Below are 230,686 nucleotides of genomic sequence, written 5' to 3' on the forward strand. Positions count from 1 at the left end.
CCCGGTGCAATACCGGACTCACTTTTATCAAGCTGCCTAATGAAATAACCGTGTCTAACTTTTAGGGGTCACTTCACACAGTAGGCTTTTCAAACTACAAAAGTTTCGTTAATAACTGAGTTAAATCTTTTTTCGTTTTCGTCGTTAATGATTTCATTTTATTAATATCTATCTTTTCTTTCTCCGCTCCTACAATTAACGGATACATACTTTGTCCGATTGTTTTATATTCAGCTGGGTGAGATGCTTCTAACTCTTTCTCGATTACATCCCACTTTTCATTAATTTGTTTTCCAAGTTTATTTACTGTTTCTAATTTCGGATTTGCAGCTAATTGCTTGTCTAAACTATCAACTAATGCAGCAACTTCTTTTACATTTGTTTTCACAGCTACGCTTTTCTTCGGATCTTTCGTTGTTTTTCCTTTTGAGTTTGTACTTGTACTTTGATCTGTTGTTTTTCCGCTAGTCGTTTCGTCATTCGTTTTTCCTGTCGTCTCTTTTTCTTTTGTTTTCACATTCTCATTTTGAGATGACGTTTTACCGTTACTCTCTGTTCCTGATGATTCTTTCGTATTTTTTGCATCCTTATCTGTTTTTTCATTTGAAGAAGTATTTGTATCTTTTTCAGTATCTTTCGTTATTTTTGACGTCTCATCTGCACTTGTCGTTTTTGATTCTCCTTCATTTTGCGCTGTTACTTGCTCTTTCTTTTCTGTCTCTTTATCTGCTGAAGGGCTACAAGCTGCCATAGTAAGCATTGTACCAATTGTTATCGATGCGATAGCGACCTTTTTCATTTTCATATAAATCCCCCTATGTTTACTTTATTTATCCTCCCCTTTACGATTCGATTTCCCCTTAAAAAATCCCTTTTCACATGAATCACCATCTTTCCGACAGTAATCTTCATAATAATACGTACAAAAACTGATAAACCCATTTGAATATTCGAGTTTCTTCTACTTCATTTTTCTTCTCTGTAGTAAAAGAAAAAGAGTATATTGTCAAATGAAGAATTACTATCTTCATATGACGATATACTCTCCTATCAAATTTTTATCTTTCTTGACATTTTATTCAAACAAAAAAATAAAATTTTCTTTTATTTTTTTGTTTCTCAACAATTGTTAACATAATATATTTATGAGTAACCACCGTTCGAATGAATGACTTGCCCCGTAATCCATTTTGCTTCTTCACTTACTAAAAAAGAAATTAAGCGTGCTGCATCTGACGGTTCTCCTACTTTACCTTGTGGGAACTTCCATACTAAATGATGCTTCAGCTCCTCTGTAATCCATCCTGTATTCGTCGGTCCTGGATCAACAGCATTCACTGTAATCCCCTTCTCCATCGCAACTGGTGCTACTGATTTTGTAAATGCTTCAATTGCTCCTTTCGTTGCTGCGTATGCTAGTTCATCAGGCATTGGCCCTAGTGACTGTCCTGAAGTAAGGTTAATAATACTTCCATTCGTTTTCAGTGCATAATGTTTTATAAATAATGAACTTAATTGCATAGTAGCGCGGACATTTACTGTATAATGTTTATCTAGCTGTTCTACATTTAATTCTTCAATTCTTGTATGTGTAGAATACGCTGCATTATTAATTAAAATAGATGGATCACCTAAACGTTCTGAGACCATATAAAACAAACGATTTGGCGAATACGACTGCGATAAATTGATTTCTGCCATTTCACATCGAACACCTAAACTTTCAATCTCCTCTTTCAACAAAAAGGGCTCTTTGTCATGCATTCCCCACGGCATCGCTTTATCATACTGAGACCAGTACGTGAAAAAAATGTCTATCCCTTTTTGAGCAAGCACCTTGCATACAGCTGCACCAATTCCATTCAGACGAGTTGCCCCTGTTACAATTGCTATTTTCTTCACCTTTTCTCCTCCATCTATGGATAAATCCCCTGCACGAATACAGAGGATCTATCTTTTTATTCAATATTTGATAATATGCGTTCTGCACCTAATTTTAAAATTTTAATGAAGATATAATTTACAATCGTAAACATTACAAATAAAACGATAAACATAACCCACAGTCCTACTTGAAGGAAGAAGTATAATAGACTTACTCCCGCTACAATAACTAAAGCTATAAAAATATTAGCTAAAAAATTCCACAATGTTGTATAGCGGCTCTTAAATAATTTCTGCTCTGTATCCCAATGTATATCTGCAGTTTGTGCATCCCAGCGTGTACCAATTAAATTAATTAACAATAAACCGTTCGCACTTAGTAAAAACCACAGTAACATGAATACAGGAGAAATCCCAGCTACAACTGCCATCGTAATACCGAATACTGCTAAAATAATCACATTAATTAACCAAGCAGTAATCGCTTTCGCAAAAAAGATATCCGAAGCTTTTACAGGTAAATAACGATTCACAAACCAAGAGCTTCCATCACGTGAAAATGATGTTGTTGCGATAACGTTACTTCCCATTAAAAATAACGATGCACAAAGTCCTACACCAATCGCCAATCCTGCTGATTTTGGGTTATCAATATACCCTGTAATCCACTTTAAATTCCCATCTTGCACGAATAAAACAAAGAATAACATAATCGGCATAACGAAAGTTTGTACGATACAATTTAAGAAAAATTGCGGTGTACGGAATAACGTTTTAAATTCTTTTTTCACATACGCTTTTAAATGTGAACTTTGTACCGTTGATTTTTGTAAACCTTCTGCTGAAATGACCTCTTTTTTTGCTGTACTAGTTGAAAGTCCAATAACCCCTTTTAAATATGTACGCTCTGCAATGTAATAAAACAACACAAAAAATACAAATGAAATAAGTGCAAAGATTATTACGTATAAAGGTCCCTTCCAATTTGCATTTTCTACTAATGCCACTGCTCCAAAATATGTAGTTGGAAAATAATTTGTCATTTGTACTAAAAGAGAAGATTGGTTGTTCGCAAGATAATTCGTAAGCGCATCTTCAGAAAACGAGCTTTTATTTTTCCACTGTAAAAATACATTAATTCCTACAATAAATAGTATACTTACGATTCCAATAAATATATTGCCTCGATCTTTGTTTTTCGCTATATTTGTATACCTCATAATAACTGTCATCAGTAATGAAGCTAATACTAACGGCACAATCGGGAAGAGTAAGTAAATAAAAATCATGTATATATAATATGTAATAAATGCGCTACTTTTTAACCCGTACGTAATAAAGATTGGTAATAAAATAAATGAACTCATTACGTATTGTGTAATTAATACCGTTAAAAATTTTGCCGAAATAATTTGTGCTGGTTTTAATGGTAATGGCAATAACATTTCAATGTCATTACTGTAGTAAAATACAGTTAAAATGTTCGTTATACTCATTAAAAATACCCATATACTCGCAATCGCAAGTCCCATTGCGATAATCATTCCTGGGTCTTGCCCTAAATGTTTCATACCCTCATACATTCCGTGCGTCATCGAACCAAATATTAAAAAGCCAACAAATAAAATGGCTGCAAATGAAAATACATACGCCCATCGCTTCTTCTTATCTGTTATGAAATCTGCATAATTTAATTTCAATAATACTTTCGTTAACGTCCAAATTTTACTCATTGCCCGTCATCTCTAAGAACATTTTTTCAAGTGATTCATTGGATTTAAAATGATCTCTCATTTCATCTAAATTCCCTTTAAACTGAAGATTTCCCTTATTAATAATCGCAACGCGGTCACATATTTTTTCCGCTACTTCTAATACGTGTGTAGAGAAAAATACAATCTTTCCTTTATCCGCATGTTCTCTCATCATTTCTTTTAAAATATATGCAGATTTCGGATCAAGCCCCGTTAATGGTTCATCTAAAATCCATACATCTGGCTCATGCACGAGCACACCAATAATAACGATTTTTTGTCTCATACCGTGCGAGTAACTTTGAATTTGATCCGATAACGCATTGTAAAGATCAAATTTCTTCGCTAAAGACTCGATTCGTTCTTGGCGTACTTCTTTCGGCACTTCATACATATCTGCCATAAAGTTTAAATATTCAATTCCCTTTAAACGTAAAAACATATCTGGACTATCTGGAACATAACCAAACGTCTTTTTCGCTTCCATCGGATTTTTCATAATATCTATACCGTTAATCGTAATCGTCCCTTTGTCCACCCCATGAATACCAGTAATCATCTTAATTGTCGTTGATTTACCCGCACCATTCGGCCCTAAAAATCCAAAGATTTCTCCGCTAGGCACAGATAAACTTAAATCTTTTACTGCATAGGTAGACCCATTATAACTTTTTGACACATTCGTAATTTCAATCATTCCATCCAATCCTTTCCTTAATTACCAAATAACTATATTAATATTATAGCATACTTCTATTTTTAGATTTTTATATTTTTTCAGTTTTTTAACCTTTAAAATAAATATACACGCCTAATCCAACGATTAAAACGACAGCTAATATAATATAAATCATCGTCAGCCGTTTAATATTCCCTTTTGTCGCTTTACTATAATTCGCATCACCATTTCGCCCAATTAACACCGTCGCCACTACAGTAATGACTACAAGTAATACAACGATCATGATCCAAGTTAACATTCCTTCCTCCCCCTCCTTACAACCATTTTACAATATTATCCTCTTTATTTCGCAGTATATTTCCTCTTTTTACTATTATTATGAAAAGAATTGGAAAACTATTATTACTATACATTTCTATATGTGATATATTTATAACATAACGTGATTTATTTCTAACACTGAAAGGAGAATCTATCGTGAAAACAACTTGGATAAAATATTTAGGGTTTCTCGGTTTCTTCGGTTTCCTCGGCTTTTTTTATGAAAAAGGATTGTTTACTATGTTTTGTTTCTTCTCCTTTTTCACAACGTATAGAACGGTTCAACACGATGAACTATTTGAACAAATCGTCAATAAATCGTGCCGCAATGCCTTTATCGTTACATTACTAACGACCGCTATCATTATGTTTATTGAAATGTTATTTCCAAACCCGGCGCTACAAGAGATTGATATCGCTCTTATTTTCAGCACACTCATTCTTACGTTCGGCTTCTCTATGTTCTTTTATGATAAACCTGTTGATGAAATGGAAAATGCGCCATGGCGTTCGTAACGAGAATAAAAGAATACCGCGCCAAATCGAACATGACACAAGAAGATTTAGCGAAAACTGTTGGTGTACGTCGTGAAACGATAAGCCATCTCGAAAAAGGAAAATACAACCCTTCCTTACAACTCGCTCACGATATAGCGAAGGCACTTCATAGTACGATTGATGAGATTTTTATTTTTGAGGATTAATTAAGGACACAAAATCACATAAAAATACCGGCATCCTTCCCATGAAGAATGCCGGTACTTCTCATTTATCAACCATACAAAACAGCATGAAATACGCCTAACAGTAAGTATTGATCTTCTATATAATTTTCATCATATACATCCATCTCGATATAATACATATCTTCCTCAAGACGAATATTCCAATCTGCGATTACATAGCCGTTTCGTAATAACTTTCCAAGCCCAATTGAAGTTTTGTGAACAACATATTCTTCTCCCTTATATGTAAAAGTAAATAAGAAATTTGCATCTAATAACTTTCCGTCACATACAAGTATTTCATGCTCTGCATCATTATTATCGATGTACGTTACTAAAATCCTTCTTTGACGCTGCCTACTTACATCCTTTGCAATGACACGAATATTGTCTTTACTATCCTTTATTTCATAAATGATATTACTACCGACTTTCGGAATGAAGTCTAGCACTTTCATCAACGCATTTTTATAATAGCCCCGTACTACGCCTACTCCTTCGCTTCCATTGTAAACCTCTATTGAAGTCGTATCCGCTTTACTATCACACAGTCGTTTATAAGAAAGCTGCATCATTCGCTCTCCTCTTAAGTACTGATCAAACGTCACAGGATATTCTATCGCGCGCAGCTCCTTATTGAGCTCATTCAAATAACGCCCAACGCTTTCTACTAATACTGTAGTCGATATACGCTCTTGAAGTTCAAATTGCTGCCAACTGGAAGCAACTCTCCACTGATCTTCCTCTTCATATACGAATCCGAGAATTACTTCCTTACGGTCACTCGTTTCATAATTCAACTGTTCGTTCTTCCCATGTTGCACTTGTTCCATCCACTGTCCTAAATAAATGCCGAGCTCTGCGACCTTCATACATGACTTTTGAAAAAGTACTCTGTCACCCACATGAATCGTTAAATCCCCTTCAATAAAGCCATTTGCATAAGCAGCATACCGTGGCTCATCTTTCTGCGGAATACTTTTGTCTAACTCAAATAAAAACGTTAACATCTTTCACTCACCTCTAGTTATTACACCGATCGTACCTATAAATTGAACGCAACTCAACTTATATCGACACGATTAAAATGAAACTACCTTTTCTTCCGCCACTTCCACAATTTCTAAAGTTTGTAGCAGGCTCTCCACTTCATAAGTCGGCTTAACATCTGTCTTATTTTCTTTCAAACTTGGATTATACCAACACGTATCAATGCCGTAATCTTCTCCGCCTTTCATATCAGAAGTTAGCGAATCTCCGACCATTAGTACACTTGATTTATCAGTAATCCCAAACTTCTCAAATGCATAATCAAAAATCTCACGCGCTGGTTTTTGATGACCAACCTCTTCTGAAATAATAATATGATCAAAGAAGTTACATAAAGGCGAATTTCCAATCCTCGATTGTTGCACCTTCGTATATCCATTCGTAATAATACCTAACTTGCAATCTTGTAGTTTCTCACATAATTGTACTGCACCTTCTATAAGATGTACTTCTTTCCCTAAGTTTTCAAGGTATACATCACTAAATTGCTGCGCATCTACTTCTATATTATGCAGTGCAAATAATTGTCTAAATCGATCTACCGCTAATTCACTTAGTGTAATCATTTTATTTTCTAAATCTCTCCATAATCCATTACTAATCTCTTTATAACTTGCAAGATAATCATCATACCCTGTAGGCATGCCAAACTGTACAAACGCGTTATGTAATGCGTTTCTTTCCGTCTCAGGAAAATCTAATAATGTATCATCTACGTCGAATAATATAACTTTGTATTTCATTATGCTCTCCTCAACTAGTACGTTATTTACAACTTGTATTTTCTCATTAATCGTCTCTTAAGTCGAACTTTTTCCCTTTACGAATAATAGCTGTACAGCAATCTTAAAGTTGTTTCAGACACACGAATCATGTTATTCAAAAATAATTAATTGTGAAAATACTATAAATTTGAGATAATTTGGATAATGAATCCAATTTTAAAAAAGGGAATACAGGAATAGAAAGGGGCGGAAAGACATAGTAAATTCATGGGGAAGACCTAAAATACAAATCCCAAAAACAAAAAGTGAATGGGTTGGAGATATCATTGGATATTCATTATTCTTTGGATCAATCATTTTTTTGATTATCATTTGGGGAAGATTACCCGAGGAAGTGCCCGCACATTATAACGCATATGGGGCTGTAGATCGCTGGGGATCAAAGTGGCAACTTTTGCTTCTACCAGGAATTGGGGCATTCATACTCCTTTTAATGCAAACTTTAGAAAAGTTTCCAGAAGTTCATAACTACCCACAAAGACTGAATGAATCGAATGCTCCGCTGTTTTATTTAAATAGCAGAAAAATGCTTAATCAATTAAAAAATGTCTGTTTACTTATTTTTGCTTTCATCCAATTTGAAACAATTTCAATCGCTTTAGATTGGAGCGGCGGTTTCGGAAAATTATTTTTACCGATATTGTTAATTGGGACAGTTATTCCAATTGTCATAGGAATAATAAGACAACGAAAAATTTCATAATAGAAACAGGAGGCTAATCCAATTAGCCTCCCTCCTCATTATTTATCCTCTAGCAATAACACTTTCATGTCTTCTAACGACTCTTTCGTAAAGCCAAGTGCTTTTTCAGCATACACTTCAACTGAACCGTATTGCTTTTTCACTTCATCAATCGCAGCTTGTAAATATTCAGCGCGCGCTTCAAACATTGCGCCTAATATTGCTCTACTTTCATCGTTTTGTAGTTTTGCACCTAAAAAAGCCATCATTTTTTCATTTAATTTTTCACGGAAGCCGTTACTTAGTAAATAGTCTTCCATTACTGTTTTTTCCGGTACACCTAGTAAAAGTAATAATAGTGCTGATCCGAATCCAGTACGGTCTTTTCCAGCTGTACAGTGGTTTACTAACGGTAAGTTTTCTGGGTTTTGTGCTAAGTTTAAGAAGCTCACGAATGCTTCATTACCACTTACGAAATCTTGATTCATTTTCACAAGATACTCGCCTGGTTTCCCTAACATAGAAAGGTCACCAACTTGGAAAAATTCATTTATGTTCAAGTCTTTTGCCAAGTCTTGCATAACTGGTAAGCACACTTGACGAGCACCCGTAATCTCTGGATTCGGCTTATGCTTCACTTCAAAATCTGTACGGTAGTCACAAATTAATTTTAAGCCAGACTTTTGTAAATAGTCGATATCCCACTCTGTTAGTCCTGCTAATTCTTCAGAACGGTACAACTTGCCCCATTTTACTTTACGGCCTTCAGTCGTTTCATATCCTCCCATATCACGGAAGTTAAACGCGCCTTGTAATGGCAATCTACGCTCAGCTACTGTCACTGCTTGTCCATTACTTCCAACTAGTCTAAAATATGGACGCTCATTTTCACTCGGGTTTTGAACTGTACATGATGATTCTCCATTTACCGTTGCAAGTAATTCTCCCGTTTCTTCAATATGCTCTGGTGAAGTACTCCAGTAAATGCGAACTTCTTCTATATTATTTTCCCACTTTATATATAACGTATTGTCTTCATTTCTTTCTACAGTTGCTTGTAACCAATTTCTTTGCTGCTCCATTCTTTCACCAACACTTTCTCGTATAATCGAATCTTTCTCTATTGTATTATAGGAATATCTATTTTGTCGTTCTCATTTTTCTTTTTATCTTACAAACAGGCTAGAAGTTCTTTTACTTGTTCAAAATTTGTACACGGATTCCCGTTAAACAAGTTCAAGAACCTTTTCCCCCTCCTAAAACCTTCTCACATATCGCTCAGTACAACTTAACAACTGACATCCATTCTTTTCAAAAACATCCTTCATCCACTCATTTTGTACATTTGTCTCGCCAATATAATAAGATGCGCCTATTTCTTTTAAGACAAACATTGTCCCTGTAAAGAACGCTGCTTCATACCCTTTATTTCGCATATTTGGAGCAACTGCGAAATACATTAGTTTTCCTTCTTCTAACGTACCACTCTCAATATGCGGGATTACAATTCCTACCGGCTCTTCATCGACACTCGCTGTTAAACAATGCTCTTTCCATTGCTCACCAATTTCTTGTAGCATCATATTTACAAAGTGATCATAATCGATTTGTTCTCCCGTCACTTCATTCCACAATGAATAAAAAGCGTCTTCGCCTATCTCTTCAATAAGCTTAAAATCAATCTCACTTTCGACACCTTCTACTTCATATATATCCTTAAATACAATCATGTTTTCAGTAGCATATTCAAATGAATACGTTTCGAAAGATTTCTTATATACATCATAATTTGGGCTTTTTGAAGAAATTTCAAAATGTAAGTTTTCTATTCCCTCTTTTTCAGCCTCAGCAACGCAATACTGCACTATTTCTTCTAATTGCTCTTCTGTAAAAAGCTCTGCATTATTTTCTTTTATCATAATAGAAGAAGCATTTCTTCTTATTTTAAAATGTTTTTCTAACTGTTCTATAGTCATCATATACTTCCCTCATCTATGTCATACTCGAATTTCTACTTGTTCTCCTTGCATGAGCAGGATTGTCCTTGAATATATAGAATACTAGAAAACATCGCATCTTTAAAGTGCGGAGGAGGTTCTCCATTGGATATTACAACGTTACAACAACAGTTAGAGCTTATACAACAAAATGACTATACGCAACTGCAACATATAGATATAAATGAGTTAACACTCAACATGCTTCAGTATATCGGAACGACTGATAGTTACGTTCGTTACCAACTTATATATAAATGTTTTGCACATTTCATTCATCATGAATTCCTTATGGATGATCAGCTGAAATTACTTTTACAAACTTGTTTAAGTGATGAGTATTTATATTGTGACATTTACTCCCCGCATACAGATGGGGTTTTCACACGTTCTTACACTGTTTCGTTACTTGCGTTAATACTCCAATTCGCTAACTCGCACTACTTTTTTACAGAAGAGGATATCGAAGAAATAAAAAACAAACTCATTACATACACAAACTTAGAAACAGATTTCCGAGGCTATATTGAAAATAAAGGATGGGCTCATTGTCTTGCCCACGTATCTGATGCCTTTACTGAAATTGTTCACAATTCCTATACGACTTTTGAGTGGTATGAAGAATTAATTCATTGTTTATTGAATAAAATCTTCATTCCATCTGACCTTTTTCATAATAATGAAGATGAACGGATTGTTACACCGTTACTATCGATGCTATATCATGATTTTCCGCAAGATGAGTTAATTTCAATTATTTATAAAAAAATAAAAAGGCTTCCTCAAATTAGAAAACGCCTTTCGCTTAATGAGTATTGTATATTATGTGCCAACATTAAAACCTTTTTACGCACATTATTTTTCAGAACGAAAGATGATCATAACTTAGCCTATACAGCACGTAAAACAGAAAGAATGTTAAAAGAACTTCCTAACTATTATTAAAAACAAGGAGAAATAACATGGGTTATATTGAAGACATGAGAAATTTAGTAGGAAACCATCCACTTATTTTAATAGGTTCACACGCCATTATATTAAATGAGAAAGATGAAATATTACTGCAGCTACGTACAGATTTTAACCGCTGGGGCATTATTGGCGGCGCCTTAGAATATAACGAAACGTTAGAAGACGCTTTAAAGCGAGAAGTATACGAGGAAACTGGACTTATTATTAAAAATCCAGAACTATTCCGTACATACTCAGGACCAGATTTCTTTCAAATCTATCCAAACGGTGATCAAGTACACGGTGTACTCGTTGTTTATATTTGCCGCGAATTCAATGGCGAACTTGTATACGACCAAACGGAATCGAAAGAACTACGCTTCTTTTCACTTGATGAGTTACCTAGTAATCTTCCTTCTGTTATTGAGAGGATTGTTACTGACTTTCAGAATTCGAATTGAACCATTAATATAGTCAAGATGAGATTCACCTTGACTATATTTTTATTTATTATCCTTATTTAACTCTTGTACAATATCCCTTTTTCCTATTCTATTAGCAAAAGGTAGAAAAATAATAAGGACTATTCCAAACATCCCCGCTATTACCGTTACGATAAGTTTGAAATCAAAAAATAAAGGTGTACGATCTATTATACTTACCATATAGGTTAATAATGTTCCTATCACAACGCCTAGCACTATTCCAATAAGTACATATAATTTAACTTGCGTCAAAATAACTTGTAAAATCCCCTTTTTCTTAACTATTATTGCTCGTAAAATGGCAAACTCTTTTCTTTTAGATTGAATATTATTTATAAGTGTATTACATACCCCTAATGTTACACTTAACAAAATTACTATAATAACAACAATGAAGATGGACCATCTTTGCTGAAACATTAAATTAGATTGTTTTAACGATTGGGTATAACTACTTATTTTTAATTGTGGATATTGACCTTTTAATTCCTTTAATTGCTCCAACGTCTCTCTCTCATTATTTGAACTAATAAATGCACGCTCAAAAACTGTATAATCTTGTTTATATGTTACATTACTCCAATCCATAAGTACCGCAGGAGAATTCGGTAGCTCATTAACAATTAACCCAATTTCCACCTTACTAGTCGGTCTAACTTTTTGTTCCTGTTCTGAAAATAGACCCAATTGAACGATATCACCTACATGAAGTTTATACCGCTCTGCTAACTCTTCAGTAATAATTATACTATTCTCCAAATTCGCAGGTACTTCTGGCAGTAATCCTTGCTTTTCCATTTCTTTCAAATCACCTAAATTATAGTCAAAAGTAATATATTTTTCACCTTGCTTTAATTCTGCAAGTGAGTTCGTACTAATTGTACTAGCTCCTTTTACACTACTTATTTCTTTAAATATATTTTGTATATGAGGTGAGGAAATTGTTGAATCATTATTCAAACGATTTTCTACAACAATATGTGTTGGAAATTCTCGTTTTAAATATCTTTCATTATTTTTTTGCATCGTTTTAAATATAGTGGATCCGAAGACAACTATCACCATCATTGTACTTATCATTAAGATAACAAATGTATTTTTCCTTACTTGCGGAATTACATTTTTAATAGCAACAAATGTATTCCTTCCAAATATTTTTTTCATTATAGGTAGACATGCTATTAATATCGAAGAAAGATAAATAGGAAATAATATATACACCCCTAAAACAAGAAATATAGACCCTATTAATATCACTATCGCCTGCGTATCTCCCGTATTTGCTACAAATCCACCTAAAACAGTTAAAAATATGCTACTAATTAAAAGGAATTTCCCCATCATACTGCGTGTTTTTTTATTAGAAAAGTCGGATTCCTCATTTTCGCGCATAAGCTTTACTGGCAATATTTTCGAACTTCTGTATGAAGGATATAACATAAACAATTCAATAAAAAAGATACTACAAATCATTGTTACAATTGCTATTTCATAGTCGAAACTCATTGTATTAATTTGAAAAGCAAATACATGCTCTAGCCAACTTTGTAAAAAACGGTTACTTATTACAGCTAGTAACAAACCAAATATTCCACCAAAGAAATTAATTACACTACATTGAATAAATATAACTTTAAACATTTGTTTCGTTGTTGCTCCCATTGATCGCATAATAGCAAATTGACTTTTATATTTATATAAAAACACTTCAAAATTAGACATTAATAATAACGATGTAATAATAAGTATTAATACAGATACAATAACTATAAAAATATGTAATGACACTAAGTTACTTTTTAAAAACTCGTCTTCCTCCGCAATATCGATTCTTAATTCTTTGTCTATTTTATGAATTTGACTAGACAATGCTAGTACATCTGCATTCTCTTTTGCTTTTATCAACACATAAGTAGCCTCATTGTGTTTACCCGTTTTTTCATATACGTGCTGTTTCACCGCACCTTCCGATAAAACGAGTATGTCTGGAGCTGAACCTCCAGCTTCTATATCAGGTAAAACTTCTTTTACTACATAGAATTTATTTTCTATTTCAACCTTTTCCCCAACTTTTACTTGTAAAGTTTCCGCTAATCCATCATTTAATGTTACTTCTTCATTTGATAGATTTTTAGAGAAGTGATATCGACTTTTAGATAACGAATCATTTTGAACACCTACTGTATAAATAGTTGTATTCAATTTATTCACTTGAAAATGATTTACCAATACTTTTGACATGTATTCAATATTTCCTTGTTCCTTAATATCTTGTAGTAAAGATTTATCCATCAATTTATTTTGATCAGGGTTATATCCAACAGATAAATCCATATCTCCATATAAATTTTTAACTTCATTTATAACAGACTGTTTCGCATGACTCGAAAATACAATCATCGTAACAATTAGAGAAACAGCCAACATAACGCTAACTATAGAGGAAATAGCAGTAAATTTATTCATCTTAAAAAAGCGTAAACCTAATCCTCGTACTGATTTTATCATTTTGATTTCTCCATTAATTTTTTAAATTTATCTAAAATAATATTCATATCATTTACTCCATGAGAACACGTATAATCATCAACAACTTCTCCATTATGAAAGAAGAGAACCCGATCTGCATACGTAGCAATGTGAGGATCATGAGTAACAAGAATCATACTTTGATTAAATTTTTGTTTCATATCGACTAGTACTCGTAAAATATCATTAGACGTATTGAAATCTAAATTTCCAGTAGGTTCATCTGCAAGAACAATTGGAGGAGATGTTATTAATGCCCTACCAATTGCAACACGCTGTTGTTGTCCCCCAGAAAGCTGAACTGGTCGATGATTTCTCCAATTTACTAAACCAAGAACATCTAATATTTTATTTGTTTTTTCTCGTATCTCCTCTTCTGAATCAGTTGATAATATGAGGGGTAACGCAATATTTTCTTCTACAGATAAATCCTTTAATAAATGAAATGACTGAAATATAAATCCTATGTTATCCCGCCTGTACTCCGTTGCATATGGTTCAACAAACATATTTTTAGGGACTTCACCATTTACATATACGACTCCCTCATCAGGTTTGTCTAAAGCACCAAGTATGTTAAGCAATGTACTCTTCCCAGACCCACTCGTTCCCATTACAGCAAGGAGTTCTCCTTTATTTAACTCCAAAGATACATTTTGTAAAGCTCTAACATTTGTATCTACACTCTCATAAGTCTTACTTAAACCTTGAACTGCTAACACAATTTCACTCATCTTTATTCACCTCAACATGATTAAATGTTACTTCCTCCATCAGATTAACTTGAATTAAAATTTTTTCTTTTAAATTACTAGGTGGTACAATTTCTGTTCCTATTTGAACTAGCAACATTTTTAATTCGAGAATTGTAACCATTTCTATCCCTCCCTCACTCTATATTGGTAACAAATTTAAATTTCGTTCGATTTTTTTATAAAAAAACAAGGGAACGCTCAGCGTTCCCTCTCAAACCCAATCCGTTTTTTAATTTCTGCTAAATTTACCTTCGCAATAGTACGCGCCCGCTCAGCACCTTTTTCTAACGCTTCATATAATAAACTTGGCTCATTCATATACAGAGCGTACTTCTCACGAGGTCCAGCTAATTCACGGTCTACAACGCGAAACAACTCTTTTTTCACATCGCCCCATCCGATTCCAGTTCCATATTTTTCACGCATGAACTGCATTTCATCTTCTGTCGCAAATTCTTTATATATCATAAATAACGTTTCTAGTTCTTTCGGTTCATTCGGAAGTGAGGAGTCTGTTTTAATTTTAAATATTAATTTTCGTAGTTTTTCTTGCTCTGTAAATAACGGGATCACATTTCCATAACTTTTACTCATCTTCCTTCCATCAAGATCAGGTAAAATGGCACCTTCTTCTTGTATGACATACTCCGGAAGCGTAAATGTCATACCAAATGTATGATTAAAATACGTCGCAATATCACGCGCGATTTCAATATGCTGAATTTGGTCTTTCCCTACCGGCACATGAGTAGCTTGAAATAGTAATATGTCAGCTGCCATTAAAATCGGATACGTATATAATCCCATATTCACGCCTGCATCTACCTCTAAACCCGCTTCTTTATTTTGCTCCACCTTCGCTTTATACGCATGGGCACGGTTCATAATCCCTTTCGGAGTTAGGCAAGCTAATATCCAAGCTAATTCTAGAATCTCCGGCACTTCTGTTTGCCTGTAGAAAATAACATCTTCTCCAAGTCCAAGTGATAACCAAGTAGCTGCTACCTCTTTCGTATAACTACTAAACTGACTTGGATCATGAACAGCATTTAACGCATGATAATCCGCTATAAAATACAATGCTTTTCCTTCATTCTTCTTTGACATTTGTAATGCAGGTTTAATCGCACCAATATAATTTCCTAAATGAGGATAACCTGTCGGCTTAATTCCTGTTAACATTATTTTTTCGCTCACCCTAACTCCTCCTTCCTTAAAATAAAAAGAGCCCCTCATCCTATAAAAAGGACGAGAGACTCCCGCGGTACCACCTTCATTAGCTATCATTAATAGCTCGCTTCAATTTCGTAACGTGAAGTAACCGTCTTTGCCTACTCATTTCAGCTAGAAGCTCCGGAGCCCATTCCATATTCATCCCTTACTGATTTCCACCACATATCAGCTCTCTGCAAAGTTTTGAATATGTACTCTTCTCTTTCTTTGCTTTTCGTTATTTTTTTACAGTTTATCACATTTCTCGTTCTCTCAAAACTGAATTTTCTATTTTTATTAAGTTTTAACAATAGTTATTACCAATTTATTCCGAACGATATATAATCAATATATATAGAATTGATTTGTAATACAAAAACGAGGTGATGTCATGGGTTGGTTTACTAAAAAGAATGATACGTTTAAGATTGATGTATTTAAGAACGATGATAATAGTCACGATGATACTTTAGGGGTAATTATACATTTCACACCTATCGCAATATATTTATACACCTGCGATGAGTACATAGAAACATTTGACGGTGCGCTCACTTTTGAAAATGAGAACGGAAATCAAGTAGAAATCGGGGGTACCTTCATTTCTCTTGAAGTAGATGCTAATTTTCGCATGGACGATTTAATATTTGATTACAAACTAAAGGAAAGCAATCTACCTATCATTGAATTAAAAGCCTACGCATAAGGTTTATTTGTTTACTTCAACAAGAGTATAAATAAAAAAAGGGCTAAAACAGTTTTATCTGTTTTAGCTCTTTTTTACGTATTCAACTTAACAAATCTATAACTATGCGTTACTAACACTTTTAATATCGCATATCCTGGAATTGCTAAAATAATCCCCATAATTCCAAATAAATTTCCGGCAGTTAAAATAATAAAAATGATAGTAATTGGGTGAATGTCTAGCTTTTTTCCCATAACTTGCGGAGAAATAAATTTACCTTCTGCTAATTGTACGACCATCATAACGATAATTACTTTTAACACCATTGCTGGCGAGTCAATAAATGCGATAATTAATGCTGGTGTAATTGCAATGATTGGTCCTACGTACGGAACGATATTTACAATCATTGCTAAAATAGCGAGTAATACCGCATATTTAATACCAATAATAAGGTAACCGATTAATAGCATAATACCGATAAACAAGCTAACGATAATTTGTCCTCTAATATACGAGCTAATCGCATAATGCATATCATCTAGTATTCTCATCGCTGCTGGTTGTCTTTGCTCTGAAATAAACTTTAAAAAGTGGTTCGGTAATTGTTCACCATCTTTTAAAAGATAGAACAATATAAATGGAACCATTACAAACGTTAAAACGACCTCTGTAACAGTACTTAAAAATCCAGTTACATTTCCAGTTACTGATGATAGCGACTTCGTAAAATCAACTGTGTAGTCTTTTACCATACTCGCTACATCAATATTTAAATTCTCTTGAATTTTGCCTAGTAAATTACTTTCCCCGAATCTACGTGCTGCTCGTTCAATTTCATGACCGAAATACGGTAAGTTATCTATTAATGCATCAATTTGATCTTTAATAATCGGGATTACTGTTACAACTAAAAATACAAATAATCCTAGTACTATTATATATATAGAAGCGATTGATACGATTCTGGAAACACCTTTCTTTTCTAAAAGCGAAACGAATGGATGTAATATATAAAATAGCACCCCCGCTAATAATACGGGGAAGAAAATTGTTTTTAAAAAGACGATAAACGGAGTAAAAACAAAAGAAATTTTCGTTAGCAGTAATATGTTAATAAACAATAACGCAAAGCCAAGTAACACCGCTAAATAATTTTGTTCTCTAAAAAACTTTTTCAACTTATCTCTTTTTCTAATATTTAATTTCTCCAATGAAACCACCTCTTCGAATGATGAAAAGCCCTTATTCAGGGCTTTTCATCATGATCTATATCTTTATTTTCTTGCAGCTTTCACTACAAATGATACAATAAGAATTAATACGATTGCACCTAATAATGCTGGCACGACATGAATCCCACCAAATGATGGCCCAAAAGATCCAAATAGTCTACCACCTAATGAAGCACCTAACAAACCTGCGATAATATTTCCAAACATACCACCCGGAAAATTTTTACCCGTTATAGAACCTGCAATTGCACCTATAATAGCACCAACTATTAATGTGATAATCCATCCCATCTTTAGCCCTCCATTTCTATTATGGTGTATTTCTTTTTCATACTAAATTGTTATGTAACTATTATAATTATTATATCCAATAAAGAAAAATCTTGTCAAATCTATGAAAATAAAGTCTATAAGGAGGTTTTACCCTATGATTCAAAAATTAGTAACAACTTCTCACAACACCGCTACTTCTATTTTAAACATTCAAATACCCGCTTATGAAATTGAAGCAAAATATATAAATAGTACGGCTATTCCTCGTCTTTATGATACTGTAGCCGATATTCAATTATGTGATGGAATTTTTTACGGCTATTTTTATGAAGATACACTTGCTGGGTTTATTTCTTTTAAAATGGATGAAGAGGAAGTTGATATTCATCGTTTAGTAGTATCCCCCGATCATTTTCATAAAGGAATCGCCACAAAACTACTACTTTATGTATTTGACATGTTCTCCCCTTCACAAACATATATTGTACAAACAGGGAAAGAAAATACACCTGCTCTGTCTTTATATAAAAAACATGGATTTATTAAAATAAATGATATTATATTACCCGATGGAGTGGTTTTAACCTCACTCAAAAAATCAGAAAATATAAAATAGTTTGACTCATCAATTTATTTATGTTATCCTTTACTTTATAAATCCTTTTGCTGAGTCCAAATTTTGGAGCGGGGGAACCATTTTTGTAGCCATGCTACTTGGGGCGAATCTTATTTAAGTAGGGAAACTCTCACTTCCCGAGTCCGACAGCTAACCTCGTAAGCGTAATGGGAGAGGAAGGTGCTTTTTGCCTATGTTACACAGTGTACCTCCTTAATTATAAATATGGGATCGATACCAATAGACACCTATATTTATAGAAAAGGAGACATGTATAATGTTACGTTTATCTGATCACGCAATAAAAATGATGGAGCAAAGACTTCGACTCGAACAACATCGCACATATCAAGCAAATAAAGTGGTAGATAACTTACATCACAAATACTTCTTTCAGCATATTTTTCAACCGAAAAGATAAAGAGAAAAACACAAGGTGTGTCTATACAGACATTCCTTGTGTTTTTTATATTTCTTATAATATTCTCACTACATTTAAACTTGCCGTAATCGCACCTGCTATAGTGGTCACATGCCCTACACCTAACGGACCATTTTGTAATATTAACGTGGAATTGGCACTCGTTACATTCACAAGAAGTGTATTTGAAATGGCTGGTTCGATTACTACCGTTGATGTCGTCACATTTTGTATGAAACTCCCTGTTACTTGTGTTCCATTTAATAGCAACCTAACAGATACTGTCTCATTCCCACCAGTCGCGTCCCCTTGGAAATAGTAGCTTACTAAATATATTCCTGGTGTGGATACTGTGACAGTTGTAGCACTAGTTAAAGATACACCAGTTCCATATACAGTGGATCCAGAATTAATTGGGATGTTGGCATTTGCTGCAATTGTACTTGTTGAGGTAGAGAAGAAATAGCCGCCACCTGTTGATATAGCAGACGATCCAGTTGCTCCGGTTAAGCCGGTTGGGCCCGTAGCACCTGTTGGGCCTGTTATTCCCGTTCCCCCTGTTGCTCCTGTTATTCCTTGGATTCCTTGGATTCCTGTCGGTCCTGTTGCACCAGTCGATCCAGTCGCTCCGGTTGCTCCGGTTGCTCCCGTCACACCTTGTGGGCCTTGAATTCCTTGGATTCCTTGTGGGCCTGTTATTCCAGTCACTCCGGTTGCTCCCGTCGGACCCGTTATCCCCTGTGGGCCTTGGATTCCTTGGATTCCTTGTGGACCCGTTACTCCCGTCGCTCCAGTCGCTCCCGTTGGTCCGGTTACTCCTTGTGGGCCTTGGATTCCTTGAATTCCCCGTGGACCTTGTTCCCCCATCGGACCTTGACTACCTTGAGCACCTTGTGGTCCTGTTAAGCCAGTTGGACCAGTTGGGCCAATTTCTCCCTGCACCCCTTGCACTCCTTGAATTCCTGTCGGACCTGTTGGACCAATTGGTCCTTGTACGCCTTGTATTCCTTGCGGGCCAGTCGGTCCACCTAAAGAACCTGTCGGACCCGTTGGACCTGTTGGCCCCGTAATACCTGACGCCGGAAAAGGAATAGGTGCTTGAAACTTACTACACTTATCTTGATCCCTCACAAGCATCTCCCCCGTTATAACTAACGTGTCAAACTATTTTTAATACATTTAAACTAGCTGTTATCACTCCAGATAATGTCGTTACATGCCCAATAGCTAATGGACCATTTTGCAAAGATAAAGTAGCATTTGAAGAAGTAACATTAATGACCATCGTATTCGAAACCGCTGGTTCTAATACAAAAGTACCTCCTGTAACATAAAAAATAAAACTCCCTGCGACTTGCGTTCCATTTAAAGTAAGACTCACAGAAATCGTTTCATTCCCCCCATTTGGATCACCTTGAAAATAATAGCTTACTAAATATATTCCCGGCGTACTTAACGTTACAGTTGTTGCATTTGTTAAACTGACACCGGAACCAAAAGTTGTAGATCCAGAATTGATTGGTATTAACGCATTCGCTGCAATTGCACTCGTTGAAGTAGAAAAGAAATAACCGCCACCGCTAGGTAAGCCAGTCGCTCCTGTTGCACCTACAATTCCTAAAAAACCTATAGGCCCTTGACTACCAGTTGCTCCAGTAGGTCCCACAACTCCAATCGGCCCTTGACTACCTTGCGCTCCGGCTGGCCCTTGACTACCACTAACGCCTGTCATTCCACTTACTCCAGTTGGGCCTTGCAAACCTTGAATACCTTGAGTACCTTGTATTCCAGTTACTCCGGTTGCTCCGGTAGGTCCTGTACTTCCTGTACTTCCTTGTATCCCTATAATCCCTTGAACGCCTTGTATCCCTTGTACTCCGGTCGCTCCTGTTTCTCCAGTTACACCCGTAATCCCAACATTTCCTTGTGGTCCTTCGGGTCCCTCGATACCTTGCGCCCCTTGCACTCCTTGTGGGCCTGTTATCCCGCTTTCTCCTATATTCCCTTGAAGGCCTCTAATTCCTTGTGCACCTGTCGGGCCTGTTATTCCTTGTATCCCTTGCATACCTTGAGAACCTTGCGCTCCTGTTGGGCCTACTATACCTTGTGTTCCTTGAGGACCTTGGAGACCGATGGCACCAGTTGGACCGATTATTCCTTGGACTCCTTGAAGACCTTGAGCACCTTGACCACCAGTTAATCCAATTTCCCCTTGTATTCCTTGAGGTCCTTGTATTCCTTGAACGCCAGCTGCTCCTGTTTCCCCTCGTATTCCTTGGGGACCTTCTGCGCCAGTTGCTCCTGTTATTCCTTGAACTCCTTGTATTCCTTGTGCACCTTGTACGCCAGCTACACCAATTATCCCTTGAGAACCTTGTGCTCCCCTTGCACCCTGAGCACCAGTGGGACCCGTTATACCTTGTAAACCTTGCGCTCCTATTGCACCAGTTCCCCCTGTTACACCACGTTCACCAGTTTCACCCGTTGGACCTGTTGGTCCCCCAGGTGGACCGGGCGGGCCAGATGGACCAGTCACTCCACTAGAGGGACCAATTGGACCGGTTATTCCTGTTGGTCCTCCAGGTGGACCTTCTGCACCTTGTGTACCAGTAGACCCAGTTGCTCCTGTTATTCCTCGTATTCCTTTTGGTCCTTGAAAACCTGTGGATCCCCTTACTCCTTGTATCCCTTGTATTCCTTGTGGACCTTCTTCTCCTTGTATACCTGTAGTTCCGTCCTCCCCTTGAATTCCTTGCACTCCTTGGGGACCTTGTGGACCTGTTACACCTGTAATACCAGCTTCACCTACCACACCTTGCATTCCTTGTGCTCCCGTTTGTCCTCGTTCGCCTATTTCTCCTTGTATTCCTTGGATGCCTTGTATACCTTGACTACCAGCAGGGCCTGTAATTCCTTGTATTCCTTCTAGTCCTTGTAATCCAATATCGCCAACAGGACCTTGCTCTCCAATTAATCCTTGAGGACCTTGTAAGCCGACTGGACCTGTAATTCCTTGCTCTCCAGTATCACCAATGGCACCTTGTATTCCTTGAGCTCCTGTTGTTCCTCGCGAACCTTGTATACCTTGAATACCTTGAGAGCCTTGTGGACCCGTTGCTCCTAAAGGCCCAGTGATTCCCGGAGGCCCGACAGGACCTTCATGCCCTCCAGTTGGACCAGTTGGACCACTATTACCAGTAGGACCCGTTGCTCCTATAAGCGGAAGAGGCAGTGCCACTCCAAATTTTTTGCACTTTCTATGATGACGCACAACAATCCCCCTTCCCCAAAATAATTACACCTTTTATATGAAATGCATTTTTATAAGAAAAGTACACCTCTGAACTCATTTTTCAAAAAATAAAGAAGCCTATCATTTCATTTATTTAAAATGATAGGCTTCTTTTTATAAAGCACTTTACTTTCTCGCCTTAATAATAAAGGTAGTCGGCACCATCCTAGCTTTACATAAAGAATAATATTTCGTAGACGGCGCAGCTAACTCTCCATCAAACGAGCTTGATGGTTCAGGCTCTTCTATTCTCTCCATTGTAAATCCCGCTCTATTTAACTCATTTATGTATGTACTTATTTTTCTCTTATATAATGTCGCTTGTACATTTTCCCCTTTAAATGTTTCAAACGTAATAGGTGTTTCCTCATGGTAAGAAGACTTTAAAGCAATTTCTTCTGTACCATACTGTAAATTTGAATATATTGGATGCTCCCAACTAAAGATAAAACTTCCTCCTGGCTTTACATATGAATAAATCAGTTCCAACGTTTTTCGTAAATTCGAAGTCCAACCTAATGCATAAATGGAATATACAATATCAAAATATCCTTTTGGAATATCCGATTCTTCTTCCATTGCTCCGCATATTAACTTTGGATTCCAACACTTTAAAGTTTCATTCGCTGTTTTAATTTGTTCACTTGAAAGATCAAGCCCCCATAACTCTTCCGCACCATGCTCTCCCATATATTGCAGCGAATGCCCACTTCCACATCCAATATCAAGAACCTTTTTATTTCTAATTGAATCGAACATATGAATCTCATCTTCAGACGCCGTATACGGACCATATTTCGGTAAACAATCCACTTGAAAGAAATATGGTGCAACTGTATCCCAACACTTTTTATTTAAAGCTAACATTTGTGTCCCTTTCATATTCTACATTCCCCCATCCAATTTTCTTCCCCTAATATAAATTACACATTATAACCCGATCTCCCTTTTCTCTTCGCCCGATAATTTTTCACTTTCGCAATCGTACCGCACGCTCTTCCTCCTGCTTCTCCAGCATACATACCGCACCATCTTTTACTTCCATTTCGCGAATGATCATAAAATACCCAGCGGCAATCTGGGCATGCTTTTAACCTTCCCCACAAATTTTCTTGAATCGCCATTAAAACCACGCTTAATACTTTTGTATATACATTCTCTTCGTGCACAGGCTCATATGTAATACCTTTCATATCTTCCTTTACATGTACATGAAATGGGTATTTCTCTAACCATTTTTGCAATGATTTTCCGCCTTCAATTGCCACCCGAATATCTTCTCGAAAACTTTTTAATTCCTCTATCGTATGGAATGGAACCTCTTCATGAAAATATTCTTTCATAAAGAGCTTTATATCCTCTTCTGTTTGCAGTATGTCAATTGGCTCTCTCGTATCGTTTGGTATTTTCCATGTATTTAAAAATTCCCGAATATATTCTAATTCATTTGGTGCATTTTGATTCAATTCCATCCACCTTCTTCTTAAAATTTACTTTTTTCTGACTTTATGTATAATTATAATATAAATTAGTTAACCATTAAATAATTTTACTGGTTACAACATTAGGAGGAGTTCTATGAAAAGTTTCTCAATACCGATACGTTTCATGCTTATTTCTTCATTCTTTATGTCTTTTGGCTATTTTGCAGTATACGCATTTTTAGCTATTTATCTATTAAGCTTTCTTCATTTTTCTGCTGTCCAAGTAGGAACAGTGTTGACAGTTATGACAATCACATCAAGAGTTATCCCTTTATTCTCAGGATTAATTGCTGACAAAATAGGCTATATCATTATGATGATAGCCGGATTATTTTTAAGAGGAATCGGATTTATCACTTTAGGAATATGCTCTGATTTCTATACAATTTCTATTTCTTCTGCACTTATTGGCTTCGGAACTGCATTTTACGAACCTGCTGCGCGCGCCATATTCGGCTCACAACCAGCTCATATGAGAAAAAATTTATTTACATATTTAAACCTTAGTTTTAATTGCGGTGCAATAATCGGACCAATTGCAGGAGGGTTCTTACTCTTACTCAATCCCATCTACGCTTTCTCTCTAACAGGATCACTTATGCTGTTATTCGCTTTTATCTTTTACTTACTTAAAAATCACTTTCAAGTCACTACTGAAAACACGTCTATTACATTTGGAATACAGGCTATCTTACAAAACAAGCCTTTTCTTCTGTTTTCATTTATCATGATTTTCTTCTATATTATGTTTACTCAGCTTACTGTCGCACTTCCACTTCATATGAAAAACATTAGTAATAGCAATCAGCTTACTACACTCGTTATTACGATAAATGCAATGACAGGCGTCATATTTATGGTATTATTTCGTAAACTATTTCATAAATACAATACACTTTCGATTATTAAATACGGTGTTTTATTAATGAGTTTTTCTTTTTTACTCATTCCTTTATTTCCACACCCATATTGGCTATTTATTTGTGTAATTTTATTTACAATTGGCGAAACACTCGTATTACCTAACGCTGATATTGCTATTGCAAATTACAGTAACGAATCATATACAGCTACTTACTTCGGATTTTATCAACTATCACTCGCATTTGGTTTTATCATCGGTAATTATACCGGTACATCTTTTACATCCAACTTAAGCGGAATGTATACACCATGGCTTATTTTCGGTGGAATAGGACTTATTGGTTTTATTTCACTCCATATTTTAAATATAAAAAAAGAGAGCTCTAAAGAAGATATATACCTATGTAATGAGACGAAACATCTTTAACACATTACAATTGAGATGGTACCTTTAGACAAGCAGCCTATAATAAAAAATTCGACCATCATATGTGACAGTCGAATTTTTTTATTCTTCATATTCAAGATGATTATGTCTTTTACAACCAAACAAATAGCAAGCCCCTATATGATAAGTTTCAAATTCTAACCCTGGAACATATCCAGATTTGATACGTTCTATCATTTTTTTATAACAATGATTCTCTTCTGTATATTCCTCAATTAACTCTTTCTTATCTTTTTCTGTCCAGTTTTCTTCTACTTCTTCATTTTGAACATCTTCTATTTCTGCTGTTTTCGCTTCGATAGATTCCCGTATAACTTCATTTATACGGGTGAAATTATTAGCTTTATATAGAGCATAAACAAATCTACCAATCCAATTGGGGCTTTTCCAAACTTCTTTATATCCCTTTTCGAACCATTGAATGGCTTCTTTATATCAATTCAACTCAACATATAAATCTGCTACATGAATTTCTCCTACAAAATCATCAGATTTCCTGTTAAAAGCATCTAACTTCTCTTTCGCTTCTATCGCTCGCCCTAAATCAATTAAACATTTTACATAGCTATACATGATATAGTCCGAATCCCCCGCAACTCGCAAGAAAAATTCCGAAGCTTTTTCTAACTCTCCAAGGTTATAATGCGCTACAGCTACATTGTGAAATGCTTCATTGGATGGTTGCATCGAAATAGACTTTTGTAATACTTCTTTCGCTTCTTCCCACTTTTCTTGTTTCGTGTAAATTTCCCCTAAGATGTTATAAGGAAAGTATGAGGAAGGATTCAACTTAACAACTTCTTTTATTAATTCAAGAGCTTTAGCATCATTCTCTTCCTCATAAAAGTACATCCAAGCAAGATTATTGAGAGATTGTACACCTCTAGATTCATCTACTGCTAGGTGAAACAGTTTCATTGCTTCCACATATTCATTTTTTTCAAACATTTCAATTGCCTTCTCGTTAATGTTCAAGTAACTACCTCCGAAGTGAATGAATTCATCTATTCCACATCGTTATTTTAATATGAAAAAATTGTAATTTCCATAAAAATAAGTCCTTTCGCCTGTCTACATGTCATCATATAGTTGGATAGCCAATTCATAATGATTTTGACAACACTGCTTTCTACAGAAAATATATACCTACTGGAAAGATACTGATTTAAAACAATAAGTAAACTTTTCAAACCCCTTAAATTGGATATACAGCCTGTTTAAATTTACATATTATGGTACAATTAAAAAGAGTGCTAGCTAAACAGTTACGTTCCACACTAGCAGTCTAGCAATGCCAAAATCAAAAATCACTTGAAATTGGGGGATGTTATGAGAAAGAAATTAAGTGCTCTTCTATTCATCGGAATCATATTATCCGGATGTTCAACTATAGCAGAAAATTCTTTAGAAACTGGAAAAGGCAGTATTGAATTATTAACACCGACGATTACAACAAAAGATAACGAATTAGAATTTAAGACTGAAGGCATTGATGAAAATAAAGTGACGTTTATTTATATCGCCAATAAAAAAGTATTGGAACAAAAAATTAATAATGGCGAATCCTACAAAGTTAACATTAAAGATATCGAGCACGCTCATAGGACAGATTACAAACCAAAAGTTCAACTTTTGCAAACGCAAGATGATCATAAAGATGGAGAGATGGTAACGTTTAAACAAGTTAGATATACAGTTAAAAAAAATTAATTTTATAGGTATTTCATTATAAATGTAACGAACGAAAATTCACTTTTAACAGAGGGTAAATGTAAGGGGTGCTAGCATGAAAAGAAGATGGATTTATTGGTGGATTGGTAACATATTTTGGATTATAACTTTCGGGATATTGGCAGCTATCATTTGGCTAAGAGAGGTTGATGGGACTGGTGTTACTCAAACACCTGAGCTGAAATTAATAGCCTTTATCGTTTTATTAATTGCATTTATATTACCACTAATTATTCAAGTTGTATGGTTACTTGTTAATCTGAGAAAAAGCAGAAAAAAATAACGCAGAAAAAAGAGAGGAATCTTTTTCAATATAGATTCCTCTCTTTTCTCTATGGGGCTTATACTGCACTTTTAAAGCTGCACAACTCCCTTCTCTTTACGATGCATGTTCATCTTTCTTCTTCATTAACGCTCTTTTCTTCATCGCCTTCGTTAAATATCCGCCTTTAAATGAACGGATTTCATAAGAAGACATAAACGCTTTTGGTGCAATTTGATTAATAATTTCTAACAGTTCTTTTTCTCTAGAACGCTTTGCAACGATATCTAAGCGATAACGTATAGAATTAATACCTTCGCCTTCAAATACTGTAACGCCAAATCCTGAGTGACGTAATTCATCTACTAATTCATTACAACGGTCTAGCAAACTAACTTGATACGTAATATAACCAATTGCTAATTTATTCTCTATATAACCGCCTAATAATAGTCCCGTACTAAAGCCAATGACATAGGCAATAATGTTCATCCAATTTGATAAATCTTGAAACACAATACCTAAACTGACAATGTAAATAGCTCCTTCTAACAATCCAACACCAGCAGCGGATCTTGTTTGATTCTTTACAAGCAAAATCGTACGGATTGTCAAAATTGGAACGTAAATAATTTGAAGCACAAAAATAAGTAACGCTTGTAACATTGGTATCCACCTCTTTCAAAAAGTCTTTTGTCATGATAACATACATAACCTTTAGAAATCGATGGGTTTTTTAATTTTTTTTTATTATTTTTCATACTATTGAAAAACGTAAAAAAGAAGCGTATTATATTTGTCGTAAATTTGATTCCTTTCATTAGCTCGCTTTAAACACAAAAAGGAACCCCATTAGGCCCCTTTCATCATAGCTCTATGTTTTTCGAAGCCTGTTCTCTTTGCTTCTCTTCTTCTTTCACTAACTGCACGTTTGCATAAGCTAAATTCGCAATCATTAAAAAGTGACCACCTAAAATGCCTGTACCGAATGCCCACATTTCCATTTCATGCTCAATTTCATACATAATAATAGCTCCTAAAATGGCTGCTGCAAATCGGTTTAAAACTCCTAATCCAGGAGCCTTTTCTTTCATTACGATACTTTTCCCAAGTTTCTCCACTCTGCGAGCCAATAACCAAAGGCAATATGCACTTACAGCTAATCCGATACCAAACCCTGTTACTTGTTTTCCAAACGGAGTAATCGTCCACATAAGTAGTAAACCACTAAAGATCGCATACAATTGTAATCGATATACACGTAAGGCTGCTTGAATCAAAATATCCGCTCCTAATTTCACATTTTTTATACTTTAGAAGAAAAGCAGCAACTTACACAGTTGCTGCTTTCTCTTCTTCTTGCTCTTGTTCCATCTTACGAATTTCAACACGTTTAATTTGGTAAGCATCTTTTTCTAACACTTTAAATTCATAACCTTCCGCCTCAACGTGTTGTCCTTCTTCAATTTCATGATTTTGCATCATAATCCAGCCACCAATTGTATCCACATCATCTTCTTCAATGTGTAATCCAAATAAATCTTTCACTTCGGAGATAAGCACTTTTCCATCAACGATTTTATGGTGCTCATTCACATGCTGAATTGGTGGTGCTTCATCTTCATCATATTCGTCACGAATTTCGCCGACGATTTCCTCCAAGATATCTTCAAGCGTTACAATTCCGGCTGTTCCTCCGTACTCATCATATAAAACAGCCATCGGAATTCGCTTCTTCTGCATTTGAAGTAATAAATCGTGAATTGGAGTTGTTTCCATCACTTCAATAATCGGACGCATATACGTGCGAATCGATGATAAATCTTCTTTATCGTTGTTCATATATCGAATAAAGAAATCTTTTACATTGACCATACCGATAATATCATCTTTATCTTCTCCAAAAATCGGATAACGTGTGTATCGTTCATTTTGGATTACTTTCATGTGTTCTTCTACTGAATCTTCCAGGTAGAAACCAATGATTTCTGTTCGCGGTACCATAATCTCTTTTGCAATACGATTATCAAATTCAAAAATGTTATTTACATACTTGTATTCAGCCTGATTAATTTCGCCACTTTCATAGCTATCTGAAAGGATAAGACGTAATTCTTCCTCTGTATGAGCTACTTCATGTTCTGAAGCTGGTTTTAAACCGAATAAGCCAGTTACAACACGAGCTGAACCGTTTAATACCCAAATAAATGGATACATGACTTTATAGAACATCATTAACGGACCTGCCAATAACAATGTTACTTGTTCAGCCTTTTGAATTGCCATCGTTTTCGGAGCTAATTCCCCTACTACAACGTGTAGATACGTCATTAGCATAAAAGCAAGACCAAATGTTAATACTGATGAGATAGAAGGATTTATGTTCCATTTCTCAAATAACGGGTGTAATAACTTTTCAATTGTCGGTTCACCTAACCAACCTAATCCCATAGCTGTAACTGTAATACCTAATTGACAAGCAGATAAATATTCATCTAAATTTGTTGTTACCTTTTTCGCTGCTAAAGCACCGCGTTTCCCTTCCGCAACAAGCTGATCAATACGACTTGAACGTACCTTTACAATCGCAAACTCTGCTGCTACGAAAAATCCAGTAAATGCGATTAAAATCGCAACCATGACTAAATTAAATATTTCCAATGAATCCCCTTAGTTTAAAAAACTAAGGTGTCCACCTCCTGTATACTATAATGTTTTCTTATTTGTTCATTAGAAAACATAGCCCGATACAAAAATTAAAGAGGTCGGATTTCACTTTTTTCTATAATAATAGAACAAGTGTCTGTATTAAAGCTGTCGTTTGACCAGATAAAGATTTCGATATTTTTTCACGTTGTGAATCAGTCAATCCATCTAAAAGCGGCTTTAACTCCGTTAACTCTGCTTCTAATCGATGAATATGGTCTGTCACTTCATTCACTTGTTTCGAAACGTGTTCATTGATACCGAGCAGCTTCTTCTTCTCCTCGATTTTCTCTTTAATCTCACAAAGCGGCATATGCATTTCTTTGCACTTCTCAATAAATTGTAATGTCTCAAATGCTGTTTCATCGTAATAGCGATAATTAGATTGAGATCGCTCCGCTTTTAAGATTCCTAGATTCGTATAATAATCAATCGTGCGTTTCGACACGTGAGCCATGAGAGCCAACTGTCCGATTCGATACACCTTCCCAACGATCTTCCCCCCTTGTTTATATTACTAACATCATACAATACATAAACTGTACAGTCAAACGTGACGGTTTATTATTCATAATTTATACAAAATTTCACATGCCATCTAAGTATGTAGTATATTCACACTCTATAACTCTATCCATATAGTTAGATTACTATTTTTTCGATATGCCGATACCAAAATATAAAAATGGAATCACACATTCCTTTCAACCTTCCTTAATTCAAAACATATGATAATAATATTGAAATAAAATCATTATTTATGCAACTGGAGGAGATTAAAATCACTAGGACAATTATCTCTCACTTTTATAACGAGGAGTATTTATTACCATGGTGGCTTATGCATCATACAAAAATATTTGATCACGGCATATTAATTAATAGAGGTTCTACAGATCGTTCTGTTGAAATTTGTAAATTATTTGCTCCCAACTGGGAAGTACGAAATTCAAGATTCCTTGATTTCGATCCCACTAATACTGATATTGAGGTGATGGAAATTGAAAGAGAGGTTTCAGGTTGGAAAATGGTATTAAATACTACGGAATTTCTTTGTTGTAACAATGTAGAAGAGTTTTTCTCATCACTTCATACGTTAGGCCAAAATATGTATGCAATTAGAATGATTGTCATGATTGATAAGCATAATTACAATTATTCAAAACTAAGATATTCTATTCCGTTAGTAGAGCAACGATATCACGGGCTCTTTCCTTATAAACCAGAAATCGGCTGTGCCTGGAGATTTATACACAACCATCTTAACGGCGCATATTTACCAGGCAGACATTTTACGCAGCACCAACCTATCGTTTATAACTCCCCTTCATTCATTTTAAAATTTTATTTTAGCCCTTGGAACGAACATACAAAGGCAAGAAAATTACAAATTACACCTACTCTTTCAAAAACGGGTGTTCAAATGGGCCTTCAAACTCATTATGGTCAGTCCTCTGAGGAACTCGAAACTCGATTTTTAGAGCTTAGTAACATAACACAAGATCTACGTAATCACCCTGAGTATCAACAATTATTCCCTAAATTCAAACCTTAACATTTCTCACCCTATCATGTTCCACACATTTTTACGCACTTAGCTAAAAACCATACCATTTGTATTTCATATGAATACTGTATATATTATAAATTTTTATTTTAGGAGGAAAAAATGAAAGCTGTTATTCTTGCAGGTGGATATGGAACAAGGATTGGGGAAGAAACTCATTTAAAACCAAAACCTATGATTGAAATTGGAACAAAGCCTATTTTATGGCACATTATGAGTTTGTATAGTCATTACGGGATTACTGAGTTTATTATTTGCTTAGGCTATAAAGGATATGCAATTAAAGAATTCTTTCTAAATTACAACTTACACATGTCCGATTTTACGATACATTTAAGTGACAATACAATTACGAACCACTCTCATCGCATTGAACCATGGAAAGTTACATTAATTGATACTGGTCTAAATACCGAAACAGGTGGACGAGTTAAAAAAATACAAAATTACGTCGGGGATGAACCTTTCTGCCTCACTTATGGCGATGGATTAAGTAATGTAAATATAAAAGAACTCATTGCATTTCATAAAAAACACGGTAAAATGGCGACTGTTACAGCCGTACAACCTCCTGGTAGATTCGGTTCTCTCGTATTAGATAAACAGTCTGTCACATCCTTTCAAGAGAAGCCACTCGGGGATGGCGGATGGGTTAACGGTGGATTTTTCGTTTTAAACCCTGATGTTTTCAATTACATTAGCGGAGATAAATCTGTTTTTGAAACAGACACTTTAGTTCAGTTAGTAAACAAAAATGAACTAGCCGCATATCAACATTCTGGTTTTTGGCATCCGATGGATACATTGCGCGATAAAAATAAATTAGTCGAGCTATGGGAAAGTAATAACGCTCCGTGGAAGGTTTGGTAATATGGCTTCTTCATCTTTTTGGAATAAGAAAAAAGTATTTATTACAGGACATACTGGCTTTAAAGGCTCATGGCTCACCCTTTTTTTAACTTCTTTAGGCGCAGAAGTAATTGGCTATTCTTCTCATCCACCATCCATTCCAAACCTTTTTGAACAATGTAACGTAGCAAAAGAGTGCATAACAATTAAAGGCGACATTACAGATTACGATTCTTTATTACATGCCCTAAAACATCATAACCCTGACATACTATTTCATTTAGCTGCCCAGCCAATCGTCACCACTTCATACAAAAATCCTATCGAAACATTTAAGACGAATGTTTTAGGTACTGTTCACGTATTAGAAGCGGCAAAACATATAGAAAGTATACGCGGCATCATTAATGTTACAAGTGATAAATGCTATGAAAATGATGGGAGCGGTAACCGTGCATTCGTGGAAAGTGACCGATTAGGAGGTTTCGATCCTTATAGTGCTAGTAAAGCTTGTGCTGAACTAGTGGCGACTTCCTATCAAACCTCATTCTTCCGCACTAACACTCAGAATCTTGCCTCAGTAAGAGCAGGTAACGTTATCGGCGGCGGTGATTGGGCAAAAGACCGATTATTCCCAGATGTCATTCGTGCATATTTACAAGATGCTACGTTAAATATTAGAAACAAACACGCTATCCGCCCGTGGCAACACGTATTAGATCCTTTACATGGCTATATCCTTTTAGCTGAAAAACTTTGGAAAGACGCCGAATTTGCAGCGGCGTGGAATTTCGGCCCGATAAATGAACCTAACAGAACCGTTCATAATGTCATTCAATCTATAATGAAATTATGGAATAAACCACTAACAATCCTTTCTCCTCATACAAACACTCCTTATGAATCACCTATTTTAACACTCGATAGTACAAAAGCAGTAAATAAACTCGGTTGGACTCCTAAGTTATCAACAGATCACTCTATCGCTTGGACTGTTGATTGGTACAAGAAATATGCATCTGGTGAAAATATGGAATCTTTCACGCGCCAACAAATCGATGCATTCAAAAATTTATAAGGGGGCTATAAAATGGAACTGAAAAAATGCCGTTTTTGCCACTCATTACTAACAAATACTTTTCTAGATTTAGGTGTTTCCCCTCTCGCTAACTCATTTGTAGATCCAGAACACTCATATAAAATGGAACCATTCTATCCACTGCACACGTTTGTCTGTACCTCTTGTTTACTCGTACAATTAGATGAATTTGAATCTCCTCACAATATTTTTCATGACTATTTATACTTCAGTTCTTACTCATCAAGCTGGCTACTACACGCTAAGCAATATGTAGAAATGGCGATTAAGCGTTTCAACTTAACCAATCATTCGAAAGTGATTGAAATCGCGAGTAACGACGGGTACTTATTACAATACTTTCAAAAAGAAAATATCGAAACGTTAGGAATTGAACCAGCAAAAAATGTAGCAGAAATCGCTATCCAAAAAGGAATTCCTACTGAAGTGAATTTTTTCAGCAATGACTTTGCAAAAAAATTACCAAAAGCTGATTTAATCATCGCAAATAACGTATTGGCACACGTCCCGAACTTACATGATTTTGTCGCTGGTTTAAAAACGTTATTAAAACAAGACGGAACAATAACAATTGAATTCCCGCACTTATTAAATCTCATATCCTTTAAACAGTTTGATACGATCTACCATGAGCACTTCTCCTATTTCTCACTTATAAGTCTTCAAAAAGTTTTAGCTCATCATCATTTACAAATTGTCGATGTAGAAGAGCTTGCAACGCACGGTGGTTCCTTACGTATTTTTGTAAAACATCATAGCGACAAATCCACTATCCATTCCAGTGTTACAAAATTAAACGAAAAAGAAGTAGATCACGGGCTAAATACATTAGATTGTTATCTCCTTTTTTCTAAACGCATCGAGCAATTGAAAATAAATATTTTAAAGTTTTTTATCGAAGCAAAAGCTTTAAACAAACAAATTATTGGTTACGGTGCACCAGCTAAAGGAAACACCCTTTTAAATTATTGCGGAATAGGAAAAGAATTTTTAGCTTATACAGTAGATAAAAACCCTCACAAACAAAATCTCCTACTACCAGGAACACGCATTCCAATAAAATCTCCAGAAGAAATTAAGCGTACAAAACCTGATTACATTCTCATACTCCCTTGGAATTTGAAAGATGAAATTATGAAAGAATGCTCTTTCATTCGTGAATGGGGCGGCAAATTTTTAGTAACCATTCCAGAAGTTGAGGTAATTGAGCCATGAAAAAAATTCTTGTAACAGGCGGTAGTGGATGGATTGGTAAATATGTTGTAAATTCTCTTATACAAAGGGGCTATGAGGTGCACGCCACTTATCATACAAAGAAGCCTTCTCACATCCCTTGCCACTGGCATAAAGTAAACTTACTTTGTGATGAAGAAGTAAAAAAACTCATTTACGACATGAAGCCTAGTCATCTCATTCATTTAGCTTGGGAAGCAGTGCCGCCAGCTTGTTATGTATCTATTAATAATTACTATTGGCTTACATCCAGCATCTCATTGATTCAGCACTTCACAACATGCGGCGGAAAGCGAGTCGTTGTTGCCGGCACCGGCGCAGAGTACGAATGGTTTAACGGCGTACTATTTGAAGATTCACCGCTTCTTTCCTATAAAACACCGTATGCATTATGTAAAAACGCACTACACTCTTGGCTACAAACGTACGCTGAGCAAACCGGCCTCAGCATGTGTTGGGGCCGCATCTTTCATATGTATGGCCCTCACGAACAAGGGAATCGGCTCGTTTCTAACATTATCACTTCCTTATTAAAAAATGAGGAAGCACTATGTACACATGGAAAACAATCAAGAGATTTCCTCCATGTGAGCGACGTCGCTGATGCTCTCGTAACAGTATTAGAACATGGCGTTACAGGCACAATCAATATCGCTTCTGGTCAATCTGTACAAATTAAAGAATTAGCTTCTATCATTGCTAAAAAGTTAGGAAAAGAACATTTAATTAAACTAGGTACGATTCCTTTCTCTAAAGATGAACCTTTATTCGTCGGCGTTAATGTAGAGCGTTTAAAAACTGAAGTAAATTGGAAACCAACATACGATCTAAATACTGGGATCGAAGAAACAATTTTATGGTGGGAATCATTTATAAAAAAACATAACGATACGCACCACTAAAACGCAAATCCTTCGTCCCTCTCGCTAAATCCTTATACCATTCTTCTAATTTTTCAGGTGTAATAATATGATGTGTTCCCATTCCCCCATGCTTACTAGCTTCAGAAAGAGTCGGGCCAATTTGTAATTTCCTCTTTCTCATCGCATCGTTCCAAGGGCTGAAACCAAACCATGCAATACACGCAAGTGGCGGATAAATCATAGATTCATGTGCAGATAAATGTCTCCCAACCGTATAACTTCCGTGTTCATGATTATGAATAAATCTACCTCTTCTCCATAACGCCCAATCTTCTGGTAAATAACCATGAAATCGCTGTTTCATTAAAGGTATTCCAAAGTTAAGGTCCGGATAATTATAGTTAAGATCATCGACCATAATAAGCCCTTCCAGCCAATACATCCTCCCTCCCAATTCATTCAGGGATTTCCAAAACTGATTTTTATCTTGCACACAAAGAAACTCGGTCGTATTTAAAATTATTTTCCATCCTTTTACTTCTTGTTCTATCCTCATCACTTCATGATCTGTCGCTAATGCATCAAATTCTGGATTTGCAGAATCTCGTACTTCCCAGTGTGGTGCGAATTTTTTACAAATTTCAACCGAACGATCTGTTGAACCTTTATTAATTAAAATGCCATGATCAAACAGTTTCGTATGATGAGCAAGCCACCACGGTAATAAATACTCTTCATTGTAAAAATGAGAAATAACGGTTGTAGTTATAACAATCTCCTCCTCGTTCTCTATTAATCTACTTTTTCATCCTACTCTTACTATACTTATCAGTTATGTAATTGGTTTCTTTTATTTTTAAAATATGTTTTTCTACCATATACTATGCTTTCTTAGACAACCACCATTTTCTAAAGAAACATCCCAATAAACTGAAAATTAAGTTATAATATCTTTATTAAATTATGAAGGAGGAATGCACTCATGTACTACAACACTTCATTCGAAAACGATCAACCTGTAAGCCGTCTATAAACTAAGGCGGGCATTCATATAACACTTAACACTATGCCTCGTCTTAGGGAACTCATAAAACCCTAAAAATAGACGGAGGTACTTTACATGAAACAAACAATTTTAGGAGCTATATGTTTATCACTAGCAGCTAGTATATGGGGCGGTATGTATGTTGTTAGCAAATATGTACTCGACTTTATCCCACCACTGACACTCGTTTGGCTACGCTTTATTATCGCTTTCGTTGTTTTATATTTCATTTTGAAAATAGCTGAGAAAAAGCAAAAGAAAAAAGTAACCATTCACAAAAAAGATTGGCTACTCTTCGCCTGGATTGGATTTATCGGCTATTTCATTTCGATTACTTGTCAATTTATCGGAACAAAATTATCTGACGCTCATACAGGCTCTTTAGTAACATCAGCTATACCTGCATTTATGGTTATATTTGCAGCGATCATTTTAAAAGAAAAACTAACCGCTCGTAGACTGCTATCTACTATCATAGCGACAATCGGTGTAATTATCGTCATTGGATGGGATATTGAAATTGGCTCCTATTTTATCGGTACAATCATTTTAGTTGGGGCCGCTATTACGTGGGCTTTACTATCCATTTATGTGAAGATTGCTTCAACTCGATTTTCATCCTTAGTTATCACAACGTACGCCATATTCTTTTCACTCTTTTTCATTACACCTTTTATGATATGGGAACTACAATCAACCTCTATCGAAACAGTAAACACGTACGTAATATTAGGCGTAGTATATTTAGGAGTCGTCTCAACGGCAGGTGCCTTTTTCCTTTGGAATAAAGGGTTAGAATTAATGGACGCAAGCATCGGTTCCTTATTTTTCTTCTTCCAACCTATCGTCGGATCATTGCTTGGTTGGTTACTCTTAAATGAGACATTAAATATTAACTTTTTTATTGGTGGTATTCTTATTATATGTAGTGTTTTCATTACTACTTTTGAAAAGAAATGAAAAAACAGGCAGAGATTCTTAATCTCTGCCTGTTCCACATTCTTTACGCACTCCAATGCGATGGACGGGACAACACTTTCGGTAATTTCGTATGTTTATCCCCTTTCGCTGCATTAATTTGAACTTGCGTCAGAAAAATACTATTTGTGAAATCCGCCCCGCGAATATCTGCATCTCGCAAATCTGCTCCGATAAGATCTGCTCCTCTTAAATCTGCTCCATTTAAGTTAGCCGCAATTAAATAAGCTCCTCTTAAATTCGCTCCTTGTAAATCTTTATTCTTCAAATTTGCTCCCATAAGGTCTGCTCCGCGGTGACTAATTCGTTTCTTACGCGCGGCATTCATTTCCTTCCAAACTAGCTCACTCGTTTCTAAAAGTAACACATTTACTTCCGCACGGTGTAATGGAATATTTACTTTCATTAACTCGTCCGCATTTAAATTCGAAAGGCGCTCCGTCTCTTCAATTGCTTTACTTAGTTCTTTATGAATCGATTGTGTCGCCTGTAAAAGAATCGCCTCATTCAAATACCACAGTATTTCATGAAGCTGATGCATAACTGGAAAAGCATCGTACATTTTTCTCGCATGCTTAGCATCTTTCCGCCAATCAATCCCGTTAAACGTAACTTGCGAAATCTTCTGCCCAGCACCAAAACACTCAAACACTGTACAACCTTTATAACCTTTTCCTCTAAGATTTTTATGTATGCTACATTTAAAATCTGTTTGTAAGTTAGAACATGGCTTCCCGCCATCTTTATTCACCGCAAAATCTACCGATGCTGCGAACGGTAACGCCACGCAACATAAACCGAAGCATTTTTCGCAGTCTGCTTTTAAATGATCGTTATGATTAGTCAAAATATATACCCCCTGTTGTCTTTTGACTATTTCATAATATTCCAACCTTATTAAATAATCAATTTAAAAATAAATGAGCTTCTTTCATTTCAAATCATAACTTTATCATTCGATTTCCTTTCAATTGAAAAAGACAGCTTCTATCTAATGAATTATAATTAAATTATAAATATTCAAACTAAAAGGAGACTTACTATAGCACTCGAAATGAAAACAAACTGTCAAATTTGCGATCAATCTCTCGAATCAAATTCCGAAGCCTACATTTGCGTGTATGAATGTACATTTTGTGCACCGTGTACAGAAGAAAGACACAACGTTTGCCCAAACTGCGGCGGCGAATTAGTACGTAGACCGAAAAAGAAACAATAAAAAGCAAAGCGATATCGCTTTGCTTTTTTACTGTTTTTGGGATATATAGAAATTCTACCAATCACAAATTAAACGTTCAAAAACTTCACACAAACAGGCTCTGGTACAATAACATCAGATTGTAACAATGTTAACTCACCTGTCGTTTCATTTCTTGAAAATAGCACAAGGTTATGTGACTTTTCATTTGTAGCAAGAAGAAACTTTTCAGTCGGATCTAATACAAAGTCCCTCGGCCAATTTCCTTCTGTAAATGTATGTGCAACAAATGTAAGCTGGCCTGAATTTTGATCCACACTGAAAACAGCAATACTATTATGACCGCGATTCGCCGCATACACAAAACGGCCGTCAGAAGAAATATGAATCGCACTTCCTTGACTATTGTCATCAAATTCTTTCGGAACGGTAGAAATATACTGCAACTCTGTAAAGGACCCTTCTTCCGGATTATATGATAATGCAATAACTTCCGAACTAAGTTCAGTCATTACATACGCATACTTTCCGTTCGGGTGAAAAGTAATATGTCTAGGACCACTTCCTGGGTTCACAGACAAGCTATTCACTTCCTTTAACTTACTATCTTTTATTTCATACGTAATGATTTTATCAATTCCTAAATCAACGCCTACCACATATTTTTCATCAGGAGTATATCCCGCGTAATGCGCATGTGGTTTTTCTTGTCTTTCTTTATTTGGACCAGAACCTTCATTTGCCATAATCGATGTAACAGGATTTACAGTTCCATCTTCTTCATTAACTACGAAAGACTCAATTGTTCCTTTATGGTAATTTGCTGTAACTACCGTACCGTTTTCACTATCCACACTAATATGACAAGGAGAAGCCCCTTCTACTACTTGTCTGTTTTGTTCCGTTAGCTCTCCTGTATAACTGTTAATCGAATAAGCAGCTACACCACCAGCTTCGCCTTCCTTAACAACAGAATAGAGATATTGATTATTTTTGCTAATCGTTACATATGTAGGGTTATCCAACTTAGCCGCAAGCGTTACATTACTAACTTTTTGTGCTTCTGTATTTAAAGTAAAAGTATATATCCCTTCACTATTTTCTTTCGTGTACGTTCCAACATATCCAATAAACTCTTTGTTATCCGTCATTTTCATAACCCTCTCCCTATAGTTTTTGTTCACCATACTTCTTACCAAGTTCATAAAACTATTTTTGATTGAAAGAATATCCTAAAAAATCGGAGTACCTCTTTATAAGTTACCATATTTTTCTGCCAAATAACCTCTAAACCCATTTTTTCTGAAAAGCTGCTATACTTTCATATTCTTCTTCCAAGTGACGGGCCAAACGAATATAGATCGGTATTAATTCTTTATATTTCTCCACACTTTCCATGTTTGGCTCATGATAAAAATTGGCACCTACCATATTAGAAACTACATGTAATGTATTTATTTCACCTAAACTATATAAACCAAGGATAGCTGCTCCTAGACAAGAGCTTTCGAAACTTTCAGGAACATATACGTCTTGATGAAAAATATCTGCCATCATCTGTCTCCAAAGTTCCGATCTTGCAAAGCCACCTGTCGCTTGAATTTTTTTCGGTTCGCCAATTAGTTCTTTTAAAGCAAGGAGAACTGTATACAAGTTATAAATGATTCCCTCTAAAACAGCACGGATAAGATGCTCTTTCTTATGATGTAGTCCAAGCCCAAAGAAAGACCCCCGCGCATTCGCATTCCATAAAGGAGCTCTTTCTCCTGCTAAATACGGATGAAATAATAAACCATCAGATCCAGGATTAACTTTTGCTGCTATTTCAGTAAGCAATTCATAAGGATCTTTTCCTAAGCGCTTCCCATGCTCAACTTCTAACGCACATAATTGGTCACGAACCCACCTAAAAATCATACCACCATTATTCACCGGTCCACCAATTACCCAAAGGTCCTCAGTTAACGCATAACAAAAAGTCCTACCCTTCGGATCCGTTACAGGATGATTTGTGACAACTCGCACTGCACCGCTCGTACCAATTGTAATAGCAACTACTCCAGGTTCTATTGCATTCACACCTAAATTCGATAGTACTCCATCACTCGCTCCTATTATAAAAGGAGTAGTAACAAGTACATTCATCTCTCTTGCAAATTCTTCATCTAATCCTATTAAGGTGTGCGTAGTTGGAACGAGTTTAGAAAGCTTTTCCTCCGAAATTCCTGCAACACGAAGAGCTTCTTCATCCCATTTTAAAGATTTCAAATTGAACATTCCTGTTGCTGATGCTATAGAATAATCAATTACATATTCCTTAAATAACTTATAGAAAACATATTCTTTAATAGAAATGAATTTATAGCTTTTTGCAAATAAATCAGCATGTTCATTTTTAAGCCAAACTAATTTCGAAAGTGGTGACATAGGATGGGTTGGTGTTCCAGTACGAAGGTAAATTTCATGACCATTCATATCATTCTTTATTTTTTCTGCCCAACTTGCGCTTCTATTATCTGCCCAAGTAATACTTCCCTGCTTCGTCTACAGCAATGACGCTATGCATTGCCGAACTAAAAGAAACACAAAGAATATCAACTGGCTGTACATTACTTGATTGTATAGTTTCTTTAATCGTATGTATGACCGCTTGAAAAATCTCTTCTGGATCTTGTTCTGCTATTTCTGGTGCGGGCGAATATAAAGGATATTCAATCCCATAGCTTGCAATTACAGATCCATCGATCGAAAACAAAACTGCTTTTGTACTAGTTGTCCCAATATCTACACCAATCATATATTTCGAGCTCACTATGTAACCCCTTTCAAATCATTCCTATAACAAAAGAGCACCATGGTGTCTACAAAAAGATGCTCCCTTATGAGAGCTACGTTTTCATAAACTTCACTCTCATAAGGGGATCCTTTTTATAACCATTGTGCTGTTTTGAAAATGCATGGTGTCTTTTCATATCGCTGCTTTTACGTAATAAGGTACCAAACTCGGGATTTATTTTAAAGGATGAAGTTACATAGAGATTGGTCCTCTCGTGAAAAAGCAATTTGTGTAAACTTTACTTCCTTATAACTTAGGCGCCTTCGCCCAATCCGCAGCAAACTTCTCAATACCTTGGTCTGTTAATGGGTGCATAGCAAGTTGTTCAATTACTTTATAAGGAATTGTTGCAATGTGAGCACCTGCCATTGCTACACGAGTCACATGGTCTGGATGTCTAACAGAAGCCGCAATAATTTGTGTATCTAATTGATGAATATCGAACAATTCAGCTATTTTAGCAACTAATAGTACGCCATCTTCAGAAATATCATCTAGGCGACCTAAAAATGGTGAAACATACGTTGCACCTGCTCTAGCAGCTAAAAGGGCTTGGTTCACAGTGAAAATAAGGGTAACGTTCGTTTTCACACCTTTTTCAGTAAGGTAACGACAAGCTTCTAATCCTGCTAGCGTCATCGGAAGTTTTATCGTGATGTTTTTATCACCACCGTTAATTTTAATCAGTTCTTCTGCTTGAGAGATCATTTCTTCAGCTTCTACAACATCTGGAGTTACTTCTGCCGAAACAGATTCAACTTTAGGCACTGCCTGACAAATTTCTGCAATACGGTCTTCAAACTTAATGCCCTCTTTCGCTACTAAAGAAGGATTCGTTGTAACGCCGGCTAAAACTCCAAGTTTATATGCTTTTTTTATGTCCTCAAGATTTGCAGTATCAATAAAAAACTTCATAATTCATTCCCTCCATTTTTTAAACGTTAACGAGTTATAATTTTAAGATATTTATTTCTTTTCTACTGCATGTCCACCAAACTCATTACGCAGTGCTGCTACAACTTTTCCTGTAAATGTATCATTGTCTAATGAGCGGTAGCGCATTAATAGAGACATTGCGATAACAGGAGTTGCTGTTTGAAGGTCTAATGCTGTTTCTACTGTCCATTTTCCTTCACCAGAAGAATGCATAACGCCCTTAATTTCATCCAATTTTGCATCTTTAGAAAATGCGTTTTCAGTCAATTCCATTAACCATGAACGAATGACTGAACCGTTGTTCCATACTCTTGATACTTTTTCATAATCGTAATCAAATTCACTCTTCTCTAAAACCTCAAACCCTTCACCAATAGCAGCCATCATTCCGTATTCAATTCCGTTATGAATCATTTTTAAGAAGTGACCGCTACCAGCTTTTCCTGCATATAAGAATCCATTTTCTACAGCTGTATCACGGAAGATAGGTTCAACGATGTCCCAAGCTTCTTGATCTCCTCCGATCATGTAACAAGCTCCATTACGCGCACCTTCCATTCCGCCAGAAGTTCCTGCATCCATAAAGTGAATGCCATCTTTCTTTAGTTGCTCATATCGGCGAATAGACTCTTTATAATGTGAATTACCAGCTTCAATTAAAATATCTCCTTTTGATAAAAGCGGAGTGATCTCATTAATAACAGAATCAACAACAGCGTGCGGAACCATTACCCAAAGAATTCTTGGTGATTCCAATGATTGCACAAGTTCGTTTAAACTAGACGTACCTGTAGCACCATACTCTTTCATTTCTTCCACCGCACTCGTATTTAAATCGAATGCAGCTACTTCATGTTTATGATCCATTAAATTCTTCCCTAAATTTAATCCCATTTTACCTAAACCAATTAATCCTACTCTCATAATATAATTCCTCCTTGAATTACCTTTCATCATAAATACATGTTAATAAAATGATGAATATCTTTTTGTCATATTGTTTTACATATAAAGAAACGTATGAAATACCTTCATGTAAGAATGTACTTATTTTTTCAATTCCTCATCTAACCACCATTTAAACTCACTTTCTTGTAATAGAGCATTCGCAGCATCTGGGCCATACGAACCCGACTTATATTCATGAAGTGGTAACAAGTTTTCTTCGAATGCTTCAAGTATTGGCTGCACCCATTCCCATGACAATTCAACTTCTCTCCAGTGTGCAAAGAATGTAGAATCTCCACATACAGCATCATAGATAAGCCTTTCGTAAGCTTCAGGTATTCCCACACCTGTTTGCTCACAAGTAAAATGAATACGGATCGGTTCAAGCTCTCCATTGTTCAATGGATTTTTACTATTTAATTGGAGTGAAACATTTTCATTTGGGCTAATTTCAATGATTAACAAATTAGGCGCTGCATTTGGATTACTATCTTGATACTGCTGTTTTAATGTATTTTTAAACTCAATTACAATACGAGTAGACTTTTCTTTCATTCTTTTTCCTGTTCGTATGTAAAAAGGAACATCAGTCCAAAATGGGTTATCAATCCATAAGCGAGCCGCAACAAATGTATCTGTTTGAGAAGAAGGATTTACTCCTGGCTCCTCTCTATACGCCACAACTTGTTGTCCTTTTATCTCCCCTAAAGCATATTGTCCGCGAATGATATGGTTCTGAACGTCTTCTTTTTTCACTTTACGAAGAGTCTCCATCACTTTTCGTTTTTCCTCACGAATTTCACATGCATTAATCTTTTCCGGCAGATTCATAGCAGTCATCATTAATATTTGCAGCATATGATTTTGAACCATATCGCGAATGGCTCCTGCATGATCATAATATGCTGCCCTTTCTTCTACCCCAACCGTTTCACTAGCTGTTATTTGTACATTCGCTATATGTTCTTTATTCCAAATCGATTGAAGAACAGGATTTGCAAATTCAAGTGCTTCAATATTTTGAACCATCGGTTTACCTAAATAATGATCAATACGGTATATTTCGTCTTCTTCAAACGTTCGACTAAGCTTATCATTCAGCTCTCGGGCAGATGTAAGATCATGACCAAACGGTTTCTCAATCATTAGACGCTTCCATCCATCTGTTTTATCAAGTCCACTTTCTTTAATATTTAAAGCAATGGTCTCAAAGAAGTCAGGAGTAACTGAAAGGTAGAACATTCTATTCCCTTGTATATTTTGTTCTTCTTCCCTTTCATGAACTACTTGTAATAACCTTTTATAATCTTCTGGCTTATTCACATCTAACGGACAATAACGAAAATACTCTAAAAAATCTTCTATTTTCGGAGTACCTTCTTCTCTGCGACGAGAAAAAGTTTCTATGGATTCTTTTACTCTTTTTTGAAAATCTAAATGAGATACTTCACGTCTTCCAAGCCCGATAACAGATATTGGCTTTGGAAGCTTTTGATCTCTATATAAGTTATATAGCGCGGGGTAAATTTTCCTTTTCGCTAAATCCCCTGTCGCTCCAAATAAAACAAAGGTCATCGATTCCAATGTCAGTCCTCCTCGTGATGTATAGTCATTGCCAATATAGTAAGAATGCATTGTACAGAAGCTACTATTATTGTTGATCCAATCTTACTTCTTAACTTCTAATTTTTTATATTTGTCGCTTTCTAATTGTCCCCAATATTAATAGTGGCAATTCAAAGCATTTTCCCCACATCCTACTTACTCAGTTATACTTATATAAAATAACTAGATTACAAAAAGTAATTAAGTTATTTTATGTCTATCATATTAACTACATAGATTATTATCGTCAAGGAAAGTGTCTTGAATTAAAGATTTTTCATTTCGTAACATCTTATTAAAAATATGTTCATGAACTGAATAATAAAAAGGAAAAACCGAACATATTCTTGTTCGGTTTTTCCTTTTTATTATTGCTTTAAATGATTTTTAACTGCCCTTATAACTAATTCATGATCTTCTTCTGGTGGTAACCCTGAAACTGTTATCATTCCAATAACTCCTACATCTTTTATTTGCACAGGAACGCAACCACCAAACGCAGCATAATCCGACCTATCTAAAAGATACTTTTCATTATATGGAACACCCGTTATTTCACTTTGTATTTGCATATAATACGAGCTATGATTGTGCAAAGAAACAACTCGTTTTTTACGCTCAATCCATTTCGTATTTTCCTCAGTTGTCCCCGTCATCTTGAAATGAAATAATTGCACACCATTTTTCGCTATATCAACAGCAATCAATTTCCCTTCCTTTTTCGCTGTTTCAACGATAAATAAACCTATCTGCAGTGCATCTTCATTTGTAAAAGAGGAAAATTGAAGTGTTTCCTCCTCTATTAAAATTTGTTTACTTATTTCATTCAAATTTGAAGTACTCATATGTTTATCCCCCTTACTCACTTTATGCCACATTGCTATTTTTAAAATTATGCGACCCTACCGTACGGACTTTCCATATAACTAATAACGTAAAGCGTATTCTTTTCTTCTTGTTGCTATTATGAATTATATTTAACGCACTAAAAATGTATGTCCTCTAGCGCAAAACATTTCGTATAGAAGTTTTCTTCCAGCTACTACTTACAAGCATAAAAAAACCAGTTGCTTAAGCAACTGGTTCACTAAAAGTTTTATCTAGGATATTCATTCAACCAAAGGAATGCTTGTTCATAATCATCGAAAAATTTTACAGATTTTTTTGTATTAGATTGTTGTAAATAATTCAGTATCTCTCCTTCTTCAAGAAGAAAAGCCATTGCCTTACTGTGTTTCAAAATCGTTTCATTGAAAAACTTCTCTTTCCATGCTTTTTGAACAGAAAAGTGATCTGGTATGTATCCTTTTCTATCGATCAACAATTTGTATTTCCGCCCTTCGGAAATGAATTGCTGACAAACTTGCTCGAAGCCATTAAACCATTCATAAACATCATCTGTTTTAATCTTGCCTATAAGACGAGTAACAATTATATCTCCGGAAACCGTTGTACTAATATTCAGTTTACTCAATCTGAAATCATCTCCCTTAGTTACAATTATGCGTGAATCCCTCATAAAATCAATAAGATCAAACTGTAACGCATTAAAAAGGGACAGACTCTCCAAACGGAGAAACCTGTCCCAAAATCGTTCTATTTTGCATTAGAACTAACAATCGTGAATTAGAATAATGATTTAATACTTGCTAAAACAGTAAGTACACCTACAATAATAACAAATACGTTACTCATTTTCCCTTTGTATTTAGCTAGTACTGGTACTTTTTGAATCGCATACATCGGTAATAGACATAAGATAGCAGCAACTAATGGACCGCTTAGAGAATCAATAAGTCCAAGAATACTTGGATTTGTATAAGCAACAAACCAGCATGATAATACAACAAAAGTAAGGACGATTGTTTTAATTGTTTTTTCTTCAATAACTTTTCCACGTGATTTACCGAACTTAATAATCATGTCACGCATTACTTCAAATGCTCCGATATAATGGCCAAGGAAAGATTTTGTAATAGCCACAAAAGCAATGATTGGAGCTGCAATCGTAATTACAGGTGAATTAAGCTCATTAGCAAGATATGAAAGGATTGATAAGTTTTGCTCTTTTGCCATTTTTAAATCCTCTGGAGTCAAGCTTAATGTACTACTCCAAACGAAGAACATAACTACAGCGAATGTCATGATATAACAAACTTTTTGTATTTGCGCACATTTAGCATCAGTAGCTTCTATTCCATACGTAGCTCTCTGTTTCACAACAAATGATGAAATCATAGGTGAATGGTTAAATGAGAATACGATGATTGGTAGAATCAACAGTATCGTTCCAAAATATCCTGTTCCTGTTGAAGCAGTAGAAACAGCTGAAAAGCTAAGCATTGACGTATTCCACTGTGGAATTAAAGATATTGCGATAAACAGTAGAGAAGCTATGAAAGGATACACTAGCATACTCATGATCTTTACAGTAATATCTTGACCAAAATTCAGTATAGCGATAAGACCAAGAACTAATACAAGTGATAAAATAGCCCTTGGAGGCTCTGGCATGTGCAATTGATGCACGATAAAACTACTTGCAGTATTTGTAAGCGCAACCGAATACATTAGCACGATTGTATAAATTGAACCGAAATATACGATGTTAAAAATGATACTTGCTTTATTTCCGAAATACTCTCTAATTGTACCTGTGATCCCCTCATCAGCAGAATTAGAAGCGTATATCATTTTAGCAAGTGCCCTATGTGAGTAATACATAACTGGATATGCAAGCAATGTAATTAGTAGTAATGATAATAAACCACCTGAACCTGCATTAATCGGTAAAAAGAGCACCCCTGCTCCAATTGCAGTTCCAAATAGGCTCAATGCCCATGTAGTATCCTGCTTATGCCACTTTTTCGGATCTGCATATTGCTCATTTTCTAGTGCGATATTTTCAGCTTGAACTTCTATTTTCTTTGCAGTATTCCCGTTCATATAATAACTCCCCCTTGTATCCTATTCTTGCGTATCTCTTTATAGCTAACGAACATTCCCTTTTTTCGGAAAATAAATTCCTTACAAGTTGCCCCACATTGTATGTCCTTCATCATAATGAATCCAAATTGAAACATTCGCTAGTTAGCGTCCTAACATAAATGTTAGCGTTCACAAAAAAGTTTACTCGTACTATCCGCTCTTTATATAAAGACCGCTTAAGAGAACAATATTGAATAGACTTCATAAATACGTTGCAACATTTCTAATAACAGTGTGTTACTTTAATGGTTTCTCTTACTTACTTGTAACAGTAATTTTAGATAAACCGGCCTCTCTTCATTTATGAGGCATTTCTTTCTCAATTCTATACATCACTTTCATAACTTCGGCAGCATTTATGGTATTGATTACACAAGCCACTGAAGCACTTTACATACATTTCGCCTCTAATCACACGCCTTTCTTTCTATTAATCGCATTTTTTATATTTTCTCCAGAGATCATAAAATTTCTCTCGACGCCCTCATTATAACGTGTATATTTATAAAATTAATATTTTTATATTTTCAGAAATATTCAATGGATATAATTTTACATGGATAATAATTTACAGTTAGCATGCAACCCTTGTTCCTATCGCTTATAACGGAATTAATCAGCAAAAAACACAGTAAAATATTGTTTATTCAAGATACTCATTTTAAAAATTTTTATATTCTTCTTTATCTAAAAATTTTATTTTGATTTAAAAAAGATATTCTAATAAATAATTAACGTGGTTAAAAAGAAATTTCTTTTTAAATGCATAAACCAATTTTTAGGTTATATATTATCAATATTGCATTCATATACATTTTTAGGAAAATACATATTTTAACTTGATGACAATAAGAGAACCGCTAACATTTCGCAAAAATCTTCGCTAAACGAAAAAATAAAATAAGCTACCCATATATGGACAGCTTATTTACATCATTATCATTGTTAGGTGTAGGCAAACGAATCACTTCAATGTCATCTTAATTTTAGTTTTTTCAAATCTTCTTCAGGGATATTTCTATGTTTGTATTGAATGGGTTTTATTTCATTTCCTTTTATACGAAAAGTAATTGTGTCCTCTCCATAAGGCGGATTGTGTGCCCCTTCAAAAGTTTGAATTTGCACAGTTACATAGAAAATATAATTTGCTTCGTCTTTTGTTATTTCAACAATTTTTTCAGAACCCCGGTACCAAAGCTTCGGTTCCTTATAATATTTTTCAACTTCTTTACTTATTGGTTCTAATAAAAGATTAATTACTACTTCTTTTAAATTTTTTTTTGGTACAGGTATTCTGTTAATCCTTTTTCTATTTACATTTATAATTTTCCAAAAACCACTTTTCTGTTCAACGGTATAAAGAACATTCGTACCATCCTCTTTCCAAAGATGAAAATAACCTTTAGTCCCCTTAATATATAATCGTGGTTCATCAATCCATTCACCTTCTGTTTGAACTATACCTAAAAACAGTTGAGTAAGCGGCGTTATCTTATAACCTATTTGATTAAAGTCACCAAACGAATAAAGTTCATAACCAGTTAAATCTATGTCAAAATATTCGTTGATTTCATTTTCACTTTTTCCAATTGCTTGAGCAGAAATACAGGGTAGTAAAAAACTCAGAAGATATATGATGCTAATTATTTTTATTTTCATACCATCAATCACCTCTTTTATTAAAATGCAACAAAAGAGATGATATTATTGATTATTACACGATTCATCCTATTAAAAGCAAGTAATGTAATCTTTAAAACCCCTCATTAACTAGCTCTTTTATCAAGTTTAATTTTGCAGAAAGCTCAATAAACCATTCTTCATCCCCTGTTAATAATGCAAGGTCTATAAGATAAAGGATTTGCTCCTTATTTATTACCTTTGATTCAGGGAGTTTGTTAACATGTTTACTAAAGAGTAAAATCGCTTCGTTCATTGTGTACTTGTCGTCACGTTTCACAATGCTAACTGTAACTACATCTTCCACTTCATCAAGTGATACAATGTAACCAACTATGAATTCACCCTCATTTGATATTCCACGAACCCAATCTCCCACTTTTAAAACATGATTATTATTTGACATCATACTTTTTCACCCTCTTATAAATATTTTTTGTAACGATAAAAAAGATATAAAAACTAACTTAAACTGTAATGTTTTTTATTACATTTAATTTTTAAGAACTCACGGCTACATAATAATTAAGCCGCTTAACGTTCTTGATTAATAAGATCAACAACTTCTTTCATTGTATAATTCTTTAAATATTCACCTAGATGTTCTTCCGCACCTAAGAAAATAGCAAAAAGAACTTTCCGCATGTTCGAACCTACAATACACTGATCATTTGATTCTGGACACTTCGGCTGTAATGCCCCTTCAGAGGTTATTTGATACATATTCCAAAGATTAATTTCACTTAAATCACGGGCAAAAATAAAACCTCCACCCGTTCCCTCTTTTGATTGTATAAACTTATGTTTTTTTAACAAACTTAGCACTTTGCGAATGCGTACTGGATGAACACCTGCACTTTCGGAAATAGCATTACTTGTTGACATCCGATCTGGCTGTAAAGCTAAATAAGTTAAACTGTGAATGGCCAAGGTAAAGTCGCTGTTCATCGTTGTCCTCCTACGATAAAAAATATGATTTCTCGTTTAGTAACATACTGTAGCCATAAATATTACAGATAGGTTAGTCAAACGTTAAAATATATAAGAAGCATGCTTAGCATGAAAAAATAAATTCCTTTATATTCTATCAGAACTCCCCTATATCTCCTAACTTCATTTAGCTTTTTAAGTTGCAAATAAATTTAAACGGTCCACTGTTTCTTAACTTGTTCTTCTGCCAATTGTTTAATTTTTGTCCAAATCGTATCTTTACTCACAATAACATTTGTGTGATAGTTTCTATCTTTATAATTAACCGTAACACATACTTCAATCACTTCTGTTTCCTCCTTTCAAAATATTACTTATTAATTAGCCATTTTTTGCAATTCAATATTCAAAAATGTTCGAACGCTACGCGGTAAAAATTTACGAATTTCTTCCTCGTTAAAACCAACCTGTAATCTTTTTTCATCCAGCATAATTGGACGACGTAACATTTGAGGATACTCAATTATTAATTTATAAAAATCATTAAGCGAAAGCGCCTCAATATTTATATTTAATTCCTGAAAAGTTTTAGATCTAGTTGAAATAATTTCAGTAGCACCATCTTCAGTTAAACGGAGAATGGATTTAAGCTCATCGACTGTAAGAGAATTTGATACGATATTTTTTTCGGTATAATCAATTTGATGTTCTTCAAGCCATGCTTTTGCTTTTCGGCATGAACTACAGCTTGCTGTCGTATATAAAATCACCATATTTTACACACTCCTTTACTTTTTAAATTATTATATAGATTATTGAAATGTATTAAAAAAAATTACAGTTTAGAATGAAATACACGTTATATTATTTATTCAAAATATATTTAATTTATCTGTTTTTTACAAACGATGGCAACTCACTTCTAAAAACTATACTGTAATTTTAAACTTTACAGTTCAATTAATCAACTGTTAAGTCTTGGATGCATTCCATTAGCGAAACAAATTATATTCCACTTTATTTATTCATTTCTTTCCTACATGTTTAGCATAATAAAAGCTACTGCATTGAACACAACAACATTGTAGGAGGAAATACGCGAACAAAAAAGCAAAGCGCGCACACTTTGCTTCTTACAAAATCCCTTTTAACTTTTTACCAATTAACTCCGCTACATATTCATAACCTTGTCGGCCAAAATGTAAACCGTCTTTTTCATCATCTTCTACAAAAAATCTTTTATAACTCTGTTCTTGAATCATCTCAGCATATAAATTCAGAAAATAACTTCCTATTTCCTTCGCCACTTCCTCTACTACGTCTGCATACTGACCAAGTATTTTATTTGTTCTATTATGCTGGCGTTCTTCATCAACTGGTGCAGGACTAATAAGTAATACTTTTTCTGGTGAAATCTTACTTACAATCTTCTCTAAATTGTCTTTGTATACTTGTAATGGTACTGGATCAAATAATACCGAATCATTCGTACCAAGAAAAACTGTTACGAAGTCTGGTTTATGTGATAGTACATCATCTTCAACCCTATGTAACGCGTCGAACGTATTATCACCCGGAACCCCCGCATTTACCACCTTCCAATTTAGAAACATCTCTTGCAGACGCGGTGTTAACCTTGGCGTTCCATCAAAAAACGTTTCATCAGCTGTAATACTATCACCGAAGCATACTAACGTTTTCATAGAGCTAACTCTCCCTTTACGTATGAAACAGCTTTCCTTCTACCGCCTTAATATATCTTTCCGCAGAACGTTCCACTGCTTCATTCGCATTCTCTTTCACTACTCGGTGAAAAGCATTATATAAACGATTGAATTGTAACGGCTTCACTCGATTTGCCATTTCTTCCACTTTTCTTGCCGGTAATGGAATTAAATTTGGATAGCTGTACATGAAACTCACCCACTGCTGATCCGCTACGACTTGAATAATATCACCTGTTAATAAAATACCTTTTCCATCATTTCCTTCTTCCCAATGTAATACAGAACCGCCGCTAAAATGTCCTCCGAGACGATGAATAGTAATTCCGTCCGCTAATTGTAAAGACTCGCCAGACCAATAAATAATACGGCTACTCGGGCGTACTACCCACTCTTTATCGTCTTCATGTATATAGATTGGTACATCAAACGTTTCTGCCCATTCTACTTGCGTTGAATAATAATGAGGATGAGATAGTGCTATCGCATCTAACCCGCCCCACTCCTTTATCTTCTCAATTGTCGTTTCATCTAAATAAGTAATACAATCCCATAGTAATCGATACGCTTCCGTTTTTACTACATATCCCGTTTGACCAATTGCAAATGTCGGTTTTGTCGTAATACTATAAAGCCCATTTTCTTCTTCTATCATTTCATTTTTATATGTACCACTCGATTGCAAGTTTTCTAAAGTCGTCCAAGACTGTCCTTTCGGATTCACATATTGTCTCTCCTCATCACAAATAACACAACTTACCGGTTCTTCCACACTCGCTGCATACTGTACGCCGCACGTTGTACAAACGAAATTTTTCATCATAATTCCCCCTATCCCTATATTTTTATGAAGCTGATTTTTGTTGATAATGATCTACTTTTTTATTTTCAATTACTAAACCTATTAGAGTCAGTAAATAGACAACTGTAACTGCCAATGGAATGACAGTAAATCCATTGTCTGCAAAAAGAATCCCGCAAACTGACGTTACGAGCACAGTCCCTACTGACAATACACCATAACTTTTACTTTCATAAATCCATACGTACGGTACAAAATGAACCCCTATTAACATCGCTACTACAAAAGGTAGCCACTCTGGAAATTGAAAATAGGCAAGTAATACAAACGGAATATTTAATACATTTATCCCGCCAATTAATCCAGCTAAAGTTCCTAGCGGATTTCCTTTCACAAACATATCAATTTTCAATATAGCAGCTATCATTAAGCCAAAAGGAAATACACAACCCATACCAATTAAATACACCCACACAACTTGCTTTTCTGAAAGAAGAACACCCGTTACACTTGCTACAATCCAAAATAAAATACCAGCTATTATAACTGGAAATCCTCTTTTCGTTCTTTGTGCTAAATCTCGTTTTGCTTCTGCTATGTTCATTTCACTATCTCCCCAAACTATTTGTACTATAAAGCCGGCTTAATTTTGCCTATCCAATAACGCCAAGCTAGTAAATAATCTTCTAAATCTTTCGGGTGGTGTCTTAAACATGTGTCTATACGCAAATATAATCCTATGACTATTTCCTCGTATAAATCTCGATCTTTTTTAAGGAATACACATTGCTTCATCGCATAATCAATCGTTTCTTTCGTTAAATCTTCCGGAGTTGAACAGAATGCGTAAATTAAGTCATATAAAGGATCTCCAAGGACTGGTAACGGATCAATTACTCCATGTAACTTATTCTGCCGGAATATAAAATTATGAAATCCGAAATCACCATGTAATAAAAAGGGTTGATTTACTCCGGCTTCCCTATTTGCTAGTTTAAGAACCGTTCTATATTCTTCTTCACTTATGTAACATCTTACATTTTCATAAGCTTCCATCACATTTGCAGTTAAAAATTCATTCCAAGATTGAACCGGACCTTCTTTCCATCCCCAGCCTTCTGCCTCTGGAACCATTTTATACTTATTGATAACTTCTTTTACAAGTGTACGAAGCGTACTTCGTTTATATCTTTGTTTACACGAAGTATTACCTTCCAGGAAAGAATACACGAAATATGTATGTAAAGGTTCCTTATACAAAAGCTTTGAAAATAAAGTATTCCCCTCATAAAAAGAAAGAAAATTAGCTTCTTCACGTATTACTTCCGCTTCATTCAGCTTTACTACATATTTTTCGTCCAACAAATATACAGTACTTGTCGTTCCTCCGTTCAACGCTTTTACGCTATTTGGAGCATGTGAAATAACTTTCTCTTTAACTAGTTGTGCAGCAATTATTGAAATGTCCATTCTCTCACCCTTTAATTTCGAAGATCCCCCCAATTCAAAAGACAACTTTACTATTATTTGACAAACGAATAGGAAACCCCTTCCAAAATCTTAATATAACAAAAATTCATTTACTTTTATATTTCAAAAATAAGGAAATACTAACAACAACGTTACATACATATTAGGAGGACAATATGAAACCTGAATTTTTAAAAGCAGTACATGATGCCATTGGAAGTGTCGAACACATTCATATAGAAGAAAGCGGTGCTGACAGCTTACTTATCCATCATGATGATGCACAGCAATTACAACAAGTCGCTAAAACGTTAGAAAACAACAATTTCCGCTCTGCTTTAAGAACAACTGGAGATGCTTCGTATATTGAAGTGTTGAACAGATAATGAAAGTCTGGATGTATTCCGGGCTTTCTTTTTTTATCCCACATTAACGGGCAGTAAGACCCCCACTGATTAAAGTTTCACTTTATATTGAAACTTTAAACTCTTTCACATACACCGCTGTTCCAGCAATATCTATTTGTAATTTCTCATTTTCTACATCTTTCGTTACATATACCGTTACACGGCCATCTTTATTCATTTCCTGTCCTTGTTCAACGATTAATTCCATTTTATGGTCAAAACCTTTCTCCAAATACATCGCATAGTACGCTCCCATTACACCTGAAGCTGTTCCTGTCACTGGATCTTCAATCGTTCCAGCATAAGCCGATGAGAAATGACGCCCATGCATTTGTGCCTGTTCATCATAAGTTTCTAAGCAAACTGGATGAATAGAAGCGTTAGGTATTTCTTTTAATACCGATGGAAACATCTCATTGTTAGGCTTCATTCTCTCACATACATCTAGATTTTTAACCGGTACAATTACAGTCCAGTTTCCTGTACTTCCATATACAATCGGTAAACTTACATCTAAATCATTTACGTCCAAACCAATGCTATGAGCTAATTCTTCTTTTGAACATGCAAATTCTTTAAACTGAGGTGTAGCCTGCCTCATTTTAATAAAGGTTTCTCCCTTTTCATTTACATCTATTTGTATTGCTAAAACCCCTGCCTTCGTTTCAATCGTAAAACTTGTTTTCTCTTCTAATAAACCTCTTTCACACAAGGCAAATATTGTTCCAACTGTTCCATGACCACATAAATCCATTTCAAAACGAGGGGTAAAATAGCGAACCTTTAAATCTGCTACTTTTGAAGAAAGAACGAAAGACGTTTCGTTAAATCCAACTTTTTCAGCAATACGCTGCATTTCCCCTGCTGTTAAACCATCCGCCTCTAATACAACACCTGCTGGATTCCCCATATTTGGTTTATTCGTAAATGCCTCGTAATGAAATACCTTTATAGTCTTCATTTTCTTTTCTCCTAACCTTCTTTAAAAATTTTATAATAAAGCTCTATCTCCGTTTTCACCGAACAACGATTTCTCCAAAATACCCTCTGCATCTTTTCATTTGAAGTATGTGTGCTTCCGATGTAATAAGTAGCACCCATTTCCTTTAACATATGTAACGATTGAAGATGCATTTGGGAAGAGATTCCTTTCCCGCGATAATGAGGCATTACCCCAAAGTAAAATAATCGTCCTTCATTTTCCGTTCCAGACTCTATATGCAGTATGGACAAACCAATCGGATCATTTTTATCATAAAAAACAATGCATGACTTCTCCCAGCCTTTACCTAACTCTGTTTGCACTGAATAAAAATGCTCATCAATATTTAAAATTGAAGTTTGGTTTCCTGAGTTCAACATACATTGCTCCCAAATGGATTTAAAATCTTTTGCCGATAAAGTTTCTTCTATTGAACGGTATGTAAATTGTTTTTCAAGTGCCTCTACATCGTCTAACTCTCTACACACTTCTATCTTTGCTGCATGTAAAGAAAAATCCGCATCAAGTAACACCCTCACACTTGAGTTATAACTACTAAACCTTTTATTTAATACAATACTCGCTCTTTTTAACTCCCAGTCAAAACAAATCTCTTCAAATCTACCTATCTTTTCTTTATATGTTTGTACGTTATAAAAGAAATCTTCTTCTACCTCTTCAATCGTTACTGTATTTGGCAAGCCATTTAATACTTTTTTAGAAGGGCCAAATAAATTCTGAATGATTGTAAGATTGCATATCACCACTTCAATTCCCCCACACCCGGCTCAATAAACTTCCCTGAAACGTCCTCATTTGAATCAATTACCCAATCATATATATTTTGCGCTCCTTCAGCCGGAGTCATATTCGCATCAAAGGCACCGATATCAGTCTTTAATTTTCCTGGGTGAATTGCCGTTACATGAATTCCTTTATTCTCAAACTCTTGTTGTAAACAAAGTGTTAACATATTTTGCGCAGCTTTAGCAATTCGATAGGAATATGAGAACTGTCCTTGCGGAAACTCTTTGTTCGCCATTTTATGTAGTGATCCTAACCGAGAGGACACATTTATTATTCTCGGCTGATCCGATTTAGCTAAAGCCACATATGTACCTTTTACAGCTCGAATTACGCCTAAGCAGTGAATATTAAATAAGTCCGTTAACTCTTCTGAATTTGTATGTAAAATCTCAGTCTCCTTTCCAGTAATTCCAGCGTTATTTATAACTAGATCCATATACTCTGTATATCCCTCGAGCTGATTCTTAATCTGCTCCGTACTCTCATCAAGTGATAAGTCTGCCAATATAGGAAAACATCTACAACTAAACATTTGCTTCAATTGCGTTACCGCAACCTCAGTTCTAACTAACGGATAAACGATATGCCCATTTTCATGAAATACTTTTACTAACTGTAACCCTAACCCGCGATTTCCCCCTGTAATTAGAACTCTCATATATCCATCTCCTTATTTTTAAAATAAATAAGAAAGTCCATCCATTTACCATTCTCTAAAGAAAACGCCTCTCTCTTGCATTCAAGTGAAAAACCTGTTCTTTCCGCAAGACGAACGGATGGCTCATTATCAACATGTATATGTAATTCAATTCTATGTAAATGAAGACTATTAAAAAATAACGATAACGCAGCTTTCACACTTTCAATACCATATCCATTTTTCCAGTATTGATTATGTATGGAATACCCCATCACCGCCCATTGATAGTCCATACGTAAAATTTTTATAAGCTCTAGCTTCCCAATATTAGCCCCATCTTCTTTACGAAAAATACCTAATACATACATCTCATCTCGATGCGCTGCTTCATCAAAACCTCTTATCCATTCCGTGAACCATTCTTTTGTTGATGATGCCATAACTTGATGGCCATCGTCATATTTATACTGCGATGGTAGCCTCTTATGAAATCCATCTAACCAACTTTCATAATCATCATTTTGGAACGGACGGATTATGAGCCTCCCTGTCTCTACTTGTAATAACGGTAGATTCATTTATATCTCTTCCTTTTATTAATGATTGAATATTCTTTATTATCTTACACAAAATACAAAATCTAGTAAATTATTATGTTCTTTACAAACAAAAATCCAGTTATGCTTTGTACATAACTGGATTCCTCATCATCTAATCGTTTTTTATTTTACAAGTACACCTTCTCTTAATTCCCTCTTCAACACTTTCCCTAAAGCATTTTTCGGTAATTTGTCCATAAATACAACGTCTGGTATTTTATAACTTGCTAGTTTCTCTTTACAATGCCGTATAATTTCTTCTTCCGTTAAAGACGTTTGCATATCTTTTACAATATACGCTGTCGGAATCTCTCCCCAAAAGTCATCTGGAACTCCAACTACTGCAACTTCTAAAACACCATGTATTTCATGAATAACATCTTCTACTTGATCTGGATATACGTTGTCACCACCGCGTATAATAACGTCTTTATATCTTCCCATAATATGCAGGAATCCGTCATCATCTATCATGCCAGCATCGCCCATGTTAAACCAATTATCTTTTACTACCTTGTTTGTCGCCTTTTCATTATTCCAATACCCTTTAAACATGTATGGACTTCTCACATGAATCTCGCCAACTTCATTTGTTGTTAGTTCATCACCTGTTTCTGGATGAACAATTTTTAACTCTACATGTTTCAAAGTTTTCCCTACAGAAGACATCTTTTCTTTTCCCATCATTGGATGCCATGAAGTTACAACCCAACCTTCTGTACTCCCATATCCTTGCACCATATATATTCCTTTTTCCATATATTTTTGAATAAGTGTTTCTGGCACTTTTGTACCACCACTTTGTGCTACTTTAAAAGTTGAAATGTTACGTTCTTTTTTATTTAGCTCCTCAAGCATGTAGCTATAAACAGCTGGGAACGCAAGCATCGTAGTAATTTTCTCTTCTTCAATCTTATCCCAAATAAGAGCAGGATTCGAATCAGCTAAAAAGATCATCGTAACACCATGATAAATACAATTTAAAATAGAAAGCACTCCACTCATATGAAATAATGGATGCACGGATAAAAAGCGTTCACCTGCTGGAAATTCTCTTTGGCTCGCAATCTCAGAAAAATAATGATGTAAGTTTTTATGTCCAATTACACATGCTTTTGCCTGTCCAGTCGTTCCTGAAGTAAATAAGTAAATCGCATCATCATCTTCATGAACTTCTACGTTCGGTTCTGTCATTGACTGTTCTTGTAATGTTAATTCAAATGAACCAAATCCTTCTTCAGTCGTTTTAATTACATAAGGAATTTCTTTAACAGCATCAATTTTTAAAGCTTCATGGAACTCTTCATCAATAACTAACACTTTTAATTTTGCTTCTTTTACAATCGTTTCTAACTCATAAGCAGTAAGCTGATGATTTAACGGAATACATACAGCTCCAATTTTTAAACTTGCCATCATAACGCTTGGAAACGGATGATTATTTTTGCATAGTATTCCAATACGATCTCCTCTTTGTACACCGTTATGTAGCAAATAGTGTGCAAGCTGATTTACTCGTTCATTATACTGCTGAAACGAATACCTTTTCTCTCCCCCTACAAGCGCTTCCAAATTTGGTGATTGCATTGCTCTTTTTTGTAATAATTTTTGCATCGTTCTCAAGTAAAACTCCCCTTTATATATATTAGGTTTTTTATTTTACCAGATTAACTATTAATTTACTAAAGATTACACTTAGTGAATATAAAATCAATAAAAATAGCCATCTACTTAACAAGTAAATGGCTATTTCCTCTTATATATTAGAATACTCCTTATTCATCACATAGCGCACATACTCCGGTGCACTTTTATTAATCTCTTCATCACTTAATTTATATTCGGCACCATATAAATAAAATGAAGGTATAAATTTCATGTCTGTATATAAGCACGTAGCTTGAAATGGTTTCGTTAACTCATCCATTGTAATTCCGCTATTTTTATAGTCTTTTTCTAATCCACCTATAGAAATAGCTAGACCAAATTCTTTCCCTTTCACTTTATCTCCTTTTGATCCGTACGCAAATCCATATGTTAATACATCGTCAAACCATTTTTTTAATAATGGTGGTGAACTGTACCAATAAAGCGGAAATTGAAATATATATCTGTCATGTTCTACTAATAGCTTTTGCTCTTCTTCGATATTAAACTCCCAATTCGGTGCCGCTTTATATAATTCATGCACCGTTATTTCATCCGAATGTTTCTCAAGTTCTTCGATCCATCTTTTATTAATTTTTGATTTTTCAATATTAGGGTGTGCTACAATTACAAGTGTTCTCATCATCTTCCATCCCCTTTTTAAATTATTCAATCCTTTACGTATTAGTATGAGTGAGTCACATATAATTGAAAAGTACGTACTTTAAAGTGCTATAGGAACCTTAAAGTACCTGTGGAGGTGTTATATGAATCAAAATGAAGACTGCCCAATTGCAACGACACTCGATGTAATCGGCGGAAAATGGAAAGTTCATATTTTATGTGTGTTGATGGATGGAAAAATGCGAACAAACGAAATCCGACGAGAAATCCCAAACATTACGCAAAAAGTTCTAACTCAACAACTTCGCCAACTTGAAGCTGATGGGATTATCCATCGTACTGTATATCAAGAGGTACCACCAAAGGTTGAGTACACAATAAGCGAATACGGGAAATCTTTAATGCAAATTATGGATGAACTATGTGAATGGGGAAAAGATCATCAAATGAAAAGATTACATGACTAAAAGAACATTACCGTCTTTATTAAATCTTCTACATTCATATTAGTAGTTCAATATTTCTACTGAAATTTTATATTAGAGGGACTCCAACAACTCGTAATTTAGAAGCCCAAATCTTTCAAAAGTAAAAAACAATAACATTCATCTACAAATACTCTTTATAACAAAAGTATCCTATACTTTTTACCTTATATTTTATTCGGACACTTTTTATTCATTGAACCGCATCCTAGTTGTTAGACATATAGTCAACAATTTGAGATGTGGTTTTATTATTCGGATAACAGCTCTCATCAACTTTAATAATCATGACTGCAGACAAAATACTTTGCAAAGAGTTCCTGTACAAGGTGATTTTTCACATAGACTTACCAAATAGAATTTTTATAAAAAACTTCTCACATTTAAATTGGACAAGCATATTTTATTGTATAGGGACTCCCTACTCATAGAAAACTACCTTTCTATTCTAAGAGCACGCATATTTGTGTGCTCTTAAACTATTTACAATAAAATAAAGAGTTTATTAATTTGCTTAATTCACTATCGGAAAAGTACCCATAATAATATCTTTATATTTATCTATTGTTTTTTGATTTTTATAAAACTATACTATTTTGGAGTTGGTTAATACGTTACAAAAAACTGACCGTGTAATCATTATGGTCCCTCCATTTTCTCAAGTGTTTGTTACATTTTACTCATCATCAGGAGAACTTCTTTCATCACAAGTCTTATCTAATACCTCTCCACATCCTGTATCAATGTATGCACTTAATGAAATTGAAAGCGAATTATTTGAAGTCGAGTTACAACCACTACTACTTCATTAAAACTGCGAATAGTCCAGAAAAATGATTATCAATTGTATTAGTGATACAATTGATAAATTCACTTTTATAAAAACATATCTACAACGGAAGAAACACTACATTTACAGTTAACTATAAAATCCCGTTCCAAAGGACTACCCAAAACTCCCCACCTACATACTCCCATGATCAAAAATATTTGTCTCTATTTCATATAAAGTATGATAAGCATCCATAAAGATAAAGCACCAAGGATAGCAAGCACTATACGAGTAGATAGTACCCTTACTTCGAAATCGGTCTTCTTGGATGGTTCAGGATATGCAATTACATAAATCCCTTTTAATAGTGCGAGCCATGCAATAAGTGTAATGAGTCCCTGCCAATTAAGTTCCCAAACATTATGTAGAATAACAGTACCTAATCCTAGGAAAATTGATAGAAAGCCATACATAATTCCAAATCCTCTGTCTTCTACCACTAATTTTTTCAGTTCACGTAGTATAGATGGTCGCACAAAAAGTATTCCTGAGATGATAACCGTTATCCACCCCCAAAAAAATCCTAAAAAAAGGCTTACCTCCATTGTTACTCCACTCCTTTCAATTACATTTATATTTCAGTTATTTTCCCTTTAGTATTAGATCTATAGATAAAAAACTAAAAATGTAACTTTGGAGTAAAGTCGTACTCTTTATAAAATATTTCATGTGTACATAAATAATCCTTCACCTTGTTAATTTTAACAAGGTGAAGATCATACAATATTATTAAATAAATAAAATAATCTAACTAAGATGTATAACAAATTAATAACCAGTCTACATACAACTTATGTTAGTAAGAAAATCACATACACTTATACATATTACTTTTGTATAAAATCTTAAAAATTGTAGTCACACAATTACTTTAGCATCCTCTTCTTAATGTCTAGACAATCAGTATTTAAACTAAACATGCTAATATTGATTTTGTGCGATTGTCAGTTACCTCATAATAAATTTCTAACCCTTTCCGAGTACCTGTAACGACTTTCGTAGCTTTTAGTTTAGATAAATGTTGACTAATTGTACTTTGAGGCATTTGTAACGTTTCATACATTGTCGTTACGTTAATTGGGCCTTTTGCAAGCATTATTTTTACTAATGATAAACGGACAGGATGTGCCAATACTTTCAATACTTCAGTGATTTCTTCATACATTTCTTTCATATTTTTTCTCCCCTTTTATATAAATATTATTGATATCCATATATATAATTCGAAAGGATATAAGATTTTGTGTCCGTCATTTTAAAAAAATGTTAAAAATATCTTCAGATGGAAGGAATCTCCCCTCCGTTCAATATTCTATAGATTTTTCTTCCACTAAATATTATGTGGTAGGAGCTTTCCTTACTGAGACCCTCTGCCATTGTTCTCTTGCTGATGTCCATTATTCCCTTGGGAACCTCTACCATTGTTCTCTTGCTGGTTCCCATTATTCCCTTGTGAGCCTCTTCCGTTGTTTCCTTGACCATTCCCATTATTTCCTTGCGATTCTCTTCCGTTGTTTCCTTGACCATTCCCATTATTTCCTTGCGATTCTCTTCCGTTGTTCCCTTGCTGATTCCCATTATTTCCTTGCGACCCTCTTCCGTTGTTCCCTTGCTGATTTCCATTATTTCCTTGGGACCCTCTGCCATTTTTCCCTTCCTGATTTCCATTATTCCCTTGCGACCCTCTTCCGTTGTTCTCTTGCTGGTGCCCATTATTTCCTTGGGATCCTCTTCCGTTGTTCCCTTCCTGATTTCCACTATTCCCTTGCGATCCTCTACCATTGTTCTCTTGCTGGTTCCCATGATTTTCTTTTATTTGCTTAGATTGCTTTTGTTCTATATACTCTTTTTTCTCATATCTTTCTTCATTTACATGAGTTGCATCCGGTGATATGTCAGATGGCGACTTTGGTTGCTCTTGATGAGATGGAGTAAGCGATTTTTTCTTCTCATTCTCTTGTTTTATATAAACGCCCGTTCCAACTCCTGCTTTCTTGGCATCCTCCCGTATTTGCATCGTACTGCTTTGATATTCAACTGTAATATGTTTTATCTCATACTCTTTCTTTAATTCCTGCAAAGCCTTTTCCAACTGTGGTTCTAGCGATTTGTCCTTTGCAACAGCCGTTAGCATAACTTTCTTATCATTTGTTAAGTACTTATCCTCTTGACTCTGCTTTATAATCGTACGTATTACGTCTTGCAGATGCTTATTTTCCCACCCTTTCATTTCTTTTAAAATACGCCTTCCATCATCATTACAAGCCCGCAAATCTATAACACGAAGATCCTCCGTTACGCTCGCCTCTAAACTTGGATTTATATCAACTGAGACATAAGCAAACACTTTTTCTTCTGGTTGATTGTAAAAAAACAGCAATACGCATAGAAAACCAGCAACAATTACTGTTGTAGGCTTTAAGAAAGGTGGTATGGAAAAACGCGGCGCTCTTTGTTCCTGTTTGTTAAACGAGATTTCCTCTCCTATCATGTATGGGTGCGCTTTTCTTTTAAATGTAATAAACTCTCCATTTGGAGTTAAAACAACTACGTTATGCTTTTTTATATCCATCACAATTCCTTTATTCATCATGCTTTTCCCCTCTTATGTAATCAAGAATATATGTATAGTTGTTTGCAAAAATAATGCACATTGCAATAATGTATTTTCTATGTCGTTCCAACGTTTTACGACTTACCCTAACACGTGGTTCAATATGTTTTAGTGGTAATTTTTTCTTTCGGAACAACTCTTCCATCATTTCCTCTTCTTTTATAATAATCTTCACAATTTCTATTAGATGTTCACGCGTATCACGATGCTTAGGAGATTCTTTAGCAAGCTCTGAAAATGTGATTTTAAACTCAGCTAACACACTTTGAAAATGAAGAATTTCCTCCTTACGGTTACTATTTTCGATCTCTTTCATATACTCCGTAAGCGATACTTGCATTTCTAACATTTTCTCTTGCTCATCTTCTTTTAAAAAGACAAAGTTATGCTTAGACTCCTTGCGTATATAGTCAATTACATCTCTTTTTATAAGAAGATCAGCAAACGCTAGAAAAGATTTCCCTTTTTTATATGAATACTGTTCAATTGCTTCATTAAACGCAAACAGTCCAATACTATATTCATCATCCTGTTCTGTAATATACCGGCGACAGACAGACGATATGGATTTTCTAATAAAAGGCTGATACTGTACGATAAATGCGTCCCTATCTCCTCCGTTGTTTTGTATGTTATATACGATATCTTCTATTTTCGGTTTTCTTAGGATCTTCATTACTAAACTCAACACTAGTAATCTTCCAGCCTCCTTCAAATAGCAAAAAGGCCACTAAAGAAGTGACCATTTAACCATATTTTGTAAGTGTTTTCCCTTTGGTTTGTCCTCTTGCTGTTACTTATATTTTTTGAGACTAACTTTTTCCCACTGTTTTCTTAACGAATTTCCTTTTGTCTCGTCACTAAAGTTAAGTTTGTATTTTAATGTACTTTCTTGTTTTCTTCCGCTTGTTTTGCTTGCTCTTTTTCTATTTTATCTGCAATCCTTGAATAACTCTTCTCTTTACCATTGGTAATTTCATCCTTTGATTTCGGATTCCACACTTAATCTAGTAATTTTATTAACACTTCAATATTCTTTCATCATCATTTTTCTTCTATTAATTTTCTTCACTAATATATATTCGGAGGAATACAAAGTTTTATGGGGGTCAAAAAATATTTTTTATAAAAAATATATATTTATTTCAAAAATAAAAACCATTGATTTGAAAAAGGCTAATCAATGGTTTTCTTTTTATATGCCTCTGATACCTTTGTAATTAAATCCAAACATTTTCTACTGTACTTTTCTTCATTATGCGCAGGGATTATAACAGAAAACTACATATCTTTTATACATTACATATATCAAATTTTATTAAGTTATATTATAAAAAAAGTACCTAAAACAATATGAACATATTAATTTAAATGTATTAGGGCTCTTGCCACATCTCTATCAAGCTAACAAAATAAAAATTGAAGTTGTATGAGTTTAGATTGATAACGATGTGTTGAGTCTCTCTATAAAAAAACCACAGTTTACACCCAAACTGTGGTTTTTCGACGTACAAGGAATTACATAAATCATTAGTTGGCTGTCTAATGATTTATCAATATCTGTCTCTAGTTTTTTAACTCTGTAATAGATGCAAGGCTAATTGCTTACAGTATGAAACCAAGGCAATTGTTTAACATATGTATCGCCATGACATATGCAAGGGATCTTTTAGAAATCAGATAAGCAATAGTAAGTATCACCGCGCCTGGTAAATAAATAGCATAATCCGAAAGCTGGTTCGTATGAAGGAATGTAAAGATTAGAATCGAAATGATAGATGCAATAGCAGTACCAATATAATGTGAAAAGTGATTTATTAAAATATAACGAAACACAATTTCTTCAAGTATTGGACCCAGAATACCAAATACAAGCAATGTAAATATAAGAGGTACCTCCGCACCCCTTTCAAGGAGCTGTTCTTGGTTCTCTGGCTGACCAGTTGCTAGAAAATACATAATAGAATTCTCAATAATTACCATAAGTAAAACCACCATAGGAATACTTACTATTTTCAAAATTGTTTTCTCTTTAAAATAAGTAAAACTTTGAATGATTTCTTTCCTAAAGAAAATTATTCCTACAATAGCAGGTACAGTAAAACCGATGGCACTAAGAAGAAATTCTGATTCAACTAAATTGACATTAGCTAAAAGTGATATGCCAAATAATATGAACAAGCCAATTTGAAATGGTACAAACAGTGTAAAGATTAGTAGCATAGTAAGTTCTTTTTTATTCATTTTTATAAAGTTCATTTTGTTATCCTCCTAATTAAATTACCTACAATCTTTGATTTTTCTTTCTGCATAAAGTTCTCCTTCTAAATATATTCATATAAGTTAACGAACCGAACCGTTCGGTTCGGTTCCAGTGTTCAATAATACTATATGTTTCTAGTTTTTTAAACCCTTTTTACAAAGTATTAGCAAAAAAACATGTTAAAAACCAAATATATTTACTTCTCAGTTGCTTATTTACAATCAAATTCCAGTAATTATTAATGATTAATCGTTTATAGAATGGAGTGAAAGTGGGAGTAGCCCGCCCCCTTTAGCTTTAGCTAATCCTATTAATAAAAATTAGATATAATAGTCATATGTTTATACATTAAAATTAACGATATTTTTACTTCTTCTATGATTTTAGGTAAAATTAGTTGTATAATATGACTGAATTAACCAATTGGTCATGTTATAATTGACAGAAAATTCATTCGAATAATATAGATAATATAATTTAATTAACCTCAAACTGTATTGTTTTAGGTTCCTATAATATAGGGATTGATAAAATATTTTTACTTTAAACTTATTTTTACTTACAATAAAAATTCAAGAAAAATCATAGTAAAAATCACCTTAAATATTAAGTTCGTTTTATTAGGAGGGCCACAAAGCATGACTAAAGTTGATAAGGTAAAAGAAAAGATTATTGAAACATCTTTATATTTATTTAATACTAATGGGATAACTTACACATCCATCCAGGATATAATGACAGCTACTGAACTATCTAAAGGAGCTATTTATCGTAGATTCAAAAATAAAGAAGAAATTGTCCTTGCTGCCTACGACAAAAGTGGTGAGATTATGTGGGGGCATTTTCATAAAGCAATGGAAAATAAAAAGACAGCAATCGATAAAATTCTTGCAATTTTCCTTGTATATCAAGATGCAGCTAATAATCCCCCTATTGCTGGAGGCTGTCCATTGCTTAATAGCGCAATTGAAAGTACTGGAGTATTCCCAGAATTACAAACAGCAGCAGCAAAAGGTTATGATGATACAGTAATGTTAATAGCTTCTCTCATAAAAGAAGGAATAGAGAAACATGAACTTAAAGAAGATATAGACATTAGATCGCTCGCTTCTTTTCTTGCATCTTCAATGGAGGGCGCTATTATGGCAAGTCGAGTATCGAACGATAATATACACCATCAGTATTTTATTGAACAAATAAAACATCATCTTTTCACTTATTCTAGATAAGTGAGAACTTGCATTGCTTCCATTCAATTTTTATAGACTTAAACTGAATAAACCCCTTTCATAAAAATGATCTTCTATTTATGAGAGGGGTGAATAATTTTTAGCAAAGGGAGCTTTTTAGACGTTGTATATGAGGCATACAACCAATCTATTTTTCACATACCTCTCCTTTTTATCCTACCCTTAAAATAAAAAATGACATTCCTTCCGTAACATTAAAAAAGGTCTTCAAATTTTTAGATACTCCTACTGTCGGCGTTCAAAAGCAAGACGTACAGCAAGTCCCGTTAAGACACTTGCCATAAGCCAACGCTGCACTCGCAGCCACGTTGGACGTGTGCCAAACCATGTAGCAATTTTACTTGCTGTAAACACAATTAGAAGGTTGACTATAAAACTAACAGTGATTTGCGTAAGGCCTAAAACTGCACCTTGTATAAGCAACGATCCCTTCTCAGGATCTTCAAATTGAGGTTACAGTGACACATACAAAATAGCAATCTTTGGATTTAAAAGATTAGTCATAAGCCCCATCAAAAATAATTTCCGTGGTGGCTCATTAGAAATAGTACGAGGTTCCATAATAGAAGTAGCACCCGGTTTTATCGAATTCCAGGCGAGCCAAAGCAAGTAAGCAGCACCTGCCCACTTGACTGCTTCGTAGACAGCGGGTACTGCAAGGAATAGAACTATAAGTCCGAACATTGTTGCGATTATATAAATTACAAATCCGAGTATAATGCCCAAGAGAGAAATAAATCCCGCCATACGTCCTTGCGTAATGGAACGAGAGATAAGATAAATCATATTAGGCCCAGGTGAACAAACCATGCTAAGTGAAACAATTGCAAATGCTAACAAAGTACTAAAGCTGACCATACCCCTTCCCCCTTCATGTTACATAAAACTTCCTATTGTAAATCTTATCATGACTGAGGAAAGAAAAGATCAATTAAGTTAAGGTTTAAAAGTACCCTATCCATAGTGATACTACAGCAACTACTAACAAAGCAAAACAAATTGTGATATTTCGAACCCACTTTTGTATATCCTCAAAATACCGCTCTATAAATAAAGCGTAAATATAAACCATAAGAAGTAGAACAATAAAAGTAAAGGAACCAAATTTATCGTTAAATTTTTCATTGGTATATGTGCTTACATGAAGGAATAGAAAAACAAACGCTACTATGAAAAGCTCAAATATCCCTTTTTTATTCATCTTGCCACCCCCTTACAATAATTTCCTTTTATTCCATTTTACCAGAACATAATGTGTAGTAGCATATGAATATTATATTCATGTCAAAAAGGCTAACAATTCAAGATCGTTAGCCTCTACTTTCCATATTCGTACCTTTTATCACTTTACTTCCTTACAACTGGAATCCACATTTCACCAAATACTAAGCCGTCTCTCTGTCCCATCTCAACCGTTGTATTCGGCCCACCAACATAAGCAAAATCTTTTGCATCTGGTAAAGCTTGACCGAAGGCGATGCCAGTCAGTTTATTACTTAGCTCTTCAGCCGTTTTGTCTTCCCCTTTCACTACTAAGTATTCTCCCTTCGGAAACTGGATCACTCTAGATTCTTCTTCTATTTGTGCTTCTGTCATGACACCAGCATAATACATCATCTTGTTATTCACCGCTTCGCTCACAGAAAAAATATATTCGTTTGTAGCTAAAGCTTTTAAAGTATCCAACCTTCCATCTTCTTTAACAGCCGACCAAAAGTCTTCCTTTTCTTTATTGATTCCAGCAAAGTCTGTATAGTCACTCTTAATTTCAGTTCCAATACCTAACACAATAAAGCTATCTTTTTCTTCTATCGTATAATTTTTCATTTTCAATACCTTCCTTTTTTTAAAATGAATCAAACGATTTATCTTTTCATCTGATGAGTTTATAATAACTTTAAATCATGTCAAAAAATGATACTGTTTAGGAGACTCAAATGAAAAAAGTTGAACGGATTAATACAATTATGCGGTATATCAACAATCGCTCGCACTTTACAATTACTGAAATCATACGAGAATTTAACATATCACGATCGACAGCTATTAGAGACATTAGAGAAATTGAAGCTATGGGCATGCCACTTGTCGCTGAAGTTGGGAGAACTGGTGGATATTTTGTCATGCATAATTCTATCCTGCCCGTTGTTCGCTTTACTGATAACGAAGTCAAAGCTCTTTTTATTGCCTTTATGGCTACAAGAAACCAACAACTTCCCTATCTAAAAAGTCGCCAATCTTTAGCCGAAAAACTACTAGGTCTCATTTCAGAAACCCAGCAAGATGACCTTGTTCTTTTAAATCAACTTTTTCTTTTTGAAGGGACTAACCCTCATAATCCCGACCTACTTGAGCTTTCTGACCTCCCCCACCCTATGTTAGAAAAACTCATCCAAATCCTTCTTTTGGATAGACATTTATTGATTACCATCAAAGAAGAAGAGAAAATCAAGTCTTATCCAATTTATCTATTACAACTTTATCAAGAAAAAAGCCATTGGATTATTGAAGGGTTTGACTTAAAAGAAGAAAAGAAGCTGATTTTTCCTGTCGATGACCTCATCAATATTGAACCGTACACGACGAAAAAAAGGTTAAGTAAGAAAAAGATTTTAGAAAAACTAAGTAGGAAGGAAGAAATAATCAATCTCGTACTTGAATTAGGACCGAAAGCAATTGCCCAGTTCAAAAAATACCACCCTTTCAAAGTTTCAATATCTTACACAAACCCTTACCAATCTACAGCCATTTTAAAAACATTTATCGATGTTAATAATTCCGATGAAGTGACAGAGATAACAAATTGGCTGCTTTTCCTAGGGAAGGATATTACAATTGTAGAAATGCCTGAAGAAGTATTAGAAGTTTTACAAGAACGAATCTCCTTATATTGCCCATGAGCGATAATCCGTATTTTCTACCATGAGTGCACAGCAAATAATAAAAGCACGGAAAATCTTCCGTGCTTTTTCAAATATATATATTATTTCGGATGACTAAATTCACTTATCCTAACTGACGTTTAAATGCTTTACTAGCGAAAAAGTAAGAAATGATCATGATGCCTACACACCACATGAGTGCAATCCATATATCGTTGCCAACAGTCCCTTCATATAAAAGGGCACGAATCGCATTCACGATTGAAGTTACAGGCTGATTTTCTGCAAACGCACGAATAATTTTTGGCATCGTTTCGGTAGGTACGAAGGCCGAACTAATAAATGGAAGAAAAACGAGTGGGTACGAGTATGCTGTCGCCCCTTCCATAGACTTCGCTGTCAGCCCTGGAATGATAGCTAGCCATGTTAGTGCTAACGTAAACATCCCCAGTATTCCAGCTACTGCAAGCCAATCTAGCATATTAGCACTAGAACGAAAGCCCATTAAGAGCGCAACAAGCATGACAACCACGATAGTAAGTACATTAGCAACAAGTGAGGTTAAAACGTGAGCCCACAATATCGATGAGCGCTTAATAGGCATCGTAATGAAACGTGCCATCAGCCCACTCTTTATATCCGTAAATAATCGCACAGAAGTGTAAGCCACACCGGATGCGATAGCCATTAGCAAAATTCCCGGCAATAAATAATTGACGTAGTTATCCGTTCCTGTTTTTATAGCCCCGCCAAATACGTAAACAAACAATAGCATCATCATAATCGGTGTAATCGCTACAGTAATAATTGTATCTGGACTACGCATAATATTGCGCATTAAGCGCCCTAGTAATACCCCTGTTTTGCTTTTCATTTACATCTCCCCCTTTTTACCGATAATCGCAAGGAAAATTTCTTCCAATGTCGGCTGCTTCTCAATATACTCCACCTTAGCTGGCGGGAACATCTCTTTCAGTTCAGTAAGAGTACCTGTCGTAATAATTTTTCCGCTATGCAAAATTGCGATACGATCAGCTAGTTGTTCTGCTTCTTCCAAGTACTGAGTCGTGAGCAAAATTGTTGTGCCGCTGCCAGCAAGTTCCTTAACTGTATCCCACACTTCAATCCGCGCTTCCGGATCAAGTCCAGTCGTTGGTTCGTCTAGAAAAATAACTGCTGGCGCCCCAATCAAACTCATCGCGATATCAAGCCGGCGCTTCATCCCGCCTGAATACTGATCTGCTCTCTGGTTGGCCGCATCTGTCAGGCTAAATCTTGTAAGTAGATTGTCAGCGACTTGGGCGGGACTAGAAACACCACGTAACTTGGCAATCATTATCAAGTTTTCCCTCCCAGTAAGCATGCCGTCTAAAGCTGCGAACTGCCCTGTCAAACTGATGCTTTCCCGAACATGATCCGGTTGACGCTGAATATCAAATCCGCAAATACTCGCTTCACCATCATCTTGTTTCATTAGTGTCGAAAGGATATTGACCGTTGTCGTCTTTCCCGCTCCATTTGAGCCTAGCAGCGCGAAAATTTCGCCACGCTGCACATCAAAATCCACTCCCCTTAAGACTTCTTTGTCTTTAAAAGATTTTTTTATCCCTTTTACAGAAATCGCTGCATTACTCATACTTTTTCCCCCTTATAAAATTAATTACCTATATCCTCTATTTAGTATCACTGATAATCTGTATTACTTAGTAGCGGTTTAAAAATATAACTGAATAGCGATGGCGGCAGTTCACGTTTGTAACCAGCTAATCAGTCGGTATTACTAATTGCATTTATTTTTTTTTCAATTTCTTCATGATGCTTTCATTCAAATCTTCACGATACTTGGAGACATACGTTTTAGCGTTTGCCACTAGTTCGTCAGCAAAGGATGCCACGTCCTCCCCAGTAATGTCAAGCACTTGTCTCCCTTCCGCTGCACCTGCTTCAAACAAATCGATTAATTCATACTGTATGTGCAGCATATCCATTCCATTACCCGCTGAGAAATTCCACATGTAGTTTTGAATTTTCTTAAACACAAACTGATAATCTTCCGGTAGTGCTCCAACACGTGCCATCATCATTTTGTACTCTTTTTTATCACCAATTAATTTTTTAAACATTTCCAACATCTTATTTTCCTCCTTTTTTATAAAGCAGAACAAGAAACTCTCCAAATATGAGCCGGAACATTTTATATTATGAGGCTAGTTTGACTTCAAGACGTTAATTTTTGAAGATACAAAATCCCATTTTTTCCAAAACAATTCAAGCTCCTGACGACCATCCTCATTTAATGAATAAAACTTACGAGGCGGCCCCATATCTGATGGCTTCTTTTCAATATTCACAAGCTTTTTCTTTTCTAATCGTACGAGGATAGTATAAACCGTCCCTTCTACAACTTCGGTAAACCCAAGATCATTCAGGTGGCGGGTAATCTCATAGCCATATGTTTCACGGCGGCTAATGATTTCCAGTACACACCCTTCCAGTGAGCCTTTCAGCATTTCAGTTAAATTTTCCATGTCCTGATCCTCCTTTACCCCCTATTCTGTCTGACTTATATTCAGTATCACAGAGTACTAAGGCGAATTTTTACTGAATAACTTTTGAGTAAAACTACACTATTCAGTATTACTTATTACAACTACATTGTATGACTGAGTAGAGGGAATGTCAACTCAATTTTCAAAAAAAATTAAAATCTGCTTTACCCTACCGGATACAACCTACTTTTTAGCTTACTAGCTATCCATATAGCTAGTAAGCTAAAAAAGCTCTTACAACAAAATATGTACATTTTTGTTGTAAGAGCCATCAACCTAGCAAAACAGAAATGCCCCAAACCAAAAAGATGAGAGTATCTCGGTTTTATATATTTGACCTTATTTCCTTATTTATATACAGCTAGCTTTTGTAATAGTTGTTCTTTTATAATCAGCCATTCGCTTGCAATATCAGCTCTTTTTTTATTGTTTCTATACCGATATATCTTTTTTACGATACAAATTGTTTCTCACTACGATTTCCCATACATATAAGACATAAAGGCAAGTGCGATCAGAGAAAATTCCCAAAGATTAGCCGTACGTGATACAAACCCCTAAAATACAATTCTGCTAGAAATTTTTTCTCTTTTATTTTATTTGTGATAGTTGATTCACAACACTATCTAAAAATTCTTCTACCTTTTCTTTTGATGTATCCGGCGCGTGATAACCAATCGTAAATGTAAGTCTTCCATTATAAGAGCTTGCTCCCATTGAAAAGAATGGTGCATACATAATAGGTGATGTCATATACCCGTCCTCAGCTTGATTTTCACCAAACTGAATCGGTTCATCAGCGATCACTCCCAAATTTGTCAGTAATGGCAACGCCATCCCCATCTGTACAGCCCGTTCGAATTGCTGATTATACATTTCCTTCACTGTAGATAGCTTCATTTCTGCCAATAGCTCCATTCCTGCTGCTGAAGAAAGACCTGGATTTTGAGACTTTATTTTATCCATTGATTGTTTAACTCGAACAAGAGTCTGATTAAATGTTTCATCGTCTTCCATTTTAATCACTGGCATTTCCATACCAGATAAGTTGCAAATAGCACCAGTTGTATAATTAGGCAGATATCTACGTAAATCAATTGTCAAACCAATCATTTTTTCTGCGGTGCGAGGTTCTGCATACACAGTGAAATGTGATAAAGCCCGGAAGTATGCAGTCATGATTACATCATTCAAGGTAGCCTGTTGTACTTTTGTCCATTGGGTTAGACGTAAAGTTTGCTCATGGCTCAACCGCCTTACGGACATCTGGGGGAATTTATTTTTGTTAGGTTGAGATGGAAAAGACCATAACGATGCCTGTTGTTCTTTGTAAGGACGATACGCACTTTTTATGTCCGATACTCCAGCATATTTGAATACATGTGATTGATCTCGACACCCCTCATTTCCCTCACCAAATTCCTTTATAATTTGATTCTTAGATCGCCCCAATGAAAGGTGAGTATATATTGTTCCAAGTAATTTAATATATTCCTTGACTCCTGCACCATCTGAACATAGATGAGATAATTTCACAACTAACATATCTGTTGTAGTGCCCCGTAATAATTTCGTTTGAACCATAGGTCCCTGAATACGATCACCAGGTTCCTTAATAAAATCTATCGCCATTATTTCAAGTTCTTGATTATTTCCTTCTGCAAAAAGGCAAATGGATGAGTTAGTGCCAGATGAATGTTCCTCCCAGTAAGGAATATCATTTTCTACAAACCGGCTGTTCAAAACTGGCTGCAATTGTAACGTTATCCTTACTGATTCTTCAAGTATTTCCTTTGATATACCTACAGGAAAATAAAGAACTACATTAATTTGTTGGTCTGCAGAATAAAGACCTAATAAATAATTCATTCGATCTTGAGGTGTTACCAAATACTTTCTTTGTTCCATAATTCCGTCCCCCTTTAGGACTTTTTTATATCAACCTGTTCTCCATATGCTTGTAACTTTTTTAGTCATTTTTCTTCAAGAGCTAACAATGCTTACTTTTTTAATTTTTTAACAAACGCATCCTTCCCGTATTAGTTCCACTCTTTTTGCAGGTGATATACCCATTATTTTATTGTCATCGACATTCCCTGCACACCAAATAAAACCAAACAAAAACAAAATAAGTTTATATATACATAAACATTTTATAACAACGTTTATAAATTATCAATAAGACAAATAAATCATTTTTATGTCTGTCAAGAAAAAAACAATAATATAATACGTTCAGAGGTTACTTTATAATAAATGGTTGATGGGTATGCTTCTGTACCCCAACTTATTGTTACAGTAAAAAAAAGCCCTCCATTTTGAAAAGTGTAATCAAAATGAGTGGGGCTTTTTTCAATATTTTCAAACCAAATGAAAAAGAGGTGAAATTATAGATATTCATGTAGAAATTTCATTTTGGGGTTACTTACAAATCTTAAGTTTATAGGCATATGGTGGTACCCTTTAAAAGCCTTATAAAATCATAAATTTTATAGATATAGCAGCTTCTCTTTATTAATAAAATAAATCATTTGTATGTACGTTTACTCACGCACATACAAATGATTTATAAAGCCATAATTAAATGAAAACATCTTTTCTGTTACGATAACATCATTTCCATATCTTCCGCTGCAGTTGTAATTAGTTTTAAACCGAATGTTTCTTGTAATACATCAAGCACGCCAGGTGAAATAAATTCAGGTGCCTTTGGACCGATGCGAATATCTTGAATACCAAGACTAAATAGTCCAAGTAAAATCGCAATCGCTTTTTGTTCAAACCATGATAGGACAATACTAACTGGCAGTTCGTTCACTTCGCATTGAAAAGCATCTGCTAAAGCGGCTGCTATTTTCACTGTTGAAATTGAATTATTGCATTGCCCTAAGTCAATGTAACGCGGAATCTTTGTACCAGGTACAACACCGTAATCCACATCATTAAAGCGGAATTTCCCGCAAGAAGTCGTTAAAATAACTGTTTCTGGTGGAAGTGACGTTGCTAATTCACGATAATATTCTCCGCCTTTTCCTGGTGCATCACAACCTGCGATGACAAAGAAACGCTTAATCTTTCCTTCTTTTACTGCCTCAATAATTTCAGGAGCTAATGATAATACTGTATTATGATGGAACCCTGTTACTAACTGTTCATCCGACTCCATATGTACTTCTGGAAGTTCTAGCGCTTTTTGAATCAATGGTGCAAAATCATCATTTTCAATTTTTTGTACACCTTCTAAACCTGCAATATCATATGAAAAGAATCGATCAGAGTACGACCCTTTAATTGGCATAACACAGTTCGTTGTCGCTAATATAGCACCTGTAAATTTTTCAAAAAGACGTCGTTGATCATACCATGCCTTACCGATGTTTCCTTTTAAATGTTTATATTTTTTCAGCTGCGGATAACCGTGTGCTGGTAACATTTCAGAATGCGTATAAATATTAATTTCTTTTCCTTCTGTTTGTTTTAATAATTCTTCTAACGCAAATAAATTATGTCCAGTAACTACAATTGCCTTACCTTCTACATGGTTTTGCGTAATTTGAACAGGCTCTGGAACACCAAAGTGATTCGTATGCGCCTCATCTAACAACTCCATTACTCGTAAAGCCGATTTCCCTACTTTCATAGCCATATCAATATGTTCTTGTTCATTAAAGTTGGAATTTGTTAATGTCATATACAGTGCTTCTTGCGTCGTAGCATCTACAAATGCATCAGTATACCCTAGCTGAGCAGCATGCGTACGATAAGCTGCAATTCCTTTTAGCCCAAACACAATCGTATCTTGTAAACTTGCAATTGTTTCATTTTTACCGCAAACACCCATCACTTTACATCCACCTGTTGGCGTTTGTTCACATTGATAACAAAACATGATCATCCCACCCTCTCCCAATCATTTCTTACAACCTAAGCATAATACCCATTGAGAAAAGGGGATGTGATATCAATCACAATAATATATAAAAATTTGTGACAGTTCATATTGTTGACATAATATTGTTACTGTCTTCTGGTATTCATACTTGCACTTGATTTATTTACATCATATATCGGTGCACTTTTAAGTAATACAAATATCATATCCACCTAACATTTCACAAAATTTTCCTTACTGATGGTACAATTAAAGTTATGGAGGGATAATATGGTATATATGATGTTTTATTACGGAACACTGTTTCTTATACTCGGTATTGCAGTATTTCTGTTTATTATGGCTGGATCACGAAAAATTAGAAATAAAAATCTTTCATTCATATTGATCGGTTTAGGGATAAATATACTTGCAAGTCCAATGGCACTTTTTATAGGGGTGATGGCAACAGATTCTCCGTATAGTACTAGACTAGATTTTTGGAAAGGATTTCTCTTTATTCAAGGAATACCTCTTTTCTTACTACTTATAACTTTCATTTGGTGGCTTATTCGCCCGCCAAAAGTAACGGTTCAAACGAGTATTGAAAAAGAACTTGAACAAAATAGTAAAAGCACTAAGAAAAAAGCGACACGGGGACGTCTCATTACTGCCTTACGTATTGTAATTCCAATTATTTTAGTAGTAGGCTGTTTGTCTTACATTTTGTATTTACAGGACATTACACTTAAAAAAAGTCATTCTCCAAATAATAAAAATACGATTAAAGTAGTGAAAATAGATTCAGACTCTTCTCATGGTTCCTCTCCCGTCAGAATTAAATACGGCTTATGGGAACATTTTGACATAAGTATTGCAAATGAGGGGGAACGTCTCGATTCCTCAAACGTTTTCGTAGATTGGAAAAACGATTATGAAGCAACGATAACGCTACGAGGAAAAGAATCCGTACCTGAAGTTGTGGAATTTAGCATATCAAATAAATCCAATGGTCCTGTTTTTAAGAAGGTACAAAAAGTGGTCAGTTCCTTTACCTTTCAAAAAAGTGAATCTCCAAATCTAATAAATATTATCGAGCTTAGAGAAACAATAAAATCAAAAGGACCAAACCCCAGCTCAACTGTAAGAATCTATTATGGGAAAAGAGGTAGCATTTTAGAAAAATATAAAGAGGTCACTCTTAAAGAAATGTATACGACAGACAACTTCAATATCAGTTGGAGAAACGATGAACAAGTACAGGTAGAAGTATTAGAGGAAAATGTAGTAACAGCTAGCATCGTGATTGATTTATCAAAATGAATCTATTTTTCACATATTATAACTGCGTTCTATCCGGCACACGAGAGATACATAGCATTTACAAATAAATAGATTTATAGACTGATGAGTCACCTCTTTCTTTACAATACATTTACACTATCTTAACATTATTTACATTATTTATATGATATATTTATATAGAATCTACTTAATAAATTTCATATACATTGTTATCTCTATAATCTATTATCTGATTGATAAAAGATTATGTTTATATTTTTATACCAGGGGTGAATGAGGATGACTGAAACTTTAAAAACACTTATAATGCTTGATGCTACTTACGTTGTTATAGCAATTATGACGGTACTGGTATTTGTATACTTGGAATTAAAATCTCAGTAACGTATGCAGGCATAATTGATGGCTTCGCATTTAAATATAGCTAGAAGAAAGCGAGGAGAAAATTGTTTCTCCTCGCTTTTATATTCCCACAGTTTCTTATTTCAACAAATCCAATGTATGTAAAAGCAATCCTTTGTCCCCTATTTCCCCATGACCAGGCACTACTGAATTGATGTTTCCATATCGCTTCAGCACATTCTCAATCGATGCGGACCATTCATTTACATAGGCATCAGCAACGTTCCCTAAATCTTTAGCCTCCGCAGATTTCACTAAACAGCCTCCAGCTAAAATGTTGTATTGCGGTAACCATACGACGATATTATCTTCTGTATGTCCTTTCCCTGGGTAAAATGTTTCTACTTTCATATTTCCAAACCTCAAATTTGTAATGGATTGTAAGTCTCCAAGCGGTTCTTCATATCCACTTTTCTTTGCTAGTTCTGCAGTTAGTGCTGTACTATGCGCCTTAATGCCTCTTTCTTTCAACGTTTTTATTCCGCCAATTCGATCAGCGTGCGCATGTGTAATGATGACATCCGTTACACGCTTCTTAAATTTCTTTTCTACCATCTCTATTAATTCCTTCGTTAGTTTATCATCCCAAGAAGAATCGACAAGTACTAATCCTTTTGAAGTAGTAAGAACTAGCCCGTTCGAAGGAACTGCTTCTCCGTTAAAATAACCTAACTCCGTATGAACCCATACATTTTTGTTTAACTGAGAAATTGAAATAGTTCCTGCCTCATTTTTTATTACTTTTTGCTCTAGCTTTTGTTCCGCTTTCACAGAAGAAACTGTACTAACAAATTGAGTTGTTCCTAGTAAACTAACACATACCCCTAATTTTAATAATGTATTTTTCATTTTCTCCACCCTTTCTTTCAAACGAAATAGTTATTACCTATATTAGACAATTCAGCTCAAAAGTTTGTTCCATCTTTATTTGCATATTTTTATGTAAGTAACAAAAAAGCGCACAAATTTTGTGCGCTTGAAAACTTAACCTTTTATTCCATAATTCTCAAACTCTTCCTCGTTCCCAGAAAATACATTCAAATCAATATACTTCTCTTTTCCATTATAACCATTTAATCTCCCACGGTTCGTGTATTGCCAAAACGTCCATTTTCTCTCGTCAGATAAACTCGGTTTTGTAAAGACACTACGAATCCATATATCACATTGGGGATACGCATTCTTTATATACAAATCATATGCCTCTTGAGTTGCATACAATATTACTTTCTTACCGTAATGTTTTTCTAGCATTTTTATCATGACCGACAACTCTTTCACAACATCTTCACGCTTAGGGGGATTATCTTTTTTGTTAGCATAAAACTCAACATCAATTACGGGTGGCAATGCTTGTTTATACTTTGGAACAGTTCGTATATATTGCTCTGCTTGTGTTTCACCCTTACTATCAAAACTAAAAAAATGATACGCTCCGACGCGCATACCTGTCTTATTCGCATTCGTCCAATTTTCCGAAAAGTACTTATCTACAAACGAGCTTCCTTCAGTAGCCTTTATAAACGCAAACTTCATATTGTGCTTTTCCAACTCTCTCCAATCTATATCTCCTTGGTATGACGCAACATCTACACCTTTTATTTCATACTTATCCGCACTTATTTGATTCGGAATAAATATGCCTTAAAAAAATAAGTAAGCGACAACACTCATTACACTAATTAAGGTAAAGACTCCTCCTATAATAAGCTTCTTTTTCACCCATATCCCCCATCTTTACACATTAATATTCCACTTACCATTCACGTTTTTTATTAATCCTCATTTTTTCTTCAAATGCCTTCTCTAAATCAATTTCTAACTTGTTTGCTAAATCACATACATTCCAAATGACATCAAACATTTCTAAACCAATCTCTCTTTTCGAATCTTGTATTTTATCACGTTTTAATATAGCTTCCGCTAATTCACCCAATTCCGCCATCGCATACATCGTTCGCTCTTCAATCGTTGTCTCTTGAAATCCTTTTTCTTTACTGAAATTTAATACATATCTCTGGAATTCCACAATATTCATACTTAATCTCCCTTCATGATAAATACTCCGTTTTTCTATTACACTTAAAATCTATTTTGTTAAATTATAACATTCATACTATAATTTATTTATAGCCCTTTCATGGAGGTGTTTTCAATGACTCTCTTCGCTTCCCCATCATTATTCATACTAGCAATCATTTCATTTGCACTAGCTTATTTCATCGGAGTAAAACAATACACTTGGCTCTTATCAGGATTCAACGAACGCCGTGTATCAGATAAAGTTAAGTTATCAAAAATAGTGGGTCTTTATAATTTAACTGCTGGTGCTATTGCCACAATTGGCAGTGTCTTCACTACTCCTAATGCAAAAATCTTATTTCCTATCATTATAATTGGTCACGTTATAATCGCTGCCTATGTAAATACACGCATGGTACAGTGAAAAAAGATCACCCAAATGGATGATCTTTTTTATAATTTATCAACATATTGCTTCGCTTCTAATAAGGAAAAACCAAAAGCCTCTCTTACTCTCTTAGCTGCTGTAACTGTTTTTCCTTCTTCCATAAGCTGACGCAACTCTTTATTAATTTCAGGTTCTCTATCTACAATTTCCATTTCTTTCGAAATTAGCTGTAATCTATCTTCCATCCTCTTTAAACGTGCATCCGTTTTCTTTTCGATTCTATTTAATTTTTCAGCAATATAAATAAACCCAAAGACCGCTATCGGTATGATCATCCAAAATTCCATGACTATTCCTCCTCATTAGCTTTCATTTGTTTTATTTCACTAACTTATGTAAATTTTACCATGAAACACATTTAATGTATAATAGTAATATACAACACTGTTGATAAAACCTTTTATTTTAGGGGGATACTTTATGAAAAGATTTTTTAAGACGTTACTACAATTTGTAGTTCTTTCAATTGCACTACATTTATTATTTGATATCGTTGGCTGGCTTGTTTTCAATGCGCCAATTCAAAACAAACAAATCATTATTTCTTTACTAACAACCTCATGGCTTATGTACATGTACCGAGACAAATTTTTTAAAACATTCACTTCAAATTAACTAAAAAACTTCATCGATAAAAGATGAAGTTTTTTCTTTTTCTCTCATTCTCTCTATTTATTACTGTACAATAGAACTAACATTCTGTCTTTTTAAAGAAAGGAGTCACTATGAACTTAAAAAGTAACAATATATACGAGAAAATGAACCAATATTCCGTTGCAGGTTTAAGCCTTGCCGTTATACGTGATGGTACACTAGACAAAGTCGCTGCTTTTGGAACACTTGAATCTGGAACAACTAAAACTGTCACTACGAATTCTATATTCAACTCTTGTTCAATTAGTAAATTCATCACTACAATGCTCGTACTAACGTTATCAGATCAAGAAATCATACATTTAGATGAAGACGTAAATGATAGACTTACATCTTGGAACATACCTACCAATCTATTTACCTCACAGAAAAAAGTAACATTACGAAATTTATTAAGTCACCAATCTGGAATTATTGATCCTCCTAATAGTTTTGAGCATTATACACTTGCACAAGGGCGACCAAACATGTCCGAAATCCTTGCTGGTAAAACATCATATTGTTCAGTACCGATAGAAATAACTTATACACCAGAAAGTGAATTTCACTACTCTGATGCAAACTTTTGTATTATCGAATTACTACTTGAAGATATAACTGGAAAACCATTTAACCTTTTACTTGAAGAATATATCTTTCAGCCACTACAACTGAAAAATAGTATGCTATTCCCTCCTGAAGATATAAATAAAATGGAGGCCTTTGCTTGTGGGCATAATAAAGATGGCACCGTTACGAATGAGAAGTATCCATTTTATCCATTCGCAGCCGCTTCAGGTATTTGGACAACACCAACAGACTTATCAGCTTTAGTTATCGAAATCATTCATTCCTTACAAGGAAAGGGCAAACTAAAACTTTCTCAAAAATTAGTACAAGATATGCTTTCTCCTCAAGGTTGCTCAAAATGGACTGGATTAGGTATCTTTCTAGATGATTCTAACGAAGACTTACAAATGCATTCACTTGGATGGGGCGTGGGATTTCAATGTATGATGATATGCTATCCATACCGAGGTAATGGTGCTGTTATAATGACTAACGCTGACTTAGGTGTTCATCAAATGGAAGGGATTATTGGTGAATTGTTAAAAACGTTATCCTTATAATGAAAAGAAAGAAGCTGTTCCTTCCAGCTTCTTTACTTATATTATATTTTTCGCAACAATTTTTATATGTTCTGGTGCGATAATCTCCGTTATACTTTCTTGAAAATCTTCCTGCAACATTTCTTCAATATGTTCTAGCTGCACTTCAACATGTGTGCATTCTAAATTATGTATATTTAAAAGTGCATAATGATCTTTTTTCTTAATTACTAAATATTGATTTTCCTCTGTTACAAGTATAGAACCTAATCGTACTCCTAGTAGGCGTTGATCATCAAACTTCACAACCATCCCCCCTTACTTTATATGTAATAAAATAACATTTTATGTAATCTGTTCTTTATAAACTATATCACAATTTATTAAAATATAAATATCATATTTCTTTTTACTAAAAACCCCTATTCTTTTATATATTTCGATACAAAAAACTTTCTCAACATAAAATTAGAATTTTCAGTTTTTATTCTTGTGAAAATCAATTATAATAAAGTTAATAAATGTTTGACCTCTCCTAATTCATGTACATATGGATGATCAGTAGTCGCTGCTACTGATCTATTTTTTTGCTCCATATCTCCACGAGTAGTTCATTATTTTATTCGCCAAGCCATTAACTCACCAGGTCAATCTAATAAAGGCTTAGTAGTGCTAATCCTAAACCCTCTCCTCATAAAATATAATTCTATTTAAAAACGGATCAATCACAGTTAATTCCATTGTATCCCACGGTGTGCTCTCTATATCAGGTTTTGCATAGGCATAATCTTTACTTGATAAACTAGTATAATAACTTTTTAACCCCTCTATTTTCACCCGAATCGCACCGCCTGGCGAAGCATCCCCATGATGTTCTGATAAATGTATTACAGCATCATGTAACGAAATTTGCATATATAATGGCATATGTTCCCCATACCCATGTTCCCAATCCATTTTAAACCCTAAAAAATCTATGTAAAATAGCTTTGCTTTTTCAACATCAAAAATTCTAAATATAGGTGTAATCATTCTAATCTCCTCCTATTTATAAACATCTGCTGCCAATTCCCTCAGAACATCCACATTTACTACTTCGAAGCAACCATTGTTCTTTTTTATTATCTCTTTATCACAAAAAATATTTAATGTACGTAATAGATGACGATAACTCGTTCCTAACAATTCCGCTGTTTCCGTTAAATTCCCACTAAATACAATTCTATTTCCATGCCGCACCGCTCGTTCCCCTGCTGCTAACATGTAACTCGCAAGTCTATTTTCAAGTGGATATAGTAAATTAATTGTACTATTTTTTGAAAGCCGATTTAACTTATGTGCTAACGATCCGCAAATACATCGTAAAAATTTCGCATCATGAAATAGTTGATTTCTCACTTTCCCTAAAGGCAAACCAACACAATATGAATCTGCCATCACTTGTACGTTTGAAGCTGTCTTTTGAGAATGAATTAACTCCACATCTCCTAACAGCTGCAAGCTATCATAAAAGCATAACAATACAGATTTCCCGTTACTTAATGTATTAAACGCTTTCGCTTTTCCTTCAACGAAGAAAAATAAATAATCTATCTCTTCATTCTCTCTACAAATAAACTCATTCTTTTTAAAAAATATTAGTTCCATATATGGTTTCATATCATTACTAAAAAAGGAGTCAATATTATTTTCTTTCATACAATTTGTTAATTTAATAGAATTACATATTTTCTTCATAGTTCCCCCGCCTTTACAACTACTCCCCATTGTAATCAAAATTTTCCCCTTCCACTATGACATATGTCATAGTAATTCACAATTTCAGCATGATACAGTCATTACAAATATGAAAATTAAAGGGGATATTACATTGTACAACTTTCTTTCTGTCTTTATTGGTGTGCTCATCGCCGTTATGCTTCCATTGAATGGGATTTTATCTGAATTAATTGGCAAGTATACAGCAAGCGTTGTCATTCACCTTGTCGGTTTAATTGCAGTTATTTTCGTTTTAATCATAAACAAAAATAAAATTTATTTTGATAAAAGCATTCCACTTTTTTTATATAGCGCTGGAGCGATTGGAGTATTCACTGTCCTTTTTAATAATATAAGTTTCTCCGTCCTTGGTGCCTCTATTACGATCGCATTAAGTTTACTTGGTCAATCCATTGCTTCCATCGTTATTGATCATTTCGGCTTATTAGGAATGAAAGTTGCAAAGTTTGAAAAGAAAAAACTAATTGGATTATGTTTCATCTCTTCCGGAATTATAATCATGACAATTTATTAATGGGGGCAAGAAAATGTTATATATTACCATCGCTATTTTAGCTGGTGTTTCTATCGTTGTTGCTAGAATTATTAACGCAAATTTAGCAGCGAAAATCGGTAATTGGGAAGGTACGTTTTTTAATTATATTACTGGATTATTTTTCTCTATGTTATTTTTAATTTTCAGTTCAGATTCAATGTACATTCCTAGTCATACGTTGCAATCTATTCCTATCGCTGTTTACTTAGGCGGATTAGTAGGCGTTATCGTCATCTCGTTATCGAACTATATTACACCTAAAATATCAGCATTTTATTTAACGTTACTCATCTTTATCGGACAATTATTTGCGGGGACTATCATTGATTTCATCTTGTCACACGAACTCTCTATAGGAAAGGTTGTCGGTGGCATTTTCGTACTAATCGGACTCACTTACAATTTACTCGTAGATCGCCCTGTTAAAACTGTGCAGAATAACCAAGTTCAATTATAATACTTTACGCTTCCCTATCATATATTAATAGAAAAGCTCTTCATACGAAGTGATAGAGAGGAGAATATTCTATTAAAAAAATCATTTTACTGCTCGGTAGCGCATTGATTATTTTGGGTATCGTATGGTTTTTTAACTCTGGAGAATCTATTCAAGATTTCTATACAGCAAATAAACCAAAGAAGAAAGCTACTATCATTTCAACTCAAAGAGATCCAAATAAGCCCCCTGTCTTTTTAGGAAAACAGGAAATAAAAGATATACATGTCGAGTCAATTAAAACAAAAAAAGATATCTTTCTCACGAAAACAGATGAATTAAAAACATTCATTAACAGTATGGATACCGCCAAAAAAGGAAAATTAACATTAGATGAAGAAGGATCAGATTTAATAGACTGTGATATGTGGATTACTTTCGAGGATGGAACTTATAAAAAATATTTTATTTGGGTAGTTGACCATCACAGTAACGAAGTGATGATTGCTCAGCAAGATACTCCTGATGATGTAAACCTTACGTACTATCAATTAAATGAAGATAGTTCTAAAAAAGTTTATAACTTATTCAAAAAAATTATTTAAACGAAAAAGTCATGAGCACATGTGAAGTGAGCTCATGACTTTTTGCACTATATATATTCAGGGAACACTTTACATCCCTTTTCCTGTTCTATATCATGTCCAAAGAAAACAATCGGCTTCTTGTTCATCACAACTTCTTTTAAACGTTTAATTGAAGATAAGGCTAATTCCGAATCAACCCCCGCAAACGGCACTTCATCTTCAAAGTTTTCTTTCGTATAAGATGCATCAATCGTTAATAATACAGGACCGGATTTTTCTGTCTCAATTAATAGCGATTGATGCCCTGGAGTATGGCCTGGTGTATGCAATAATTGAACTCCTGGTACGACTTCATAATCACCTTCAATGATTTTGTAGTTTAAATTCGGCAATATACATTCTTTCAAATATTCTTCGCTATGCTGCGCCGCCTCATATTCAGCACGCTGTACAATGATTGATGTATTTATAAAAGCGCCATTTCCTCCTGCATGATCAAAATGCAAGTGAGAACTAATAATATAAAGAAGGTCTTCCGGCTCATAACCAACCCGTTTTAAAATATTCACGATTCTATCTTCTTCAGTCATTTTCGGTAAAACCTGCCCTTCGACAAATGTACCGTTAAAAAGACCTTCATTATTAACTGCACTTGCTGGCATACCTGTATCTACTAAAATAGGTCCTTCTTCAGTCTCCAAAAGATAACACCAAACTGGTAAGTCTAATAATTCTCCTGGTGTTAATGTACTATTAACAGACGAATGATCCAACATACAACGACCTGCTGGGACGAAATAAAGCTTCTTTACTGTCATTATGTATCCACCTTTAAATTTAGTTTTGAATAAAACAATACAGTAAAGAATTCCTCTTGCTAGAAATAAACTCCTTCTCACTTTTCATTGTTTCAGCTATTATTTTTGAGTCATTCACAAATTCTCCTTACACTATTAATTATTATTCGTTATTTTTCTAAGAATCCAGGATAATAAATCAACTGTTTGTATTTTGAAATACGAAAAGGATACACACTTAAACGAAGGTTACATAAAAAAGAACCGACTACCTATATGTTGAAAAAAGGAGTCGGTTCTTTTTTATTTATTATTGCTCTTTATGTGCGACGAGCTGAGATTATAAAAGGTAATATGCTATTGGTTTTTCACTGTAATATTTCCGTTATGTGTGTTTAATTTAATTATATTTTCTCCCTTTCCAATAACCGTATTCCCGTTATATTTATTCAGGATATTCGCGCTGCCGTTGTCGACAGAAACATTAAATTGAACATTAGTTGGTTCTTTTTCGGTTTCAATATTAATTTTCCCATTATGAGTCATAAAATTGAGATTTCGATCCAGTTCATTCGTTTTAAGAGTAAGACTTCCATTTTTAGTTTGCCCCTCTATTTCACCTTCAACATGGTCTAGCATTATTCGTCCGTTGTTCGATTTCACATGAATATTTTGTGCCAATACATCTTTGAAATCCATAATTCCATTGTTTGCTTCTGCGATAATTTTTGGCGAATTGATTTCTCTTAATTCAACATGTCCATTGCTTGTATTTATATTAAAATGTGTTGCGTTTAGTTTTTTAGCAGAAACGTAGCCATTATTATTGGAAACTTTTAATGAATCATATTGTTTTTCGGGTAGATACACATTTAATGTTAATGGAGCCAATACTTCAGAAATATTAAAGTTGAACCAGCTCTGTTGTTTTTCTTTATAAGAAATGAGAAGCGTTGAATCTTCCTCATCCGTAGCTAATGTTCTTTTTACGTTTGGATTAACCTCGCCATCTAATTTTACTTTCACGTTACTATCTTTTGTAGGATTGATATTAACACGAACGTTATTTGTATCAATAATGACGCTTGACACATTATTATTATTATTAACGACCTTTTCTTCTGAAATTGGTACTGCAGCAATTGAACGATAAGTAAATAAACTTCCGATAATACCAATAATGAAAATAATACCTGCAATGATTGAAAGACTCTTTTTATTTATCATGCTTTAAACCACCTTTTACTAATGCTATATTGAACTTTAAATAACGAACAAATCCATTCTTTGCTAGCTTCGTTAAAAATAACATAGCAATAACAATGAAATATCCAAGTCCACAAAGTGCTAAAGAAACAAAAAGATTAAATAGCAAGAATGTATTTGGATGTATAATCGTATCAACTAAAACAAGTAATGGTGCGCCTAAAAATGAGATACCTAGAACCCATCCTGAAAAAATTAATGCCGCTAATGTAATTGCAGGTCCAAGCACGATTAACAAATTAAAAAAACCTAATCCAATTACTGCCCAAATTGCCCGAAAAACATTTCCTGTTGTTGCACTTGCTGTTACTTTCTCAATATGATAATCTGCTAATAACTCTTTGGCGATTTGAGCTGGAGAGCCTAATGAAGTTGCAATTTCTTCTTCACTTTTCCCTTCCTCTAATCCGAAAGTAAAATGTTCTTCATAATCTTTTAAAATATCTGCACGCTCTTTATCAGATAACCTTTTTAGAGATACATTTAATTGTTGTAAAAATTTATCTTTCGTCATTACCTACACCTTCTTTAATTAATTGATTGACACCTTGTGAAAACTCATTCCATTCCTCCAAAAGTTGATATAAATACGTTCTACCTTTATCCGTCAGTGTATAATACTTTCTTGAAGGGCCTTCTGAAGACTCCTGTAAATACGTTGTAAAATATTCTTCCTTAGTTAGCCTTCGAAGAAGAGGATAAACAGACCCTTCTGATATTTCAATTCGATTGGAAATATTTCGAACTAATTCATATCCATAACGGTCTTGCTTATCCAGTAAGACAAGAACACAAAGTTCTAAAACTCCTTTTTTAAATTGTACATTCAATATTCATTCACCCTATTCTAATTGATATCCACTACTGTTTATTATTTAGTACTGTTTTATAACGAATAACTACAAGTATAATATAACACTTGGTATTATTCATTGCAAGGTACACTGGAAAAATAAGTATACCTCTCATCCGACGCTTATAAAATCAGAGTGATGGGTGTTGCTCGCCAGTTACAAAGTTCTAAATGAAGTTGAAACAGCTCTTTTACAAAATGGAAAGAACTCAACTTTTTTACATAATGACGCTTTACCTACTATAATAAAAGAGTAAATGACTCTTACTTTAATGGAGGGAATACAAATGAAAGCAATTGGTTTACATGAATACTTACCTATTGAAGAAGAAAACAGTTTAATTGATATTGAAGTTGAAAGACCTGTTGCTACAGGAAGAGATATACTTGTTAAAATTAACGCTATTTCCATTAATCCAGTTGATACAAAAGTTCGCTCTCCGAAAGATAAAAAAGAAGATGTAGCGAAAATACTTGGCTGGGATGCTAGTGGTGTCGTCGTACAAACGGGCGAAGGTTGTACGTTATTTAAAGAAGGCGACGAAGTATTTTACGCTGGAAGTATTACGAGACAAGGTACATATAGTGAATACCACCTAGTTGATGAAAGAATCGTTGGCAAGAAACCTAAAACGTTAAATGATGCTGAAGCTGCAGCACTTCCTTTAACAGCTATTACAGCATGGGAAGGTTTATTTGAACGTTTAGGTATTGATTATAATAAGAAAGATGAGAATACATTCAAAAACATTTTAATTATTGGCGGTGCTGGTGGTGTTGGCTCGATTGCAATTCAACTGGCCAAATGGGCTGGACTGAATGTAATCACAACTGCATCCCGTAATGAAACGATACACTGGGTTGAAAAATTTGGTGCCGATTATATTATTAACCATCACCAACCTTTACAAGATCAAATATTAGAGTTTGGGCTAAAAGATGTAGATTATATTTTCTGCTTAAACAATACAGATCAACATTGGCAAGCAATTTGTGACCTCATTAAACCACAAGGAAAAATTTGCTCTATCGTAGAAAATGAACACCCTCTTGAGATGGGTATTTTAAAAAGTAAAAGTGCTACATTCGTTTGGGAGTTTATGTTCACAAAAGCAATGTATGAAACTGGCGATATGATTACGCAGCACGAACTATTAAATAAAGTAAGCGAACTATTAGATGAAGGTATTTTAAAGACTACATTAAATGAAACACTTTCACCAATTAACGCTGAAAACGTAAAGAAAGCACATGCTCTGCTTGAAAGCGGAAGTACAATTGGAAAAATCGTTTTAGAAAAGTTTTAATAACAAAAAGTCCGATTTCCAAATGAGAAATCGGACTTTTTACTATCTTTATTTACTTGAAATCTCTTGATCATTTGGAACATCTAACGGAGGTCGTTTCCCTATTCCGAAAGCGTAGAAACTAATTGTTACGATAGCTAAGAAAACAATACCTACAACTAGTGAAATACGCGTATCATCGTTAAACCACATTCCGATTAATACCATTATTAAAAAGGCAATCGTCAAATAGTTTGTAACAGGAGCAAATGGCATTTTGAACGGATGATCTTTCATCTCTGCCCCTTTTGCTTTTCTAAAATTAATTTGACTAATTAAAATGACGAACCATGGCACCATACCAGGAAGTACACTCGCACTATATACATATACAAATAAGTTTTTCGGCGCAATATAACTTAATACAACACCAACCGCTAAACCGATAATTACACCAACTGTACCGAATAAAGGTACACCATTTCCAGAAAGTTTCGTGAAATATTTCGGTGCTTGTCCATTTACACCTAACGTATACAGCATACGCCCCGCACTATAAATACCACTATTACAACCAGACATCGCCGCTGTAATAACAACGAAGTTAATAAGTCCAGCTGCTGCCGTAATACCAACCTTCGCAAAAGTTGCTACGAACGGACTACCAATTGTACTTAATTGATCCCATGGATACACAGTTACAATAACGAAAATAGCACCAATATAGAAAATTAAAATACGCCAAATTGTACTTTGAATCGCTCTTGTAAGTGTCTTCTTCGGATTTTTCGCTTCACCAGCAGTAATACCAATTAATTCCACACCTTGGTATGCACCAACTACAAGTGATAATGCAAAGAAGAATCCTGAAAAACCACCTGTAAAGAAACCGCCATTTGACCAAAGATTAGATATGCCAATCGCTTCTCCGCCGTTACCAATTCCAAAGAAAATAAGTCCAAATCCCGCAATAATCATTAATAGAATCGTAACGATTTTAATCATCGCAAACCAAAATTCAAATTCACCAAATGACTTAACAGAAATTAAGTTAGCTGCGCCAAGAATAACCATTGCGATTACGCCTGGTATCCAAGCTGGTAATTCCGGGAACCAATATTTCATATATGCTCCAACCGCAATAATTTCTGACATCCCAACGATAACCCACTGGAACCAGTTACTCCACGCTGTCATATAGCCAGCTAGCGGATGAATATACTTATGACCGAACGTCGCAAATGAACCTGTACTCGGCTCCATATACAACATTTCACCCATCGCACGCATAATGAAGAAGATAAAAATACCTGCAATTGCATAAGCAAGCATTACTGACGGACCTGTCCATTTAATCGTGCTGGCCGACCCCATAAACAAACCAACACCAATCGTTCCGCCTAAAGCGATCATTTGAATATGACGTGCTTCTAAGCCCCTTTTCAATTCCTTGTTTGCCACTTCACTTCCCCCTCTTAGATGATTCATAGCCGCATTTTAAAACAAGATGCTTTCCCCTAATTCCTTTCGGCCCTGAAAATGATGAAGCAAACGTCATTTTAGACTAACTTTAAAGCTATCCTAAAATCGTTTTTTGCCTCTTACAAAATTCTCAAAACCTTTCATCTTCCAATATTCTATAAATCTTAAAATTACTTACCTTATATTAATTCATTTATCTGAAAAGTTCAATTATTTTTTCGATAAATCATTATACATAAGTCTAATTAATTTTTAACTAAATTAACAATAAAATACATCTATTCAATATGATTCCGGCATGAATATTATTACAGTATAAATAACCGGGGAGAGTATTTCTTCCTAGGTTTCACATCTCATGTACTTCAATCTTTATAGTTGATAACGTAATTTCCCACACGTCCGATTCATATACTAACCAGAAATTTAATATATTAATAAACTACTGATTTCTTTAGTCCAGCCCAATTTTGAGGTAGGAATCTTACTGCCTCAAAACAGCAGGATAAAATATAAAAGAGTCTCATTAGAAAATGAGACTCTTTTACCATTTCATATTTAAATCATTTTTGAGGTTTGTTTACCTAAAATAAACACTTTAGTAAACACCATCATGATAACTACAATAGCCAGAAAATAAAGTGGCATCACCAGTAACGAGCCCGTATGAAGTTGACTCATTCCCCAAACTGTCATCGTCACAATTACATAGTACCCTAAGCTAAACAATGCTCCGGCTGTACCAATGACATCTTGAAAATCTACTAATGCTAAACTTAAGCAGTTAGGTAACGCTATCCCAATTCCTAATAGCAATATAAACATCGCTACTAAAAATACAATCATATATATTACATTCGGATTTGATCCAACAAACGTAATAACAGATAAAAGGATAGCTCCTTCTGTCATTACAAGACAACCGATATATATAATCTTCTCTGGTTTATACGTGGCAAGCAATCGTTTTGAAACTTTCGCTCCAATAATAGAAGCGGAAGCAACAACAATTCCTAGAAGTCCATACATACTAGGCGATAACTGAAAGTATTCAATAAAGATAAACGGCGCTTCTGCATAATAGCTAAATAAAACACCATTCGCTCCTCCAATTAATAACCCATATGTTACTACTTTCGGATTTGTAATTAACCTCTTCAAGACTAAGAATACATTTATTTTATTCGTTACTGAGTCCGTTTTTGTTTCGGGAAGAGAAACAAACGTATACAGAAAAATCCCGATACTCATAACTACTAAACTTAAAAATACGGTTTTAAATCCAAACATTTGATCAAGAAAACCACCAATTAACGGCCCTATCGCTGGTGTAAAAGCAATGACTGCCGAGATTTGAGCAAACATAACATGCCTCTTATGCCCTTCTACACTTTCACGAAGAATCGTTTGTGTAACAACAGAGCCAGCACTTGCTCCAAACGCTTGAATAAAACGACTTAGCAATAAAACTTCAATGGAATTTGCAATAAAGCATAAGAAACTCCCAACGCCATATACGACAATTCCAAATAACATTGCCGGGCGACGGCCAATTATATCTGATAACCATCCAATAAAAAATACACCTAAAGCAAATCCAGCAAAATACACACTAAGTGTTAACTGTACCTCATTATTACTTACATGTAACGCCTTTGAAATATCAGGTAAAGACGGTGTGTAAATCGTTTCACTAATTTGCGGAAATGCGACAAGAATAATCATTAACAAAATTGATGGTACTGAGACTTTTTTCATTTTCCATACCCTCCTATAACTTTGAAAATCTCAGAAATAAAAAGACTTTCCTAAGCTACGGAACAGGAGGGGCCATTATAGAAATTCGATCATAAAACAACAAAGAAAACACCTCAATTACGTATGTTAATACTTATAGGAGGGTAATATTAACATTGATTTTAATATATACTTTTTCAATTATATTACATATTGCGTTTCTTTTTCTAGTGTTTGGCCTTAGAGTATTTGTTAAAAAGATAACTTGATGCTACCACCCTTTTATGGAATAATTAGGAATAGTTTGAATTGATAGTTCTAATTATTAAACGACACACTAGCATATTTTAATGTCGTAAAGCTTACAAACAGGAGGCCTTTCGTAATGATTGAAATTTTAAGGACAGTAATAAATTTCCTGATCGCTCTACTCTCAGGAGAATTACCAATTGTATATTATGTGTGGATTATTATCCTATTCCTAATTCAAATAAGCCAATCTACTCTGAATTATAAACTCTTTAACAAGAAAGATAATTTCAGCACTTATACATCGGAAGGATTACTTGCTTTTATTATTTTATTATTTGGAGGTATGTTAGTATCTAAGTTACTTGCTTATATAATAGACGATCCTACTATTAGTGTGACAAATTTAACACATTATTTTATTTCTCTTATTATATTAACTATATTTGTCGTCATAAGCTGTCTTAAAGATTTTATAGAAACATCTATCAAAAATAAAAATGTGTCTCTTTTTAGCTTTTTAGTAGTTTCCTTAATAACAAGTATACTTTCATTCAAGTTTTTATCACCTTTAATCGAAGGTTCTTTTGCTCTTTCTAAATCTTTTATAACCACTTTAATCATTCTTGTAACTATATCAATTCCTCTATTAATTGCCTTAGAGGAAAAGTATGCAGATGAAAAGTAATTCTTGCATTTATAGTTTGAAATTGAGTGACTATTCTTTTTTAACGGTATTACTAAAAAAATAACAGTCATTGAATCGAAAATTAAACAGAAATGAGGACATACAATTGAGCATTGAACAACAATTATATGATGCAGTGAAAAATTTAATTGACCAAAGATATCCACATAATTGGGGCGGAGCTGCAGCAATCCGTGTAGAAGATGGATCCATTTATACAAGTGTGGCCCCTGACGTAATAAACGCTTCAACAGAACTTTGTATGGAAACAGGTGCAATTTTAGAAGCACATAAATTTCATAAGAAAGTTACACATTCTATTTGTCTTGCAAGGGAAAATGAGCATTCTGAATTAAAAGTATTATCACCTTGTGGTGTATGCCAAGAACGTTTATTTTATTGGGGACCAGAAGTACTATGCGCCATTACAAATTCTAAACAAGATATCATTTTCAAACCGTTAAAAGAGTTGCAGCCATACCATTGGAGCGAAGCATACCATGATGAATTTACAAAAGAATGGAGTACAAGATAAAGTGAAACTTTAATCAGTGTGGGTTTTGTTCATCCCCACTGATTATTAGTTGAACCAATCGGGCTTTTACGGGCAGTCCGCCTCCACCTACCTTCTTTGCTTTTTCTGAATTTCCAGGTGGTAGGCTTACTGCCCGTTAATGCGGGATAAAGTGAAATCTGCTCGCAAATAGCGGAAATTAAAAGTTATTCACTAAAAAAGCACCGTCCAAATGACGGTGCTTTTTCTATGTAAGAGCTACTAGAAGGTCCCCTTCTAGCCTACTCCCATTTATAAGTCCAAAATTGTTCCAGTTGCAGCCATTTTAATGTTGCTGCATCTTTGTTTTTGATTTTTACGTGTGTTTCTTCTAACATCGCTTCTGTTTGTGAACGATGCGCACCTAGTGCAGCTAATTTATGCTCGAATACTTCACTAATATTATTTACAACATCCGGCTCACCTAATACAGCTTCGCGATTTCTCGTAATCGCAACGGCATGAATGACTGGACGCTCTTCTTTTTGCATACGTGATACAGCGCGAACAACTGCGCGGCCAAATGCATCATGATCTGGATGTACGCCGTGCTCTGGATAAAATGTAATAATTCGAGATGGATTTACTTCTTGAATGATTGCTTCAATTTTATCTGCAACGAAATTAACATCTTCAAATTCTAACGTTTTATCATGGAAACCAAGCATTCTTAAATCTTGAATTCCCATCGCTTCACATGCATCTTTTAATTCTTTTTCACGGATATTCGGAATCGTTTCACGGTTAGCGAATACGTTTTTCCCCATATTACGTCCCATTTGTCCTAAAGTACCACATGCATACGTTACAGGTACTCCTTGATCTGTTAATAAGCGAATTGTTCCTCCCGCCGCAAATGCTTCGTCATCTGGATGCGGAAATACAACAAGTACATGTCTCTCCATAAGTTTCCCTCCTTCTTACTTAAATGGCGTTAAGCTTAACTCAAGTGCAACTGCTAAGCGACCTTGATTATCGTGCCCTGCAAGTAATAAACGCTCTTTATCGTCTACTTCCCAGTGCGTAATACCTTCTGCATATACCCAGCCATGATCCATTTTTAAACCAACTCGGTATGGATTCGTTCCAGTAATCTTCCCGCGTTCAAAGCGAATAATTGCATTTCGAATGAATGCACCAACCGTCATCATCTTTTCGTTAAAGTGTGACGCATACGCTCCGTTCGTTGTTTCTAAATGAATATATACATCTTTATTTACAAAACGTTCAATTTCATTTTGAATAAGAGAACTATCTTTTACTATTTCCATCGGAATTCACCTCTTTAAACCATTTTACGCAAAAATAATGTAAATTGCTATCTCTATATTAGAGGACAACGCTCACTTTTCCTAATAATTTGCACTGTGTTTTTTATATTTTTTATATTTTTTATATTTTTTATATTTTTTATATGATATGTAAAAATCATATTTTTCCCTTCACTTTGTTAAATAGTTTTCTTTCTTTTTTGAATTTGCTACAATATATTTTATCCCGTATTAATATAGCGAGATACATTTCGACAATTGAATACATACTTTAAAGAAGGTGACATGATTGGAACAATCAGCACATGAAGTAGCAAATTGGCAATATTATTTTGCAATTGCCGTGTTTTTAATCACGTACGGATTTATTATTTCTGAGAAATTGAATCGTGCTGTAATCGCACTATTCGGCGCTGCTATTATGATTATTTTTGGAGTTGTAGATTTACATACTGCTTTCACATCACATATTCAATGGGAAACGATTACCCTTTTAATTGGGATGATGATTCTCGTACATATTACGAGTCAATCAGGCGTATTTGAATTTGTGGCCATTAAAGCAGCGAAGGCAGCTGGTGGAAAACCAATCCGCATTTTATTATTACTATCCCTATTAACTGCTGTCGGTTCTGCCTTTTTGGACAACGTAACGACCGTTCTACTAATCGTTCCTGTTACACTGTCCATTACACGTATTTTAAAAGTAAACCCTGTTCCTTATTTGATTTCGGAAGTACTATTTTCAAATATAGGTGGAACAGCAACATTAATCGGTGATCCACCTAACATTATGATTGGATCAGCAAACAAGCATTTAGACTTTAATGCCTTTTTACTAAACTTAGCTCCAATCGTAATCATTATCTCTATCGTTACACTTGGTATTATTTACTTTATGTATCGCAACAAACTAAAAACAACAACTGAGCAAATTAAAATATTAATGGCATTGAACGAAAAAGATTATATTAAAGATCAAAGCCTCCTTTTAAAATCCATTTCAATTTTAGGACTAACTATTTTAGGCTTTGTACTTCATTCGATTATTCATGTAGACGCTGCGGTTATCGCGATGACAGGCGCTACACTTCTTATGCTAATCGGAGTAAAAGAACATGATATTGAAGATGTATTTGCCCACGTTGAATGGGTAACCATTTTCTTCTTCGCTGGATTATTCGTTCTCGTTGGCGGGTTAATTGATATCGGGCTTATTTCTTCACTCGCAAAAGAAGTGCTCGGCGTAACAAACGGTGATATCGGTTTCGCTGCGATACTTATTTTATGGGTATCAGGCATCGCATCTGCAACAATTGACAATATCCCCTTTGTCGCAACGATGATCCCGCTTATTCAAGATTTAGCTACAGGACTCGGACTATCTGTCGAATCTCCGCAAATCGAAGTACTATGGTGGGCGTTATCACTTGGGGCTTGCTTAGGAGGAAACGGAACATTAATCGGAGCATCCGCAAACGTAGTCGTTGCTGGTATTGCAAAACGTGAAGGACATGCTTTCTCGTATATGGACTTCTTAAAAATTGGTTTACCGTTAACAATCATTGCGCTATTGTTATCACATGCTTACATATATTTACGTTATTTAATGTAAAAGTTGTATTGCATGAAATTATATCGTCAAATAAAAAAGGTTTGCAGCACTATGCTGCAAACCTTTTTTCATCACCAAAATATACCAATAATTGCTAATCCACCTAAAATCATACCGCCAATTTGTCCAACGATTGCTGGCGATAATTGAACACCTTTTCTCACTTCAACAACCGGTCTTTCGTGCCTTAGTTGCTGCACTTCACTTTGAAGTTGATGTACACTTCCGTGTAATTCTTTAATTAGTTCCTTCAATTCAGCGACCTCTTCATTTACTGGTTTACTTTTTTCTAAATTCATTTTTCATAGCTCCTTATAAAGTGAAACTTTAATCAGAGGGGGGGCATCCCCCTCTGATTATTAGTTGAACCAATCGGGCGTTTACGGACAGTTGATCTCACGCCTAACTCCTTCGCTCCAACTGAATTTTGAGGCGGGAGTTTTACTGCCCGTTAACGCGGGATAAATTCAATCAACACACTGTAAATTTTCGCCAATTATCATTATATCTCCTGCATACTACATATATAATTTCGAATGTACTTTCTAACCGTGCAGCTCCATCCATTCATCCCTTAATATCCCCATAATGATACGATCAAAACACTTCCCATCTCTTTGAACCGCTTCTCTCATACAACCTTCCATCTGAAACCCCATCTTTTTATACAACTCAATAGCAGCTTTGTTATAAGAAATAACATCAAGACCGACGCGGTGCAAATTCAATTCATAGAAAGCATATTTTAAGATAAGATGGATCGCTTCTCTTCCATATCCCTTCCCTCTATCATTTGCATCTCCTATACCAATGGCTAATAAACCCATTCTGTTATTCCACTCTATGCCATGAATTGCAACAAAACCAATTAAGCGATCATCTTGAACTGTCCTTACCATAAAAGAAACACCATTCGATCTTCGTCCCTTTAATATCCCATCACTCGCTATTTCATGTAACGATTGCGGAAATGCTATATCTGTATCGACGTTTCTTAAGTACTCACTATCTTCTTGCCATTTAGCCATTACTTCAGCGTCGTTTTCTCTCATAACTGATAATTTAATCGTTTTATTTTGAAAAAGATTCATTGTCATTTCAAACTCCCCCTTTATTAAATAACGGGGATACTTATTTCAGCCTATTTATCCCCTTGTTCCATAAACTGTTTTTCAAATGGGATACTTACAATAAGCGCTAACATTGGCACATCTCCTCTGCATTAAATTACATTCATTGTATAATTTTTCATTTATTCTAACAATAATAAAAGACCCTCAAAATTTAGAGGATCTTCCTAACGACGAATCGATATTATTTCGTAAACATTTTCTCTGCTTCATCCATTGCCATTTTGTTACCTAAAGCAGAATAGTCAAGCCATGGTTGGTCATTAATAATGTATACGTGCTTTCCTTTAACAGCTTTTAAGTCTTTCCAAATTGGTGTTTCTTGAAGTTGTTTAAATGCAGCTTTTGCCTTATCGTCTCTATTTACAACAACGAAAATAGCATCTGCATCAAAGTCAGGTAATACTTCTTGTGAAATCACTTCGAAAGGACGATTTCCATCAATTTTCTCTACACCATTTGCAGGTTGTAATCCTAAGTCTTGGAATAAAATTGGTCCCATCGGTCTTTTCGTACTAAATACACGTAATTCTTTTGCAGTAACACGAATTGCCATTACTTTTTCGTTATTACCTAATTCTTTATCTATTAAACTTTTTACTCGTTTTGATTGCTCTTCGTAATCTTGAATATATGTATCCGCTTCTTTCTCACGGTTTACAAGTTTACCAACTTGTTTTAACTGATCTCTCCACGTACCTTCATCTAAATTGAAAGAATGTGTTTTTGCAATTTTTTCGTATTTCGCTAAATCTTTGCCCGCGTATTTTTCATCCACATAAATGTCAGTTGGCTTCAATTGAAGTAATGCTTCCATATTCGGATCCGTTACAACACCAAGTTTCTTCGTATCTTTCAACTGCTCTTTTGCATGCGGTAAGAAATCTTTTAAATCTCCACCAATAACGGAGCCTACAGGTGTAATTCCTAATGCCAGTAAATTATTCGTTAAATGAATGGACATAGAAGCGATTTTCGGCTCATTACTTTTTTCAGTTTTTTTCGTTGCCTCTTCATTAGATTTCGTTTGACCACATGCTGCTAATACTAAAATACACATCATGCTAAATAAAATAGTAAGTTTCTTTTTCATATGTTCTCCTCTTTGAAGTATTTATTTTGTTTTTGTAAGTAAATAAAGAAAATACGGTGCTCCTAAAGCTGCCACTACTACACCAGCTGGAATAGAATTTGGCTCGAATATAGAACGACCTATCGTATCTGCTAGTACTAAAACAATCATTCCGATAATGCCAGCTAGTGGAAGGAAATGTTGATACGTAGTACCTACTAACTTTCTTGCAATATGCGGAGCAACTAAACCGATAAAACCAATCCCTCCTGCCATCGATACACTCGCGCAAGATAATCCAACCGCTGTAGCTAAAAGGAGTAACCGTTCTTTTTGAACAGAAACACCAAGTCCTGCTGCCACACTATCACCTAGTGACAATGCATTTAACGTTTTAGATTTTAGCCATGCATACGGGGTTAGTATGAAAATCCAAGGTAATAATGCAAGGACATGAATCCAATCCCTTCCCCACACGTTACCAACTAACCATCTAGAAGCGAATGTATACGTCTCATCATTTAACTTGAGAGAGAAAAATAACGAAATCGCACTAAATCCAGCCGAAATAGCAATACCAACGAGAATAAGTCTAATAGGAAGTAAACCTTTTGACCGATCATTCGCAAGTATAATAATTAAAAACGCAGCTAGTACTCCCCCGCCAAATGTAAATAACGGTATTAAAATCGATGCATTCTCATTAATAGAATGAAAGAAAGTAACGAATATAATTAGCCCGAAAGATGCACCTGCATGTAATCCTAAAATACCAGGGTCTGCAAGTGCATTACGTGATAACCCTTGCAAAATCGCACCGGAAATCCCAAGGCCAATACCAGCTAACATGGTGATTATAATTCTTGGCATACGATAATCGTATAGCACTGTTGCGCTCTCAAAATCACCATAACCGAAAAGTGTTTGAATTACTTTAAGTGGCGCTAGGCTCAGTGTCCCTGTATTTAAACTAATTAAAATGACAGCGATACTAATACAACCAAAAATTGTAGTTACAGTAATAGCTCTCTTTTTATCTGTGTTCAAAAGATCCTTCACTTATAGCTCCCTCCCAACTTTACGTGCTATATAGAGGAAGAACGGAACTCCAACAAGAGCTACCATAATTCCTATCGCGAGTTCTTTAGGAGGATTTACTGTTCTTGCTCCTAAATCAGCTAAAACTAATAACATAGCTCCTAATAATGCTGACATAGGAATAATAAGCCGATAATTAACACCTACTAATTTTCTAGCGATGTGCGGAATAACAAGTCCTACAAATCCGATAGAGCCAACAGCTGAAACAGATACGCCGGCAAGAATGACTACTATAATCATCCCTAGTATTCTCGTTCGGTTCGTTTTTACTCCTAGATTTGTAGCGACGTCATCCCCCATTGATATGAGTGAAATAGATCGCCCTATCACTATCGCAAAAAGAATTGTTATGAGAATAATAGGAACTAAAAACTTCAAATGTTCCCACTTAACGCCTGCAACACCACCAGCGTACCAAAAAGCTAAATCTTGACTTAAGTCATAATAAATCGCGACACCTGAACTTAACGAATGCAAAAGTGCGGCCATAACTGCCCCTGCAATCGTTAACCTCATTGGTGTTAATCCGCCTGATGTTGCTGATCCGATAATAAAAATGAGTACTGTACTTAAAACAGCTCCAATAAAGGAAACAATCATTAAATAGGAATACGGCATATGCGGGAAAAAGGCAAAACTAAGTGCTACTACAAACATCGCACCTGCATTTATCCCAAGCACACCTGCATCAGCTAAAAGATTTCGTGTTACCCCTTGCATTACAGCACCAGCGACTGCAAAAGCTGCTCCTACAACTGCTGCGCCAATTACCCTTGGGAGCCTTAATTCATAAATAATTTGGTGCTGCGTTAATTTCGGATTATAATCAAAAACCGCTGCCCATACAGTTTGCAAATGGATATCCTTTGCACCGAATGCAATAGCTAAAAATATAGATCCGATTAAACATAAAATTGTTAAGCTCATGAAACATATGAACTTAATATGTATCCAGCGATTATTGCCAGCATGTACAGCAGACTTATGTAACATGTTTCATTTCATCCTTTATATTCAGTTGTTTTTTATAATTATTTTTAATTTATAATCATTACTGATAATAATTATCATTTTCATTTAGATATTATATCCCCACTTTTTTTAAATAGCAAACTATTTTTTTTACTTTGTTAAATATTAAAATACTTATTATGATTTCTATCCAAAACTTACAAATATATAAAAAATAGACTACTAGATTATTTTTAAAATTGTAGTATACTTAATCATTATTTTGAGTTTTCTAACAAAAATATCGAAGGTGACACAATGTTCTATATAAAACAACTACTATACTTCACTTACGAGCAAGCATTATCTTGCTTATTCCCAGTCGTTATTTTTTTAACACTAGCCCTATCAAAAATCATTTCTATCCTAGGATTATACCGCTACGATTTCATACTCATCGTATGTCTTCTTATGCAGTGGATTATGTACAAAACTGGACTTGAAACGAAAGACGAATTAAAAGTAATTACTGTTTTTCACCTTATCGGGCTTTTACTAGAAATATATAAAGTACATTTCGGTTCATGGAGTTATCCGGAAGAAGCATATTCAAAAGTTTTTGGAGTTCCGCTTTACAGTGGTTTTATGTATGCAAGTGTTGCCAGTTACATATGCCAAGCGTGGAGAAGATTGCATTTACAAATGCACCATTGGCCGAGGGCTATTTTTGCCGTACCGCTAGGCGCTTTGATTTACTTTAATTTTTTCACACATCATTTTCTATATGACTTTAGATGGGTATTAACTGTACTATTATTCATCGTTTTCTTTCGGACATTTGTGGAATTTTCATTACGAGGCGTTACATATAAAATGCCACTCGTTCTTTCATTTTTCCTTATCGGGTTCTTCATTTGGATTGCGGAAAACATCGCAACATTTTTCGGAGCATGGCAATATCCAAATCAACGGGAAGCGTGGAATCTCGTTCACTTAAGCAAAATTAGCTCATGGTTTTTACTCGTTGTTATTAGCATTATGATTGTTACACAACTTAAACATTTGAAGGCGTTGAAAAGATAATGCTGATTATGTAAAAACAGGTAGCCCATCACTCATTAGAGAGTGATGGGCTTTTTTACCGTCCTTATCAAAGGAGTTATAACTTACAAGAGCATAAGCAGTTACACATTATGAACTACTACTAGCAGAAGAGGTTGCTACAGATGAAGCGGCAATCGTTGCCATCATAGCTGCCTGTTGTGCTTGTATGAGGACTTCTATCATAGTTTGTAAACCTGTGTTGGTAGCCTTACTTTCCTCACCTTTCTGACTTACGAACAGTTGAATAGCAATAAGAATATTCGCATCTGTATGCCAACGGAATAATTTCTCCCCCTGCAATTTTTCAATCAATGCTTTAATAGCATAAATCTCTTTTTCTCCATCCTCAAGTAATGCTAGTAGCCCGATTGCTGGATAATGCATCTGTTTCACTTTTACCTTTTCTTGTTTTAACAACTTCCATATGTTTGTACATGTTGCAACTAACATTTCTTCACGGACATCCTTCTTTAGCGAAAGAATGTGACTTAAAAACTGAAGATCATTCCCTTTACGCAAACCAGCTTTCGCTAGTTTCTGATACAGACGTTCCACTCGGTCCATAAGTGTTTCTACATTCTCTAATTGTCCTGCTAGTAAAACTGCGAGCGGATAATCATTTGTACCTGTAAGAAAAAGATGATCCTCTTTCATACGTTTATATACTTGCATCGAACGCTGAATGTGCGTGCCATGCTGTTCATTTTCTTCTGTTAAAAGCACAGATGCTGCGAGATAAGTAAATATACTCCGGCTAAAACCACCAGCGACTAATTGTTCATATAAATCTAAAAACTTCCGAAAAGCTTTCTTATAATCTGTAAAGTGAATATCTAAAGTTGCGGCTACCACAAAGCGGTGATAAGACTTTAAGTATGAAAACATCCCTACCTGATTCTTAATATAACTACTAATTTCTAAAAAACGTCCGAGATCAAACAATTTATCACTACTTGCATACATAGCAGCAATCATCATTCCTGTTCGAGAATCACTCGTTTTCCATTTTAGTTCTCCCTTTAACTGTCCATATGTATGTGTGTATTGCTCCAACTTTTGTTCTAATGTAATCATAGTATTCACCCCTATTTCTAGTTCTTCTCTATTATTATACTTATATTTCATACAGGTTTTGCAACCTTATTTCTGTATTTCCTTCAATATTTTTCTATTATGTAAAACAAATATAATAACTATACCTACTTTATCAGTATCAAGATTACAAGCGCTTACACCCCTTTAAGCTCAACGACAAAAAGGATAGATAATAAATTATCTATCCTTTTTGTCGTTATATTATTTCACAATACAGGTGTAATTTCGTTTTTTACATGCAATTACAACTAAAGAGCCTTAATAATACGTTCCATCGCCTTCATTTGTCCAATATGATCAGCTTCATGATAAAGCATCATACCGTAAAGCTCCCCTACTGTTTCCAATCCTAGGAATGGCTCTGGCAGTTTATTTTCAAATGCTTCTGCTGGAATTTCGTTAATACGTTTCGCTTGTTCTTTTAATTGAGCCACTAACACTTCCAATGACGGCCCCTCTGTTTTCCATTTAGATGGTCTTGATCCATACCCAAACATACCTGGATATTCAGTTGGTAATTGTTTGAATTCTTTTCCAAACATGAAAACTTCTGCTGCCGTTAACACATGACCGATATGCCAACGAATTGTATTGTTAAAACCCTCTGGCTGTGTATCCACAGTTTTATCGTCTAGCGTCTCCATAAATTTAAGCAATTCCCCACGTGTTATTTCAAATTGTTTTAAGCCAACTAGTCTATTCATTTGATCGTTCCCCTTCTTCATGTACCATTTATTATGAACTAAGAATGTTCAACACATTAAAGTTTTACCTTGTTTAATCTATCAGAAACGATTAAGAAAAACATCTAATATGCTTAGTCAAAATATTTAAAAGGTTCACCCCTAATAAATATAGAATTACTTACTACAAAGTTAGTTTAGTAAATAATAGAGGAGTGTCAATTACATGTTACATGTTTTAAAACAACAATATAATCTTATTAGCTCTACAAGAGAAACTCTATTTTCGTTTTTGGAAGAAATCCCACTAGAAAAATTACATAGTACTGTTCCGAATTTCGGTAGCGGTAGCATTATAAAGACGCATATTCATGTAGCCGATTGCTATCGATACTGGCTTGGATCATTCGCATTCAAGCAAAAGCGAGCAGATTTTTCATTTGCTAGTGATTATGAAATTGAGCATGCAGATATCGCAAAAGTCCGTGCTAGATTTAAGTTAGTAGACGAGACTGTACAACGTTTTTTAGATGAATACAATGACCGCTGGCTCGAAAATATAGCAAATGAAGTAAAATGGCAAAAAGAACCTTGGAGTACAACTCCGCTATGGCTTTTAACTCATACAGAGACACATGAGTTTCATCATAAAGGACAAATTGTATCAATGGCTCGTCACCTTGGATACAATCCTCCTGATACAGACCTTAGTTAATTCGATTATAAAAAAACTTGTTGATATATTTTGTTGTGTATAAAACTTTTATCATTTGTTTTAGGTATACCATATCATTATAAAATTCATGTAACATAAAAGTAAGACTCATACTTTTCAAACAATACAAAAAACAAAACTCTTCTTCCATGTAGATCGAAAATATTTATATACTCTATCATCAACCTTAAGGAGAAATTTATAATGAGATTAGAGAGTGAAAGAATTTATTTAAGGCCTCTTTGTCAGCTAGATGCGCCTATTATATTAGAAAGTACAATGGATGATGAAATAAGATATATGACTGGAACCAAGTCTACTTTTTCATTGGAGCAAATTAAGACACACATAGATCATATAAATAATGATTCAAGTCGCTATGATTTCGCTATTTGTTTAAAAAGCACTGACGAAATGATTGGAGAGTTGTCAATTTTAGATATCGATGAGGAGAACAAAAGAGCAGGGTTCCGAATATCATTGCTTTCAATAGCGTTAACAGGACAAGGATATGGAACTGAAGCTATTAAAATCGTTTTAAGATTTGTTTTTGAACAACTCATATTAAATCGTTTACAGTTAGAAGTATTTAGTCATAATTTACGCGGGATTAGAGCTTATGCAAAGGTTGGTTTTGTAAAAGAAGGAACCCTACGTCAATCTTTATTTTATAACGATACATACTCGGATGAAATTATTATGGCAATACTTGAAAGTGATTATAAAGATATGTCATTGTAAATAACTGTTCTTAAACTATTAACAACTTGAAAGAACCTTACCACAATAAAATGCAGTAAGGCTCTTTCATTTTTATATCAAATAACAACTCTTAACTCATGTTTTATATTAATACCAAATTGTCTCCGCATAATTATATGCATCACTATTCGGAATAGCATGTTTCCCCTGCGCTTGTGCCTTCCTTGGATCTAAATCATATACCATTGGCGTATAGCATGATGTTTGCCCTTTATTTACAACACCATTTCCTCCAGTACTCCCACAAGTATATGCCTTTCCATCTGTTTTTCTTACGATTCTTGCATCAGCTTCGTTATTATATACTGCTGCACGAGTTACTGTAACTTTTGCCCATGCTGTCTTACACGTCGTGCTAAATTTTAATTCCACATAAGAATTGGAATCAATCCACTTCTTTTCTTTCGTTACTGCGGTTTGGTCACAACTATTATAGTAAGGACTTTTCCCATCATATGAATGGTCTTCTGCATATGCTTTATCATTACCAGTCGTACTAAACATACTTGTTAAAACGAGCAAAGATAGAAAAAAACATGCGCTCAGCTTTTTTAAAAGTTTCATAGCACTCCGCTCCCTTATTAATAACGTCCAGTTTTCCCGTAACCATTATTAATCGTCACCGCTTCGGCATCAGCTGTATAACCAAAATCAGCAGTTAAATCAAATACCATGCCTGTATAAGTGCTCGTTTGACCTGTTTTTATTGCTCCATTACCACTATTAGAATCTACTGATTTTTGGAATACACCGTTTTTATATTTATTAATAACAGCGTAAGCATATATTCCCCCAGAAACAGAAGGTGCTGGTTGATCTAAAACAAGCTTAGACCATGCTGCATGACATTTATTACTATAACGTAAATACACTGTCCCTACTTTTTTACTCCCTTCATATACAGCTGTAGACTTTGCATTAAATCCATCTGCATCACATGTTGTACTACCTCCGTATACTTTCGTTGTTGCTGGATTTTTTCCGTCATAATAACTACTTAAATCAGTAGCTGCAAATGTACTTCCTTGAAAACTAAATAATACACCTACACTCACTACACTTAACACACATACTTTCATTAACTTTTTAAACATTGTAAATCTCCTCCTTCAAAATAAGTACGTATCATAAAGACAATCTATCCCCTATGTAAGCCCTCCTTTCATGCTTCCTAGAGGCATCTTACAGAAACGAATAAACGTTGTAAATTCCCTTATAGTTATTGGAATATACGAAGAAATTTACTTATCCGTCTAAGAAAAAAAGTTGAGAAATACACATTTTATTGCATCCCTATTTAAAACATAAAAGAACCGATACTTATTTCACTCAAGCATCGGTTCTTTATACAAAATTGTCATTTTTTCTTTTATATAAATCAAATATTTCTCCACTTAATCCGTCGTAAAAAACTCCCTCGTCACATCAATAAATTGCTGCAGCGGCGCTGTCATCCATTTATCTTTATGCCAAGCAATTTGTGTATAAATCGGTGAGATTACATTTTCTACATGTAACTCTTTTATCGTCCCTTCTCTTATATCTTTTTCTACTACTATCGCTGGTAAAACAGCTATTCCTAAATCTGCAATAACACATTGTTTAATTGCCTCTACACTAACGAACTCAATCTTATTTGCTGGATACACATCTTCTGTACGAAATAGCTCTTCAAATAAAATCCGATACGAACAACCAAGCTCCGTTAGTAAAAGTGTCTCACTTTCTAAATCTTTTGTAGTAATGAAACGTTGTTCAAGTAAACGATGCCCTGAAGCAGCTACTATTTTTAATTCTTCTTTCATAAGCGGCTCCACATGTAAAGCATCTTCTGTTTTACATTCGTCCAAAATAAATGCAAGATCGACTTTCCCTTCCATCAATTGTTCCTTCGCATCTTTATTGGAATGCGCAGGTTTAAATATAAGCTTTATTTGAGGAAATTGTGCTTTAAACCTCTTTAATATAGATGGGAGCCTATATGTACATTGACTCTCTTGCGCTCCGATTATTAACGTACCTGCTATTTCCTCATCATCTTTCACAGCCATTTTCGCTTCGTTGCTGAGTGCAATCATCTTGTCCGCATATAGTTGAAACTTCCTACCTGCTTCAGTTAAAAAAAGACGTTTTCCTAATCTTTCAAATAACGGCGTACCTAGCTCAGCTTCTAACGTTTTAATTTGCGCCGTTACGCTCGATTGAGCAAAGTTTAATTTCTTCGCAGTTTGTGTAAAGTTCAAACTATCTGCCGCTACTTTAAATGTAATTAATTGTTTTATCTCCATTTATCTTCCCTCTTTTCAATCGATATTTCCGATTGATTTCATCGAAATAATCCTCTTTGTCTATTGATATTTGTATTGTATGATAAAGAGCATCGACAAACAATAAAAATGGAGGTATTCCATATGAAAGTACTTTGTTTCGAACAATTTGGAAGTCCGGATGTACTACAATATAAAGAAATACATGATCCAATCATAAATCCAAATGAAATTCTTGTCCGTACGAAAGCAATCGGATTAAATTTCGCCGATATTTATAGACGCCGCGGTGATTATCATCTCGCTGGCAATCCGCCTTATATATTAGGTTATGAAGGCGCTGGTATTGTTGAAAAAGTAGGAGCTGACGTTACTAATATTAATCCTGGAGATCGTATTTCATTTGCTGACGTTCCATTTGCAAATGCAGAACTAGTTGCCGTTCCATCGGAGAAAGCAATTAACCTTCCAGATTCTATCTCTTTTGAAACAGCCGCTTCTGTCTTATTGCAAGGTCTAACGGCACATTATTTAACGAAAGATAGCTATGAAATACTACAAGGTGATATAGCTTTAGTACATGCCGCAGCTGGTGGTGTTGGGCAACTACTTATTCAAATCATTAAACTACTGGGCGGAAAAGTGATCGGCCTAACGTCATCAAAAGGAAAAGCACAGATAGCTACATTAGCTGGTGCTGATCACGTATTTTTATATACTCAAGCATGGCCTGCGAAAGTACTTGAAACAACAAACGGTGATGGAGTAAATGTTGTATATGAATCAGTAGGTTCTACATTAGAGGAAAGTTTTAGCGCAACTAAAACTGGTGGTACTGTCGTATTTTACGGAATGGCCGGTGGTAATCCTGCGCCCGTTGATCCGCGTATGCTTATGGATACTTCGAAAACTTTAACTGGCGGAGACCTTTGGAACGTGCTTACATCTTATGAAGAGAGAAAAGAACGCTCCTCTCAATTATTCAAATGGATTGCGACCGAAAAATTAAAGATCACAAGTTCTACTACATTCTCTTTACAAGATGGTGCCCGTGCTCATGAATTATTAGAGAGCAGAAAAAGTACTGGGAAGATTTTATTAATCCCATAATCGTTCCAATAAAAAAAGGAAGCTAGAATGTATTTCTTTACTTCCTTTTTAACGTTATTTATGTTCAATTTCGCTTCTTTTCAATAACCCTGTTATTTATATTTTTTCTGTCTACGCTTCTCTTTCTAGGCCCCTCATTTTTAAGTTTATGTAATAAACGAATCTAAATATTAAAGGAAAGAACAAACCTCCTGATATCAACGATCCAATAAATACAGTATCAATAAAAGAAAGAATCCCAAATAATAGCATTCCAAAAAAATAAAATACAACTGCACTCCAATAAATAAAACGTGGAAACTTAGTTTGGAAAGAATCACCTTTTTCACACGGTTTTCCAAATAACAAATGAACGAATTTAATCAACATAATCACTTCTCCATATAATTGTTAATATTCTTTTCTTCTTATAACTGAACATACATCACATACTATGTACCTTCTTTAAATTTTCCGACACCGAAGTTATTAACTATGTCGAATACGGTAGCCTTTTACTCATATATTTCATAAATGCAATTATATATTTTTATTTCAATACAAATCGTCTATCCCCTTTATCATGTTGCAATTCAAACAATACTGGATTACTAACAAATCTTTTTAGCAAAACATACGCCTCATGATCAGATATTTCATTAGGAATATTAATTCCACTAAATGATGTTGAGGTAATTAGTGTATGAAAATCATATTTAAATTCATAATCACCAATATACGCTAGTGCCAATTTCCCTTTCCATTCAATTTGATATGTCTGCCCTTCTAATCTAGTAAACTTAATATTATGAAAGGCTGACGCATCATGACCAAGTAAATAAACGTCAAATGCAGTTAACTCTAAATCTAAGTCCTGCTGCTCATCTTCCGATAAACAATCAATTGCAAATCTTTTCCCATTTAGCGTATCCAAATTAAAAGGCGCCTCATCACTTCCTACACGAAACCCTTTAAAATCCCATTCTTCTGATGATAAAGTGCATCTATGGAAGTTATTCCATACAATCTTAGCGTGCCAATCATCTTCTTCCTCATCCTCTTCATCTTCTTCATCCAAATCTTCCTCATCATAATCCGCGGTCTCTAAATGCAAATCAAAATACAAACCAGCCATACCATTTAACTCTTCTTCCTCTGCATATTTAAAATGTGCACTCCACTTAAAATTAACAATTCGATGACCATTAGGCCACGGGTTGTCCGCAAAATATATTCGATCCATATTCACACATTCCTTACTTTGTTTTATTTCTCGTATACTTACTTTAGATTCCGAGATGAAATGTAAGGCTGGACTAATGTCCCTCCAATACACTGCAAACTAATTTGTTGTTCCTACTCTCTAATTATACCATTACAATAATTTTCATAGTTCATTTTTAACAGAATATTCCGTTTAAAATTAATGAATGATATACTGAAAAATAAAAAGGAAGCTAGATTTCTCTATCTTCCTTTTCTTACCTTTATATCTCTACACTTTCTTTCCCTTTTGCAACATAACTCATATCTCCAACAGACTCGACTGTGTATGTTCCGTCTTGATATACAATCTTCGTCACACTAGCATTTTCCACTCCAAGTTTTGTTTTGCTACTGTCTAGCATTTCAATTAATGCAGTAATCAAAAGCCCATGAACGACAACTAAAACGTTACCGCCACCATTTGCAGCAGATTCTTCACTAATTTTATCAATCTCTTCTTTTATACGAGTAGAAAATAATTCCCAATCTTCCGCCTGTTTCGTAGGGTCTGCTGCTCTAATAAGATTAATCACTTCTTGAATAGAAAACTTCATAAGTTCTTCTGGTGATGCAACACCTGCAGCTTTTCCAACTACATCCCACATATTTTCAAGTTTTTCACCTTCAAAAATACCAAAATTTAATTCTCGTAATTTTTTTCTTTTCTCAAGTTTTAACTTTGATTGCTCACTATATTTTAATACTAAATTAGCAGTTTCAATCGCTCGGCCGCTATCACTACTATACGCATTCGCAAAAGAAACATCTTTTAATCCTGTTCCTAAATTAGAGGCAACTTCCACACCTTTTTCTACTAACGGGGAGTCTGCCCAACCTTGCGCGCGATGATTCGTATTTAATATTGTTTTACCGTGTCTCGTAACATATAACGTAACTACATTCTCATCGCTATCTGTTTCTCGATTCTTCATTCTTTTCTCTCCCTTTACATTTCTATATCAATTTTACCATCTTAATTATTCATTTAGCAAAATATACGTAAGTGAATTTGCTCAATAAAAAAAGCTATCTTTCTGTATATCTCTACAAAAAGATAGCATCTTTTATAATTACATTTCTTAACTGATATTCCTACTCAGCAAAAGCACTCGAATACTGTACAATTCCTTCTACACCTTGCAGAGCGTTCTCACTTAACTCCATCACCATAAATACTTCATCTGGCACTTCAAATGGTGCTTTTATATTCCACTCACTTGCTTTCTTAAAGCCAAATTTCGGATAGTATTCTGGGTGTCCTAATACTACAACTGACCCGTATCCAAGTTCTTTCGCTTTTTCTAACGCAGCTCCAATAAGTTTTCCACCAATTCCTTTTTTCTGATAGCCCCTAGCAACTGAAACCGGTGCAAGTGCTAATGATTCTACAGAAGTTGCACCTTGTTCTATCTTTATTTTTGATAACAGAATGTGCCCAACAATTTCTTCATTTACCGCAACGATTGATAATTCAGGAATAAACGCGTCACATTTTCTAATACGACTCACAAGTTCATGTTCTGTTTTATCACTGAATTCTTCTTTAAAAATGCTTGTTGTACAACTTCTTCTGTTTTTTTATAATCACTTTGTTGTTCTTGTCTAATCGTTACCATTTTAACTTATTCTCTATTCTTTCTTATTTCTTTTTGGATTTTACGAAGCGCTTTTTTCGATCCACGCTCAATATCATGTTGCATTTTTCTTTCTTTATAATCGACAAATAGTGTATTTAAATCGTATCCCTCTGGGTATAATTCTTTTGCTGCTACCTCTAACGTAATACGTTTTACATTCACTTCAACGAATTCACCGTTATAATATACAACGACGTTATAGAAATTATCTATTTCCTTATAGATGATACCAAAATCATCATAATCTAATACATTTACACGATCGCCGATTTTGTACTCGTAATGATTTTCTCTTTTTTCTTGCACAAATTTCGGTTTTCTAATTTTGCTTTCATTCAGTTTTTCAAAACGATATTCTTTATTTTCCATGTACTCTTTCGCTCTTTTCAGTACATGTTCTCTTACGTTCATTTTATTTGCAATCCAAAGTGCATTACTTTCACCTGATTTTCCGATTACTAATTTATAAAGTGGTTCTAGTGTCTCACTATTAAATTGCATCGCTGCATTCATAAAATCATCATGCATTTCTGAGAATCGTTTAATTTCACCATAATGAGTACTCGCAACTGTAATACATCCCGCAAGATAAAACTCCTCTAAAATAGAAATTGCAAGTGCTGCCCCTTCATTCGGTTCAGTCCCGCTTCCTATCTCATCAAATAATAGTAGCGTATTATTATTTGACATCCTCATAATTTCAGATAGATTTTTCATATGAGATGAAAATGTACTTAGTGCATTTTCAATACTTTGATTATCACCAATATCTACAAATACATTTTCGAAAATAGCAATTTCTGTTTCTTTATCTCCAGCGATGTGCAGGCCTGACATTGTCGCTAATGTTAGTAGTCCAATTGTTTTTAATACAATTGTCTTCCCGCCCGCATTCGGTCCTGTAATAATTAAACTACGGTAACTTTGACCGATTTCAAAGTGTAACGGTACTACTTTTCCACTTAAAAGCGGATGCTTACAATTCACTAAATGAATGTAGCCATGATCATTTAACTTCGGCTCTATTCCATCGATCGATTTACTAAACTTCGCTTTCGCAAATACCATATCATATTGACTAATCAATTCCATGTTAATTTTTATATGATAAATATTTTCTACTACCATGCCTGATAAAGTCGCTAAAATTTGATACTCTTCCATCGCTTCTTCTGCTTTCAAACTTGCGAGTTCCACGTTTAACTTTGTAACCGTATGCGGTTCTACAAATACAGTAGAACCTTTAGCGGACGCTTCAACTATACTTCCCGCAACTTGATTTTTATAAGAAGATTTAATTGGAATCGTATACCTATCATCCTTCTTACTAATAAAGAACTCTTGAATATACTTCTTATTTGCACTACTATTTAAAAACTTCGTTAAGCGCTCTTTTATTTTTCCGTCTACCGAATCAATGTTATTGCGAATTCGTTTTAATTCCTTACTCGCAGCTGCATCAATACTATTACCTTTAATGGAAAAGTTGATTTCCTCTTCAATACTTTTACATTCAGTCATTGAATTCGCATAAGAAGCTAATACTGGCGCAAAAAATTCTTTATCTAACATAAATTTTTTAATCTTTCTACAGCCGCGTAAAAAGTCTGAAACACTTACTAACTCTTCAGGATCTAAAATCATCCCTTTTTCTAATTTTTGAATTGTACTAGCAATATTTGAAATACCGAAAAAAGGAACATGCCCTTCTGCATCTACTATAGCTCGTGCTTCCGTCGTTTCATTCAAGCGATTCCTCACTACTTTTATACTCGTACTCGGTTCTAATTTATTTAATAATTCCTTACCTAATCCACTTACACAATAAGATTTCACTATATCCTTTAATTCGTTATATTGTAACTTTTCAAAAGTCATCGTATTCATTTTGTTTCTCCTCACTATGATTGATTTTTATCATAAATGAAGATACCTACCCATTAGATTCCAATGAGCCCTACATAATTAAATTACCATTTTTATACATTAAAAATATATACAAAAAAGCTGCGGGGATACCGCAGCTTTTACATTTACAAGGCATAAGTAATAACATATGAGGAAATAAGCCATAAAAAACAGATGGCAATCCCCTTATTACACGCTTTATAAAGTATTGTAGGTATCTTCATAGGTATCGAAATAAATCCATGACAAAATTAGGGGTATGGTATACATAAAAATCCCCTGGTCTTATCCGATTTATTTCATTAAATTTTTCCTATTTAGTACCTACCGCACTCACAAAAAAGCACCTCTCATTAATTTATATTATAGTCATTGAAATCTAATTTACTGAAATCATCATACTATATGTTTTGTGAGAAGTAAAGGTGTCAGACTATTCCCTTGCAGATTGTAAAGCTTTCATATAATCAACCTTTTTCTCAAGGGTCTTTTTCGCATCTTCAGCCGTTACTATATAATCTATCGCAATATGTAGTAATACATCCTTATTATCATTTGGCAACTGAATTGTTATATCCTCCACACTACTCTTACTATCTTCAATCGTTTTATTAAATTCCTGAATACTTCTCGCAACCTCCGCTAATGTCTCCATATGCGCACGGTTGTTTACATCTAAAAAGATATTACTTTTGAAAACCGCAGTAACATAATGCTTCGGATGTTGCTTCGCTACTTTTTTCTCTTCATTCTTACCGAAAACAGCGTCCCCTGTTTGCATTTTCTCGAAAGTAAGTATAGTATTAGTCCCTTTTTCTTCATAATATGTATTGAATCTTTCTCGTAAATCATTCGCTTCTTTTTTTATTTTATAGTTATCATTATTTACCTTTGGAGAGGTTCGTCCATCGAACCCTATTTGAAATTGTAAATATGGTTCATCTACTTGCTGTACATAAGCTGTCCGTTTGTTTGGGCCTAAAAAATCATTACCCTGTTCGGGTATTTCAATTCGATCTAGTTTCATAGGAATAAACTAAACATTATGCTATATTTCATTATTGTTCTTTTCATATTGCCTCTCCTTTTGCTACTACTACCTATATAGAAATGTCCTTATCGATTTTAAATTACGATTTATATAAAGAACTTCTTTCAATAGTCACAAGTGTAAAAAACACCCATTTATTATCACTTTACACTTATTGTGTAATTTTACACTATGTTCATTTTACCGTAAAGCAAATATAATATCTATTAAAATCACGTTAAAAACATACTAATATTTAGTTCTATAGCAATCACAGTAAGGAGATATTCTTCGAGTACGAATAAGAGAAGCCACAGGTGACATTATATATTCCAATGCCTCTCTTGTTGTTATAAAGGTCGACTAGCTCTTTTATTACAATAAAGATTCAGGAAAAATAAATTTGCACAATATAAAAAGAAGAGGAAGACTTATATTTCAGTCTTCCTCTTCTTTTTTATCACCAGTTCACTGCTGAACATATATGGAAACTGACCCTCCACTTACATGGAACTGCCCCCATCCGTCCTTATTAATTGTTACAATGTTTGTTTGATTACCCGTCATATCGTACCATACTTCCCCTGCGTTATTCTTTCCAACTTCCATCCACTTTGATCCTCCTGGCCCATCTGAGATTAATGTCGCTAGACCAGAATCCGCATGTACATCATCACCTTCTCTTGTCCATCCAATTACATCTGGATGGTCTAAATAATCACGCTGCGTACCATATGCAAAGTTTTTTCGTGCCGTCAAAATCGGATCAATTTTATCTTTTAATGCTGGAATTTCATAACTACTATTTCCGTTTGTCCCATAGTAATCACCATAGAAAACTGAAGGATAGCCCTCTGCACGAGTTAAAATAAATGCATATGCCAACGGTTTAAACCACGGACTTACTACAGATTCTAATGACCGTCCAGGCTGAGAATCATGATTCTCAACGAGAGTAACTGCAAGTGCAGGGTGATTTTGCATTACTGTTCCATTTAAAATATTTCTCATATCATAATTCCCATTTCCTTTTGAAGCATAATGAAAATTGTAATGCAATGGTGCATCAAATACAGATTGATTATAATTGACCTTCGCTAAATAATTATTTAAAGTTCGAATATCATTTTGCCAATATTCAGCTACTGTAAACATTTCTTTCCCCGTTTGCTGTCTGACATGATTTACCCAATCGCGTAAATATTCATGATCAATATGTTTAACAGCATCTAAACGAAAGCCATCTAAATTTAATTCATTCGCATACCACTTTCCCCAATTTTTCATCTCATTCGCAACATCTGGATGATCAAAATCAAGATCTGCATACATCAAATAATCATAATTTCCATTCTCGCTAGACACTTCCCAGTCCCATGCTTTACCTATCCCCCTAAATTTATAAATTCGATTTAATTTCCTTCCTTCATCCCAATCCGTTCCGTCAAAATGATACCATTTCCATTTGAAATTAGAATAAGCATCGCCACGCCCTGGAAAGTTAAACCCTGTCCATGCATTAATTTCATAATCACCTGATGCTTCAATATTTCGATTGTTACGGTCTACCTCAACAGCTGTTACAGTTTCAGTATAATCCGCTCCACCTTTGTGATTCATAACTACATCACCATATACATCAATGTTTTGCTTATGTAAAGCTTCAATTGCAGATTTCAGCTGTGCTTTTGTCCCATATTTCGTCCGCACCGTTCCTTTTTGATTGAATTCTCCCAAATCATATAAATCATACGCTCCATATCCTACGTCATTTTGCGTATTTCCTTTATATGCAGGCGGTATCCAGACAGATGTAATTCCTTTCTGAGCTAAATTTCCAGCATCCGAACGCAAACGCTTCCAATGATTCCCATCATTCGGAGCATACCACTCAAAATACTGCATTAACGTTCCATTGTTAACCGTATCTGCATAAACTTTACTCCCCCCATATATACTAAGTAAATACAAAACAACCGACAAGCCAACTACTGTTATTCTTTTCAACATATTTACATCATCCCCTTCCAAGAAAACGTTTGCATAGTTTATCGGAATTATTATAATATTCGTTCTACAATTAGTAAAGTAGCAATCTCTCACTCTCCCACATTATTTTTTAGTCTAACTTCACATATTCAACAAATACTTCAAAGTAGTTTTCATTTCACATCTTATTCAAGATTGTTTACAATTTATCTATAAAAGCATGACGGAGGGATTTCTATGACCGACTTTCAAAAACAATTTTTTTCAAGATTACATATAGAAGAAAAACAAAAAGTTTCATTTGAAGATTTACCTAACATTATGTACGCGATGGCACAAACTGTCCCTTTTGAAAACTTAAATATACTCGAAAACAACTTTACAGAAATATCAAAAGAAAATCTAAAAGAAAAAATTTTAGTAAACAACCGTGGCGGTCTTTGTTATGAACTCAATCCTACTATGTACTACTTCCTTAAAGACGCTGGATTTGATGTTCATCTCGTTTCAGGAACAGTGTACAATGCTGCAAATTCTATATGGGCTGTTGATTCTGGACACATCGCAACTGTTTTAGCACATCATAATGAACTTTATTTAATTGAAGTAGGATTCGGATCATACTTACCTCTTACACCTATTCCTTTCTCAGGTGAAGTCATTCACTCCATTACAGGAGATTATCGTATTCGTAAAGAAATGACTGAAAAGGGAAATTACATGTTAGAGATGCGTAAAAACAATGAGTTTTTGGATCAATCTTCTGCTGATGATTGGACGTTAGGCTATGCATTTTATATAGAAGAAGTGGATGAAGAAAAAGCAAATGCAGCACAAGAAATTATCGTTGAACATGAGGGCTCACCATTTAACAAAGTACCTCTTATTGTAAAATTAACTGAAGATGGGCATGCATCTTTAACAAAGGATAGTCTCACAATAGCGAAAAACGGTAAAAAAACGAAAGAAAACGTTACAGATGTGCAATATAAAAATCTTTTACATTCAAAATTCGGAATTACATTATAATTTTTTAAGCCTTGTCATTTTAGCAAGGCTTTTCAATTTTCAGCAGGGATTTTTTGCAATTTGTTGTATTTCATAGTTATATAGGAATATAACTACATATTTAGAAAGGAAATGATTATGACAGAACTTAAAGATCGACTACAAGTAGATGATAAAGAGAAATGGGATTTAACGGATATTTATCATACAATTGAAGATTGGGAAAGCGATTTTCATAAAATTGAAGTATTAACGAAAGAATTACATGAGTTTAATGGACATATTCACGATGGCAATAGTTTATTAGCCTATTTAACAAAGAGCGAAGAAATTTCTAGCATAATATCTTTAATGTTCGCTTATGCACGATTACAATCTGATCTTGATACGCGCGATACTGACGCTCAATCTCTTGTCGATAAAGTATCACAATTACACGTGAAAGTAAGTGCGGCTAAATCTTTCTTTTCCCCATTCTTACTTAGCGTAGATGAAAACACATTACATTCTTACATAGAAGAAGCAGAAGGTTTACAATATTATAAAGAAGACTTATTTGAATTATACCGTTATAAAAAACACGTATTGAATAAAGACCAAGAAGAGATTTTATCACAAATGGGTGAAGCACTTTCCTCCCCACAGCATACATACGGCATGTTAAATAATGCAGATATACTATTTGGTGAAGTGACTACTGATGAGGGAGAAAAAGTTACTTTAACGCGTGGAATGTATGCAAAGTTAATAGAAGATGAAAATCGCGAGAAACGTAAAGAAGCCTATAAAGCTTATTACAAACCATACGTTCAATTAAAAAATTCTATCGCTTCTACTTTATCTGCTGCTATTAAAAATAATGTTACTGTTTCAAAGCTAAGAAAATATCCATCAGCTTTAGAAAAGTCATTATTTGGCGACATGGTTCCGAAAGAAGTATATGAAAATTTAATTGAGACGACGAAAAAAAATATTCAATCACTACATACTTATAATGAACTTCGAAAAGAAAAATTACATGTAGATGAACTACGCCAGTACGACTTGAGCGTTGATTTAGTAGCGGGTGTAAAACAAGACATTCCATATGACAAAGCGTTTGACATGATGATCGAATCACTAGCTCCATTAGGTGAAGAATATATTAAAACATTAAAAAGCTTTAAAGATAAGCGTTATATTGACGTGAGAGAAACGCCAGGAAAACGTTCCGGCGCTTATAATTTTGGTGTATACGGTGTTCATCCTTTCATTCTTTTAAATCATCACGATGATTTAAATAGCCTTTTCACTCTCACTCATGAATGTGGACACGGTATGCATACGCACTACTCACACGGATACCAACCGAGAATTTCTGCACACTATACTATTTTTGTTGCAGAAGTCGCTTCTACAGTAAATGAAGTCCTATTAATTCATCATTTATTAAAAGAAGCAAAAGATGCTAATGTACGTAACCATTTAGTAAATCATTTCATCGACAAATTTAAAGGCACTTTCTTTACACAAATTATGTTCGCTGAGTTTGAAAAAATCACACATGAAATGGCGCAGCAAGGTAAACCATTAAATGCCCAAGTCTTTAGCGAAGTTTATGAAAACTTGTTTAGAGAGTATAATGGCGACTCCCTCGTATTTGACGAAGAAGTAAAATACGGCTGGGCTAGAATACCGCATTTCTATCGTCCATTTTACGTGTACAAATACGCAACTGGTTTCGCTTCTGCAATCCAAATTGCTGATAAGTTATTGAGCGGCGATCCAAATACTCAAAAACATTATATTGAATTCCTTAAAGGCGGAAGTTCTGACTATGCATTAAACTTACTGAAAAAAGCTGGAGTTGATTTAACTACGCCAGAACCGATTGAAAGTGCACTAAATCGTTTTAGCTCACTTGTTGAAGAGTTTTCAGCATTATAAAAAGCATGCAGAGTATATACTCTGCATGCTTTTTTCATTTCGGATACTCTATGCCAAATGTTGCTGCGTCACACAATGAATCATGCCACCATACGCAAACAGTTCATTTACATAAATACCGACAATTCTTCTTCCTGGAAACTGCCCTTCCATGATTTAAAGCCCTAACTTGTCATGTTCATCACCATATATAGGAACTAATACAACTTCATTTCCAATGTAGAAATTCAAATATGAGCCCTTACAGTCTGCTTCTTTTACCACTTTTCTTGTCACCGGTACTGGTATGAGCTGAAATGGTTTTCCATCTATATTTCTTGCTTGTCGCAATTCTTGATAATGCTTTTCGTACGCCTCCAAAAGGTATGATTCACTTTCTCCGAAAGGATCATATTCATAAAGAATTGTATTTTCATTTACAAAACGTGCTGCTCCATCAATATGGTAATCCGTATCTTCATCATAATTATCCTCACCGCGAATGCCCGTTATCCATATAAAATTCGTTACCCCTAAATGCTTCGTTAACTCTATTTCAATCTCTTCCTGACTTAGTGTAGCATTTCGATTTTCATTTATAATAGAAGTTTTTGCCGCCATTAAGGTTCCATTTCCGTTTATCTCTATTCCCCCGCCCTCTAGACAGACACTAGAATTAACTTTTGGAATGCTATACATTTCACTTATTTCCGCCGGAATACCCGCATCATTTTCATACGGATATTTCTCACCCCACCCATTAAAAGTCCAGTGTGTTAAGCAGAGATTGCCTTCCTTATCTTTTACAAAAATCGGTCCATTATCTCTTACCCACACATCATCCGTCTCTTGAACTAAGAAATCAATTTTATCCATATCCACTTTCGCTTCCATTAACTTCGATTGGACATGTACTTTTTCTTCTTCATCATATACAACAATATGCACAATTTCTCCGTAATGAAGCTCCTTTGCCATCGTTACCCAAATATCATCTAGCTTAGCTCTGTAACCTCCACCTCTATGAGCTTTATCATGAGGCCATTGGAGCCATGTCCCCTCATGCTTTTCCCACTCAGCTGGCATATAAAACAAACTATTTTCCATATTTCTCATACATGTTCACCCCTTATTCGAATGTAAGTTCAGTCTAAACTTTGACATCGTGTTAAGGTCAACAGAAATATATTAACTACTTCATAAACTGATTCTTTATTTTCCCTTGTGATACACTACTTCTCCTTGTAAAACCGTCACTAAAACTTTCGCATTCGGAATCTTATCGGCACTCATTTTAGTAATATCTTCATTTAGTAATACCATATCGGCTGATTTACCTACTTCAATTGAACCAGTAATATTATCAAGACCTAATGCTTTAGCGGGCTTAATTGTATATGCATCAATAGCTGCGTATACATCTGACAAGCCCTTTTCATCAATACTTAGTGCATTCGAAATCGTCACAAGTGGATTTAGTTCATTTACATCCCAATCACTACTAAGCGATACATTTGCTCCTGTTTTCCAAATGCGTCCTAACGGCATAATTCGTTTCATCTGTTGATTTGTAAAATACGTACTTGCCCAGCTTTGTTTAGGATCTTCTGCAAAATCATGACCTACTTGGAAATCAGCGCTAATACCTAACTTAGCAAAACGATTTATATCACTATCTTCTACCATCTCAACATGCGTAAGCGTATAAGGCTGATTCGCCCCTTCTTTTTTCGCTGCCTCAATTGCATTTAAACTCTCTCTTACCCCGCCATCTCCAATCGTATGAATGAGCGCACCGTAACCAAGTTTATTAAGTTCCTTCAACCACCATTTCAGTTTCTCTTCTGGAATATAGTTCAAACCGTACGGCGTTCCCTGAAACCACTCAAATTTATATTTTTCTAGTATTTTAGCTGTACTGTTAATGCTAATTCCATCACTATACATCTTCACTTGATTAATAAGCATTCGAGATGATACATCACCACGCTTAATCTTTTTGAAATACTCTATTTGTTCTGCTTCATTTAAGTTCGGATATACCCACGGACGAAGTACTACTCGCGACGTTAACTTTTTCTCATCGTTAACTTTATTCCAAACATCTAACCAGCCTCGTTTCCAATAAAGGCGTCCATCGCCGACTGTAGTAATCCCATTCTTCGCAACCTTATCTAAACCGTCCAGCAAACCTTCATAATTTTTTTCAAAGAGATTAGGCTGGGAACTCCATGCTTTTTCCATCACGATATCCCCTGCTGTATCATACAGAAGCCCGAAAGGTTCTCCTGTTTCTGGATCCCGGATGATTCTTCCGCCTTGCGGATCTTTCGTCTCTTTATTTATTCCCGCTACTTCCAATGCTTTTGAGTTAACCCAGACAGAATGAGAAGTTCTTTCCATAATTAATACAGGGTTATTAGGAAATAACTCATCAAGAACTTGTAATGGCGTTTGTTGTTCTGATTTTTCGTCCATATCTTTTAACAGCTCTTCCAAACTAAATCCTGTTCCACTTATCCATTCGCCATCTTTCACATCTTTTTTACAAGCCTTTAAATACGAGCGTTGTTCTTGCAACGAAGCATCCGGTGAAACACTACAATTCCCTGCTGCTGGTGATTTCGCCTCAAATATATGATTATGATTGTCCACAAAACCAGGAAGAATAAAACGTCCTTGTAAATCCACCACTTTCGTATCTTCATTTATAAATTCTTCTACATCTTTGTTTGAACCAACAAATGTAATTTTCCCTTCTTTAACGGCTACAGCCTCTACAATGTCTTGCTTGCCATTTGAAGTATAGATGGTACCATTTTTAAACACTACATTTTTGGGCAATTCCTTAGGTAAAACAAAACTACCATTCTCACCTTCTCCTACTCCAGGAGTACAAGCCGATACCCATGTCATACTTAGAATCAGACAAATAATCATGATTGTTTTTTTCATATTTTTTCTCCTTTTCATTATGATGAATTACTTACATAAATAGAATAAGGATTGACATAATGTTAATGTCAATCCTTATTCTCAGCTTATTTTCATAACTAAAAAACAAATTTGTGTCACATACTCCTCTACTAAACAATCACATTCAGGTCCGATACGATAAACTTAACTAAATCTATACAATTCAATCAAATTTACACAAGTTAGTGCTTCATCGTGTTCTCGCAACCCCAAAGGGACGAGGGGTATAACACTCCACACGAGGCAGTATCGTTACCTCCTATTATCAAGCATTTATTTTACCCATCTTGATAAATTTATCGACGCATTTACATCCCTATCGTGATGGCTATTGCATGAAGCACAACACCACTCACGTATTTTTAAACTCCACTGTCCTTCTGGTTGAACTGAATGGTCGTATTTTACTCCGCAACATGAACAAATCTTGCTTGAGGCGAACCATTTATCAGCTTTTACATACGCAATGCCGTACTTCTCGCACTTGTATGATAAACATTGAAAGAAGAAGTGTAATTTTTGAAAGGAAATTGCTTTCGATAGTTTTTTGTTTTTTAACAGGTTTGAGATAGATAAGTCTTCCACAACAATTCTCCTTGGTTTGGTTTTCACCAATTTAGCTGTTGCTTGATGGATATGGTTATTTCGGATATTCGTAATTTTCCTAGATAACCGCAGGTGCTCAGTTTTAGCTTTTTCATATCCGGCAGATTGAATTTTTACACCTTTTTTAAATCTCCTAGACATATCTCTTTGTGCTGACTTTTTCCTTTTCAAAAGTTTTTTAACCTTGGCATCTTTGTTTATATTTCGTTCTTTCATACCATTAGAAGCTACAAACAGCTCTTTTAAACCCACATCCACACCAATCGACTCATTGGTTAGTTCTTGTAATTCAAAGTCTTCTTGGAATCCTACACTCATCCACCAGTGACGACCGTCAAATGTAACTCTTGGATTTGATGGTTTTTTGTTTCTTGGTAGTTGTTGGCTTGTTTTCACTTCTCCAATAGACTGAATATGAACTACTTTCTTTCCTATAATCAGTCTTTCATAATTAGCATAAAATCCTTGGATTAAATCTTTTTTGGATTTATAAGAAGTGTGATAACCATTTTTGTACTTTTTGAACGAATGTTTCCTCGCCGTATCAAAATCTTTTGAAGCCTGTTTAGGAACTTGTGCGTTGATGTCTTTTAACCACTCATATTTCTTTCGCTTCTTGATCTTTGTAAATCGTTTCTGTAAAGCTAACTGTGAAACAGATTTTCCAAATAGCTTATAGTATCTATCACTCATTCTTTTACAATAGTTATAAGCGAATCTTGCAGCACCAGCATGGTTTCTAAGCACTTTTTCTTGTTCAGGCGTTGGAATCAGTCTGACTTTCTTCGCCAATATCATCAGAATTTAACTCCTTTAATGAAAGATTTGTTCTTCTGAATCGTAGCGTGTTCCACCAGCATTCTCCTGAGACCACTCGGATGCAAACCTGTTAATTCTGATACTTGACTAACTCGTAAAAATTTCATTATTATTCTTACCTCATTAAATCTATCTTAGCACATACGTTCGGTAGGTTCAATGAGGTTTGATAGATTTAATTAAATGTATCTCGTTCAACTAAGGGCGCAATTCCTTAGCCAGTTCTCTTATGAACTTCTCATGTTTTCACATGAGCGCAGACTATATGTTTATCTACTTAAAGATAGAGGATTTTTCCACCACCATAGGCTTGTGATGTACTCTCGTCAGTTATACGAGATAGTCGTTGAACGTTCATCTTATCCATTTTGACTTAGATGATTCGAGGCGGAAGACCCATTGTTCTAGTGTTTAGAATTTAACCTTGCACCATCTGATTGATTTTTTCTGCTTTCGCGACATTCACGCTCGCTATTTCTAGCCACGTTGTAGTTCAATCAGCTTTAGGGATTGCCCGCAGTTAACCCTCACTACTAGCCAATCACTTGACTAGCAGGGCTTACTGATATATTTAATTAACTTTAGTTATAATTGGTTAAATAAATCGTAACAGTTAGTTACCCTTTACGTAGACCTCATATGGTGACCCCTCTATTACATAACTATTTCTTTCAATCCATTTTTCTAACGCAATATAAGCGTAGCCTATATAGTCATAACTTCCATAATGCATAGTAGTAACGACTTGATGTGGATTTAATTTTTTTATTTCATATTCTTGTACTACATCTTTATTGTTCTCATGAATGACCGGAATCCTTAATTCAACATCACTTTCATTTGGAATATACTCTTCATCATAAAAGACCGTAGAGGGCGAACCAACTATTGATAAGTTATGCTTTTGTAATTTTTCATATAAGTCATAAAAATAATCATCCATATCATCTATATTTATTTGCAGTCTTTGAGCAATTACTGTTATTTCATTTCTCATTCCAATTAATATATCGTAACTTCTATGGCGAGCAATATGCAGGCCATTATTCACATTTACCATTTCATTCATTTCTGAAATAACCTGTAAATTTTGCTTCACTTCGTGAGACAACTCTATAATTTGTGCTTGCATATGTTTCACAAACGAGTCTTGATCTGATGACTGCAAAATGATTTTAATTTTTGGTAGAGGGAACTTATACTCTCTTAACTTTTTTATTTTCAACGCTATTTCTAACTGTCCTTGCTCATAATATCTATACCCATTTTCCGGGTTCACATATGCTGGTTTTAATATATCCTCTTTGTCATAATGCCTTAGCATCCGTGTACTCATTTTACAAATCCGTGAAAACTCAGTAATTGTATACATATACTTACCCCTTGAATACATTTTCTTATAAGCTTATTTTAAAACCAATCAAAAATCTTCTTAACTGAAAAATCTTCATTCTGATTTTTCAATCTCCTCATTTTTGAAGGTAATAAATGACGAGGGCAATACCACGTTAAACAATTTATTGCGCCTCCCATTGTCGATATTTCTCCTACATGAATTTGAATAGCTTGTTTCTCCGTATGCTGTTGAATATATTGTAAAACTTCCCTATCTTTAGCTAATCCAAACTTAGGAACATAAATCGTATCACATGTTTCTAACATATTTATATACAACCCTTTTGCCGATGCTATTTCTTCATCATATTGTCCCTTTTCTGTATATGACGATGGAACAACTATAAATTTAGCTTCTGGCATTTGCTCTTGAATAATTTCTTGAACATTATATCTAAATTCATGATCCCCTAAAAAATCACTAATAAACATCGTATGTTCATCAATAAATTTAACCATTCCGTCTGCATGTGCAAGTACGTCCCCTTCTTCAGCAGGAATAATAATAACTCGGCTCACATCCAAATCCCATTCCAGTTGCTCTATAATTTCTTCTTCCGTCCAATCATCATTATCATCAAATATGCGTTCCGTTACTATAACAGTATCTTTTTTATTCCAAATAAGATTTCCACCGTCTAATATCAATGGAGACTTCCCATATTCAAAATCGTTCTTTTTTAACCATTTATTAAATTGTTGATCTAAATATCTCCATTGATCTTTCGGTAAGTAATTTGGTTGATATTTAAATTTAACTAAATGATTTGTAACAACTGGTGCAACATCTCTTAGCCAAATATCATCATACTCAAAAAAGCTTGTATGAAAGTCTTGCTCTTCAATGGATAAAGAAACAAGTTGATCAGTAAATGATTTATTTTCATTTAAGTATTCATTAAAATAAATCAGGTCTTCATAAAATGGACGATAATATGCATTTGATTTATCTGGTATTGCAGTAAAAATAATTCCATTATGTTTTTGTTCCATATTATTTACCTCGCTTTTTAATAATGGTTGAATAACTAATTTCACTATGCCAACTATTTCTCTTTTCATAACAATGTTCGAAACGTGCACATTTCATGAATGGATTATAGCACGAAGAAATATTATATATTTATATAAAAAATATATAGCCGTGGTTGAGCGAAAAATTGACTCTTGACAGGGTTTTAAAATACAATAATAAAAATTTATATGAAAGTATGAAATTTAATAATAGAATCATAAGCCCTATCATTATGAAACTAGTTAATATTATTCCTTTCAATGCCCTTGCTCCTTTTTGCGAAAAATAAAACATGACAAAATAGATAAAGGTAACAATGTACCTATTTTGTCGGTAGGTTGCTGAATTTCAATCGATTATTTCAATTGAATCGGTTGTTGCTGTGTAACACAATGAATCATGCCGCCATTTTTATAAAGCTCTCTCACATCAATACCAACTACTTTACGATCTGGATATAACTTCTGAATCGTATCGTTTGCGATTTTATCATTCGGATCATTATAATTAGGAACCAATACCACAGCATTCCCAATATAATAATTGATATACGAGCCTTTATAATCGAGAGCTTTTCCATTTTCTAAAGTAACTTTATCTTTACTAAGGGGTAAGTATTCATACTTATACTTCTGTCCTGAAGCATTTTTTGCATCTAACAATGTATCCATATCCTTGTTTGACAAACCCCATTCGGCTAGGTCATCTTCTTTCATCGTTACAATGGTAGATTTACCATGGAATTTAGCAAATCCATCGATATGAAAATCAGTAATATCTAAATTAGGTACTCCATCTAACCAAATAAAGTTTGATACTCCTAGGTCACTTATATACTTTTCAATTTCCTTTTCTGATAAATTTGGATTTCTATTTTTATTTGTTACTGCACTTCGAGTTAATAAAGCAGTCCCATTACTGTCTAATTCAATTGCGCCGCCTTCAAGGACAAAGTTCCCCCAATCAATCCTTTCAATCCCTAATTGTTTACTAACATTTTCACGTATACGAGCATCATTTTTATAAGGTGTTTTCTTTCCCCAACCATTAAATGCCGGATCTAATATTTTGAGATTTTTATTATTGTCATAAACAAAAATCGGTCCACTATCTCTTGCCCATACATCATCAGTAGGAGCGATAAAGAAATCAATTTTATCCATATTCAGTCCTTTATCTATTAAAAGATTATTGATGCGCTCTTTCTCTTCCTCATCGTATGCAACAATATGAACTTTTTCACCCTCAGTTAAAGCGCTTGCCATCTTAACCCAAATCGGTTCAACTTCCTGCTTATATTCTTGACCATATGTGTATTCATGAGGCCATTGCAACCATGTACCTTCATGTTTATCTTTTTCATCTGGCATCGTATATTTTCCAACCTTTTTCTGTACCTCTACTTTTTCACTCTCTTTCCCTTTTGCATTTTCATTACCACCTTCAAAAGAACAACCACTAATAATCGTTGCGGATAATACACTTATTAAACAAAACTTTACTACTTTTTTCATTTTTTCAACCTCCTGTTCCTATCTCCAATAATATAAAGCTTCACATAGTGTGAAGCTCAAGCTTTTTCTTCAATGTAAAAATTACCAATTTCTCTTTGCATTCATATCATTTAACTAACTATATGTATTTATTCAACTACCTTCCTTACCTACTTATTTAGCACGCTGAACTTTACGAAATAAAAAAAATCGGTATTGATCATTACATATCAATACCGACTTTTAAAATTATTATTTTCCTTCTATTAAATCATTCGCCATTTTCCTAAACTCCTGATTAAATGAATCATTCATACCATTTTGTACGTTAGAGAATAATATGACAAACGTTCGTTTATCCCGGTTAAAATTATTAAATGTATTCCAACCAGCTAATACACCATGATTATGATAATAATCTGGATTAGTATAGAAGCTAAATCCATATTTTCTTACAGGTGATGCAGTAAACATATCTAATACACTTTGTTTAGACAGCAGTTTTCCATCCATAATAGCCTCATCTAATCTTTTCATATCTTCAACAGTCGTATACATTTCACCACACCCATACAGCCAATTCATTTTTAACCGAGGCGCAGCTATTAACTCGTTATCTTTTTTCGTATAACCTTCTGCTAAAAAAATATCTTCAGGGAGAGTTGCACCCATTCCAGATTCATGCATTTCAACAGACGTAAAAATATTTTCTTTCACATATTCAGCGAGCGGTTTATTCGATATCTTTTCTACAATATACGCAAGCACCATATAATTATAATCTGTATATTTCCACCCAGTCCCTGCAGGAAATTGCAATTTTTGTGCACCAATCCACGTTACTAACTTTAATCGTGACGCCGCATCAACCCTACCTTGTCCCTGATCTGGCAACCCAGACGTATGTGTTAACAAATTTCGTAACGTAATGTTTTTATCTGCCGGAAATGATGGAATATACTTATTTACATTGTCTTCAATATTTAATTTCCCTTTTTCTTTTAGCTGCATAATAGATATTGCAACGACTGTTTTCGTAATAGAACCAATGCGATATTTCGTTCTTGGCGTTGTTACTACTTTATCTTTCACATTCGCATATCCATAACCTTTTCGTAAAATTACATGATCTTTACTAGCTACAAGAACACTCCCATTAAATCCTTTATCTTTTAAATATTGATCTAGTTTTCCAGCTACAACTTCATAGCGCTTTTTTTCATTTGCATCAACTTCTTGCATACCGTCCTTTTGCTTACTATTTACATTAGAAAATGCCTTTATATCATATTTCTTTCCTTTATTTACATGTATTAGTGCAACGACACTCCCACAAAAAATAGCAAAAATAAAGAAAACAATTAACCATTTCTTTAGCATAATAGGAACCCTCTTTTATCTAGTTTCACTTAACGCGCATCCATTCTATTCTATATCTGTTAATTTTCAAATACTTTATATTATTATCTATCTATTATTCACCTAAGTGAACTAGATTCCTTTTTCTCATATTCAGTTTTTGACTACTCTCTATTGTATTTCTTTCTTGCAAAATTTCCACCTTACAATCGGATACACCCTACTATAATTTCAATATCTTATGTAACATTTGTTACACATTATCAAAAAGGAGCTATAAACATGAAAAATACTGATAAACGCAATCGTTTAGATGATATGATGTTTCATTATAGGGTAACAAAAAATAATATATTTTTAATTGAATATTACGGAAAACAAATTACGATATTAAAAGGAAATGATGCTGAAAAATTTTCAAACAAAATAAATCATGCACATAACGATACAGAAAAACAACTCATTATGGCTAAAGTTACAGGCAATTTCAAAAGAGGCAATGAACACCAATGAAAACGAATCTCATTTGCATTTTGATTATACAACATATAAAAAAAGAAATGTCGCTCATTCGGCATTTCTTTAGACTTTCTTCATAAAAATTTTACATTGCTAACTTTCTTTTATTTTTTGTTTTTACGATATAAACTCACTGCCGAGATACTTAATAATATCACTATACACAACCACGCATACGTATACCCTTTCTCATCGACAATATAACCAAATAAAACAGGTGCAACAATAATCGCAACTTGATTGAATGTAAGTGCCAAACTAACTGTTATTCCAACAGATTCTTCACTTGCCAATTCAGCAACTTCAACAATAAAAAGACTAAACCAACCAATTGAAAAGAATCCTAACAATGCGCTTACACCATACAACACTCCACTCGTTACTGTATGTATGCTCATGACTAACAATAGAATCAAGCCGATAGAAGCACAAACAGCTATAAATAAAGGCGTATGCCGATTCCCCTTATAAAACAAATCACTACTAGCTGCTAATACAACACGGCCAATCATTCCAGAAAAGAACATCACTGAAAATACTGTTCCGGCTACAATAGATGTAATGGATTCTTCCCTTACTAAAAATTTCATGAAGTGCCCAACTAACACCATTTGCAATGAAATCATGCAAATACCCGTTATATATATTGGATACAACTCTTTTTTACATATCACTACTTTTAGCTGCGTCCAAAAAGAAATTTTAATATGTCCTTTCCTTGCATCCTCTTGAACATATGGCTCTTTATAAAACATAAAAAATAATAATCCTCCAATGATACAAATGCATGCCATACTATTTATCGCGTAAGTCACATTATATTGTATTGTAAGAAACGGGATTAGCACTCCCGCTAATGCGCCACTAATCGGGATACCAGCTTGCCTTATTCCCATCGCTAATCCACGATTTTCTTTTGGGAACCATTTTAAAATCACTTTACTTCCTCCTGGCTGGGACACACTATAAAACATTCCTACTAATAAAAGTACAAATAACAGACCATTAAATCCATTTACTATATTAGTTAGTAAAAAAGAACCTCCTAGCAAAAATGAACTTATAGAAATTAACAACTTTTCATCATATTGATCAAGTAGCCGCCCAACAAAAAGCATACAAAATAATGGTCCAACATTTACAACACTTACTAACAATCCACTCTCCATATTCGTAAGCGCATATTCTTCTTTCCAAAATAACGCCAAAACTCCAACACCATACGTTATAAGCGTCGCTGTTGTTTGAGCAATCGTCGCAACAATTAACATCATCCACTTATAAGTACTTTTCATCCTTTCTTCGATTAACACAATCATCCCTCCACCCCCTTCCATTGTATGAAAGTTCTGATATCATATAAAATAAATATTCATCATATAATCCATCAAAAAAATTGATACCTTTTCGGAGGGATGATACGTGGACATAAAAGATTTAACTGTATTTTACGAAGTTGCGAAGGAAAATAATATTTCTCACGCAGCTAAAAATTTGAACTATGTACAATCAGGCGTAACAATGCGTATGAAACAACTAGAAAATGAATTAGGTGTGCCTTTATTTTACCGTAACGGAAAAGGTGTAACTTTAACTTCTAACGGTGAGATTTTATTAACATACGCTAAACAAATTATCCACTTAATGGATCAATCTATAAAAGCGGTTCAAAGTAATGGAACTGAGCCAAAGGGCACGTTGAAAATCGGATGTACAGAATCTACAACTGCGGTAAGGCTTCCCTCTATATTAACGGCCTACTATGAGAAACACCCAAAAGTCGAATTGATTTTAGAAACAAATACGACCGAACAACTAATTAGGCTAGTGTTAGAAAGAAAACTAGACGGAGCGTTTATAGCTGGCTCTACTCAGCACGCTGAACTTCATACAAGTGTATTTCGTGAAGAAGAATTAGTTCTCATTAGTAAAAAACCTTTACCCTCTCTTACAGACATAGAAGATATGAATTTACTCGCTTTTAGTCAAGGTTGCTATTATAGAAGTTTATTAGAAGACTGGCTTCAAGAAGAAGGCATCTCGCCTAAACGAATATTAGAGTTCGGAACAATTGAAGCAATACTCGCCTGTGTAAAATCAAATATGGGCGTAGCAATTATGATGAAATCTATTTTAAATGGTCATGCACATAACTTATCATTCAACCCTTTACCAAATAGATTCAAAAAGGTTCCTACTACTTTTATTACTAGAAAAGATATATATCACTCAGCTGCATTACAAAAATTTATGGAGATGATTTAACAATGCGTGAAAAGAAAATACGTGGGATGAAGCGTAAAACAAACACGATGATAAAGCGAATTGAAGAACATACAAAAACGTTCCCTTCTGCTTTCTATAACGATGAATATTGGTATATGCCTTTACCAGTTTCCCAAGCTTTTATCAATTCGTGTAAAACACCTAAAAAAGTAAAACGATTATGTATACAAACTCTATTAAATCAAGCAAACCATTTAATAAAAATAAAACCGAGCGATACACATACATATCGAGTTGTTGTTTTGATTTCTATAGAAAGTTTGTGGGATTCACAAATAATTATATTTAAAAATGAAGACTACTTTCATAATTTCTTTAATAGAAATAGTAAATTTCAAAAATGGATTCCTCTTTCAAATAAATCTGATTTTTGGAAGACATGGGGAATTTCAATTTATCCTCCCTTTCAAACCTTGCACTTCCAAGAGATCATTTATGATGAAGGTGAATGCTATAAAAAAGAAATTTGGTTTGTTGGAGAATTAACTTAAAAGGGGTACCTTCAAATGAAAAGCTTCCCTTTTTTCACCTAACAAAATCGCTATATAATGAATTTATTATTTTACTTTATTGGAGGTTTTCAAATGGTAATCCCTAAATATCCTGATGTCCCTACTCTTACGAAAAAACAAATCGATCAAATTACAGAAATCACTTTTCTAAAAGAAATAACACCACAAAAATGTGATGTTATTTTCGTTTTCGGCGGTTCTCACCCTGGCAATTGGCAAGCTCCTCTAGAAGCCTATCGACAGGGTTTAGGAAATAAAATTATCGTTACAGGTGGTACTAGTTTGCATGGCATGAAACATCCAAGCTGGAATTACGGGGATTTGTCAGAAGCAGAAGTAATTGTACATAAATTAATGGAACACGGCATATCAAAAGACGCTATCCTATTCGAGACAAACTCCCTCCATTCAATCGCTAATGTAATTGAAGCAAAAAAGATTTTTGATTTCACAAAAATTAATCGGCTACTATTTGTATGCAAAAGTTTAGGAGCTGGTCGGCAATTTAGAGTATTAAAAAAATATCTACCTAAAACTATTACTTGTATCCCATATACATTTGATACAAGTTTCGATGGTGAGTTTATAATGAATAGATATAACTGGATGGAAAATGAAAAGAGTCGCTCTATGATTTTTGGAGAATACTTGAGAAATATTTGCTATGGTAGAAAAGGCGGCATTGAGCCTCCTGAAAAAGAAGTTCAAGGCTTAGAGGAATATGTATCCTACTACTATCATCTAGCATAATAGAAAAAGGTATACCAAAACGTCGGTATACCTTTTCTCCTATTTATTTTTCGTTTAACACACTATGTAATCGATCAGGGTAATTTGTAAACATTCCTGTAGCACCCCATTTAATTAACAATCTCATATCTGGTTTCTCATTAATTGTATACGGGTGAATTAACAGTCCATTTTTCCTTGCCATTTTCATATATGACTCATCAATAATTAGTTCTCCGTTATCATTGCGTAAGTTTGGCCCAATACCAACTGCATACTTTTTAATTTCTTGAAAATCATCATTCGTTACACTTTTCGGTTCATGTGTAATACCAGACCATTCAACAATCTCATTATTTTCATTTGGATAATACCAAAGCAGTTGAACTAACGGAATATTTTTATTCATACTATGAATCTTTGTTAAACTATCTTTACTAAATGATTGAATCATAACACGGCTAGAAGACATGTTTTGACCTACTAAATTATATTTATTTAACAACGCTAACAATTTCTCTTCCATTCCTGGATACACATCTGGTGATTTTGTTTCAATGTAATACTTCATGCTTCTTCCGTACTTTTGGAAGATTTCTTCAAGAGTCGGAATCTTTTGTCCAACATACTCTTGCTTAGCTTTTTCTGGATAAGCTTTATTGAACCAAGATCCTGCATCTAAGCTCTTTATTTCACTTAATGTTTTATCTCGTACTTCCCCTGTACCATTTGTAGTGCGGTCAACTGCTGTATCATGCATTGCGATTAACTGGCCGTCCTTAGTTAACTGAATATCTAACTCCAAATAATCCGCTTTCATTTTTTTCACAAGATCATAAGAAGCAAAAGTATGCTCAGGTGCATGTCCACTTGCTCCGCGATGTGCAATATTTAAAAACTTATTCTTATTCCACTCATGCTTTCCTTCTGCTTTCGCATGAACAGCTCCCCCAACAAAGATACTTCCCGTCATAAAGAAAATAACTAAAACGCTAATAATCTTTCTCATCCTTCTAACCCTTCCTACGTTGCAAATTTCAACAAGTTAATGAGATTTACACGAAATAGAAGATACACTTTCATTATTTTTATAAGCCTATATTAAAATTCCAATCTTACAAATATAATTCTCCTATTTTATTACTATACTATTTATTTTCCATATCCCTCCTATTCACATGTAACTTCCTATTGATTACATTTCATCAATAAAAAAAGCCATAAATTATTTAGAGGACACTTCTGTATCCCTAAATAAATTTATGGCTTATCTCAAATATCTCCAGCCTCAATTAACTTGTCGAAATTAATCATACCAAACCTATTAAAATTTGTGAATATTATTTTTTCAGTACGGTAAAGCTTTAATCAGTATAAGTTATATATCTATCTTATACTAATTAGTATTTGAACACATCGAATTTTTCTGTACAGCCTAATTCCTATCTAACTTCTTTAATTTCCATTCATACAAGATAAAATTCTATTGTCATTTGACGTGATATTTACGTAAATCTGGGTTTTACTTAATTACAAATTCTTAATTTCCTATATCCTTTCTTGCAAGTTTAGGTTTCTTTTGAGAATGTGGTATATTTACATATCCCGAAGCAGCCACGGATTGTCTCCTTTCCTTCCTTGACAGCCTAGGCTTCTTTTGAGAATGTAATTTTTTAAAATGTCCTGAAGCAATACATTGTTTTTTGAAATCAAAGTAAAAATACAAATGTGTACTTAGAGCTATGAACACAATGGAAAAAAATGAAGCGAGAATGATTAATACAATAGCCATAGCCTTTTGACTCAAAACACCAATAATAACTTGACCAATCATATAACCTAAACTTGAACAAAATAAAATTTTAGGGATTTTCACATTTTGATCAGTTGTACCCCTTAAGCGGGCTGTAAAATATTTAATCCAGAATAATTCAGATTTATAAACAATTAAACTATATGCAATAAGCGATAGAATAAAAAATAAAGGTGACTCTATTTCTACGAATTCGTAAGCTAACTTTTGCACAGCTATGAAGCTACAAAATGAAATACTTAACGCAACAAATCCAGAATATAGTAAATGTTGCAATTGAGGCTGCCGAGGCTTATGAATAGAAACCCAAATTCCCCATAGATTACATATCATATAAAATGGAAAAGCTACGTAAGAGTATATATTGTACGGTGGAAATATGAATAAAATGATAAGTAGCATAAAATTCATAAAGAACCATACAAAGCCTACAATATTCCTTATATCAAATGGTATTAATATTCGTATACAATCCACTATGTTGTTGCCATTATATTTGTCCATTATGCATCCCATCCATTTCCTTCCTCTTCAAATCAACATATACCCATATATATACTCCAGATATACTAAGCACAACAGCAAATAAAGAAAAGACTAAAATTAAGACCGTCGCTAAACCGTTTTGTGATAATGTACCTATACATATTTGTCCAATAATATATCCCAATCCTGATAAATAAACAATTGGAGAAATTTTTATATCGTCATTTTCTTCATTGTTTAATCGCCTTAAAAAACTTTTCATTCCAATAGAAATCAATTTATAGATTGTAAGAATGTAAAGCAGAAAAGTAACAATAAAAAACAAAGGTGTTTCAATTTTAATAAAGGTATATGCAATCTTTTGAATCACTATAAAGCTTCCAAAAGAAAAAGTTATTCCCATAAATCCATTATATAAAATGTGTACCAACCTTGGCTCATTTGGTTTGCAAAAAAACACCCATACCCCCCATATATTAGCAGTCAAAAGAAAAGGTAAAATTATATATAAGTATATAGTAAAGGTTGGAGGAAATAAAAATGGGGTTAAAATCATAAAATTAATAACTACCCACACCATAACGACACTCGATCTTACACTGTCAGGCATCAATTTCTGAATAATTTGTTCTGTACTTTTTCCGTGGTATTTTTCCATATTAATCTCCCAAAAACTAAAAAAATTTATCTAAAGCTGCTCCGATTCCAGATTTAACTCTATCTTTTATCGAATCCTGTTTACCATCATGATTCCAATCACCTTTGTTAAACTTAATTCCATCTGTTACTATACTAGCTCCTATAGAAACACCAAAGCCAATACAAGCTCCAGCAACAGTTCCGATTGGACCTCCCAAAAAAGTTCCAACCAATGCACCTGCTTTGGCTCCCGCAAAGGTACTTACAGCAGTTGTACCAACCCCAATTGCTGTAAGTACCAATAATATCACCAGCTAGCTTAGTTTTTGACGCTTTATTTTCAATATTTTCCTTTGTATCATTAATTACATCCCATCCTACAGCTGCATAGCCTAAAGCATTTGTTTTTAATTTCAATGAATCTTTAAGAAATTCTTTTGGTGATAAAACATGTCTTTTTACATCGTCTATTTGCTTTACTTCGGCTAAAGGTAATTTTGTACGCCTTATCACATTAAGTCCATTTTTATCCTTTAGTACGGTCCGATTTTGAAACCTTACCATTTCTTTTCCTTTTTTATTTGTGTAGGGTGTTACACGCAAACCTTTATTATGTAAAGCTGCCAACTTGTAGGCAGCTGCACCTTCAGTTACAGTACCAAGTAAAGTAAATAATGATCCCGTAGGGTTATCTTTCCAATCACCAATATCGCCACCCAACGGTGCAAACCAATTAACATCAATTGCTTCTTCCCCAAATGAAACTTCTTGTTGATCAGCCTTCTCAAAACGGTCAGCAGCTTTTCTTAATGCATCACTATGTTCTTTTAAAACTGTCGTTATAGTAGCTAACACTGAGCCTGCGTATTGGGATTGATTTAACACAGCATCTCTTCCAGATACTTGGAAAGGAAGATCAAATAACTGCTGATTGATACGTTGATGTGTTTCAGATAGCTCATGAGCTGTTTGTTCTATATTAGAAGCTAGTTTCCTTAAATGGTCAGGAGTAACCTTAATTTCACCGCTCACCTTGTTTTACCCCCTAATGATTTAAGATAAAGTACCATTTTCTTTATCTCTTCAGTAATTGTAAAGGTATCAAGGCAAATAAAATTCGTTTGTGTTTGCTCATTATCTAAAACTTTTTGGATTAGCCAATATTGGTTTTGACTATATAAAAACTGAATACAATCTGTAGACCATGAGTCCTTTATATAATAATGAACTTGAACAGTATTTAATTCTTCACGATTATGTATAATGTTTGCTAACTCTAAGGAAGCTTCATCATCTAAGTAAAGTTTCAAGTAATCTACTAATTGCTTGTTTGATTGATTTAAAATAGTTTCCTTATATGCAGAAGAAGGGATTTTAAATGTATAATTTGGACAAGAGAAAGTATTTTTAGGCTGTAATGCTTGATATATAAATTGCCAAGCTACCTCTGGTGTCCCGCATTCTTTAAATGTACATTGTTTTTCACCGTTATCATCTGTTATTACATTTTGTATAACCTTTTTCTCACTAAAATAGAAAATGTTTTTTTCTAAAGTAATGTCTTTACTTATCTGTACTTCAATAACAAATCCTGTAGTTAAACAAATACGAAAATATTCTAAAAGTTGTTTGTCACATAATGTTTCATCTTCTTTTATTATGAGTAGCTCTTCGTTTGTCCAATTCTCGTACATTACATCTAATTCTTTGTCTATTTCCTCATCTGACCAATTTTCAAAGGGGTTCTCAATTCCAATCATTGTTTCATGGTCAAATATACCCGTTAATACATATACTTCTTTATTTGATAAAATAAGAGGTTCAATAGTCAAATAGTCCCACTCTCTAGCGTAATATATAATCTCTAGGAAATATAATACAATAAAAAAATGATTCAATCTAGTAATTGCCAACACTTATAACTAAAAACTAAAAAAATTCTAATAACCACAAAGAGAAAGGGAATTAATTTACATATGTTTTTATAATAATAATGTCTCTTCACTAAACAATTTTATTTTGTAAGCCAAAAAAATAGAAGTATCGTCCTATATAAGACAATACTTCCGTAGTTACTTAAAAACCACATAATAAATTACTCATTACCTCCTCCAGCATTACATCTGGATTTACCACTGCTTTTTCCGAACGCCATCCAATAAATCCATCTGGTCTAATTAGTACAACTCCTTCATTCTCTATCCCATATAATTCACGAAAAACATTTTCTTGAGCAATAAAGTCTCCGGTTAAACCTACTCGATACACTTTTATATTTATTCCTAATTCAGATGAAACATCTTGTGCACACTCGGCCCAAGCGTGATTTTCTGCTCCAATAAGTAACACAAAATCATTTCCTAATAAATCAAGTATAGAAATTTCTTTTCCATCATACGTTCCACAAAAGTGTGGTGCTCGCGTTCCAGGTCTTCCGTTCAACTCTACGATATCCATTCTATGTGGAGTAGCTGAGTCATCTACTATCGCCTCTGAACAATAGTGATACCCAACAGTTACAGCTAATCCATCCATATTATTCAAACTGCCTTCCTCTCTACTTGCAGCACGGAACAATAAACTACTCGCATACTCTGTCGTTAATTTTGCAACAGGATATCTCTCTTTATGATATGTTTCTAACAATTTTGGATTTGCTTTCCCTTTTATAACAGCTGCTAATTTCCAAGCTAAGTTATGCGCATCTTGTATTCCTGTATTTGAACCGAATCCTCCAGTTGGGGGCATAATATGTGCTGAATCACCAACTAAAAAAATGCGATTATCTTGAAATTTTGTAGCAGTACTTTCTGTCGCTTCCCACGGTAAAACACTTACTATTTCTGGCTCAACATTTGTGCTTCCAATTGCGGTTTGAATAATTTGTTTACAGCGTTCTATAGTGAAATCCTCTGGTCCCTCTCCTTTTAATGGATCGTAGGATACATGATAAATCCATCTTCTTTCGTTATCAACTGGAATAAGCGCACCAAGAACTTCCGGATGAAGTACCATAGTAAAACCAAATGCATCTCCTTGTATAAACTCACTTAAATCCACTTCAAAATAAATATTCATATAATAGCCACCGATTGTACCTCGTCCCTCAGTACTTATCCCTAGCTGCTCACGTATTTTACTTTTCGCTCCATCTGCTGCAATTACATAGTCACAATGAATAATACTTTCTTCTTCCGTTTCACGATTCCGAATCGTTGCGATTACTCCGTGCTCATTTTGTTCATAAGAAACCAATTCATGATAAAAAGATAATTCTCCATCTAATGACCTCGCTTCTTGTAACATCATCTCTTCTAAAATAATTTGATAACAAGCCGTTTGTTTTGATGGACTAATCTCTTCTATTTTTTGAAGTAACTTCTCATCATTTCCATACTGAGTCGCCCGCATTTTTGCCAATTCTTCCTTATTCGCCTCAGCTATCGTATGAACTGCTATTCTTCCTCGGCAATTTTCTAATGCTTTACCCGCCAATCTAATTCTTTGTTCTAAACCTAATTCTCGAAATAACTCCATCGTACGAAAAGTGATTCCACCTGCTTTTGGATGAATTGCAGTAGACGGGTGCCTTTCAACCAATAAATAATCAACGTTATGTTTTGCAAGGAATAGCGCAGATGCTAACCCTGATAATCCTCCTCCAATAATTAAAACTGGTACGTAATTCGATTTCATATATTTATCCTCCCATCATTGTTCTGAGCTCAGTGATATAAATATAATCAAAAAAACAACAAAGATATAGACTTATATTTCATTTTGAATTATCATATAGATAGATTACGCCCCAAATTACTTTTATTTTTTCATACATCTATAATCTGCTTGCATTATGCATGTATGAAAGAGTAAAACGAAACAACTCACTTTAGTAGACACCAACATGATAAGCGGTCGTACCCTATAAGTTATACAGGGTTACGACTGCTTATTTTTTATAAAACCCTCATCCTTTATCTTCTGTAAACAATATATTATGAAATTCTTTTCTATTCCCTCTCATTTTCAACACATATAATTTCATTCGTCTCGATTTTCTTTCCCAATATTGCAGCTCATACAACAATCATGTAGCATTACCGTATCGATGTAATGGTTCATCATCTTAAACCTTTCGACTAATTACCAGGAGGTAAAGTGATTGAAATGAATAAACAAGAACAATTAAATGTTATAAAAAAAGATTTTATTGATTCTCAAAAAGTATTATTGGCAATTGGCGATGAAACACGTCAAGCTATTTTGTTAGTTCTCATGGAAACGGAATGTCAAACCGGATTACGTGTAGGAGAAATTACGAAACAAACACACCTTTCTCGACCAGCGGTATCACATCACCTTAGAATTTTACGAGAAGCCGGTATTATTTTAATGCGAAAAGAAGGTACAAAAAACTTTTATTATATTGATATACGTACAAAATTAGGTGTATTAAAAAATCTTGTATTAGATATTGAAAAGCTATTGCACAACTTTTATCCCGCTTTAATGGGCAGTAAGACCCCCGCCTCAAAATTCAGCGAAAGCAAAGAAGTTAGGTAGGGGATCAACTGCCCATTAAAGTCCGATTGGTTCAACTAATAATCAGTGGGGGATGAAGAAAACCCCCACTGATTAAAGTTTCACTTTATTGAAATGTGGAGGTATAAGAAATGAAAGCAATGATAATTGATAAATACGGGAAAGTTCCAATGCGTATGGCAGAAGTACCTACTCCTGAAATAAATGAACATGAAGTGCTCGCAGAAATTCATGCAGCTAGTATTAACCCAATTGACTTTAAAATACGTGATGGAAAAGTAAAGATGTTACTTAAATATGAAATGCCCCTAATCCTTGGTAATGACTTTTCTGGTGTCATCGTAAAAGTTGGATCAAAAGTAACTCTTTTTAAAGTCGGCGATGAAATATATGCACGCCCAAGAAAAAATAAGATCGGTACTTTCGCGGAATATATAGCCATTCATGAGGATGATATAGCTTTAAAACCAAAAAATTTAAGTTTTGAGGAAGCCGCGTCGATTCCACTCGTTGGCTTAACATCCTATCAAGCACTACATGACATTATGCACTTACAAAAAGGACAAAAGATTTTAATTCACGCTGGGTCTGGTGGTGTTGGTACTTTCGCAATTCAGTTAGCAAAAATAATGGGCGCTACCGTTACAACAACTGCTAGTGAAGCTGGTTCTGATTTAGTAAAGTCTCTTGGCGCAGATGAGATTATCAATTACAAAACAGAAAAATTTGAAGAAATACTAAAAGATTATGATGCAGTATTTGATACAATCGGCGGTACAACACTTGAAAAATCATTCAATATTATAAAAAGCGGCGGCAACATTGTTTCTGTTTCAGGAATGCCAAATGCTCGTTTCGGTAAAGAATTTGGTTCCGGATTTTTTAAAACACTCTTATTTTCATTAGCAAGCAAAAAACTTACTGCACTTGAAAAAAAGCATAATGCGCAATATTCATTTTTATTTATGAAGCCAAGTGGGGATCAATTACGTACTATCGCAAACTATATTGAAGCTGGAAAAATCAAACCGGTAATCGACCGAGTTTTCCCTTTTGAAGATACTCAAAAAGTAATGGAATATTCAGAGGCTGGAAGAGCAAAAGGAAAAATAATCGTAAAAATTAAGTAGTAATAAAAACTCCATTTTTTAAATGGAGTTTTTATATTTGCTGTTAAATAGACATAGCACACTGAAGTCCTTACAATAGATTTTAAGGGGAAATATCATATTATACTTTTAGCTAATTTTACAAAGAATACATACGTACAAATACATTATAAAAAAATAAACAAGGAGGAGATAAAATGACTAAAAATAATGAAGCTGGTTGGAATTTAGATAATAGTTATACAACTTTACCACAATCATTTTATACAGAAATCCCCCCTACTCCAGTAAGTTCACCGGAGCTAGTTAAACTAAATCATTCGCTAGCAATATCTCTTGGCTTTAATCCTGAAGAATTGAAAAAAGAAGTTGAAATTGCTATTTTCGCTGGTAATGCACTCCCAGAAGGAGCTCATCCATTAGCACAAGCGTATGCAGGTCATCAATTTGGACATTTTAATATGTTAGGCGACGGTCGCGCGCTTTTAATAGGTGAACAAATTACTCCTTCAGGTAAACGTTTTGATATTCAACTGAAAGGTTCTGGCCCTACTCCGTATTCACGCCGTGGTGATGGTCGTGCTGCACTCGGTCCGATGCTACGTGAGTATATTATTAGTGAAGCAATGTATGCACTTGATATTCCAACTACTCGCAGTTTAGCAGTTGTCACAACAGGCGAGCCAACATATCGGGAAACAAAGTTACCTGGAGCAATTTTAACTAGAGTCGCTAGCAGTCATATACGTGTCGGCACATTTCAATATGCTGCTGCTCGAGGTTCCATCGATGACCTTAAATCGCTAGCTGACTATACGATAAAAAGGCATTATCCAGAAATTGAAGCACATGAAAATCGATATACTGCATTACTACAAGAAGTCATAAAGAAACAAGCAAGTCTCATCGCTAAATGGCAACTTGTTGGATTTATCCATGGCGTAATGAACACTGACAATATAACGATTAGTGGAGAAACGATTGATTACGGCCCTTGTGCATTTATGGACAATTTCGACCAAGGAACTGTATTTAGCTCTATTGATACACAAGGTCGCTACGCATATGGAAATCAACCATATATGGCCGCATGGGACCTGGCGCGACTAGCAGAATCTTTAATACCAATTCTGCATGAAGATGAAGAAGAAGCATTAAAAATTGCTCAAGACGAAATTTCAAAATTTAGCGTACAATATGAAAACCTGTGGTTCATTGGAATGAAAAAGAAATTAGGACTATTTAGCAGTGAGGAACAAGATCAATCACTTATTGAGCAACTTTTAAAAATGATGGAGAAATTTAAAGCAGATTACACAAATACATTCCGTTCATTAACTCTTGATACTATAGAAAATACAGCTCTATTTGAAAGTCCTGAATTTAAAGAATGGTACAAACTGTGGCAATCTCGATTAGAAAGACAAGAAGAATCGAAAGAAAACGCCTACGAAATGATGAAAAATAATAACCCATCCATCATCCCAAGAAACCATCGCGTAGAAGAAGCGCTAGAAGCAGCTGTGGCAAATGGCGACTATAGCGTAATGGAAAAACTTCTTGAAGCTCTATCAAATCCTTATGCGTATGCTACAGATCAAGAAGAATACTGTGTTCCACCTGCACCGACGAATCGTCCTTATCGTACTTTTTGTGGGACTTGATTGTTTAATATGTAAAAAGGTGTGTTCATACAAATTGTGTGAGCACACCTTTTTTATACTCTCGCCTCTCAACTAGAACTTTAAAATGCACTTCCCCCGATTCCTTTTCTTTACTCCAAAACAAAAACCTAACTATTCCAATAGACTTACTCATGAGCTTGTTAAACAAATATTGAGAAATAAAAATTACATTTCTAAATATTGTTATTTTTGATAATATATTTTATAAGAATATTCAAAAAGCGAGGGGATTTCATGAACGTTCAACTACAAGGTAATGAACAAATTACGAAATTATTTAATGATTGGTATTTAGCTATGCTTAAACAAGATGTGTCCCAGGCGACAAACTTAAAGCATGAAATTGAGGAAAAGGAACTAAACTTTGAGGAAGATGAAAACTTAGCGTTATACTATTCTCTACTAAATTTTCGTTTCAAAGTTTTAACTGATGGTTTAAGCATCACAAAAGACAGTTTCAATAAAATAGATTCTTACGCGATTTCACCTAATCACCAACTTTCTTACTACTATCATTTATTTAAAGCGATTCATGCTACTTTAACAACAAATTATAATTTAGCAAGTGAACATTATGAAAAAGCTGAAAAGCTATTAGTTAATGTTTCAGATAAACTAGAGGAAGCAGAATATAATTACCGATTCGCTATCTTTAATCAACATTTTTATAAACCTATTGAAGCAATTCAATATGCTAATAAAGCTCGAGAAATATTTTTCATGTATAGAGATTATGAAAAAAATGTCGCTTCATGTGAAAGCGTTATAGGTGCATCATGTGTACAATTAAGACAATACGAGCAAGCTGAAGAACACTACAACTCCGCAATCAATATTTTACAAAAACAAAATGAAGAATCTTTACTTTTAAGAGTTCGTAATAATTTAGGCTGGCTATATGCCAATCAAAACCTATCAACACTGGCTATTCGCCATCTATCTGAAGTAACGACAAAAATGCCTACCCATTTCAAAGCAATTTTCTTACAAGCTAGGGAACATTCTAAACTTGGTGAAATAAATATCGCTTCAGAACTTATAAAAAAAGGATTAAAAATTTGTACAGAACTTAACAATGAAGAATATATGCTTCACTTTAAAATTTTAGAGTCCCTTAACAATAACGAGTCAACTGAAGACTTAGAAAAAATTATTCTTGAAGGAATTGCGTATTTCGACAAAGAATCTTTATATAACTACACTCAGGAATATTCAGAAAAGTTAGCCGTTAAACTTTACGATGAAAATAATCATATAAAAGCAAGCGAGTATTTTCATAAAGCGTTACAAGCAAAAGAAAAAACGTTTGAGAAAGGGGCATTAAAATGATAAGAAAAATTGGTTCCATCTTATTAGGATTATCTGTTATCGGAATTGTGTCTATTGGGGTAAATAGTTCGTTTACATATCAAGCAAGTCATGCAGATTTCCCTTCACCACAAAGGCCTGACTTTGTCCAATCTGTTGACGTAAGTAAAGACTACAACTCAACAACAGCTGTAAAAGCGCTTTAAAAAACGAAAGACCTTCAATTAAGGAGGTCTTTTTAAATACGCTTATTTAGAATATTTTCCTTTCATGTAGACTTTATTTTCTCATCAACTCCGCAATCCCCCTACTCCCCTCACTACCAACTTTCTCAAGTTCCTCCACAACTAAATTCCGTCTCTCTACAGAATGATTTTGACTTAACTTCGCTTTTCCTTCTATTTTACTAATCTTAATTTTAAAACCAACTATCCCTTTACTTAATCCTGCCATATAATTCGAATCTACCTCATTTAGAGAGTAGGTACTCTGTGGCTCTTCATATGTATGTACTAAATCTTGAAGAGAATTTAATAATTCCTGTTCACCTTCAACAATTTCTAATTCACCGTATACATGTACTGCAACGTAATTCCATGTTGGCACTGCATTGTTTGTTTCATACCATGACGGCGATATGTAACTGTGTGGCCCTTGGAATATAGCGAGTACTTGTTGATTCCCACTATCTTTCCACTGTTCATTCGGACGTGCGAAATGGCCATGTAAAGTTAGGGTCTCCCTATTTAATAACAACGGCAAATGCGTGCATATGGTTCCCCGTTATGTTGAGAAAATAATGTCGCAAAGCTATTTTGTTCCATTATTTCGTACTTCATCTCTTCATCTTGTATTGCGAAATATTTTGGTATGTACATAAGCTCCCTCTTTTCCAATATTTTCTTTTTTATTTCCTATTATATTTAGTAATCGCAGCAATCAACAGGGACAGTTTGTCATTATTTTATAGTGGCAGCTTTCAATTAAAAAAGAATAGGCAGCATGTATTCCATGCCGCCTTAGTTTATTTTTTCTAATATATTTGTAATAAATGCCGTCTTACCTTCACTATAGCTCACTCGATTTTTCGACTCTCTTACTAACTTTCCCTTTAGACGACCATATTCAATAGCAACATCGGTATGTTCACGAAGGTAATCCCGAAACGCTATATGTCTTCTTAACTCTTCGCTATTTTTGTCACACACATATAAATGATGTTCCATCCAAACTGTACTTTCCCCGTTCCATGGAACGAAAGCGTCCTTTCTGCCAAACGCCTCTCTTCCTTTGAAGCTCCAGTCTGCTTGATGGTAATACCCTATCGTTTCAAGCCTTTTTACTACTTCAGGAAAAATTTCGTACTCTTCTATTACTATATCAATATCTAATATTGGCTTCGATGCAAGTCCTTTAACAGATGTGCTCCCAACATGCTCAATGGACAAAACAAGTTCTTTTATTACATTGTTAATGAGCGATTGTAGCTTATTAAATTTACTTTCCCATTTGATGTTATATTCTTCGATAGTAATTCTCTGTTTCAATGTATCCCTCTTTTCAAAACAATTTATAACCTTTGAATATGAGTATCTTTAAAATCCGTCTCATATTTCAATCCATATCCAAACATTCGATCCATCCCAATATGTGCTGTCCATATTAACCCAATCATTATAACGGTATCTATCTTAAAATAGACACCTATGATAGCTATTAATATAGATATAATATATGTGTGACATATATTATAAACTTTAGCACCAACACGATTATTTATACCATACGCTAACATGGATACATCCGGGGCTAAAAGGAATACCAAAAATATAATCCAACTAAATTCATATATTGAATACGCATAAATTGTGGCTACGAAAACAACTAGCCCTTCAAAATGTACAATACGTTTTTGCATTCTTTATCGTTCCTATTTTTCTATATTTACCGATAAATTTTCATCACTGAAAGTATTCTTTTCATTTTTTGACCAGATGGTTGCTAATATCGGCCCTGCAATATTATGCCATACTGCTGCTAATACACTTGGAAGTGCAGCTGCTGGTCCAAAATGTGCTGTTGCCAGCGCAACACCTAAGCCTGAATTTTGCATTCCTACTTCTATTGAAATAGCCCTTCTTGTTCCTTCGTCTAGTCCAAGTACGAACGCTGTTATATATCCGAGTAAAAAACCAAATGCATTATGAAGCATTACTGCAATAAAGATAAGCAGGCCTGAAGAAGTAATGCTACTTACATTCGCTGAAACAACTGCAGAAACAATAATAATAATTGCTACAACTGATATTAAAGGAATAACAGTCATTCCTTTCGTAACAGTTGTAGGGAAAAACTTCTTCACTACTAATCCTAAAATAATAGGTAGGATAATGACTTGTACGATAGAAAGAAACATAGACATAGCATTTACTGGCATCCATTGTCCCGCAAGTAATAATAAAATAAGAGGTGTAGCAATTGGTGCTAGTAACGTTGATAATGAAGTCATTGCAATAGACAACGCTAAGTTCCCTTTTGCTAAATAAACCATAACATTTGATGCAGTGCCACCCGGTACTGAACCGAGCAACACTAATCCAGCTGCTAATTCGGCTGGTAACTTCATAACGTAGGCTAGTACGTATGCGACAAGTGGCATAATAATAAACTGAGCACATACACCGATAATAACTGGCAATGGTTTTGTAGCAATGATTTTAAAATCAACAGCCTTTAATGTTAATCCCATTCCAAACATTACAATCCCGAGTAAAATTGTTATATAACTAGTTAACCCGAGAAATGGTCCAGGAATGAAATATGCAATAGCTGCCATACAAATAACCCAAAATGCAAAATACTTTCCAGCTATATTACTTATCGCTTCTAGTACTTTCACCCAATCATCCCCTATCCTTCAACTGAAAAACTTTATTCGGATTCAAAATGTTTTGTGGGTCAAGAGCTTTCTTTATTTTTTCCATTACGAGTAATGCCGCCCCATGTTCTTCTTCTTGATACTTTCGTTTTCCGATTCCAACGCCATGTTCTCCCGTACACGTTCCACCTCGTTTAAGAGCATATAAAACGATACTTTCATTTATTTCGTCCGCCTTTTCCACTTCTTCTTTATCGTTTGGATCAACCATTAAGAGCACGTGGAAATTCCCGTCTCCCACATGCCCAAGAATACCACCGATAAGACCTACTTTATCTAATGTCTCTTTCGCATGTTGGATTGCACCAGCTAATTCTGAAATTGGTACACATACGTCTGTACTCATAAGCTTTTTACCAGGATAGCTATGAACGTAAGAATATGCTAGATTATGCCGCGCATCCCATAATTTATTTCTCGCCGCAGTTTCCGTTTCAAAAGCAACTTCTTTACATTTATGATCAAAAACAATTTCCTTCGTGAATTCAATATCTTGCTTTAGCCCTGCTTCATTACCGTGAAACTCTAAAAACAGTGTAGGTTCTTCTCTGTAACTTGTTTCATTATAATGATTTACTTGTTTCATAGACAATTCATCTACAAGTTCAATTCTTGCAATTGGAATACCCGCTTGTAGTATATTAATAACAGCTTCTACTGCATTATTTATAGTTGGAAACGATGCTCTCGCAGCCATAACATGTTCTGGTATGCCGTATACTTTTAATGTTAACTCTGTAAAGCATCCAAGCGTACCTTCTGATCCTACGAAAACACCATTTAAATGGTAACCTGATGATGACTTCGCTGCTAAATTTCCAGTATGTATTACTTCCCCATCAGCAAGAACGACTTCTAAATCACGAACTTGATCACGCATTACACCATACTTAACTGCTGTCGTTCCGCTCGCATTTGTGGCTGCCATTCCACCTAACGTTGCATCTGCACCTGGATCTACACTAAAAAACAAACCGTATTTCTTCAATTCTTTATTAAGCTGAGAACGAGTCACTCCTGGCTGTACTCTCACAAAAAAATCTTTCTCTCTTACTTCGAGTATTTTATTCATAAGCGAAAAGTCCACTGTAATTCCTTTTTCATATGGGATAACATGTCCTTCTAAACTAGAACCTACCCCAAAAGGAACGACAGGTTTTTTATGCTCACTCGCTACTTTCATTATTCTACTAACCTCTTCAGTCGTTTTCGGAAAAACAACTACATCAGGTAAACTACTAGTATGATAAGATTCATCTTTACTATGTAACTCTCTTACTGTCGTATTTACAACTACTCGATCTTCGGGAAGTACACCCTTTAATTCATTTACTAAACGCTCTACCGTTATTTCCATCGTACACTCTCCTACTTTCTATAAATTTGAATTACAAAATATGTTAACTATTTTATACATAATAATCCGAAAAATTAAATAATTCAAGTTTTATACATATGAAATTCGTTTCCTACCGTCGAATAAACAAAAAGAACTTGCAATAAATATTGCAAGTTCTTTTCTATAAAACTATATTTTAAATGACTTCTTTATTAACAACATGAACCAAACTAAAGTAACTGCCATTAACGAATGGGAAAATCCTACAATATAAGTTAACCCTTTAAAGTCCGCTCCATTTAGCTGAAGAAGCCCTCTCGCTGCTAATGAACCTAACATTAAAGTTAATGCAATGTTATGTAAAATAAACCACTTATTAAAACTTTTCGCTTCATGAAACGCGAATACTTTTGCTAATCCTAAAGCAATTAAAAAGAAGAAAAAGCCAAGTACAAGTGTATGTGTATGCAATAAATTTAACAAAGTAGAACCTAAAATCCCCTTATACTTTCCATACTCCCTGGCGAAAATTCCTGATAATAAACCGATAATCAAATACGTAAACGATGCATTATATAATTTCTTCATTATGTACCTCCTTGAGTAGAATGTGTAGTGTGCCATATTTAGTAATAATGATAGTTATATAGTAAAAACTCCTAGTCACCTAGGAGTCATTGTATAAGCATCTCACTCTTTACAATCAATTTTAATTATAGGATATCCCTTTATACAAAACAAACGAACTTTATGTGAACAAGCAGGACTATTTTAAAATATGTTGCGATTTCGTATTACACACTCCATACTAATTATTATAAATGTTAAAGGTGGTGCAATAGCTTGATAGTTCTTGAAACTGAACGACTCGTTCTTCGCTGGTTTCATATAAAAGACGCTCCATTTATTCTTGAATTAGTAAACGATCCTGCCTGGATTCAGTTTATTGGTGATAAAAGGATTAAAAACTTAGAAGATGCAAAAAAATACATCTTAAACGGACCAGTTGATATGTATAATAAAATGGGATTTGGTCTTTACTTAGTTGAACGAAAAGAAGATTTCACTCCACTTGGTATGTGCGGACTTATTAAAAGAGATTCATTAGAAGATGTCGATATCGGTTTTGCCTTTTTAGAGAAATTCCGTTCGAAGGGGTATGGCTTTGAATCAGCTTCTGCTGTAATCGACTACGGTGTACAAAAGCTCGCGCTGAAACGAATTGTAGCAATTACTACTATTGATAACATCAATTCAGGAAATCTTTTAGAAAAAGTAGGATTTCAGTTCGAAGAGATAATTTCAGAATCTGGAGAAAACTTAAAGTTATTTGGGTATAACATATAATAAATTGTCAGAGTTCACTTTTAATCAAATCAAAAAATATTTCTTACATATACATTCCTAAAAGTTATTATGATTAAAATACTCATCTGTTTTTTCACATTATAACCACACTAATTTAAATCACAATTCTAATTTAAATTAGTGTATTTATTCTTACAAACACTCTATTTTGTTCTTAAAGTTGTCAAAACTCTTATGTAGCTACATGAAAAGTTTATGCTAATATATTAATAAGAAACTATGCGTTCCCTTAACCCTGTATCCGGCCCTGTATTTTTTACAGGGCCTTTTGTTTATTTAATTTACTTATCACGTGCTTATATACACATTAAAAGTCATTTCAAATGTAATAAACGATAAATAATAAAATGACTTTAGACAGTATGACCTGCACCTTTAATACGATCCCTTCAAATTTCTTGACGAGAAGACAAGTCATGAAAAAGAAATCACTTAAGAACAAGATAACAGCTTGAGTAATGATACATCTTAATGCAAAATATTTTGGAAACCTAACTGCTAGTTAACTAAAAAAGAAGTTCTACTTAATATAGGTAGAACTTCTTTTCCCTTTACTTCACAAGTACATAGTTCTCACTTATTCCCTGCTTAAAAACTTGAGAAACTCATCTTCATTTACAGGTTTACTGTAATAATAGCCTTGAATTAAATAGCATGCATTTTGTTGTAACACTGTTAATTGTTTCTTCGTTTCTACTCCTTCCGCAATCACTTTCATATTTAAAGTATGAGCTAGCGAAATAATAGTTTGTATAATTTCATCTCCATCATTCGAAGTTCCAATCCTATTCACAAATTCTCTTGGAATTTTCAAAGTATCAATTGGATATAAAGGTAGATATGCTAATGAAGAATATCCTGTACCAAAATCATCAATTGATAAATGTACACCATATGATTTTAATGCTTTTAACTTCAATAAAGTTTCTTTTTCATCTACCATGGCAATTCGCTCTGTTAATTCCAAATCAATCAAATTAGCTGGTACTCTTATTTCTTCTATGGTAGATATAATCGTTTGAACAAAATCTTTCTGTTCAAACTCTATAGCTGATAAATTTATCCCCATTTTTAGATTTGTATAACCTGCAGAATGCCATTCTTTCAGTTGTGAACACGCTTGCTGTAGCGTCCATTTCCCAATTGTAATAATCTGTGATGTTTCTTCCGCGATAGGTATAAACTCAAAAGGTGAAATTAGCCCCAGCTCTGGATGTTGCCAACGTATTAATGCCTCTGCACCAATAACCTTTCCTGCCTTACTATCAACTTGTGGTTGGTACAATAAAAACAACTCATTATTTTCAATTGCATTCGGTAAATCTTGCTCTAATTGTAATCGTCTTGTTATTTTTAGAGATAATGTCTCGTCGTATATACAAACAGCATTGCTACCTTCTTCCTTTGCGCTATACATAGCAATATCAGCATGTTGTAAAAGTGTTGTGGCATTTGTTCCTCCAAATGGATACAACGCTATTCCTATACTAAGGGATAAATAAAAGCTGTGTTGATTTATTACAAATGGTTCTTCAGTTATACGAAATAATATTTCGCACAAATCTAATAGCTGTTGCTCTGTTTTGTTATGGACAATGATTGCAAACTCATCTCCCCCTATTCTTGCTAAAGGAATAGCTGGTGACAGACATGTCCTAAAACGTTTGGCAACTTCTTTTAAAACACTGTCACCAATTGCATGCCCCAGTGTATCATTAATGGTCTTAAAGCGGTTTAAATCTATATACAGAAGTCCAAACTTATCCTGTGTTTTTTGTACACGCTCAATAGATCTGTCTAATTCTTGTTGGAAGAATATTCGATTTCCAATCCCCGTCACTGTATCATGAAATGCTAGATAGTTTATCTCATCCTGTTGTTGCTTCATCCTCGTTATGTCTTTTACCATTATATAACTCCCAAAAGTTTGTCCTTCTATCATGATAGGAACAATAGTAACGTACCAAAAATGTATATCCTTCTCATTATTATTTTTCACACGTAACTGTAACGCAGACGAACTACATCGTTTCCCCATCTTTAGAGCTGCTTCCAATTCAGGTTTATCTTCATCTAAAAAAATAGAAAAGCACTCTTTTCCTATTAATGCTGCACTGTCTTTTCCTAATAACATACTTCCAGACTGGTTTATATTTAATACGGTACCATTTGAATCAATTGTTAATATAGGATCTGGATGGTACTCATATAAAGACTTAAACCTCTCTTGATTTTTCACCAAATCATTAGATTTTTTTATTAAATCTGCTGTTCTTTTAGATACTGTTTGCTCTAATTGATTATTAAACACTTTTAATGTTTCGGTTAAATCTTTGTTTTGCATTCGTACAATTGTATGACGAATCAGTACAAATACAAAGGCAATACAATTTCCCGTAATCAGTGTAGAGGAAGAAGTTTGCTCTTTGAAAGTAAAACCAATTAAAATTGCAACTGAAAGATAAGGAAATATGACAAGAAGTTTCTTTCCAAATGTCGGATTAATAATAAAGTAATCTCTTCTAGAAGATGTACTCCTTGGAATAGTAGCAGCAATGGCAATAAATAATAGAAAAACTCTATACAAACACCTTAATAATATAAGTGAACGATGTGATAAATCATCTTGTAAATAGAAATATAAATAGTCCGTAATAGACAAGCCAGTTAATACTAAGATAAAAATAAATAATTTACTTTTCGCATTAAAAATTGCTGGTCGAAAAATAAGGCTAACTCCTAGTAATAGAAGCAATAGATCTATAATTGGGAAAATAAATGAAAGAAAAACATCTCCAATTGATAAGAATAAGATATTTGCAGAAGGTTTATTAAATAGGTACCATTCTAAGGTAAAAATAGCAGTAACAACAATACATAAATCACAAATTAAATACGCTTTTTCCCACTTGTTACATTCCATAATGATTTTATAAAAGAACGCAAGGAGAAAGAAGAATAAGAAAAACAACAAAAATACATCAGAGATATTAAAATTTTCTATTGGTAATTCTACATTAAGTACTTGAAAAGCAGATATAAAATTCCCTATCAAGAAACACCCTATTGCAATAGTAATACAAACCCAAAAGACTCCTAGTTTAATTTTTCTTGATACCATAGAGTAAAGTAATGAGATAAATACAGTAGTTTCAACAACTAAGGATGATAGTCGTATATTAAAATCTGATACAAAATAATGATTCGGAAAAACAAATAAAAATATAAAACAAAAGCTTAAATAAGCTAGTAGAGCTAATATCAATACATAAAATTGCACATGTGAATGTTTACGCAACGGACTCACCTTCTTAATTTTTTCTAGATTTTTATTAAAAATGACCTGATGTTGCACTGCTCGTATTCATCAAAATGAACTTACTTATTATTCCATATTATGAACTTTTTATAGGATTTCTTTCTACATACCACAGCCTGATTTACTTTCTGCAGATATTTCTTCTTTTTTAACTAAGCATTCCAAAAAGAATACGATGGAAAATGTTATTTTTCGGTATTTACTCATCGTAAATTTAAATAATACAACTTAGCTGTTCTTTGAATATGAGATAGAATCTAAACTTCCATAGCAACATAGTTATTCGCTTATTGTCACACTTAGAAAGAAGGGTAATATACTATCATTAATTTAGAAATTCGAATTAAATGACCGAACTTACCGTAACTATTATAGTTACAGTAAAGGGTGCTGTCAATTTCAAATACCTCCCCTTTTAATGGACAAAAGACGTGACATTTTGAACAAAAATAAGATGTTTATAAGAAAGATGTAATGTTATATCGACCTAACCAAAGAAATATAAATGATCTAGCATTAAGTGAAGATGATATTGCATCTCCCAAAAAAGAATGTTACTCTAAAAATAGAATGATGAAAGGAATGATGGATGAATAATGATTAACTAATTTATATTTTGTAGTTTGAATTTTATAACTTCAAACTACAAAATATAGGGTTAGTCTATCCATTTTTATAATTCATTTCATACTTTATTTGTCATGATTCAAATGATTAATAAGTACTTACTTAAGCGACAGACTAATCCTTCCGATTAAAAATCGGGGGATTTTTTTATTCCCTTTTATGTAAGTTAAAATTTATTAATCGCTAAATTTACCTAACAAATAAAGGAGCGAAAAAAATGGCTAATTCAGATACTATTGTTACACATGTAATGCTCTATATAAGTCGTTAATATCCATCAAACTTATATAGAGAAATTAAAAAATGGATGGATGTTCCGACTTTATATGAAACGTTTCGATATATAAAGGAGGAATTATTATGTCAATGATAAAAGTTCAAGACTTAACTTTTTCATACCCAGGTAGCTTTGATAATATTTTTGAAGATGTAAACTTTCAAATAGATACGGATTGGAAACTAGGATTTATCGGTAGAAACGGACGAGGTAAAACGACATTCTTTAATTTATTATTAGGAAATTACGAGTATAGTGGAAAAATCCTTGCTTCGGTAGAATTCAATTACTTCCCCTACACTGTTGCAGATAAGAACAAATTCACTCATGAAATCCTTGAAGAAATTTGTCCCCAAGCAGAAGATTGGGAATTTCTACGTGAAATATCCTATTTAAATGTTGATGCCGAGGTCATGTACAGACCGTTTAAAACTTTATCAAATGGAGAACAAACAAAGGTGTTGCTTGCTGCACTGTTTTTAAATGAGGGCCAATTCCTATTAATTGACGAACCAACAAACCACCTAGACACGGATGCACGAAAAATAGTCTCTGATTATCTAAGGAAGAAAAAAGGGTTTATTTTAATTTCACATGACAGAGTCTTTTTAGATGGATGCGTTGACCATATCTTATCTATAAATAGAGCAAATATTGAAGTTCAAAGCGGGAACTATTCTTCTTGGAAATTAAATTTCGATAGACAGCAAGAGCACGAAGAGGCTACAAATGATCGTCTACAAAAAGACATAGGAAGATTAAAACAGTCTTCCAAGCGTTCAGCAAGTTGGTCTCATGATGTAGAAGCTTCAAAAAATGGAACAAGGAATTCAGGTTCTAAGTTGGATAAGGGATTTGTAGGACATAAAGCAGCCAAGATGATGAAAAGGGCAAAAAACCTAGAATCAAGGCAACAAAAAGCTATTGAAGAAAAGTCAAAATTACTAAAAAATGTGGAGAAAACTGAGTCATTAAAATTAGAAGCATTAAAGTTCAAGTCAAATGAATTAGTTACTTTGGCTGACGTGTCTGTTACGTACGATGAACAAGTCGTGAATGAGCCAATTAACTTCGTAGTTGAACAAGGTGACCGAATTGTGCTTGATGGCAAAAATGGGAGCGGGAAAAGCAGTATCCTAAAACTAATTCTAGGGTATCCGATACAGCATACAGGTTCAGTTACTTTAGGTACAGGACTCACCATCTCCTATGTCCAACAAGATACTTCTCATTTGAAAGGATCGCTATCAAATTTTATTGAAGAGCACAAGATTGATGAGACATTATTTAAATCCATCCTACGAAAGATGGATTTTGACCGAATTCAATTTGAGAAAGATATATTTCATTATTCTGGTGGACAAAAGAAAAAACTGCTTATCGCTAAAAGTTTATGTGAAAAAGCCCATATGTATATATGGGATGAACCATTAAACTTTATAGATATTTATTCACGTATGCAAATTGAAGAGCTGATTCAACAATTTAATCCCACAATGATTATTGTTGAGCATGATAAGGCATTTCAACAAACCGTTGCAACGAAAACTATATCTATGTAACTCCACTCGAATCATTAATAAATCAAGCCATTAGTCTATAAAGTATTTGAATGAAGTGTCCAAAAAAGCCTAATTTCTCTACAATCCATTGAGAAATTAGGCTTTTTAACAGGAAAATTAGGATTCATAAACAATGAGTAATTTACATATTAGGCTTATCTGTTAAAGCAGAAATAATTCTGCTCACCAAATCTTCTGGCATCCATTCATAATTTGTATCATTCGATTCATTTGGTCCTAAAGAATCAATGAACTTTTTAAACTTTGGAAATAAAACAATAGAAGTGATCCAATGTATCGTATGATTTATAGAGAAGAAATGAAATACTCCTTGTTTCTCCCCCTCCTGCAATATTTCTTTTAACTGTTCAAAACTACCTACAAAATACGGTTTAATCTTTTCTAATCTTGCACTTTCCTTAATAATCTCCTCATATGCCAATGTGCCAATTTCAGGATTTTCTTTTATATGTGTAATAAAGACTGTTAAATATTCTCTTAGAGCATTAATAGGATTAAATTGATTCTTCTCAAGAAAATTAGGTAACTCATTAGCAAGACCATATTTCTTAAACACCTCATAATATAGGTTTTCTTTCCCATTAAAATAGTAAGAAGCCATAGCAACATTCACTTTCGCTTCTTTTGCAATTTCTTGTATGCTCGTACCTTCATAACCACGCTCTCCAAATTTTTTCTTAGCAGCCTTCAAAATATTTTCCATCGTCTGCTCTCGAGATTTCCCCATTTCACACACCTCAAATAATATATATTTCACTTCAAAAATCCACTAAGGACTTTGAATAGAGTATCTTTTTAATGAAGTTTAATTATATATTTAAAGTAATAACTTAACAACCGATGAAGACTTGCTTACTTTAAACTATTCGCCACACAACATACTCCTCAAAAAGAAACATCTCCTGAACATCGCCTACCCTATGTCATCATACAAAGAATTCATTTAAAAATGAAATAAAAATAAACACCCTACTTAAAACAATATCTCCCTGCGTGGCATGAATAGCTTTCAAATACCTCACGTTCTTTTCTAATTGCGTATAAGAATGAAAAAAATAATAAGGGCCAGAGTTTATCTATCTTTACAGATAAACTCTGGCCCTTTCATTTGCAATTCATTTACTGATTAGATTTGTTTAATCTCAATATAAGGTCCTTTGATGTTTAATTTGTTAATGTCATTCGAAATATTACCTACAGTTGTTTTTTCATTAAACGTATAGATCTTTTCACCATTCACAAAGATACCCCAATTTTTATCCTCGTAACTAATACCATAACCAGCATTGCTAGATGTCGCTTTAAGCTGATTTCCATTCATTGAAAAAGATAATTTCCCTTTGCCTTTGTTAAGTTGGTTATTCACATTGTTGATACTACTCATTTGTTCTTCAAGGGCTTTTTGGTTATCAAGAGTAACTTGATGGTTTTTCCAGTCTAACTTATAGTTGCTTGTAAAGAACTCATTATATGTATCTTTATTATTTGTTCCCCACCATTTCGAACTTACCCATTCGATATTGTACTGATCTGATATTCTACGATTTGTTATTTTTAAATCAGATGTAGATTCTGTTTTATCTGCAGTAATAACTGCTACTACATTAGGAGAAAAACCATATCCTGTTAAAGCTGGTACTGTATCTTTTGAAACAAAATTATTCATTCCTTCATTATAACTACGTGATTTCATAAATAGTTGATTACCGTAGAAAGTATTAAATGAATCACGATTATAAATTCCCCACTCCGGGTAATTAAATGATTGGAATCCTACTTTCCAATTTAATTTTTTATCTGTGTGAGTCTCTAATACCGTTTTATAGTCTACTTGATCATAAGATACACTTTCTTTCCAAGCAAAGCTACCTGTAATACTTGCATCAGCATTTGGGCCTTTATCATTTACCCCAACTTTAACACTTCCGCCAAGTGTATACCCTACTTCAGAAGTAACCTTTGCTGAAGTCATTGTATTAACTGGGGCAGCTTTATGGAATTGAGCGCTATCACCACTTGTTATTTCTGCTTCAGTATGATAAGCCGATGGCCATTTTAAACCTGTGTTATAGAATCCGCCATTAATTGTATATTTAGCATCTATATTACTACCATCTGTTGTAACAATTGCGATTTTTTTATCTGCATAAGGATCCTCAATAAAAGAAACCTTTATTGAATTTTTGATATTCTGCTTCATGTCATAAGTAGTTTTAAAACTATTATAGACTTTTCCACCATTTTGAAGATTTTCTACAGTTCCTTTAGAATCTGCAAATGCAGATGTTGCTTGTGCACCAAGTGATCCAGACATAATAACGGACGCTACCGCAACACTTTTAGCTATTCCATTTGTTTTTTTCATACAGACAGCCTCTCCTTCTTAAACATTTAAAAGGTATAAACATATTACTTTTAGCTCTCAATACTAGAGATAGGTTCATAACTTTACAATGTAGAAATTTATTAATCTTTATGACAATAACTATCAACACTTGTTTTTCTAATTTCCATCTCTTTTTTTACTGATAACTATTATCAATATTATTAAAACACATAATAACGATTTAAACAACAATTTTAAATACATATTTAAAATTGTTGTTTAAAAAAATGCAAAAAAATTATAGAATTCTTTATTTCGAGAATTACTATATTTTCATTTACTTATTGCAACCTATATTCAGATACATTATTCCCTTTCCATTCATAATAATCTAAAATCCCCTCATAAATGGCTTCTGCTGCAACCTGCCTTCCGTTTTCTGTAGATAACTTACTGTAATCAATACCATTATCTATAAAAGCAAGTTCCGTTAACACAGCTGGCATTTCATTTTCTCTTATAACATGAAGATCGCCATGTTTAACGCCTCTATCACGTGTTTGAAGAGCGTCTACTAATCGGGTTTGAATTTTTTCAGCTAAAACACGACTTTCTTCCACATGAGGATTTGTTTTTTCAGATTTAGAAGATTTATAGTAGTATGTTTCTGTCCCTTTTGCATTACCATTATAAGCATTTGCATGAACACTTATAAAGATATCCCCCTGATTTTGTTTAGCAAATTTAACACGTTCCTGTAAAGAGCTTTTTTGATCATGTCCAGGTCTAGTATCAGATTCACGAGTTAGTAAAACTGTAAATGGTGTATGTTTTTCAAGCAATTGTTGTAGACGTAAAGAAGTGTCAAGTACAATCTTACTTTCAGGTAATCCCTTTGTGTCTTTTCCAGGATCTGCGCCACCATGTCCGGGATCAATAATTATTGTCTTATTTTCTAAAGGATTACTTTGACTATATTGAAGCATATCTGTTTTTGCGGTTAGTTGTGCAGCTTCAGCGCGTGTTATGAACCTATTTGGTTGCCAACCATTATCTGTACCAACTGAAATTTTTAAATCAATTAAAGTATTTGCGAACTTTTCACCCCAATGTCCCTTTAAATCTTCAAATTTACTTTGTCCATTGCTAGTGTTTTTATTTTGTAGTTTATATGCATTCACTAGCATAGTAGCCATAGCAGCACGAGTAACTTTTCCAGAAGGATTAAATATTCCATTTCCTTCACCTTTAATTATTCCTGCCTTTTCAGCTGCGGCGATATAAGGGGTTCCCCAGTGGTTTTGTGAATCTTTAAAAGATGGTTTTGCATTTAAATCAATGTGTATACCAAGAGCCCTTGTCATAATGGTTGCTGCAGAAGCTCTATCTAGTGTATCACTTGAACCAAAAGTTCCATCTGGATAACCACTCAATACTTGTTTATCAACTAAATAATTAACGGATTTGTCAGCCCATGCAGGAACATCTGGAAATTTGTGAGTATCTGCAAAAATACTAGTAGAATAAGATAGTAAACTTCCAGCAAGAATTCCTGTAGCAATTAATTTGTTCTTCAAAATTTAGCACCTCTAAAAAATTATTACAAGTCGGTAAATTATGTAAAATATAGTTAATCTTTAAATAATATGAATTCGAATAAAGTATAGATTAAGTTGGCGTCATCACTATTATAAGATAAAGAATCTAGTATAGAATTATCATTCCGAAAAGAACCCTTCGGCATACACTTATAGATTGAGACTATTACATATATTCACCAACATTGTGTAACTAGTATAGTTACTTATATATACGAGTGTCAATTGAAATAATCTTACAGTTTTGTAAGGTAACAAACTTAATAATATATTAAGTAATTATTAAACGATATAAACAATTATCTCGTATTTTAAGCAAAGATTGATTCAAAGCACACTCCCTCTAAACTAGCATTGGTGCCTCCTTCAAGTCCTAATGCACATCTTAAAAAGAGCACTTTTGAAAAGTACTCTTTTTAGCTACAAACCTAGAACTCCTACAATCTGACGAGCCTTAACATTATCGATATAATAATGCATCTCTAACCCTCGTCTTTCTGCACGGAGCACGGTTCCCTTTAATTTTGATAGATGCTGTGAAACAGTAGATTGCGGGAGTCCTAATATTTCTGTCAACTGTGTAACATTACACAGTTTATGGTGCATTAATTCATTTACAATTTTCAATCGAACGGGATGTGCCATTACTTTTAATATATCTACATCTTCCTCTTGGATGTTAGCTAGATCTCTATTAGATATTAATATTGTCATTTCGCATTCCCCTTTATTATTAATTTCTATTTTCCAATTATCCTCATAAGTAGTACTTATAGATATTTACCATTTGTCCTGTTGAGAAAATGTATTCTCGTTCTTAAACAAAAAAAGACACCAATCCAATAAACAGCTTTTACTGTTCCAATGAATTGATGCCCTCTAATTTTTAGCCAAATTATATTTTGTTTTTAAAAAATTATTTTATAGTAGACATTCTCTCGTTGACACAAACTAGTAGATTAGCGATGGAAATATGAAAATGTATTAATAAGCGGTTGGAAGTAATTGTTTTTTGTTTAATAGCAAAAAACGAACATCCTCTCAAATTAGATAAGGTGCTCGTTTTCATTTTGATCGGTAATTCTCAATTCAATTTAGTTTCTTTCCAATAAGGAAAGATTAAATCAACTTAAAACAAAGCGTTTTAAATTTAATTCATAGATCTTACTGCAACTTGGAATTGTCCCTTAGAACCATCATCATTTGAAACGTAAATTTTATATGTTCCAATTGGTAATGGAGATAAAGCATTCCGTACATTTGTAACATTATTTTTTTGTTCTCCAGGTTTTATATAACCACCAACAATTAGCTCCATATTTGGACCTTTCACACTATATCCCATTGTATTTTGGCCATTATTTTTCATAAAGAAGCTTAAATTTTCACTCCCATTATATACAAAAGAAGTTACAGCCTCTCCACTATAATCCATTGTTTGAGTTAATAATAAGTCTACAGGAACATGTTCGACTATATGAATTGTATCATTCGTTTTGTGTATTTCTTCAGCATAAGTATTATTTCCTAACACACCAAGTGTTAATGCTGAAATTACTCCACAACTAAGCACTAGTTTATTTAACTTCATTTTAAGTTCCCCCTTGATGTTTGTAATCTATTACCATCATACATTCTTTTTCAGGTGCGTTTTTATGTAATAATTCATATCTTTAAACCTATATATTTTAACTTTACACCTTAATAGTTACTGAAAAACTCACATTGATAAAGCTACAGTATTATGATTCATAAAAAACATGTAAATTTCAAAATCTTTTTAACGAGAATTCATACAATTAAGTACCAAGCACGCAAATAAATAGCGTTTCCATTTTAGATAAAATATACTAATGAAAAATTTTGAAATTTACACTTTATAATTTGGTATATTCCATGTTAATATAACGAAGGCTACAAATAGAATCCACAAAATATATTTTTTCATAGAATATTCATACTTAAAATCCTATTATTTTATTAGTAACTCAATCCTAGTTTTCCTTATACAAAAGTCAATTTCTAGTTTCATATGTATAAATATCTAAGTAGATTTTTTTTATCTATTATTTTTCCTAACTTCCTTATCAATTCTAATAAAGTGAAACTTTAATCAGTGGGGTTTTGTTCATCCCCCACTGATTATCAGCCCTCACCAATCGGGCTTTTACGGGCAGTTGATCCCCTACCTAACTTCTTTGCTTCCGCTGAATTTTGAGGTGGGGGTCTTACTGCCCGTTAATGCGGGATAAAAGTAATATTATAGTACTTTTTCAAGCGCTCTTCCTTTTTTAGATAGAAAGTCTACTGATAACTAAACATCTAAGTTTAACTCATACATAATCCAATATACAAACTATCGGAGATGCAAACCTATGGGAATATCTACTCTTTTATTAAATACCTTTATAATAATAATTTGTATCCTTAGCTACCACGTATTTTGGCTAGAATTTAAAGAAAAAAAAACATGTAATAATATATTGATTTCTATCCTTTCCTCCATTGCTATTATTTTTTGCATGACTTTTCCTTTTCATTTACATGCTGGATTTATTTATGATTTACGTTTTATTCCTATCATATTAGTTTTTCTATATGGAAATACAAAAAACATTGTTTTTATAGGAATTTTATATCTTTCTTATCGATTTTTCTTAGGCGGAAATGGAGTTCTTCCATCATTTATTATCTTTACTATTATTTCTGTTATAACAATGCTCTTTCGTTACTTATTACCAATGTATGTTAAAGAAAAAAAGATATTATTAAGCTTGCTTCTTATTTTAGTATGTACAACTTCACTTTCTATCTGCGGTATTGTAACTCAAATAAATACAGGTGGTAAAATTGACTCTACTCTCATAGAATTTTTATTAAATTATATAATCATTAATATATTTACAGTATTATTATCAGTGTATTTAATAGAGGGAATGATTGAGAAATATAAAATGAAAGAAAAGCTGCAACGGGCTGAAAAATTTTATATAGCTAGCGAACTAGCCGCGTCCATTGCACACGAAATCCACAATCCACTAACCACAGTACATGGATTCACTCAATTGTTAAATGAAAAACATGCCTCTAAGCTACCTCAGAATCAGTACTTAGAAATCATGTTAATTGAAATGCAACATATACAATCTACTATTAATAACTATTTATCTTTAACAAAACCACAGAACACCCTAAAAGAGAAAATAGATATTAATCATATTTTAAATCAAGTGAAAGACACTATTTCACCACTCGCTCTATCATACAAAGTTGAAATAATACAAAATAGTACAAATTCCTTTTATATAAATGGAGACCCCGAAAAATTCAGGATCTGTCTAAACAACATCATACAAAACGGAATTGAGGCCATGATAAATGGTGGAGTATTACAAATAAATATACAGAAAATTAAAGGTAATATTATAATCGATATTATTGATTCAGGGGTTGGAATGTCCTCTCAACAAATAAAGCGGATTGCTTTACCATTCTATTCAACAACAGAAAAAGGAACTGGGCTTGGTACTATGATTGCTTATAGTATTATTAAAGAATTAAACGGTGATATAGAAATAGAGAGTAAATTAGGCCAAGGTACACGATTTTCCATTAGTATCCCTTGCTAATATGACGGAATTATTTAAATAATTAAATTTTTCTATTCAACTTATAAAATAAATTTCAAAAATGCCGCTACTTAACTCATTAATCATCTTGATTTCGTGAATAAATTAAACGTAATAAGGACCAGAGCATATCTGTTTTTACGGATATACTCTAGTCCTTTAATTAAATCAAATATACTTAAATTTTATTACTTTGCTCACATCTCTATGAAATCATAATTCATCGATTGTATCTCATTTACTGATTAGGTCTACTTAACTTCAAGATAAGATCTCTTGATACTTGATTTCTTAATATCATTAGATACATTACCTATAGTTATTTTTTTATTTTAAATATTAAATTTTTAACATTCATAAAGATACCAATTTTTATCTTCATAACTGATATTGTAACCTGTATTACTTGATATAGACTTAAATTCATTTCCATTCATTGAAAGACAATTTCTCTTTTGCTATTTCACTTCTACCGTATAATTCCCTGTTCCTCCGCCATACTGATACACATGTAAATAATATTTCCCTGGATATGTGTAGTAACTTCCTACTAACTTATTCCCTTCTTGCTGGGCATACGTAACATAATTATTTAAATCCGCTTCTGAATAAAGAACCCAGTTTACTCCGATATTATTTTCCTTCGTTACATTAATTTGTAGGTTTTTCGCAGTTTCCACATTTATTTCAAAGTAATCACTCGTATCACCATTTCCTAAACTAGCACGTAAAACTTGATTTAATTGCAGTTTATTTGCTGTTTGGAATGAATTATTTGGCTCTTTTTCTACACTGTTATCTTCTTTCTTTTGAACCGTTACATTCGTTGTAACAGTATTCGTTAATCCTTTGTCGTCTGTTACTGTCAATTTTGCCGTGTACGTTCCTTCTTTTGTATACACATGAGTTGGATTTTGTTCATTGCTTACAGTACCATCACCAAACTCCCATTTATAAGCAACAATTTTTCCATCTTCATCTTTTGATCCATCGCTTTTAAACGAAATTGTTTCATTTAAATTTCCGTTATATGGACCATTTATAACCGCAACTGGTGCTTTATTCACAGCACCTTCTTCTGTATTCATACCATGGAATACAACATCATATTCAAATTGTCCTGATGCATTCACACGATAATTTACAAAGTAAGCTGTTACTGTTTTATAGCCTGTCCATTCTTTTGCACTTAAACGTTTTAACGTATCATTTACGTTTTGTGTAATTGTTTTCCAGTCTTCATATTCCCCTTTTGCAGTAGTACCTGTATACGTTCCTTGCAGTGTAAATGTATTAAAGAACTGTGATTTATTTTTCTTAACTGATACATTACTTAATTTTGCTTCTGCTGTAATTTCTGCCGCAATATTTGAAACTGGTTTTGGTGCGTGAGTTGTTAAATAATCATCTGATACTAATGGAACATTATATTTCTCTCGGTTATCGACTAACATTTGCATATAGTCTTGATACTCTTTATTTAAATTCGCATCTTTACTTAATGCAGAGCGGTATGCATCATATGCTGTTACATCATTTTTTCTAATAAGATCATGAACTTTGTCAAACATATCATATCTCTTATTGTACATATACGATTGTAAAGCGAATGAATAATTATAGAAATCCCACGTTCCATACTTTGCATTTAACGTTCGCTCTGCCGTATAACGTTCTGCTGGATTTGAAGATATTCCTCCTATAATGCTCTTTCTCGGTACAACATTATCCGTTCTCGTTGCCCCCGCAAAAAACTCCGCATTCCCTTCTTCAAACCAAGATAATCTCTCATTCTCATACATCTTACCTTGTCCCCAAAGCCCTGGTACTTCATATCTACCTTGTAAGTAATGAGTAAACTCATGTCGGAACAATTCTTCTAAACTATAAATACTTTCTTCTGGCGTACGTTCATAAGTAAAGAACGTACCTGTTCCTTCTATATATAGGCCACCGTTATTCGTTTCATATCCGTACAATTGACGATTAAATTGATATTCAGCTGGACTATTATAAATAACCATCGTTAATACATCATCAGGATTTCCTTTTTCTAAAGGTTGATCACTTTCAACTGTACGATGGAATTGTGCCTTTACTTCTTTTGCCGCCCAATATAGACGTTTTACTTTTTCTTCTGTCACTTTATCTCCAGCCTTTAAAACAATTGCCCCATCATCAAACGTATACGTTTTCGGCAAATATTTTTTCTTCCCGTCTTCTCGTATTTGATCTAAATTCACAACATTTCCATTTGCATCTTTCCCGCCATAGTTCGTCGCAATTTGCTCAGCCGCTACGAAATATTGCTCTCCTAAATACGGATACATTTTCATTGCGTCCGTTACAACTTGCAATCCTTTCGTTCCTGTACTATGGAACGTACCAAGTCTACCTGTATAATAAATACCATTATTAATTAACCAACCATTCTTCTCTGTCACCGTTCCAATTAAAGCAAAACGACTTAATTCATTAATATAGCTATCAATTTTTTGGTACCATACTGTATCTTTCGGTGCTTTTCTCGTATCGTACAAATACGATTGAATGTCGTAATCAACACCTTGCATAATATCGTAAATCGCATTTCCAGCTGAAAGATTGTCTACCAATGTAGAAAAATTATCGTTATATTGTTTAAAAATCTTTGCAGCTGATGTTATCGTTTCCACATCACTCGAAGCATTTCCTATTAATTTTCCGTATGATGATACTACTCTATTTTGTTCTAACGTACCGAGTTTGAAATTCGGGTTATTCGCAATCGTTTGTAATGCAGGTAAGCATTTATCATGATAGCTCCGCTCATTTAGTTTACTTAATTCCGCATGATAAAATCCTAAATAAAATCCTGAGCGTAATACCTCTACTAAAGTCTCAATCCCTTTGGAATCATCTTTCGTATAAGCTTGTCCTTGCTGCTTCAATTTATCAATAATTGCCTGCATTCTACTATCATTTTGATAGAATGCAAGGCTATCCTTATTAAATTGAAATAGACCCGTAATTTGCTCCCAATCAATTGTTACGAGTAGATCTACTAATTGCTGATTGTTTAATTGATTTAATTCAGCAATTGTATAAGTTTTCGCTGCAGCTAATTGCTTACTTTCTTTTTTTACTTCAGGTGGCCTTTGCGACAAATCAGCAAATTGTAGCCTTTTCTCAAAAGGCTTATTTTCAAGCACTTTTGATGGATGAGCTAATTCTTGCATTGGCAGTTGTACACCAACTGGCTCCATTTTGAGCACATTCCGATAAGAAACTTGCTCTCCCTTTTTACTTTCTGCCAATGTGCTCCCTTGAAAACTCCCTAACATTAAACTAGCAAAACTTACCCCTACTAACACTTTTTTTGAATAGCCTCTCATGCTCTCCCCTGCCTTACATTTTTTAGTGTCCCGCACCATTATTTTACTATTCTTACTTTTTATTCTGTATTGAGAAAAAATAAGGGAACGTTCACATATGTATCCATACCGCGCAAAATTAACACTTGACTTTATGTGAATTTTATATCAAAAAAGATAGATAATAGCGAAATTCCTGCTATATCTATCCTCGTTTTCAACGCTATGATTTTAACTTTATAAACGTAACTTCCGGTAATGCTTGCATATGCTGAATAAATTCATTCTTTTCTTCTGACGATATATTTTTCAGCTGCATCCCTACCTTATAAACTATTTCTGTACCTCGCTGCAAAGCTTCCACTTCATATGACAGTATTGGAATACCTTTCACTTGTAGCGTTTCTACTATTTGTTGTACCGCCTCATGTTTATTTATACACATTTGCACTGTTATATTTTGCGGAAATAAAAATTGCACCTTAAAAATACGACTCACAATCTCTAAACCAATTAAAACTAGAATCGTCGCTCCAATGCCTACTACATACATGCCAGCCCCAATTGCTAATCCAATTCCTGCTGTAGCCCATAAACCAGCCGCTGTCGTTAATCCTTTCACTGCCTGTTTTTGAATAATAATTGTACCTGCACCTAAAAACCCTACTCCACTTACAACTTGTGCTGCAATACGGCTCGGATCAAGAGCCATATGTTCCTCATTCATAATATCTGAAAAAGCATATTTCGAAACGACCATTATTAATGCACTTCCTACCGCTACTAGGAAATGTGTTTTTAATCCCGCTTCTTTTGATCGAATTTCCCTTTCAATACCGATTATTGCTCCTAACAAACCCGCAACACCGATTCGTATAATCAAATCAAAATTTACACTCACGAGCCCTTCCCCCTTTCATTCATTATAGATAGATAAAACAAAAATTATCACACACATCCTTTTATCGATATGAAGGAATTTTGCTAAAATACACTTAATACTCTGACCGTTTTATGTTAATATTTTAAATATTAACATAAAATAAATAACTTCTAATTTTAAAACTCCACTAATTTTCTTAAAAAACAAAGGTGGATTACATGAAACGAGGTTGAGAAAGTTAAGAAAACGCTTACATTTTATACCGTATTTTTTTATACATACTAAATAAATAAAGGAGCTTACTAACAATGAACGTCTCTTTACTTACACCTACTATCGATTTACAAGAAGAATACTTAGATTTTTATAACGAATGGAAAGATAGCGGTGAAACGATGATTCCGTGGGTTATTTCAAAGGACCCTTCTAACTTTCCGGCTATGATTCAAGAATTGCTCGATGCGCATAACGGAATAAACCTCCCTGAATCTTGGGTACCAGACTCTACGTATTGGCTCGTTACAGATGAAAATAAAATTGTAGGAGCTGTTAATATACGTCATAGTTTAACCGAGCATTTATTTAACGCTGGAGGTCATATCGGTTATGGCATTCGCCCTTCTGAAAGAAGAAAAGGTTATGCTACGAAGTTATTAGAATTATCGCTAGAAAAAACGAAGGAATTAAACATTACGAAAGCACTTGTCGTTTGCGACGAAGTGAATACAGCTTCAGAAAAAACAATTTTACATAACGGCGGGCTTCGTGATGATGATTTCATTGAGGAAGATGGAAATGTAGTAAGAAGATTTTGGATTGAGCTATGAAGAAGTCATCCGATGAAAATAATCTTGTTATAGAGAAATATAGTAGAAGTAATGAGCTAAAAGTAAAACAACTTATTGATTTATACAATGAATACTCTTATCTATTTAACTTATTACGAGATAATAAAACAAAATGTGTGTATATTGCCTACTATAAAAAAGATGTAGTAGGCGTCTTTTTCACGTGGAACAGTAACTTCCATCCATACTGCACATACTTTCGAATGTATACAAATCCGTTCTATTCAGAGGTACACATTGAACAATTTTTATTAAACGAGATTCAAAAACGAGAAAACTTCAAACTACCATTACAAACCTCTATATGGGGAACATCGGCTCATTTAAAAGCCTATTATGAAGAACATAATTTTATGGAAATCCGAAGAACATATATGCCGATATTAGAAGTACGCAAAATCATAGCTATCGATACAAAGCTTCATTCAAATTATGATGTACAAAGCTTATCAATCATCCTATCCAATAATAGCTCCTTTGAAAAGCTAGCTCACTTAGTAAAAACGAATTATGAGGATACTCACTTAGCAAATCCCGTTGCCTCATACCCGCTCGAAACTTGGAAAGAACAGATCTTAACTGATGATGTGTTACTAGATGGGAGCTTTGTAATGATAGATGAAGAGAATAAAATTATTGCGTACTCTTTCCTCCATACATCAGAAAAGGATAATACGGTAGAACTAGGATGGTGTGGGACTCACACTACAGAAAATTTATCCTTACTGAAACTTCTCGTTTTCAAACAAGCTATGTATACAAGTAAACACGGTTATTCTTTCATTCAAGGTGAATTCGATTCAACGAGTATATACGCAATGGAGATATTAAAATCTTTTCCTTTCAATCCTTGTGCTACTTGGATTACGTATCAAAAAGAAGTCGGAAAGTGATTATACACCTTCCGACTTCTTTTATGCTTTCTCTATTTCAAACTGCACTGTAATACCACTAGGATCTACTACTGTAAATCCGTTTGTACTTTCGTTTACTTTATGTTGTTTTTCTATTAATCTTTCTTTCACTTCATCTAACGCTTCTTTATGTGGTAATACAATTGTATACACTTTAAGTCCAGTTGCATGTGCGGATGGGTGTGGATTATTTACTCCGTTCCACGTATTTGCACCGATATGGTGATGATATCCTCCTGCAGAAATGAATAAGCAGTCATCTTCACGCTGTTGTACTTCAAATCCTACTGTCTCTACATAAAACTCGTGTGACTTCTCTACATCTGCTATTCGTAAATGTACGTGCCCAACGACAGTATTAGCAGGCAACCCATCAACCTCATAATCAACGAGTGTTGCCAGTTCTTTTAAATCAAGCGGCGTACTGCCTCCTGGTCCTTCTCCCCATTGTTCGCGCGGACGGTCTGCATAAATTTCTATACCATTCCCCTCTAAATCTTGTAAATAAAACGCTTCGCTATACGTATGATCACTTGCACTATTAAACCTTGAGATCGGTAAAATTTCATTTGAATATGTATAACGTCCTTCTTGCTCAGCCGGACTATCAATTACATTCTTATTACGAATCACACCAAATAATGCCGAAGCAAAAGCCTCACGGGTCGGAACTAAAAAGGCTACATGATATATACCAGTCGTACGCGGTTCTTGCAGTACCCCGTCCTCTAATTTTTCAAGAACAAGTAACGTGTTCTTTCCACCTTTTCCTGATAAATATGCTTTATTCTCCTCTTGCTTAATTACTTCTAAGCCTACTACATTCTCATAAAATGCAATTTGGCGCTCTAAATCTTGCACTTTAAATTCAACATGACCAATACGTGTTTTCGGATGAATTTGTACCATGAATTACTCCATCTCCTTATCCCGATATTTTCCTATTTCATATAACCGTTACTATGAAGGATACAACTAAAATCATCCTATGTAAATAAGAAAAGTCAGAATTTACACGCATTTTTATTTTCATAATAAAAAAGTCACCTCTTCTAACTTTCAGAAAAGGTGACTTTACAAAAACAGTATGCTGTAACTCTTATTTCATTTTATGTACTTCGGCAACTAACTTTCCACCCTGAATGCCCATATAAAGTTTCACAGGTGCATCATTCGTGTTTTCAAACACTAAGTCTAAGTATGGATATGCAATTGTAGCATCTCTTCCTTGTGGAACATAACCTACCGTTTTAGAATGTGTCGTTCTCTCTACCATTTTCAAACCAGCTTGATCTGCTGCATTGTATAATGTTGATGATGTTTGACAAACACCACCGCCGTATCCATCTACTAATTTACCATCTACAATTTCTTTTCCTAGTTGATATCCTTTATCTGGCGTTGTATCACCAATTAATGCATTGAAAGAGAAACTGTCTCCCTTTGCTAATACAACTCCATTTATGCTCGCTGCTGACAAGCGAATATTCTCAATACGGCCACCTGCTGAGCCACCTAAATTCGTTTCATATCTACCAATTACCGTACCACTTCCTTGCGCATCACTTAATGTTGCGATAGGCTTTTTCTCAACAATAGGTAATTGATATGAAGAATCCCACATGCCAACGTTTAATAATTTATCTACTAATTCTTTTTCCATTAATTCATAAGAAGGTTTTCCTTCTTGCCAACTTCCATCAGGTGCTACACGTGAAGGGACCATCTTTTTGTCAACGCTTTTTCCAACCTCGCTAGCAACCTTCGTTACCGATTTTTTAAATTTTGCTTCGTCTTCAAAATAACCTAGACTCGATAAATCTAGCTTTTTCACTTCCGTACCAGTACGACCATCTACTAAACTAATAGAATCCTGTACCTCTGCTTTAGCCTCTACCGTGTGGCCACCAATGTCACTTACTAATGCAACATCACTTACTTTTGCACCACAACCACTCACTATAGCTACACATAACACCCCAACTAATATACCCTTTACTTTACGGAACAATATACTCTCCCCTTTTTCCCAATATTACTTTTATGTATTATTTCATTTTTATGTATGTTTTGTTACAATCATTTTACAATATATTTATAAAATGTTACAAGTTATTTTTTACTCTATATAAATTACTCTTTTCTTTTCTAAATGTCTATACATATTTATATAAAAGTTGGAGTCCGATAGAATTGTAACCTTTATGTAACCTCACCTTTTTATCCAGTATATACCATAAAACAAAAGAAATACAAATGTAAAACTCCATATTCTTATTTATAAAGGAACACCTTGTGAACATAAATAGGTATTTGCCGTGCCACACTCCGCTTTTACACATACATTATGGTGAATTAACCTATTTTAAAGAAATGGAGGATGTTTTTATGTACCCCTACAATCCATACGATCCATATAACCAAAATGGTTATCAACCTCAATATGATTTACAAGCACAATACCAACAATATATAGATCCAGCAGAACAAGTTAATCCATATGATCAAAATCGACAATTCCAACTTCCCATCTCTTTTCCTGGTACTGGAAACCGTCAACTAGAAAGACGAGTAAATGAGCTTGAACAAAGAGTACGTCAATTAGAAAACACGGTTGAGCGTCATACACGTAGATTAAACCGATTAAACCAGCGTTTACGTACAATAGAAAACAGACTAAACATTCCATTTTCAGCATTAGAAGACGGATTTTAATTTCGAAAGTAAAAAATATATAAAGGAAGGGGCTCCCCCTTCCTTTATATAAATTGACGAAAGTTTTTTCCATCTCTATACTGATAAGAGTTAATGAAATGAAACAAGGTGATAAATATGGATTTTGAAATAAATTATCTTTCCTTTTATGTTGTACAAGTAGAAGGAAAAGGTGAAGCTGTTGATAAACGCTACAAACATTTTCAAACGTTAGACGCTGAAGAGTATGAAGATAGCTCCTTAAAAGAATTTTTAAATGGTGAATTATTAAAAATTTCAAAGCGAAAAGTAGAACGTCATGCGAAAACAGAACAAGCTCCGACAAAGATCGGTCGCTTCATTGTAGAAGAAGGGCACGAACTTGATTCAAACCCCCATTACAACCTCTTTAATCGCATTCGCTTTGCGGAAACAAAAGAAAACTTCAAAGATATGAGTGAACCTCTCGTTTATACATATCTGGACACAAGCGCTGTACGCGGTGGTGTATTTTTAATTGCGCAAGCAAAACTACGCAAATACTTTGATGATCCATTCGTTTTCGTTATGAAATGTGACTTTGAACCGAAAGTCGCTTCTATTTCAGATGAATCCACACTGATTCGTAACGTTGAAATGGCCATCACAACAAAAAACATGAAATCTATCCAATATCCGTACATGCCTGAAGAAGGTATGGTCGAAGTAGGCGAACTAAAAATTCACCAAGCATCTCACGCCCGTTATTTTGAGGACTTCTTAAAATTCGTCGAGTACGAACGCTCTATGCCTGAAATTATGAAAACACAAGTAATGGACATGGTATACGACCAAATTGAAGATGTATTTGAAGAAGGTACGGAAGAACGCGAACAATTCGACCAAGCAATGGAAGTATGGGCTGCCAGTCCGAAACGCGAAATTATGGAACAATTTTCAACCGAAGAAGTAATGGAAGCTACCGCTCAAATCGTCGAGCACGCTCCTGAAGTGGAATTAAAGCTAAAAGCAGACCACATCTCCGTAAAGGCCCTGCTTGCTGATTTCGGGGATCAAATACATATCGCAAAGGTAAATGACCGATACGTATTAATGATTGAAGCTGATACACTTACGTTTGAGAAAGGCTTCTCTCCGATTGAATTTCTGAAGCCAGATGAATTGCAAGATGTGATTGAGCGGATTGAGAATAAGCAACAGTATTCTTACGATCCGAACGGGATTGAATAAAGTAAAACTTTAATCAGTGGGGGTTTTGTTCATCCCCACTGATTATCAGCCCTCACCAATCGGGCTTTTACGGGCAGTTGATCCCCCACCTAACTTCGTTGCTTCAGCTGAATTTTAAGGTGGGGGGTCTTACTGCCCGTTAATGCGGGATAAATCCTTCCATATAACTATTTTTACTGAGCGCTGTTAACAAACGCTCTTTTATTTGGGACATAGTTGACAGTTATATAAAAAAACCGATTCTTCTAAGAATCGGTTTTTCTGCTTTAAAACAAAATATGCTTATTTTTAATCCAAGATAACAATTGTTGCAGAATCCAGTAGATTCCTTCCTTGTTGTACAAGTGTATTTCCATTAGAGTAGTCACTATGTATATTGGTAAAATGAAAATTTCACTTCACTACCTCAAATTTATTGTACTCGTAAAAAGATAATTGAAAACGATATTCTGGATGCTCTCTCACCCAATCGTAAGCTTCTTCTAAAATATCCATTTTGTTTTGTAAGTCATTAAGTTCACTACATTCGTCCCTTTTCTGTTTGCACAGAGGGCAGAATCCATTCACTATTTCGGCACTCTTCGCCCTAATAGTTTTACTTTCTAAGTCAACTACTAGACGAAGAAGAAGAAAATGCTCTTCTTTTGTAGTCACGGTCATTTCAGCAATCCCATCCTCATTCCAAAAGACTCCGTTTAATTCCATCTTTACGGCGACGTCTTTAATATCCAAGTCTATCACCATCACACCTCCCTTGTATAAAACTCATATTTTACTCTTCGATTTTAACCTTTAATACACCATGATTTAAAGATATATTAAGCGTTTTCCAATTTTTCTTCTTTGCTATGAAAGGAAGTGTAATTACTGCTAATAGCGTGGTAAATATTATCCCAAAAACTAAAACTGTTACAATGTTAAAGATTGCTTCCATTTAACTCTACCCTCTTTCATTTCTATGGGCTCTAATTTTATGAATGTATTTAAAAATTCTTACCACACCTTAATTTTCAAAGCAATTATAATGGCCCAATCACAACAATTCAATTCCTATTTAATATGAATACTTTATTCATCCATCAGTACAATGACGTTAAATTTATGTAGCTAGAAATAGAGGAGAATGTCATTTAACCTCTACATTCTCCTCCATCTCAGCCAAATACCTAATCTGTCTTTCCGCTTTTCTAACCGCCGTACGAAAATGCTTTTTCAAAAGTTCTACTGTAGCTTCACTTATATAATATCTTTCTGTTATACTTTCCCACGCGTCACTATTTTCAAATGCACTCCAAACGAAAGGACGCTCTGTATTTTTTCTCATTTCTTTAAATACCCATTTTCGCATCTTTTTTTTCGCTTTTTCTGTTAGTTTTCCGTTCTCTACAAGTTCAAGCTCACCATGTCTTTTGTACCGTTTACGAATGTCTCTCTCGCTATATACTTTAAGAAGTATATTCGCTGTATTCTCAGCATCCGCTAAAGCTCGGTGCTGCTTCCCTTCCCACGTTAAACCGAGCTGTTCTACTGCAAATTGTAAACTTGGTGTATGCTCAAATAACTCTTCATACGCTTGGAAAACAAACTTCTGCAAATCAAATTTGCTCTCTTTTTCCATACATGGGCATTCTACACCGTGTAACGTACAATCATGAGATAAAAAACGATAATCTTCTCTTCCCCATGAAACAAATACAGAGTCTTCTCCGATAAATTGAATAAATTTCTCTATAATTTGCGGAAATTTCTCCACACCAATTAAATCTTCCTTTGTAATTCCCGTTAATTTTGTCGTATGACGAGTGAGTCGTGCACTCGGCTTTACTAACTCCGAAAATTCTCCAATTACCTTCATTGTACTTGCTTCTATTTTTACAGCTCCGATATCAACTATCTCTGACGGATCTTCTGATTTATACGGCCTGAAATTTCTCTCTATATCGAACACAATAAAATGTGTAGCGTTTTCCAATTTATTTACCTCTTTCTAAATTCCTTTTCACACACATACTCTATTTTCAGTATTTATTTATTCATTCATACACTTTATGCATGAAATACTTCGTCTAATAAACGAAAATTTAATCTCATTATTATATGTACATAGGAGGTTATTCAATAAAAATGCAAAAAAAAGAAGGGCAAGCCCTTCTTTTTTCCGTAATTACTTCTTGTTAACGTTTGTAGCTTGAGGTCCACGGTTACCTTGTTCTACTTCGAAAGTAACTTCTTGACCTTCTTCTAAAGATTTGAAGCCGTCGCCTTGGATAGCTGAGAAATGAACGAATACGTCTTCTCCGCCTTCAACTTCGATGAAACCGAAACCTTTTTCTGCGTTAAACCATTTTACTTTACCGTTTTGCATTTAAAAAATCCTCCTACAATGTACCTATATGTACATATTCATTTTCAACCACTTTACAATAATACTTCAAACATTAAAAAACTGCAACCCCAGAGGAGATTTAACATTGCTATCCTCCTCGGAAGTTACAGCTCATTTAAATCTCTATATTATTAAAAGTAAAATGGTTTAAAGTAACTATATCATATCAATATAATAAAAGTAAAGTTTTTTTTGCTATATAATTTTTTTCTTCCACTGCATCGCTTTTGATTCACCTGATCCAGCTACAACATAACCCTCTTTTTGGTTAACGATGCGCCAACCATGCCCTTTAACTGAGTCACATACTGTAACAAGTCCTTCTTCTAAAAGTACACGACAAACCGTACTAATCCCCGCTTTATTTTGCGTTGACGTTGTATATAGCACATGTTGATCTAAACTCAAGGCTAAATAGCTACTTGCTTTCTGCTCACTTTGACATGTGTGCCAATATGTTTTTTCACTCTCAATACTTTCATCTATTTTACAAAAAGAAATATTCCCGCTAATCCCCTTGCACGATCCACTCGCTGCTACTATATAAGAATTGTGTACAGTCAACGCTGAGATCATCTGATTCATCACGATTTTAATCCTCTTTAATTTACGTGTCTCCAAATTAAAGAGCCAAACCCCACCATATTTAGCATGTATTTTCGTACCGATAAATAAGTAATGTTTATATAAAAATAACGATCGAATAGATGGTGCCCCGCCACCATACTCAAGAAATGGATGAATGGTTTCCCATGTCGAACCAAAATCATTAGAACGATACAACGTTTTATCTCCATGAGCAATGACTGTTCCTTGTACATTACTACACACATTCCAACTCGTTGCTTTTGTTGGAAAACGCTGAACCGTCCAGTTCTCTCCACCATTCATACTACGAATAAAAATCCCTTCGTCACCTACACCATACACTACATTATCTTCGCTATGTAAATCCCTAATTCGTTTTTGAAAACCTTTTAATATTTGTTTCCATTCTCCGTCTCGTTCAATAAATAAGCCATTATATGTAGTAGCTAACATAAGTTTTCCATCTCTTAACTTTGTAATAGCGGTCGCACTTAACATTGTCTCCACGTTGACACTCCCATTCTTAGAACTTCTCAGCAAATGCAATTGCAAAATTACTGCATTTTTCAACATCCTCTTCATCTTCTGGAGCTAGTTCGATTTTCAATCCTTCTTGTACAAGCTCTGCACCACGTTCTACAAGTCTTTCTTCAAATATCGTTACCGCTTCACAAAATAGTTCATACGCCGTATCACCTGATCCGAATACCGCTACTTTCTTTCCTGATAAATCTATATTTTCTAAGTCCTCATGGAAATCTTCCGCCTCAAACGGTAATTCACCATCGCCCCACGTATAAGATCCTAAAATGATTCCATCATAGGCTAATAATTCTTCAGCATCCATGCCTTCCATTTCTTGCAATACTACTTCATGATCAAAAGCATCTAAACTAACTTTTATTAAATCAGCAATACTCTCTGTATTTCCTGACATACTTGCATAAGCTATTAAAATTTTTGCCACTTCGGCATCCCCCTCTTACAATAAATGATTCTCGTTCTCATTATATTAATAATGAGAATCAATTTCAATTATATTTTTCATTTTTATTTATTCCATATAAAAAAGCACAGATGACTATACAATCACCTGTGCTTTTTTATTACTTTTTAAAAATACCAAACGGCTTTCCAACTGGTAATACAACTTTACCGAAGTGTGTATTTAACACTGCTGCTGCTGAACCATAGAAAGATAATAATGAAATACATAGTTCAGAATACGCTGCTAAATTATGCATTGCATGTGGCATAACACCTAAAGTACTTAATGAAAGACCAATAAATAAGAAATCAATAAGGACGAAAATCATAAATAATACTTTATGTGTTTCCATTGCACCAATTGTCATAAAGATTGTGAAAATCAAATATCCAATAAAGGCTACACCCAGCTGTTTTGAATCTGCAGCTTGTGCTAATTTTTCGCCAAATACTCCAAGTTGAATTAACCAAGTCATTCCAACACCTAACCAAAATAGGCCGTATGCACCGAATGCTGTTGTACCGAACGTATTGTTATGCTTTGCATCGTGAATGCACGCAAAGATTTGTGCAAATCCTCCTAAAAAGATTGCCCACGGTAATACAAGTGAAACGCCATCTGTTAAGCCTAACTTTTGAGATGATGCTACAAGTGTTACCATCGCTAATCCAAATAGACCAATTCCAGATGGATCTGCTGTTGTCATTTTCACATGATGTGTAGTTGTTTGATTGCTCATATAAACCTCCTGATTATAAACATACTCGAATACAATACTTAAATCAGAAGGCTATGTCAATGGTTTTTTTTGTATGTTGTCAGACCTTACTTTTTATAATGATTACATATACTTCCGACCACTTCATACGGTTTTATATTCACTTTCTCCAACTCGTGTATCGGCAACCATAATGGAATATAACTCCCTCTATCTTTCATTTCGAATTCTTCAGCTTTACCACTTCCGAAAACTCCACCTACAATATGGGCATTAAAATAATACTCCGTTCCCTTATACTCCACCTTTGCAATGAGATGCTCCACTTTTATATGTACCCCTAACTCTTCATAAGCCTCTCGCTTCGTTGCCTCTTCAGGTGTTTCTCCTTCTTCAATTCCTCCTCCCGGAAAAACATAATATATTTCTCCTTCTCGGATACGTTTTATAAGTACGATTTTCCCTTCCTGCACAATGATAGCCGCGCCGCGATTTCTTATCATTTTATTACCTCAATACGAATCGCAACTGTTCCCCACTTTTCTTCTTGTTCTTTCGTATATATTTTGTATGTACTTTCTAGCATTTCCTCTAAACTATCATTTTCACAATCCAATAATTTGTGATCAATTTGTTCGTACATCGCTTTAAAGCTTTCGTATCGTTTTATTTCCGTTACTTTGGCAGTCATCGTTTCCTCTGTCGTAAGGTGCGTAAATACAATATGATCGCCTTGTTTTATAAGTTGACGTTTTGCATCGTATAAACGTACTTCATATACTTTTTTTCCTAATTGAATTGATTGAAAATGTTTATTATATAATCCCATTTCGTATATCATTCATTCCACTCCTTTTTTATGCATTACGCCTACTACTATTTTTGTGCATTACCAATTCATACAACACAGTTCGACTTATTCCAAGTTGCATATAATGTTCCATATCCATTACTTGCTCTAGAGAGGATGCTAAATTTGTTATGTTATTTTTAAATCAAAAACCTGAATATAATAAATATGATATTGGTGATTATACTTATAGTAAAGTAGGTCCAACCATTTTTTCTTGGAATGATGAAACAAAATTAAAAATAGGTAAGTTTTGTTCATTAGGAGAAGAAGTCGTTTTTATACTTGGCGGTGAACATCGCGCAGACTGGATAACGACATACCCATTTAATGCATTTTTTAATGAAGGAGCACATATTACTGGTCATCCTTCTTCAAAAGGTGACATCGTAGTCGGCAACGATGTATGGATTGGTTATCAATCCTGCATTTTATCTGGTGTTACAATTGGTAACGGAGCCATTATTGGGGCAAAGAGTGTTGTTACAAAAGACGTACCTCCATATGCAATTGTAGCTGGTAATCCTGCAAAATTTGTTCGATATCGTTTCCCGCAAGAAACGATTGACAAGCTAGAAAAACTCGCATGGTGGGATTGGGATATTTCTGTTATAAAAGGAGCCATTCCATTTCTACTTTCCAACAAAATCAACGAGTTTTTTACCTCACCGGAAAATGAATCTATGTGATTAATACAAAAAGAGCATCCTATTCTTTCAGGATGCTCTTTTTGTTTTTATTTCTTATGTTCGTGCAAATGATTACACGGAGAACATTGAAATGGAATTTTATCTAAGCAATTAAAGTTTGTTTCACAAATTTGTTCGATCGTTGGGACGAACGGTATGACCACAATATTACTTTCTATTATTTGTGTAACAGGCGGTAACACTGTACCTACTTGATGTTCGAAGCGAATACTCGCTTGATTTATATAATTTCCTGAACCACTTGGCGCGCTCTGAACTACTACTTGGAACGAGACTGTGCGTGCTTCACCTGGATTTAAACTTCCTATAAGAAATCCTGATATTGGGTTTACATTTGGCACTGGCGTATTATCAACCGTTACACTTCCAAGGACAAATTGAACACTACTATCTAACATATCTTGAAAACGAATATTTTGTATCGCTGTATCTCCCGTATTTGTAATAACTGTCGTAAACGTAATAACATCTCCTATTGTTGCTGTTTGATGGTCTGCCACTTTTACAACAGTCGTTGAGACATTTTGAGGAATAAACGGGATAACAACTGTATTGCTATCGCCTTCAACTACTACAGGCGGTTCATTTGGATTCACAATTGCAAGCCCACTCGCCGTAGCTGTATTTGTAACTAAGTTATTTATTTGCCCTCCTGTTATTACAACTTGGAAATTAATAATTGCTGCATCATTTGGCTGAAAATCACCTAACGGAATACCTGTATTCGGGTTGGCAAATGGAAAAGGTACATCATTTACCGTTACCGAGCCATTTATAAATAACGTATTCGGATCAATGATATCTGTTAAAACAATATTCGTCACAGGAACTGTACTATCATTTATAACAGCAATTCCGTAAGTGACAACATCTCCTACCATCGCTACTTCAAAATCCGCTCCTTTTGCAACAAATAAGATTGCCGTATTTACCGTCACTATAACTGTATTGCTCGTATCCATCACTGTAACTGGCGGTTCTCCTGGTACTAAAATATATTCTGCTAACGCCCCAGCAAGGTTCACTACTGTACCACCATCTGGAAAACTTGTAATCGTAGCTTCATATGTTACAAGTGCCGTCTCACCCACTGGGATGTCTGGTATCGTAAATCCAGCCTGTGGATTTAACCCTGGTTGCGGAACTCCATTTATCGTTACACTATTTGGAACAAACTCAGCTTCCTGAGATAACACGTCTATAAATTGAACATTCATCGCATCAGCCGTACCAGTATTTAATATACGAACAGTATACGTTACCGTTTCTCCCACTCCAACAATCGGATGATCTACTTCTTTCAGCATATCTAAACTACCTCGATTTACTGGTGTGACTGTCGTATTACTTGAGTTCGTAATTGTAAACGGTGGTTCTCCTGGAATCAATTCGAAATCACCAGTTACTCTCGCTGTATTCATAATGCTACTAGAAGGCGGAATTGCGATTACATTTACTTCAAATGTAATTAATATACTGTCCCCTACTGCAAGATCTGGTAATGAAAAGCCTACAAATGGATCTAAACCTACTTGCGAAATTCCATTTATTTGTACACTTCCAGGAATGAATTCTAAACTAGGTGACGGAACATCGATAAACTGAACATTCGTCGCTAATACCGTTCCCGTATTTGTAACTTGCACACTATAAGTTAACGTATCCCCTAATTGTGTTGCTTGCTTATTTACGGTTTTTATAACATTAAATCTCCCTCTATTTACCCTTGTTATTGTCGTATTACTCGGTTCAGTTACTACAACCGGCGGCTCTCCTGGTACTAAAGTAAAGCTTCCTGTTATATTTGCAACGTTCGTAATGGTTCCTGATGACGGGATGTTTGTAACTGTCGCTTGAAACGTCACGATAACTGTTTCTCCAACTGGTATATCTCCAACTCCAAAGCCAGTAATCGGATTTAAGTTTGGTTGCGGGGCTCCATTTATCGTTACACTACTTGGTACAAATGACGCTCCTGCTGAAATCGTATCAATAAACTGAACATCATTAGCTGTTACTGTTCCTGTATTCGTTATTTGAACTGTATACGTTAATACATCTCCAACGAGAGTAGCAGCCCTATTTACTTGTTTAATAACATTAAATCGTCCTCTATTTACAGTTGTAAGTGTTGTATTGCTCGGTTGGTTTACTACAACTGGTGGTTCTCCTGGTACTAATATAAAGCTTCCCGTAATATTTGCAGTATTAGCAATTGTTCCGTTTGATGGAACACTGACAACTGTTACTTGGAACGTAACTTCTACACTTTCACCTGGGCTTATATCTGGAAGCGGGAATCCATTATTAGGATTGAATCCAGGTTGTAGCACACCATCTATCGTTACACTATCTGGTATAAATGTGATCGAGGACGGTAATACATCACTATATTGAACATTTGTCGCTACCACTGTACCTGTATTTTGAACTATTGTTGTATATGTGATTGTATCACCTACTGCAACAACCGGCTGACTTACTGATTTTAAAACATTTAAACCGGGTTCATTAATTTCTGTTAATGTCGTATTACTTGTTGTTGTTTCTGTAATAGGCGGCTCTGTTTCACTTACAGCAAATGTAGCTGTAACGTCTACAAAGTTAACAATCGTTCCCCCCTCAGGTATGCTCGTAACCACTTCCTGATATGTGACAAGTACAAAATCATCTACAGGGATATCTGGAACTGTAAAGCCAATGAAAGGATCTAATCCTGGTGCCGGCACCCCATTTATGCTCACACTTCCCGGTACAAATGCTACACCGGCGGAAGTTGTATCTATAAATTTAACATTCGTTGCTGCCACTGTACCGAAATTAAAGATTAATACATCATACGTTAATATTTCTCCAACCGTCGCTACCTCTTTATCGACTAGTTTTAATGGAAATATAGACGCTATATTAATTGTCGTAACGACTAAATTCGTTAATATCGTTTCCGTAATTGGTGGTTCCTGCGGATTTGGTTGTGAAGTAAATGTAACATCTGCATCATTTAATATGACTTCATTATCTGGAATCTCCGTAATCGTCACTTGGAACGTCACAGCAATATTTGCACCTGCATTTAATAACGGACTAACTGGAAATCCTGTTTCTGGATTTAAGCCAAGTTGCTGCGCCCCACCTATCGTTACACTATTTGCTACAAATATCGTTCCTTCTGGTATGACATCTTGAAAGAACACATCTGTAACTGGTATAATTCCTACGTTTGAAATTAGCACAGTATACGTTAATACATCCCCAACCGCTCCAGCAGCAACATCAACTGTTTTTGTTGCTGTTACTTCACCAGGAGGAGGTAACGGTATCGTAACTACTGTCGTATTACTTGAATTGGTTGTTGTTACAGGGGGCTGTAAAGGATTTAATAAAAAAGTAGCTGTTGCAGATGCCGTGTTTAATACGGCTCCGCGCGTGGATGGCGCAACTACTGTTACTTGGAACGTTACAGTCAATGATGTTCCAGCAGCAATATTAGGAAGCGTAAAACCTATATTTGGATCAAATCCAGGTTGAGGCGTTCCATTTATCGTTACGCTATTTGCTACAAATGTTGTTTCTGGAGCAATTGAATCAATGAAGGAAACATTCGTTGCTGTTACTGTGCCGTTATTTCGAATGACTACAGAATACGTGTAAGTCTCTCCAAGTGCAGCTTGTTGTACAGATGAAGATTTTTGTATATTTAATCGAGCAGTGTTTACTTGCGTCACAACGAAATTACTATTCGTAACAGTCGTTATTGGAGGGTTTGCTGGATTTATAAGAAAACTTGCAGTAACGTTCGATTGGTTTCTTATATTTCCACCGCTCGGAACACTCGTCACTGTAACTTGAAACGTAATCGTAGATGTTTGCCCGACCGGAATATTTGGTACTGGGAAACCTACCATAGGATTCGCGCCTTGCTGAACAACTCCATTTATCGTCACACTATTTGCTACAAACGCAGTACCAGACGGAATTGGATCTTGAAAAATAATATTCGTTGCAGGAACAGTTCCTGTATTTTGAATAAGAATCGTATACGTTAACGTATCTCCTACTCCTGCTTGTGGTGTATTTACACTCTTCATTACATTAAGTGATCCTACATTCACTCGTGTCACAACAATGTTACTAATCGTTACAATTGTAACTGGTGGCTGGAGAGGACTTACTTGGAAATCAGCAGTTACATTCGCATTATTCGGAAGAACTCTATTTGGTGGTACACTCGTAATCGTCACTTGAAAAGTAACTGTTACCATCCCTCCTACCGGAATGTTAGCAAGTGGAAATCCAATTATTGGGCTTAAACCTGGTTGAGGCGTTCCATTTATCGTTACACTATTTGCTACAAACGTTGTTCCAGATGGAATTGGATCAACGAATGATACATTTGTCGCTGCTACTGTTCCACTATTTTGTATACGAATTGTATACGTTAGCGTATCTCCTACACCTGCTTCAGTAGCACTTACACTTTTTATTACATTTAGCCCTGAAGAATTCACCACTGTATTAACAGTATTACTTGGCACCGTTACAGTAATTGGTGGCTCTGTTGGATTTACAAGAAAATCTCCAGTTACATTCGCATTATTTACAACATTATTTCCTTGAGGAATTTCATCAATTAATACTTCAAACGTAACAATTACACTCGCGCCAGTAGGCAAATTATTTAATAAGAATCCAAGTTCTGGATCTGCCCCTTCTTGTAAAACACCATTAACAACTACACTGTTTTCAATAAATAATGTCCCTTGTGGAATTGAATCTTGAAAAAATACATTTGTAGCTGGTACACTACCTGCATTTATGATTTCAATTGTATATACTAAAACATCCCCTACCGTTGCAACATTCGTATTCACTGATTTCACAACTTCAAAGTTCCCTGATTGTACTGTTGTATTCACAATGTTACTCGGAACATTGATTGTTACTGGTGGTTCACTCGGGTTCACTTGAAAACTCGCTGTTACATTTGCTTGATTTAAAATATCTTCATTTTCTGGATCCTGTACAATTAATACGTCAAATGTGACTACAACTGTTTGAGCCGCAGGAATATTCGGAAGAGAGAATCCTGTATTCGGATTCAAACCACTTTGCGATACTCCATTAACGGTTACAGAATTTGCAACGAAAGAAACCGCTGAAGAGATAATGTCTTGGAAAAATACATTTGTTAACGGAACGTTTCCTGTATTTTGAACGGCAATTGTGTATGTTAAAGTATCCCCTACTGCCGCTTGCGTTGTATTCACTTCTTTTATTACATTTAAACCGCCTGTATTAACTTGTGTCACAACTGTATTCGTTTGTCTATTAATCGTCACTGGTGGTTGATTCGGAATAACGACGAAATTAGCAGATACATTTCCACGATTCGCAATCGTACCTCCTGATGGCATAGATGTCACTCGGACTTGAAAACGCACTGTCCTACTTCCACCTGGAGAAATATTTGCTACCGCAAACCCAGTCGAAGGATTTGCTCCTGGTTGTGAAACCCCATCTACAGTCACACTATTTGCGATAAAAGTTGTTCCAATTGGAATTGGATCTTGAAAAATAACATTTGTCGCAAGTACATTTCCGGCATTCTCAATTGTAATAGTGTACGTAAGAACGTCATTCACTGTCGCAAAAGCTCTATCCACTGCTTTTCTCGTTCTTATATCAGCTACATTAATTGTAGTAAATACAGTGTTACTTGTCGCCTGTCCTGAAATTGGTTGTTGACCAGGTACTGGAGTAAAGTTAAATGTTACACTCGCACGATTTGGAATTGGATTTACAAGCGGATTAGATGTTACTCGAACTTGAAAACGCACTACCGTCGTTTGCGAAGCATTAATACTTCCTAGATTAATACTACTTGCTGGATTTGCTCCTGGACGTGCTACCCCATTTACCGTGACACTATTTGGAACAAATGTTGTGCCACCAGGGATACTATCAACAAAAACAACATTATTTGCAGTGACATTTCCATTATTCGTCACATTAACTGTGTATGTTAATACATCATTAAGGGTTGCTGTCTGTAAATCTACAGATTTTTGCATACTTATAGTTGCTTGATTCACTGTCGTTTGTACTGAATTTGAAGAAGACATACTTGTAATTGGTGGACTACCGACGAAAGGACGGAATTGATATGACACCATTGCGCGATTCGGAATAGGATTTGGGTTCGGAAACGATGTTATTCGCACTTGAAATGTAACAACTCTTTGCGCGTTAGTTGGGATTGTGCCTAAATTAATTCCATTAGCAGGGTTCGCATTCGGCTGTGTTACTCCACCTACCGTTACACTACCTGTAACAAACGTCGTTCCGTTCGGAATACTATCTTGTAATATAACATTTTCTGCACTTCCCGTACCTGTATTAGGAACTGTAATTGTGTAGGTAAGAATATCTCCAACTCCTGCAACTGTTCTATTGACCGATTTAACAGGATTAATAATTGGCCCCGTTGCATCAATTTGAACCCCAAAACCAGCTGCAGCATATCCATCTCCATTAGTAACGAATCGAACCGTTGCTGACGTTTGATTATTTACTAATGATGCAGAGGCATTTACATTTGTAATATCCCACCCTTGTCTTCGGACGGCTAAAGCTATCCCTAAAGGCTGATTCAAATCTCCAAACGTTCCAGTTGTATCTAACTCTCCAATATCGTTACAAATTTGTGACTGAAAAAAATTATTTGCGGGGTTTCTCGGGCCGGATAATGCAACTGTAGTATTTGCATTCGGTCCAAAACGAAGTTGATCTCCAACAATGTTAGAATCACCTTCTTGAGCAGTTACGAGCACCCGTCCTGTTACAGCTCCTGTGGCTGGAGTAGCAAATCCTGAAATAGTAGCATCCACTGGTGGTGATGAAGCATCGATAATTTCTTGACCTGCATAAACTGATAAATTCCGAAGTGGCAAACTAGCATTTTGATACACAACCTCAAGCGTCCATCCAGCCGAACGACTAATAGTTGGATCAGATGAAGTTCTTGCAGCTGGCACAGCCCCGGTTGTATATGTGCCTGCCCCACCCGCACTAACAAGATTCGTTACATTGGCAGAGCGCGCATAATAAAACTGATTCCCTACTGAACCTTGCTGCGCAGTAGCAGGATCTGGCGTAACAGAAAAAGTCCCAGCCGGTGTTGTAAATGTAATATTATCATTTAAAAACGGTAAAACATCTTCCGTATCAGTCCGGAAAGTACCAGCCCAAACTAATTCTGCATATAACACACTACTTCCCGCTGGAAGATTTAAAATTGCACTTGAAGAATTCAATTGCCATTCATCTGTTGTCCCTACCGGGAATCCTGGTACTTGTAGCGCTGTATTTACTGTCGTAAACACAGCAAGTGTACCAAAAATATTACCTGGTGCAGGTGATGTAGGGCTAAGCCCTAACGTATTCCCAGTGAACGTGACGGCACCAGGTACTGTTGTTGTAAAACGATTTATAAAAGGCACACAATCATCTCATTTCAATTATAGTAAAAAGTGCTCTATACTATAAAATGTAGACAAACTATGCAATGTACTTTGTCCAACAAAATTCCGCACATACGAGAGGAGCTTACTACACTATGCGCTATGTTATCGTAACAGGAACTTCACAAGGTTTAGGTGAGGCAATTGCCGCACAATTGTTAGAAGAAAACACGAGTATCATCTCTATTTCTAGAAGAGAAAATAAAGAGCTTACGAAACTTGCACAGCAATATAACAGCAATTGTGTTTTCCACTCCTTAGATCTTCAAGATGTACATAATTTAGAAACGAACTTTAACGAAATCATTTCATCCATTCAAGAAGACACTGTATCATCTATTCATTTAATTAATAACGCTGGTACACTCGCACCAATGAGACCAATAGAAAAAGCTGAAAGCGAACTACTCATTACGAATGTTCAAATTAATTTACTTGCACCGATGATCCTTACCTCCACTTTCATGAAACATACGAAAGACTGGAAAGTAGATAAACGTGTTATAAACATTTCATCTGGTGCAGGGAAAAATCCTTATTTCGGATGGGGCGCTTATTGCACGACGAAAGCTGGTGTAAATATGTTTACACAGTGCGTAGCAACCGAAGAAGCAGAAAAAGAATATCCAGTAAAAATGGTCTCTTTTGCACCTGGTGTTGTTGACACAAGTATGCAAGCACAAATTCGTGAAACAAATAAAGAAGATTTCATAAATTTAGACCGCTTCATCGCACTAAAAGAAGAGGGAAAACTATTGTCACCTGAATACGTTGCGAAAGCAATTCGTAACTTACTAGAAACTGAGAATTTCCCGCAAGGTGAAGTCATTCGAATTGATGAATAACAAAAAGGCATGCTCTAATAGCGTGCCTTTTCATTTTATTTCTCTAAAAATATAAGTATAGACTCCGCAATTTGTTCATAACCAATTTCTTGATAAATTTTATTAGACGTAGGATTCGCTAGATCAGTATATAACGTAGTCGTCTTATACCCTTCATCTAACATACGTTGACTAAGTGCACCGACACAACTAGATGCATATCCTTTTTTCCGTTCTTCTTTCGGCGTATATACGAAATTAACTGTTATATTGTTTGTAGTCGGTCTCGTTTTTGCAGCCACAGATACAAGCTTCCCATCTACTTCTAAACCAAATAGACGACGGTTCGTAATTAATGTATGAGCGGTTTGGGTCGCTTCTTCTTTCGTAGTAGGCAAATTCACATCTTCGCAAAATTGATATATCCACTGTTCTATTAATGGTAGCTCATCACTACTTACTTCTCGAAATACTCCATCTCCGTTCCACTTTTTCTTCACTTGTTTTAATTCATATATACCTTGCTCCATTGCAACAGTAGTTTTCTTATTTTCTAACACTGCAATCTCTTCCGCTAATCTCTGTACCATTTTCTTATTACCAATCAATCCAGGAACATTTGGATATACTTCTGCTAATCTTTTTGCAAGTTCCACAATTTCCTCTTCCATCATTTCAGACGTAGCAACAATGATTTGTTTCTTCTCTTCTGTTTGAAGAAATACAACTTTAATTTCTTCTCTTTGTTTTGCTACTCCCATAAATATCGGTTGTTGAACCATTTGTAATACACCTAATATGAGATTATTTTCCTGCTCATTCTTTTCTAAAAATGGTGTAACCTCTTTTTTAAAAGTAAGAATCTCTTCATATACATGTAATTGAATCATCGACAATCTCTTCTCTCTATTTATAGTTTCATTAAGTATTGGCGATTAATTCATTAAATTCCTCTTTTACGATTCAATAATATTCGAAACTAACGTATTTAAATCATTTTCCGCTTGTAAAATTCTCTGTTTTTCCTTTTCAAATACCTCTTCTTCTTTTTGAAATGACTCTTTTCGATTGTTAATCATGCGCTCCATTTCTTTTTTACTCGGTCCACCGTATACATTTCTTTTTTGTATAAAAGCTTCTGGTGATACAATTTCTTCCCACTCTTTTTCTAATAATTTTATTTTAAATTTTTCTTGTAAGTATATATTTACATCTTTTACATGTAATTCATGCAGCTCTTTTTTTTGCTCCAATGACATATTCGCAATAACACTCGCTGCATGATGCGCATGCCGAAATGGAATGCTATAGTTTTTTGTTAAAACATCTGCGAAATCAGTTATCGTAATTGCATGTTTATAAGAACGACTCTTCAACGTTTCTTCTTCTACTTTCATCGTTCGAATAACTGCATTCATAATACAAAAAACACGAATGGTCTTTTCAATCCCTTTATATAAATACGGCTGCAGGTCATCTTCCGTATCGACAATATCACCAAATGGAGTATTATGAATCATTTGAAATACTGTAAATGCTTCTCCTAAAGCACTACTCGTAATCGCACGGGCGTGTTCAATGGAAACTGGATTTCGCTTTTGCGGCATAATGCTACTTATTTGTACATATGGCTTTGCGACAGTAATACCATCATATTCTTTCGTCGCTAATAGTAAGAAATCATGGATCCATCTACTCGTATTCGTCATAATTACCATAAGTAACGAGCTAACTTCTAATAAATAATCCGCTCCAGCAACAGCATCATATGAGTTCTCAATTACATTTGTAAACCCAAGTAAATTGGCAACTCGCTCTCGTTTAATTGGGAAACTTGTTGTAGAAAGAGCGGCAGCTCCCATTGGAGATTGGTTTAAAAGTTTGTACGTTCGTTTCATTCGTTCTAAATCTCTTTGCATCGTATCATAAATCGCTAACGTATAATGACCAAATGTTGTGGGCTGTGCTGGTTGTGTATGTGTATAAGCTGGCATAATCGTTTCCTTATGATCATCGGCAAGTTGCAATATACTTTCTTGCAATAATAAATGATGTTCCATTAATCGTAATACATATCTTCTTAAACTCATGCGATACATCGTTACACCCATATCATTTCTACTTCTACCAATATGCATATTACTTACAAAATCGCTTTTCGCTTCTTGAGAAATTAAATGTTCCACTAAAAAAAAGAGATCTTCATGCCGCTCTGTATAGAGCAATTGCTCTTCTGGAATTCCCTCTACCTTTTTTAATGCGTGTAGTATAACTTTAGCTTCTTCCTTTTTCATTAAATTTTCTTCAGTCAGCATCGTGATATGCGCTTTATGCACTTGAAACATATCTTTCAATAAGTAATTTCGCTGAAAATGAAATACATGTTGTAATACGCAATCTACATATGTTTTTCCAGGGAAATCAGCGCCTTCACTCTTTATAAACTCTTCTTTACTTTGTTTCATCACCTTTTCCCCTCTCACCTAAGTATTACTACCCATCATACCCAGAGATAGGAAAAAAGTGCTTGTACATAAAGTGAAACTTTAATCAGTGGGGGTTTTCTTCATCCCCCACTGATTATTAGTTGAACCAATCGGACTTTTAGGGGCAGTTGATCCCCCACCTAACTTCTTTGCTTTCGCTGAATTTTGAGGTGGGGGTCTTACTGCCCATTAAAGCGGGATAAAAATAAACTCGGTGCTCTCTGCACCGAGTTTACTTAATAAAAGTCGCATCATACTTATCACTTTGCAGCACTTGGAAATGTAAGTTCGCTAAATGTTTCCGTATTTCTGCACTGTCGTCCTCATTTAAATTATTTGCTAAAAACACTATTTCTGTACAATTCCCGCGTTTATCCATCGCATAAACTGCTTTTGTAACTGTCCATGGCGTATAGCCATTTTTTTGCCCTGCATGTCTAAATGTTTTACGATATTTTTTAGCACTCATATCTGTTTCAACGATATTCGCCCACACTTTTTCTTCGGCTTCTGTTAGGCCACCTTTATGATTTGCCTTTTGAAGCAGTACCATATAATCGTTTGCAGAAGCTGCTGGTAATCGATCTGACCAAATTTTATCGTAACGTTCCTCTAAATAAAGAGGAATTTCCTTCTGTAATAATGGCCCCTTCTTCTTTAAGCGTTCATGTATAATCATCGCATATTCACGATATTGCTCTTGAGACATCTCTTTTAACTTTTTCTCTATTTTATATTTCGGAACATGTAATTCTTTATGCAAATATCCAGGGATGTATAAAGATGAAACAATCGGAAATAGCGGCTGATGTGCTGGAAGCGATAAACTTTGTAAATTACGATTAATATTATCTAATCCTAACACTTCCATCAAATATTCAGCATTCGCATTCGAACTAAACTTAACCATTCCTTTTGCCACTTCTTCTAAAGAAACTGCCCCTTCTGTTATCTTTTCTGTCTTTTGCAAATACCTTTGCCATCTATCTTGTGCACCGCCATCTGTATTCGGCACATAATAACGATTTATATCATTAATGGAAACGAAACTAGACGGATCAATTTTCCCTTCCGTAACTTGTTTCGTATATTCAAGCGCCACAATTAACTTCATCGTACTAGCAACTGGCAATACAACATTTGGATTTACAGAATAAACAACTTTATCATTTCTCTTCACGAGAAGGGCACTATTTTTTTCATCTTTATGTTCTTCAATAAAGGATGCGATATACTGTGCATCATCATTATTTGAACTCCACACTTTTTTCACTAAAAAATTACCCGATATTAGCAAAACGAAAATACCCACAATCACTGCGCATACTATAGTTTTTTTCAAGTAAAATTCCTCTCCTATTGTATAACTCTTCTCTATCTATCTCTTTCAAACAAAATAATGGAGATGATTATTTTAGTAATCATCTCCATTATTTTAACTTGTATTCTCCTATTATGTCTACGTCATAATTTTCACGAAGTCTTCGAGAAATTTTTTATAATGTAATGACCAACCAATTCGCACCCAATTCTTTAAGGATTTTGCATCAGGTTGAGGACGAAAATCAGCAATACTTTCTCCTTTTGCAATCCCTACTGTATCTACATCGACACGGCGGTATACATAGTCCAAAATAGACGGATTTGCCGCAACCATCATTGTGACAACGTCATGCACTGGACTTCCTTTTATTTTCGGATTTAGCTTTCTATAAGCTTTATAATAATACGTAAAAATCGGTTCAATTAATTTATTAAAATTCGTTTTAGAATGTTTCGTAATGTAATTCACCATCTCTGGCGTAATAATTGCTTCAGATGTAACGTTAAGTGGCACTAATGTCACATTCTTGGCGTTTTGCATAACTAATTGTGACGCAATCGGATCACCATGAAAATTCGCCTCTGCAACTGGTGTAACATTTCCAGGCATTAAGAAAGAACCACCCATTATATAATATTCTTTCACATACTTCATCATCGGCTTTTCTAAAATAAATGCTGTCGCTAGTGTCGTTGACCTGCCTGCATCGACAATGATTAATTCTCCTTTATATTTTTCAAGAATATCAAAAAAAGCACAAAAAGGTTTTATATTTGGTGAAAAAGCTTTTGGAGGTTTAATTGGCCCTAAACCGTCTGCCCCATGAATTTCTGGATAATACGTTGTAACATCTCCGGATAAAGGAATTTTCGCACCATTAATAACAGGTATATCTTCCCGCCCTGCCATTTGTAGCAAATATGCTGCATTACTTGTCGCCTTTTCTTGTGTTACATTTCCATATCCGGTTACAACACCAACAATATCAATATCAGGATGCATAATTCCGTACATGATGGCTAAAGAGTCATCAATTCCTGGGTCTCCCAAAAATAATACTTTTTTCATCGACCTCAACTCCATCCCCTCAATTGTTATTAATTTATGAATAACCTTACATATACAGAATAAAAAAGAATAAATTCACACAAAAAAACGTAGTCCTCTATAAGGACTACGTTCTTCCTCTAACCTATACTGTTTTTCTTCACAGCACTCATACTTCCAATGATATAAGCTATAAACGCAAAACAAATTGGGAAGACAACTGTATGTATACCGAACGGATTTGGATAGAAAAGATGAATACACATATATGAGCCTACCCCAACTAAAATAGAGGCAAGCGCTCCTGTTGCATTTCCTTTTCTCCAATATAACCCTAATACGATTGGCCAAATGAATGCTGCTTCTAACCCACCGAAAGAAAATAAATTTAACCATATTAAAAAATCTGGTGGTTTAATTGCTGCTGCATAAACGAGCAGCCCTACGATACCAGTAATCCACAAACTTCCTTTTCTAATCGTACTGTCTGCTGCATCTTTATTTATGTAATTTACGTATATGTCTTTAATAATTGATGAACTTACAAGTAACAATAACGAGTTTACTGTAGACATAATTGCTGCCATTGGCGCAGCTAAGAAAACTCCAGCTAGCCAAGGTGGCAACACTTCCATCGCGAGTAGCGGCATGACTTTATCCGGTACCGTTATACCCGGAAGTACGACTCGCGCAAATACACCTGTTAAATGCATACCAATCATAATTGTACCTACAACAACCGTTCCAATTATTAACGCTTGGTGCATAGCTTTTGAATTTTTATAAGACATGGCACGCACGCTAATTTGCGGTAACCCAACAACACCAATTCCAATTAAAATCCAAAATGATGTCACATATGATTTCGTTAAACTACCATCCGCTCCGAATGGTGTAATTAAATTTGGATTGATTTGAATAAGCTCCTGCATAATCTTTTCAATTCCACCACCAGCAATGACAGTAGCAATTAAAATGATTGTCGTTCCAACTAACATAATGATTCCTAATAACGTATCTGATAAAGCAACTGCACGAAATCCACCAATTAATACGTACACAAGTACAGAAAAAGTAAATAAAAATAGTGCTGTTGTATAAGATAGACCCGTTAGTGATTCAATTAATCGGCCACCACCGACCCATTGAGCTACTGTTGCTGAAAATAAGAAGATAATAATACATAACGCAGAAAGTATAACAACTGCTTTATTATTGTATCTTCCCTTTAAATAATCGATAAGAGTAATGGCTTCCATCTTCCTAGCGATAATTGCAAACTTTTTACCGATAACCGTTAAAACGATATACCCTGTTACAACTTGAATCGCAGATAATAATACCCATCCGAGGCCCATATTGTACGCAATACCTGGACCACCAATAAAGCTACTAGCACTACCGTACGTAGCAATCATTGTCATCGCTAATAATAAACCGCCAAGTTCACGCCCACCAAGAAAATATTCTTGTAAAAATTTATTATTAGCAGTCGCTTGTACGCGTCTTGAAGCATATACACCAATTAAAAATACAACGATAAACGAAATTATCATTGGAATGATTACATACCAATTCATCTATTATTCCTCACTTTTTTCTTCCTCATCGAGTGAAATATCTTGAAATACAAAACGAACAACTAAACTAAGTAAAATAACCATAACGATAAATCCAACGATACAGCTATAAAAAAACCATGCTGGAAAACCGAATACATATGTATATTCACTTGGATTTTTACTACCAAGCCCATAAGCAAATCCGTACCATATTATAAAATTGATAATAGCAAGTCCAAGACCAATTAACGCTTCTCTATGGGCAATTCGAAAGCGTGGATCATCATGATAATTCTTCATTTTCTCCCTCCTCTCACGATGTATTATTGTACCATTGTTCTTCTAGTTTTTCCTACTAGAAAGCAAAAACAAGCAGGATTTTTTATAATCATATAGAAGCTTCTCTTACATTACATATTTTTTACAATTGTAACACAAATGAAATTTGAATTTTCAGTATTTGTTAATTATGATTAAAATTAGAGGCTTTCCATCTAGTTCCCACATCCTTGATTTCGGAATAAACGCCGTCTCGTACTGCGTTTACATTATATTTTCAAGGGGGTTATACAATGAGTCAACTAGCTGTAAATCTTCATGAAAAGGTAGAAAAGTTTCTTCAAGGTACAAAAAAGTTATATGTGAATGGATCTTTCATTGAAAGCGCTTCCGGAAAAACATTTAAAACACCTAACCCAGCAACCGGCGAAACACTTGCCGTCGTTTCTGAGGCTGGTCGAGAAGATATTCATAAAGCTGTCGTTGCAGCTCGCATGGCTTTCGACGAAGGTCCTTGGTCTCGCATGAGCACTGCTGAGCGAAGCCGTCTTATGTACAAGTTAGCTGATTTAATGGAAGAACATAAAGAAGAGCTTGCACAGCTCGAAACATTAGATAACGGAAAGCCAATCCGTGAAACAATGGCAGCAGACATACCACTTGCAATTGAACATATGCGCTATTATGCTGGCTGGGCTACGAAAATCGTTGGTCAAACAATTCCTGTTTCTGGTAATTACTTTAACTATACACGCCATGAGGCTGTTGGTGTCGTCGGTCAAATTATTCCTTGGAACTTCCCACTTCTTATGGCAATGTGGAAAATGGGAGCAGCGCTTGCTACAGGATGTACAATCGTTTTAAAACCTGCAGAGCAAACTCCACTATCCGCTCTATACTTAGCTGAATTAATTGAAGAAGCTGGATTCCCGAAAGGTGTTATTAATATCGTTCCTGGATTCGGTGAATCAGCTGGACAAGCTCTCGTTAATCATCCACTCGTTGATAAAATTGCATTTACTGGTTCTACTCCAGTCGGTAAACAAATTATGCGACAAGCATCTGAATCATTAAAACGCGTTACACTTGAGTTAGGCGGTAAATCACCAAATATCATCTTGCCAGATGCTGATTTATCTCGCGCGATTCCTGGTGCACTTTCTGGTGTTATGTTTAACCAAGGACAAGTATGCTCTGCTGGATCACGCTTATTTGTTCCGAAGAAAATGTATGATAATGTCATGGCTGATCTCGTCCTCTATTCTAAAAAACTAAATCAAGGTGTCGGTCTTAACCCTGAAACAACAATCGGTCCTCTCGTTTCCGAAGAACAACAAAAACGTGTAATGGGCTACATTGAAAAAGGGATTGAAGAAGGCGCTGAAGTACTTTGCGGAGGAGGCAATCCATTCGATCAAGGCTACTTCGTTTCTCCTACAGTATTCGCTGACGTAAATGACGAAATGACCATCGCAAAAGAAGAAATTTTCGGTCCAGTTATTTCTGCAATACCTTTTAACGATATTGATGAAGTAATTGAACGTGCAAATAAATCACAATTCGGCTTAGCGGCTGGTGTGTGGACAGAAAATGTTAAAACAGCACATTATGTTGCAAGTAAAGTACGTGCTGGTACAGTATGGGTAAACTGTTATAACGTCTTTGATGCAGCATCTCCATTCGGAGGATTTAAACAATCTGGTCTTGGTCGTGAAATGGGATCTTACGCATTAAATAACTATACAGAAGTGAAGAGTGTTTGGCTCAACTTAAATTAACGAAAAAAGAACCTGGCCTATCCGGTCAGGTTCTTTTCATTATGTATTCATTTAAACTTGCAATCCCCCGCTCACATTTAATACTTCTCCTGTAATATAGGATGCGTACTCTGATGCTAAAAAGGCCGCTGCGTTCGCAATATCTTCTGGCGTTCCAATTCTACCAACCGGAATCGCGCCAACCATCTTTTCTTTCACTTTATCTGGTATCGTTTTTGTCATATCTGTATCCATAAATCCTGGGCAAATCGCGTTACACGTAATGCCGAAACTTCCAACTTCTTTCGCTGCCGTTTTCGTTAAACCTACAACGCCTGCCTTCGTAGCCGCATAATTCGCTTGACCTATGTTTCCTTCTCTACTAATTGAAGATATATTAATAATGCGTCCATACCCTTGTTGTCTCATGTAAAGAAGTGCTGGCTGCATACAATAAAAAACACCTGTTAAATTTACTTGCAGTACTTGTTCCCATTCCGGTTTCTCCATTTTATGTAACATAGCATCTCGCGTAATTCCTGCATTATTTACTAAAATGTGCAGTGTACCAAATGTTTGGACAGCGTATTCAATTAAGGACTTCGCATCATTTTGATTACTCACATCACAACGATACTGCTTCACTTCATATCCTTCATCTGATAACTCACGTGTCGTTTTTTGTAGCTTCTCTTCATTTACATCGCTAATTAATACTTTAGCCCCTAGTTTTGCATAAACCCTTGCAATCTCTTTTCCAATTCCCTGTGCAGCTCCTGTTACTACAGCTGTTTTCCCATTTAAAAACTCCATCCCTATCCCCCATTTCTATTACTTATACTGTATATTTCGGCTCTTTGCTTCCCAATTCCTCTTTGTATAAAAAAAGTCTATTTGTGTCAAACTAACTTTGCAACGTCGCATAAAACACAAGGAGATTGTGTCGAATGAACAAAAAAAATTTCAAGCAAAACAAAGCTGCTGATGGCATTGATGTTGAGTTCTCTCGTGAACTCGCTGACCACAATGACTTAGAAGCAAACGCACGTGCAAATGCCGCTGATGCACGTCAAAAACGCCAGTCAATAGAGAAATAAGGAACGCACAACCTTATTCTTTTCAACAGGGACCTACTACCCAATAAAATAAACCGAGAGATATCCTCTCGGTTTATTTTCTATATTTTTTTATATAATGTGCCAAAGTAAGTAGCGGATATATATATGCATAGCTATGATAACGAATATAAAACCCACCTGGTAAACCTGTTCCGGTAGGATAGTGTTCATTATCATCAGGATTCGCAAGCAAATATGAAATACCTTTTCGAATAGCTGGTGTTTCTTCATCATGGTAAGAAATGAGAGCATCTAACGCCCATGCTGTTTGGGATGGTGTACTAAATGGTAAAGTAACGAACCTTTTTTCCACGCTACTGTGGCACGATTCCCCCCACCCACCATCTTCATGCTGTATATGGTCCAGCCATAAAGCTGCTCTTTTCATTGATGGATTGCTAGATGGAATTCCGAGTGACCGTAAACCAGTCATAACAGCCCACGTACCATATATATAACAAATCCCCCATTTCCCATACCATGATCCATTTTCCTCTTGCACATTCATTAACCAATTTATCGCACTTTGTTTTTGTTTCTCAGGCAATTCATTTTGCGCGTATGTCCCGAAAAGCTCTAACACTCTTCCTGTAATATCTGGTGTGGAAGGATCTGTAATCATATCGCTTGCATTTTCGATTGGTAAATTTGCTAATAAATTGCTCGTCACACCTTTTTCAAACGCTCCCCAGCCACCATCATTATTTTGTAACCCTTTAACCCAATTGACCCCTTTCTTCCAAGCATTATCTACATTTTCGTTCCCTCTACTTCTTGCCAACGCTCTTAGCACAGCTGTTGTATCATCGACATCTGGAATTGTCGTATTCACATCCGAAAAACCCCAACCGCCTGGAGTCAGCGCCGGAGCATGTACGCTCCAATCAGCTTTTTTTGTATGCTGTTTTTTTAATACATACGCTGCTGCATGTTGAATCATCTTATTATCTTTCGAAGCGTGGGCCTCTTGTAACGTATAGCTGAGTAAAGCCGTATCCCATACAGTTGAAGGAGAATTTTGCAAATGATTCCCTCTTTCCATCTTCCATATATAAGATGTTATCCCTGCTATAGCTTTTTGAATCATTGATGATTGAAGAGAATGTCCTAACGCGAGTAAAGCATAAATCATATAAAATGAGGCAGTTGCGTAACTATATAACGTTCCATTTTCATCGATACGCTCTTTCATAAAACGTTCGACTTCCTCATATCCTTTATGGTGTAAAGAAAGTGGATACGATATGATTTGTTTTACATCACTTAATAACGTTTGAAACAACGGAGACCGCTCCTCCCGAAACCATTTCCCGCCCCCGCCTGCGATATGATTTAAATTTGGCAGTAACTTTTTTCCTACTCGAAATCTTTTATTTAAACACACCATCATCGGAATTAAATGGATACGTGCTGAGCTACTCAATTCAAATATACTTAGGGGTGAATCATTTTGCAGAAACATAATCGGTGTTGGCAAATGAAAGAGCGAAGGGTATTCATATTCTCCATGAATTGCTAATAAAAACTTCGTCATAAAATGAGCACGCGCCACGCCTCCACGTTCCTTAATAAACATTTCGGCTCGCCTCATATTCGCATCTTCTTTTGTATATTTTTTTGAAGCTAGTAAGGCAGCATAAGATTGAATTGTAGCAGATAAATTGCCACCCACTTCATCTTCATACAATTTCCATGTTCCTTCATTTGTTTGAAGTGATGCTAATCTTTTTACAAACGGTTCTATCTCTTTATCTCTACCTAATAATTTTAATAAAAAAATCATATGGCAATCTGTTAATGGTGCTCCTTCAAAGCAAAACTGCCACGTACCATCTTGCCGTTGCATCGTTTGAAGTGCAGTTGTTCTTCTCGCTATTTCTTCATGCACTTTTTCATATAATAACAAGTTACTCACCCACCCTTTCGAAATCCGTATAACGATATTCAAAAAGGTAGCTAAATATGTATGAAAACAAAGAAAAACAGAACATATAAAATGTTCTGCTCATAAGCAATATCCCACTCCGACAATAATCCCTACTAAAGCACCGACTACTACTTCATACGGTGTATGCCCGACAAGTTCATTTAACTTCTTATATTCTGTTTGTCTACCGTGAAAGAACTCATTCAATATTTTCGCTTGTTTACTAACTGCAAGTCTTACTCCTGAAGCATCATACATAACAATTATTGCAAAGATAGCAGCAATAGCAAATAAGGTACTTTCCACACCTTCTACAACGCCAACACCTGTCGCAAGTGCTGTAACAGTTGAAGCATGAGAACTCGGCATCCCACCTGAAGCGAAAAACTTTGCAAAATCAAATTCACCCGTTTTGAATAATTTAAAGACTACTTTCGTTAATTGTGCTAGAAACCATGAAATTACAGCGGCCATAAGCGGATCATTATGTAAAATTGTTTCCACGTTCTCAGCTCCCTACTGACTATAATGGAAATCTATATAGTATCAGTATAAAGAAAAATGCGTAGAAAATACTACGCATTATGATACTTTTGCTGATTTATTTTTTATAAATTTCGGTTGTTTCTGCACTAAAAACTTTGTTTTCGCTATTGAAAACACAAATAATGCAACCCATATACAGAAAAATGCCATCATATGAGTAGATGTGAAATGTTCACCAAATACGAATACACCTAAAATTAAACTAATCGTTGGTGCAATATATTGTAAAAATCCTACCATATAAAGCGGAATAAGTTGTGCTCCTTTTGCAAAATAAAAAAGTGGTAAAGCTGTAACAATGCCCGCTCCTATTAATAGTAACGTCGATGACATGGAAATAGATCCAAATGAACCGAATCCATGCGCTCCTGTCATAACGAGATAGATAATCGCAAACGGCGTCACTAACATCGTTTCCATCGTAAGACCAATTGTCGCATCATAGTTTAACAATTTTTTTGTTAATCCGTATAATCCAAATGAAAAGGCAAGTGATAAAGAAACCCACGGAATAGATCCGAAACGGACTGTTAAAATGATAACCCCTATTCCAGCTAAACCAACTGCAACATATTGCCAAAAGTTTAACTTTTCCTTTAAAACGACTGTACCAAGTAAAATACTAATAAGCGGATTAATATAATATCCAAGACTTGCTTCAATGACATGATTATGATTAACGGCCCATATGTAGACAAACCAGTTTCCGCTAATCAAGACTGAAGCTATTGTTAATGACATTAATAATTTAGGTCGTTTAAAAAGATTCACGAACTCCCCAATAAACTGACGAAACCTCTTCGTAACACCTAACACAAGTAACATAAAAACGAACGCCCAAACGATGCGGTGTGCTAATATTTCATCTGCTGGAACTTCCTCAATCCATTTCCAATAGATTGGTAGGATTCCCCACATCGTATAAGCACCAGCCGCATATATAATTCCTTTTTTTTGCTGTGCTGATTGACTCCCCATCTTCCCTTTTCTCCTCTTCTCATTTTTCTCCATTATACGGTCCCGCATGCTCACTTTACCAATAATCAATCTGCAATTCTTTCGACATTTCTCATACAGCAAAAAGTAAACATACTGTTATAACGACAAGTAACGGTATACCGAAAACAAATTTCTTTTTATGTGTTTTATGGTGAAACATATACATACCAATCCAAGCACCAACTGCGCCTCCAGCTACCGCTGATAAAAACAACGTACTTTCTGGCGTTCTCCACTGTTTCTTCTTCGCTTTTCGTTTATCAAGCCCCATAAGGCTAAAAGCTATAACGTTAATAATAATAAAATAAATCCATTTCATCGCTTTCTCTCCCTATGAAAAATTCGCTTAATGGTAACATGAAAAAACGATGGAAACAACTGAAGAACACTTTTTATTAATTAGTTACCTTTATATTTAAATAACCAACTAAAATCGCAGTTACAGCAATTAAATAGAAAGATATTATGAGCAGAACCTTATATTGCATTCCCTTCATCCACTACCATATCATCGAAAAAACTTCTCTCAATCTCTTTTTCATCAAAATGAAGAACTACAATTAGTCCTACATATAAAGAAACGAAATTTAGAAACCATTCCCCATTATCAGCTTTCTTAGCTAAACATTTAAATATCTCTTGAAATTGCATACGTTCATCTGCAGCAACAACCGGGCGCACACCAAAATATTTCAATACGAAATGTAGGTTCAGCTGCACGGATAATGATAAAATATATTTTAATATCTCCGTATACTCCGCACTATCTTTTTGACTATACAACTTCACAAGCTTTTGATGTAAAGTAGAAATCGATAATTCTTCGTTAGTCACTTTAGTTGCTTCTATCGTTTCAATCATCTTTTTCATATTCATTACATTCACCCCTTCTGCAAAAAAACAAAAGCCAAAGCGTATTTATTTTATAATCAGCAATAATTGAGTATTTCTCATCTCTCGTTCTTCTTCACTAACCAAACCATACTTTTTTAAAAGATGAAAGATATCATTTAATATTTCCTGTGAATGATTCCCTCGCAAAAATACCTTTAACTCTTTAAAAATCACTTCCGGTAAAAAACTCTTTTGACTTTCAAGTTTACTCATTACATCTTCCATAGAATGATCGATATTACACGCCATACTAAACTTCCCCCTCTATCCTCTATAAATAATATCCTCCGCTAACGATGTAAACACTTCTCCTACAAGAGACTCTTCATCATATACAGATGAACCGTTATTTTCTTCTCGTCTTGCAAAAGGTATTTGTGCAATCACTTCTGTTTGCAATTGTTCTGCAAGCATTTCGCCGCCTCCTTTTCCGAAGAGATAATTTTTCGATCCATCTTTTTCTTCATAATAAGCCATATTTTCTACAATCCCTAAAATCTCGTGTTTCGTATGTTTTGCCATAACACCTACTCTAGATGCTACGAATGAAGCTACGTTGTGTGGTGTTGTAACGATAATTTCTTGCGCTTGCGGGATCATTGCTGCAACATCAATAGCTACATCTCCTGTGCCAGGCGGTAAATCAAGAAGTAAATAATCTAATTCTCCCCAGTGCGTATTCGCAAGGAAATTTTGAATCCATTTATTTAACATCGGTCCGCGCCACATAACCGGGTTATTTCCTTCTGCAAAAAATCCCATCGACATAATTTTAACACCGTGACTTACAACCGGAATTGCCGTTTGATCAATCATCGTCGGTTTTTGATTCGTTTCCATCATAGCTGGAATGCTAAAACCATATATATCTGCATCTAATATCCCCACTTTTTTTCCCATACGAGCTAAAGCAGTTGCAAGGTTAATTGTCACTGTTGATTTTCCAACTCCACCTTTACCGCTCGTTACAGTAATAAATCGTACCCCTGAATCAAGGCGAAGCATGCTCGGCATTCCAGTTTCTGTTCTACTATTTTTCTTTAACTTCTCTGTTAGCGCAGCTCGTTCTTCTTGTGTCATAGAACCAAATGTCAAATCTACTTTAGATGCACCAATTGCCTGAAGAGACTCTTCCACATCTTGTTGAATTTTTGCCTTTAATGGACAACCTTGAATCGTTAGCACTACTTCAAGTTTAACCTCTGTTCCATTCATTTGTATATTTCTAACCATATTTAATTCTACAATACTTTTGTGTAACTCCGGATCCTCTACATGTTTTAATGCGTTCATTATTTGTTCTTGAGTAATCATAGAACTCATCCCTTCTCGTATTCGAATTTATATACAACATCTTCTTGACGAAAAAGCTTATTATCCCCCACTAACGGGCGGGATTAATGCGACTATATCTCCAGCTTTTATCATCTCTTCATCCGTTACAAATTCTTCATTAACAGCCACCATCACTCTATCAAGCGATTGTAAGCAATAGCTTGCTTTGAGCCATTCTTTTAATTGCTGCACTGTCATTTCTTGTTTTTCTGAAATTATTAATTGATCCGATCCGATTTCCTCACGCAAATTTGCGAACAATAAAATTGTAATCATCTTCTCATTCTTCCTTCTTCGGTTTTCCTTCTGGATATGCCGTATTTTCAAGTTGATCTCCAATCCACATCGTCCCATCTTCCCAAAATTCTTTTTTCCAAATTGGGACGATTTGTTTTATACGTTCAATCGCGTATTCATTCGCTTCATACGCTACTTTACGATGCGGTGATGAGACTGCAATAACGACCGCAATATCCATGATTTCTAGCCGCCCTACACGGTGCTTAATTGCTACTTTTGCGTCCGGCCATTTCCCGTTAATTTCTTCACCAATTTTCGTAAGTTGTTTTACTGCCATCGGTTTATATGCTTCATACTCTAAATGTAGTGTTCGTTTTCCTTTTGTTAATTCTCTCACTGTACCAATAAATGTTGTAATTGCACCTGCTTCTCTTCTTGCGACTTTATTCGTTACTTCTTCAACTACAATCGGTATATCTACAATCTCAAATAGCGCTTGTCCCATTAGAAACACCTCTCACTTTATAAAATGCCCAAGGCCATTCACTACCTTCGTTATCTTCCAGCAAGAGAACATCTACGAACATATCTTTTTTATAACCTCTCGTACCACCTGGAAGTACAATAAATATATTTGTCTCTGCTAGAGAAGAAACCGAGCTAGATTTATCAAACCCTGACGGATAAGCGATTAATTGCCCTTCGTTATATGTCAGTTTTGCTCGCACAAATCTGGTAAATGGATTTGGTTTTAGAAAATCTTCTCCTAATAACGCTTTTTCTCTTCTTACATGTGCTTTCTCACTAAACATATACGTCCGAATACAAGGCCTTACAAATAATTCAAATCCTACGTAACAAGCAGATGGATTTCCTGATAAACCAAATAATAACTTGCCATTTAATTGTGCTACAGTCGTAACACTACCTGGCCGCATTGCAACTTTATTGAAAAGAACCGATGCACCTAACTTTTCGTAAATAGCTGGTAAATAATCGTAATCCCCTACTGATACACCACCTGTTGTAATGAGCATATCCACTTGGCTTAACGCTTCTTTTACAGCTGTGAAGCATGTATGAAACTCATCGCTAAACTTCCCAAAATATTTTACTCTTCCGCCCGCTCTTCGAATTTGAGACAATATCATATACGTATTACTATTTCGGATTTTCCCTGGCTGTAATGAATCATTTACATCCAGTAATTCACTACCAGTCGCTAACAATCCAATTACAGGCTTTCTTGCCACTGGTACCTCACTATATCCGAACGTAGCAAGAAGAGCTGAAATACCTGGATGAATGTATGATCCTTTTTTTGCAAGAACCGTTCCTTTACGAGCATCTTCACCTTGAAAAGAAATATTGTCACCCGTTTTGAATGATCGCTTCACTTCCATATAATTGTTGCCAGCTTCCTCATATTGACGAGTCAGCACTAACATAACAACCGCATCACACCCATTCGGAATTTGCGCTCCCGTCATAATTCGAACCGCTTGAAACGGCCCTACTTTCTCGTGAAATATTGATCCCGCACCAATTTCACCAATTACTTCAAACACAATTGGTGTTTCATAACTTGCTACATTCGTATCTTCTGCTCTAATAGCAAATCCATCATACGGTGAACGATTGAATGAAGGTACGTCATGGTCAGCTATTAAATCCTCCGCTAATATACGTCCGTAAGCTAATTCAATAGGTAGTAACTCCTTTAATCCCTCATTAGCAAATCCCATTACTTTACGAACAGCTTCTTCAACCGTAATTGGCACTCTTCTTTCCATTATTGACAACCCTTTCTATTAACCGAATACGCGATAATATAATTGTTTCGCTTTCGAAATATCATTTGTACCATGAATGAAAACACGACCATCTCGAAAAATAACGACGCGGTAATCATCTAGTTGGCAAGATAGTAAATACGGATTCCGATCTACTTCCCCCAATTTTTTTAATACTTTTTCTATATCGTCAAAATCGTACTTCCTATTTTCTACCGGCCTAATTTGCACTGTATTTCTTCCGCATAAAACAGCCACCTTCGTTTGGTTTTCGTATGATAAATAAGGATAAGTTCGATTCAAACCGCACGAGGGGCAATCTTCTGTTTTGATTTTCCCTAGTCTTATAAAATGGTTTTGATTACTCCATATATCAAACATGAAAAATGTTTTTCTAATTGCTGAGAAATCTCCGACTAAAATTTTGAGTGCTTCCGCCACTTGATATGCTGCGACGATTTGAACAGTCGGGCTAATAATTCCAGCGGTATCACATGTCACACCTGTAACAGGAACGTTCTTCAGCACACAATGTAAACACGGTGTCTCTTGCGGAATAACCGTATAACTCATACCGTACGATCCAACGCAAGAACCATATACCCACGGGATATTATGTTTTTGTGATAAGTCATTTATTATAAATCGAATATCAAAATTATCTGTTGCATCAATTATTACATCTACATTTTTTAATAGGTCCTCCATATTTTCTGCAACTGCATCCATTACGAAAGCATGTATTTGTACTTCCGAATTAATTTGTTCTAGCCGATTTTTAGCAGCGATTGCTTTCGGCATTTTCTCTCTCACATCTTGTTCAGAGTACAGTTGTTGCCTTTGTAAATTACTCCATTCAACGTAATTACGATCAATAATCGTCAATTTGCCAATACCTGCACGTACGAAACTTTCGGCACTTGCACTTCCTAATGCGCCTGCTCCTACAATTAACACATGTTTATTCCGAATTTTTTCTTGCCCTCTACTCCCAATTGGTTTGAACAACTGTTGTCGTGAATACCGCTCATCCATTACATATCCTTCCTCTCACGAACTCTATTTCATATTAGAATGTTGTTTTTGATAACAAGCAAAATAAGCAAATCCAACAAATCCAGCTCCCCCAATTACATTTCCGATAAAAACAGGAACAAAATTTCTAGCAAGATCCATCCACGTCAGATGACCTGCAAAAATAACTGCTGAAATAACAAACATATTTGCTACCACTTGCTGAAATCCAATCACTACAAATGCCATAATCGGAATCCAAATTCCGATTATTTTCCCGACAAAATCACTCGTCCCATAAGCGAGCCAAAGCGCAAGACAAACGAGCCAATTACAACCAATTGCTAAAATTAAAGTTCTCCCAAATGATTCATGTAATTTCCCTTCCGCTATCGCTACCGTTTTATTTAAATAATCTCCCTCTGTTAATCCGCCAAGATGACCGAAACAATACGCAACAAAAATAGCTCCCACGAAATTCATGAAAGTAATCCAAACCCAATTATTTAGTACACTTACCAATGTAATTTTCTTTGCATAAAGCGCCATAGAAAGTGACATCATATTTCCGGTAATTAATTCTCCTCCTGCTAATACGACGAGCATTAATCCAACAGGGAAAACCGCTCCTCCTAAAACATTGACTAAACTACCCCAGCGCTCAGGTAAATTACCTAAAACACGAATATTAAGCAAAAAACCTAACGAAATAAACGCTCCTCCTAAAAAACCGAGAATAAGCATTGCTGGCAACGTCTGACTTACTTTTTGAACACCGGCCTCAATTACAAGCTCAGCAATTTGTTCCGGTTTATGAAATGCCATTACTAATTCCTCCATTTTCTCCAAATAAAAAAGCAGCTTCAAAAAACCTCCTCAAAATAAAGGTTTTTGAATGCTGCTTAATTTCTCTGCACATCTTTTACAGAGATATCAATCATCACTTTTACTATAAAATAGAAAATCTACAAACGTTGCATACTTTCCATTTTGTATATACTTCCTCAAAGCGTCACTCTTATATATCAACCACCAATATGTGACATTTCAATTTTAGGCGATCTTTTTTTACTTGTATGACTTAAGCGTTCATCTGAATAACGATCTTCTCGGTTGTTCCATATATCACGTACGATATCTGTTATTTCCTCGTCACTGTATCCAGATCGAAGTAGTTCCCTCAAGTCATTTCCTTTAGAAGCGAACAAACAAGTATATAATTTTCCTTCTGCAGAAATACGTGCTCTCGTACATGATGAACAGAAGGAATCTGTTACTGATGAAATAATACCTATCTCTTCTTCATTTCCAATATAACGATAGCGAGTCGCAACTTCACCTGCATAATTTGCTTCTATCCGTTCTAATGGCATAACTTGATGAATGGCATCTACTATCTCTTGTTTCGAGACGACCTCTCTTAATTCCCAACCGTTATAATTTCCAACGTCCATATACTCAATAAAACGAAGAATATGCTTATTTTCCTTAAAGTATTGCGCCATCTGCAAAATATCTTGTTCATTTTTCCCTTTTTGAACGACCATGTTAATTTTAATTTTCATACCAACTTCAGCTGCAGCCTGTATGCCTTCCAGGACCCTTTGCACTTTGCTTCTATTACCATTCAAATAGAAAAACCGATCTTCTTCTAAGGAATCTAAACTAACTGTCACACGTGATAAACCCGCCTTATATAAATCAGGAGCAAACTTTTTCAGTAGTGATCCATTGGTTGTTAAACCGATATCCTCCACACCATCTATTTTATTAAGGCGCTCAATAAGCTGCGGAAGACCTCTTCGAAGTAACGGTTCTCCGCCCGTAATTCGTAACTTTCTTACACCTAAAGAAACAAAAATACGTGTTATCCTTTCAATCTCATCAAAAGATAAAATTTTATCATTAGACAAAAACGAATAATCAGGACCAAATATTTCTTCTGGCATACAATAACGACAGCGGAAATTACAGCGATCAGTAACAGAAATACGTAAATCCTTTAAAGGACGTTGTAGTTTGTCTAATGTGACAGATTTCATATTTATTGCCTCACTTTTACTTATTTTATATTTATAACACGCTCTGGATGCGTATATACATTTAAGGATTGATTCCGAATAAACCCTATCGTAGTAATACCTAATTCTTCTGCTAGCTGCAAAGCCAATTCGGTTGGAGCTGATTTTGACAATATAATTTCACAACCGATTTTTGCAACTTTCAATAATATTTCCGAAGAAATACGACCACTAAATACAATGACTTTATCTTTTATAGAAATATTATTTTTTAAGCAATAACCGTAAATTTTATCTAATGCATTATGTCTACCGATATCCATTCGGCTTAAAATAATGCCATTCACATCACACAAAGATGCATTATGAACGCCACCTGTATGTTGAAACGTCTCCGCAGATTGCTGCATTTCTTTCATTAATCGAAAGCAGTCTTCTGCAGCAACCTGTACATGGACACCATTCATTTTTTTAGCGCTTAGTGCATCATTTGCAAAAACAAACCCTTGTCTACTCATACCACAGCATGAAGTAATATAACGTTTATTTTGCATTTGTTCGTAATACGGATTCACTTTTTTCGTTGTGACATGCACAAATCCTTCTTTCTCTTGTACCCATATGTCATCAATATCTTCATACTTCCGAATGATTCCTTCAGATGCTAAAAAGCCTATTACCATATCTTCTATATATTCTGGAGTACTAACCATTGTAACAAACTCCTGTCCGTTCATTTTAATCGTGACAGGAAACTCTGTTACAATACTGTCCTCTATATGTTTAAACGCCCCTTGTTCATAACGAAAGATTTCTCTTTCTACCTGTATCGGTTTCACGATCAGTATCCTTCTCTCACGTTATATTTTTATCAAAAACAAATACCGAAACTGCAATATCTTCTTCTACTTTCATATCTGAAAATAAATTCACTAATTTCGCTCCAACAAGTTCCTCCAAATGTTCACGGGAATTCGCAGCATACACTTCTTGAATCATTTTCGTTCTAGCCATATGAACCATTTCCGCACCGTCCATCGTACTTGAAATGAATTTTTCAGTAGGTGTTAAGTTTCCGTAAAGGGTCGCAATCGCCATATTTTCAGCAAAAACAGTATGAATTCGTTCTGGTCCTTTTCCGAAAAGTTCCTTTCGAAGTTTTCGTATCATATCATTAAATTCATGTACTTTTTTTGACATACAATTATACCTCCCAAAAATCCTCATTTTACTTTATTATATATTTTACCAAAATGACCCTTCCGCCCAAAATATTTCGTACAAACATTTGGGCGAAAAGATTCACTTCATGAAGATTATTCGTCTTTTAACCCTTTACCCATACCTTTTAAGAAATGAAGCCCAAACCCTATAGCACGGTTAATATCTGGGTCTTTCAATACTTTCATAAGGTCAAATACCCCTACTTTTTTATTACTCTCTAGATGTTCATTACCTTCTTCTAACCCTACTAATAAGCTACCTATTAGCTTTTTCGTAAGTTCTGGATCAAGTTCTGTTAAAGCACCCGCAGCACCCATCATATTATTAATTAAATTCGTAACAGGCTCACGAGTCACTTGGCCAAGTACAATCTTTGCGATCGGTTCTTTCGCCTTTAACATAGAATTTGCAGCTTCTAGCATTCCGATGTCATTTAATTCCCCAACAATATTAAACATTTGATTTAAAGCCTCTTCATTATTAGCTAGAAGCTCTTTTAAATCATCTAATTTTTGCTGTTTTATTTCTTCCTCAGTTAATTCTTGTTTTTGAATCACTTTTATAGGTGCAGCCATATTTTTCTCCTCCTACTTATCCGTTAAATGCACATACCCTGGACGTGCCCACTTACGATTTACCTCAATACCAGCTTGAGGATGACGTTTTTTGTTACGCGGGTTCGCTTTTGGCATCGGATTTGCGCCATCAACTTCTAGCACTTCCATACGCACTTTCGTCTGTTTATAAGCAGGTGTGTTCGTACGTACGTCCACAGCAGGACCTGTTAAGAAATTAATTGCTGTTTCATTATCTGTAGAGTTCATCGGTAAATATAACTCATTTTCTTTTACACGGTCTGTTACAAGTGCACGTAATTTTAATGCTCCAAAAGGAGAAACAAGACGAACTAATGAACCTGTTTTCACTCCACGTTCTTTTGCAAGTGCTGGAGAAACTTCTACAAACACACCAGGTACTTTCGTTTGAATACCTGTTGATTTATTTGTCATATTCCCTTCATGGAAATGCTCAAGCATACGACCGTTATTAATGTGAAGATCGAACTCCGCTGGGAATTCAGCTGGACGTACCCAGTCAGCAATCGCAAAACGAGCTCTTTTATCTGGGAAGTTAAATCCATCTTGGAACAGAAGTGGTGTATTCGTTCCATCAAAACTTCCCCAATGGAAACTATTCCACCCTTCAAGTACTTCATAGTTTGCTTGTGAGAATAGTGGTGATAAACTTGCCATTTCAGCAAAAATTTCACTTGGATGGCTATAATTCCAGTTTGCACCTAATTTATTCGCAATCTCCTGCACAATCCACCAATCTGGCTTCGCATCTCCAAGCGTAGGAAGAACTTGATACAATCTTTGTACACGACGCTCTGTATTTGTGAAAGTACCTTCTTTCTCAAGAGACGGTGCTGCCGGTAATACAACATCTGCATATTGAGCAGTTTTAGATAAGAAAACGTCTTGTACAACGAAGAAATCAAGGCTTGATAACACTTCATGTACGTGGTTCGCATTAGAGTCTACAAGAGCCATATCCTCTCCGACAAGATACATAGCTTTCATTTTCCCTTCATCAATTGCGTGAAGCATTTCAATATTATTAAGACCTGGTTCACTATTAATTTTCACTCCGTAAGCCATTTCAAATTTCGCACGTTCCATATCGTTAGTAACGTGCTGATATCCAGGAAGCCATCCTGGTAAAGTACCCATATCACAAGCACCTTGTACGTTATTATGACCTCGAAGTGGATATGCACCAGCACCTGGACGACGATAATTACCTGTTGCAAGCAGTAAGTTTGAAATCGCAGCGGAAGTATCCGATCCACCTGTATTTTGCGTTACTCCCATACCCCAAAGGATACATGTACCATCTGCATCACGAATCATTTCAGCCATTTGAATAAGTATTTCTTTTGAAATACCAGTCATTTCTTCTGCATAATCAAGTGTATATTCTGTAAGACTCTCTTTAAAATCTTCAAAGAAGTTTACATTCTCATCAATAAATCGTTGATCGTGCCAGCCTTGGTCAATCATATATTTCGTAACAGCCATTAACCATACTTGATCTGTTCCTTGTTTTGGACTAATAAAAACGTCTGAACGCTCTGCCATTTCTGTTTTACGAAGATCAGCCACAATTAATTTTTGTCCGTGTAATTTATGCGCACGTTTAATACGTGTAGCTAAAACAGGATGACCTTCTGTCGGATTACAACCTACAATAATAACAAGACCGGATTTTGCGATATCTTTAATCGTTCCAGCATCTCCGCCCATACCAATTGTACGGAATAATCCGTCTGTCGCTGGCGATTGACAATAACGTGAGCAGTTATCAATATTATTCGTTTCAAATACTTGTCGAGCTAATTTCTGAATTACATAATTGTCTTCATTCGTAATTTTAGATGAAGAAATAAAGCCGACAGCATCTTTACCGTATTCTTCTTTAATAGATCCTAATTTACTTGCAACTACATTTAGTGCTTCTTCCCATGTAGATTCAACAAACGTTCCATTTTTACGAATTAAAGGTTTCGTAATTCTTTCTTTAGAATTTACGAAATCCCAACCGAATTTTCCTTTTACACAAGTAGAAATTGCGTTAACTGGCGCATCAGAAGAAGGTTGTACTTTAAGGATTTTACGCCCTTTCGTCCACACTTCAAATGAACAACCTACACCACAAAATGTACATACTGTTTTCGTTTTCTTCGTACGAGTATCACGCATAGCCGCTTCCACTTCTGATACCGCAAAAATGCCGCTATATCCAGGCTCAACTTCTTTAATTAAATCTACCATCGGTTCAAGAATATCTGGTTTTAATCCCGTCATAAATCCAGCTTCACCGAGCATCGTTTTCTCCATTAAAGCATTACAAGGACAAATGGTTACACATTGACCACAGCTCACGCATGAAGAATCATTAATATTTACTCCTTCATCCCAAATAACTCGTGGACGTTCCGCTTCCCAGTCTATTGATAACGTTTCATTTACTTGTAAGTTTTGACAAACCTCAACACATTGACCGCATGCAATACATTGATTAGGATCGTAGCGATAAAACGGATGCGTCATATCAACTTCACTTGCATCTACTTTTGGTTCATAAGGATATTTTTGATGTTCAATCTCCATTAATTCTGCTGTATTATGCAGTTTACAGTTCCCATTGTTGTTGTCACATACTGTACAGTATAATAAATGATTTTCTAGTAACCTATCCATTGCCTCTGTTTGTGCTTCTTTGGCATGAGCAGAATTACGTTCAATGTTCATACCTTCTGTCACTACTGCCGAACAAGAGCGCACTAACTTTCCGTCAACCTCTACAATACAAGTGTCACATGTTTGAATAGGATCTACTTCTGGCACGTAACAAATTTGCGGATGTTCAATCCCGTTCTCATTAATAACACCCAATATCGTTGAACCAGGCTCCGCTGTATACTTTTTTCCGTCAATTGTAATATGAACCATGTTGTTATTCATGGTCTTTCCCCCTTTTTGAGAATAAAAAAACTCCACCACGAAAATATACGCACCACATTTCGGCACGTTATTATCATGGTGGAGTAGTTTATTAGCACATCTTGCTAAAATACCAATCCATTTATTCATAAATAAAACGATAGATTCATAACAGGTCATATCACGATTCCATCTTTAACACTATAATTATAGCGTTAAAGATGGAAATATACAATATAAAATTTAAACTATGCATATGTCAGCACGGAACTATCCATAATAACCCATATAAAACATAACAAGGAGTAAGCGAACAAATGGGGTCTTTTAATAAATGGATACGTGGTGAAAAATCTTTCTCTGCACAAGAACAAGCTGATCACCTTTTAAATAAATCTATCTCTTCCTCTCTTTCCCTTAATCTAAAGCACTTGTCCAAACTTTTTAGCGGTATTCCAGAATTAATTACACGTACTTTTCCGTTAAAAAACGGAAAAGAAGCTGCAATTATATATATGGAAGGACTTGTAGACAAAACCGTTATTAACATTGATATGCTTCGACCTCTCCTATTTAAAGAGTGGAATGAAGTTGATTGTTGGGAATCCTCAGTTACAGTCGGGAATATAAAGAAAGTTCAGCAGTGGTCCGACATTGAACATTCCCTTTTACATGGTAAAAGCATTTTATTTATAAATGGACAACTTACAGCATTAGAACTAGATACGCAATCGGCGCCAAAAAGAAGTATTGAAGAACCTACAACAGAAACTGCTATAAAAAGCTCCCACGAAGGATTTAATGAAGTAGCGAGCGACAGTCTTGCACTTATTCGTCGATATATTCCAAATCGCGAATTGAAAGTGAAGGAATTCACTGTTGGTGAACGAGCTACTTCAAAGGTTTTTTTACTGTACTTAGCAGATGTTGCAAACGAAGACGTTGTACAAGAAATGGCATGCCGTATCGAATCAATCAAAGTGGATGCCATTATTACTACCGGAGAATTAGAAGGCTTTGTTGAAGATAATTCCTATACTCTCTTTCCGCAATTATCAATAACCGAACGCCCTGATACAACGGCCCATCACATTTTGGATGGACGAATTGCTGTTGTTGTAGACCGCTCACCCGGCGTATTAATTGGACCTATGACCTTTTCATCTTTTTTTCAGACGATAGATGATTACAGCTTCCGGCCAATGATTCCATCTTTCATACGACTACTTCGTTTTACCGGACTATTTATTGCAATATTTGCTCCAGCTCTTTATATTGCTATGATTTCCTTTCATTATGAAGTGATTCCACTTAAATTATTGTTAACAATTGGAGAATCTCGAGCTAAAATTCCTTTCCCCCCCATATTAGAAGCACTTTTGATGGAACTAGTACTTGAAATGCTCCGCGAAGCTGCGGTTCGGCTTCCTGGTCCCGTTGGACAAACGATTGGAGTCGTAGGAGGGATTGTCATTGGGCAAGCTGCTGTCCAAGCAGGAATAGTAAGTAATGTTATGGTTATCGTCGTATCTATTACTGCAGTCGCTTCTTTTATCATCCCTAACATGGAAATGTCAGCAGGAATTCGGCTTCTTCGCTTTCCAATGATGATAACCGCTTCTTTGTTTGGGGTCATTGGAATTATGGTCGGGATGGCAGTTATCATCATCCATATTCTTTCTATGGAATCACTTGGTGTTCCTTATGGTAGTCCTTTTTCTCCGTCATTTGCTTCAGATTTAAAAGACATTCTTGTACGTTTACCATGGAAACTAATGAAGAAACGACCACTATCCCTTAACTTAAAACAAGAGAATCGACAACGCGATATAGAAGAAACGGAGGAAGATAAGTGACAAAGCGTGCAAAGAGGGAGATTAGTTTATTTCAATACATTTTAACGATTAGTGGTGTTCAAGTAGGGTTCGGTGTACTTACACTGCCACGTGAAGTTGCGCAAGGGGCGAATACAGATGGCTGGATGTCTATTATAATAGGGTGCGCTATCACTACTTTAGTCAGTCTATGTATTGTAAAAATTATGGAAAAACATCCCGGGTATACTTTACTTGATGTGCTAACTCGTTATCTTGGGAAGTGGCTAGGAAGAGTAGGAATGATTTTTTGGATTTTATATGCTGTTCTTGCAGCTGTATCCTTAATTTTTTCCCTCTTATACGTTATTCACATTTGGATTTTACCTAGATCTCCAATGTTTTTAATCATGATGTTATTATCTATCCCAATGGTTATGCTCGCATGTAAAGGTGTTCTTATTATTAGCCGCTATGCTGTTTTTACTGTCTTATTTACACTCTGGATGCCATTGCTATTATTTATCCCACTTAAAGACGGGCATTGGGCTTATCTTCTTCCTCTCCTTAAAGAGGGATGGCTACCAGTTTTCAACACAGTAAAATCAACTATTATTGCCTTTCTCGGATTTGAGTTTGCATTTGTCCTTTATCCTTATCTCAGTAATAAATCATCTGCAAAAAAAGGAATCGTTATTGCAAATATGATTACTTTATTCGTTTACCTGCAAGTTACGTTCGTTTCTTTCGTTTATTTTAGCCCAGATGGTATAACTAAGTTTTTATGGCCCACTCTTTCTCTTGTTACACCATTTCACTTTTCATTTCTGGAACGGTTTGAAATTATCTTTTTGTCATTTTATCTCTTCATTATTTTTGATTCTTGCATTCCTTATATTTTTACTGCCTCAGATGGAATCAATCAGTTACTTAACAAAAAAGGGAGTTCATTACCTATTTGGTTTTTATTATTCGGGTGTGTTTTCGTTTTATTTTTTTATATCCCATCCTCGTATCAAATAAGTGCATTGCGGGAATTTTGGGGAACTGCAAGTTATTTTATCGTTTTTCTATTCCCAGTCGTATTTCTCTTATACATGACACTTTATCAGCATTGGAAAAGGAGAAAAATTTAAATGAGACGCTTTATTTTCACTATATTTTGCTTTCTCATAACCTTTTTAACAGGATGTGGAGGAGATCGGCTTGACTTAGAAAAACAATCCATTTCATTAATTTACGGGTTTGATGCAAAAGCAAAAGGAAAATTAATTGTATACCACGTAAACCCTATTTTTAATGAAGATGTGGAGAAAAAATACGAAACTCATGAAGCGACAGTACATACCCCTCGAGAAGCAAAAGCAACATTTAATAGTTCAAGTAGCGGTTTAGTATCTACAGAAAAGTTACAACTCATTTTATTTAGTACGAAATTTTTAAAACAAGAAGGAGCTATGCCTTACCTTGATGTTTGGTATCGCGACCCTAAAAATACTGGAAATATGCGCATGGTTGCAGTAGACGGTTCAATCTCTTCAGTTATATATAATAATTTTAAAGATAAGCCTGCACTTCCTGAATATTTAACAGATTTAATTAATACGAACAAACTATACAATCGAACCGCGTTTACGACATTCCATGAATTCCATAGGCAAACTTTTAATAAAGGTATAACACCTGCTATCTCAGAAATAAAAAAAGGTAAAAAAGATATTCTCGTTACCGGCTCTGCATTATTAACTTCTCGCGGAATCTATAAAATGTCTTTAAATCGATATGAAAGTGCCCTTCTTCTTCTATTACAAAATAAAGCGAATATACCCGTTTCACTTACACTGAAAATCCCTTCTAATTCAGTTGAAAGTAATAGTCATCTAAAAGATACAGACGGCGACGACTTCGCAACAATAAATGTTCTTAGCATGAATCGTGACATTCACACAGGCTATAACGATAACCACTTCAAATTTAATATTGCAATGAATTTTAAAGTTTCCGTATCTGAACTTACATTCAACATGGATATAGGCAAAGGTAGAAAGAAATTAACTTCACTTATTACAAAACAACTAAACAAAGATTTAAACGATTTAATCCACAAAATTCAAAAACAGCAACTTGATCCATTCGGGTTTGGTGATTATGCGAGAGCATTTCAATATAAAGAATGGAAAACGGTTGAAGACGATTGGCCGAGTGCCTTTTCAAAGTCTAATGTGAAAGTAGCACCTACTATTAAAATTTTAGAGAACGGGATTATTAAATAAAAAAAACACGCTACTTGCTCTTATACGTGCAAAGAGTAAGTAGCGTGTTATCATTTTTATTTTGAAGCTTCCTATACAGTTACGCTTCTGTTTCTGGTTCTTCGTTTTCCGCCTGTTCCAATCTTTGCTGCTCCGCAAGTTCGGCTGAAATCATTCCATAATAAATTTCTGGATACAATCCAAATATTTGATATACACTTCCTAAAAACGGCATCGGAATCCCTCTTTTCTAAAGTTGTATTGCCACTTTTAAGGATTCCCTTTTCATTCATTATACATTCGTTTTTGGCGTTTCTTCTTCATCATGAACGCTTAATAAATTTTGCCACTTTTTATAAGGAGCACTATTTGGATCTACATAACCTTTCGCGTACGAACGATCCCACAATTGTTTAATAAACATTTCTTTCTCTTTCTTTGCAACCATATCGGCACCTGTACCGTAATAGTTTTGGAAATATAACTCAATTTCGTCAAGGAATAATCTTAATAATTCATCAGAAGTTTCTTCTAACGTTGGATCATATTTTGCTTCACGGTCATACATTAAAATCATATCTAAAATATTATGGACATGCTCTTTACGAAGCCATCTAATATCTTGAGCACCTAATACGAACGGATGTGTATATAAATGTCCGCCCTGTATCATAGCTTTTTCTTGTTCTTCTTCAAATCTGGACAAGATGTTTTCATAAATAAACGGATTATGAAGCAATGCTCTGTGTAATTTGTAACTTTCACTTGAAATATTTTTTCCCATCGACTGAATTAAGAAGCTACGTCCAACACCGTTATATTGATACACGAACTGGCCATCAACAGCAACTAAACTAATCCAACGATACATATACGCGTATAGAAGAGCGCGATTACATTTATCGTAATCCAACTTCGTTTGCGTTGCATTTAAGTCTGGCATGAAAGCTGGCAAGTGCCAATATTTATCTAAATGCGGCGTTAAACTAGATTTTTTACTATTCAACTTGTTCACACGGCGATAGTAAGACTGAAAATAATCACCTTTATCATTCATAAATCCATTTGCAATATGTCCAGACGACAGCTTAGGAAAGTCTTGTAGTGATAAACCGTAATGCGCACGATAACAAATGACTTCAAATGGCGAAAAAGCTTCATGTACTGTATCTTTTTCTTTAAACATTTCTTGAATTAATTCCTCTTGCAATTCTTTCTTTAAAGATGGATGTATACCCCAATATTGTAATTCCCTATGATGGGAAACTTTCGGAACGAATGGACTTGCTAAATGGAACAAGTCTTCAATTTTTTCACGGACGTATTCATCACGATCACGCTTCTTATAATCTGCCTCTTTTCGTAACGCCTCAACGATATTCAGCTCTAATTTATCACGATAGCGTATTTGTAATTCATCGTAGCAATAACTTAGTATGTGCTCACGATAAAAATCTTCTACTTTTTTCGATTGAATCTCTTCTGTTTTTGCATCCCGGCAATATTCCCCGTATAAACTCATATAAATTTCCGCAGATATATCTTTCGGTAATACTCCCAAATTTAAATGTTGCTGCATATCTTGCCATATCTTTTCTTGCAACTTCTCTTCAGCTAATACGTATACATTCGTTGGGTTTGTTTTCCCTTCAAATTCCTTGCTTCGTTTTTGAATTTCAAACAATAAATTTTCACGCGTTTCGTGTAAATTATCAAAAAACCTTTCCCAATATTGAATCATTTTATTAACTGCTTGATAAAGCGATTGATAAACGAGTTCTAATAGCATTTCTTTGCGATACTCGTTTAATTTGTGTACATACTGCGTTACAATATCTTCAAATTCTTTTTTAAACAAACGCTGCTGATTATTAATCATTTTTCCAAACCAGCCTTGTTGCTGCGCGATTTCTACTCGGCGAACAGCTGTTACCGTTCCATCAATATTACTCACATTAAATTTCTTATCGTAGTTTTGAATTAAATTACGCTTTTGTTCATTATTTTCATGTAGTCGATTCATTTTCTCGACTAACTGCTTTCGAATTTCATACAACATAAAACGAGCTGATACTGGATGAACAGGATCCGTTTTCTTTAAAAACCATGTATTTAATTGATAGGACTGCCCTTCAGAACCACTTGGTGCAAAACGGTCTGATTCAATCATGTCATACAATAGTGTCGTTACATGCTCATGTACGCGGCTCGGAATCGCATACGCATATAAACGAACCGCATGATCTACCCTTGCTACTTCACCTTTCATTTGCTCCATCATTTTCAGTTTAGCAGCCGAAATTTTACACTCGTGCTGCAGTCGGTTTAATTCCTCATCTTTTTGCACCGTACGCTGTACATAACTTTCTACAGCCTCTAAAAACAGTTTAGATTTCGCAACACCGACCTTACCGCCCTCTGCTCCTTCACGCGTTTCATTGTACATTTGTCTATAAAAAATATGAGCCTGTTCTGGACGGGTAGCAAGATGTTCTAAGTCTTCTAAATAACTTTTCCCACGCTCTGGCTTTTCACGTTGCATCCCGCGTTTGACGTCTTGGTCATATCTTTGCTTCTTCTCTTGAAACAGTTGATCTAAATGCAGCCAAGACTCATCTAAACCTTGCACAGCCCATTTTAAAGCACAATATTTTAACACGTGCTCATACGGATAAATAATCTTTGCCGTTCCTGCCCCGCAATATCGTCCTTTCCCACTTGATTCTGCTAATTGCTGAATTTGATTATCTTCCTGTGCAAAATGATTTGCAGACATCGGACTAAATAACTGTAAATAAATCGTATTTGCCATTTGCTCCATATAATCTGATAAATTGTGCAGATGGTGTCCATGTAGATTTTCGTAATCGTATAGGAAACAATAATTGTATGGTAAATGATGTTGTTTAATCGTATGATTCGTTCTTCCGTCTTCATCTACTTGATCAGGTCGATATTCTAATTCAATCGTCACACCGCCACGTTTTGATAATTCTCCAGTGGAACCGAGTGTAATGGCATGTAATTCTTTTAACGAGGCATAGCCGTTTGCTTGCACCGTTTCAAACTCTTTCGCACTAACCGTTCTCGTCTTAACTAAAACATCCGGCATTAAAAACGCACCACGTATTAAAATGTTGTGATGCTGCAGTTTTTTCCGAAGCATTTCACGTAAATATAATGCAATTTGTAGAAACATCCCTGAACCTGTTCCGCCCGCTAGTGATGTTACGATAATGACACGCACTCCATACTCCGTTTGATCGCTTGTAACCGGAAAAATCTTCTCGATTTCTTGCCAAAAGGATGTCAATTTATCTTCTTTCATCGCAGCAAGTAACGCTAAACGGGAAATGACGCGTAACTGTCCTGCCCCTTCTGTCAGTGGTTTATCAAGTATAGTCGGGTCCATCGGAAACCACTCTGGAATCGTTGGATCTCCTGCAATATACTCTCTTGGCGTTTTACTAGAACTCGTTTGCGTCTTAAACTTTCGAATATGATCAAATTTACTCAATGTATTCACATCTGTATCAAATACGTGCATTGCTACCTTTTTTCGGCGCTCCTCAGGTAGCCTTTCATATATTTGATGTGTCACAGTACTACCGATTCCACCTAAACCAATTAATATCGTTGGAACTTGTAACGTCATGTGAACCACCTTCCTATTCTTGCTTGTTTGAAAAGAGGGGAGAAAGATAAGACTCCCTCCTTTTCCCTATCTACTATTCACACTCATATTTGTAAATTTCTTTACCATACCCTCTATCAATTACTAAAAGTTCATTTGGATATAGCGTCTTATGTTCCATTCCAACCTCATCTTCTGTTATAAACATCCCATCAATAATCATTCCTACTACTTGTGACTCTTTCGCTACAAATATTGATTTCGATCCTTTCTTTGCTATAAACGTAACGGATTGCACAGTCTTTCTTTCTGCTCGGAATGGAATGCCAAAATAGTGTTTCCACCATTTATTTTTAAGTAATTCTGGCTCAGATTGATATAACCAATCTTTCGCTACCTCTTGATCCCATTCGTAATACAATAGTGCTTTTCGGTGAAATCTTGGACGAACAATCCATCCTAAAACGATTATTCCTACTACTAACAATAATAAAGTGATAGGAATAACAAACTTAAAAATAAGCGCATATTTTTCATAGAACGGTGCATTTTGAATATGAAGTGATATATTTTTCTTTACTTCTTGTAATTTTGAATCTTGCACTACGATGGTAGCTTCTACGGTGCCGGTATCTGTAAAATTGAATGTGTCGGAGTAATGAGGGCGAGGATAAATATAAATTTGATTATCCTGTTGTTTTATTTCATAGTTGATTGATTGTTTAGATGTGACACCAGTAGATTTTAATAGTTTCTTTACAGCTTCTTCTGTCATCGGCTTACCATCTAACTGTGGTTGTATAATAAACGGTTTACTATTCTCTAAATTCGTTACTTTTTCCTCATAATCTTTCGTAATAGTTTGCAATGATAATTTTGGTTTTTCAGTTACTTCAATTTTAAATTCCTTCGTCTGTCTGTAAAACCCCTTTATGTTCATATGAACTTTCCCGCGCACTAACCCTTTATCGATCTTCGTTTCGTAGTAAAATACATGTTTTTTATCGTCCCACTTCATCGGGTACTGTTTTCCGTCTATTTCTACTTCTGACTGAAAATATGAAGACTGAATTGGTAATTCCGTAGGCTTCGCTTCAATAACAGCAGTAACACCTTCGTACATTTTCTCCACATTTTTTTGACTACTATCGTCTTTGTCATAAGTAGAAACAGTATAGTTAAGCGCCGGTTCAACTAGTACTTGTAATCCTTCTTTCTCAATATCTCGATCCACTTCTATCGTATACGTTCCTGGTTTAATAACTTCGTGATTTTCCGTACTTATATGAACTATATTTCCGAATAATTTCGCTTCTCCTGGTGCATGTATGGAATAAGAAGATTGTAATTGTAATGGTTTAGAAATTTGTGTGACCTGATAATTAGACAAAGAAGGCGATTGCCGTACAAGCGTCATACGCTTTAACGGGAATGGTGTTGTAATCTCTACTTTCTTTCCTACTACTTTCGTTTTTACAATCGATTCAACCGAGGAGAACGGATCACGATTTGCAACTAATGCTGCCACTTGATTGACGCTTTTTACAATACCATCCTCTCCACTAGATGGCATCGTAACGCCATTTATCTCTTTCTTCCATATTTCTTTAAACGTATTTAGTTGTGCCTTTTCTTGCTGCCCTAAATCCTCTTCCATCGTAATTAAAATTGGATGTAACGATATCTTTTTTGCATCCATTTCTTTCTTAAACTGTGCTAGCTTCTGTGTAATTTGTTCTTTTCCGCCAACCTTATCTTTCTCTAAATCATTAAATGCCCCGTCAGTTAAGACAATAAGCCAAAATTCACGTTTTCCATCTATATCTGCTTCCTTTTTTATAGATTGCATCGCCGTCTCTACTGCGCTAAACGGAGTATTTAAATACGTTTTCCATGCTCCAATTCCCTCAATTTCTGTTTGTCTCTTATCCTTCGTTAACGAAATGTTTAATGGATCATTCGGCTTGCTCATTGGAACATAAGAGAATTTATCTTTTTCATCTAATAGCGCAACTAAACTTTGCAAAGCATAATTGGCATATTTCCAGCGATCGTTATTTCTCATGCTGCCCGAATCATCATATACAAGTGAAACGACCCTTTCCTTTGCCTCCTCTCCTTTTGCAAAAGTCCAAAAAGGATGTAACCATATAAATAGAAACAACATGAATGTGGCACAAATTCGAATTTTCATGATGAGGCTTCGCCACCTTTGTAGACAAATTCCTATGTTTAAATTTATGAGAGGATACAAGATATATGACTTGTATTTTAGGACAACTAGCGCAGCATAACTTTATTATGTAAACAGATATATATATTGAATATGATTCCTTCTAGCGTTTTCTATCCGATACTATAAGTAAAAAAGCCTGTTTAAGCTCTACACTTAAAACAGACTTTTCCTACTTTTCATATTGAAAACAAGCATCAAAAAGTTTGATTTTAAATTAACACATCACTTCAATTGTAAATCCGCCAGGTGCTTCAACGTCAACTACCCCCACTGAGATGAAGCGTTTCAGTGGGGGCTTGAGTTCGAACGCTAGGTCTTTTCGTCTATCGCTAGACAGTTTGACGCTCTAGCATTCATGCCACCTTCCGGTAACACCCCAAGTATATTTTTGGTTGGTACTGGCAACGAACGATTGTTTTCCCACTTGCACCACCCTTTCGAAAAAGAGCAGTTCTCCCTTGTGGAAGAAGCCACCACTCAGATGAACCCGGCGTTTGCTACAAGCCCCGACAAGTCGAGTACACATGGATGGTTGACGCACCCACTAAGCTATGCGCGAAGCAACAGCCTTACGTTTTTGCACTTCTAATAGAATCGGCGTTTTCACTTTGAGATTGTCATCCAATTCTACAACTCTTGATTTTTCCAATGTATTCAATGCACCATTAATATCAGCATGGATACATGTTCCTGCCTTACTTTGGTACAGACCACGAGTGATTCGTTTGCCACTAAAGTGATAATGCGTCCTCTCATCCTTAGACCAAACTGGAACCGGATCTTTATCTAGAAAACTAGCTTTTGAAGTATAACTTTCTTCTTGTTTGAAAAATCGTATACCTTCTTTTATACATTTATTCTCAATTGCTGCAATCAGTTTATGAAATGGGATTTGAACAAATTTTTGATTATTCTTTTTTCCCATATCAGATTTTTGTTTCCAACCAACGTTATAGCCTACGACAACCGTATCTATGCCTAATGCTTTCACTTTTTTGAACAACAGGCCTATAGTTTGTGAAATGTAACCATTTATTTGTCGTTCTCGTTTATGCCAAAGTGCAGCCATTTGATTCGTTACAATACGTTTTGAAATTCCATTGTCAATATTTTTCTGTTGGAGGTTACATATCATTTTGTTAAAATATTGGTTTATAGATTTTAATTTTTTTCCATCAATTAAGAATGTATCACCTGTATTCGTTGCGCAACTTACTAATCTGTCTACGCCTAAATCGCAACTCAAAGCGTTACTAGTGGTCGTGGATTGTTTCTTCATTTGAGAAACGTGCATTTCATATGTATAATGCACCTCAAAGAACCGACCTTTTTGCTTCGGTACAATCTCAATATAGGAGATTTTTTTATTTCTTAAGTTCTTAGGCATACGTATTTTAATGGAACCGAATTTTTTTCTGAATGCCACACTCATCGGAATGATCCAATACCCGTTCTCATCCACTTTTGGAACTTGATAGATTTCAATAATTCGTTTATCAGTAGAACGAGAATAATTTGGAAACTTAGGACGACCTGTGAATGCTTCAGGTTTTTTCTTCCACTGTTCCAATGCCTTAAAAAAGCTCTTCACTTCTGTAAATAAGGCTCTACGAATCGCTTGAACAGAGTTTGATTGCATGCCCCAGTAATTCAAATCGGCTTGCATAGCAGTGTCCACTTCTTTTACAGTAGCAATCTTATTATTATTCAGGTAACTTTGTTTAATGGTATACAATCCAACATTTCGCAATGCTTTTGAACTATGCGACATGCGCTGAAGTAAACGAAATTCTTTAGCTGTGAGGCACGCTCGTCCGATATTTTGTTTTTGAGTGAATCGTTGCATGGTTTCTCTTTTCTTTTGTTTACGTAATACTTTCACTGCTTTCTTTCTAGCCATTGTTTTCACCACCTTTCTTAGAAAGTTCATTACTTTTGATAAATCAATATTTGGAAAGAAATGTGAACATGGTCTTCATCGTAATTCCTTTTGGTTCAAGTAGCCGAATGATGATCATTATCCAATTTCGTTGTCTTACAATCTATTCCCTCCTTATCTAAGGACAGATTGTATCGTAAGACAAAAAAACAAACATTCGCCCTAAAAAATTGTTATGAACGAAACAAAAGAGTTCAGCCTTATTGACTGACGGCAATTCATCTCCACCTGAATTGTTGGGTTTCACCCGTAACACAAATCAGATGGAGTCTTCTTGCCGAAAAGGATAAACTCATCATTATCACGCATAACTGCAAAGCCATTTCCCCTTGTTCCACTACAAGTTAAACCAAAATATTTTTCTAAAAACTCTCTAGCAGCTACTACATCTGAAACTGTTAAATTAAGATGTTTAATTTTCAAACCATCACCTTCTTTCTTAATTTTCTAACATTTTATCATATAAAGTGAAACTTTAATCAGTGGGGGTTTTGTTCATCCCCCACTGATTATCAGCCCTCACCAATCGGGCTTTTACGGGCAGTTGATCCCCTACCTAACTTCTTTGCTTCCGCTGAATTTTGAGGTGGGGGTCTTACTGCCCGTTAATGCGGGACAAATAAAAAACACGCCTTTCACAGCGTGTTTTATTGCTTCACATACACTTCAACAATTGGATTATCTTTATGATCCGCATGTAAGCGTATATTCTCTTCACTTGTACTATAAATGTTAGCTAATAACATAATCGTTAACACATTAGGAGTTTTTGCATCGCTCCCATATTTCCTTTCCAGCGCTTCCTTATATTCAAAATCCAAATCCCCCTGCACATATGTATACACTTCAAAACCATCTTTTAAATTGCAAACTACTGTATCAATAATATCTGCCCCAACTTGCTTCTTCATTTCCTCTCGCAAAGCTTCAATAAACTCTTCCCACGGTACTTCGTATATCTGAAACTGATCTGTAGATTTCATTGCCTTTTCCTCCTTATATATCCTTCTCCTATATTTCCCCTTTCCTATAACAATTATGATAGATAGGACATTCGTACAAGCCGCACTTGTCCCCATTACATATCGTATTACTGTAATGGGGAAGGAGGAAAGAACATGCATAGACAAAAATGTTACGATACGTGCCAACGTTATTTCGGTAAAGTCGTTCGAATTGAAGATCGTGATGGTCGCATTCATTTAGGCAAAATAATTGATGTGACAAACAGCTCTGTATGGATTGAACCAGTGCAACAGCGCTCATCTTTTGATACAGGATTTGGATACTATGACGCATATGCAAACGGTGGCTGTGACCTTTGTGGGGGCCTTAGCAGATGTGATAGTTGCGGATTTGGTTGTGGTGGTGGATTCAGCGGCTGTGGATGTGGCGGTCGTGGTTGCGGTAGTTGTGGTGGCTGGGGCGGCGGCGGCTGGGGCGTTGAACTCGGATTTGGTTTCATCTTCGGAATTACATTAGCTGCATTATTTTTCATTTAACATAGTAAAGAGTTGACTAGCTTTAGTCAACTCTCTTTCTTTACTTTTCACATATAAAAATACGATGTCCTAAAATATGTTGGTACATAAGTCGTACATTTTCATGCTGTACCCATGCCTCATACAATTCATTTGGAATATGCGAGGATACATTCCATTCTGGCTCTTCTATATAGCTCGAGATCGTTTCTGCAATTGTACCACCACCAGCAATTGTAATTCTTTTAAAGTTTGCTTTCTGAAATAATTGTACCCACTCACTCTCAGTTAACAGTTCTTTCATCCCGTATAGTTGGGCAATTTTTTCTTCCTCATCCTTATCAATGTGCATATCAATAATCATTTCAATAACAACAAGCTTACCGTCTTTCTGTAGTACACGATAGCATTCCGAAATAACCTTTTCTTTCTCTGTAAAAGCGAGTATCGACTCTCCGAGTACGAACTCAAATGAGTCATGCAAACATGGTAATTGCTCTACACTTCCTTCAATTAATTGAATATCTATTCCTTCAAACGACCATCTATCTTTCGCCTTTTGAATCATAATCTCATTCTTTTCAACCGCCGTTACTTTATAACCACATTCTTTTGTCATATACGCCGCTGTTTTCCCCGTACCGCAGCCTATCTCAAGGACATTCGCTCTATATTTAAAAGGTAATTGTGCTAACAATTGTTTTGTTAACGTAAAACCACCAGGATGAGCACTCCCTATTCCATAATAAGCCAGGAAATCGATGTAAGTATTTCGTTTCATAAAATTCTCCTTTAAATTTTCTATAATACATATATTCACCCATCAATAAATCGTGCACATAAAAAAAGCATTTCCAAGTGCTATACCGCAACTTGAAAATGCTCTTCTCTTTTTTATTTCTCTTCTACATACGCCCATTTGAAACTATATTCCGGACTAATATTATGTTTCACAATTCCCTTTACATTCGATTTCATAACATATGATTTAGCACTTTGATATAAAGGTACAAGTGCTACATCTTCCTCAAGTAACAATTTCTCTGCCTTCCCTAGCTCTGTCCAACGTTTTTTTGCATCAGCCATCCATTCTGTCTTACCTTTAGTAATAATATCATCATATTTTGAATTTGAGTAGCTCATCTGGTTTTGAGAATTTTTCGTTTCAAACATATCAAGGTACGTCATTGGATCCGCATAATCTGGATTCCAGCCACCATATGAAAAATCATAATCTTGGTCTGATTCTAATTTTAGTTTTTGCTTAAATGGTTGCAATTTAATATTTACTGTCACGCCTTTTAAATTCTTTTCAACTTGATCTTTTACATACTCCCCAACTTTTTTCGCATTACCAGTATCATAATTTAACAATTCAATTGTTACTTGATCTTTTCCAAGCTCTTTTTTCGCTTCTTCCCATACTGCTGCTGCCTTTTTAGAATCTTGTTTTAAACCATTCTTGAACGTTTCTGCGAAATCTTTACCGTCTGGTCCACTCGCTAAACCTTTTGGTACTAAATAATCCACTGGTTTTGAACCATCATTTAAAATAACATTCGTTAAAGCTTTCTTATCAATGGATAATGCGATTGCTTCACGTAGCTTTTTGCTCTTTAACGGTGTATCTTGCCCACCACGCTTTTGATTTAGACGCAAATAAAACGTACTTGTTTCTGAATATGCTCCAAATTCCTCTTTATTATTTCTATACTTATCAACAAATTCTCCTGATAAAATTGCGAAATCAATTGCACCTGTATCATATAAATTCACTCTAGTAGCTGGTTCTTTTACTACACTATAGTTAATTTCATCTAGTTTTACAGTCTTTTTATCCCAATACTGCTCATTCTTCTTCAATTTCCAACCTTGCTCATGCTTCCAATCAGTAAGAACAAAAGGTCCGTTATATACTGTTGTATCAGACTCTAAACCGAATTTATTTCCTTTTTCTTTTACGAATTTTTCATTTAATGGATAGTATGACGCAAATGCCATTAAATTCAAGAAATATGGTACTGGTCTTTCTAGTTCAACTTCAAGCGTATGATCATCTACCGCTTTTACACCTAATGTAGCTACTTCTGCTTTTCCTTGATTAATTGTTTCTGCATTTTTAAGATAGTAAGCAATAAATGCATACTCAGCAGCTGTTTTTGGATCTACTAGACGTTGCCATGCAAATACGAAATCTTTCGCTGTTACAGGATCACCGTTCGACCATTTTGCATCTTTCCGTAATTTAAATGTATATTTTTTACCATCCTCGCTTTTTGTGCTAGATTCTGCCACAGCAGGGATTGGCTTATTATCTTTATCAAGGCGATATAAACCTTCCATTGTATTCCCTAAAATTTGTGCCCCAAGTGTATCCGTACTTTTTGAAGTGTCCATCGTCGGAATTTCATTCGTTTCTGTACGATTTAACACTTGCTTTGCCGCATATTTAATATCAGATTTCTTCTCTTCTCCACCATTATTAGATGTCGTTGTCGTTTTCTTCTCCCCACCAGAAGATCCAGAACACGCTGTTAACGCCATACTCATCGCTAAAACTGGCACTACAACCGCCGTAAACTTTTTCATCTTTTTCTTCATTCTTGTACCCTCCCCAATTTATATGTACGAAACTAACTTTGAGAGATTTCAAATTT

At 34.9% G+C, this 230,686-nt stretch carries 219 protein-coding genes, 14 pseudogenes, 1 riboswitch and 1 other annotated feature; of the genes and pseudogenes, 64 read left to right on the forward strand and 169 right to left on the reverse strand.

The genetic code is table 11. From position 1 onward, the window contains the following. Positions 1-94: 94 nt before the first annotated feature. From JDS99_RS01810 to JDS99_RS01830, 5 genes are all read right to left on the reverse strand, one after another. Entirely contained in the window at positions 95-805 is a 711-nt protein-coding gene (locus JDS99_RS01810; RefSeq protein ID WP_199694373.1) for a hypothetical protein, read from the reverse strand. 338 nt (positions 806-1,143) lie between these two features. Next, positions 1,144-1,902 carry an SDR family oxidoreductase gene (locus tag JDS99_RS01815; RefSeq protein ID WP_048544550.1) on the reverse strand — a complete coding sequence of 253 codons (759 nt, stop codon included), beginning with the start codon at positions 1,900-1,902 and terminating at the stop codon, positions 1,144-1,146. Positions 1,903-1,958: 56 nt separating this feature from the next. Continuing rightward, complete coding sequence (locus JDS99_RS01820; protein WP_088064044.1) at positions 1,959-3,617, reverse strand: putative ABC transporter permease subunit; 1,659 nt, start codon at positions 3,615-3,617, stop codon at positions 1,959-1,961. Continuing rightward, positions 3,610-4,335 (reverse strand): ABC transporter ATP-binding protein, encoded by a 726-nt coding sequence (locus JDS99_RS01825; protein WP_088122691.1) that lies wholly within the window; start codon positions 4,333-4,335, stop codon positions 3,610-3,612. Before JDS99_RS01825 ends, JDS99_RS01820 begins: the two co-directional genes overlap by 8 nt. An 88-nt stretch (positions 4,336-4,423) precedes the next feature. Beyond that, positions 4,424-4,618, reverse strand: a complete 195-nt coding sequence (locus JDS99_RS01830; protein ID WP_000958865.1) for a hypothetical protein — start codon at positions 4,616-4,618, stop codon at positions 4,424-4,426. 179 nt (positions 4,619-4,797) lie between these two features. Between JDS99_RS01830 and JDS99_RS01835 the strand changes: the two genes are divergently transcribed. Next, positions 4,798-5,157, forward strand: coding sequence for a DUF2178 domain-containing protein (locus tag JDS99_RS01835; RefSeq protein WP_199694375.1), 360 nt, complete (start codon positions 4,798-4,800; stop codon positions 5,155-5,157). Continuing rightward, the gene (locus JDS99_RS01840) at positions 5,145-5,345 is read left to right on the forward strand and encodes a helix-turn-helix transcriptional regulator (protein ID WP_087984149.1); all 201 of its coding nucleotides are present in this window, start codon (positions 5,145-5,147) and stop codon (positions 5,343-5,345) included. The genes JDS99_RS01835 and JDS99_RS01840 overlap by 13 nt, the downstream gene beginning before the upstream one ends. Before the next feature lie 68 nt (positions 5,346-5,413). Here JDS99_RS01840 and JDS99_RS01845 read toward each other — a convergent pair whose 3' ends face one another. Both JDS99_RS01845 and JDS99_RS01850 read right to left on the reverse strand, forming a co-directional pair. Continuing rightward, positions 5,414-6,376: a tubby C-terminal domain-like protein gene (locus JDS99_RS01845; protein WP_199694377.1), complete on the reverse strand. Its 963-nt coding sequence runs from the start codon at positions 6,374-6,376 to the stop codon at positions 5,414-5,416. 72 nt (positions 6,377-6,448) lie between these two features. Further along, a complete protein-coding gene (locus tag JDS99_RS01850) occupies positions 6,449-7,159 on the reverse strand; it encodes a YjjG family noncanonical pyrimidine nucleotidase (protein WP_199694378.1) in 711 nt (236 codons plus the stop codon). A 271-nt stretch (positions 7,160-7,430) separates the two neighbouring features. Between JDS99_RS01850 and JDS99_RS01855 the strand changes: the two genes are divergently transcribed. After that, positions 7,431-7,904: a DUF1648 domain-containing protein gene (locus tag JDS99_RS01855; protein WP_345943210.1), complete on the forward strand. Its 474-nt coding sequence runs from the start codon at positions 7,431-7,433 to the stop codon at positions 7,902-7,904. 38 nt (positions 7,905-7,942) lie between these two features. Here the strand turns inward: JDS99_RS01855 and JDS99_RS01860 are convergent, their stop codons facing one another. Both JDS99_RS01860 and JDS99_RS01865 read right to left on the reverse strand, forming a co-directional pair. Next, positions 7,943-8,965, reverse strand: coding sequence for a tyrosine-protein phosphatase (locus JDS99_RS01860; protein ID WP_087984145.1), 1,023 nt, complete (start codon positions 8,963-8,965; stop codon positions 7,943-7,945). A gap of 174 nt (positions 8,966-9,139) precedes the next feature. After that, complete coding sequence (locus JDS99_RS01865; protein ID WP_199694380.1) at positions 9,140-9,862, reverse strand: GNAT family N-acetyltransferase; 723 nt, start codon at positions 9,860-9,862, stop codon at positions 9,140-9,142. Between the two features lie 123 nt (positions 9,863-9,985). Between JDS99_RS01865 and JDS99_RS01870 the strand changes: the two genes are divergently transcribed. Both JDS99_RS01870 and JDS99_RS01875 read left to right on the forward strand, forming a co-directional pair. Beyond that, on the forward strand, positions 9,986-10,825 hold the full coding sequence (locus tag JDS99_RS01870) for a DUF2785 domain-containing protein (protein ID WP_088081922.1): 840 nt from the start codon (positions 9,986-9,988) through the stop codon (positions 10,823-10,825). A 17-nt stretch (positions 10,826-10,842) separates the two neighbouring features. Next, positions 10,843-11,292: an NUDIX hydrolase gene (locus tag JDS99_RS01875; protein WP_199694382.1), complete on the forward strand. Its 450-nt coding sequence runs from the start codon at positions 10,843-10,845 to the stop codon at positions 11,290-11,292. Between the two features lie 42 nt (positions 11,293-11,334). Here the strand turns inward: JDS99_RS01875 and JDS99_RS01880 are convergent, their stop codons facing one another. The 4 genes from JDS99_RS01880 to JDS99_RS01895 form a co-directional block, all read right to left on the reverse strand. Beyond that, positions 11,335-13,824 (reverse strand): FtsX-like permease family protein, encoded by a 2,490-nt coding sequence (locus JDS99_RS01880; protein ID WP_199694384.1) that lies wholly within the window; start codon positions 13,822-13,824, stop codon positions 11,335-11,337. Further along, positions 13,821-14,579: an ABC transporter ATP-binding protein gene (locus JDS99_RS01885; protein ID WP_088064055.1), complete on the reverse strand. Its 759-nt coding sequence runs from the start codon at positions 14,577-14,579 to the stop codon at positions 13,821-13,823. Before JDS99_RS01885 ends, JDS99_RS01880 begins: the two co-directional genes overlap by 4 nt. Next, positions 14,572-14,721 carry a hypothetical protein gene (locus tag JDS99_RS01890; RefSeq protein WP_199694386.1) on the reverse strand — a complete coding sequence of 50 codons (150 nt, stop codon included), beginning with the start codon at positions 14,719-14,721 and terminating at the stop codon, positions 14,572-14,574. The genes JDS99_RS01885 and JDS99_RS01890 overlap by 8 nt, the downstream gene beginning before the upstream one ends. A 77-nt stretch (positions 14,722-14,798) precedes the next feature. Beyond that, positions 14,799-15,836, reverse strand: a complete 1,038-nt coding sequence (locus JDS99_RS01895) for a tryptophan--tRNA ligase (protein ID WP_199694388.1) — start codon at positions 15,834-15,836, stop codon at positions 14,799-14,801. A 5-nt stretch (positions 15,837-15,841) separates the two neighbouring features. Beyond that, positions 15,842-16,050 (reverse strand) — a binding site (T-box leader). A 153-nt stretch (positions 16,051-16,203) separates the two neighbouring features. Between JDS99_RS01895 and JDS99_RS01900 the strand changes: the two genes are divergently transcribed. After that, the gene (locus JDS99_RS01900; RefSeq protein WP_088064057.1) at positions 16,204-16,518 is read left to right on the forward strand and encodes a hypothetical protein; all 315 of its coding nucleotides are present in this window, start codon (positions 16,204-16,206) and stop codon (positions 16,516-16,518) included. Between the two features lie 74 nt (positions 16,519-16,592). On the opposite strand, the gene JDS99_RS01905 is transcribed toward JDS99_RS01900, so the two are convergent. Both JDS99_RS01905 and JDS99_RS01910 read right to left on the reverse strand, forming a co-directional pair. Then, positions 16,593-17,714: an AI-2E family transporter gene (locus JDS99_RS01905; protein ID WP_048546503.1), complete on the reverse strand. Its 1,122-nt coding sequence runs from the start codon at positions 17,712-17,714 to the stop codon at positions 16,593-16,595. Positions 17,715-17,777: 63 nt separating this feature from the next. Then, entirely contained in the window at positions 17,778-18,026 is a 249-nt protein-coding gene (locus JDS99_RS01910) for a GlsB/YeaQ/YmgE family stress response membrane protein (RefSeq protein ID WP_000539721.1), read from the reverse strand. 136 nt (positions 18,027-18,162) lie between these two features. Between JDS99_RS01910 and JDS99_RS01915 the strand changes: the two genes are divergently transcribed. Together JDS99_RS01915 and JDS99_RS01920 are read left to right on the forward strand one after the other, a co-directional pair. Further along, positions 18,163-18,624 (forward strand): GNAT family N-acetyltransferase, encoded by a 462-nt coding sequence (locus JDS99_RS01915; protein WP_199694390.1) that lies wholly within the window; start codon positions 18,163-18,165, stop codon positions 18,622-18,624. 38 nt (positions 18,625-18,662) lie between these two features. Next, positions 18,663-18,805: riboswitch (cyclic di-AMP (ydaO/yuaA leader) on the forward strand. A gap of 96 nt (positions 18,806-18,901) precedes the next feature. Further along, positions 18,902-19,045 carry a hypothetical protein gene (locus JDS99_RS01920; protein ID WP_000945246.1) on the forward strand — a complete coding sequence of 48 codons (144 nt, stop codon included), beginning with the start codon at positions 18,902-18,904 and terminating at the stop codon, positions 19,043-19,045. Positions 19,046-19,099: 54 nt separating this feature from the next. Here the strand turns inward: JDS99_RS01920 and JDS99_RS01925 are convergent. The 4 genes and pseudogenes from JDS99_RS01925 to JDS99_RS01940 all read right to left on the reverse strand — a co-directional run. Further along, positions 19,100-20,119, reverse strand: a pseudogene (locus tag JDS99_RS01925) (collagen-like protein); the annotation flags it as partial. 85 nt (positions 20,120-20,204) lie between these two features. After that, complete coding sequence (locus JDS99_RS01930; protein WP_199694394.1) at positions 20,205-22,316, reverse strand: collagen-like protein; 2,112 nt, start codon at positions 22,314-22,316, stop codon at positions 20,205-20,207. Between the two features lie 147 nt (positions 22,317-22,463). Next, entirely contained in the window at positions 22,464-23,219 is a 756-nt protein-coding gene (locus JDS99_RS01935; protein ID WP_088064059.1) for a class I SAM-dependent methyltransferase, read from the reverse strand. Positions 23,220-23,260: 41 nt separating this feature from the next. Further along, a complete protein-coding gene (locus tag JDS99_RS01940) occupies positions 23,261-23,803 on the reverse strand; it encodes a CGNR zinc finger domain-containing protein (protein WP_199694396.1) in 543 nt (180 codons plus the stop codon). Positions 23,804-23,915: 112 nt separating this feature from the next. On the opposite strand from JDS99_RS01940, the gene JDS99_RS01945 reads away from it, so the two are divergent. After that, the gene (locus JDS99_RS01945) at positions 23,916-25,112 is read left to right on the forward strand and encodes an MDR family MFS transporter (RefSeq protein WP_199694397.1); all 1,197 of its coding nucleotides are present in this window, start codon (positions 23,916-23,918) and stop codon (positions 25,110-25,112) included. An 81-nt stretch (positions 25,113-25,193) separates the two neighbouring features. Here the strand turns inward: JDS99_RS01945 and JDS99_RS01950 are convergent. Next, positions 25,194-26,108 (reverse strand): annotated as a pseudogene (locus tag JDS99_RS01950) (tetratricopeptide repeat protein). 354 nt (positions 26,109-26,462) lie between these two features. On the opposite strand from JDS99_RS01950, the gene JDS99_RS01955 reads away from it, so the two are divergent. Continuing rightward, a complete protein-coding gene (locus JDS99_RS01955) occupies positions 26,463-26,843 on the forward strand; it encodes a hypothetical protein (protein ID WP_142291784.1) in 381 nt (126 codons plus the stop codon). Positions 26,844-26,919: 76 nt separating this feature from the next. Continuing rightward, entirely contained in the window at positions 26,920-27,147 is a 228-nt protein-coding gene (locus tag JDS99_RS01960) for a DUF3923 family protein (protein WP_087984131.1), read from the forward strand. 96 nt (positions 27,148-27,243) lie between these two features. Here JDS99_RS01960 and JDS99_RS01965 read toward each other — a convergent pair whose 3' ends face one another. From JDS99_RS01965 to JDS99_RS01980, 4 genes are all read right to left on the reverse strand, one after another. Next, the gene (locus JDS99_RS01965; RefSeq protein WP_088064064.1) at positions 27,244-27,792 is read right to left on the reverse strand and encodes a DUF2179 domain-containing protein; all 549 of its coding nucleotides are present in this window, start codon (positions 27,790-27,792) and stop codon (positions 27,244-27,246) included. A 200-nt stretch (positions 27,793-27,992) separates the two neighbouring features. After that, positions 27,993-28,406 (reverse strand): ATP synthase subunit I, encoded by a 414-nt coding sequence (locus tag JDS99_RS01970; protein ID WP_048546511.1) that lies wholly within the window; start codon positions 28,404-28,406, stop codon positions 27,993-27,995. Between the two features lie 52 nt (positions 28,407-28,458). Next, positions 28,459-29,787, reverse strand: a complete 1,329-nt coding sequence (locus JDS99_RS01975; RefSeq protein ID WP_046957914.1) for a hemolysin family protein — start codon at positions 29,785-29,787, stop codon at positions 28,459-28,461. A 121-nt stretch (positions 29,788-29,908) separates the two neighbouring features. Beyond that, positions 29,909-30,316, reverse strand: a complete 408-nt coding sequence (locus JDS99_RS01980; protein WP_000285638.1) for a MerR family transcriptional regulator — start codon at positions 30,314-30,316, stop codon at positions 29,909-29,911. A 276-nt stretch (positions 30,317-30,592) separates the two neighbouring features. On the opposite strand from JDS99_RS01980, the gene JDS99_RS01985 reads away from it, so the two are divergent. The 5 genes from JDS99_RS01985 to JDS99_RS02005 all read left to right on the forward strand — a co-directional run bounded on the left by JDS99_RS01985 (position 30,593) and on the right by JDS99_RS02005 (position 35,482). Then, the gene (locus JDS99_RS01985) at positions 30,593-31,387 is read left to right on the forward strand and encodes a glycosyltransferase family 2 protein (RefSeq protein ID WP_048546514.1); all 795 of its coding nucleotides are present in this window, start codon (positions 30,593-30,595) and stop codon (positions 31,385-31,387) included. A gap of 114 nt (positions 31,388-31,501) precedes the next feature. Then, positions 31,502-32,269 carry a glucose-1-phosphate cytidylyltransferase gene (gene rfbF, locus JDS99_RS01990; protein ID WP_046957912.1) on the forward strand — a complete coding sequence of 256 codons (768 nt, stop codon included), beginning with the start codon at positions 31,502-31,504 and terminating at the stop codon, positions 32,267-32,269. Between the two features lies 1 nt (position 32,270). After that, positions 32,271-33,326 carry a CDP-glucose 4,6-dehydratase gene (gene rfbG, locus JDS99_RS01995; RefSeq protein ID WP_048546516.1) on the forward strand — a complete coding sequence of 352 codons (1,056 nt, stop codon included), beginning with the start codon at positions 32,271-32,273 and terminating at the stop codon, positions 33,324-33,326. Between the two features lie 12 nt (positions 33,327-33,338). Then, positions 33,339-34,562 carry a class I SAM-dependent methyltransferase gene (locus JDS99_RS02000; protein WP_199694398.1) on the forward strand — a complete coding sequence of 408 codons (1,224 nt, stop codon included), beginning with the start codon at positions 33,339-33,341 and terminating at the stop codon, positions 34,560-34,562. After that, entirely contained in the window at positions 34,559-35,482 is a 924-nt protein-coding gene (locus tag JDS99_RS02005; protein WP_048546522.1) for an NAD-dependent epimerase/dehydratase family protein, read from the forward strand. Before JDS99_RS02000 ends, JDS99_RS02005 begins: the two co-directional genes overlap by 4 nt. On the opposite strand, the gene JDS99_RS02010 is transcribed toward JDS99_RS02005, so the two are convergent. Next, entirely contained in the window at positions 35,451-36,236 is a 786-nt protein-coding gene (locus JDS99_RS02010) for a glycosyltransferase family 2 protein (RefSeq protein WP_088064065.1), read from the reverse strand. The two genes, JDS99_RS02005 and JDS99_RS02010, sit on opposite strands and share 32 nt — an antisense overlap. A 327-nt stretch (positions 36,237-36,563) precedes the next feature. Here JDS99_RS02010 and JDS99_RS02015 point away from each other — a divergent pair, with 327 nt between their 5' ends. Then, complete coding sequence (locus tag JDS99_RS02015; protein WP_199694399.1) at positions 36,564-37,448, forward strand: DMT family transporter; 885 nt, start codon at positions 36,564-36,566, stop codon at positions 37,446-37,448. 43 nt (positions 37,449-37,491) lie between these two features. Here JDS99_RS02015 and JDS99_RS02020 read toward each other — a convergent pair whose 3' ends face one another. Beyond that, positions 37,492-38,313, reverse strand: a complete 822-nt coding sequence (locus tag JDS99_RS02020) for a pentapeptide repeat-containing protein (protein WP_106382898.1) — start codon at positions 38,311-38,313, stop codon at positions 37,492-37,494. A gap of 195 nt (positions 38,314-38,508) precedes the next feature. On the opposite strand from JDS99_RS02020, the gene JDS99_RS02025 reads away from it, so the two are divergent. After that, positions 38,509-38,685 (forward strand): DUF1272 domain-containing protein, encoded by a 177-nt coding sequence (locus tag JDS99_RS02025; protein ID WP_060487780.1) that lies wholly within the window; start codon positions 38,509-38,511, stop codon positions 38,683-38,685. Between the two features lie 68 nt (positions 38,686-38,753). Here JDS99_RS02025 and JDS99_RS02030 read toward each other — a convergent pair whose 3' ends face one another. The 17 genes and pseudogenes from JDS99_RS02030 to JDS99_RS02110 form a co-directional block, all read right to left on the reverse strand. Beyond that, positions 38,754-39,815: a lactonase family protein gene (locus JDS99_RS02030; RefSeq protein ID WP_141555036.1), complete on the reverse strand. Its 1,062-nt coding sequence runs from the start codon at positions 39,813-39,815 to the stop codon at positions 38,754-38,756. Between the two features lie 136 nt (positions 39,816-39,951). After that, positions 39,952-41,461, reverse strand: a pseudogene (gene gntK / locus JDS99_RS02035) (gluconokinase). A gap of 285 nt (positions 41,462-41,746) precedes the next feature. Continuing rightward, positions 41,747-42,415 (reverse strand): fructose-6-phosphate aldolase, encoded by a 669-nt coding sequence (fsa, locus tag JDS99_RS02040; protein ID WP_087984123.1) that lies wholly within the window; start codon positions 42,413-42,415, stop codon positions 41,747-41,749. 51 nt (positions 42,416-42,466) lie between these two features. Then, positions 42,467-43,360 carry a phosphogluconate dehydrogenase (NAD(+)-dependent, decarboxylating) gene (gene gnd / locus JDS99_RS02045; RefSeq protein ID WP_088609547.1) on the reverse strand — a complete coding sequence of 298 codons (894 nt, stop codon included), beginning with the start codon at positions 43,358-43,360 and terminating at the stop codon, positions 42,467-42,469. Between the two features lie 123 nt (positions 43,361-43,483). After that, a complete protein-coding gene (zwf, locus tag JDS99_RS02050; RefSeq protein WP_199694400.1) occupies positions 43,484-44,968 on the reverse strand; it encodes a glucose-6-phosphate dehydrogenase in 1,485 nt (494 codons plus the stop codon). A 389-nt stretch (positions 44,969-45,357) separates the two neighbouring features. Further along, positions 45,358-45,867: a heme-degrading domain-containing protein gene (locus JDS99_RS02055; RefSeq protein ID WP_170968437.1), complete on the reverse strand. Its 510-nt coding sequence runs from the start codon at positions 45,865-45,867 to the stop codon at positions 45,358-45,360. Between the two features lie 218 nt (positions 45,868-46,085). After that, on the reverse strand, positions 46,086-46,508 hold the full coding sequence (locus JDS99_RS02060; RefSeq protein WP_088064486.1) for an STAS/SEC14 domain-containing protein: 423 nt from the start codon (positions 46,506-46,508) through the stop codon (positions 46,086-46,088). 107 nt (positions 46,509-46,615) lie between these two features. Further along, complete coding sequence (locus JDS99_RS02065) at positions 46,616-47,935, reverse strand: aromatic amino acid transport family protein (protein WP_046954708.1); 1,320 nt, start codon at positions 47,933-47,935, stop codon at positions 46,616-46,618. A gap of 1,017 nt (positions 47,936-48,952) precedes the next feature. Next, positions 48,953-49,636: a DUF3888 domain-containing protein gene (locus JDS99_RS02070; RefSeq protein WP_142291786.1), complete on the reverse strand. Its 684-nt coding sequence runs from the start codon at positions 49,634-49,636 to the stop codon at positions 48,953-48,955. 94 nt (positions 49,637-49,730) lie between these two features. Continuing rightward, the gene (locus JDS99_RS02075) at positions 49,731-50,066 is read right to left on the reverse strand and encodes an IDEAL domain-containing protein (protein ID WP_000987459.1); all 336 of its coding nucleotides are present in this window, start codon (positions 50,064-50,066) and stop codon (positions 49,731-49,733) included. Between the two features lie 125 nt (positions 50,067-50,191). Beyond that, complete coding sequence (gene saiR, locus JDS99_RS02080; protein ID WP_001083471.1) at positions 50,192-50,605, reverse strand: Rrf2-family transcriptional regulator SaiR; 414 nt, start codon at positions 50,603-50,605, stop codon at positions 50,192-50,194. Positions 50,606-50,799: 194 nt separating this feature from the next. Continuing rightward, a complete protein-coding gene (locus JDS99_RS02085; RefSeq protein WP_000573513.1) occupies positions 50,800-50,934 on the reverse strand; it encodes a BA3454 family stress response protein in 135 nt (44 codons plus the stop codon). A gap of 30 nt (positions 50,935-50,964) precedes the next feature. Beyond that, entirely contained in the window at positions 50,965-51,360 is a 396-nt protein-coding gene (gene spxA / locus JDS99_RS02090) for a transcriptional regulator SpxA (protein WP_199694401.1), read from the reverse strand. Between the two features lie 360 nt (positions 51,361-51,720). Next, a complete protein-coding gene (locus JDS99_RS02095) occupies positions 51,721-52,290 on the reverse strand; it encodes an SGNH/GDSL hydrolase family protein (RefSeq protein WP_199694402.1) in 570 nt (189 codons plus the stop codon). A gap of 16 nt (positions 52,291-52,306) precedes the next feature. Continuing rightward, entirely contained in the window at positions 52,307-53,131 is an 825-nt protein-coding gene (locus JDS99_RS02100) for an MBL fold metallo-hydrolase (RefSeq protein WP_199694403.1), read from the reverse strand. A 25-nt stretch (positions 53,132-53,156) separates the two neighbouring features. Beyond that, a complete protein-coding gene (locus JDS99_RS02105) occupies positions 53,157-53,717 on the reverse strand; it encodes a DUF7010 family protein (RefSeq protein WP_199694404.1) in 561 nt (186 codons plus the stop codon). Positions 53,718-53,743: 26 nt separating this feature from the next. Beyond that, a complete protein-coding gene (locus JDS99_RS02110; protein WP_199694406.1) occupies positions 53,744-54,583 on the reverse strand; it encodes a phosphotransferase family protein in 840 nt (279 codons plus the stop codon). Positions 54,584-54,759: 176 nt separating this feature from the next. On the opposite strand from JDS99_RS02110, the gene JDS99_RS02115 reads away from it, so the two are divergent. Continuing rightward, the gene (locus JDS99_RS02115; protein WP_044443258.1) at positions 54,760-54,969 is read left to right on the forward strand and encodes a hypothetical protein; all 210 of its coding nucleotides are present in this window, start codon (positions 54,760-54,762) and stop codon (positions 54,967-54,969) included. Positions 54,970-55,051: 82 nt separating this feature from the next. Here the strand turns inward: JDS99_RS02115 and JDS99_RS02120 are convergent, their stop codons facing one another. The 6 genes from JDS99_RS02120 to JDS99_RS02145 form a co-directional block, all read right to left on the reverse strand. Next, positions 55,052-55,951 carry a PhzF family phenazine biosynthesis isomerase gene (locus tag JDS99_RS02120; protein ID WP_088064079.1) on the reverse strand — a complete coding sequence of 300 codons (900 nt, stop codon included), beginning with the start codon at positions 55,949-55,951 and terminating at the stop codon, positions 55,052-55,054. Between the two features lie 11 nt (positions 55,952-55,962). Then, a complete protein-coding gene (locus tag JDS99_RS02125) occupies positions 55,963-56,736 on the reverse strand; it encodes a GNAT family N-acetyltransferase (protein ID WP_199694553.1) in 774 nt (257 codons plus the stop codon). Continuing rightward, entirely contained in the window at positions 56,733-57,437 is a 705-nt protein-coding gene (locus tag JDS99_RS02130) for an SDR family NAD(P)-dependent oxidoreductase (RefSeq protein ID WP_199694408.1), read from the reverse strand. The genes JDS99_RS02125 and JDS99_RS02130 overlap by 4 nt, the downstream gene beginning before the upstream one ends. Then, positions 57,434-57,997 carry a GNAT family N-acetyltransferase gene (locus tag JDS99_RS02135; RefSeq protein WP_199694410.1) on the reverse strand — a complete coding sequence of 188 codons (564 nt, stop codon included), beginning with the start codon at positions 57,995-57,997 and terminating at the stop codon, positions 57,434-57,436. The genes JDS99_RS02130 and JDS99_RS02135 overlap by 4 nt, the downstream gene beginning before the upstream one ends. A gap of 144 nt (positions 57,998-58,141) precedes the next feature. Continuing rightward, the gene (locus JDS99_RS02140; protein ID WP_199694412.1) at positions 58,142-59,641 is read right to left on the reverse strand and encodes a class I adenylate-forming enzyme family protein; all 1,500 of its coding nucleotides are present in this window, start codon (positions 59,639-59,641) and stop codon (positions 58,142-58,144) included. 133 nt (positions 59,642-59,774) lie between these two features. Continuing rightward, complete coding sequence (locus tag JDS99_RS02145) at positions 59,775-60,308, reverse strand: NAD(P)H-dependent oxidoreductase (protein WP_199694555.1); 534 nt, start codon at positions 60,306-60,308, stop codon at positions 59,775-59,777. Positions 60,309-60,432: 124 nt separating this feature from the next. Between JDS99_RS02145 and JDS99_RS02150 the strand changes: the two genes are divergently transcribed. Continuing rightward, positions 60,433-60,756 carry a winged helix-turn-helix transcriptional regulator gene (locus JDS99_RS02150; protein WP_073515730.1) on the forward strand — a complete coding sequence of 108 codons (324 nt, stop codon included), beginning with the start codon at positions 60,433-60,435 and terminating at the stop codon, positions 60,754-60,756. 1,014 nt (positions 60,757-61,770) lie between these two features. Here JDS99_RS02150 and JDS99_RS02155 read toward each other — a convergent pair. From JDS99_RS02155 to JDS99_RS02175, 6 genes and pseudogenes are all read right to left on the reverse strand, one after another. After that, a complete protein-coding gene (locus JDS99_RS02155) occupies positions 61,771-62,151 on the reverse strand; it encodes a hypothetical protein (RefSeq protein WP_088064083.1) in 381 nt (126 codons plus the stop codon). Between the two features lie 362 nt (positions 62,152-62,513). Beyond that, entirely contained in the window at positions 62,514-62,780 is a 267-nt protein-coding gene (locus tag JDS99_RS02160) for an ArsR/SmtB family transcription factor (RefSeq protein WP_002167922.1), read from the reverse strand. Between the two features lie 183 nt (positions 62,781-62,963). Beyond that, on the reverse strand, positions 62,964-64,196 hold the full coding sequence (locus JDS99_RS02165; protein ID WP_275952169.1) for an anti-sigma factor domain-containing protein: 1,233 nt from the start codon (positions 64,194-64,196) through the stop codon (positions 62,964-62,966). Continuing rightward, positions 64,189-64,911 carry an RNA polymerase sigma factor SigI gene (gene sigI, locus JDS99_RS02170; RefSeq protein WP_098858390.1) on the reverse strand — a complete coding sequence of 241 codons (723 nt, stop codon included), beginning with the start codon at positions 64,909-64,911 and terminating at the stop codon, positions 64,189-64,191. The genes JDS99_RS02165 and sigI overlap by 8 nt, the downstream gene beginning before the upstream one ends. 494 nt (positions 64,912-65,405) lie before the next feature. Continuing rightward, positions 65,406-65,492, reverse strand: a pseudogene (locus JDS99_RS31840) (glycosyltransferase); the annotation flags it as partial. Between the two features lie 333 nt (positions 65,493-65,825). After that, complete coding sequence (locus JDS99_RS02175; protein ID WP_199694416.1) at positions 65,826-66,479, reverse strand: CPBP family intramembrane glutamic endopeptidase; 654 nt, start codon at positions 66,477-66,479, stop codon at positions 65,826-65,828. A gap of 642 nt (positions 66,480-67,121) precedes the next feature. Here JDS99_RS02175 and JDS99_RS02180 point away from each other — a divergent pair. Then, entirely contained in the window at positions 67,122-67,712 is a 591-nt protein-coding gene (locus JDS99_RS02180; protein WP_199694418.1) for a TetR/AcrR family transcriptional regulator, read from the forward strand. A gap of 246 nt (positions 67,713-67,958) precedes the next feature. On the opposite strand, the pseudogene JDS99_RS02185 reads toward JDS99_RS02180, so the two are convergent. The 3 genes and pseudogenes from JDS99_RS02185 to JDS99_RS02195 form a co-directional block, all read right to left on the reverse strand. Then, a pseudogene (locus JDS99_RS02185) lies at positions 67,959-68,591 on the reverse strand (LysE family translocator). Between the two features lie 85 nt (positions 68,592-68,676). Further along, positions 68,677-68,934, reverse strand: coding sequence for a DUF3963 domain-containing protein (locus tag JDS99_RS02190; RefSeq protein ID WP_199694420.1), 258 nt, complete (start codon positions 68,932-68,934; stop codon positions 68,677-68,679). A 146-nt stretch (positions 68,935-69,080) separates the two neighbouring features. Beyond that, positions 69,081-69,560 (reverse strand): GyrI-like domain-containing protein, encoded by a 480-nt coding sequence (locus JDS99_RS02195; RefSeq protein WP_199694421.1) that lies wholly within the window; start codon positions 69,558-69,560, stop codon positions 69,081-69,083. A gap of 110 nt (positions 69,561-69,670) precedes the next feature. On the opposite strand from JDS99_RS02195, the gene JDS99_RS02200 reads away from it, so the two are divergent. Continuing rightward, positions 69,671-70,633: a helix-turn-helix transcriptional regulator gene (locus JDS99_RS02200; protein WP_199694423.1), complete on the forward strand. Its 963-nt coding sequence runs from the start codon at positions 69,671-69,673 to the stop codon at positions 70,631-70,633. A 106-nt stretch (positions 70,634-70,739) separates the two neighbouring features. On the opposite strand, the gene JDS99_RS02205 is transcribed toward JDS99_RS02200, so the two are convergent. The 6 genes from JDS99_RS02205 to hcp form a co-directional block, all read right to left on the reverse strand. Then, a complete protein-coding gene (locus JDS99_RS02205) occupies positions 70,740-71,489 on the reverse strand; it encodes an ABC transporter permease (protein ID WP_073515755.1) in 750 nt (249 codons plus the stop codon). Next, positions 71,490-72,251 (reverse strand): ABC transporter ATP-binding protein, encoded by a 762-nt coding sequence (locus tag JDS99_RS02210; RefSeq protein ID WP_199694425.1) that lies wholly within the window; start codon positions 72,249-72,251, stop codon positions 71,490-71,492. A 154-nt stretch (positions 72,252-72,405) separates the two neighbouring features. Then, a complete protein-coding gene (locus tag JDS99_RS02215; protein WP_199694427.1) occupies positions 72,406-72,747 on the reverse strand; it encodes a DUF1048 domain-containing protein in 342 nt (113 codons plus the stop codon). 75 nt (positions 72,748-72,822) lie between these two features. Further along, positions 72,823-73,143, reverse strand: a complete 321-nt coding sequence (locus JDS99_RS02220) for a PadR family transcriptional regulator (protein WP_000429486.1) — start codon at positions 73,141-73,143, stop codon at positions 72,823-72,825. A gap of 612 nt (positions 73,144-73,755) precedes the next feature. After that, the gene (locus JDS99_RS02225; RefSeq protein ID WP_199694429.1) at positions 73,756-75,072 is read right to left on the reverse strand and encodes a condensation domain-containing protein; all 1,317 of its coding nucleotides are present in this window, start codon (positions 75,070-75,072) and stop codon (positions 73,756-73,758) included. A gap of 694 nt (positions 75,073-75,766) precedes the next feature. Beyond that, complete coding sequence (gene hcp / locus JDS99_RS02230; RefSeq protein ID WP_199694430.1) at positions 75,767-77,053, reverse strand: hydroxylamine reductase; 1,287 nt, start codon at positions 77,051-77,053, stop codon at positions 75,767-75,769. 273 nt (positions 77,054-77,326) lie between these two features. Here hcp and JDS99_RS02235 point away from each other — a divergent pair, with 273 nt between their 5' ends. Further along, the gene (locus tag JDS99_RS02235) at positions 77,327-78,358 is read left to right on the forward strand and encodes a hypothetical protein (RefSeq protein ID WP_199694432.1); all 1,032 of its coding nucleotides are present in this window, start codon (positions 77,327-77,329) and stop codon (positions 78,356-78,358) included. Between the two features lie 462 nt (positions 78,359-78,820). Here JDS99_RS02235 and bla2 read toward each other — a convergent pair whose 3' ends face one another. From bla2 to JDS99_RS02250, 3 genes and pseudogenes are all read right to left on the reverse strand, one after another. Further along, on the reverse strand, positions 78,821-79,591 hold the full coding sequence (gene bla2, locus JDS99_RS02240) for a BcII family subclass B1 metallo-beta-lactamase (protein ID WP_199694434.1): 771 nt from the start codon (positions 79,589-79,591) through the stop codon (positions 78,821-78,823). A 135-nt stretch (positions 79,592-79,726) separates the two neighbouring features. Further along, positions 79,727-80,464: pseudogene (locus JDS99_RS02245) on the reverse strand (glycoside hydrolase family 25 protein). Positions 80,465-80,498: 34 nt separating this feature from the next. Then, a complete protein-coding gene (locus JDS99_RS02250) occupies positions 80,499-80,780 on the reverse strand; it encodes a MazG nucleotide pyrophosphohydrolase domain-containing protein (RefSeq protein WP_199694435.1) in 282 nt (93 codons plus the stop codon). Between the two features lie 117 nt (positions 80,781-80,897). Here JDS99_RS02250 and JDS99_RS02255 point away from each other — a divergent pair, with 117 nt between their 5' ends. After that, positions 80,898-81,188 (forward strand): DUF3784 domain-containing protein, encoded by a 291-nt coding sequence (locus JDS99_RS02255; RefSeq protein ID WP_199694436.1) that lies wholly within the window; start codon positions 80,898-80,900, stop codon positions 81,186-81,188. Positions 81,189-81,217: 29 nt separating this feature from the next. On the opposite strand, the gene JDS99_RS02260 is transcribed toward JDS99_RS02255, so the two are convergent. After that, positions 81,218-81,499 (reverse strand): hypothetical protein, encoded by a 282-nt coding sequence (locus tag JDS99_RS02260; protein WP_199694437.1) that lies wholly within the window; start codon positions 81,497-81,499, stop codon positions 81,218-81,220. Positions 81,500-81,632: 133 nt separating this feature from the next. Between JDS99_RS02260 and JDS99_RS02265 the strand changes: the two genes are divergently transcribed. Both JDS99_RS02265 and JDS99_RS02270 read left to right on the forward strand, forming a co-directional pair. Continuing rightward, positions 81,633-81,827: a hypothetical protein gene (locus tag JDS99_RS02265; RefSeq protein WP_098765747.1), complete on the forward strand. Its 195-nt coding sequence runs from the start codon at positions 81,633-81,635 to the stop codon at positions 81,825-81,827. A 110-nt stretch (positions 81,828-81,937) separates the two neighbouring features. Then, positions 81,938-82,975 carry a serine hydrolase domain-containing protein gene (locus JDS99_RS02270; RefSeq protein ID WP_242475605.1) on the forward strand — a complete coding sequence of 346 codons (1,038 nt, stop codon included), beginning with the start codon at positions 81,938-81,940 and terminating at the stop codon, positions 82,973-82,975. A gap of 36 nt (positions 82,976-83,011) precedes the next feature. On the opposite strand, the gene JDS99_RS02275 is transcribed toward JDS99_RS02270, so the two are convergent. The 3 genes from JDS99_RS02275 to JDS99_RS02285 all read right to left on the reverse strand — a co-directional run bounded on the left by JDS99_RS02275 (position 83,012) and on the right by JDS99_RS02285 (position 84,691). After that, positions 83,012-83,260 carry a hypothetical protein gene (locus tag JDS99_RS02275; RefSeq protein WP_000666937.1) on the reverse strand — a complete coding sequence of 83 codons (249 nt, stop codon included), beginning with the start codon at positions 83,258-83,260 and terminating at the stop codon, positions 83,012-83,014. A gap of 372 nt (positions 83,261-83,632) precedes the next feature. Further along, complete coding sequence (locus tag JDS99_RS02280) at positions 83,633-83,986, reverse strand: glyoxalase superfamily protein (protein ID WP_199694438.1); 354 nt, start codon at positions 83,984-83,986, stop codon at positions 83,633-83,635. Positions 83,987-83,998: 12 nt separating this feature from the next. Continuing rightward, complete coding sequence (locus JDS99_RS02285) at positions 83,999-84,691, reverse strand: cyclic nucleotide-binding domain-containing protein (protein ID WP_199694439.1); 693 nt, start codon at positions 84,689-84,691, stop codon at positions 83,999-84,001. Positions 84,692-84,800: 109 nt separating this feature from the next. Here JDS99_RS02285 and JDS99_RS02290 point away from each other — a divergent pair, with 109 nt between their 5' ends. From JDS99_RS02290 to JDS99_RS02300, 3 genes are all read left to right on the forward strand, one after another. Then, complete coding sequence (locus JDS99_RS02290) at positions 84,801-85,247, forward strand: DMT family transporter (protein WP_070168987.1); 447 nt, start codon at positions 84,801-84,803, stop codon at positions 85,245-85,247. Between the two features lie 13 nt (positions 85,248-85,260). Continuing rightward, positions 85,261-85,725: a DMT family transporter gene (locus tag JDS99_RS02295; protein WP_000965807.1), complete on the forward strand. Its 465-nt coding sequence runs from the start codon at positions 85,261-85,263 to the stop codon at positions 85,723-85,725. An 89-nt stretch (positions 85,726-85,814) separates the two neighbouring features. Next, positions 85,815-86,309, forward strand: coding sequence for a hypothetical protein (locus tag JDS99_RS02300; RefSeq protein WP_199694559.1), 495 nt, complete (start codon positions 85,815-85,817; stop codon positions 86,307-86,309). Between the two features lie 47 nt (positions 86,310-86,356). Here the strand turns inward: JDS99_RS02300 and aiiA are convergent, their stop codons facing one another. From aiiA to JDS99_RS02320, 4 genes are all read right to left on the reverse strand, one after another. Then, on the reverse strand, positions 86,357-87,109 hold the full coding sequence (aiiA, locus tag JDS99_RS02305) for a quorum-quenching N-acyl homoserine lactonase AiiA (protein WP_199694440.1): 753 nt from the start codon (positions 87,107-87,109) through the stop codon (positions 86,357-86,359). Positions 87,110-87,445: 336 nt separating this feature from the next. Then, complete coding sequence (locus tag JDS99_RS02310) at positions 87,446-88,315, reverse strand: DUF4097 family beta strand repeat-containing protein (RefSeq protein ID WP_098230500.1); 870 nt, start codon at positions 88,313-88,315, stop codon at positions 87,446-87,448. After that, the gene (locus JDS99_RS02315; protein WP_060487820.1) at positions 88,305-88,868 is read right to left on the reverse strand and encodes an HAAS signaling domain-containing protein; all 564 of its coding nucleotides are present in this window, start codon (positions 88,866-88,868) and stop codon (positions 88,305-88,307) included. Before JDS99_RS02315 ends, JDS99_RS02310 begins: the two co-directional genes overlap by 11 nt. Continuing rightward, complete coding sequence (locus JDS99_RS02320) at positions 88,855-89,184, reverse strand: PadR family transcriptional regulator (RefSeq protein WP_001102638.1); 330 nt, start codon at positions 89,182-89,184, stop codon at positions 88,855-88,857. Before JDS99_RS02320 ends, JDS99_RS02315 begins: the two co-directional genes overlap by 14 nt. A gap of 310 nt (positions 89,185-89,494) precedes the next feature. On the opposite strand from JDS99_RS02320, the gene JDS99_RS02325 reads away from it, so the two are divergent. Further along, the gene (locus tag JDS99_RS02325) at positions 89,495-90,514 is read left to right on the forward strand and encodes a zinc-binding alcohol dehydrogenase family protein (RefSeq protein ID WP_199694441.1); all 1,020 of its coding nucleotides are present in this window, start codon (positions 89,495-89,497) and stop codon (positions 90,512-90,514) included. A gap of 48 nt (positions 90,515-90,562) precedes the next feature. Here the strand turns inward: JDS99_RS02325 and JDS99_RS02330 are convergent, their stop codons facing one another. After that, positions 90,563-91,954 carry an amino acid permease gene (locus tag JDS99_RS02330; RefSeq protein WP_199694443.1) on the reverse strand — a complete coding sequence of 464 codons (1,392 nt, stop codon included), beginning with the start codon at positions 91,952-91,954 and terminating at the stop codon, positions 90,563-90,565. 579 nt (positions 91,955-92,533) lie between these two features. Beyond that, positions 92,534-93,733, reverse strand: coding sequence for a multidrug effflux MFS transporter (locus tag JDS99_RS02335; RefSeq protein ID WP_199694444.1), 1,200 nt, complete (start codon positions 93,731-93,733; stop codon positions 92,534-92,536). Between the two features lie 364 nt (positions 93,734-94,097). Here JDS99_RS02335 and JDS99_RS02340 point away from each other — a divergent pair, with 364 nt between their 5' ends. Both JDS99_RS02340 and JDS99_RS02345 read left to right on the forward strand, forming a co-directional pair. Then, a complete protein-coding gene (locus tag JDS99_RS02340) occupies positions 94,098-94,649 on the forward strand; it encodes a DUF5823 family protein (protein WP_199694445.1) in 552 nt (183 codons plus the stop codon). 106 nt (positions 94,650-94,755) lie between these two features. Then, positions 94,756-95,184 carry a cytidine deaminase gene (locus tag JDS99_RS02345; protein ID WP_000021272.1) on the forward strand — a complete coding sequence of 143 codons (429 nt, stop codon included), beginning with the start codon at positions 94,756-94,758 and terminating at the stop codon, positions 95,182-95,184. 260 nt (positions 95,185-95,444) lie between these two features. On the opposite strand, the gene bshB2 is transcribed toward JDS99_RS02345, so the two are convergent. Both bshB2 and JDS99_RS02355 read right to left on the reverse strand, forming a co-directional pair. Next, positions 95,445-96,107 (reverse strand): bacillithiol biosynthesis deacetylase BshB2, encoded by a 663-nt coding sequence (gene bshB2 / locus JDS99_RS02350; protein WP_061677663.1) that lies wholly within the window; start codon positions 96,105-96,107, stop codon positions 95,445-95,447. Between the two features lie 15 nt (positions 96,108-96,122). Then, a complete protein-coding gene (locus tag JDS99_RS02355; RefSeq protein WP_000407039.1) occupies positions 96,123-96,473 on the reverse strand; it encodes a YojF family protein in 351 nt (116 codons plus the stop codon). Positions 96,474-96,762: 289 nt separating this feature from the next. On the opposite strand from JDS99_RS02355, the gene JDS99_RS02360 reads away from it, so the two are divergent. Then, the gene (locus JDS99_RS02360) at positions 96,763-98,088 is read left to right on the forward strand and encodes an ArsB/NhaD family transporter (protein WP_199694446.1); all 1,326 of its coding nucleotides are present in this window, start codon (positions 96,763-96,765) and stop codon (positions 98,086-98,088) included. Positions 98,089-98,159: 71 nt separating this feature from the next. Here JDS99_RS02360 and JDS99_RS02365 read toward each other — a convergent pair whose 3' ends face one another. The 5 genes from JDS99_RS02365 to JDS99_RS02385 all read right to left on the reverse strand — a co-directional run bounded on the left by JDS99_RS02365 (position 98,160) and on the right by JDS99_RS02385 (position 102,384). Next, positions 98,160-98,387: a coiled-coil domain-containing protein gene (locus JDS99_RS02365; RefSeq protein WP_001047523.1), complete on the reverse strand. Its 228-nt coding sequence runs from the start codon at positions 98,385-98,387 to the stop codon at positions 98,160-98,162. Between the two features lie 246 nt (positions 98,388-98,633). Next, complete coding sequence (locus tag JDS99_RS02370; protein WP_199694447.1) at positions 98,634-99,185, reverse strand: GNAT family N-acetyltransferase; 552 nt, start codon at positions 99,183-99,185, stop codon at positions 98,634-98,636. A gap of 217 nt (positions 99,186-99,402) precedes the next feature. Then, positions 99,403-100,311, reverse strand: coding sequence for an iron-hydroxamate ABC transporter substrate-binding protein (locus JDS99_RS02375; protein ID WP_060487827.1), 909 nt, complete (start codon positions 100,309-100,311; stop codon positions 99,403-99,405). A 21-nt stretch (positions 100,312-100,332) separates the two neighbouring features. Continuing rightward, positions 100,333-101,349 (reverse strand): iron chelate uptake ABC transporter family permease subunit, encoded by a 1,017-nt coding sequence (locus JDS99_RS02380; protein ID WP_199694448.1) that lies wholly within the window; start codon positions 101,347-101,349, stop codon positions 100,333-100,335. Beyond that, on the reverse strand, positions 101,350-102,384 hold the full coding sequence (locus tag JDS99_RS02385) for a FecCD family ABC transporter permease (RefSeq protein ID WP_199694450.1): 1,035 nt from the start codon (positions 102,382-102,384) through the stop codon (positions 101,350-101,352). A gap of 276 nt (positions 102,385-102,660) precedes the next feature. Between JDS99_RS02385 and JDS99_RS02390 the strand changes: the two genes are divergently transcribed. Beyond that, complete coding sequence (locus JDS99_RS02390; protein ID WP_199694451.1) at positions 102,661-103,425, forward strand: DUF817 domain-containing protein; 765 nt, start codon at positions 102,661-102,663, stop codon at positions 103,423-103,425. A 108-nt stretch (positions 103,426-103,533) separates the two neighbouring features. Here the strand turns inward: JDS99_RS02390 and JDS99_RS02395 are convergent, their stop codons facing one another. Both JDS99_RS02395 and JDS99_RS02400 read right to left on the reverse strand, forming a co-directional pair. Beyond that, the gene (locus JDS99_RS02395; protein ID WP_098858856.1) at positions 103,534-104,571 is read right to left on the reverse strand and encodes a DUF4003 domain-containing protein; all 1,038 of its coding nucleotides are present in this window, start codon (positions 104,569-104,571) and stop codon (positions 103,534-103,536) included. A gap of 218 nt (positions 104,572-104,789) precedes the next feature. Beyond that, positions 104,790-105,266 (reverse strand): DinB family protein, encoded by a 477-nt coding sequence (locus tag JDS99_RS02400; RefSeq protein ID WP_141555679.1) that lies wholly within the window; start codon positions 105,264-105,266, stop codon positions 104,790-104,792. A gap of 184 nt (positions 105,267-105,450) precedes the next feature. Here JDS99_RS02400 and JDS99_RS02405 point away from each other — a divergent pair, with 184 nt between their 5' ends. Both JDS99_RS02405 and JDS99_RS02410 read left to right on the forward strand, forming a co-directional pair. Then, on the forward strand, positions 105,451-105,939 hold the full coding sequence (locus JDS99_RS02405; RefSeq protein ID WP_060487832.1) for a DinB family protein: 489 nt from the start codon (positions 105,451-105,453) through the stop codon (positions 105,937-105,939). 204 nt (positions 105,940-106,143) lie between these two features. Further along, a complete protein-coding gene (locus tag JDS99_RS02410; RefSeq protein ID WP_060487833.1) occupies positions 106,144-106,680 on the forward strand; it encodes a GNAT family N-acetyltransferase in 537 nt (178 codons plus the stop codon). Positions 106,681-106,788: 108 nt separating this feature from the next. Here JDS99_RS02410 and JDS99_RS02415 read toward each other — a convergent pair whose 3' ends face one another. The 3 genes from JDS99_RS02415 to JDS99_RS02425 form a co-directional block, all read right to left on the reverse strand. Beyond that, positions 106,789-107,265: a DUF2690 domain-containing protein gene (locus JDS99_RS02415; RefSeq protein WP_199694453.1), complete on the reverse strand. Its 477-nt coding sequence runs from the start codon at positions 107,263-107,265 to the stop codon at positions 106,789-106,791. Positions 107,266-107,282: 17 nt separating this feature from the next. Further along, positions 107,283-107,795 (reverse strand): DUF2690 domain-containing protein, encoded by a 513-nt coding sequence (locus JDS99_RS02420; protein ID WP_000473763.1) that lies wholly within the window; start codon positions 107,793-107,795, stop codon positions 107,283-107,285. A 300-nt stretch (positions 107,796-108,095) separates the two neighbouring features. After that, the gene (locus JDS99_RS02425) at positions 108,096-108,989 is read right to left on the reverse strand and encodes a LysR family transcriptional regulator (RefSeq protein WP_098858139.1); all 894 of its coding nucleotides are present in this window, start codon (positions 108,987-108,989) and stop codon (positions 108,096-108,098) included. Positions 108,990-109,112: 123 nt separating this feature from the next. Between JDS99_RS02425 and JDS99_RS02430 the strand changes: the two genes are divergently transcribed. Beyond that, positions 109,113-110,078: a quinone oxidoreductase family protein gene (locus tag JDS99_RS02430; RefSeq protein WP_199694455.1), complete on the forward strand. Its 966-nt coding sequence runs from the start codon at positions 109,113-109,115 to the stop codon at positions 110,076-110,078. A gap of 111 nt (positions 110,079-110,189) precedes the next feature. Here JDS99_RS02430 and JDS99_RS31845 read toward each other — a convergent pair whose 3' ends face one another. From JDS99_RS31845 to JDS99_RS02455, 6 genes and pseudogenes are all read right to left on the reverse strand, one after another. Further along, a complete protein-coding gene (locus JDS99_RS31845) occupies positions 110,190-110,447 on the reverse strand; it encodes a hypothetical protein (protein ID WP_087984067.1) in 258 nt (85 codons plus the stop codon). 160 nt (positions 110,448-110,607) lie between these two features. Next, the gene (locus JDS99_RS02435; protein WP_087984066.1) at positions 110,608-111,300 is read right to left on the reverse strand and encodes a hypothetical protein; all 693 of its coding nucleotides are present in this window, start codon (positions 111,298-111,300) and stop codon (positions 110,608-110,610) included. 244 nt (positions 111,301-111,544) lie between these two features. After that, positions 111,545-112,255 carry a histidine phosphatase family protein gene (locus JDS99_RS02440; protein ID WP_137035661.1) on the reverse strand — a complete coding sequence of 237 codons (711 nt, stop codon included), beginning with the start codon at positions 112,253-112,255 and terminating at the stop codon, positions 111,545-111,547. Between the two features lie 160 nt (positions 112,256-112,415). Further along, positions 112,416-112,939: pseudogene (locus JDS99_RS02445) on the reverse strand (GNAT family N-acetyltransferase). Between the two features lie 6 nt (positions 112,940-112,945). Further along, a complete protein-coding gene (locus JDS99_RS02450; RefSeq protein ID WP_199694457.1) occupies positions 112,946-114,847 on the reverse strand; it encodes an endonuclease MutS2 in 1,902 nt (633 codons plus the stop codon). A gap of 454 nt (positions 114,848-115,301) precedes the next feature. After that, positions 115,302-115,901, reverse strand: a pseudogene (locus JDS99_RS02455) (hypothetical protein); the annotation flags it as partial. A gap of 277 nt (positions 115,902-116,178) precedes the next feature. On the opposite strand from JDS99_RS02455, the pseudogene JDS99_RS32500 reads away from it, so the two are divergent. Further along, positions 116,179-116,265, forward strand: a pseudogene (locus tag JDS99_RS32500) (exosporium leader peptide); the annotation flags it as partial. A gap of 101 nt (positions 116,266-116,366) precedes the next feature. On the opposite strand, the gene amyS reads toward JDS99_RS32500, so the two are convergent. Then, positions 116,367-117,908 (reverse strand): alpha-amylase, encoded by a 1,542-nt coding sequence (gene amyS / locus JDS99_RS02460; protein WP_199694459.1) that lies wholly within the window; start codon positions 117,906-117,908, stop codon positions 116,367-116,369. A 216-nt stretch (positions 117,909-118,124) separates the two neighbouring features. Between amyS and JDS99_RS02465 the strand changes: the two genes are divergently transcribed. Together JDS99_RS02465 and pepF are read left to right on the forward strand one after the other, a co-directional pair. After that, on the forward strand, positions 118,125-118,916 hold the full coding sequence (locus JDS99_RS02465; RefSeq protein WP_199694461.1) for an arylamine N-acetyltransferase family protein: 792 nt from the start codon (positions 118,125-118,127) through the stop codon (positions 118,914-118,916). Between the two features lie 117 nt (positions 118,917-119,033). Next, positions 119,034-120,821, forward strand: a complete 1,788-nt coding sequence (gene pepF / locus JDS99_RS02470; RefSeq protein ID WP_199694463.1) for an oligoendopeptidase F — start codon at positions 119,034-119,036, stop codon at positions 120,819-120,821. A gap of 48 nt (positions 120,822-120,869) precedes the next feature. Here pepF and JDS99_RS02475 read toward each other — a convergent pair. From JDS99_RS02475 to JDS99_RS02505, 8 genes and pseudogenes are all read right to left on the reverse strand, one after another. Beyond that, a pseudogene (locus JDS99_RS02475) lies at positions 120,870-121,916 on the reverse strand (agmatine deiminase family protein). A gap of 96 nt (positions 121,917-122,012) precedes the next feature. Then, entirely contained in the window at positions 122,013-123,755 is a 1,743-nt protein-coding gene (locus JDS99_RS02480; RefSeq protein WP_199694465.1) for an amidohydrolase, read from the reverse strand. A gap of 81 nt (positions 123,756-123,836) precedes the next feature. Further along, positions 123,837-123,920 (reverse strand): annotated as a pseudogene (locus JDS99_RS32530) (MerR family transcriptional regulator); the annotation flags it as partial. A gap of 129 nt (positions 123,921-124,049) precedes the next feature. Continuing rightward, positions 124,050-125,180, reverse strand: a complete 1,131-nt coding sequence (locus tag JDS99_RS02485; RefSeq protein WP_199694467.1) for an RNA-guided endonuclease InsQ/TnpB family protein — start codon at positions 125,178-125,180, stop codon at positions 124,050-124,052. Positions 125,181-125,814: 634 nt separating this feature from the next. After that, positions 125,815-126,573, reverse strand: coding sequence for a MerR family transcriptional regulator (locus JDS99_RS02490; RefSeq protein ID WP_199694469.1), 759 nt, complete (start codon positions 126,571-126,573; stop codon positions 125,815-125,817). 38 nt (positions 126,574-126,611) lie between these two features. Continuing rightward, positions 126,612-127,589, reverse strand: a complete 978-nt coding sequence (locus JDS99_RS02495) for an agmatine deiminase family protein (RefSeq protein WP_098082292.1) — start codon at positions 127,587-127,589, stop codon at positions 126,612-126,614. Positions 127,590-127,967: 378 nt separating this feature from the next. Next, positions 127,968-129,125: an agmatine deiminase family protein gene (locus JDS99_RS02500; RefSeq protein ID WP_199694471.1), complete on the reverse strand. Its 1,158-nt coding sequence runs from the start codon at positions 129,123-129,125 to the stop codon at positions 127,968-127,970. A 231-nt stretch (positions 129,126-129,356) separates the two neighbouring features. Further along, positions 129,357-130,484, reverse strand: coding sequence for a serine hydrolase domain-containing protein (locus JDS99_RS02505; RefSeq protein WP_199694473.1), 1,128 nt, complete (start codon positions 130,482-130,484; stop codon positions 129,357-129,359). A gap of 261 nt (positions 130,485-130,745) precedes the next feature. On the opposite strand from JDS99_RS02505, the gene JDS99_RS02510 reads away from it, so the two are divergent. Next, entirely contained in the window at positions 130,746-130,976 is a 231-nt protein-coding gene (locus tag JDS99_RS02510; protein ID WP_199694476.1) for a hypothetical protein, read from the forward strand. 110 nt (positions 130,977-131,086) lie between these two features. On the opposite strand, the gene JDS99_RS02515 is transcribed toward JDS99_RS02510, so the two are convergent. Beyond that, on the reverse strand, positions 131,087-132,319 hold the full coding sequence (locus JDS99_RS02515; protein WP_199694478.1) for an MFS transporter: 1,233 nt from the start codon (positions 132,317-132,319) through the stop codon (positions 131,087-131,089). 85 nt (positions 132,320-132,404) lie between these two features. Here JDS99_RS02515 and JDS99_RS02520 point away from each other — a divergent pair, with 85 nt between their 5' ends. The 3 genes from JDS99_RS02520 (at position 132,405) to JDS99_RS02530 (ending at position 134,530) form a co-directional block, all read left to right on the forward strand. Then, positions 132,405-133,247, forward strand: a complete 843-nt coding sequence (locus tag JDS99_RS02520) for a LysR family transcriptional regulator (protein WP_088122765.1) — start codon at positions 132,405-132,407, stop codon at positions 133,245-133,247. 2 nt (positions 133,248-133,249) lie between these two features. Beyond that, a complete protein-coding gene (locus JDS99_RS02525; protein WP_199694479.1) occupies positions 133,250-133,759 on the forward strand; it encodes a DUF3916 domain-containing protein in 510 nt (169 codons plus the stop codon). Positions 133,760-133,852: 93 nt separating this feature from the next. Continuing rightward, entirely contained in the window at positions 133,853-134,530 is a 678-nt protein-coding gene (locus JDS99_RS02530) for a YdcF family protein (RefSeq protein ID WP_199694480.1), read from the forward strand. Between the two features lie 43 nt (positions 134,531-134,573). Here JDS99_RS02530 and JDS99_RS02535 read toward each other — a convergent pair whose 3' ends face one another. From JDS99_RS02535 to JDS99_RS02560, 6 genes and pseudogenes are all read right to left on the reverse strand, one after another. Then, on the reverse strand, positions 134,574-135,518 hold the full coding sequence (locus JDS99_RS02535) for a glycerophosphodiester phosphodiesterase (protein WP_199694481.1): 945 nt from the start codon (positions 135,516-135,518) through the stop codon (positions 134,574-134,576). Between the two features lie 531 nt (positions 135,519-136,049). After that, on the reverse strand, positions 136,050-136,838 hold the full coding sequence (locus JDS99_RS02540) for a hypothetical protein (protein ID WP_199694482.1): 789 nt from the start codon (positions 136,836-136,838) through the stop codon (positions 136,050-136,052). After that, entirely contained in the window at positions 136,813-137,466 is a 654-nt protein-coding gene (locus JDS99_RS02545; RefSeq protein ID WP_137015404.1) for a hypothetical protein, read from the reverse strand. The genes JDS99_RS02540 and JDS99_RS02545 overlap by 26 nt, the downstream gene beginning before the upstream one ends. 16 nt (positions 137,467-137,482) lie before the next feature. Beyond that, a pseudogene (locus JDS99_RS02550) lies at positions 137,483-138,479 on the reverse strand (WXG100 family type VII secretion target). Further along, the gene (locus JDS99_RS02555; protein WP_199694483.1) at positions 138,476-139,279 is read right to left on the reverse strand and encodes a hypothetical protein; all 804 of its coding nucleotides are present in this window, start codon (positions 139,277-139,279) and stop codon (positions 138,476-138,478) included. Before JDS99_RS02555 ends, JDS99_RS02550 begins: the two are co-directional and overlap by 4 nt. Before the next feature lie 244 nt (positions 139,280-139,523). Beyond that, complete coding sequence (locus JDS99_RS02560) at positions 139,524-141,143, reverse strand: FAD-dependent oxidoreductase (RefSeq protein ID WP_199694484.1); 1,620 nt, start codon at positions 141,141-141,143, stop codon at positions 139,524-139,526. 462 nt (positions 141,144-141,605) lie between these two features. On the opposite strand from JDS99_RS02560, the gene JDS99_RS02565 reads away from it, so the two are divergent. The 5 genes from JDS99_RS02565 (at position 141,606) to JDS99_RS02585 (ending at position 146,297) form a co-directional block, all read left to right on the forward strand. Beyond that, positions 141,606-142,010, forward strand: a complete 405-nt coding sequence (locus JDS99_RS02565; RefSeq protein WP_088122770.1) for an ArsR/SmtB family transcription factor — start codon at positions 141,606-141,608, stop codon at positions 142,008-142,010. A 110-nt stretch (positions 142,011-142,120) separates the two neighbouring features. Further along, on the forward strand, positions 142,121-143,119 hold the full coding sequence (locus tag JDS99_RS02570) for an NADP-dependent oxidoreductase (protein ID WP_199694485.1): 999 nt from the start codon (positions 142,121-142,123) through the stop codon (positions 143,117-143,119). A gap of 176 nt (positions 143,120-143,295) precedes the next feature. Continuing rightward, positions 143,296-144,762, forward strand: a complete 1,467-nt coding sequence (locus tag JDS99_RS02575) for a protein adenylyltransferase SelO (RefSeq protein ID WP_199694487.1) — start codon at positions 143,296-143,298, stop codon at positions 144,760-144,762. A gap of 255 nt (positions 144,763-145,017) precedes the next feature. After that, on the forward strand, positions 145,018-146,112 hold the full coding sequence (locus JDS99_RS02580) for a response regulator aspartate phosphatase (RefSeq protein ID WP_097908441.1): 1,095 nt from the start codon (positions 145,018-145,020) through the stop codon (positions 146,110-146,112). Next, on the forward strand, positions 146,109-146,297 hold the full coding sequence (locus JDS99_RS02585) for a Phr family secreted Rap phosphatase inhibitor (RefSeq protein ID WP_098191129.1): 189 nt from the start codon (positions 146,109-146,111) through the stop codon (positions 146,295-146,297). Before JDS99_RS02580 ends, JDS99_RS02585 begins: the two co-directional genes overlap by 4 nt. Positions 146,298-146,370: 73 nt before the next feature. On the opposite strand, the pseudogene JDS99_RS02590 reads toward JDS99_RS02585, so the two are convergent. The 6 genes and pseudogenes from JDS99_RS02590 to JDS99_RS02615 all read right to left on the reverse strand — a co-directional run bounded on the left by JDS99_RS02590 (position 146,371) and on the right by JDS99_RS02615 (position 150,956). After that, a pseudogene (locus JDS99_RS02590) lies at positions 146,371-146,969 on the reverse strand (FMN-binding negative transcriptional regulator). A gap of 141 nt (positions 146,970-147,110) precedes the next feature. Next, positions 147,111-147,638, reverse strand: coding sequence for a GrpB family protein (locus JDS99_RS02595; RefSeq protein WP_199694488.1), 528 nt, complete (start codon positions 147,636-147,638; stop codon positions 147,111-147,113). Between the two features lie 23 nt (positions 147,639-147,661). Next, positions 147,662-148,009 (reverse strand): DUF4260 domain-containing protein, encoded by a 348-nt coding sequence (locus JDS99_RS02600; protein ID WP_097908576.1) that lies wholly within the window; start codon positions 148,007-148,009, stop codon positions 147,662-147,664. A 12-nt stretch (positions 148,010-148,021) separates the two neighbouring features. Further along, positions 148,022-148,990 (reverse strand): bile acid:sodium symporter, encoded by a 969-nt coding sequence (locus JDS99_RS02605; protein ID WP_199694490.1) that lies wholly within the window; start codon positions 148,988-148,990, stop codon positions 148,022-148,024. Between the two features lie 4 nt (positions 148,991-148,994). Continuing rightward, the gene (locus JDS99_RS02610) at positions 148,995-150,386 is read right to left on the reverse strand and encodes an FAD-binding oxidoreductase (RefSeq protein WP_199694492.1); all 1,392 of its coding nucleotides are present in this window, start codon (positions 150,384-150,386) and stop codon (positions 148,995-148,997) included. Between the two features lie 171 nt (positions 150,387-150,557). Next, the gene (locus JDS99_RS02615; RefSeq protein ID WP_088122780.1) at positions 150,558-150,956 is read right to left on the reverse strand and encodes a DUF2871 family protein; all 399 of its coding nucleotides are present in this window, start codon (positions 150,954-150,956) and stop codon (positions 150,558-150,560) included. 255 nt (positions 150,957-151,211) lie between these two features. On the opposite strand from JDS99_RS02615, the gene JDS99_RS02620 reads away from it, so the two are divergent. After that, on the forward strand, positions 151,212-151,715 hold the full coding sequence (locus JDS99_RS02620; RefSeq protein ID WP_199694494.1) for a GNAT family N-acetyltransferase: 504 nt from the start codon (positions 151,212-151,214) through the stop codon (positions 151,713-151,715). A gap of 598 nt (positions 151,716-152,313) precedes the next feature. Here JDS99_RS02620 and JDS99_RS02625 read toward each other — a convergent pair. Then, on the reverse strand, positions 152,314-155,034 hold the full coding sequence (locus tag JDS99_RS02625; RefSeq protein WP_199694496.1) for a sensor domain-containing protein: 2,721 nt from the start codon (positions 155,032-155,034) through the stop codon (positions 152,314-152,316). Positions 155,035-156,042: 1,008 nt separating this feature from the next. On the opposite strand from JDS99_RS02625, the gene JDS99_RS02630 reads away from it, so the two are divergent. Next, on the forward strand, positions 156,043-157,521 hold the full coding sequence (locus tag JDS99_RS02630; protein WP_046954623.1) for an Lsa family ABC-F type ribosomal protection protein: 1,479 nt from the start codon (positions 156,043-156,045) through the stop codon (positions 157,519-157,521). Between the two features lie 142 nt (positions 157,522-157,663). Here the strand turns inward: JDS99_RS02630 and hlyIIR are convergent, their stop codons facing one another. The 5 genes from hlyIIR to JDS99_RS02655 all read right to left on the reverse strand — a co-directional run bounded on the left by hlyIIR (position 157,664) and on the right by JDS99_RS02655 (position 163,057). Then, the gene (hlyIIR, locus tag JDS99_RS02635; protein WP_000520491.1) at positions 157,664-158,269 is read right to left on the reverse strand and encodes a hemolysin II regulator HlyIIR; all 606 of its coding nucleotides are present in this window, start codon (positions 158,267-158,269) and stop codon (positions 157,664-157,666) included. Positions 158,270-158,668: 399 nt separating this feature from the next. Beyond that, positions 158,669-159,907: a hemolysin II HlyII gene (gene hlyII, locus JDS99_RS02640; protein WP_199694498.1), complete on the reverse strand. Its 1,239-nt coding sequence runs from the start codon at positions 159,905-159,907 to the stop codon at positions 158,669-158,671. Positions 159,908-160,209: 302 nt separating this feature from the next. Beyond that, on the reverse strand, positions 160,210-161,445 hold the full coding sequence (locus tag JDS99_RS02645; RefSeq protein WP_087981432.1) for an N-acetylmuramoyl-L-alanine amidase: 1,236 nt from the start codon (positions 161,443-161,445) through the stop codon (positions 160,210-160,212). A 441-nt stretch (positions 161,446-161,886) separates the two neighbouring features. After that, positions 161,887-162,180: an ArsR/SmtB family transcription factor gene (locus JDS99_RS02650; protein WP_088608872.1), complete on the reverse strand. Its 294-nt coding sequence runs from the start codon at positions 162,178-162,180 to the stop codon at positions 161,887-161,889. A gap of 436 nt (positions 162,181-162,616) precedes the next feature. Next, positions 162,617-163,057: a hypothetical protein gene (locus tag JDS99_RS02655; protein ID WP_088608873.1), complete on the reverse strand. Its 441-nt coding sequence runs from the start codon at positions 163,055-163,057 to the stop codon at positions 162,617-162,619. Between the two features lie 784 nt (positions 163,058-163,841). Between JDS99_RS02655 and JDS99_RS02660 the strand changes: the two genes are divergently transcribed. Next, the gene (locus JDS99_RS02660; RefSeq protein ID WP_088064140.1) at positions 163,842-165,095 is read left to right on the forward strand and encodes a sensor histidine kinase; all 1,254 of its coding nucleotides are present in this window, start codon (positions 163,842-163,844) and stop codon (positions 165,093-165,095) included. 458 nt (positions 165,096-165,553) lie between these two features. Here the strand turns inward: JDS99_RS02660 and colA are convergent, their stop codons facing one another. Beyond that, positions 165,554-168,469: a collagenase ColA gene (gene colA, locus JDS99_RS02665; protein WP_199694500.1), complete on the reverse strand. Its 2,916-nt coding sequence runs from the start codon at positions 168,467-168,469 to the stop codon at positions 165,554-165,556. Positions 168,470-168,671: 202 nt separating this feature from the next. Continuing rightward, entirely contained in the window at positions 168,672-169,349 is a 678-nt protein-coding gene (locus JDS99_RS02670) for an MgtC/SapB family protein (RefSeq protein WP_088064142.1), read from the reverse strand. Between the two features lie 290 nt (positions 169,350-169,639). On the opposite strand from JDS99_RS02670, the gene JDS99_RS02675 reads away from it, so the two are divergent. Both JDS99_RS02675 and JDS99_RS02680 read left to right on the forward strand, forming a co-directional pair. Further along, positions 169,640-170,158, forward strand: coding sequence for a GNAT family N-acetyltransferase (locus tag JDS99_RS02675; protein WP_087984029.1), 519 nt, complete (start codon positions 169,640-169,642; stop codon positions 170,156-170,158). Next, positions 170,155-171,072, forward strand: coding sequence for a GNAT family acetyltransferase (locus tag JDS99_RS02680; protein WP_097889887.1), 918 nt, complete (start codon positions 170,155-170,157; stop codon positions 171,070-171,072). The genes JDS99_RS02675 and JDS99_RS02680 overlap by 4 nt, the downstream gene beginning before the upstream one ends. 21 nt (positions 171,073-171,093) lie before the next feature. Here JDS99_RS02680 and JDS99_RS02685 read toward each other — a convergent pair whose 3' ends face one another. Next, on the reverse strand, positions 171,094-172,002 hold the full coding sequence (locus JDS99_RS02685) for a VOC family protein (RefSeq protein WP_097889888.1): 909 nt from the start codon (positions 172,000-172,002) through the stop codon (positions 171,094-171,096). Positions 172,003-172,192: 190 nt separating this feature from the next. Further along, a complete protein-coding gene (locus JDS99_RS02690; RefSeq protein ID WP_000488977.1) occupies positions 172,193-173,104 on the reverse strand; it encodes a VanW family protein in 912 nt (303 codons plus the stop codon). A 362-nt stretch (positions 173,105-173,466) separates the two neighbouring features. On the opposite strand from JDS99_RS02690, the gene JDS99_RS02695 reads away from it, so the two are divergent. Both JDS99_RS02695 and JDS99_RS02700 read left to right on the forward strand, forming a co-directional pair. After that, positions 173,467-173,808, forward strand: coding sequence for a hypothetical protein (locus tag JDS99_RS02695; protein ID WP_116480664.1), 342 nt, complete (start codon positions 173,467-173,469; stop codon positions 173,806-173,808). Positions 173,809-173,925: 117 nt separating this feature from the next. Continuing rightward, positions 173,926-175,017: a DUF3900 domain-containing protein gene (locus JDS99_RS02700; RefSeq protein ID WP_000345047.1), complete on the forward strand. Its 1,092-nt coding sequence runs from the start codon at positions 173,926-173,928 to the stop codon at positions 175,015-175,017. A gap of 393 nt (positions 175,018-175,410) precedes the next feature. Here the strand turns inward: JDS99_RS02700 and JDS99_RS02705 are convergent, their stop codons facing one another. The 9 genes from JDS99_RS02705 to JDS99_RS02745 form a co-directional block, all read right to left on the reverse strand. Then, positions 175,411-175,758: a hypothetical protein gene (locus tag JDS99_RS02705; protein WP_199694561.1), complete on the reverse strand. Its 348-nt coding sequence runs from the start codon at positions 175,756-175,758 to the stop codon at positions 175,411-175,413. A 31-nt stretch (positions 175,759-175,789) separates the two neighbouring features. Beyond that, a complete protein-coding gene (locus JDS99_RS02710; RefSeq protein WP_088064148.1) occupies positions 175,790-175,951 on the reverse strand; it encodes a hypothetical protein in 162 nt (53 codons plus the stop codon). A gap of 192 nt (positions 175,952-176,143) precedes the next feature. Continuing rightward, on the reverse strand, positions 176,144-176,989 hold the full coding sequence (locus JDS99_RS02715) for an exonuclease (protein ID WP_199694502.1): 846 nt from the start codon (positions 176,987-176,989) through the stop codon (positions 176,144-176,146). 192 nt (positions 176,990-177,181) lie between these two features. Then, positions 177,182-177,382: a cold shock-like protein CspB gene (cspB, locus tag JDS99_RS02720; RefSeq protein ID WP_001179147.1), complete on the reverse strand. Its 201-nt coding sequence runs from the start codon at positions 177,380-177,382 to the stop codon at positions 177,182-177,184. A 216-nt stretch (positions 177,383-177,598) separates the two neighbouring features. Beyond that, positions 177,599-178,498 carry a beta propeller repeat protein gene (locus JDS99_RS02725; RefSeq protein WP_199694504.1) on the reverse strand — a complete coding sequence of 300 codons (900 nt, stop codon included), beginning with the start codon at positions 178,496-178,498 and terminating at the stop codon, positions 177,599-177,601. Between the two features lie 16 nt (positions 178,499-178,514). Continuing rightward, the gene (locus JDS99_RS02730; RefSeq protein ID WP_001062763.1) at positions 178,515-178,958 is read right to left on the reverse strand and encodes a flavodoxin; all 444 of its coding nucleotides are present in this window, start codon (positions 178,956-178,958) and stop codon (positions 178,515-178,517) included. A gap of 139 nt (positions 178,959-179,097) precedes the next feature. Then, positions 179,098-179,718 carry an acetate uptake transporter gene (locus JDS99_RS02735; protein WP_000070936.1) on the reverse strand — a complete coding sequence of 207 codons (621 nt, stop codon included), beginning with the start codon at positions 179,716-179,718 and terminating at the stop codon, positions 179,098-179,100. An 86-nt stretch (positions 179,719-179,804) separates the two neighbouring features. Continuing rightward, the gene (locus JDS99_RS02740) at positions 179,805-180,200 is read right to left on the reverse strand and encodes an NUDIX hydrolase (RefSeq protein WP_088064151.1); all 396 of its coding nucleotides are present in this window, start codon (positions 180,198-180,200) and stop codon (positions 179,805-179,807) included. Further along, entirely contained in the window at positions 180,197-180,538 is a 342-nt protein-coding gene (locus JDS99_RS02745) for an ASCH domain-containing protein (protein WP_199694506.1), read from the reverse strand. The genes JDS99_RS02740 and JDS99_RS02745 overlap by 4 nt, the downstream gene beginning before the upstream one ends. A 140-nt stretch (positions 180,539-180,678) precedes the next feature. Between JDS99_RS02745 and JDS99_RS02750 the strand changes: the two genes are divergently transcribed. Beyond that, positions 180,679-181,236 carry a CatB-related O-acetyltransferase gene (locus tag JDS99_RS02750; protein ID WP_097908199.1) on the forward strand — a complete coding sequence of 186 codons (558 nt, stop codon included), beginning with the start codon at positions 180,679-180,681 and terminating at the stop codon, positions 181,234-181,236. 47 nt (positions 181,237-181,283) lie between these two features. Here the strand turns inward: JDS99_RS02750 and JDS99_RS02755 are convergent, their stop codons facing one another. Further along, a complete protein-coding gene (locus JDS99_RS02755) occupies positions 181,284-188,756 on the reverse strand; it encodes a DUF7507 domain-containing protein (protein ID WP_199694508.1) in 7,473 nt (2,490 codons plus the stop codon). 116 nt (positions 188,757-188,872) lie between these two features. On the opposite strand from JDS99_RS02755, the gene JDS99_RS02760 reads away from it, so the two are divergent. Beyond that, entirely contained in the window at positions 188,873-189,622 is a 750-nt protein-coding gene (locus JDS99_RS02760) for a (S)-benzoin forming benzil reductase (RefSeq protein WP_199694510.1), read from the forward strand. 35 nt (positions 189,623-189,657) lie between these two features. Here the strand turns inward: JDS99_RS02760 and JDS99_RS02765 are convergent, their stop codons facing one another. From JDS99_RS02765 to JDS99_RS02790, 6 genes are all read right to left on the reverse strand, one after another. Then, positions 189,658-190,491 (reverse strand): GNAT family N-acetyltransferase, encoded by an 834-nt coding sequence (locus JDS99_RS02765; protein ID WP_046954603.1) that lies wholly within the window; start codon positions 190,489-190,491, stop codon positions 189,658-189,660. Between the two features lie 66 nt (positions 190,492-190,557). Then, positions 190,558-192,084, reverse strand: a complete 1,527-nt coding sequence (argH, locus tag JDS99_RS02770; protein WP_097889893.1) for an argininosuccinate lyase — start codon at positions 192,082-192,084, stop codon at positions 190,558-190,560. Between the two features lie 235 nt (positions 192,085-192,319). Then, positions 192,320-193,429 (reverse strand): serine hydrolase, encoded by a 1,110-nt coding sequence (locus JDS99_RS02775; RefSeq protein ID WP_097889894.1) that lies wholly within the window; start codon positions 193,427-193,429, stop codon positions 192,320-192,322. Between the two features lie 117 nt (positions 193,430-193,546). After that, on the reverse strand, positions 193,547-194,479 hold the full coding sequence (locus JDS99_RS02780) for a nucleoside hydrolase (protein ID WP_097889895.1): 933 nt from the start codon (positions 194,477-194,479) through the stop codon (positions 193,547-193,549). Between the two features lie 119 nt (positions 194,480-194,598). After that, positions 194,599-196,038 (reverse strand): sodium/pantothenate symporter, encoded by a 1,440-nt coding sequence (panF, locus tag JDS99_RS02785; protein ID WP_001104842.1) that lies wholly within the window; start codon positions 196,036-196,038, stop codon positions 194,599-194,601. Between the two features lie 3 nt (positions 196,039-196,041). Next, positions 196,042-196,320: a YhdT family protein gene (locus JDS99_RS02790; RefSeq protein ID WP_000800722.1), complete on the reverse strand. Its 279-nt coding sequence runs from the start codon at positions 196,318-196,320 to the stop codon at positions 196,042-196,044. Between the two features lie 272 nt (positions 196,321-196,592). On the opposite strand from JDS99_RS02790, the gene dhaS reads away from it, so the two are divergent. Next, positions 196,593-198,077, forward strand: a complete 1,485-nt coding sequence (gene dhaS / locus JDS99_RS02795) for an aldehyde dehydrogenase DhaS (protein ID WP_046954598.1) — start codon at positions 196,593-196,595, stop codon at positions 198,075-198,077. Positions 198,078-198,128: 51 nt separating this feature from the next. Here the strand turns inward: dhaS and fabG are convergent, their stop codons facing one another. Further along, positions 198,129-198,869, reverse strand: a complete 741-nt coding sequence (fabG, locus tag JDS99_RS02800) for a 3-oxoacyl-ACP reductase FabG (protein ID WP_000395032.1) — start codon at positions 198,867-198,869, stop codon at positions 198,129-198,131. A gap of 134 nt (positions 198,870-199,003) precedes the next feature. Here fabG and JDS99_RS02805 point away from each other — a divergent pair, with 134 nt between their 5' ends. Continuing rightward, positions 199,004-199,153 carry a YfhD family protein gene (locus JDS99_RS02805; RefSeq protein WP_060487356.1) on the forward strand — a complete coding sequence of 50 codons (150 nt, stop codon included), beginning with the start codon at positions 199,004-199,006 and terminating at the stop codon, positions 199,151-199,153. Between the two features lie 73 nt (positions 199,154-199,226). Here the strand turns inward: JDS99_RS02805 and JDS99_RS02810 are convergent, their stop codons facing one another. From JDS99_RS02810 to fdhF, 17 genes are all read right to left on the reverse strand, one after another. After that, entirely contained in the window at positions 199,227-201,080 is a 1,854-nt protein-coding gene (locus JDS99_RS02810; RefSeq protein WP_097889896.1) for a terpene cyclase/mutase family protein, read from the reverse strand. 99 nt (positions 201,081-201,179) lie between these two features. Beyond that, positions 201,180-201,605 (reverse strand): divergent PAP2 family protein, encoded by a 426-nt coding sequence (locus JDS99_RS02815; protein ID WP_000447816.1) that lies wholly within the window; start codon positions 201,603-201,605, stop codon positions 201,180-201,182. Positions 201,606-201,683: 78 nt separating this feature from the next. Continuing rightward, positions 201,684-202,625, reverse strand: a complete 942-nt coding sequence (rarD, locus tag JDS99_RS02820; RefSeq protein WP_199694512.1) for an EamA family transporter RarD — start codon at positions 202,623-202,625, stop codon at positions 201,684-201,686. A gap of 91 nt (positions 202,626-202,716) precedes the next feature. After that, positions 202,717-202,965 carry a DUF1294 domain-containing protein gene (locus tag JDS99_RS02825; protein ID WP_000871331.1) on the reverse strand — a complete coding sequence of 83 codons (249 nt, stop codon included), beginning with the start codon at positions 202,963-202,965 and terminating at the stop codon, positions 202,717-202,719. Between the two features lie 158 nt (positions 202,966-203,123). After that, positions 203,124-203,522, reverse strand: a complete 399-nt coding sequence (locus tag JDS99_RS02830; protein WP_199694514.1) for a nucleoside triphosphate pyrophosphohydrolase family protein — start codon at positions 203,520-203,522, stop codon at positions 203,124-203,126. A 42-nt stretch (positions 203,523-203,564) separates the two neighbouring features. Next, positions 203,565-203,789, reverse strand: coding sequence for a group-specific protein (locus JDS99_RS02835; protein WP_199694515.1), 225 nt, complete (start codon positions 203,787-203,789; stop codon positions 203,565-203,567). Positions 203,790-203,804: 15 nt separating this feature from the next. Then, entirely contained in the window at positions 203,805-204,854 is a 1,050-nt protein-coding gene (locus tag JDS99_RS02840; protein WP_199694516.1) for a P-loop NTPase, read from the reverse strand. Positions 204,855-204,914: 60 nt separating this feature from the next. Then, positions 204,915-205,151 (reverse strand): molybdopterin converting factor subunit 1, encoded by a 237-nt coding sequence (gene moaD / locus JDS99_RS02845; RefSeq protein WP_087982170.1) that lies wholly within the window; start codon positions 205,149-205,151, stop codon positions 204,915-204,917. A gap of 4 nt (positions 205,152-205,155) precedes the next feature. Then, positions 205,156-205,620 carry a molybdopterin synthase catalytic subunit MoaE gene (gene moaE / locus JDS99_RS02850; protein ID WP_088608890.1) on the reverse strand — a complete coding sequence of 155 codons (465 nt, stop codon included), beginning with the start codon at positions 205,618-205,620 and terminating at the stop codon, positions 205,156-205,158. After that, complete coding sequence (gene moeA / locus JDS99_RS02855; protein ID WP_199694517.1) at positions 205,601-206,908, reverse strand: molybdopterin molybdotransferase MoeA; 1,308 nt, start codon at positions 206,906-206,908, stop codon at positions 205,601-205,603. The genes moaE and moeA overlap by 20 nt, the downstream gene beginning before the upstream one ends. Before the next feature lie 18 nt (positions 206,909-206,926). Then, positions 206,927-207,943 (reverse strand): molybdopterin-synthase adenylyltransferase MoeB, encoded by a 1,017-nt coding sequence (locus tag JDS99_RS02860; RefSeq protein WP_199694518.1) that lies wholly within the window; start codon positions 207,941-207,943, stop codon positions 206,927-206,929. Between the two features lie 24 nt (positions 207,944-207,967). After that, on the reverse strand, positions 207,968-208,747 hold the full coding sequence (locus JDS99_RS02865; protein WP_033656377.1) for a formate channel: 780 nt from the start codon (positions 208,745-208,747) through the stop codon (positions 207,968-207,970). 200 nt (positions 208,748-208,947) lie between these two features. After that, on the reverse strand, positions 208,948-209,964 hold the full coding sequence (gene moaA / locus JDS99_RS02870) for a GTP 3',8-cyclase MoaA (protein ID WP_206773118.1): 1,017 nt from the start codon (positions 209,962-209,964) through the stop codon (positions 208,948-208,950). Between the two features lie 20 nt (positions 209,965-209,984). Beyond that, the gene (gene fdhD, locus JDS99_RS02875) at positions 209,985-210,782 is read right to left on the reverse strand and encodes a formate dehydrogenase accessory sulfurtransferase FdhD (RefSeq protein WP_075311558.1); all 798 of its coding nucleotides are present in this window, start codon (positions 210,780-210,782) and stop codon (positions 209,985-209,987) included. A gap of 16 nt (positions 210,783-210,798) precedes the next feature. Next, positions 210,799-211,143: a Na-translocating system protein MpsC family protein gene (locus tag JDS99_RS02880; RefSeq protein ID WP_000039582.1), complete on the reverse strand. Its 345-nt coding sequence runs from the start codon at positions 211,141-211,143 to the stop codon at positions 210,799-210,801. A gap of 116 nt (positions 211,144-211,259) precedes the next feature. Then, entirely contained in the window at positions 211,260-211,742 is a 483-nt protein-coding gene (locus tag JDS99_RS02885) for a helical membrane plugin domain-containing protein (protein ID WP_087981472.1), read from the reverse strand. 12 nt (positions 211,743-211,754) lie between these two features. After that, a complete protein-coding gene (gene fdhF / locus JDS99_RS02890) occupies positions 211,755-214,694 on the reverse strand; it encodes a formate dehydrogenase subunit alpha (RefSeq protein WP_097907362.1) in 2,940 nt (979 codons plus the stop codon). Between the two features lie 296 nt (positions 214,695-214,990). On the opposite strand from fdhF, the gene JDS99_RS02895 reads away from it, so the two are divergent. From JDS99_RS02895 to JDS99_RS02905, 3 genes are read left to right on the forward strand one after another with little or no spacing between them, the layout of a single operon-like run. Next, positions 214,991-216,529, forward strand: coding sequence for a spore germination protein (locus tag JDS99_RS02895; protein ID WP_199694519.1), 1,539 nt, complete (start codon positions 214,991-214,993; stop codon positions 216,527-216,529). Further along, complete coding sequence (locus tag JDS99_RS02900) at positions 216,526-217,623, forward strand: endospore germination permease (protein ID WP_199694520.1); 1,098 nt, start codon at positions 216,526-216,528, stop codon at positions 217,621-217,623. The genes JDS99_RS02895 and JDS99_RS02900 overlap by 4 nt, the downstream gene beginning before the upstream one ends. Then, a complete protein-coding gene (locus tag JDS99_RS02905; RefSeq protein WP_199694522.1) occupies positions 217,624-218,760 on the forward strand; it encodes a Ger(x)C family spore germination protein in 1,137 nt (378 codons plus the stop codon). A 79-nt stretch (positions 218,761-218,839) separates the two neighbouring features. Here the strand turns inward: JDS99_RS02905 and JDS99_RS02910 are convergent, their stop codons facing one another. The 6 genes and pseudogenes from JDS99_RS02910 to JDS99_RS02935 form a co-directional block, all read right to left on the reverse strand. Further along, positions 218,840-218,974, reverse strand: coding sequence for a hypothetical protein (locus JDS99_RS02910; RefSeq protein WP_001116178.1), 135 nt, complete (start codon positions 218,972-218,974; stop codon positions 218,840-218,842). A gap of 57 nt (positions 218,975-219,031) precedes the next feature. After that, positions 219,032-222,394 (reverse strand): tubulin-like doman-containing protein, encoded by a 3,363-nt coding sequence (locus JDS99_RS02915; protein ID WP_046957761.1) that lies wholly within the window; start codon positions 222,392-222,394, stop codon positions 219,032-219,034. A gap of 73 nt (positions 222,395-222,467) precedes the next feature. After that, a complete protein-coding gene (locus tag JDS99_RS02920; protein ID WP_087982149.1) occupies positions 222,468-224,567 on the reverse strand; it encodes a vWA domain-containing protein in 2,100 nt (699 codons plus the stop codon). Positions 224,568-225,153: 586 nt separating this feature from the next. Further along, a complete protein-coding gene (locus JDS99_RS02925) occupies positions 225,154-226,509 on the reverse strand; it encodes an RNA-guided endonuclease TnpB family protein (RefSeq protein WP_098134779.1) in 1,356 nt (451 codons plus the stop codon). Between the two features lie 321 nt (positions 226,510-226,830). Next, positions 226,831-226,971, reverse strand: a pseudogene (locus JDS99_RS02930) (VOC family protein); the annotation flags it as partial. A 224-nt stretch (positions 226,972-227,195) separates the two neighbouring features. After that, a complete protein-coding gene (locus tag JDS99_RS02935) occupies positions 227,196-227,531 on the reverse strand; it encodes a hypothetical protein (protein WP_172555370.1) in 336 nt (111 codons plus the stop codon). 135 nt (positions 227,532-227,666) lie between these two features. Between JDS99_RS02935 and JDS99_RS02940 the strand changes: the two genes are divergently transcribed. Beyond that, entirely contained in the window at positions 227,667-228,050 is a 384-nt protein-coding gene (locus JDS99_RS02940; protein ID WP_048544012.1) for a hypothetical protein, read from the forward strand. Positions 228,051-228,090: 40 nt separating this feature from the next. Here JDS99_RS02940 and JDS99_RS02945 read toward each other — a convergent pair whose 3' ends face one another. Further along, positions 228,091-228,810 carry a class I SAM-dependent methyltransferase gene (locus JDS99_RS02945; RefSeq protein ID WP_199694524.1) on the reverse strand — a complete coding sequence of 240 codons (720 nt, stop codon included), beginning with the start codon at positions 228,808-228,810 and terminating at the stop codon, positions 228,091-228,093. A 113-nt stretch (positions 228,811-228,923) separates the two neighbouring features. Further along, positions 228,924-230,630, reverse strand: a complete 1,707-nt coding sequence (locus JDS99_RS02950) for a peptide ABC transporter substrate-binding protein (RefSeq protein WP_199694526.1) — start codon at positions 230,628-230,630, stop codon at positions 228,924-228,926. Positions 230,631-230,686: the final 56 nt, after the last annotated feature.

Source organism: Bacillus cereus group sp. N6 (genome assembly GCF_016483705.1).
Lineage (GTDB): Bacteria > Bacillota > Bacilli > Bacillales > Bacillaceae_G > Bacillus_A > Bacillus_A wiedmannii.

What these genes read in the sequence shown, in the direction of transcription:
- JDS99_RS01810 (WP_199694373.1), bottom strand. Translation starts at nt 805, where the DNA reads ATGAAAATGAAAAAGGTCGCTATCGCATCGATAACAATTGGTACAATG.
- JDS99_RS01820 (WP_088064044.1), bottom strand. Translation starts at nt 3,617, where the DNA reads ATGAGTAAAATTTGGACGTTAACGAAAGTATTATTGAAATTAAATTAT.
- JDS99_RS01825 (WP_088122691.1), bottom strand. Translation starts at nt 4,335, where the DNA reads ATGATTGAAATTACGAATGTGTCAAAAAGTTATAATGGGTCTACCTAT.
- JDS99_RS01830 (WP_000958865.1), bottom strand. Translation starts at nt 4,618, where the DNA reads ATGTTAACTTGGATCATGATCGTTGTATTACTTGTAGTCATTACTGTA.
- JDS99_RS01840 (WP_087984149.1), top strand. Translation starts at nt 5,145, where the DNA reads ATGGCGTTCGTAACGAGAATAAAAGAATACCGCGCCAAATCGAACATG.
- JDS99_RS01845 (WP_199694377.1), bottom strand. Translation starts at nt 6,376, where the DNA reads ATGTTAACGTTTTTATTTGAGTTAGACAAAAGTATTCCGCAGAAAGAT.
- JDS99_RS01850 (WP_199694378.1), bottom strand. Translation starts at nt 7,159, where the DNA reads ATGAAATACAAAGTTATATTATTCGACGTAGATGATACATTATTAGAT.
- JDS99_RS01860 (WP_087984145.1), bottom strand. Translation starts at nt 8,965, where the DNA reads ATGGAGCAGCAAAGAAATTGGTTACAAGCAACTGTAGAAAGAAATGAA.
- JDS99_RS01865 (WP_199694380.1), bottom strand. Translation starts at nt 9,862, where the DNA reads ATGATGACTATAGAACAGTTAGAAAAACATTTTAAAATAAGAAGAAAT.
- JDS99_RS01875 (WP_199694382.1), top strand. Translation starts at nt 10,843, where the DNA reads ATGGGTTATATTGAAGACATGAGAAATTTAGTAGGAAACCATCCACTT.
- JDS99_RS01880 (WP_199694384.1), bottom strand. Translation starts at nt 13,824, where the DNA reads ATGATAAAATCAGTACGAGGATTAGGTTTACGCTTTTTTAAGATGAAT.
- JDS99_RS01885 (WP_088064055.1), bottom strand. Translation starts at nt 14,579, where the DNA reads ATGAGTGAAATTGTGTTAGCAGTTCAAGGTTTAAGTAAGACTTATGAG.
- JDS99_RS01890 (WP_199694386.1), bottom strand. Translation starts at nt 14,721, where the DNA reads ATGGTTACAATTCTCGAATTAAAAATGTTGCTAGTTCAAATAGGAACA.
- JDS99_RS01895 (WP_199694388.1), bottom strand. Translation starts at nt 15,836, where the DNA reads ATGAGGGGCTCTTTTTATTTTAAGGAAGGAGGAGTTAGGGTGAGCGAA.
- JDS99_RS01900 (WP_088064057.1), top strand. Translation starts at nt 16,204, where the DNA reads ATGGGTTGGTTTACTAAAAAGAATGATACGTTTAAGATTGATGTATTT.
- JDS99_RS01910 (WP_000539721.1), bottom strand. Translation starts at nt 18,026, where the DNA reads ATGGGATGGATTATCACATTAATAGTTGGTGCTATTATAGGTGCAATT.
- JDS99_RS01915 (WP_199694390.1), top strand. Translation starts at nt 18,163, where the DNA reads ATGATTCAAAAATTAGTAACAACTTCTCACAACACCGCTACTTCTATT.
- JDS99_RS01920 (WP_000945246.1), top strand. Translation starts at nt 18,902, where the DNA reads ATGTTACGTTTATCTGATCACGCAATAAAAATGATGGAGCAAAGACTT.
- JDS99_RS01935 (WP_088064059.1), bottom strand. Translation starts at nt 23,219, where the DNA reads ATGAAAGGGACACAAATGTTAGCTTTAAATAAAAAGTGTTGGGATACA.
- JDS99_RS01945 (WP_199694397.1), top strand. Translation starts at nt 23,916, where the DNA reads ATGAAAAGTTTCTCAATACCGATACGTTTCATGCTTATTTCTTCATTC.
- JDS99_RS01955 (WP_142291784.1), top strand. Translation starts at nt 26,463, where the DNA reads ATGAGAAAGAAATTAAGTGCTCTTCTATTCATCGGAATCATATTATCC.
- JDS99_RS01960 (WP_087984131.1), top strand. Translation starts at nt 26,920, where the DNA reads ATGAAAAGAAGATGGATTTATTGGTGGATTGGTAACATATTTTGGATT.
- JDS99_RS01965 (WP_088064064.1), bottom strand. Translation starts at nt 27,792, where the DNA reads ATGTTACAAGCGTTACTTATTTTTGTGCTTCAAATTATTTACGTTCCA.
- JDS99_RS01985 (WP_048546514.1), top strand. Translation starts at nt 30,593, where the DNA reads ATGCAACTGGAGGAGATTAAAATCACTAGGACAATTATCTCTCACTTT.
- rfbF (WP_046957912.1), top strand. Translation starts at nt 31,502, where the DNA reads ATGAAAGCTGTTATTCTTGCAGGTGGATATGGAACAAGGATTGGGGAA.
- rfbG (WP_048546516.1), top strand. Translation starts at nt 32,271, where the DNA reads ATGGCTTCTTCATCTTTTTGGAATAAGAAAAAAGTATTTATTACAGGA.
- JDS99_RS02000 (WP_199694398.1), top strand. Translation starts at nt 33,339, where the DNA reads ATGGAACTGAAAAAATGCCGTTTTTGCCACTCATTACTAACAAATACT.
- JDS99_RS02005 (WP_048546522.1), top strand. Translation starts at nt 34,559, where the DNA reads ATGAAAAAAATTCTTGTAACAGGCGGTAGTGGATGGATTGGTAAATAT.
- JDS99_RS02015 (WP_199694399.1), top strand. Translation starts at nt 36,564, where the DNA reads ATGAAACAAACAATTTTAGGAGCTATATGTTTATCACTAGCAGCTAGT.
- JDS99_RS02030 (WP_141555036.1), bottom strand. Translation starts at nt 39,815, where the DNA reads ATGACGGATAACAAAGAGTTTATTGGATATGTTGGAACGTACACGAAA.
- fsa (WP_087984123.1), bottom strand. Translation starts at nt 42,415, where the DNA reads ATGAAGTTTTTTATTGATACTGCAAATCTTGAGGACATAAAAAAAGCA.
- gnd (WP_088609547.1), bottom strand. Translation starts at nt 43,360, where the DNA reads ATGAGAGTAGGATTAATTGGTTTAGGTAAAATGGGATTAAATTTAGGG.
- JDS99_RS02055 (WP_170968437.1), bottom strand. Translation starts at nt 45,867, where the DNA reads ATGTGGCATAAAGTGAGTAAGGGGGATAAACATATGAGTACTTCAAAT.
- JDS99_RS02060 (WP_088064486.1), bottom strand. Translation starts at nt 46,508, where the DNA reads ATGAGGGATTCACGCATAATTGTAACTAAGGGAGATGATTTCAGATTG.
- JDS99_RS02065 (WP_046954708.1), bottom strand. Translation starts at nt 47,935, where the DNA reads ATGAACGGGAATACTGCAAAGAAAATAGAAGTTCAAGCTGAAAATATC.
- JDS99_RS02070 (WP_142291786.1), bottom strand. Translation starts at nt 49,636, where the DNA reads ATGAAAATAAAAATAATTAGCATCATATATCTTCTGAGTTTTTTACTA.
- JDS99_RS02075 (WP_000987459.1), bottom strand. Translation starts at nt 50,066, where the DNA reads ATGATGTCAAATAATAATCATGTTTTAAAAGTGGGAGATTGGGTTCGT.
- saiR (WP_001083471.1), bottom strand. Translation starts at nt 50,605, where the DNA reads ATGAACAGCGACTTTACCTTGGCCATTCACAGTTTAACTTATTTAGCT.
- spxA (WP_199694401.1), bottom strand. Translation starts at nt 51,360, where the DNA reads ATGGTGATTTTATATACGACAGCAAGCTGTAGTTCATGCCGAAAAGCA.
- JDS99_RS02095 (WP_199694402.1), bottom strand. Translation starts at nt 52,290, where the DNA reads ATGAAAACGTTAGTATGCTTCGGTGATAGTATTACAGCTGATGAAACG.
- JDS99_RS02100 (WP_199694403.1), bottom strand. Translation starts at nt 53,131, where the DNA reads ATGAAAAATTTCGTTTGTACAACGTGCGGCGTACAGTATGCAGCGAGT.
- JDS99_RS02105 (WP_199694404.1), bottom strand. Translation starts at nt 53,717, where the DNA reads ATGAACATAGCAGAAGCAAAACGAGATTTAGCACAAAGAACGAAAAGA.
- JDS99_RS02110 (WP_199694406.1), bottom strand. Translation starts at nt 54,583, where the DNA reads ATGGACATTTCAATAATTGCTGCACAACTAGTTAAAGAGAAAGTTATT.
- JDS99_RS02115 (WP_044443258.1), top strand. Translation starts at nt 54,760, where the DNA reads ATGAAACCTGAATTTTTAAAAGCAGTACATGATGCCATTGGAAGTGTC.
- JDS99_RS02120 (WP_088064079.1), bottom strand. Translation starts at nt 55,951, where the DNA reads ATGAAGACTATAAAGGTATTTCATTACGAGGCATTTACGAATAAACCA.
- JDS99_RS02130 (WP_199694408.1), bottom strand. Translation starts at nt 57,437, where the DNA reads ATGAGAGTTCTAATTACAGGGGGAAATCGCGGGTTAGGGTTACAGTTA.
- JDS99_RS02135 (WP_199694410.1), bottom strand. Translation starts at nt 57,997, where the DNA reads ATGAATCTACCGTTATTACAAGTAGAGACAGGGAGGCTCATAATCCGT.
- JDS99_RS02145 (WP_199694555.1), bottom strand. Translation starts at nt 60,308, where the DNA reads ATGAGAACACTTGTAATTGTAGCACACCCTAATATTGAAAAATCAAAA.
- JDS99_RS02150 (WP_073515730.1), top strand. Translation starts at nt 60,433, where the DNA reads ATGAATCAAAATGAAGACTGCCCAATTGCAACGACACTCGATGTAATC.
- JDS99_RS02155 (WP_088064083.1), bottom strand. Translation starts at nt 62,151, where the DNA reads ATGGAGGTAAGCCTTTTTTTAGGATTTTTTTGGGGGTGGATAACGGTT.
- JDS99_RS02160 (WP_002167922.1), bottom strand. Translation starts at nt 62,780, where the DNA reads ATGAAAGAAATGTATGAAGAAATCACTGAAGTATTGAAAGTATTGGCA.
- JDS99_RS02165 (WP_275952169.1), bottom strand. Translation starts at nt 64,196, where the DNA reads ATGAATAAAGGAATTGTGATGGATATAAAAAAGCATAACGTAGTTGTT.
- JDS99_RS02175 (WP_199694416.1), bottom strand. Translation starts at nt 66,479, where the DNA reads ATGAACTTTATAAAAATGAATAAAAAAGAACTTACTATGCTACTAATC.
- JDS99_RS02180 (WP_199694418.1), top strand. Translation starts at nt 67,122, where the DNA reads ATGACTAAAGTTGATAAGGTAAAAGAAAAGATTATTGAAACATCTTTA.
- JDS99_RS02190 (WP_199694420.1), bottom strand. Translation starts at nt 68,934, where the DNA reads ATGAATAAAAAAGGGATATTTGAGCTTTTCATAGTAGCGTTTGTTTTT.
- JDS99_RS02195 (WP_199694421.1), bottom strand. Translation starts at nt 69,560, where the DNA reads ATGAAAAATTATACGATAGAAGAAAAAGATAGCTTTATTGTGTTAGGT.
- JDS99_RS02200 (WP_199694423.1), top strand. Translation starts at nt 69,671, where the DNA reads ATGAAAAAAGTTGAACGGATTAATACAATTATGCGGTATATCAACAAT.
- JDS99_RS02205 (WP_073515755.1), bottom strand. Translation starts at nt 71,489, where the DNA reads ATGAAAAGCAAAACAGGGGTATTACTAGGGCGCTTAATGCGCAATATT.
- JDS99_RS02210 (WP_199694425.1), bottom strand. Translation starts at nt 72,251, where the DNA reads ATGAGTAATGCAGCGATTTCTGTAAAAGGGATAAAAAAATCTTTTAAA.
- JDS99_RS02215 (WP_199694427.1), bottom strand. Translation starts at nt 72,747, where the DNA reads ATGTTGGAAATGTTTAAAAAATTAATTGGTGATAAAAAAGAGTACAAA.
- JDS99_RS02220 (WP_000429486.1), bottom strand. Translation starts at nt 73,143, where the DNA reads ATGGAAAATTTAACTGAAATGCTGAAAGGCTCACTGGAAGGGTGTGTA.
- JDS99_RS02225 (WP_199694429.1), bottom strand. Translation starts at nt 75,072, where the DNA reads ATGGAACAAAGAAAGTATTTGGTAACACCTCAAGATCGAATGAATTAT.
- hcp (WP_199694430.1), bottom strand. Translation starts at nt 77,053, where the DNA reads ATGTTTTGTTATCAATGTGAACAAACGCCAACAGGTGGATGTAAAGTG.
- JDS99_RS02235 (WP_199694432.1), top strand. Translation starts at nt 77,327, where the DNA reads ATGGTATATATGATGTTTTATTACGGAACACTGTTTCTTATACTCGGT.
- bla2 (WP_199694434.1), bottom strand. Translation starts at nt 79,591, where the DNA reads ATGAAAAATACATTATTAAAATTAGGGGTATGTGTTAGTTTACTAGGA.
- JDS99_RS02250 (WP_199694435.1), bottom strand. Translation starts at nt 80,780, where the DNA reads ATGAATATTGTGGAATTCCAGAGATATGTATTAAATTTCAGTAAAGAA.
- JDS99_RS02255 (WP_199694436.1), top strand. Translation starts at nt 80,898, where the DNA reads ATGACTCTCTTCGCTTCCCCATCATTATTCATACTAGCAATCATTTCA.
- JDS99_RS02260 (WP_199694437.1), bottom strand. Translation starts at nt 81,499, where the DNA reads ATGGAATTTTGGATGATCATACCGATAGCGGTCTTTGGGTTTATTTAT.
- JDS99_RS02265 (WP_098765747.1), top strand. Translation starts at nt 81,633, where the DNA reads ATGAAAAGATTTTTTAAGACGTTACTACAATTTGTAGTTCTTTCAATT.
- JDS99_RS02270 (WP_242475605.1), top strand. Translation starts at nt 81,938, where the DNA reads ATGAACTTAAAAAGTAACAATATATACGAGAAAATGAACCAATATTCC.
- JDS99_RS02280 (WP_199694438.1), bottom strand. Translation starts at nt 83,986, where the DNA reads ATGATTACACCTATATTTAGAATTTTTGATGTTGAAAAAGCAAAGCTA.
- JDS99_RS02285 (WP_199694439.1), bottom strand. Translation starts at nt 84,691, where the DNA reads ATGAAGAAAATATGTAATTCTATTAAATTAACAAATTGTATGAAAGAA.
- JDS99_RS02290 (WP_070168987.1), top strand. Translation starts at nt 84,801, where the DNA reads ATGAAAATTAAAGGGGATATTACATTGTACAACTTTCTTTCTGTCTTT.
- JDS99_RS02295 (WP_000965807.1), top strand. Translation starts at nt 85,261, where the DNA reads ATGTTATATATTACCATCGCTATTTTAGCTGGTGTTTCTATCGTTGTT.
- aiiA (WP_199694440.1), bottom strand. Translation starts at nt 87,109, where the DNA reads ATGACAGTAAAGAAGCTTTATTTCGTCCCAGCAGGTCGTTGTATGTTG.
- JDS99_RS02310 (WP_098230500.1), bottom strand. Translation starts at nt 88,315, where the DNA reads ATGATAAATAAAAAGAGTCTTTCAATCATTGCAGGTATTATTTTCATT.
- JDS99_RS02315 (WP_060487820.1), bottom strand. Translation starts at nt 88,868, where the DNA reads ATGACGAAAGATAAATTTTTACAACAATTAAATGTATCTCTAAAAAGG.
- JDS99_RS02325 (WP_199694441.1), top strand. Translation starts at nt 89,495, where the DNA reads ATGAAAGCAATTGGTTTACATGAATACTTACCTATTGAAGAAGAAAAC.
- JDS99_RS02335 (WP_199694444.1), bottom strand. Translation starts at nt 93,733, where the DNA reads ATGAAAAAAGTCTCAGTACCATCAATTTTGTTAATGATTATTCTTGTC.
- JDS99_RS02340 (WP_199694445.1), top strand. Translation starts at nt 94,098, where the DNA reads ATGATTGAAATTTTAAGGACAGTAATAAATTTCCTGATCGCTCTACTC.
- bshB2 (WP_061677663.1), bottom strand. Translation starts at nt 96,107, where the DNA reads ATGGAGAGACATGTACTTGTTGTATTTCCGCATCCAGATGACGAAGCA.
- JDS99_RS02355 (WP_000407039.1), bottom strand. Translation starts at nt 96,473, where the DNA reads ATGGAAATAGTAAAAGATAGTTCTCTTATTCAAAATGAAATTGAACGT.
- JDS99_RS02365 (WP_001047523.1), bottom strand. Translation starts at nt 98,387, where the DNA reads ATGAATTTAGAAAAAAGTAAACCAGTAAATGAAGAGGTCGCTGAATTG.
- JDS99_RS02370 (WP_199694447.1), bottom strand. Translation starts at nt 99,185, where the DNA reads ATGACAATGAATCTTTTTCAAAATAAAACGATTAAATTATCAGTTATG.
- JDS99_RS02375 (WP_060487827.1), bottom strand. Translation starts at nt 100,311, where the DNA reads ATGAAAAAGAAACTTACTATTTTATTTAGCATGATGTGTATTTTAGTA.
- JDS99_RS02385 (WP_199694450.1), bottom strand. Translation starts at nt 102,384, where the DNA reads ATGTTACATAAGTCTGCTGTACATGCTGGCAATAATCGCTGGATACAT.
- JDS99_RS02390 (WP_199694451.1), top strand. Translation starts at nt 102,661, where the DNA reads ATGTTCTATATAAAACAACTACTATACTTCACTTACGAGCAAGCATTA.
- JDS99_RS02395 (WP_098858856.1), bottom strand. Translation starts at nt 104,571, where the DNA reads ATGAAATATAAGTATAATAATAGAGAAGAACTAGAAATAGGGGTGAAT.
- JDS99_RS02400 (WP_141555679.1), bottom strand. Translation starts at nt 105,266, where the DNA reads ATGAAGAAGGGGAACGATCAAATGAATAGACTAGTTGGCTTAAAACAA.
- JDS99_RS02405 (WP_060487832.1), top strand. Translation starts at nt 105,451, where the DNA reads ATGTTACATGTTTTAAAACAACAATATAATCTTATTAGCTCTACAAGA.
- JDS99_RS02410 (WP_060487833.1), top strand. Translation starts at nt 106,144, where the DNA reads ATGAGATTAGAGAGTGAAAGAATTTATTTAAGGCCTCTTTGTCAGCTA.
- JDS99_RS02415 (WP_199694453.1), bottom strand. Translation starts at nt 107,265, where the DNA reads ATGAAACTTTTAAAAAAGCTGAGCGCATGTTTTTTTCTATCTTTGCTC.
- JDS99_RS02420 (WP_000473763.1), bottom strand. Translation starts at nt 107,795, where the DNA reads ATGTTTAAAAAGTTAATGAAAGTATGTGTGTTAAGTGTAGTGAGTGTA.
- JDS99_RS02425 (WP_098858139.1), bottom strand. Translation starts at nt 108,989, where the DNA reads ATGGAGATAAAACAATTAATTACATTTAAAGTAGCGGCAGATAGTTTG.
- JDS99_RS02430 (WP_199694455.1), top strand. Translation starts at nt 109,113, where the DNA reads ATGAAAGTACTTTGTTTCGAACAATTTGGAAGTCCGGATGTACTACAA.
- JDS99_RS31845 (WP_087984067.1), bottom strand. Translation starts at nt 110,447, where the DNA reads ATGTTGATTAAATTCGTTCATTTGTTATTTGGAAAACCGTGTGAAAAA.
- JDS99_RS02435 (WP_087984066.1), bottom strand. Translation starts at nt 111,300, where the DNA reads ATGGATCGAATATATTTTGCGGACAACCCGTGGCCTAATGGTCATCGA.
- JDS99_RS02440 (WP_137035661.1), bottom strand. Translation starts at nt 112,255, where the DNA reads ATGAAGAATCGAGAAACAGATAGCGATGAGAATGTAGTTACGTTATAT.
- JDS99_RS02450 (WP_199694457.1), bottom strand. Translation starts at nt 114,847, where the DNA reads ATGAATACGATGACTTTTGAAAAGTTACAATATAACGAATTAAAGGAT.
- amyS (WP_199694459.1), bottom strand. Translation starts at nt 117,908, where the DNA reads ATGTTGAAAAGAATAACAGTAGTTGGCTTGTCGGTTGTTTTGTATTTA.
- JDS99_RS02465 (WP_199694461.1), top strand. Translation starts at nt 118,125, where the DNA reads ATGACCGACTTTCAAAAACAATTTTTTTCAAGATTACATATAGAAGAA.
- pepF (WP_199694463.1), top strand. Translation starts at nt 119,034, where the DNA reads ATGACAGAACTTAAAGATCGACTACAAGTAGATGATAAAGAGAAATGG.
- JDS99_RS02480 (WP_199694465.1), bottom strand. Translation starts at nt 123,755, where the DNA reads ATGAAAAAAACAATCATGATTATTTGTCTGATTCTAAGTATGACATGG.
- JDS99_RS02485 (WP_199694467.1), bottom strand. Translation starts at nt 125,180, where the DNA reads ATGATATTGGCGAAGAAAGTCAGACTGATTCCAACGCCTGAACAAGAA.
- JDS99_RS02490 (WP_199694469.1), bottom strand. Translation starts at nt 126,573, where the DNA reads ATGTATACAATTACTGAGTTTTCACGGATTTGTAAAATGAGTACACGG.
- JDS99_RS02495 (WP_098082292.1), bottom strand. Translation starts at nt 127,589, where the DNA reads ATGGAACAAAAACATAATGGAATTATTTTTACTGCAATACCAGATAAA.
- JDS99_RS02500 (WP_199694471.1), bottom strand. Translation starts at nt 129,125, where the DNA reads ATGAAAAAAGTAGTAAAGTTTTGTTTAATAAGTGTATTATCCGCAACG.
- JDS99_RS02505 (WP_199694473.1), bottom strand. Translation starts at nt 130,484, where the DNA reads ATGCTAAAGAAATGGTTAATTGTTTTCTTTATTTTTGCTATTTTTTGT.
- JDS99_RS02510 (WP_199694476.1), top strand. Translation starts at nt 130,746, where the DNA reads ATGAAAAATACTGATAAACGCAATCGTTTAGATGATATGATGTTTCAT.
- JDS99_RS02515 (WP_199694478.1), bottom strand. Translation starts at nt 132,319, where the DNA reads ATGGAAGGGGGTGGAGGGATGATTGTGTTAATCGAAGAAAGGATGAAA.
- JDS99_RS02525 (WP_199694479.1), top strand. Translation starts at nt 133,250, where the DNA reads ATGCGTGAAAAGAAAATACGTGGGATGAAGCGTAAAACAAACACGATG.
- JDS99_RS02530 (WP_199694480.1), top strand. Translation starts at nt 133,853, where the DNA reads ATGGTAATCCCTAAATATCCTGATGTCCCTACTCTTACGAAAAAACAA.
- JDS99_RS02535 (WP_199694481.1), bottom strand. Translation starts at nt 135,518, where the DNA reads ATGAGAAAGATTATTAGCGTTTTAGTTATTTTCTTTATGACGGGAAGT.
- JDS99_RS02540 (WP_199694482.1), bottom strand. Translation starts at nt 136,838, where the DNA reads ATGGGATGCATAATGGACAAATATAATGGCAACAACATAGTGGATTGT.
- JDS99_RS02545 (WP_137015404.1), bottom strand. Translation starts at nt 137,466, where the DNA reads ATGGAAAAATACCACGGAAAAAGTACAGAACAAATTATTCAGAAATTG.
- JDS99_RS02560 (WP_199694484.1), bottom strand. Translation starts at nt 141,143, where the DNA reads ATGAAATCGAATTACGTACCAGTTTTAATTATTGGAGGAGGATTATCA.
- JDS99_RS02570 (WP_199694485.1), top strand. Translation starts at nt 142,121, where the DNA reads ATGAAAGCAATGATAATTGATAAATACGGGAAAGTTCCAATGCGTATG.
- JDS99_RS02575 (WP_199694487.1), top strand. Translation starts at nt 143,296, where the DNA reads ATGACTAAAAATAATGAAGCTGGTTGGAATTTAGATAATAGTTATACA.
- JDS99_RS02580 (WP_097908441.1), top strand. Translation starts at nt 145,018, where the DNA reads ATGAACGTTCAACTACAAGGTAATGAACAAATTACGAAATTATTTAAT.
- JDS99_RS02585 (WP_098191129.1), top strand. Translation starts at nt 146,109, where the DNA reads ATGATAAGAAAAATTGGTTCCATCTTATTAGGATTATCTGTTATCGGA.
- JDS99_RS02600 (WP_097908576.1), bottom strand. Translation starts at nt 148,009, where the DNA reads ATGCAAAAACGTATTGTACATTTTGAAGGGCTAGTTGTTTTCGTAGCC.
- JDS99_RS02610 (WP_199694492.1), bottom strand. Translation starts at nt 150,386, where the DNA reads ATGGAAATAACGGTAGAGCGTTTAGTAAATGAATTAAAGGGTGTACTT.
- JDS99_RS02615 (WP_088122780.1), bottom strand. Translation starts at nt 150,956, where the DNA reads ATGAAGAAATTATATAATGCATCGTTTACGTATTTGATTATCGGTTTA.
- JDS99_RS02630 (WP_046954623.1), top strand. Translation starts at nt 156,043, where the DNA reads ATGTCAATGATAAAAGTTCAAGACTTAACTTTTTCATACCCAGGTAGC.
- hlyIIR (WP_000520491.1), bottom strand. Translation starts at nt 158,269, where the DNA reads ATGGGGAAATCTCGAGAGCAGACGATGGAAAATATTTTGAAGGCTGCT.
- hlyII (WP_199694498.1), bottom strand. Translation starts at nt 159,907, where the DNA reads ATGAAAAAAACAAATGGAATAGCTAAAAGTGTTGCGGTAGCGTCCGTT.
- JDS99_RS02650 (WP_088608872.1), bottom strand. Translation starts at nt 162,180, where the DNA reads ATGACAATATTAATATCTAATAGAGATCTAGCTAACATCCAAGAGGAA.
- JDS99_RS02655 (WP_088608873.1), bottom strand. Translation starts at nt 163,057, where the DNA reads ATGAAGTTAAATAAACTAGTGCTTAGTTGTGGAGTAATTTCAGCATTA.
- JDS99_RS02660 (WP_088064140.1), top strand. Translation starts at nt 163,842, where the DNA reads ATGGGAATATCTACTCTTTTATTAAATACCTTTATAATAATAATTTGT.
- colA (WP_199694500.1), bottom strand. Translation starts at nt 168,469, where the DNA reads ATGAGAGGCTATTCAAAAAAAGTGTTAGTAGGGGTAAGTTTTGCTAGT.
- JDS99_RS02675 (WP_087984029.1), top strand. Translation starts at nt 169,640, where the DNA reads ATGAACGTCTCTTTACTTACACCTACTATCGATTTACAAGAAGAATAC.
- JDS99_RS02680 (WP_097889887.1), top strand. Translation starts at nt 170,155, where the DNA reads ATGAAGAAGTCATCCGATGAAAATAATCTTGTTATAGAGAAATATAGT.
- JDS99_RS02685 (WP_097889888.1), bottom strand. Translation starts at nt 172,002, where the DNA reads ATGGTACAAATTCATCCGAAAACACGTATTGGTCATGTTGAATTTAAA.
- JDS99_RS02695 (WP_116480664.1), top strand. Translation starts at nt 173,467, where the DNA reads ATGGAGGATGTTTTTATGTACCCCTACAATCCATACGATCCATATAAC.
- JDS99_RS02700 (WP_000345047.1), top strand. Translation starts at nt 173,926, where the DNA reads ATGGATTTTGAAATAAATTATCTTTCCTTTTATGTTGTACAAGTAGAA.
- JDS99_RS02710 (WP_088064148.1), bottom strand. Translation starts at nt 175,951, where the DNA reads ATGGAAGCAATCTTTAACATTGTAACAGTTTTAGTTTTTGGGATAATA.
- cspB (WP_001179147.1), bottom strand. Translation starts at nt 177,382, where the DNA reads ATGCAAAACGGTAAAGTAAAATGGTTTAACGCAGAAAAAGGTTTCGGT.
- JDS99_RS02735 (WP_000070936.1), bottom strand. Translation starts at nt 179,718, where the DNA reads ATGAGCAATCAAACAACTACACATCATGTGAAAATGACAACAGCAGAT.
- JDS99_RS02740 (WP_088064151.1), bottom strand. Translation starts at nt 180,200, where the DNA reads ATGATAAGAAATCGCGGCGCGGCTATCATTGTGCAGGAAGGGAAAATC.
- JDS99_RS02745 (WP_199694506.1), bottom strand. Translation starts at nt 180,538, where the DNA reads ATGATATACGAAATGGGATTATATAATAAACATTTTCAATCAATTCAA.
- JDS99_RS02750 (WP_097908199.1), top strand. Translation starts at nt 180,679, where the DNA reads ATGTTATTTTTAAATCAAAAACCTGAATATAATAAATATGATATTGGT.
- JDS99_RS02760 (WP_199694510.1), top strand. Translation starts at nt 188,873, where the DNA reads ATGCGCTATGTTATCGTAACAGGAACTTCACAAGGTTTAGGTGAGGCA.
- JDS99_RS02765 (WP_046954603.1), bottom strand. Translation starts at nt 190,491, where the DNA reads ATGATTCAATTACATGTATATGAAGAGATTCTTACTTTTAAAAAAGAG.
- JDS99_RS02780 (WP_097889895.1), bottom strand. Translation starts at nt 194,479, where the DNA reads ATGAAAAAAGTATTATTTTTGGGAGACCCAGGAATTGATGACTCTTTA.
- panF (WP_001104842.1), bottom strand. Translation starts at nt 196,038, where the DNA reads ATGAATTGGTATGTAATCATTCCAATGATAATTTCGTTTATCGTTGTA.
- JDS99_RS02790 (WP_000800722.1), bottom strand. Translation starts at nt 196,320, where the DNA reads ATGAAGAATTATCATGATGATCCACGCTTTCGAATTGCCCATAGAGAA.
- dhaS (WP_046954598.1), top strand. Translation starts at nt 196,593, where the DNA reads ATGAGTCAACTAGCTGTAAATCTTCATGAAAAGGTAGAAAAGTTTCTT.
- fabG (WP_000395032.1), bottom strand. Translation starts at nt 198,869, where the DNA reads ATGGAGTTTTTAAATGGGAAAACAGCTGTAGTAACAGGAGCTGCACAG.
- JDS99_RS02805 (WP_060487356.1), top strand. Translation starts at nt 199,004, where the DNA reads ATGAACAAAAAAAATTTCAAGCAAAACAAAGCTGCTGATGGCATTGAT.
- rarD (WP_199694512.1), bottom strand. Translation starts at nt 202,625, where the DNA reads ATGGGGAGTCAATCAGCACAGCAAAAAAAAGGAATTATATATGCGGCT.
- JDS99_RS02825 (WP_000871331.1), bottom strand. Translation starts at nt 202,965, where the DNA reads ATGAAATGGATTTATTTTATTATTATTAACGTTATAGCTTTTAGCCTT.
- JDS99_RS02830 (WP_199694514.1), bottom strand. Translation starts at nt 203,522, where the DNA reads ATGAATATGAAAAAGATGATTGAAACGATAGAAGCAACTAAAGTGACT.
- JDS99_RS02835 (WP_199694515.1), bottom strand. Translation starts at nt 203,789, where the DNA reads ATGGCGTGTAATATCGATCATTCTATGGAAGATGTAATGAGTAAACTT.
- JDS99_RS02840 (WP_199694516.1), bottom strand. Translation starts at nt 204,854, where the DNA reads ATGATTACTCAAGAACAAATAATGAACGCATTAAAACATGTAGAGGAT.
- moaD (WP_087982170.1), bottom strand. Translation starts at nt 205,151, where the DNA reads ATGATTACAATTTTATTGTTCGCAAATTTGCGTGAGGAAATCGGATCG.
- moaE (WP_088608890.1), bottom strand. Translation starts at nt 205,620, where the DNA reads ATGGGACAAGCGCTATTTGAGATTGTAGATATACCGATTGTAGTTGAA.
- moeA (WP_199694517.1), bottom strand. Translation starts at nt 206,908, where the DNA reads ATGGAAAGAAGAGTGCCAATTACGGTTGAAGAAGCTGTTCGTAAAGTA.
- JDS99_RS02860 (WP_199694518.1), bottom strand. Translation starts at nt 207,943, where the DNA reads ATGGATGAGCGGTATTCACGACAACAGTTGTTCAAACCAATTGGGAGT.
- JDS99_RS02865 (WP_033656377.1), bottom strand. Translation starts at nt 208,747, where the DNA reads ATGGCATTTCATAAACCGGAACAAATTGCTGAGCTTGTAATTGAGGCC.
- moaA (WP_206773118.1), bottom strand. Translation starts at nt 209,964, where the DNA reads ATGAAATCTGTCACATTAGACAAACTACAACGTCCTTTAAAGGATTTA.
- JDS99_RS02880 (WP_000039582.1), bottom strand. Translation starts at nt 211,143, where the DNA reads ATGTCAAAAAAAGTACATGAATTTAATGATATGATACGAAAACTTCGA.
- JDS99_RS02885 (WP_087981472.1), bottom strand. Translation starts at nt 211,742, where the DNA reads ATGGCTGCACCTATAAAAGTGATTCAAAAACAAGAATTAACTGAGGAA.
- fdhF (WP_097907362.1), bottom strand. Translation starts at nt 214,694, where the DNA reads ATGAATAACAACATGGTTCATATTACAATTGACGGAAAAAAGTATACA.
- JDS99_RS02895 (WP_199694519.1), top strand. Translation starts at nt 214,991, where the DNA reads ATGGGGTCTTTTAATAAATGGATACGTGGTGAAAAATCTTTCTCTGCA.
- JDS99_RS02905 (WP_199694522.1), top strand. Translation starts at nt 217,624, where the DNA reads ATGAGACGCTTTATTTTCACTATATTTTGCTTTCTCATAACCTTTTTA.
- JDS99_RS02910 (WP_001116178.1), bottom strand. Translation starts at nt 218,974, where the DNA reads ATGCCGTTTTTAGGAAGTGTATATCAAATATTTGGATTGTATCCAGAA.
- JDS99_RS02915 (WP_046957761.1), bottom strand. Translation starts at nt 222,394, where the DNA reads ATGACGTTACAAGTTCCAACGATATTAATTGGTTTAGGTGGAATCGGT.
- JDS99_RS02920 (WP_087982149.1), bottom strand. Translation starts at nt 224,567, where the DNA reads ATGAAAATTCGAATTTGTGCCACATTCATGTTGTTTCTATTTATATGG.
- JDS99_RS02925 (WP_098134779.1), bottom strand. Translation starts at nt 226,509, where the DNA reads ATGGCTAGAAAGAAAGCAGTGAAAGTATTACGTAAACAAAAGAAAAGA.
- JDS99_RS02935 (WP_172555370.1), bottom strand. Translation starts at nt 227,531, where the DNA reads ATGAAATCTACAGATCAGTTTCAGATATACGAAGTACCGTGGGAAGAG.
- JDS99_RS02940 (WP_048544012.1), top strand. Translation starts at nt 227,667, where the DNA reads ATGCATAGACAAAAATGTTACGATACGTGCCAACGTTATTTCGGTAAA.
- JDS99_RS02945 (WP_199694524.1), bottom strand. Translation starts at nt 228,810, where the DNA reads ATGAAACGAAATACTTACATCGATTTCCTGGCTTATTATGGAATAGGG.
- JDS99_RS02950 (WP_199694526.1), bottom strand. Translation starts at nt 230,630, where the DNA reads ATGAAGAAAAAGATGAAAAAGTTTACGGCGGTTGTAGTGCCAGTTTTA.